The 226,066-nt window shown below is 69.1% G+C and carries 225 protein-coding genes and 1 riboswitch (2 of these 226 running past the window's edge); of the genes, 148 read left to right on the forward strand and 77 right to left on the reverse strand.

Annotated features, from left to right (window positions below):
* From JNUCC0626_RS42485 to JNUCC0626_RS42505, 5 genes are all read right to left on the reverse strand, one after another.
* Positions 1-1,496: the 5' portion of a DEAD/DEAH box helicase gene (locus JNUCC0626_RS42485; protein ID WP_394616280.1), read on the reverse strand. Its footprint begins 55 nt before the window's first position; 1,496 of the gene's 1,551 nt are visible here — the first part of the coding sequence; the start codon lies at positions 1,494-1,496; the stop codon falls past the left edge of the window.
* A 232-nt stretch (positions 1,497-1,728) separates the two neighbouring features.
* Positions 1,729-2,700 carry a serine protein kinase RIO gene (locus JNUCC0626_RS42490; protein ID WP_394622221.1) on the reverse strand — a complete coding sequence of 324 codons (972 nt, stop codon included), beginning with the start codon at positions 2,698-2,700 and terminating at the stop codon, positions 1,729-1,731.
* Between the two features lie 209 nt (positions 2,701-2,909).
* Positions 2,910-3,638: a peroxide stress protein YaaA gene (gene yaaA, locus JNUCC0626_RS42495; protein WP_394616281.1), complete on the reverse strand. Its 729-nt coding sequence runs from the start codon at positions 3,636-3,638 to the stop codon at positions 2,910-2,912.
* A gap of 94 nt (positions 3,639-3,732) precedes the next feature.
* Entirely contained in the window at positions 3,733-3,951 is a 219-nt protein-coding gene (locus tag JNUCC0626_RS42500; protein ID WP_394616282.1) for a hypothetical protein, read from the reverse strand.
* Between the two features lie 4 nt (positions 3,952-3,955).
* Positions 3,956-4,711 (reverse strand): SAM-dependent methyltransferase, encoded by a 756-nt coding sequence (locus JNUCC0626_RS42505; protein WP_394616283.1) that lies wholly within the window; start codon positions 4,709-4,711, stop codon positions 3,956-3,958.
* A gap of 86 nt (positions 4,712-4,797) precedes the next feature.
* On the opposite strand from JNUCC0626_RS42505, the gene JNUCC0626_RS42510 reads away from it, so the two are divergent.
* Positions 4,798-5,760, forward strand: coding sequence for a GNAT family N-acetyltransferase (locus JNUCC0626_RS42510; RefSeq protein ID WP_394616284.1), 963 nt, complete (start codon positions 4,798-4,800; stop codon positions 5,758-5,760).
* Between the two features lie 774 nt (positions 5,761-6,534).
* Here JNUCC0626_RS42510 and JNUCC0626_RS42515 read toward each other — a convergent pair.
* On the reverse strand, positions 6,535-6,891 hold the full coding sequence (locus JNUCC0626_RS42515) for a VOC family protein (RefSeq protein WP_394616285.1): 357 nt from the start codon (positions 6,889-6,891) through the stop codon (positions 6,535-6,537).
* Positions 6,892-7,026: 135 nt separating this feature from the next.
* On the opposite strand from JNUCC0626_RS42515, the gene JNUCC0626_RS42520 reads away from it, so the two are divergent.
* Positions 7,027-8,772, forward strand: coding sequence for a proline--tRNA ligase (locus JNUCC0626_RS42520; protein WP_394616286.1), 1,746 nt, complete (start codon positions 7,027-7,029; stop codon positions 8,770-8,772).
* Positions 8,773-8,842: 70 nt separating this feature from the next.
* On the opposite strand, the gene JNUCC0626_RS42525 is transcribed toward JNUCC0626_RS42520, so the two are convergent.
* Positions 8,843-11,395, reverse strand: coding sequence for a BTAD domain-containing putative transcriptional regulator (locus JNUCC0626_RS42525; RefSeq protein WP_394616287.1), 2,553 nt, complete (start codon positions 11,393-11,395; stop codon positions 8,843-8,845).
* Between the two features lie 44 nt (positions 11,396-11,439).
* Positions 11,440-11,694, reverse strand: a complete 255-nt coding sequence (locus JNUCC0626_RS42530) for a hypothetical protein (protein WP_394616288.1) — start codon at positions 11,692-11,694, stop codon at positions 11,440-11,442.
* Positions 11,695-12,399: 705 nt separating this feature from the next.
* On the opposite strand from JNUCC0626_RS42530, the gene JNUCC0626_RS42535 reads away from it, so the two are divergent.
* A complete protein-coding gene (locus JNUCC0626_RS42535) occupies positions 12,400-15,387 on the forward strand; it encodes an AfsR/SARP family transcriptional regulator (RefSeq protein ID WP_394616289.1) in 2,988 nt (995 codons plus the stop codon).
* 3 nt (positions 15,388-15,390) lie between these two features.
* Here JNUCC0626_RS42535 and JNUCC0626_RS42540 read toward each other — a convergent pair whose 3' ends face one another.
* Positions 15,391-16,386 (reverse strand): hypothetical protein, encoded by a 996-nt coding sequence (locus tag JNUCC0626_RS42540; RefSeq protein WP_394616290.1) that lies wholly within the window; start codon positions 16,384-16,386, stop codon positions 15,391-15,393.
* Positions 16,387-16,502: 116 nt separating this feature from the next.
* Between JNUCC0626_RS42540 and JNUCC0626_RS42545 the strand changes: the two genes are divergently transcribed.
* On the forward strand, positions 16,503-17,462 hold the full coding sequence (locus JNUCC0626_RS42545; protein ID WP_394616291.1) for an ABC transporter permease: 960 nt from the start codon (positions 16,503-16,505) through the stop codon (positions 17,460-17,462).
* Here the strand turns inward: JNUCC0626_RS42545 and JNUCC0626_RS42550 are convergent.
* Positions 17,358-17,765: a YjbQ family protein gene (locus tag JNUCC0626_RS42550; RefSeq protein ID WP_394616292.1), complete on the reverse strand. Its 408-nt coding sequence runs from the start codon at positions 17,763-17,765 to the stop codon at positions 17,358-17,360. The two genes, JNUCC0626_RS42545 and JNUCC0626_RS42550, sit on opposite strands and share 105 nt — an antisense overlap.
* 4 nt (positions 17,766-17,769) lie before the next feature.
* A complete protein-coding gene (locus tag JNUCC0626_RS42555) occupies positions 17,770-18,327 on the reverse strand; it encodes a sugar O-acetyltransferase (protein WP_394616293.1) in 558 nt (185 codons plus the stop codon).
* Positions 18,328-18,349: 22 nt separating this feature from the next.
* On the opposite strand from JNUCC0626_RS42555, the gene JNUCC0626_RS42560 reads away from it, so the two are divergent.
* From JNUCC0626_RS42560 to JNUCC0626_RS42575, 4 genes are read left to right on the forward strand one after another with little or no spacing between them, the layout of a single operon-like run.
* Positions 18,350-19,297 carry a glycosyltransferase gene (locus JNUCC0626_RS42560; RefSeq protein WP_394616294.1) on the forward strand — a complete coding sequence of 316 codons (948 nt, stop codon included), beginning with the start codon at positions 18,350-18,352 and terminating at the stop codon, positions 19,295-19,297.
* 11 nt (positions 19,298-19,308) lie between these two features.
* A complete protein-coding gene (locus JNUCC0626_RS42565) occupies positions 19,309-19,773 on the forward strand; it encodes a DUF4442 domain-containing protein (protein ID WP_394616295.1) in 465 nt (154 codons plus the stop codon).
* Positions 19,766-20,719, forward strand: a complete 954-nt coding sequence (locus JNUCC0626_RS42570; protein ID WP_394616296.1) for an aminotransferase class V-fold PLP-dependent enzyme — start codon at positions 19,766-19,768, stop codon at positions 20,717-20,719. The genes JNUCC0626_RS42565 and JNUCC0626_RS42570 overlap by 8 nt, the downstream gene beginning before the upstream one ends.
* 55 nt (positions 20,720-20,774) lie before the next feature.
* The gene (locus tag JNUCC0626_RS42575) at positions 20,775-21,512 is read left to right on the forward strand and encodes a hypothetical protein (protein ID WP_394616297.1); all 738 of its coding nucleotides are present in this window, start codon (positions 20,775-20,777) and stop codon (positions 21,510-21,512) included.
* Between the two features lie 38 nt (positions 21,513-21,550).
* On the opposite strand, the gene JNUCC0626_RS42580 is transcribed toward JNUCC0626_RS42575, so the two are convergent.
* Both JNUCC0626_RS42580 and JNUCC0626_RS42585 read right to left on the reverse strand, forming a co-directional pair.
* A complete protein-coding gene (locus JNUCC0626_RS42580) occupies positions 21,551-21,979 on the reverse strand; it encodes a ferritin-like domain-containing protein (protein WP_394616298.1) in 429 nt (142 codons plus the stop codon).
* On the reverse strand, positions 21,976-22,419 hold the full coding sequence (locus JNUCC0626_RS42585; RefSeq protein ID WP_382440946.1) for a hypothetical protein: 444 nt from the start codon (positions 22,417-22,419) through the stop codon (positions 21,976-21,978). The genes JNUCC0626_RS42580 and JNUCC0626_RS42585 overlap by 4 nt, the downstream gene beginning before the upstream one ends.
* Before the next feature lie 129 nt (positions 22,420-22,548).
* Here JNUCC0626_RS42585 and rimP point away from each other — a divergent pair, with 129 nt between their 5' ends.
* The 20 genes from rimP to JNUCC0626_RS42685 all read left to right on the forward strand — a co-directional run bounded on the left by rimP (position 22,549) and on the right by JNUCC0626_RS42685 (position 42,903).
* Entirely contained in the window at positions 22,549-23,073 is a 525-nt protein-coding gene (rimP, locus tag JNUCC0626_RS42590; protein ID WP_382440945.1) for a ribosome maturation factor RimP, read from the forward strand.
* The gene (gene nusA, locus JNUCC0626_RS42595; RefSeq protein WP_394616299.1) at positions 23,070-24,083 is read left to right on the forward strand and encodes a transcription termination factor NusA; all 1,014 of its coding nucleotides are present in this window, start codon (positions 23,070-23,072) and stop codon (positions 24,081-24,083) included. The genes rimP and nusA overlap by 4 nt, the downstream gene beginning before the upstream one ends.
* A 126-nt stretch (positions 24,084-24,209) precedes the next feature.
* The gene (locus JNUCC0626_RS42600; RefSeq protein ID WP_394622222.1) at positions 24,210-24,449 is read left to right on the forward strand and encodes a YlxR family protein; all 240 of its coding nucleotides are present in this window, start codon (positions 24,210-24,212) and stop codon (positions 24,447-24,449) included.
* An 87-nt stretch (positions 24,450-24,536) separates the two neighbouring features.
* Complete coding sequence (gene infB / locus JNUCC0626_RS42605; protein WP_394616300.1) at positions 24,537-27,728, forward strand: translation initiation factor IF-2; 3,192 nt, start codon at positions 24,537-24,539, stop codon at positions 27,726-27,728.
* A gap of 72 nt (positions 27,729-27,800) precedes the next feature.
* The gene (locus JNUCC0626_RS42610; RefSeq protein WP_394616301.1) at positions 27,801-28,097 is read left to right on the forward strand and encodes a DUF503 domain-containing protein; all 297 of its coding nucleotides are present in this window, start codon (positions 27,801-27,803) and stop codon (positions 28,095-28,097) included.
* A gap of 13 nt (positions 28,098-28,110) precedes the next feature.
* Positions 28,111-28,560: a 30S ribosome-binding factor RbfA gene (gene rbfA / locus JNUCC0626_RS42615; RefSeq protein WP_394616302.1), complete on the forward strand. Its 450-nt coding sequence runs from the start codon at positions 28,111-28,113 to the stop codon at positions 28,558-28,560.
* Between the two features lie 636 nt (positions 28,561-29,196).
* Entirely contained in the window at positions 29,197-30,183 is a 987-nt protein-coding gene (locus JNUCC0626_RS42620) for a DHH family phosphoesterase (RefSeq protein WP_394616303.1), read from the forward strand.
* The gene (locus tag JNUCC0626_RS42625) at positions 30,180-31,313 is read left to right on the forward strand and encodes an ROK family transcriptional regulator (protein WP_394616304.1); all 1,134 of its coding nucleotides are present in this window, start codon (positions 30,180-30,182) and stop codon (positions 31,311-31,313) included. Before JNUCC0626_RS42620 ends, JNUCC0626_RS42625 begins: the two co-directional genes overlap by 4 nt.
* 50 nt (positions 31,314-31,363) lie before the next feature.
* A complete protein-coding gene (locus tag JNUCC0626_RS42630; protein ID WP_394616305.1) occupies positions 31,364-32,665 on the forward strand; it encodes an MATE family efflux transporter in 1,302 nt (433 codons plus the stop codon).
* A 138-nt stretch (positions 32,666-32,803) separates the two neighbouring features.
* Positions 32,804-34,129: an MFS transporter gene (locus JNUCC0626_RS42635; protein WP_394616306.1), complete on the forward strand. Its 1,326-nt coding sequence runs from the start codon at positions 32,804-32,806 to the stop codon at positions 34,127-34,129.
* An 11-nt stretch (positions 34,130-34,140) separates the two neighbouring features.
* The gene (gene truB / locus JNUCC0626_RS42640; RefSeq protein WP_394616307.1) at positions 34,141-35,028 is read left to right on the forward strand and encodes a tRNA pseudouridine(55) synthase TruB; all 888 of its coding nucleotides are present in this window, start codon (positions 34,141-34,143) and stop codon (positions 35,026-35,028) included.
* 20 nt (positions 35,029-35,048) lie between these two features.
* A complete protein-coding gene (locus JNUCC0626_RS42645; protein WP_394616308.1) occupies positions 35,049-35,351 on the forward strand; it encodes a hypothetical protein in 303 nt (100 codons plus the stop codon).
* Positions 35,348-35,755, forward strand: a complete 408-nt coding sequence (locus tag JNUCC0626_RS42650; RefSeq protein WP_394616309.1) for a hypothetical protein — start codon at positions 35,348-35,350, stop codon at positions 35,753-35,755. Before JNUCC0626_RS42645 ends, JNUCC0626_RS42650 begins: the two co-directional genes overlap by 4 nt.
* Positions 35,756-35,797: 42 nt before the next feature.
* Positions 35,798-36,730, forward strand: a complete 933-nt coding sequence (locus JNUCC0626_RS42655; protein WP_394616310.1) for a bifunctional riboflavin kinase/FAD synthetase — start codon at positions 35,798-35,800, stop codon at positions 36,728-36,730.
* A gap of 84 nt (positions 36,731-36,814) precedes the next feature.
* A complete protein-coding gene (locus JNUCC0626_RS42660; RefSeq protein ID WP_394622223.1) occupies positions 36,815-37,297 on the forward strand; it encodes a helix-turn-helix domain-containing protein in 483 nt (160 codons plus the stop codon).
* Between the two features lie 294 nt (positions 37,298-37,591).
* A complete protein-coding gene (rpsO, locus tag JNUCC0626_RS42665; protein ID WP_045318466.1) occupies positions 37,592-37,861 on the forward strand; it encodes a 30S ribosomal protein S15 in 270 nt (89 codons plus the stop codon).
* Positions 37,862-38,094: 233 nt separating this feature from the next.
* Positions 38,095-40,335 (forward strand): polyribonucleotide nucleotidyltransferase, encoded by a 2,241-nt coding sequence (locus tag JNUCC0626_RS42670; RefSeq protein WP_394616311.1) that lies wholly within the window; start codon positions 38,095-38,097, stop codon positions 40,333-40,335.
* A gap of 17 nt (positions 40,336-40,352) precedes the next feature.
* On the forward strand, positions 40,353-41,735 hold the full coding sequence (locus JNUCC0626_RS42675) for a M16 family metallopeptidase (RefSeq protein ID WP_394622224.1): 1,383 nt from the start codon (positions 40,353-40,355) through the stop codon (positions 41,733-41,735).
* A complete protein-coding gene (gene dapB, locus JNUCC0626_RS42680; protein WP_394616312.1) occupies positions 41,732-42,469 on the forward strand; it encodes a 4-hydroxy-tetrahydrodipicolinate reductase in 738 nt (245 codons plus the stop codon). The genes JNUCC0626_RS42675 and dapB overlap by 4 nt, the downstream gene beginning before the upstream one ends.
* The gene (locus JNUCC0626_RS42685; protein WP_394616313.1) at positions 42,466-42,903 is read left to right on the forward strand and encodes a tetratricopeptide repeat protein; all 438 of its coding nucleotides are present in this window, start codon (positions 42,466-42,468) and stop codon (positions 42,901-42,903) included. The genes dapB and JNUCC0626_RS42685 overlap by 4 nt, the downstream gene beginning before the upstream one ends.
* Positions 42,904-42,981: 78 nt before the next feature.
* Here the strand turns inward: JNUCC0626_RS42685 and JNUCC0626_RS42690 are convergent, their stop codons facing one another.
* Positions 42,982-44,187 (reverse strand): winged helix-turn-helix domain-containing protein, encoded by a 1,206-nt coding sequence (locus JNUCC0626_RS42690; protein WP_394622225.1) that lies wholly within the window; start codon positions 44,185-44,187, stop codon positions 42,982-42,984.
* A 70-nt stretch (positions 44,188-44,257) separates the two neighbouring features.
* Here JNUCC0626_RS42690 and JNUCC0626_RS42695 point away from each other — a divergent pair, with 70 nt between their 5' ends.
* Both JNUCC0626_RS42695 and JNUCC0626_RS42700 read left to right on the forward strand, forming a co-directional pair.
* A complete protein-coding gene (locus JNUCC0626_RS42695) occupies positions 44,258-44,800 on the forward strand; it encodes a GNAT family N-acetyltransferase (protein ID WP_394616314.1) in 543 nt (180 codons plus the stop codon).
* Between the two features lie 21 nt (positions 44,801-44,821).
* Positions 44,822-45,328, forward strand: coding sequence for a hypothetical protein (locus JNUCC0626_RS42700; protein WP_394616315.1), 507 nt, complete (start codon positions 44,822-44,824; stop codon positions 45,326-45,328).
* A gap of 179 nt (positions 45,329-45,507) precedes the next feature.
* Here the strand turns inward: JNUCC0626_RS42700 and JNUCC0626_RS42705 are convergent, their stop codons facing one another.
* Together JNUCC0626_RS42705 and JNUCC0626_RS42710 are read right to left on the reverse strand one after the other, a co-directional pair.
* The gene (locus JNUCC0626_RS42705; RefSeq protein WP_394616316.1) at positions 45,508-46,383 is read right to left on the reverse strand and encodes an SRPBCC family protein; all 876 of its coding nucleotides are present in this window, start codon (positions 46,381-46,383) and stop codon (positions 45,508-45,510) included.
* Positions 46,380-46,922 carry a helix-turn-helix domain-containing protein gene (locus JNUCC0626_RS42710; protein WP_394616317.1) on the reverse strand — a complete coding sequence of 181 codons (543 nt, stop codon included), beginning with the start codon at positions 46,920-46,922 and terminating at the stop codon, positions 46,380-46,382. Before JNUCC0626_RS42710 ends, JNUCC0626_RS42705 begins: the two co-directional genes overlap by 4 nt.
* Before the next feature lie 128 nt (positions 46,923-47,050).
* Here JNUCC0626_RS42710 and JNUCC0626_RS42715 point away from each other — a divergent pair, with 128 nt between their 5' ends.
* The 3 genes from JNUCC0626_RS42715 to JNUCC0626_RS42725 are packed head-to-tail and all read left to right on the forward strand — an operon-like array spanning position 47,051 to position 49,161.
* Complete coding sequence (locus JNUCC0626_RS42715; RefSeq protein WP_394616318.1) at positions 47,051-48,034, forward strand: aldo/keto reductase; 984 nt, start codon at positions 47,051-47,053, stop codon at positions 48,032-48,034.
* Between the two features lie 5 nt (positions 48,035-48,039).
* Entirely contained in the window at positions 48,040-48,648 is a 609-nt protein-coding gene (locus JNUCC0626_RS42720; RefSeq protein WP_394616319.1) for a TetR family transcriptional regulator, read from the forward strand.
* An 18-nt stretch (positions 48,649-48,666) separates the two neighbouring features.
* A complete protein-coding gene (locus tag JNUCC0626_RS42725; protein ID WP_394616320.1) occupies positions 48,667-49,161 on the forward strand; it encodes a hypothetical protein in 495 nt (164 codons plus the stop codon).
* A gap of 28 nt (positions 49,162-49,189) precedes the next feature.
* Here JNUCC0626_RS42725 and JNUCC0626_RS42730 read toward each other — a convergent pair whose 3' ends face one another.
* Positions 49,190-50,095, reverse strand: coding sequence for a DUF4097 family beta strand repeat-containing protein (locus JNUCC0626_RS42730; protein WP_394616321.1), 906 nt, complete (start codon positions 50,093-50,095; stop codon positions 49,190-49,192).
* 5 nt (positions 50,096-50,100) lie between these two features.
* Positions 50,101-50,616: a toxin-antitoxin system HicB family antitoxin gene (locus JNUCC0626_RS42735; RefSeq protein ID WP_394616322.1), complete on the reverse strand. Its 516-nt coding sequence runs from the start codon at positions 50,614-50,616 to the stop codon at positions 50,101-50,103.
* 68 nt (positions 50,617-50,684) lie between these two features.
* On the opposite strand from JNUCC0626_RS42735, the gene thyX reads away from it, so the two are divergent.
* From thyX to JNUCC0626_RS42760, 5 genes are all read left to right on the forward strand, one after another.
* The gene (gene thyX, locus JNUCC0626_RS42740) at positions 50,685-51,389 is read left to right on the forward strand and encodes an FAD-dependent thymidylate synthase (RefSeq protein ID WP_355299898.1); all 705 of its coding nucleotides are present in this window, start codon (positions 50,685-50,687) and stop codon (positions 51,387-51,389) included.
* Between the two features lie 4 nt (positions 51,390-51,393).
* A complete protein-coding gene (locus JNUCC0626_RS42745) occupies positions 51,394-51,795 on the forward strand; it encodes an ACT domain-containing protein (RefSeq protein ID WP_394616323.1) in 402 nt (133 codons plus the stop codon).
* Between the two features lie 71 nt (positions 51,796-51,866).
* Positions 51,867-53,312: a serine/threonine-protein kinase gene (locus JNUCC0626_RS42750; protein WP_394616324.1), complete on the forward strand. Its 1,446-nt coding sequence runs from the start codon at positions 51,867-51,869 to the stop codon at positions 53,310-53,312.
* Between the two features lie 50 nt (positions 53,313-53,362).
* Positions 53,363-53,995, forward strand: coding sequence for a hypothetical protein (locus JNUCC0626_RS42755; RefSeq protein WP_394616325.1), 633 nt, complete (start codon positions 53,363-53,365; stop codon positions 53,993-53,995).
* 38 nt (positions 53,996-54,033) lie between these two features.
* A complete protein-coding gene (locus JNUCC0626_RS42760; protein WP_394616326.1) occupies positions 54,034-54,480 on the forward strand; it encodes a hypothetical protein in 447 nt (148 codons plus the stop codon).
* On the opposite strand, the gene JNUCC0626_RS42765 is transcribed toward JNUCC0626_RS42760, so the two are convergent.
* Positions 54,477-55,124, reverse strand: coding sequence for a Crp/Fnr family transcriptional regulator (locus JNUCC0626_RS42765; protein ID WP_394616327.1), 648 nt, complete (start codon positions 55,122-55,124; stop codon positions 54,477-54,479). The genes JNUCC0626_RS42760 and JNUCC0626_RS42765 overlap by 4 nt on opposite strands.
* Positions 55,125-55,212: 88 nt before the next feature.
* Between JNUCC0626_RS42765 and JNUCC0626_RS42770 the strand changes: the two genes are divergently transcribed.
* The 6 genes from JNUCC0626_RS42770 to JNUCC0626_RS42795 all read left to right on the forward strand — a co-directional run bounded on the left by JNUCC0626_RS42770 (position 55,213) and on the right by JNUCC0626_RS42795 (position 60,113).
* Positions 55,213-55,617 carry a hypothetical protein gene (locus tag JNUCC0626_RS42770; protein ID WP_394616328.1) on the forward strand — a complete coding sequence of 135 codons (405 nt, stop codon included), beginning with the start codon at positions 55,213-55,215 and terminating at the stop codon, positions 55,615-55,617.
* 28 nt (positions 55,618-55,645) lie between these two features.
* The gene (locus tag JNUCC0626_RS42775; protein ID WP_394616329.1) at positions 55,646-56,257 is read left to right on the forward strand and encodes a TIGR03085 family metal-binding protein; all 612 of its coding nucleotides are present in this window, start codon (positions 55,646-55,648) and stop codon (positions 56,255-56,257) included.
* A 19-nt stretch (positions 56,258-56,276) separates the two neighbouring features.
* Positions 56,277-57,173 (forward strand): 4-hydroxy-tetrahydrodipicolinate synthase, encoded by an 897-nt coding sequence (gene dapA / locus JNUCC0626_RS42780; protein WP_394616330.1) that lies wholly within the window; start codon positions 56,277-56,279, stop codon positions 57,171-57,173.
* Positions 57,170-58,849: a ribonuclease J gene (locus JNUCC0626_RS42785; protein WP_394616331.1), complete on the forward strand. Its 1,680-nt coding sequence runs from the start codon at positions 57,170-57,172 to the stop codon at positions 58,847-58,849. The genes dapA and JNUCC0626_RS42785 overlap by 4 nt, the downstream gene beginning before the upstream one ends.
* Positions 58,850-58,950: 101 nt before the next feature.
* Complete coding sequence (atpB, locus tag JNUCC0626_RS42790; protein ID WP_394616332.1) at positions 58,951-59,754, forward strand: F0F1 ATP synthase subunit A; 804 nt, start codon at positions 58,951-58,953, stop codon at positions 59,752-59,754.
* The gene (locus tag JNUCC0626_RS42795) at positions 59,754-60,113 is read left to right on the forward strand and encodes a hypothetical protein (RefSeq protein WP_394616333.1); all 360 of its coding nucleotides are present in this window, start codon (positions 59,754-59,756) and stop codon (positions 60,111-60,113) included. The genes atpB and JNUCC0626_RS42795 overlap by 1 nt, the downstream gene beginning before the upstream one ends.
* Here the strand turns inward: JNUCC0626_RS42795 and JNUCC0626_RS42800 are convergent.
* Entirely contained in the window at positions 60,110-60,724 is a 615-nt protein-coding gene (locus JNUCC0626_RS42800; RefSeq protein ID WP_394616334.1) for a class I SAM-dependent methyltransferase, read from the reverse strand. The genes JNUCC0626_RS42795 and JNUCC0626_RS42800 overlap by 4 nt on opposite strands.
* A 138-nt stretch (positions 60,725-60,862) precedes the next feature.
* Between JNUCC0626_RS42800 and JNUCC0626_RS42805 the strand changes: the two genes are divergently transcribed.
* Positions 60,863-63,634: an AfsR/SARP family transcriptional regulator gene (locus tag JNUCC0626_RS42805; protein WP_394616335.1), complete on the forward strand. Its 2,772-nt coding sequence runs from the start codon at positions 60,863-60,865 to the stop codon at positions 63,632-63,634.
* A 211-nt stretch (positions 63,635-63,845) separates the two neighbouring features.
* Positions 63,846-64,526: a hypothetical protein gene (locus JNUCC0626_RS42810; RefSeq protein ID WP_394616336.1), complete on the forward strand. Its 681-nt coding sequence runs from the start codon at positions 63,846-63,848 to the stop codon at positions 64,524-64,526.
* Here JNUCC0626_RS42810 and JNUCC0626_RS42815 read toward each other — a convergent pair.
* Positions 64,423-65,196, reverse strand: a complete 774-nt coding sequence (locus tag JNUCC0626_RS42815; RefSeq protein ID WP_394616337.1) for a lysophospholipid acyltransferase family protein — start codon at positions 65,194-65,196, stop codon at positions 64,423-64,425. The genes JNUCC0626_RS42810 and JNUCC0626_RS42815 overlap by 104 nt on opposite strands.
* 118 nt (positions 65,197-65,314) lie before the next feature.
* On the opposite strand from JNUCC0626_RS42815, the gene JNUCC0626_RS42820 reads away from it, so the two are divergent.
* Complete coding sequence (locus tag JNUCC0626_RS42820) at positions 65,315-67,696, forward strand: FtsK/SpoIIIE family DNA translocase (RefSeq protein ID WP_394616338.1); 2,382 nt, start codon at positions 65,315-65,317, stop codon at positions 67,694-67,696.
* On the opposite strand, the gene JNUCC0626_RS42825 is transcribed toward JNUCC0626_RS42820, so the two are convergent.
* The 8 genes from JNUCC0626_RS42825 to JNUCC0626_RS42860 form a co-directional block, all read right to left on the reverse strand.
* Positions 67,657-67,893 carry a phospholipase A2 gene (locus JNUCC0626_RS42825; protein WP_394616339.1) on the reverse strand — a complete coding sequence of 79 codons (237 nt, stop codon included), beginning with the start codon at positions 67,891-67,893 and terminating at the stop codon, positions 67,657-67,659. The two genes, JNUCC0626_RS42820 and JNUCC0626_RS42825, sit on opposite strands and share 40 nt — an antisense overlap.
* Before the next feature lie 61 nt (positions 67,894-67,954).
* Positions 67,955-68,422, reverse strand: a complete 468-nt coding sequence (locus JNUCC0626_RS42830; RefSeq protein ID WP_394616340.1) for a phospholipase — start codon at positions 68,420-68,422, stop codon at positions 67,955-67,957.
* Between the two features lie 84 nt (positions 68,423-68,506).
* A complete protein-coding gene (locus tag JNUCC0626_RS42835; protein ID WP_394616341.1) occupies positions 68,507-69,160 on the reverse strand; it encodes a nitroreductase family protein in 654 nt (217 codons plus the stop codon).
* Between the two features lie 4 nt (positions 69,161-69,164).
* Positions 69,165-70,319, reverse strand: coding sequence for a YcaO-like family protein (locus JNUCC0626_RS42840; protein WP_394616342.1), 1,155 nt, complete (start codon positions 70,317-70,319; stop codon positions 69,165-69,167).
* Positions 70,316-70,738, reverse strand: a complete 423-nt coding sequence (locus JNUCC0626_RS42845) for a hypothetical protein (RefSeq protein ID WP_394616343.1) — start codon at positions 70,736-70,738, stop codon at positions 70,316-70,318. The genes JNUCC0626_RS42840 and JNUCC0626_RS42845 overlap by 4 nt, the downstream gene beginning before the upstream one ends.
* Before the next feature lie 82 nt (positions 70,739-70,820).
* On the reverse strand, positions 70,821-71,615 hold the full coding sequence (locus tag JNUCC0626_RS42850; protein WP_394616344.1) for a hypothetical protein: 795 nt from the start codon (positions 71,613-71,615) through the stop codon (positions 70,821-70,823).
* Positions 71,599-72,450 (reverse strand): MerR family transcriptional regulator, encoded by an 852-nt coding sequence (locus JNUCC0626_RS42855; protein ID WP_394616345.1) that lies wholly within the window; start codon positions 72,448-72,450, stop codon positions 71,599-71,601. The genes JNUCC0626_RS42850 and JNUCC0626_RS42855 overlap by 17 nt, the downstream gene beginning before the upstream one ends.
* A 63-nt stretch (positions 72,451-72,513) precedes the next feature.
* Positions 72,514-73,014 (reverse strand): amino-acid N-acetyltransferase, encoded by a 501-nt coding sequence (locus JNUCC0626_RS42860; protein WP_382444625.1) that lies wholly within the window; start codon positions 73,012-73,014, stop codon positions 72,514-72,516.
* A 117-nt stretch (positions 73,015-73,131) separates the two neighbouring features.
* On the opposite strand from JNUCC0626_RS42860, the gene rimO reads away from it, so the two are divergent.
* The 8 genes from rimO (at position 73,132) to JNUCC0626_RS42900 (ending at position 80,987) form a co-directional block, all read left to right on the forward strand.
* Positions 73,132-74,535 carry a 30S ribosomal protein S12 methylthiotransferase RimO gene (rimO, locus tag JNUCC0626_RS42865; protein WP_394616346.1) on the forward strand — a complete coding sequence of 468 codons (1,404 nt, stop codon included), beginning with the start codon at positions 73,132-73,134 and terminating at the stop codon, positions 74,533-74,535.
* A complete protein-coding gene (gene pgsA / locus JNUCC0626_RS42870; RefSeq protein WP_394616347.1) occupies positions 74,532-75,110 on the forward strand; it encodes a CDP-diacylglycerol--glycerol-3-phosphate 3-phosphatidyltransferase in 579 nt (192 codons plus the stop codon). The genes rimO and pgsA overlap by 4 nt, the downstream gene beginning before the upstream one ends.
* On the forward strand, positions 75,107-75,580 hold the full coding sequence (locus JNUCC0626_RS42875) for a CinA family protein (protein WP_394616348.1): 474 nt from the start codon (positions 75,107-75,109) through the stop codon (positions 75,578-75,580). Before pgsA ends, JNUCC0626_RS42875 begins: the two co-directional genes overlap by 4 nt.
* A gap of 105 nt (positions 75,581-75,685) precedes the next feature.
* A complete protein-coding gene (locus JNUCC0626_RS42880; protein ID WP_382444630.1) occupies positions 75,686-76,108 on the forward strand; it encodes a helix-turn-helix domain-containing protein in 423 nt (140 codons plus the stop codon).
* Between the two features lie 361 nt (positions 76,109-76,469).
* Complete coding sequence (locus tag JNUCC0626_RS42885) at positions 76,470-77,321, forward strand: PspA/IM30 family protein (protein ID WP_285638857.1); 852 nt, start codon at positions 76,470-76,472, stop codon at positions 77,319-77,321.
* A 36-nt stretch (positions 77,322-77,357) separates the two neighbouring features.
* Positions 77,358-78,179, forward strand: a complete 822-nt coding sequence (gene pspM, locus JNUCC0626_RS42890; RefSeq protein WP_394616349.1) for a phage shock envelope stress response protein PspM — start codon at positions 77,358-77,360, stop codon at positions 78,177-78,179.
* Positions 78,180-78,415: 236 nt separating this feature from the next.
* A complete protein-coding gene (locus tag JNUCC0626_RS42895) occupies positions 78,416-79,600 on the forward strand; it encodes a uracil-xanthine permease family protein (protein ID WP_394616350.1) in 1,185 nt (394 codons plus the stop codon).
* A 208-nt stretch (positions 79,601-79,808) separates the two neighbouring features.
* Positions 79,809-80,987 (forward strand): glycosyltransferase, encoded by a 1,179-nt coding sequence (locus JNUCC0626_RS42900; protein ID WP_394622226.1) that lies wholly within the window; start codon positions 79,809-79,811, stop codon positions 80,985-80,987.
* On the opposite strand, the gene JNUCC0626_RS42905 is transcribed toward JNUCC0626_RS42900, so the two are convergent.
* The 6 genes from JNUCC0626_RS42905 to JNUCC0626_RS42930 form a co-directional block, all read right to left on the reverse strand.
* Complete coding sequence (locus JNUCC0626_RS42905) at positions 80,968-81,945, reverse strand: quinone-dependent dihydroorotate dehydrogenase (RefSeq protein ID WP_394616351.1); 978 nt, start codon at positions 81,943-81,945, stop codon at positions 80,968-80,970. The genes JNUCC0626_RS42900 and JNUCC0626_RS42905 overlap by 20 nt on opposite strands.
* An 82-nt stretch (positions 81,946-82,027) precedes the next feature.
* Complete coding sequence (locus JNUCC0626_RS42910) at positions 82,028-82,546, reverse strand: hypothetical protein (protein WP_394616352.1); 519 nt, start codon at positions 82,544-82,546, stop codon at positions 82,028-82,030.
* A complete protein-coding gene (locus JNUCC0626_RS42915; protein ID WP_394616353.1) occupies positions 82,546-83,097 on the reverse strand; it encodes an RNA polymerase sigma factor in 552 nt (183 codons plus the stop codon). Before JNUCC0626_RS42915 ends, JNUCC0626_RS42910 begins: the two co-directional genes overlap by 1 nt.
* 42 nt (positions 83,098-83,139) lie before the next feature.
* Positions 83,140-84,378 carry a cytochrome P450 family protein gene (locus JNUCC0626_RS42920; RefSeq protein ID WP_394616354.1) on the reverse strand — a complete coding sequence of 413 codons (1,239 nt, stop codon included), beginning with the start codon at positions 84,376-84,378 and terminating at the stop codon, positions 83,140-83,142.
* A gap of 32 nt (positions 84,379-84,410) precedes the next feature.
* Positions 84,411-85,172: an Fpg/Nei family DNA glycosylase gene (locus JNUCC0626_RS42925; protein WP_394616355.1), complete on the reverse strand. Its 762-nt coding sequence runs from the start codon at positions 85,170-85,172 to the stop codon at positions 84,411-84,413.
* Positions 85,165-86,010 carry a ParA family protein gene (locus tag JNUCC0626_RS42930; protein WP_285638866.1) on the reverse strand — a complete coding sequence of 282 codons (846 nt, stop codon included), beginning with the start codon at positions 86,008-86,010 and terminating at the stop codon, positions 85,165-85,167. The genes JNUCC0626_RS42925 and JNUCC0626_RS42930 overlap by 8 nt, the downstream gene beginning before the upstream one ends.
* Before the next feature lie 33 nt (positions 86,011-86,043).
* Between JNUCC0626_RS42930 and JNUCC0626_RS42935 the strand changes: the two genes are divergently transcribed.
* The 6 genes from JNUCC0626_RS42935 (at position 86,044) to JNUCC0626_RS42960 (ending at position 90,305) form a co-directional block, all read left to right on the forward strand.
* Positions 86,044-86,763 carry a class I SAM-dependent methyltransferase gene (locus tag JNUCC0626_RS42935; protein ID WP_394616356.1) on the forward strand — a complete coding sequence of 240 codons (720 nt, stop codon included), beginning with the start codon at positions 86,044-86,046 and terminating at the stop codon, positions 86,761-86,763.
* 100 nt (positions 86,764-86,863) lie between these two features.
* Positions 86,864-87,433 carry a sigma-70 family RNA polymerase sigma factor gene (locus tag JNUCC0626_RS42940; RefSeq protein ID WP_394616357.1) on the forward strand — a complete coding sequence of 190 codons (570 nt, stop codon included), beginning with the start codon at positions 86,864-86,866 and terminating at the stop codon, positions 87,431-87,433.
* Positions 87,430-88,146, forward strand: coding sequence for a class I SAM-dependent methyltransferase (locus JNUCC0626_RS42945; protein WP_394616358.1), 717 nt, complete (start codon positions 87,430-87,432; stop codon positions 88,144-88,146). Before JNUCC0626_RS42940 ends, JNUCC0626_RS42945 begins: the two co-directional genes overlap by 4 nt.
* Positions 88,147-88,231: 85 nt before the next feature.
* Positions 88,232-88,798 carry a sigma-70 family RNA polymerase sigma factor gene (locus JNUCC0626_RS42950; RefSeq protein WP_394616359.1) on the forward strand — a complete coding sequence of 189 codons (567 nt, stop codon included), beginning with the start codon at positions 88,232-88,234 and terminating at the stop codon, positions 88,796-88,798.
* A 104-nt stretch (positions 88,799-88,902) separates the two neighbouring features.
* A complete protein-coding gene (locus JNUCC0626_RS42955; RefSeq protein WP_394616360.1) occupies positions 88,903-89,580 on the forward strand; it encodes an RNA polymerase sigma factor in 678 nt (225 codons plus the stop codon).
* 98 nt (positions 89,581-89,678) lie between these two features.
* Complete coding sequence (locus JNUCC0626_RS42960; RefSeq protein ID WP_394622227.1) at positions 89,679-90,305, forward strand: sigma-70 family RNA polymerase sigma factor; 627 nt, start codon at positions 89,679-89,681, stop codon at positions 90,303-90,305.
* On the opposite strand, the gene JNUCC0626_RS42965 is transcribed toward JNUCC0626_RS42960, so the two are convergent.
* On the reverse strand, positions 90,286-91,596 hold the full coding sequence (locus JNUCC0626_RS42965) for a glutamine synthetase (protein WP_394616361.1): 1,311 nt from the start codon (positions 91,594-91,596) through the stop codon (positions 90,286-90,288). The two genes, JNUCC0626_RS42960 and JNUCC0626_RS42965, sit on opposite strands and share 20 nt — an antisense overlap.
* A gap of 12 nt (positions 91,597-91,608) precedes the next feature.
* Here JNUCC0626_RS42965 and JNUCC0626_RS42970 point away from each other — a divergent pair, with 12 nt between their 5' ends.
* The 3 genes from JNUCC0626_RS42970 to JNUCC0626_RS42980 all read left to right on the forward strand — a co-directional run bounded on the left by JNUCC0626_RS42970 (position 91,609) and on the right by JNUCC0626_RS42980 (position 94,759).
* A complete protein-coding gene (locus tag JNUCC0626_RS42970; RefSeq protein WP_394616362.1) occupies positions 91,609-92,706 on the forward strand; it encodes an amidohydrolase family protein in 1,098 nt (365 codons plus the stop codon).
* 35 nt (positions 92,707-92,741) lie between these two features.
* Positions 92,742-94,016 (forward strand): DNA polymerase IV, encoded by a 1,275-nt coding sequence (locus JNUCC0626_RS42975; protein ID WP_394616363.1) that lies wholly within the window; start codon positions 92,742-92,744, stop codon positions 94,014-94,016.
* Positions 94,017-94,102: 86 nt separating this feature from the next.
* Complete coding sequence (locus JNUCC0626_RS42980; RefSeq protein WP_394616364.1) at positions 94,103-94,759, forward strand: hypothetical protein; 657 nt, start codon at positions 94,103-94,105, stop codon at positions 94,757-94,759.
* Positions 94,760-95,001: 242 nt separating this feature from the next.
* On the opposite strand, the gene JNUCC0626_RS42985 is transcribed toward JNUCC0626_RS42980, so the two are convergent.
* Both JNUCC0626_RS42985 and JNUCC0626_RS42990 read right to left on the reverse strand, forming a co-directional pair.
* Positions 95,002-96,102 (reverse strand): DUF4034 domain-containing protein, encoded by a 1,101-nt coding sequence (locus tag JNUCC0626_RS42985; RefSeq protein WP_394616365.1) that lies wholly within the window; start codon positions 96,100-96,102, stop codon positions 95,002-95,004.
* Positions 96,103-96,143: 41 nt separating this feature from the next.
* On the reverse strand, positions 96,144-97,649 hold the full coding sequence (locus tag JNUCC0626_RS42990) for a M48 family metalloprotease (protein WP_394616366.1): 1,506 nt from the start codon (positions 97,647-97,649) through the stop codon (positions 96,144-96,146).
* A 266-nt stretch (positions 97,650-97,915) separates the two neighbouring features.
* Here JNUCC0626_RS42990 and JNUCC0626_RS42995 point away from each other — a divergent pair, with 266 nt between their 5' ends.
* Positions 97,916-101,068: a S8 family peptidase gene (locus tag JNUCC0626_RS42995; protein WP_394616367.1), complete on the forward strand. Its 3,153-nt coding sequence runs from the start codon at positions 97,916-97,918 to the stop codon at positions 101,066-101,068.
* 40 nt (positions 101,069-101,108) lie between these two features.
* Here the strand turns inward: JNUCC0626_RS42995 and JNUCC0626_RS43000 are convergent, their stop codons facing one another.
* A complete protein-coding gene (locus JNUCC0626_RS43000) occupies positions 101,109-102,647 on the reverse strand; it encodes an alkaline phosphatase D family protein (protein WP_394616368.1) in 1,539 nt (512 codons plus the stop codon).
* Positions 102,647-103,153 (reverse strand): hypothetical protein, encoded by a 507-nt coding sequence (locus JNUCC0626_RS43005; protein WP_394616369.1) that lies wholly within the window; start codon positions 103,151-103,153, stop codon positions 102,647-102,649. Before JNUCC0626_RS43005 ends, JNUCC0626_RS43000 begins: the two co-directional genes overlap by 1 nt.
* 283 nt (positions 103,154-103,436) lie before the next feature.
* On the opposite strand from JNUCC0626_RS43005, the gene JNUCC0626_RS43010 reads away from it, so the two are divergent.
* Entirely contained in the window at positions 103,437-103,835 is a 399-nt protein-coding gene (locus JNUCC0626_RS43010; protein ID WP_285638881.1) for a DUF3040 domain-containing protein, read from the forward strand.
* Positions 103,836-103,917: 82 nt separating this feature from the next.
* Here the strand turns inward: JNUCC0626_RS43010 and JNUCC0626_RS43015 are convergent, their stop codons facing one another.
* The 3 genes from JNUCC0626_RS43015 to JNUCC0626_RS43025 are packed head-to-tail and all read right to left on the reverse strand — an operon-like array spanning position 103,918 to position 108,789.
* Positions 103,918-106,467 (reverse strand): transglutaminaseTgpA domain-containing protein, encoded by a 2,550-nt coding sequence (locus JNUCC0626_RS43015; protein ID WP_394616370.1) that lies wholly within the window; start codon positions 106,465-106,467, stop codon positions 103,918-103,920.
* Between the two features lies 1 nt (position 106,468).
* Complete coding sequence (locus JNUCC0626_RS43020; protein WP_394616371.1) at positions 106,469-107,734, reverse strand: DUF58 domain-containing protein; 1,266 nt, start codon at positions 107,732-107,734, stop codon at positions 106,469-106,471.
* Positions 107,735-107,736: 2 nt separating this feature from the next.
* Positions 107,737-108,789, reverse strand: coding sequence for an AAA family ATPase (locus tag JNUCC0626_RS43025; RefSeq protein ID WP_394616372.1), 1,053 nt, complete (start codon positions 108,787-108,789; stop codon positions 107,737-107,739).
* A gap of 450 nt (positions 108,790-109,239) precedes the next feature.
* Here JNUCC0626_RS43025 and mraZ point away from each other — a divergent pair, with 450 nt between their 5' ends.
* The 5 genes from mraZ to JNUCC0626_RS43050 all read left to right on the forward strand — a co-directional run bounded on the left by mraZ (position 109,240) and on the right by JNUCC0626_RS43050 (position 114,575).
* On the forward strand, positions 109,240-109,671 hold the full coding sequence (gene mraZ / locus JNUCC0626_RS43030; protein ID WP_394616373.1) for a division/cell wall cluster transcriptional repressor MraZ: 432 nt from the start codon (positions 109,240-109,242) through the stop codon (positions 109,669-109,671).
* Positions 109,672-109,838: 167 nt separating this feature from the next.
* Entirely contained in the window at positions 109,839-110,792 is a 954-nt protein-coding gene (gene rsmH, locus JNUCC0626_RS43035) for a 16S rRNA (cytosine(1402)-N(4))-methyltransferase RsmH (RefSeq protein ID WP_394616374.1), read from the forward strand.
* Positions 110,789-111,379 (forward strand): hypothetical protein, encoded by a 591-nt coding sequence (locus JNUCC0626_RS43040; RefSeq protein ID WP_394616375.1) that lies wholly within the window; start codon positions 110,789-110,791, stop codon positions 111,377-111,379. Before rsmH ends, JNUCC0626_RS43040 begins: the two co-directional genes overlap by 4 nt.
* Position 111,380: 1 nt before the next feature.
* Positions 111,381-113,291: a peptidoglycan D,D-transpeptidase FtsI family protein gene (locus tag JNUCC0626_RS43045; protein WP_394616376.1), complete on the forward strand. Its 1,911-nt coding sequence runs from the start codon at positions 111,381-111,383 to the stop codon at positions 113,289-113,291.
* A gap of 120 nt (positions 113,292-113,411) precedes the next feature.
* Positions 113,412-114,575: a putative glycoside hydrolase gene (locus JNUCC0626_RS43050; RefSeq protein ID WP_394616377.1), complete on the forward strand. Its 1,164-nt coding sequence runs from the start codon at positions 113,412-113,414 to the stop codon at positions 114,573-114,575.
* Here JNUCC0626_RS43050 and JNUCC0626_RS43055 read toward each other — a convergent pair.
* Positions 114,572-115,294, reverse strand: a complete 723-nt coding sequence (locus JNUCC0626_RS43055; protein ID WP_394616378.1) for a universal stress protein — start codon at positions 115,292-115,294, stop codon at positions 114,572-114,574. The genes JNUCC0626_RS43050 and JNUCC0626_RS43055 overlap by 4 nt on opposite strands.
* A 288-nt stretch (positions 115,295-115,582) precedes the next feature.
* On the opposite strand from JNUCC0626_RS43055, the gene JNUCC0626_RS43060 reads away from it, so the two are divergent.
* The 8 genes from JNUCC0626_RS43060 (at position 115,583) to JNUCC0626_RS43095 (ending at position 125,811) form a co-directional block, all read left to right on the forward strand.
* Entirely contained in the window at positions 115,583-117,109 is a 1,527-nt protein-coding gene (locus tag JNUCC0626_RS43060) for a UDP-N-acetylmuramoyl-L-alanyl-D-glutamate--2,6-diaminopimelate ligase (protein ID WP_394616379.1), read from the forward strand.
* Positions 117,106-118,566, forward strand: coding sequence for a UDP-N-acetylmuramoyl-tripeptide--D-alanyl-D-alanine ligase (locus JNUCC0626_RS43065; protein WP_394616380.1), 1,461 nt, complete (start codon positions 117,106-117,108; stop codon positions 118,564-118,566). Before JNUCC0626_RS43060 ends, JNUCC0626_RS43065 begins: the two co-directional genes overlap by 4 nt.
* Positions 118,563-119,648, forward strand: coding sequence for a phospho-N-acetylmuramoyl-pentapeptide-transferase (gene mraY, locus JNUCC0626_RS43070; RefSeq protein WP_394616381.1), 1,086 nt, complete (start codon positions 118,563-118,565; stop codon positions 119,646-119,648). The genes JNUCC0626_RS43065 and mraY overlap by 4 nt, the downstream gene beginning before the upstream one ends.
* 4 nt (positions 119,649-119,652) lie before the next feature.
* The gene (gene murD, locus JNUCC0626_RS43075) at positions 119,653-121,026 is read left to right on the forward strand and encodes a UDP-N-acetylmuramoyl-L-alanine--D-glutamate ligase (protein ID WP_394616382.1); all 1,374 of its coding nucleotides are present in this window, start codon (positions 119,653-119,655) and stop codon (positions 121,024-121,026) included.
* Positions 121,027-121,093: 67 nt separating this feature from the next.
* Positions 121,094-122,557: a putative lipid II flippase FtsW gene (ftsW, locus tag JNUCC0626_RS43080; RefSeq protein ID WP_394616383.1), complete on the forward strand. Its 1,464-nt coding sequence runs from the start codon at positions 121,094-121,096 to the stop codon at positions 122,555-122,557.
* Positions 122,558-122,582: 25 nt separating this feature from the next.
* Positions 122,583-123,686, forward strand: a complete 1,104-nt coding sequence (gene murG, locus JNUCC0626_RS43085) for an undecaprenyldiphospho-muramoylpentapeptide beta-N-acetylglucosaminyltransferase (protein WP_394616384.1) — start codon at positions 122,583-122,585, stop codon at positions 123,684-123,686.
* Between the two features lie 41 nt (positions 123,687-123,727).
* A complete protein-coding gene (murC, locus tag JNUCC0626_RS43090) occupies positions 123,728-125,065 on the forward strand; it encodes a UDP-N-acetylmuramate--L-alanine ligase (RefSeq protein ID WP_394622228.1) in 1,338 nt (445 codons plus the stop codon).
* Positions 125,062-125,811: a cell division protein FtsQ/DivIB gene (locus JNUCC0626_RS43095; RefSeq protein WP_394616385.1), complete on the forward strand. Its 750-nt coding sequence runs from the start codon at positions 125,062-125,064 to the stop codon at positions 125,809-125,811. Before murC ends, JNUCC0626_RS43095 begins: the two co-directional genes overlap by 4 nt.
* A gap of 343 nt (positions 125,812-126,154) precedes the next feature.
* On the opposite strand, the gene JNUCC0626_RS43100 is transcribed toward JNUCC0626_RS43095, so the two are convergent.
* Positions 126,155-126,280: a hypothetical protein gene (locus JNUCC0626_RS43100; RefSeq protein ID WP_394616386.1), complete on the reverse strand. Its 126-nt coding sequence runs from the start codon at positions 126,278-126,280 to the stop codon at positions 126,155-126,157.
* Positions 126,281-126,374: 94 nt separating this feature from the next.
* Between JNUCC0626_RS43100 and crtI the strand changes: the two genes are divergently transcribed.
* Positions 126,375-127,796 (forward strand): phytoene desaturase family protein, encoded by a 1,422-nt coding sequence (gene crtI / locus JNUCC0626_RS43105; protein ID WP_394616387.1) that lies wholly within the window; start codon positions 126,375-126,377, stop codon positions 127,794-127,796.
* A gap of 87 nt (positions 127,797-127,883) precedes the next feature.
* Here the strand turns inward: crtI and JNUCC0626_RS43110 are convergent, their stop codons facing one another.
* Complete coding sequence (locus tag JNUCC0626_RS43110; RefSeq protein ID WP_394616388.1) at positions 127,884-128,774, reverse strand: RICIN domain-containing protein; 891 nt, start codon at positions 128,772-128,774, stop codon at positions 127,884-127,886.
* Between the two features lie 322 nt (positions 128,775-129,096).
* On the opposite strand from JNUCC0626_RS43110, the gene ftsZ reads away from it, so the two are divergent.
* The 8 genes from ftsZ to JNUCC0626_RS43150 all read left to right on the forward strand — a co-directional run bounded on the left by ftsZ (position 129,097) and on the right by JNUCC0626_RS43150 (position 135,349).
* Positions 129,097-130,404 (forward strand): cell division protein FtsZ, encoded by a 1,308-nt coding sequence (ftsZ, locus tag JNUCC0626_RS43115; RefSeq protein WP_394616389.1) that lies wholly within the window; start codon positions 129,097-129,099, stop codon positions 130,402-130,404.
* Between the two features lie 243 nt (positions 130,405-130,647).
* Positions 130,648-131,352, forward strand: coding sequence for a peptidoglycan editing factor PgeF (gene pgeF / locus JNUCC0626_RS43120; protein ID WP_394616390.1), 705 nt, complete (start codon positions 130,648-130,650; stop codon positions 131,350-131,352).
* On the forward strand, positions 131,349-132,047 hold the full coding sequence (locus tag JNUCC0626_RS43125) for a YggS family pyridoxal phosphate-dependent enzyme (RefSeq protein WP_394616391.1): 699 nt from the start codon (positions 131,349-131,351) through the stop codon (positions 132,045-132,047). Before pgeF ends, JNUCC0626_RS43125 begins: the two co-directional genes overlap by 4 nt.
* A gap of 67 nt (positions 132,048-132,114) precedes the next feature.
* Positions 132,115-132,768, forward strand: coding sequence for a cell division protein SepF (locus JNUCC0626_RS43130; RefSeq protein ID WP_394616392.1), 654 nt, complete (start codon positions 132,115-132,117; stop codon positions 132,766-132,768).
* An 18-nt stretch (positions 132,769-132,786) separates the two neighbouring features.
* Complete coding sequence (locus JNUCC0626_RS43135; RefSeq protein WP_382440120.1) at positions 132,787-133,062, forward strand: YggT family protein; 276 nt, start codon at positions 132,787-132,789, stop codon at positions 133,060-133,062.
* Between the two features lie 48 nt (positions 133,063-133,110).
* Complete coding sequence (gene wag31, locus JNUCC0626_RS43140) at positions 133,111-133,926, forward strand: DivIVA-like cell division protein Wag31 (protein ID WP_285638902.1); 816 nt, start codon at positions 133,111-133,113, stop codon at positions 133,924-133,926.
* Positions 133,927-133,941: 15 nt separating this feature from the next.
* On the forward strand, positions 133,942-134,430 hold the full coding sequence (locus tag JNUCC0626_RS43145; protein WP_394616393.1) for a hypothetical protein: 489 nt from the start codon (positions 133,942-133,944) through the stop codon (positions 134,428-134,430).
* 85 nt (positions 134,431-134,515) lie between these two features.
* On the forward strand, positions 134,516-135,349 hold the full coding sequence (locus tag JNUCC0626_RS43150; RefSeq protein ID WP_394616394.1) for a hypothetical protein: 834 nt from the start codon (positions 134,516-134,518) through the stop codon (positions 135,347-135,349).
* A gap of 27 nt (positions 135,350-135,376) precedes the next feature.
* Here JNUCC0626_RS43150 and JNUCC0626_RS43155 read toward each other — a convergent pair whose 3' ends face one another.
* The 3 genes from JNUCC0626_RS43155 to JNUCC0626_RS43165 all read right to left on the reverse strand — a co-directional run bounded on the left by JNUCC0626_RS43155 (position 135,377) and on the right by JNUCC0626_RS43165 (position 137,367).
* Positions 135,377-135,823, reverse strand: a complete 447-nt coding sequence (locus JNUCC0626_RS43155; RefSeq protein ID WP_394616395.1) for a hypothetical protein — start codon at positions 135,821-135,823, stop codon at positions 135,377-135,379.
* 69 nt (positions 135,824-135,892) lie between these two features.
* Positions 135,893-137,026: an AfsR/SARP family transcriptional regulator gene (locus JNUCC0626_RS43160; protein ID WP_394616396.1), complete on the reverse strand. Its 1,134-nt coding sequence runs from the start codon at positions 137,024-137,026 to the stop codon at positions 135,893-135,895.
* Positions 137,023-137,367: a DoxX family protein gene (locus JNUCC0626_RS43165; protein ID WP_394616397.1), complete on the reverse strand. Its 345-nt coding sequence runs from the start codon at positions 137,365-137,367 to the stop codon at positions 137,023-137,025. Before JNUCC0626_RS43165 ends, JNUCC0626_RS43160 begins: the two co-directional genes overlap by 4 nt.
* Before the next feature lie 242 nt (positions 137,368-137,609).
* On the opposite strand from JNUCC0626_RS43165, the gene ileS reads away from it, so the two are divergent.
* The 5 genes from ileS to JNUCC0626_RS43190 all read left to right on the forward strand — a co-directional run bounded on the left by ileS (position 137,610) and on the right by JNUCC0626_RS43190 (position 143,331).
* A complete protein-coding gene (gene ileS, locus JNUCC0626_RS43170; protein WP_394616398.1) occupies positions 137,610-140,714 on the forward strand; it encodes an isoleucine--tRNA ligase in 3,105 nt (1,034 codons plus the stop codon).
* Positions 140,715-140,788: 74 nt separating this feature from the next.
* A complete protein-coding gene (locus JNUCC0626_RS43175) occupies positions 140,789-141,754 on the forward strand; it encodes a hypothetical protein (protein ID WP_394616399.1) in 966 nt (321 codons plus the stop codon).
* A gap of 72 nt (positions 141,755-141,826) precedes the next feature.
* On the forward strand, positions 141,827-142,792 hold the full coding sequence (locus JNUCC0626_RS43180) for a hypothetical protein (protein WP_394616400.1): 966 nt from the start codon (positions 141,827-141,829) through the stop codon (positions 142,790-142,792).
* 81 nt (positions 142,793-142,873) lie between these two features.
* On the forward strand, positions 142,874-143,179 hold the full coding sequence (locus tag JNUCC0626_RS43185; protein WP_394616401.1) for a hypothetical protein: 306 nt from the start codon (positions 142,874-142,876) through the stop codon (positions 143,177-143,179).
* The gene (locus JNUCC0626_RS43190) at positions 143,167-143,331 is read left to right on the forward strand and encodes a hypothetical protein (RefSeq protein ID WP_394616402.1); all 165 of its coding nucleotides are present in this window, start codon (positions 143,167-143,169) and stop codon (positions 143,329-143,331) included. Before JNUCC0626_RS43185 ends, JNUCC0626_RS43190 begins: the two co-directional genes overlap by 13 nt.
* Here the strand turns inward: JNUCC0626_RS43190 and JNUCC0626_RS43195 are convergent.
* The gene (locus tag JNUCC0626_RS43195) at positions 143,313-143,768 is read right to left on the reverse strand and encodes an SRPBCC family protein (protein ID WP_394616403.1); all 456 of its coding nucleotides are present in this window, start codon (positions 143,766-143,768) and stop codon (positions 143,313-143,315) included. The two genes, JNUCC0626_RS43190 and JNUCC0626_RS43195, sit on opposite strands and share 19 nt — an antisense overlap.
* Positions 143,769-143,829: 61 nt before the next feature.
* On the opposite strand from JNUCC0626_RS43195, the gene JNUCC0626_RS43200 reads away from it, so the two are divergent.
* Entirely contained in the window at positions 143,830-144,363 is a 534-nt protein-coding gene (locus JNUCC0626_RS43200; protein WP_394616404.1) for a TetR/AcrR family transcriptional regulator, read from the forward strand.
* A gap of 17 nt (positions 144,364-144,380) precedes the next feature.
* Here the strand turns inward: JNUCC0626_RS43200 and JNUCC0626_RS43205 are convergent, their stop codons facing one another.
* Complete coding sequence (locus tag JNUCC0626_RS43205; RefSeq protein ID WP_394616405.1) at positions 144,381-145,313, reverse strand: M28 family metallopeptidase; 933 nt, start codon at positions 145,311-145,313, stop codon at positions 144,381-144,383.
* 140 nt (positions 145,314-145,453) lie between these two features.
* Between JNUCC0626_RS43205 and JNUCC0626_RS43210 the strand changes: the two genes are divergently transcribed.
* The 5 genes from JNUCC0626_RS43210 to JNUCC0626_RS43230 all read left to right on the forward strand — a co-directional run bounded on the left by JNUCC0626_RS43210 (position 145,454) and on the right by JNUCC0626_RS43230 (position 150,906).
* Complete coding sequence (locus JNUCC0626_RS43210) at positions 145,454-146,932, forward strand: potassium/proton antiporter (RefSeq protein WP_394616406.1); 1,479 nt, start codon at positions 145,454-145,456, stop codon at positions 146,930-146,932.
* A 73-nt stretch (positions 146,933-147,005) separates the two neighbouring features.
* Positions 147,006-147,120, forward strand: a riboswitch (SAM riboswitch).
* A gap of 35 nt (positions 147,121-147,155) precedes the next feature.
* On the forward strand, positions 147,156-148,487 hold the full coding sequence (locus JNUCC0626_RS43215; protein ID WP_394616407.1) for an aminotransferase class V-fold PLP-dependent enzyme: 1,332 nt from the start codon (positions 147,156-147,158) through the stop codon (positions 148,485-148,487).
* Between the two features lie 23 nt (positions 148,488-148,510).
* On the forward strand, positions 148,511-149,257 hold the full coding sequence (gene lspA / locus JNUCC0626_RS43220) for a signal peptidase II (RefSeq protein WP_394616408.1): 747 nt from the start codon (positions 148,511-148,513) through the stop codon (positions 149,255-149,257).
* Between the two features lie 97 nt (positions 149,258-149,354).
* Entirely contained in the window at positions 149,355-150,239 is an 885-nt protein-coding gene (locus tag JNUCC0626_RS43225; RefSeq protein ID WP_394622229.1) for an RluA family pseudouridine synthase, read from the forward strand.
* 73 nt (positions 150,240-150,312) lie between these two features.
* Positions 150,313-150,906, forward strand: a complete 594-nt coding sequence (locus JNUCC0626_RS43230; RefSeq protein ID WP_394616409.1) for an NAD(P)-dependent oxidoreductase — start codon at positions 150,313-150,315, stop codon at positions 150,904-150,906.
* Here JNUCC0626_RS43230 and JNUCC0626_RS43235 read toward each other — a convergent pair.
* The gene (locus tag JNUCC0626_RS43235; RefSeq protein WP_394616410.1) at positions 150,878-151,780 is read right to left on the reverse strand and encodes a LysR family transcriptional regulator; all 903 of its coding nucleotides are present in this window, start codon (positions 151,778-151,780) and stop codon (positions 150,878-150,880) included. The two genes, JNUCC0626_RS43230 and JNUCC0626_RS43235, sit on opposite strands and share 29 nt — an antisense overlap.
* A gap of 23 nt (positions 151,781-151,803) precedes the next feature.
* Here JNUCC0626_RS43235 and JNUCC0626_RS43240 point away from each other — a divergent pair, with 23 nt between their 5' ends.
* The gene (locus JNUCC0626_RS43240; RefSeq protein WP_394616411.1) at positions 151,804-152,628 is read left to right on the forward strand and encodes an inositol monophosphatase family protein; all 825 of its coding nucleotides are present in this window, start codon (positions 151,804-151,806) and stop codon (positions 152,626-152,628) included.
* A 126-nt stretch (positions 152,629-152,754) separates the two neighbouring features.
* Here the strand turns inward: JNUCC0626_RS43240 and JNUCC0626_RS43245 are convergent, their stop codons facing one another.
* Positions 152,755-153,594, reverse strand: coding sequence for an AsnC family protein (locus tag JNUCC0626_RS43245; RefSeq protein ID WP_394616412.1), 840 nt, complete (start codon positions 153,592-153,594; stop codon positions 152,755-152,757).
* Between the two features lie 256 nt (positions 153,595-153,850).
* Here JNUCC0626_RS43245 and dnaE point away from each other — a divergent pair, with 256 nt between their 5' ends.
* Positions 153,851-157,363, forward strand: a complete 3,513-nt coding sequence (gene dnaE, locus JNUCC0626_RS43250) for a DNA polymerase III subunit alpha (RefSeq protein WP_394622230.1) — start codon at positions 153,851-153,853, stop codon at positions 157,361-157,363.
* On the opposite strand, the gene JNUCC0626_RS43255 is transcribed toward dnaE, so the two are convergent.
* Positions 157,360-158,958 carry an MOSC domain-containing protein gene (locus tag JNUCC0626_RS43255; protein ID WP_394616413.1) on the reverse strand — a complete coding sequence of 533 codons (1,599 nt, stop codon included), beginning with the start codon at positions 158,956-158,958 and terminating at the stop codon, positions 157,360-157,362. The genes dnaE and JNUCC0626_RS43255 overlap by 4 nt on opposite strands.
* Entirely contained in the window at positions 158,958-159,446 is a 489-nt protein-coding gene (locus JNUCC0626_RS43260; RefSeq protein ID WP_394616414.1) for a CGNR zinc finger domain-containing protein, read from the reverse strand. Before JNUCC0626_RS43260 ends, JNUCC0626_RS43255 begins: the two co-directional genes overlap by 1 nt.
* A gap of 84 nt (positions 159,447-159,530) precedes the next feature.
* Between JNUCC0626_RS43260 and JNUCC0626_RS43265 the strand changes: the two genes are divergently transcribed.
* From JNUCC0626_RS43265 to JNUCC0626_RS43285, 5 genes are all read left to right on the forward strand, one after another.
* Positions 159,531-160,376, forward strand: a complete 846-nt coding sequence (locus JNUCC0626_RS43265) for a DUF427 domain-containing protein (protein WP_394616415.1) — start codon at positions 159,531-159,533, stop codon at positions 160,374-160,376.
* Positions 160,373-161,026: an SDR family oxidoreductase gene (locus JNUCC0626_RS43270; RefSeq protein ID WP_394616416.1), complete on the forward strand. Its 654-nt coding sequence runs from the start codon at positions 160,373-160,375 to the stop codon at positions 161,024-161,026. The genes JNUCC0626_RS43265 and JNUCC0626_RS43270 overlap by 4 nt, the downstream gene beginning before the upstream one ends.
* A 1-nt stretch (position 161,027) precedes the next feature.
* Positions 161,028-161,432: a VOC family protein gene (locus JNUCC0626_RS43275; protein WP_394616417.1), complete on the forward strand. Its 405-nt coding sequence runs from the start codon at positions 161,028-161,030 to the stop codon at positions 161,430-161,432.
* 36 nt (positions 161,433-161,468) lie between these two features.
* Entirely contained in the window at positions 161,469-162,674 is a 1,206-nt protein-coding gene (locus JNUCC0626_RS43280) for a cytochrome P450 family protein (RefSeq protein ID WP_394616418.1), read from the forward strand.
* A 64-nt stretch (positions 162,675-162,738) separates the two neighbouring features.
* Entirely contained in the window at positions 162,739-163,941 is a 1,203-nt protein-coding gene (locus JNUCC0626_RS43285; protein ID WP_394622231.1) for an adenosylmethionine--8-amino-7-oxononanoate transaminase, read from the forward strand.
* Here JNUCC0626_RS43285 and JNUCC0626_RS43290 read toward each other — a convergent pair.
* Positions 163,914-164,156: a glutaredoxin family protein gene (locus JNUCC0626_RS43290; protein WP_285638933.1), complete on the reverse strand. Its 243-nt coding sequence runs from the start codon at positions 164,154-164,156 to the stop codon at positions 163,914-163,916. The genes JNUCC0626_RS43285 and JNUCC0626_RS43290 overlap by 28 nt on opposite strands.
* Positions 164,157-164,192: 36 nt before the next feature.
* Here JNUCC0626_RS43290 and bioD point away from each other — a divergent pair, with 36 nt between their 5' ends.
* The 4 genes from bioD (at position 164,193) to JNUCC0626_RS43310 (ending at position 166,803) form a co-directional block, all read left to right on the forward strand.
* Entirely contained in the window at positions 164,193-164,912 is a 720-nt protein-coding gene (gene bioD, locus JNUCC0626_RS43295) for a dethiobiotin synthase (protein WP_394616419.1), read from the forward strand.
* 70 nt (positions 164,913-164,982) lie between these two features.
* Complete coding sequence (gene bioB, locus JNUCC0626_RS43300) at positions 164,983-165,999, forward strand: biotin synthase BioB (RefSeq protein WP_394616420.1); 1,017 nt, start codon at positions 164,983-164,985, stop codon at positions 165,997-165,999.
* Positions 165,999-166,196: a hypothetical protein gene (locus tag JNUCC0626_RS43305; protein WP_394616421.1), complete on the forward strand. Its 198-nt coding sequence runs from the start codon at positions 165,999-166,001 to the stop codon at positions 166,194-166,196. The genes bioB and JNUCC0626_RS43305 overlap by 1 nt, the downstream gene beginning before the upstream one ends.
* A 13-nt stretch (positions 166,197-166,209) precedes the next feature.
* Complete coding sequence (locus JNUCC0626_RS43310) at positions 166,210-166,803, forward strand: DUF2567 domain-containing protein (RefSeq protein ID WP_394616422.1); 594 nt, start codon at positions 166,210-166,212, stop codon at positions 166,801-166,803.
* Positions 166,804-166,830: 27 nt separating this feature from the next.
* On the opposite strand, the gene JNUCC0626_RS43315 is transcribed toward JNUCC0626_RS43310, so the two are convergent.
* Complete coding sequence (locus tag JNUCC0626_RS43315; protein WP_394616423.1) at positions 166,831-167,553, reverse strand: putative hydro-lyase; 723 nt, start codon at positions 167,551-167,553, stop codon at positions 166,831-166,833.
* Positions 167,550-168,794 (reverse strand): MFS transporter, encoded by a 1,245-nt coding sequence (locus JNUCC0626_RS43320; RefSeq protein ID WP_394616424.1) that lies wholly within the window; start codon positions 168,792-168,794, stop codon positions 167,550-167,552. Before JNUCC0626_RS43320 ends, JNUCC0626_RS43315 begins: the two co-directional genes overlap by 4 nt.
* Positions 168,795-169,080: 286 nt before the next feature.
* Here JNUCC0626_RS43320 and JNUCC0626_RS43325 point away from each other — a divergent pair, with 286 nt between their 5' ends.
* Positions 169,081-169,818, forward strand: a complete 738-nt coding sequence (locus tag JNUCC0626_RS43325; RefSeq protein ID WP_394616425.1) for an alpha/beta fold hydrolase — start codon at positions 169,081-169,083, stop codon at positions 169,816-169,818.
* Here the strand turns inward: JNUCC0626_RS43325 and JNUCC0626_RS43330 are convergent.
* Complete coding sequence (locus tag JNUCC0626_RS43330) at positions 169,815-170,495, reverse strand: LON peptidase substrate-binding domain-containing protein (protein WP_394616426.1); 681 nt, start codon at positions 170,493-170,495, stop codon at positions 169,815-169,817. The two genes, JNUCC0626_RS43325 and JNUCC0626_RS43330, sit on opposite strands and share 4 nt — an antisense overlap.
* A gap of 10 nt (positions 170,496-170,505) precedes the next feature.
* Entirely contained in the window at positions 170,506-171,201 is a 696-nt protein-coding gene (locus JNUCC0626_RS43335; RefSeq protein ID WP_394616427.1) for an NUDIX hydrolase, read from the reverse strand.
* A 73-nt stretch (positions 171,202-171,274) separates the two neighbouring features.
* Here JNUCC0626_RS43335 and nadA point away from each other — a divergent pair, with 73 nt between their 5' ends.
* Genes nadA through nadC form a run of 3 tightly spaced genes read left to right on the forward strand, consistent with a single transcriptional unit; the run spans position 171,275 to position 174,740 of the window.
* The gene (gene nadA / locus JNUCC0626_RS43340; protein ID WP_382439863.1) at positions 171,275-172,294 is read left to right on the forward strand and encodes a quinolinate synthase NadA; all 1,020 of its coding nucleotides are present in this window, start codon (positions 171,275-171,277) and stop codon (positions 172,292-172,294) included.
* Complete coding sequence (locus JNUCC0626_RS43345) at positions 172,294-173,907, forward strand: L-aspartate oxidase (protein WP_394616428.1); 1,614 nt, start codon at positions 172,294-172,296, stop codon at positions 173,905-173,907. Before nadA ends, JNUCC0626_RS43345 begins: the two co-directional genes overlap by 1 nt.
* Positions 173,904-174,740 carry a carboxylating nicotinate-nucleotide diphosphorylase gene (nadC, locus tag JNUCC0626_RS43350; RefSeq protein ID WP_394616429.1) on the forward strand — a complete coding sequence of 279 codons (837 nt, stop codon included), beginning with the start codon at positions 173,904-173,906 and terminating at the stop codon, positions 174,738-174,740. The genes JNUCC0626_RS43345 and nadC overlap by 4 nt, the downstream gene beginning before the upstream one ends.
* Here nadC and JNUCC0626_RS43355 read toward each other — a convergent pair.
* Together JNUCC0626_RS43355 and JNUCC0626_RS43360 are read right to left on the reverse strand one after the other, a co-directional pair.
* Positions 174,711-175,139, reverse strand: coding sequence for a hypothetical protein (locus JNUCC0626_RS43355; protein ID WP_394616430.1), 429 nt, complete (start codon positions 175,137-175,139; stop codon positions 174,711-174,713). The two genes, nadC and JNUCC0626_RS43355, sit on opposite strands and share 30 nt — an antisense overlap.
* A 23-nt stretch (positions 175,140-175,162) precedes the next feature.
* Positions 175,163-175,942, reverse strand: coding sequence for a carbon-nitrogen hydrolase family protein (locus JNUCC0626_RS43360; RefSeq protein WP_394616431.1), 780 nt, complete (start codon positions 175,940-175,942; stop codon positions 175,163-175,165).
* Positions 175,943-175,966: 24 nt separating this feature from the next.
* On the opposite strand from JNUCC0626_RS43360, the gene JNUCC0626_RS43365 reads away from it, so the two are divergent.
* Positions 175,967-177,466, forward strand: coding sequence for an ABC transporter substrate-binding protein (locus JNUCC0626_RS43365; RefSeq protein WP_394616432.1), 1,500 nt, complete (start codon positions 175,967-175,969; stop codon positions 177,464-177,466).
* Here the strand turns inward: JNUCC0626_RS43365 and JNUCC0626_RS43370 are convergent.
* Both JNUCC0626_RS43370 and JNUCC0626_RS43375 read right to left on the reverse strand, forming a co-directional pair.
* Positions 177,459-177,950: a hypothetical protein gene (locus JNUCC0626_RS43370; protein WP_394616433.1), complete on the reverse strand. Its 492-nt coding sequence runs from the start codon at positions 177,948-177,950 to the stop codon at positions 177,459-177,461. The genes JNUCC0626_RS43365 and JNUCC0626_RS43370 overlap by 8 nt on opposite strands.
* Before the next feature lie 10 nt (positions 177,951-177,960).
* Positions 177,961-178,449 (reverse strand): hypothetical protein, encoded by a 489-nt coding sequence (locus tag JNUCC0626_RS43375; protein WP_394616434.1) that lies wholly within the window; start codon positions 178,447-178,449, stop codon positions 177,961-177,963.
* A gap of 27 nt (positions 178,450-178,476) precedes the next feature.
* Between JNUCC0626_RS43375 and JNUCC0626_RS43380 the strand changes: the two genes are divergently transcribed.
* Positions 178,477-179,610 (forward strand): aminotransferase class V-fold PLP-dependent enzyme, encoded by a 1,134-nt coding sequence (locus JNUCC0626_RS43380; protein WP_394616435.1) that lies wholly within the window; start codon positions 178,477-178,479, stop codon positions 179,608-179,610.
* On the opposite strand, the gene JNUCC0626_RS43385 is transcribed toward JNUCC0626_RS43380, so the two are convergent.
* Complete coding sequence (locus JNUCC0626_RS43385) at positions 179,594-180,889, reverse strand: M14 family metallopeptidase (RefSeq protein WP_394616436.1); 1,296 nt, start codon at positions 180,887-180,889, stop codon at positions 179,594-179,596. The genes JNUCC0626_RS43380 and JNUCC0626_RS43385 overlap by 17 nt on opposite strands.
* Positions 180,890-181,021: 132 nt before the next feature.
* Between JNUCC0626_RS43385 and hisD the strand changes: the two genes are divergently transcribed.
* From hisD to JNUCC0626_RS43405, 4 genes are read left to right on the forward strand one after another with little or no spacing between them, the layout of a single operon-like run.
* Positions 181,022-182,338 (forward strand): histidinol dehydrogenase, encoded by a 1,317-nt coding sequence (hisD, locus tag JNUCC0626_RS43390; protein WP_394616437.1) that lies wholly within the window; start codon positions 181,022-181,024, stop codon positions 182,336-182,338.
* Positions 182,335-183,441, forward strand: a complete 1,107-nt coding sequence (locus JNUCC0626_RS43395; protein WP_394616438.1) for a histidinol-phosphate transaminase — start codon at positions 182,335-182,337, stop codon at positions 183,439-183,441. Before hisD ends, JNUCC0626_RS43395 begins: the two co-directional genes overlap by 4 nt.
* A complete protein-coding gene (gene hisB / locus JNUCC0626_RS43400; protein WP_285638957.1) occupies positions 183,438-184,037 on the forward strand; it encodes an imidazoleglycerol-phosphate dehydratase HisB in 600 nt (199 codons plus the stop codon). The genes JNUCC0626_RS43395 and hisB overlap by 4 nt, the downstream gene beginning before the upstream one ends.
* A complete protein-coding gene (locus JNUCC0626_RS43405) occupies positions 184,037-184,192 on the forward strand; it encodes a hypothetical protein (RefSeq protein ID WP_394616439.1) in 156 nt (51 codons plus the stop codon). The genes hisB and JNUCC0626_RS43405 overlap by 1 nt, the downstream gene beginning before the upstream one ends.
* Here the strand turns inward: JNUCC0626_RS43405 and JNUCC0626_RS43410 are convergent.
* Genes JNUCC0626_RS43410 through soxR form a run of 3 tightly spaced genes read right to left on the reverse strand, consistent with a single transcriptional unit; the run spans position 184,189 to position 185,806 of the window.
* Entirely contained in the window at positions 184,189-184,794 is a 606-nt protein-coding gene (locus JNUCC0626_RS43410) for a class I SAM-dependent methyltransferase (RefSeq protein ID WP_394616440.1), read from the reverse strand. The two genes, JNUCC0626_RS43405 and JNUCC0626_RS43410, sit on opposite strands and share 4 nt — an antisense overlap.
* Positions 184,791-185,315 carry an RNA 2'-phosphotransferase gene (locus JNUCC0626_RS43415; RefSeq protein ID WP_394616441.1) on the reverse strand — a complete coding sequence of 175 codons (525 nt, stop codon included), beginning with the start codon at positions 185,313-185,315 and terminating at the stop codon, positions 184,791-184,793. Before JNUCC0626_RS43415 ends, JNUCC0626_RS43410 begins: the two co-directional genes overlap by 4 nt.
* A 44-nt stretch (positions 185,316-185,359) precedes the next feature.
* Positions 185,360-185,806 (reverse strand): redox-sensitive transcriptional activator SoxR, encoded by a 447-nt coding sequence (gene soxR, locus JNUCC0626_RS43420; protein WP_394622232.1) that lies wholly within the window; start codon positions 185,804-185,806, stop codon positions 185,360-185,362.
* Positions 185,807-185,880: 74 nt separating this feature from the next.
* Between soxR and JNUCC0626_RS43425 the strand changes: the two genes are divergently transcribed.
* The 7 genes from JNUCC0626_RS43425 (at position 185,881) to priA (ending at position 191,872) form a co-directional block, all read left to right on the forward strand.
* Positions 185,881-186,543 carry a thiamine pyrophosphate-dependent enzyme gene (locus JNUCC0626_RS43425; protein WP_394616442.1) on the forward strand — a complete coding sequence of 221 codons (663 nt, stop codon included), beginning with the start codon at positions 185,881-185,883 and terminating at the stop codon, positions 186,541-186,543.
* Positions 186,543-187,436 carry a transketolase family protein gene (locus JNUCC0626_RS43430; protein ID WP_394616443.1) on the forward strand — a complete coding sequence of 298 codons (894 nt, stop codon included), beginning with the start codon at positions 186,543-186,545 and terminating at the stop codon, positions 187,434-187,436. Before JNUCC0626_RS43425 ends, JNUCC0626_RS43430 begins: the two co-directional genes overlap by 1 nt.
* A gap of 94 nt (positions 187,437-187,530) precedes the next feature.
* Positions 187,531-188,229 (forward strand): hypothetical protein, encoded by a 699-nt coding sequence (locus JNUCC0626_RS43435; protein ID WP_394616444.1) that lies wholly within the window; start codon positions 187,531-187,533, stop codon positions 188,227-188,229.
* 8 nt (positions 188,230-188,237) lie between these two features.
* Positions 188,238-189,050: a hypothetical protein gene (locus tag JNUCC0626_RS43440; protein ID WP_394616445.1), complete on the forward strand. Its 813-nt coding sequence runs from the start codon at positions 188,238-188,240 to the stop codon at positions 189,048-189,050.
* 10 nt (positions 189,051-189,060) lie between these two features.
* Positions 189,061-189,696 (forward strand): imidazole glycerol phosphate synthase subunit HisH, encoded by a 636-nt coding sequence (gene hisH, locus JNUCC0626_RS43445; RefSeq protein ID WP_394616446.1) that lies wholly within the window; start codon positions 189,061-189,063, stop codon positions 189,694-189,696.
* Positions 189,693-191,144 carry a hypothetical protein gene (locus JNUCC0626_RS43450; RefSeq protein WP_394616447.1) on the forward strand — a complete coding sequence of 484 codons (1,452 nt, stop codon included), beginning with the start codon at positions 189,693-189,695 and terminating at the stop codon, positions 191,142-191,144. Before hisH ends, JNUCC0626_RS43450 begins: the two co-directional genes overlap by 4 nt.
* Positions 191,141-191,872, forward strand: coding sequence for a bifunctional 1-(5-phosphoribosyl)-5-((5-phosphoribosylamino)methylideneamino)imidazole-4-carboxamide isomerase/phosphoribosylanthranilate isomerase PriA (gene priA, locus JNUCC0626_RS43455; RefSeq protein WP_382439883.1), 732 nt, complete (start codon positions 191,141-191,143; stop codon positions 191,870-191,872). The genes JNUCC0626_RS43450 and priA overlap by 4 nt, the downstream gene beginning before the upstream one ends.
* On the opposite strand, the gene JNUCC0626_RS43460 is transcribed toward priA, so the two are convergent.
* Complete coding sequence (locus tag JNUCC0626_RS43460; protein WP_394616448.1) at positions 191,838-192,539, reverse strand: Clp protease N-terminal domain-containing protein; 702 nt, start codon at positions 192,537-192,539, stop codon at positions 191,838-191,840. The two genes, priA and JNUCC0626_RS43460, sit on opposite strands and share 35 nt — an antisense overlap.
* Positions 192,540-192,795: 256 nt before the next feature.
* Entirely contained in the window at positions 192,796-193,185 is a 390-nt protein-coding gene (locus tag JNUCC0626_RS43465) for a PPOX class F420-dependent oxidoreductase (RefSeq protein ID WP_394616449.1), read from the reverse strand.
* A 59-nt stretch (positions 193,186-193,244) separates the two neighbouring features.
* Between JNUCC0626_RS43465 and hisF the strand changes: the two genes are divergently transcribed.
* From hisF to hisI, 3 genes are read left to right on the forward strand one after another with little or no spacing between them, the layout of a single operon-like run.
* Positions 193,245-194,003 carry an imidazole glycerol phosphate synthase subunit HisF gene (gene hisF, locus JNUCC0626_RS43470; RefSeq protein ID WP_394616450.1) on the forward strand — a complete coding sequence of 253 codons (759 nt, stop codon included), beginning with the start codon at positions 193,245-193,247 and terminating at the stop codon, positions 194,001-194,003.
* On the forward strand, positions 194,000-194,359 hold the full coding sequence (locus tag JNUCC0626_RS43475) for a hypothetical protein (protein ID WP_394616451.1): 360 nt from the start codon (positions 194,000-194,002) through the stop codon (positions 194,357-194,359). Before hisF ends, JNUCC0626_RS43475 begins: the two co-directional genes overlap by 4 nt.
* A complete protein-coding gene (hisI, locus tag JNUCC0626_RS43480; protein ID WP_394616452.1) occupies positions 194,356-194,706 on the forward strand; it encodes a phosphoribosyl-AMP cyclohydrolase in 351 nt (116 codons plus the stop codon). Before JNUCC0626_RS43475 ends, hisI begins: the two co-directional genes overlap by 4 nt.
* Before the next feature lie 4 nt (positions 194,707-194,710).
* Here the strand turns inward: hisI and JNUCC0626_RS43485 are convergent, their stop codons facing one another.
* Together JNUCC0626_RS43485 and JNUCC0626_RS43490 are read right to left on the reverse strand one after the other, a co-directional pair.
* Entirely contained in the window at positions 194,711-197,095 is a 2,385-nt protein-coding gene (locus JNUCC0626_RS43485) for a hypothetical protein (RefSeq protein WP_394616453.1), read from the reverse strand.
* Positions 197,096-197,223: 128 nt separating this feature from the next.
* On the reverse strand, positions 197,224-197,835 hold the full coding sequence (locus tag JNUCC0626_RS43490) for a TetR/AcrR family transcriptional regulator (protein WP_394616454.1): 612 nt from the start codon (positions 197,833-197,835) through the stop codon (positions 197,224-197,226).
* Positions 197,836-197,873: 38 nt separating this feature from the next.
* On the opposite strand from JNUCC0626_RS43490, the gene JNUCC0626_RS43495 reads away from it, so the two are divergent.
* From JNUCC0626_RS43495 to JNUCC0626_RS43520, 6 genes are all read left to right on the forward strand, one after another.
* On the forward strand, positions 197,874-199,412 hold the full coding sequence (locus tag JNUCC0626_RS43495) for an anthranilate synthase component I (protein WP_394616455.1): 1,539 nt from the start codon (positions 197,874-197,876) through the stop codon (positions 199,410-199,412).
* Complete coding sequence (locus JNUCC0626_RS43500; protein ID WP_394616456.1) at positions 199,402-199,803, forward strand: Trp biosynthesis-associated membrane protein; 402 nt, start codon at positions 199,402-199,404, stop codon at positions 199,801-199,803. The genes JNUCC0626_RS43495 and JNUCC0626_RS43500 overlap by 11 nt, the downstream gene beginning before the upstream one ends.
* A gap of 132 nt (positions 199,804-199,935) precedes the next feature.
* Positions 199,936-200,745 carry an indole-3-glycerol phosphate synthase TrpC gene (gene trpC, locus JNUCC0626_RS43505; protein WP_394616457.1) on the forward strand — a complete coding sequence of 270 codons (810 nt, stop codon included), beginning with the start codon at positions 199,936-199,938 and terminating at the stop codon, positions 200,743-200,745.
* A 34-nt stretch (positions 200,746-200,779) separates the two neighbouring features.
* Positions 200,780-202,000, forward strand: a complete 1,221-nt coding sequence (gene trpB, locus JNUCC0626_RS43510; RefSeq protein ID WP_394616458.1) for a tryptophan synthase subunit beta — start codon at positions 200,780-200,782, stop codon at positions 201,998-202,000.
* Positions 202,000-202,791 carry a tryptophan synthase subunit alpha gene (gene trpA / locus JNUCC0626_RS43515; RefSeq protein ID WP_394616459.1) on the forward strand — a complete coding sequence of 264 codons (792 nt, stop codon included), beginning with the start codon at positions 202,000-202,002 and terminating at the stop codon, positions 202,789-202,791. Before trpB ends, trpA begins: the two co-directional genes overlap by 1 nt.
* A 403-nt stretch (positions 202,792-203,194) precedes the next feature.
* A complete protein-coding gene (locus JNUCC0626_RS43520; protein WP_394616460.1) occupies positions 203,195-203,755 on the forward strand; it encodes a Uma2 family endonuclease in 561 nt (186 codons plus the stop codon).
* Here the strand turns inward: JNUCC0626_RS43520 and JNUCC0626_RS43525 are convergent.
* Positions 203,752-204,900 carry an FAD-dependent monooxygenase gene (locus JNUCC0626_RS43525; protein WP_394616461.1) on the reverse strand — a complete coding sequence of 383 codons (1,149 nt, stop codon included), beginning with the start codon at positions 204,898-204,900 and terminating at the stop codon, positions 203,752-203,754. The genes JNUCC0626_RS43520 and JNUCC0626_RS43525 overlap by 4 nt on opposite strands.
* 369 nt (positions 204,901-205,269) lie before the next feature.
* On the opposite strand from JNUCC0626_RS43525, the gene lgt reads away from it, so the two are divergent.
* The 3 genes from lgt to JNUCC0626_RS43540 are packed head-to-tail and all read left to right on the forward strand — an operon-like array spanning position 205,270 to position 208,353.
* Positions 205,270-206,265 carry a prolipoprotein diacylglyceryl transferase gene (gene lgt / locus JNUCC0626_RS43530; protein ID WP_394622233.1) on the forward strand — a complete coding sequence of 332 codons (996 nt, stop codon included), beginning with the start codon at positions 205,270-205,272 and terminating at the stop codon, positions 206,263-206,265.
* A gap of 3 nt (positions 206,266-206,268) precedes the next feature.
* Positions 206,269-206,931, forward strand: a complete 663-nt coding sequence (locus JNUCC0626_RS43535) for a response regulator transcription factor (protein WP_394616462.1) — start codon at positions 206,269-206,271, stop codon at positions 206,929-206,931.
* Between the two features lie 48 nt (positions 206,932-206,979).
* Positions 206,980-208,353, forward strand: a complete 1,374-nt coding sequence (locus tag JNUCC0626_RS43540) for a sensor histidine kinase (protein ID WP_394616463.1) — start codon at positions 206,980-206,982, stop codon at positions 208,351-208,353.
* Here the strand turns inward: JNUCC0626_RS43540 and JNUCC0626_RS43545 are convergent.
* Positions 208,322-209,221, reverse strand: coding sequence for a TAXI family TRAP transporter solute-binding subunit (locus JNUCC0626_RS43545; RefSeq protein WP_394616464.1), 900 nt, complete (start codon positions 209,219-209,221; stop codon positions 208,322-208,324). The genes JNUCC0626_RS43540 and JNUCC0626_RS43545 overlap by 32 nt on opposite strands.
* Before the next feature lie 110 nt (positions 209,222-209,331).
* On the opposite strand from JNUCC0626_RS43545, the gene dctA reads away from it, so the two are divergent.
* The 4 genes from dctA (at position 209,332) to JNUCC0626_RS43565 (ending at position 217,715) form a co-directional block, all read left to right on the forward strand.
* Complete coding sequence (gene dctA, locus JNUCC0626_RS43550; RefSeq protein WP_394616465.1) at positions 209,332-210,690, forward strand: C4-dicarboxylate transporter DctA; 1,359 nt, start codon at positions 209,332-209,334, stop codon at positions 210,688-210,690.
* A gap of 513 nt (positions 210,691-211,203) precedes the next feature.
* Complete coding sequence (gltB, locus tag JNUCC0626_RS43555) at positions 211,204-215,727, forward strand: glutamate synthase large subunit (RefSeq protein ID WP_394616466.1); 4,524 nt, start codon at positions 211,204-211,206, stop codon at positions 215,725-215,727.
* Positions 215,720-217,225, forward strand: coding sequence for a glutamate synthase subunit beta (locus tag JNUCC0626_RS43560; protein ID WP_394616467.1), 1,506 nt, complete (start codon positions 215,720-215,722; stop codon positions 217,223-217,225). The genes gltB and JNUCC0626_RS43560 overlap by 8 nt, the downstream gene beginning before the upstream one ends.
* Before the next feature lie 88 nt (positions 217,226-217,313).
* Positions 217,314-217,715 carry a hypothetical protein gene (locus JNUCC0626_RS43565; RefSeq protein ID WP_394616468.1) on the forward strand — a complete coding sequence of 134 codons (402 nt, stop codon included), beginning with the start codon at positions 217,314-217,316 and terminating at the stop codon, positions 217,713-217,715.
* On the opposite strand, the gene JNUCC0626_RS43570 is transcribed toward JNUCC0626_RS43565, so the two are convergent.
* Positions 217,705-219,774 (reverse strand): TIR domain-containing protein, encoded by a 2,070-nt coding sequence (locus JNUCC0626_RS43570; protein ID WP_394616469.1) that lies wholly within the window; start codon positions 219,772-219,774, stop codon positions 217,705-217,707. The genes JNUCC0626_RS43565 and JNUCC0626_RS43570 overlap by 11 nt on opposite strands.
* A gap of 250 nt (positions 219,775-220,024) precedes the next feature.
* Between JNUCC0626_RS43570 and JNUCC0626_RS43575 the strand changes: the two genes are divergently transcribed.
* The 3 genes from JNUCC0626_RS43575 (at position 220,025) to JNUCC0626_RS43585 (ending at position 222,318) form a co-directional block, all read left to right on the forward strand.
* Positions 220,025-220,342 (forward strand): hypothetical protein, encoded by a 318-nt coding sequence (locus JNUCC0626_RS43575; protein ID WP_394616470.1) that lies wholly within the window; start codon positions 220,025-220,027, stop codon positions 220,340-220,342.
* Positions 220,343-220,403: 61 nt separating this feature from the next.
* Positions 220,404-220,976 (forward strand): carbonic anhydrase, encoded by a 573-nt coding sequence (locus JNUCC0626_RS43580; protein WP_394616471.1) that lies wholly within the window; start codon positions 220,404-220,406, stop codon positions 220,974-220,976.
* Between the two features lie 13 nt (positions 220,977-220,989).
* Positions 220,990-222,318, forward strand: a complete 1,329-nt coding sequence (locus JNUCC0626_RS43585) for a SulP family inorganic anion transporter (RefSeq protein WP_394622234.1) — start codon at positions 220,990-220,992, stop codon at positions 222,316-222,318.
* Positions 222,319-222,376: 58 nt separating this feature from the next.
* On the opposite strand, the gene JNUCC0626_RS43590 is transcribed toward JNUCC0626_RS43585, so the two are convergent.
* A complete protein-coding gene (locus tag JNUCC0626_RS43590) occupies positions 222,377-223,630 on the reverse strand; it encodes a CHRD domain-containing protein (protein ID WP_394616472.1) in 1,254 nt (417 codons plus the stop codon).
* Positions 223,631-223,797: 167 nt separating this feature from the next.
* On the opposite strand from JNUCC0626_RS43590, the gene JNUCC0626_RS43595 reads away from it, so the two are divergent.
* Positions 223,798-224,247 carry a COG4315 family predicted lipoprotein gene (locus tag JNUCC0626_RS43595; protein ID WP_394616473.1) on the forward strand — a complete coding sequence of 150 codons (450 nt, stop codon included), beginning with the start codon at positions 223,798-223,800 and terminating at the stop codon, positions 224,245-224,247.
* 84 nt (positions 224,248-224,331) lie between these two features.
* The gene (locus JNUCC0626_RS43600; RefSeq protein ID WP_394616474.1) at positions 224,332-225,144 is read left to right on the forward strand and encodes a DNA/RNA non-specific endonuclease; all 813 of its coding nucleotides are present in this window, start codon (positions 224,332-224,334) and stop codon (positions 225,142-225,144) included.
* A gap of 1 nt (position 225,145) precedes the next feature.
* Here JNUCC0626_RS43600 and JNUCC0626_RS43605 read toward each other — a convergent pair whose 3' ends face one another.
* On the reverse strand, positions 225,146-226,066 hold the 3' end of the coding sequence (locus tag JNUCC0626_RS43605) for an NACHT domain-containing protein (RefSeq protein ID WP_394616475.1). 1,944 nt of this gene lie beyond the right edge of the window; the window shows 921 of its 2,865 coding nt (coding positions 1,945-2,865); its start codon lies off the right edge, out of view — the gene reads right to left on this strand; its stop codon occupies positions 225,146-225,148.

Below are 226,066 nucleotides of genomic sequence, written 5' to 3' on the forward strand. Positions count from 1 at the left end.
CCGAACGAACGACCACCCTCGGACCGCTCCGACCGGCGCGGTCCGCCGCGGAACTCGCCGCCGCCCTCGGACCGGCGACCCGAGCCACCGCGGTACTCGCCGCGGCTCGCGCCACCGGCGGCGGGAGCGCCGAAGCGACGGCCTCCGCCACCTCGGCGGGCCGGCTTCTCGCGCTCGACGATCGGCTCGCCCGACGGCATGCGCGCGCCGGTGATGCGGACCAGGTCGTCGTCGCCGGGGCGCACCTTCGTGCTCTCCGGGCGGATGCCGGCTCGGGCGGCCATGCCCTGGACGGCGCGGCGCTGGTCGTGCGTGACCAGCGTGACGACCGTGCCGGACTGGCCCGCACGTGCGGTGCGGCCTGCGCGGTGCAGGTAGTCCTTCGGGTCGGCCGGCGGGTCGACGTGTACGACGAGCGAGACGTCGTCGACGTGGATGCCGCGGGCGGCCACGTCGGTCGCGATCAGGACCGGCGTGGTGCCCTCGCGGAACTCGCCGAGCACGCGGGTGCGGGCGCTCTGCGCCTTGCCGCCGTGCAGGGCGCCCGCGTGGACGCCGACCGAGCGGAGCTTCTTGGCCAGGCGGTCGACGTGGTGCTTGGTGCGCACGAACATGATCGTGCGGCCCTCGCGCGCGGCCACCTCGGTCACCACGTTCTGCTTGTCCTCCTGGGACACGAGCAGCAGGTGGTGCTCCATGGTCGTGACGCTCGCGGTGGGCGGGGCCACCGAGTGCGTCACCGGGGAGTGCAGGTACTGGCGGACCAGCTTGTCGACGTCGCCGTCGAGCGTCGCGGAGAACAGCAGGCGCTGTCCGTCCTGCGGGGTCAGGTCCATGATCGCGCGGACCTGGGGCATGAAGCCCATGTCCGCCATCTGGTCGGCCTCGTCCAGCGCGGTGATCTCGACGGAGCCGAGGTCGCACGTGCCCTGGCGGACGTGGTCGGACAGCCGGCCCGGCGTGGCGATCAGCAGGTCGACGCCGCGGCGCAGGTGGTCGATCTGGCGCGGGAACGACGTGCCGCCCACGACGACGCGGCACCACAGGCCCAGCGCGCGGGCGTGCGGCATGAGCGCCGTCTCCACCTGCATCGCGAGCTCACGGGTGGGGACGAGGATGAGACCGCGCGGCTTGTGCGGCGCGGAACGGCCGCCGGCGAGACGGGTCAGCATCGCGAGACCGAACGCCAGCGTCTTGCCGGAGCCGGTCTGGCCGCGGCCGAGGATGTCCTTGCCCGACATCGAGTCGGGCAGGGTGGCCGCCTGGATGGGGAACGGCTCGGTGATCTCGTTGGCGGCCAGCGAACGGATCAAAGCGTCGGAGAGGCCGAGTTCGGCGAACGAGGGCAGCGGGCCTTCCGGCAGCGTGCTCTCGAAGTGCTCGGCGACGATCGGTTCCTCGACCCGCGACTGCGGACGCGAGGAGTTGCCCTGGCGACCCGAGCGACGCCGCGGTGACCTGCGGCTCTGTCCGCGCTCGGAACGACCTTCGGACATGGATGGCAAAACAAACCTCCGAGACATGGCACGTCTCAAGGCTGCCCCGCGGGAGTCGCGGTGCCAGTTCACAAGGACGAGCCCGGCGTGATGGTTCACGCCTGAATGAGTAGGTGGACGCACCGGTCAACGGCGGTCAAGCCTTCATCGGTGCTTTTACAGTCTAGCTGATCATTGACAACGCGTTGCGCGCCCGGCCGTGTCGTTGGACACTGCCGGGCGCGCGCGTCACTCACGACATGCCCGCCACGTCCAGCAACGTCGTGACCAGCGCGGACGGGTCTCCGATCTCCGGCGGAAGGCCCTTCGAGGCGAACCAGCCGCAGATGTTGCGGACGTCGCGGTCGAGGAACTCCACGCCGCGCGGGTTCGCGACGAGGTCGACCACCTGCGGCAGGTCGATCATGACCAGCCTGCCGTCGTGCACCATCAGGTTGTACGCCGAGAGGTCGCCGTGCGTGATCCCGGCTTCCGACAACGTCATCAGCGCCGCGACGAGCTGACGCCACAGGTCGAGCAGCTCGTCCTCGTCGGGACGGGTCTGCGCGAGCCGCGGTGCCGCGTTGCCCTCGTGGTCCCCGATGAACTCCAGCAGCAGCTCGGTACCGCTGCGCTGCACCGGGTACGGCACGGGCGCGCCGATCTGCCACAGCTTCGTGAGCGCGGCGAACTCCGCGACCGTCCACTGCTCCGCGATCAGGTTGCGCCCGAACGCGGTGCGGTTCGCGATCGCCCGCGTCTCACGGGACTTCTTCATGCGACGACCCTCGAGGTACCCCGCGTCGCGGTGGAACATCCGGTGGTCGTTGCTGCGGTAGCGCTTGGCGGCGAGCAGGCACGCCCTCTCACCGATCGCGCGCTCCAGCAGGAAGACGTCGGCCTCCTTGCCGGTCTTCACGATGCCGAGCTCGCGGTCGACCGCGGCCAGTTCCGTGATGAGCCAGCTCGGGTGCGGTTTGGGGCCCTGGTCGGCGTCGCCCCACGTGGACCAGCGGTCGCCGTCCTCGGGGGTGTCCGCCGAACTGAGCTGGTCCTCGCGCACTCGTGCGACGCGGATCTTCTCTTCTTCGGTCATGCGGCCGCGACGAGTCGGTTCCCCGTCGTCGGCGGCCCGGTTGCTCCTGCTGCGCTTTCCCTTGCGACGCATGGTGTCGGCGTCGTCGTAGGACGTTTCGAAACGTTCGTAAAGATCGTGCTCGCGCACGGTGGGGTCTCCCAAAGATGAAGGGTGACCGCCCTACTGGCGCTCTGCGATCAAACGATGCTGATCAGGCGCGAAGGGCGGCTGGACGGGTCGCGAGTGCGGTGCCACGTCCAAAGACAGGCTCTGACATCACGCACCTCCTCGATCCAGCTCCGATGTCACGCTTCGGGGAGAAGCTTGCCGTGCGGGCCCGAGAGCCCGCAACCGAATTAATCCGTGATCAGGTCCGCGGTCTTGGCGCCCGTCGGCACGATCTTGAGCCCGGCCTTCTGTGCGAGCTTGACCAGGCCTTTCAGGTCCTTCGGCTCGCTCGCGGACCGCACGATGGCGCGGGCGAGCAGGCCCTTGTGCGCCTTGTTGAAGTGGCTGACGACCTTGCCCTCGCTCGTGACCACGCGGACGACGACGGCGTGCGGGATCTTGGCGAGGCTCGAGTACGCGCCGGAGCGCAGGTCGACGACGAACTCGTCGGCGGTCTTCAGCACGGGCTCCAGCGAGGGCTTCCACAGCGTGCGGAGGCTGCCGTGGTCGGGCAGCGTCGTGCCGCCGGACAGCCGGTACGCGGGCACCGGGTCGCCGCCCTTGAGGGCTCCGAACAGCGCCGACGCAACCGCCAGCCGTTCGCAGGCGCGTTCCTTCTCGATCTTCTTCAGGGACGGGAAGTCGAGGTTGTCGTAGAGCACGCCGGTGTAGCGCAGCAGCGCGGGCGTGGTCTCCGACGTGCGCAGCTGGGCGTTGCGGTGCACCTCGTCCAGCTGACGTTCGGAGATGTCGAGCGCCTTGAGGCTCGCCGGGATGTTCTGCGCGAGGTCGGCCAGCGCGGACACGAGCTTGTCGCGCACGGGGTTGAGCTCGGGGAACGACAGCGCGTCGAGGTCGAGCGGCGCGCCCTCGCCGCCGATCGCCTTGGTCTCCGACGGGGGAAGCAGCACCAGCACGGGAGAAGCGTAGGGCAGCGGCTTCTCGCGCTGAAAACCGCTGGACCTGCGTGGTCCTCTGGAAGACGTGGACGCACTCGGCCGCCTGCACCGCTCACTCGGCGCCCGGATGCGCCCGGAGGACGTCGCCGTCCTCGTCCAGGAAGCACTGCCCGCGTTGACCGACGCGGAGGAGCGTCTGCTCGGCGAGGCGGCCCGGCACCGTGGTCGACGAGGTCGCCGCCTCGCTGCTGCGCCGCTGCCGCCGGGTCGAGCCCGGTCGCGTTCCCCCTGGTTTCGAGGTGCGCGCGCTTTCCGGTGCGGGCCACCTCACCCGGTCAGGGCGCCTGCAGGGTCAGGTAGGCGAGGCCCATCGTGCCGCGCCACCCGCGCATCCGGTAGTTGCGCTGGTTGTCGGCCGTCGCCCTGATCTGCGCGGCGTGCTCGGAGTCGGGGTTGTCGCGCAGCCAGCGTTCCCAGGCCAGGGCATGGCCGTTCTCGAAGACGTCCCACTCGTCCTGGTTCGCCTGCTCCACCGCCACCAACCGGTAGCCGTGGGCGTGCGCCAGGTCGACGAGGTCCGCCAGCGAGCGGTACTGCGCCTTGGGCACCGGCATCGCCGCGAGCTGCGCCTCGGTGGGTTCCTGCTCCCAGAAACCCTCACCCAGCAACAACCGCCCGCGCGGCGCCAGCAACTTCCTGGCCTCCGTCAACGCGTTCGCCGTGTGGTGCAACGGATCCCCGCCCCACACCTGGCTGGCACCGTTGACGATCACCACGTCGGCGGGCCGCTCCGGCCGCCACCCGGTCACGTCGGCCTCCAGGAGATTCACCCTGTCGGCGAGACCTCGGGCGCCGGCGTTGGCCCTGGCGTGCGCGATGCCCTTCGCGTCGCGATCCACCCCCGTGCCCGTGGCCGTCGGCACCGCTTCCAGGATGCGCAGCAGGAACTCCGCCCAGCCGCAGCCGACGTCGACCACGTGAGCGTGGTCCAGTGGCGCCAACGACCGGATCAGGCGGGCCGCCCGTTCCTCGGACAACGGACCGTGGAACGTCAGGTCCTCGTGCAGCGGAGCGATCTCTGGAGATGTCATCCCTTGGAGGATGGCCTTTTCCGCGTTCGGCGGGCAACGCGTTATTCAGTTGTCGGGGCTACCTCCCTTCCGTAGCTTCGGGTTTTGTGGAACTCGTGTGGCGCCCGCTCACGTCGGCTGACATCGCTGAGGTGTCGGCGCTCTACAACGCGGCCGAGGCCGTCGACGACACCGGCGAACTGCTGTCCGAAGAGGACTTCACGGAGTCGTTCGGCAGGGTCGATCTGCTCGTCGGCTCGCTGGGCGCGGTTGCCGACTCCCGGCTGGTCGCCTACGGCCTGCTGGCCCCGCGCGACCAACCCGTTGGCGCACACCGACTCCGCCTCGACGGTCTCGTGCACCCGGCGTTCCGCCGCCGCGGCATCGGCCAGTCGCTGGTGCAGAAGCTCACCGCGCTCGCCCGCGAACTCCACACTCGGCGACACCCCGACCTGCCGCTCGTCGTGACCGCCATGGTCGAGAGCCGGGCCGCGGGTCACGTCGCCCTGGTCGAAGGGCTCGGCTTCACCGCCGACCGCCACTTCCACGAACTGGAGGTGGCACTGGGCGAGTCACTCGCCCAGGTCCCGACCCCGGCGGGCTACGAGGTGGTGCCGTTCTCGGCGGCCCGCACCGAAGAGGTCAGGCAGGTCTGCAACGCGGCGTTCGCGCGGCACTGGGGTTCGACCGATCGCAGCCCGCAGGAGTGGGCGGCGTCGTTCACCGACAGCGCGCGGTTCGTGCCGGCTTCCTCCTTTCTCGCGCTGTACGAGGGCGCGGTGGTGGGGTTCGTGCTTGCGCGGCACTACCCGGTCGTCGAGGAGATGACCGGGGTGCGTGAGTTGTGGATCGGGGACGTCGGCACCTTGGAGAAGCACCGCGGGCGTGGGGTGGCCTCGGGGTTGCTCAGCTGGACGTTGGTTCAGGGGGCGGCTGCGGGGTTCCAGCGGGCGGGGCTTTCGGTGGACTCGGCCAACTCGGATGGTGCGCTCGGGGTTTATGAGCGGGCCGGGTTCGGGGTGGTGCGGACTTGGGTCGACTACGGGTTGCCGGTGGACTGCCAGGGGTGAGTGGCTAGCGGGCCGCACGGTTCGGGCTGGGTGGCTGGCTGGGCTGGGTAGCTGGTGCAGGGCTGGGCGTTCGGGGCTGAGCGGTCGGCGGTTTGCTAGAGCTGTGTGGCTGACTGGCGGTGATGCTGGGTAGCCGGCGAGCGCTGGGAACCTGGTGCGGGGTCGAGAGACTGCGGCTGATCGGTCGGCGGTTGTTGGGGCTGCGTGGCTGGCTGGCGGTGGTGCTGGGTAGCCGACGGGCGCTGGGGAAGCTGGTGCAGGGTCGAGAGGTTTGGGGCTGATCGGTCGGCGGTCGCTGGAGCTGCGTAGTTGGCTGGCGGTGCTGGGTAGCTGGCGAGCGCTGGGGAGGCTGGTGCCATCGGCAAGGCTGGACAGCTGGGTGGCAAGGCTGGTGCGGCTGGCAAGGGTGGTGCCAGTGGCGAGCTGGTGCCGGTGGCAAGGCTGGGTAGCTGGTGCCGGTGGTTGGTGCGGGCAGGCCTGGAACTGGGTGTTCGGGATCGGCTGGCTGACGGGGCGTCGGCAGGGTGAGGCCAGGTTGTCGGCCCGAGCGGACGCCCTGACTTGCCGCACGGCGGTCCTCAGGCAGGCGGTGCCGCACGGTCGCACGCCCCAGCTGCCAGAAGCCGCACGGCCGCAAGCCCCAGCTGCGAAAGCCACACCGCCGCCAGCTGCCGGAGACCTCGCTTGCCGCGAGCATCCTGGCTGGAAGCTTCGCCGGCCGGAGGCCTCTCCTGGCGAGGCTTCGCCCGGTGACGCTTCCGGCAGGCGGCTGGGTCAGAGCTCTTCGCCTGGCTGGCCCACGCAGAACTGGTTGCCGTCCGGATCCGCCAGCACCGACCACACCAGGCCCGGCACGGTCTGCACCGCCACCTCCTCGGCCCCCAGCGCCACGAGCCGGGCCACCTCGGCCTTGCGGTCCGGCACGTGCGAGTCGAAGTGGACTCTGTTCTTGCCCGGGGTGGCGTCCGGCACCTGTTGGATGCCGAGGGCGGGGCCGGAGCCGGTGGGGGCGAGGACGAGGAACTCGCCCCAGTCGTTCTGGATCGTGGTGCCCAGGGCGGCGGTCCAGAACTCGGCCAGCTTGCGGGCGTCGCCCGTGTCGATCGTGATCATGTCGATGGAAAGAGGCATGGGAGGGACGCTACTCAGGGGGTCTGACAATTATCGGAAGCGCAGGTCAGGGGCTGTGCAGAGCACCGCGCGCGATCCCAAAAGAAGTCCAACCAGTACGCTGTTTCAACTGCCCGTGAACGAGGAGTACCCACCGTGATCACCAGGATGTCGTCGCTGTTCCTGCGCACCCTTCGCGAGGATCCGGCGGACGCCGAAGTGCCCAGCCACAAGCTGCTGGTGCGCGCCGGCTACGTCCGCCGCGTCGCGCCGGGCGGGTACTCCTGGCTGCCGCTGGGGCTCAAGGTCCTGCGCAACATCGAGGCCGTCGTCCGCGAGGAGATGGACGCCTTCGGCGCGCAGGAGATCCAGTTCCCCGCGCTGCTGCCGAAGGAGCCCTACGAGGCGACGAACCGGTGGGAGGAGTACGGGCCCAACCTGTTCCGGCTCAAGGACCGCAAGGGTGCCGACTACCTGCTCGGGCCCACGCACGAGGAGATGTTCACCCTCACCGTGAAGGGGGAGTACAGCTCCTACAAGGACTACCCCGTCACGCTCTACCAGATCCAGACCAAGTACCGCGACGAGGCGCGTCCCCGTGCGGGCATCCTGCGCGGGCGCGAGTTCCTCATGAAGGACTCGTACTCGTTCGACCTCACCGACGAGGGTCTCAGCCAGTCGTACCAGAACCACCGCGACGCCTACATCCGCATCTTCGACCGGCTGGGCCTGGAGTACGTGATCGTCTCCGCCACGTCCGGTGCGATGGGCGGGTCGGCGTCGGAGGAGTTCCTCGCGGTCGCGGAGACCGGTGAGGACACGTTCGTGCGCAGCACCGAGTCCGGGTACGCGGCGAACGTCGAGGCGGTCAAGACGCCGGTGCCCGCCGCGCAGTCGATCGAGGACAAGCCCGCCGCGCAGGTGCACCACACGCCGGCCACGCCCACCATCGAGACGTTGGTCGACTTCCTCAACGCCAACACCGACCGCAAGTTCAGCGCGGCCGACACGTTGAAGAACGTCCTGGTCAAGACCAAGAAGCCCGGTGAGAAGGACTGGACGCTGCTCGCCGTCGCCGTCCCCGGTGACCGCGAGGTCGACTTCAAGCGCCTCGAGGCCGCGCTGGAGCCCGCCGAGGTCGCGATGGTCGACGAGGCCGACTTCGCCAAGAACTCGTTCCTGGTCAAGGGGTACATCGGTCCGGGCGCGATCCAGGCCAACGGCATCCGCTTCCTCGCCGACCCCCGCGTCGTCACGGGAACGGCGTGGGTCACCGGCGCCGACAAGGCCGACCACCACGTCGTCGACCTGGTCGCGGGCCGCGACTTCACCCCCGACGGCGTCATCGACGTCGCCGAGGTGCGGGAGGGCGACGCGTCCCCGGACGGTCAGGGTGTGCTGGTCGCCGCGCGCGGCATCGAGATCGGCCACATCTTCCAGCTCGGCCGCAAGTACGCGGACGCGTTCACGCTCGACGCCCTCGGCCCGGACTCCAAGCCCGTCCGCATCACCATGGGCTCGTACGGCGTCGGCGTCTCGCGGCTCGTCGCGGTCATCGCCGAGCAGTCGCACGACGACCGCGGCCTGATCTGGCCCCGCAACGTCGCCCCTGCCGACGTGCACGTCGTGGTGGCCGGCAAGGACGAGACGCTGATGCAGGCCGGTGAGGACTTCGCGAAGCAGCTCAGCGACAAGGGCCTCAAGGTCATGCTGGACGACCGCAAGGCGAGCCCCGGCGTGAAGTTCGCGGACGCCGAACTCGTCGGCATCCCGACGATCCTGGTCGTCGGCCGCGGCCTGAAGGACGGCGTGGTCGAGGTCAAGGACCGCAAGTCCGGCGAACGCGCCGACGTGCCGGTCGCCGAGGTCGTCGACCACCTGGTGCAGGTCGTCCGCGGCTGAGCAGAACAACCGAACGCCGGGCAGCGCGCAGGGGGTGGGCGCGCGGCCCGGCGTTCAGCTTTGCACCGGGCTAGCCCGCCCGGCGGTCGGTGAGGTCCAGGGCGGGTTCCTCGAACCACGCCTGGGCCTGTTCGTGCTTCGCCGCCCGCAACGCGCGGGGCAGCTGCTCGGCCACCACGTCGCGCACCAGCAGGTGCCGGAAGCCGTACTCGATCTCGCCCGTCTCGCTGTTGCGGCCCTGTCGGCGCAGGAAGTCGCGCTGTTCCAGCAGTTCCAGCGCCTTCGCGACCTCCAGCGCGTCCCGTCCGCCAGTCGCTGCCACGGCTCCAGGCGACACCAGGTCGCCCGCGACGGCCGCGTCCTGGAGCACTGCCTTCACGTCGAACGGCAGCGAGTCGAGCTGGGCCGTGAGCACGCCACGCACCGATGGCGGCAGAGGCAACGACGTGCCGTTCTGCACGCACACCATCCGTGGGTCGGCCATCATCCGTGCGTACTCGGTGGCGAACAACGGGTTGCCGCCGACGCACGACATCAACGCCTGCCACAACTCGGCCGACAGCTCGCCGGCGGGCAGCAAGGAGTTCAGCAGATTGCGCGTCCCGTTGTGCGACAACGGGTCCAGGCTGATCGTGGTCGCGTTGCGCTTGCCGCCGAACCACGACGGCCTGCGCTGCAGCAGCTCCGGCCGTGCGGTCGCGATCACCAGCAACGGCACCGAACTGGCGTGCTCGCTCAACTCCTCCATGAAGTCGAGCACCACGTCGTTCGCCCAGTGCACGTCCTCCAGCAGCACGACCAGCGGTGACGCCTCCGCGACCTCCTCCAGGAACCGCCGCCACGACGGGAAGTCGGGCTGCACACCGGCACCGGGCGAGGCCAGGCAGGCCAGGCTGCCGTGCAACCGGTCCGCGAGCTCGCCGACGCCGACCAGCGAGGCGAGCGCGGCGCGCAGGGTCTCGAACGACGAGAACCCGCTCACCACGTCCGCCAACGGCCCGTAGCCGTGGTCGTCGCCGAAAGCCGTTGCGGTACCGCGCAGAGCCGAAGAAGTAGAGGCCAGCTCGTTGACGAGACGCGTCTTGCCGACACCGGCCTCGCCGAGCACGGTCACGAAGTGCGGACGGCGCCGAGTGCGGACTTCCTCAAGAAGTCCTTGCAACACAAGAAGTTCACGCTCGCGTTCCACGAACGGCACGGCGGCCTGCGTCCGACGGTCAACCCCGCTGGGCGACACGCACGACACCGCCTGCCAGCCACCGGACGGCGCGCCATCGGCTTCCCACGTCACGGAAACCGCGGCCTCACGCGTCGAGGTGCACGCACGCACCGCACCAAGCGGTGCCAACGCCATCAGCTGACGGCACTGGTCCAACAACACGCCCGTAGCAGTAGGCGTACCAACAGCAGGCAAACGCACAAGAGAGTCACCGGTGGCCACACCGATCTGCACGTCCGCCACAGAAGCCAGACGATCGCGAACGGCGAGAGCAGCACGCACGGCTCGGTCGGCGTCGTCCTCGGCGGTCTTCGGCACACCGAACATCGCGAGGAACACCGACCCGACGTTGCCACCGACGACGCCACCCAGCCGGGAAACCTCAGCGGCGACCGCGGCAGCGACTTCCTGGTGCACCGCGTCGACGTCCTCGGGGTCGCCGTCACCCGCTGCGAGACCGAGCTGCGCCGACACCATCACGACGCTGACGAGCTTGCGCTCCACCGTCGTCACGTCCCGGGCGTCCACCGTCGCAACGGGTTCCGCGACCACAGGAGACGTCACCACGACAGGAGCGGGAGCGGGAACAGGAGGAGTCTGGTTGACGGCGAGGAGGTGCCTGCGCTGCACCGACGGCGGAAGGTCCAGCACGGGGGCGTGGTCGAGGATCGCGCGCTCCAGCTCCTGGAGTTCGCGGCCCGGCTCGAGGCCGAGCCCTTCCACCAACGCCGCCCTGGTGCGGCGGTAGGCGCTCAGCGCGTCCACCTGCCGGCCACACCGGTACAGCGCGAGCATCAACTGGCCGTTGAGCCGTTCGCGATACGGCTCGACCTCGATCAACGACTCCAGCTCGCCGATGATCTCGTAGTGCCTGCCGCAGGCGAGCTCCGCCTCGAAGCAGTTCTCCTGAGCCGACAGCCGCCAGTCCTTGATGGCGGTCAGCTCCGGCCAGTTGATCCCGGTCTCCACGAGATCCGCGAGCACCGGACCGCGCCACAGGCTGAGCGCTTTGCGGAGCACCCTGGCGGCGGCGGGCCAGTTGCCCGCGGACAGTTCACCTCGTCCCTGTTCGGTCAGCTGCTGGAAGCGCGACAGGTCGAGGGAGTTCTGGTCCACGCGCAGCAGGTATCCCGGCGCGTGGGTCAGCAGCAATGCGGACCCCTCGGCGGCGCTGCCGTGGGGAGTGAGAACGCCTCGCAGCCCTGAGACGGCGTTCTGGAGCATCTTGCGCGCGGTGGGCGGGACTTCGCCCTGCCACAGCGCTTGGAGCAGCTTGCTGGTCGCCACCACCCGGTTGGCGTGCAGCAGGAGGAAACCCAGAGCCGCGCGCTGCTTGACCCCGCCCAGCGGGACGGGCAGGTCGTCGTCGAGGACTTCCAGTGAGCCCAGCAGGTGAAATCGCATGGTTCCGGTCTCCAGTGGTGGGTGTCCGTGCGGAGGGGGAGAGGTCAGCTCCAGGGGGTGTCGTCGCCCTGCGCGCTGCCACCGCGGCCGGACAGCTTGATGGAGTTGTGGCTCCACGGTGTGTCGGTTGCGCCCCAAGGGGTGTCATTGGCGGTGCGCTGCTGCCAGGGGGTGTCGTTTCCTCCCCTGTGCTGCCACGGCGTGTCGGTGGCCTGCGCGGTGCCGGAGAGGAGCGTGAGCGCCAGCGCCGCAGGGACGGCGGAGAGAACCAGAGCGACGGCGGTCGTCTTGCGGATCATGTCGGCCTCCTCGTACTTGGTAGGACTTAAGGACTGCGAGATGTGTGCCGATGCCTTAGGAAGCGGCGGCTGAGAACGAAGTTAGGAGCGCGGCCCATCGCGGCTCTATCGCGCACCCGCCGCGTATCAATCGGTCGTGATGGCGGTGCGGCGGATGCCAAATGAGACGGTTCGGCGGCTGGTTCGCCAGTCGCCGCGCAGCAGTTACTACGCAGGGTGGTTGTTAATCACAAGAATTAGGTGCGGTGTACCGCAATAGTTAGATTCGTTTAGCGAACCGAACGAACGTCCTGCGCCGCACGGAGTAGTCCTTTGAGCTGGCAGGCCGTTTGGCGGCACGGTGTGCGGTCTTTGTGAAGTGAGGCTCCGTGCCAGGGAATTCTCAGGTTCACGTAACGGCTGATCTGCCGCGACACGCCGGATCTGATCATCTCCATATGAGATGCCTGTTGAGATCGGTATCATTGTGATGGATTGTGTCGTGATGCACAAGAAGGATCTTGACAGGTTTCCTCGCTGAGGCTAGTTTCGGAGCGTTCAAGTGGCAGATGTGAGGTTGCTTCATATTTTAGTCCACTCCTGGGTTGATGTCTCCGAAGTGCTTTTTTCGCGACTTAGGTGAAATGATTCAACAAAGGTGAGAACTACCGGGAGCACGAGGTGCGGGGGCATTGAGAAAAATAGAGGCGCGAGGGGGCGTCCGTCATGAGTTCAGCCCCTGATGAGGAACTGATCTTCAAGCTGCTCGGGCCGATCGAGGTAATCGGCGCCGAGGAGCAGGTGCAGGTGCCGCCGGGACGTCAGCTGACGATCCTGGGCGCGTTGCTGCTCGAAGCGAACCGCGTCGTCAGCATGGACCAGTTGATCGACCTCGTCTGGGAGCACACCCCGCCGTCGACCGCGCGAGCGCAGATCCAGATCTGCGTGTCCGCGCTCCGGCGGGAGTTCTCGAGGGTCGACGTCGACGCTCAGATCGAGACCCGGCAGCCCGGCTACCTGCTGAGAGTCGCCGCGGACAAGATCGACACCTTCCTCTTCGAACGTCGCGTGGCCGACTCCGACCTCGCCGTCCGGCAAGGCCGCATGGAGGAGGCGTCCGCGGTGCTGCGCGCCGCGCTCGCGTTGTGGCGCGGTCCTGCGCTGGGAGGCGCCGGGGCGACGTTGCAGAACAAAGCGCTGCGCCTCGACGAGAAACGCCTGTCGGTGTTGGAGAACTGCATCGACATCGAGTTGTTGCTCGGTCGGCATCACGCTCTTGTCGGTGAATTGCAGAGCATGGTCACCGAACACCCACTGCGTGAACGGCCACGTGGCCAGCTCATGCTCGCGCTCTACCGCTCCGGCCGGCAGTCGGAAGCGCTCGACGTTTACCGCGCCGGCCGCGACCTGTTCGTCGAGCACCTCGGTCTCGAACCGAGCGACCAACTGCGCAAACTCGAGACCGCGATCTTGACCGACGACGAGGTGCTGCGCCTCGACCAGGAGAAATCCGCCCCGGTCACCGTGCAGAACGTCGTGTCACCGCACCAGTTGCCGGCCACCATCTCGGACTTCATCGGCCGGCAGGACGTGGTGGCGCGCGCTGAGAGCGTTCTCGCGGGCGAGCACCTGACGATGCCCGTGGTCAACATCTCGGGCAAGGCGGGCATCGGTAAGAGCGCTCTCGCGGTGCACGTCGCCCATCGCGTCGCGGCCGAGACCTACCCGGACGGCCAGCTGTACTGCGACCTTCGCGGCACGCAGGCCCAACCGGCCACGCCCGCCGAGGTGCTCGGCCGGTTCCTGTCGGCGTTGGGCGCCGTGGGCTCGACGTTGCCCGACGGTGTCGACGAACGCGCCGACATGTACCGCAGCATGCTCGCCAGCCGGCGCGTGCTGGTCGTCCTCGACGACGCGGGCAGCGAGTCCCAGGTGCACCAATTGCTTCCGGGTTCGCCCACGTGCGGTGTCGTCGTTACGAGCCGTACGCGGTTGACGGGCCTTGCCGGGTCTCATTTGGTGGACGTCGCCTTCATGGACTCCGATGACGCTCTGGAGTTGTTGGGGCGCATCATCGGCACGGAGCGCTTGCAGAGCGAACCGGTCGCCGCGGCCGCGTTGGTGGACGTCGTGGGAGGGCTCCCACTGGCGTTGCGGATCATCGGCGCGCGCCTCGCCGCCCGCCCGCACTGGACGCTCGCCTCGATGGTCGGCCGCCTCGCCGACGAGCGGTACCGCCTCGACGAACTCGTGCACGGCGACATGGTCGTGCGGGCGAGCCTCTCGCTGACCTACGACGGCCTGGAGCAGGACACCCGCCGGGTCATGCGGCTGATGTCGTTGCTGGAGGCGGAAAGCCTGCCGGTCTGGACGGCCTCCGCGCTGACAGACGACGAGCGCCACCGCGGCTTCGACCTGCTGGAGCGCCTCGTCGACGCGCAGTTGCTGGACGTCGTCGGCAGCGACGTCACCGGCCTGCCACGCTACCGCTTCCACGACCTGATCCGCCTGTTCGCCAAGGAACAGCTCGCGGTGCACGAGGCGCCGGCCGTGCAGCTCGCGTCCGTCGAACGCGTCGCCGGCGGCTGGCTCGCCATGGCCGAGCAGGCGCACCAGCAGCTCTACGGCGGTGACTTCACCGTCCTGCACGGCTCCGGTCAGCGCTGGCAACCGAGCGCGCCGTACCTCGACCAGGTGTTGCAGGACCCGTTGGGCTGGCTGGAGAGCGAACGCCAGAACATCTGCGCCGCCGTGGTGCAGGCCGCCGACGCGGGCCTGGACGAGTTGAGCTGGGACCTCGCGATCACGCTCGTGACGTTGTTCGAGACCCGCAGCTACCTCGACGACTGGCAGCACACGCACGAACGCGCGCTCGACGCCGTGCGCAGGGCGGGCAACAAGCGCGGCACCGCGGCTCTGCTCTGCTCCCTCGGTTCGCTGCACCACAGCCAGCGCCGCATGGACGCCGCACGCGCCGCGCTGGAACCGTCGCTCGAACTCTTCACCGAACTGGACGACGCCCACGGCCTCGCGCTCGTCCGCCGCAACCTCGGGCTCCTGGAGTACAACGAGGGCAGGCCGGAGGTCGCGCTGCGGATCTTCGAGCAGTCGCTCACCGGCTTCAAGGGCGTCGGTGACGTCGTCGGCCAGGCCTACGTCGTGTCCCAGCTCGCGCAGCTGTCCCTGGACCGGGGCGAGCACGAGCTGGCGGTCGGCCAGCTGCGCGGCGCACTGGCGATGTGCCGGGAGATCTCCAGCCCGCGCGTCGAGGCGCAGGTGTTGTACCGGCTCGGCAGCGCGATGCTCGTGCAGGGCCGCTACGAGCAGGCGCAGCAGCTCATCACGTCCGTGCTCGCGATGGTGCAACGCTCCGGCGACACCGTGGGGGAGAGCTACGCACTGCACTCGCTGGGCCTGATCCACGGCCGCATGCGCATGTTCGCCGAGGCCGGACGGCTGCTGCGGCGCGCGATCCGGCTGTGCGAGGAGAACCTCGACCGGGTCGGGGCCGCGCGCATCCGCCTCGACCTCGCGCAGCTCGTGTCGGAGCGCGGGGAGATGTTCCACGCCATCGCCATCGTCGAGCAGGCGATGATGACGTTCCAGGAACTGCGGCTCCAGCTCTGGGAACGCAAGGCGCTCGCGGTGCTGGAGAAGATCACCGTCGTGAACTCGATGCACGCCGCCGTCCCGTCGAACGGCGGCGCGCGGTAGGCGTCAGGAGGTCGGCGTCAGCGAGTCGACCATCTTCTGCAGTTCCGACTCCTTGGGCAACGGCGGGGTGGCGCCGCCACCGCCGCCCTCCAGGTCGCCGTTCACGACCAGCACGTGCAGCTTGTTGCTGCCGTTGAGGACCACGACCTTCACCATGCCCTTGCTCGCCAGGCACTTGTTGCCGGTCTGCGTGATGGTGGCGTCGACCTGCACGCCCTCGACGACGACCTTCTTGCCGTCCTTCTGGGTGTGCTGGATCTTCACCGGCTTGGGCTCGGTGGTCGTCACCTTCGGGTCGACGCCCGACGAGTAGAACTGCGCCGCGACGGCCTTGGTGAAGTCCGTGGCGGTCTTGTTGACATCGCCCTTGGGGAGCAGCGTGCCGCCGTTGGTGCCCTTGGTGAACTGCTTGCCCTCGCAGGTGTAGTCGCCGTAGGTGGTGATGCCCGACAGCGAGATGCCCTCGAAGCCGTCCACCGGGATCTTGGCGTCCGCGATGACGTCCCAGTTCTTCGGGACCACGTAGTTGTAGCCGAGCGCCGTCTCGACGCACTGCTGGCCCTCGTTCTTCGGGCACGGGCTGTCGGCCGGCTGCGAGGTGGCGCTGGTCGGGGAGGACGTCTGCGGCTGCGCCGTGGTGCCGCCGTCGCCCCGGGACAGCACGAACCAGGTGACACCGCCGCCGAGCAGCACGACGAGGAAGACCGCGCCGACCACGAGCCACAGCGTCTTCTTGCCCTTGTTCGGGGGCTTGTCGTCGAAGCCGCCGTACACGCCCAGGCCGCCGTACCCGCCGTAGCCCTGCTGGGGGAAGCCGCCCTGCTGCGGGAAACCACCGGTCTGCGGGTAGCCGCCGGTCTGGTACCCACCGCTCGAGTAGTCGCCCTGCTGCTGGCCGCCGGTCTGGTAGCCACCGCTCTGGTGGTCACCCTGTTGCTGCTGGCCCCAGCCCTGCTGGTCGTTCCAGCCGCCCTGTCCGCCGCCACCTGGGTAAGTCACGGGCAAACGGTACCTGGTGGGTCTGACAGAGGCTTAATTCATCAAGCGTTGACTTTCGGCGCGGCGCGGGCGTACCGTCCTCGCTAAATTCAACGCTTGATGAACTAGGGAGGCAGATGATGCGCACCGCGCTGGTCACCGCCGTCGCAGGCGCGGTGGTGGCTTTTCTCCTGGGACTGCTGACGTTCGGCGTGCAGGCGACCGTGCACCCGCACGACGTTCCGCTCGCCGTGGTGGCGCCTGCGCCGATCGCGGACCGCGTCGCGCAGGCCGACTCGGCCGAGGTCCAGCTCAGGGTCGTGGGCTCCGCCGAGGCCGCCGCTCTGCTGCGGGACAAGGAGGTCTACGGCGTGCTGGAGATCGCGCCGGGCCAGGCGACGATCCGGCTCAACCCCGCCGTGAACCCGTCCGGCACGCAGGTGGCGCAGCAGGTGCTGACCGGTGTGGCCCAGGGCGCCGGGGTGCCGGTGAAGGTCGAGGCGCCGGCCGTGTCCGCCGCCGAACGCACCGCGCCGCTCGCCGCGTCCGCGCTGCTGTGGGTCGGCGGGATGGTCGCCGGACTGCTCTTCGTGGTGCTCAAGGGCAGGCGCCTGCGGTGGTTGTCCGCGCTCACCGCGGCCGTGCTGGTCACGGGCTCGACCGTCGGGCTCCTGGCGTGGTGGGGCGTCACGTTCGACGCGACCGCCCTCGCGTTCCTGCTCGCCGTCGCGGTGTCGTTCGCGCTGCTGCAAGCAGGCCTGTTCCGGCACCTCGGCATCCGCGCGATGGGGATCCTCGGCCTGCTCTACCTGATGGCGCCGGCCGTCGCGGGCCAGGTGCCCGAGCTGCTCAACCCGGCGTACCGGGCGGTCCTGTGGTCGTGGACGCCGTTCCGGTTCTCGACCGAAGGCCTGCGCACCCTCATGTACGACGGGTCCATCGGCACCGAGTGGTGGGTGTTCGGCGGTATCGCGCTCGTCGGGGTCGTGCTGCTAGCCGCGAAGAAAGCTCAGACGGACCGTGCGGACGGGGTTGTCGACGTTGGTGTCGACCAGGCAGATGGACTGCCACGTGCCGAGCGTCAGCACACCGCCTAGCACCGGGATCGTCGCGTAAGGCGGCACGAGCGCGGGCATCACGTGGTCACGACCGTGGCCGGGGGTGCCGTGCCTGTGCCGCCACTTCACGTCGCGCGGGAGGATCCGTTCCAACGCGGTCAGCAGGTCGTCGTCGCTGCCCGCGCCCGTCTCGATGATGGCGACACCCGCCGTCGCGTGTGGCACCCACACGTGCAGCAGGCCGTCGCCGTCTTCTTCTTCGAGGAACCGCTCGCAGTCCCGCGTCAGGTCGTGCACGACCTCGTCGGAGCCGGTGCGGATCTGGATCTCCTCGCTGCGCATGACCTCAGATCTTACGAACGACCCGTGCGGGGTTGCCGACCGCGAGGACGTGATCAGGCAGATCGCGCGTCACGACACTGCCCGCGCCCACGACCGTGTTGTGCCCGATCGTCACACCGGGACACACGATGACGCCGCCGCCGAACCACACCTTGTCGCCGATGACGATCGGTGCGGTCGTCTCCCACCCCTCGATCCGTGCGTCATGGTCCTCGATGGGGTGCAACGCGGTCAGCAACTGCACATTGGGGCCCATCATCACGTGATCGCCGATGGTCACCGGACCGCAGTCGAGGATGACGCCGCCGTAGTTCATGAAGCTGTTCGCACCGACGCGCGTGTTGTAGCCGTACTCGATCTGCAGGCGCTGCATGAACGTCGTGTTCTCGCCGATCTCCGCCACGAACCCCTTGAGGATCGCGTACATCCCGTCGAGGTCCTCGGGGTCGTGCGCGTTGAACCTGGCCATCTCGCGCCAGCCGCGGCGGCGGTCCGCGTCGAGCTCGGGGTCAGCCGGGAGGTAGCGCTCGCCGTTGATCATCTTCTCGCGGTTGGTTCCCATAGCGCTTCAGTATCGTCGCGGCATGCGCGTGCTCTTCGCCAGCATGGCCACGGTCGGCCACACGTTCCCGATGATCCCGTTAGCGCTCGCACTGCGTGATGCAGGCCATGAGGTGCATTTCGCCGTGGGTGATGACATGCACAACGAGCTGGACCGGTTGGGGTTGAAGCCTTTCCGGCCCGGCATGGTGTTCGGAGAGATCTACGCCGAGGACGTCGCGCCGGAGCTCGAACGCGTGCTGCCGGATCTGGTGATCAGCGGCTGGGCGGTGCCGGAGGTCTACCGGGAGGCGCGGCGGCGGGCGTTTCCCGTGCTGTGGCACGGGTTCGGGCGGATGTTCGCGGACGGCATCGGGCTCGCGCGGCCGGAGTCGGGGCGGCATCTCGACATCTGCCCGCCGTCGTTGCAGGACAAGGGCTTCGTGCAGGACCGGCTGCTGATGCGGCCCGTCGCGCACGAGATGCCCGGTGAGATGCCGCGGCGCACGCACGAGAAGCTGATCTACCTCACGCTCGGGAGCGTGTTCGGCACGCGGGACGCGTTGTTGCCGGCCATCGCGGGACTCGCCCGGTTGGACGCGCAGGTGGTGGTGGCGGCGCCCAAGGCGACGCTCACGCACGTGCCGTCCAACGTGACGGTGCACCAGTGGTTGCCGCAGATCGAGGTGATCCGGCAGGCGGACCTGGTGGTGCATCACGGCGGGAGCGGCACGATGCTCGCGGCATTGGCCGAGGGGGTCCCTCAGGTCGTGTTGCCGCAGGGCGCGGATCAGACCGGCAACGCTCATGCGCTCGTGGCGTCGGGTGCGGCGGTGTGGCCTGACGCGGTGAGTGCGGACGCGATCGCGGAGAGCGCACGACTGGTGCTCAGCGCCGGCCAGTATCGGGAAGCTGCTGGTCAGGTGGCCGAGGAGATACGTCACATGCCGTCGCCGGAGGAAGTTGCGGACAGGCTGGCGGAGGTTGTGTAACACTGTTTTTTATGAAGGCAAGCCGCCTGCGCTTCGGGATGAACCTGTGGCCGCCGTTCCTGTTCGCCGGTATCCGCGTCGAGGAGATCTCGGCGGACTACCGGTATGCGCGCGTGCGGATGCGTCTGCGTCCGTGGAACCGCAACTTCTTCGGCACCCACTTCGGCGGTTCGCTGTTCGCGATGACCGACCCGTTCTGGGTGTTGCTGCTGTTCAACCAGCTCGGCGGCGAGCACGTCGTGTGGGACCAGGCCGGTGAGATCGAGTTCGTCGCGCCCGGCCGCGGCACGGTGTACGCCGAGTTCCGGCTGACCGACGAGCACGTCGCCCGGGTGCTGGAGCAGACCAGCGGTGGCGAGAAGGCGTTGATCTGGTTCGAGACCGACGTCGTCGGGCAGGATGGGGCCGTGATCGCACGGGTGAAGAAGCAGGTCTACGCGCGGCGCAAGCGCGACAAGCAGCTCGCGCATGCGTGAGGCCTTCGGAGCGGTTTTCGACGTTCAGGACGGCTACCTGAACACGGCGTCCATCGGGGTGCCGCCCCGGCACGTCGCGGACGCGGTCGCGGCGTCGTTCGAACGCTGGCGGCGCGGCGAGGACACCTCGTCCACGTTCAACGAGGCCGTCGAGACCTCGCGCGCGGCGTTCGGGCAGCTGATCGGGGTGCCCTCGACGTCGGTCGCCTGCGGTGCAACGGTTTCGCACTTCGTGTCGTTGGTCGCCGCCTCGTTGCCGGCCGGGTCCAAGGTGTTCGTCGACCCGGTCGAGTTCACCAGCGTCGGTCTGCCGTTCGTCGCCGCCGGGCACGTGATCGCGTCCACTGTGGACGAGGCCGATCTCGTTGCCACCAGCGTGGTGCAGAGCGCGGACGGCCGGATCGCCGACCTCGAGGCGCTGCGGGCGTCCGGGAAACCCGTGCTGCTGGACGTGTCGCAGGCCGCCGGGTGGATGCCGCTGTCGTTGGCGTGGGCCGATTTCGTCGTCGGCGTCGCGTACAAGTGGCTGATGGCACCGCGCGGCGCGGCCTGGATGGCCGTGCGGCCCGACCGCGCCGAGTCGCTGAAGCCGTTGGCCGCCAACTGGTACAGCACCGGCGAGAACTACGGCACCGAGCTGGTGCTCCGTTCGGACGCACGGCGGTTCGACCTCTCGCCCGCCTGGATCTCCCACGTCGGCGCCGCGGTCGCGCTCCCATGGCTGGCCTCTGTGGACCTCGACGCCGTCCGCGCGCACTGCGTCGGCCTGACGGATCGTCTTCTCACCGGCCTGGGGTTGCCGCCCACCGGCTCGGCGATCGTCTCAGTGGCCGGACCACCCGTCCAAGGAGTGGTTTCGTCGGTTCGCGCAGGTCGCGCGCGGTATGCATGTCACCTGTACAACACGATCGAGGACGTTGATCGGGTGCTCGAAGCGCTTGCGTGACCGCCGTCCGTTACCGTGGGTCCTTGTGTCGGAACCACGCCAGTCACCTGAAGAGGTGACACAGAACCTGCCTCGCTTCCCACCGAGGCCCACCGACACCGCGCCGTTGTACCCGGCCGACGAGCTCGTGAAGCTTCAGTCGATCATGGACAACCGCCAGCCGGGGCAGCAGCACATGCCTCCCCAGCCGCCCCCGCCCCAGCGCAGGTCGACGTGGGTGGGCAAGGCACTGGCGCTCGTCGGCGTCGCGGTGGCGTCCGGATTCGTGTGGTGGGTGTTGCAGCCGTCGGACCCCATCGACCAACCGGCCGCGCCACCGCAGAAGACCGCGGGGGAGTTCGAGTTCACCACCGTGCCGGAACTCCCGGAACCGGTGAAGGACAGCGACTGCGCGGCCCACGCGACGGGCCAGACGCAGGCGTTCTTCAAGACCACGCCGTGCCTCCAGCTGACGCGGGCGTTCTACACGGTCGTGCTGCCCGACGGCCGCACCGTGTACTCGTCGGTGTCCGTGGTCAAGATGAAGAGCACCGAAGAGGCCAAGGCGTTGCGCGAGCTGACCCAGAAGGACGGCACCGGCAACGTCAAGGACCTGGTGCTGGACAAGGCCATCACGGTGCCGTCGCTGACCACGCTGGGCAACGGCGGGTACGCGTCGGAGCAGCGCGAGCAGACGGTCGTGATCGTCGAGTCGGACTCGCCCGCCAAGGGCACCGACGCGATCATGCACAACAGGGAGATGAAGAAGGTCTCCAACGACGCGATCAGGCTCGCGTCGTCGTTCGCCGGCTAGGAGAGTTCGGGGCCTGCACCAGGTGCAGGCCCCACCTCTCAGCCTGACGCGACGCCGGGAAGCGTGATCGACGCCGGGGTCGTCCCAGCCGCCCTGCGCCACCGAGTGGCCCGCACGGCCGCCGTCGTCAGCGCCTCGAGGGCCGACGTCCGCAGCCCGGGATCGTCGGTCCGCTCCAGCACCCCGCGCCACGCCGCGCACGTGTCCTGCTCGACCGCGACCAGCGCCGCGAGCGCCGACGGGGCGTCCGACACCGGCGAGGGCGGCAGGTACGCGGCCGCCGGCGGGTTCGGGACGGCGCCGTGGTCGCGCAGCCAGCGCTCGGTGGTGTCGCGACGGGCCCGGTGCAGGTTCGCGCCCTCGGAGACGGCCGCCGCCTGGTCGCCCAGGAACGCCGACACCAGGCCGTAGGTCCACAACGCCGCCTGCTCGGTGCCGAGCGCGGTCTGGACTGACTCGACGCTCATCCGAGCACCTCCCGCAACGAGGCGCAGCCCGCCGCCACCGAACCGACCATGCCCGCCCGGTACGTCGGCAGCGACGCCACGGCCGCCGACGCCTCGCGCACGGCCTCGTCCAGCGCCGTCCGCAGGGCCGCCAGCGGGTCCGGGGGCGTGGGAGGCGTCGTGGGGGCGGGCGGGGCGGTGGAGGACAGCGGCGGGCGTTCGCGGTCCACCTCGGCCTGCAACAGCGAGGCGTGCGTCTCACGGGCCTTCGCGATCTCGGCCGCCGCGGGCACCGTCGTCAACGTCTGCGCCAGCTTCGCGTCCGCACGGGCCTGCGCCGCGAGGGCCGAGAGCGGGTCCGGCGGAGGCGGTGGCGGAGGTTCTGTGGTGCACGCAACGGCGAGCGGTGCGGCGGCCACCGCGAGCAGCACACGGCGGCGGCTGACCGATTCGGAGATCACGCGAACCCATATTGCCAGCAGCCGTGCGGGTCGGTGGGAGCCGGGCGAACGAGATAGTCTGGTCGTCCACGGCCGCCGGAAACAGCGTCGGCCGGGGTTTTCATGCGTTCGAACTGAAGGAGACACCACGTGTCCAGCCCGCCGCGCGGAGAGCTTTCCGCGCAGCTAGCACCCGTTGTGCGGGAAGCGCTCGAAGCCGCGGGCTTCGACCTCGACGCGCTCGACGTGAATCAGGCTGGGCGCCGCCGTCTGGTCAAGGTCGTCGTGGACGGTGAGGACGGCATCGGGCTCGACGAGGTCGCCGAGGCGAGCCGCGTGGTCTCCGCCGCGCTCGACGAGCACGACCACATCATCAACGGGCCGTACACCCTCGAGGTCACCTCGCCGGGTGTCGACCGCCCGCTCACCCGCCCGCGCCACTGGAAGCGCGCTCACCTGCGTCTCGTGAAGGTCAAGCAACCCGAGAAGGCCGAGTGGTTCGGCCGGGTCGGCGAGTGCGACGAGACCGGGGTCGAGTTGCTGCACAAGGACGAGCTGCGACGCGTGGAGTACCGACACATCGAACGCGCGGTCATGGAGATCGAGTTCAAGCAGCCGCCGGTCGAGGAACTGGCTCGGCTCACTCGGAAAGCACCGAAGGAGGAGCCGAGGTGAACGTCGACATCGCCGCCCTGAGGGCGATCGAACGTGAAAAGGACATCCCCTTCGAGACGGTCCTGGAGGCGATCGAGTCAGCCCTGCTGACCGCCTACAAGCACACCGAAGGGCACGCCACGCACTCACGCGTGGAGATCGACCGCAAGACCGGCGTCGTGCGCGTGCTCGCGCAGGACCTGGGTCCGGACGGTGCGATCCAGGAGGAGTGGGACGACACTCCGGAAGGCTTCGGCCGCATCGCGGCCACGACGGCGCGTCAGGTCATCCTGCAGCGCCTGCGGGACGCCGAGCACGAGCGCACCTTCGGCGAGTTCGCCACCAAGGAGGGCGAGATCATCGCGGGAGTCGTCCAGCGCGACGCCCGCGCGAACGCCCGCGGCATGGTCGTCGTGCAGGTCGGTGACACCGAGGGCGTGCTGCCGCCGGCCGAGCAGGTGCCGGGCGAGCAGTACAACCACGGCGAGCGCATCAAGTGCTACGTCGTGAGCGTCTCCCGTGGCGCGCGCGGCCCGCAGATCGCCCTGTCCCGGACGCACCCGAACCTCGTGCGGCGGCTGTTCGCCCTCGAGGTCCCGGAGATCGCGGACGGCACCGTGGAGATCCCCGCGGTGGCACGTGAGGCAGGTCACCGTTCGAAGATCGCGGTGAAATCAACGGTTGCCGGAGTGAACGCCAAGGGTGCCTGCATCGGCCCCATGGGAGCCCGTGTGCGCAACGTCATGCACGAGCTCGGCGGCGAGAAGATCGACATCATCGACTTCTCGGACGACCCGGCCACTTTCGTCGGGAATGCTTTGTCACCAGCGAAGGTTGTGTCGGTGCGGGTGCTCGACGAGCGTGCCAAGACCGCTCGCGTCGTGGTGCCCGACTTCCAGCTCTCGCTGGCGATCGGCAAGGAGGGCCAGAACGCCCGCCTGGCCGCTCGTCTGACGGGCTGGCGCATCGACATCCGCAGCGATGCGGAGGCTCCGGCGGCCGGTGCGGTCACATCCGGTTCGGCTGAATGAGCTCCAGGGGATAGAATTATCAACGGTTCAGCGTCAGGCGAGGTTTTCCAGCACATCGGCCCTGTTCGTACGTGCATCGGATGCCGCGCGCGGACGCTGCCGTCTGAGCTGCTGCGTGTGGTCGCGGTGGACGGTTCGGTGGTTCCGGACCTCCGTCGGCGGCTTCCTGGTCGGGGTGCTTGGTTGCATTTCGATCTCGAATGTCTCCGCAACGCCGAGCGGCGACGGGCGTTCTCACGGGCCCTCCGGGTCCAGGGAGCACTCGACGTCGCTTCGCTGCGTGAGCACGTGGAGCAGCAAGGGAAATTGGCCGTGGGACAGCCCCAGGGCCAGCAAGCATCAAGGAAGCAGGTCGACCCGTCATGAGTCAGCCGTGAAGCTGAAGACATGAACGCGCGACGTTAAGACGAGGTCGATGGGACTTGCCCGCCGGCCTCACGACCAAGGAGAGCAGTGGCAGGCAAGGCCCGCGTGCATGAGCTCGCGAAAGAGCTCGGTGTATCGAGCAAGGAAATTCTGAACAAGCTCGCCGAACAGGGCGAGTACGTCAAGACCGCGTCGTCCACCGTCGAGGCCCCCGTGGCCCGGCGACTTCGGGACGCCTACGAAGCCAAGTCCTCGAAGCCGGCTCCCAAGCCGTCCGCTCCGAAGCCGAAGGCACCCGCGCCCGCTCCCTCCGCCCCGGCGGCGGAGCAGAAGCCGGCATCCTCCGACAACAAGCCCGCCGGTCCCAGGGCCATGCCCGGCCCGCGTCCGGCTGCCCCGCGTCCGCCCGCACCGAAGCCCGCCCCGGCAGCACCTGCCGCGCAGGCCCCGGTCGCTCCGGCCGCGCCCGCACCGCAGCAGCAGGCCCCGGCCGCTCCCGTGGCTCCGGCCGCGCAGGCTCCGGCGGCCCCGAAGGCTGCTCCCGCTCCCGGCGTCAAGCCCGGTGGCGGACCGCGTCCGGGCCCGCGCCCGGCTCCGCAGCAGCCGCAGTCCCAGCCCCAGCAGCCGCAGGCACCCGCCGCGGCCGCCGGTGGTCAGCAGTCCCAGTCCGTGGTCCCGCCGCGCACCCAGGGCGCCAAGCCCGCGGGTCCGCGTTCGCCGCGTCCTGGCAACAACCCCTTCGGCGTCGGTGGCGGCAACGCTCCCGCGCCGCGCCCCGGCCCTCGTCCCGGCCCGCGCCCCGAGCAGGGCGGCGACCGCCCCGCAGGTGGTGGCCCGAAGCCCGGTGACCCGCGTCCGGCGAACCCGCGTCCCAGCGGTGCGCCCGGCCAGGGTGGTCCTCGTCCGGCAGCCGCACAGGGTGGCGGTCGTCCCGGCCCCGGCCAGGGCGGTCCCCGTCCGGCACCGGGTCAGGGCGGTCCCCGTCCCAACCCGGGCAACATGCCCCCGCGGCCGAACCCCGGCATGATGCCGGGCAACCGTCCGGCCGGTAACCGTCCTGGTCCTGGTGGCGGCGGTGGCCGTCCCGGTGGCGGTGGCGGTGGCGGCGGTCGTCCCGGTGGGGGCGGCGGCGGTGGCGGCGGCTTCCGCGGAGGCGGCGGCGGTGGCGGCGGTGGCGGCTTCCGTCCCGGTGGCGGCGGTGGCGGCGGCGGTGGCTTCCGTCCCGGTGGCGGCGGTGGCGGCGGCGGCGGTTTCCGTCCCGGTGGTGGCGGCGGCGCAGGTGGCGGTGCCCCTGCCGGTGGTGGCGGCGGTTTCCGCGGTCGTCCCGGTGGTGGCGGCGGCGCTGGTCGCGGCGGTACCGCTGGTGCCTTCGGTCGTCCGGGTGGTCCGGCGCGTCGTGGACGCAAGTCCAAGCGGCAGAAGCGCCAGGAGTACATGGACAACATGCAGGCGCCTTCGGTCGGTGGCGTCCGCCTGCCCAAGGGCAGTGGCGAGACGATCCGCCTCCCGCGCGGTGCCTCGCTGACCGACTTCGCCGACAAGATCAACGCCAACCCGGCGTCGCTCGTGCAGGTGCTCTTCCACCTGGGCGAGATGGTCACGGCGACCCAGTCGGTGTCCGACGAGATCCTGGAGCTGCTCGGCTCCGAGATGAACTACGTCGTGCAGGTCGTGTCCCCCGAGGAGGAGGACCGCGAGCTGCTCGAGACGTTCGACATCACCTACGGCGAGGACGCCGGTGACGAGGACGACCTGCAGGTTCGCCCGCCGGTCGTGACCGTCATGGGTCACGTCGACCACGGTAAGACCCGACTCCTCGACACCATCCGCAAGGCGAAGGTGCACGAGGGCGAGGCCGGCGGCATCACGCAGCACATCGGTGCGTACCAGGTGCGGACGGAGCTCGAGGGCAACGAGCGTCTCATCACGTTCATCGACACCCCGGGTCACGAGGCGTTCACCGCCATGCGTGCTCGTGGTGCGAACTCGACCGACATCGCGGTCATCGTCGTCGCCGCTGACGACGGCGTGATGCCGCAGACGGTCGAGGCGATCAACCACGCGCAGGCCGCTCAGGCGCCGATCGTGGTCGCGGTCAACAAGATCGACAAGGAGGGTGCGAACCCCTCCAAGATCCGCCAGCAGCTGACGGAGTACGGCCTCGTCGCCGAGGAGTACGGCGGCGAGACCATGTTCGTCGACATCTCGGCGAAGCAGGGCATCAACATCGACGGTCTCCTCGAGGCCATCCTGTTGACCGCCGACGCGTCGCTGGACCTCCGGGCCAACCCGGCCATGGAGGCCCAGGGTGTCGCGATCGAGGCGCACCTCGACCGCGGTCGCGGTCCGGTCGCCACGGTCCTCGTCCAGCGCGGCACGCTCCGCGTGGGTGACTCGATCGTCGCGGGTGACGCGTACGGTCGCGTCCGCCGCATGGTCGACGAGCACGGCGACGACGTGCACGACGCGACCCCGTCGCGTCCGGTGCAGGTCATCGGTCTGACCTCGGTGCCGCGCGCCGGTGACTCGTTCCTCGTCGTCGACGAGGACCGCGTCGCCCGCCAGATCGCCGAGCGTCGTCAGGCCCGCACCCGCAACGCCGCCAACGCGGCGAAGCGCAAGCGCGTCAGCCTGGAGGACCTGGACGCAGCGCTGAAGGAGACTTCAGCCCTCACCTTGATCATCAAGGGTGACAACTCGGGTACCGTCGAGGCCCTCGAGGACGCGCTCATGAAGATCGAGGTCGGCGACGACGTCGAGCTGCGCGTGATCCACCGCGGCGTCGGTGGCATCACCGAAGGCGACATCAACCTCGCCGTGGCCGGTTCCGCCATCGTCCTGGGCTTCAACGTCCGGGCCGAGGGCAAGGCGACCGAACTCGCGAACCGCGAAGGCGTGGACGTCCGGTACTACACGGTCATCTACCAGGCGATCGACGAGATCGAGGCGGCCCTCAAGGGTCTCCTCAAGCCGGAGTACGAAGAGGTCCAGCTCGGCCGCGCCGAGATCCGCGACGTCTTCAAGTCCTCCAAGGTCGGCACGATCGCGGGTTGCATGGTCCTGTCGGGCGAGATCCGCCGCAACGCGCGTGCTCGCCTGCTCCGTGACGGCAAGGTGATCGCGGAGAACCTCCCGATCAGCTCGCTCAAGCGGTTCAAGGACGACGCCACCGAGGTCCGCGAAGGTTTCGAGTGTGGTCTCACGCTCGGCAACTACAGCGACCTGAAGCTGGAAGACATCATCGAGACCTTCGAGATGCGCGAGAAGCCGCGCGCCTAGTAGGACGATGAGGGGGTGCGGAGCCGCTTTAACCAGTGGCTTCGCACCCCTTTCTTCTGGAGGATCTTGCCCATGTACGTGGGGGCTCTGGAACTGGACGTGCTTTTGGGTGACGTCCACTCGTTGAAGGAGAAGCGCTCGGTGATTCGGCCCGTGGTGGCCGAACTGCGCAAGCGTTTCGAAGTTGCCGCTGCCGAGGCCGGTCATCAGGACCTGCACCGGCGAGCGTTGATCGGTGTCGCCGTGGTTGCCGGCGACGCTTCGCATGTCAGGGACGTTCTCGCCGGCTGTGAGAGGCTGGTCGCCGGACGGCCCGAACTGGAACTGCTCTCCGCCCGGACGCGACTCGTCGGGCCGGAGGACGACTAGGAAGGGGAGGCTCGTGGCCGACACGGCACGTGCCCGCAAGCTCGCCAAGCGGATCTCTCAGATCGTCGCTTCGGCTCTCGAGCACGAGGTCAAGGACCCGCGTCTGGCGCGCGTCACGATCACCGACACGAAGGTGACCGGGGACCTGCACGACGCGACTGTGTACTACACCGTTCTGGGTGAGCGGTTGGACGTGGAGCCTGACTACGCCGGGGCTGCTGCGGCGTTGGAGAAGGCCAAGGGGGTGTTGCGGTCCCTGGTCGGAGCTCAGACCGGGGTTCGGTTCACGCCCACGCTTACTTTTATGACGGACACCGTTCCGGATGCGGCTCGGAAGATGGATGAGTTGCTGGCCAAGGCTCAGGCTTCGGATGCTGAGGTGGCTCGGTTGGCGGTGGGGGCTTCTCCTGCTGGGGAGGCTGATCCTTACAAGGCGCCTCGTGAGGATGACGACGAGGACTGAGGGTTTGGTTTTGGGCAAGTGGGCGGGCACGGGTTTCGTGTCCGCCCTTTTGTGTTCGCGGGTCGGCTTTTGCTGGGTGTCGTTGCGTTCCAGCGGGGTTGGTTGCGTTCGGTTGGTTGCGTTCGGTTGGTTGGGCTGCGGTTGCGAGGGTGGTCCATCAGGTCGTGACGAAGAGCGGGGTTGCGATTGGGGCTTGACCTTGAGCCTCTGGCGGGATGCGTTCGCGGCCTCAAAGGCCGGGGTGAAAGCGCCCCGGCCGGACCGGACAGGTTGGCATCCCGCCCCTCAAGGTAAAGCCCCAATCGCCATGAGCGGGGTTTACCGCTACCCAACCTGGTAGCAGCCCGTTCGGGCTCGCCTTCGGCTTCGCCACGCCAGGTTCCGTAGGTGGTGGGCTTACGTCTTCGGCTGTCCGGTTGGGTGCGCGCGCCGGGCCAAGACGGTGGTCGCCTTGCGTTCGCGACTGCGGTTGCTTGCGTGCACTGCCTCTGAGCTGGGGTGATGTGGCTCGTGGTGTCCGGCTTGTGGCGGTTTGCGACTGTCCCGGTGGCACGGTGCCGCAGGAATCGGATGGAAACTGTCTTGTCTGAGGGTGCCGTACCGCACTTCGGCACGGTTAGCGGCTAACGTCTCCCTGTGGCAGACGACCTGAGCACCACCATTGCCGAGGCCGCGCGGTTGCTGGCCGACGCCCGTGATGTGACCTTGCTTAGTCACATCAACCCTGATGCTGACACGCTCGGGAGTGCCTTGGCGGTGGGGCTTGCGCTGCAGCGGCGTGGGGTGGTGGTTCGGGTTGCCTTTGGTGAGCCCGAGGGTGTGCCGGAGAGTCTGAAGGCGTTGGACACCAACGGGCTGTTGGTGCATCGCGATGAGGTGCCTGCTGAGCCCGAGATGCTCGTGGTGATGGACACCGGGAGTTTGCAGCGGCTTGGGCCGTTGCAGGATCGGGTTGCCAACTGTCGTGGGCCCGTGATCGTTGTGGACCATCACGTGTCCAACACTCGGTACGGGACGTTGCACTGCATTGACGAGCATGCGGAGGCCACGGCGCTGCTGGCGCTCAAGTTGTTGGACGAGATGGGGGTTGAGGTCGACGAGTCGATCGCGCGGTGCATTTACGCGGGGCTCGTGACTGACACCGGGGGGTTTCGGAAGGCTGGGCCCGAGGCGCACAAGATTGCGGCGCGGTTGTTGGAGACCGGGGTGGACGCGTATGCCGTTACGCGGCCGTTGATGGACGCGCATCCGTTTGCGTACCTCGGGATGTTGTCTCGGGTGTTGGCCAAGGCTGAGCTTGATCAGGCGGCTGCGCACGGGCTGGGGTTGGCGCATGCGGTGGTGAGCCTTGAGGACGCTCGTGGGGTGCGCAGTGAAGAGGTGGAGAGCGTGATCGACGTTGTGCGCTCTGCTGCTGAGGCTGAGGTCGCCGCGGTGTTGAAGGAGCTTCGGCCTGGGTTCTGGTCCGTTTCGTTGCGGGCGGTGAGTCGGGTTGATGTTCGTGAGGTGGCGCAGGAACTTGGGGGTGGTGGGCATCGGCTGGCGGCCGGGTTCACCTTCGACGGGGCTGCGGAGCAGGTCGTTGCCGCGCTGAAGGGCGCGTTGGAGCGGGTGGGGTCATGACACGGACAGGAAGCCCGCGGCTGCTGCGGGAGATCAACGACCGGGCCGCTATCGAGACGTTGTTGCGCAGCGGTGCGATGACTCGGGCTGAGCTGGAGGAGGTCATCGGGCTGTCGAAGCCCGCTACCGCCCAGTTGCTCGCGCGGCTCGAAGAGGACGGCATGGTCGTCCGCACCGGGTTGCGTGGTGGTGGGCGTGGGCCGCGGGCGCAGATGTGGGCCGTCAACGGCGGTGTGGGGCACGTTGCCGCGGTGGCGTTGACGCCTGAGTTGATCGACGTGGCGATTGCCGACATCACCGGGTCGTTGCTGGCCGAGCACAGTTCGCCGATGCCCAAGGAGAACACGCTCCAGGTCTTTCGGGAGACGGTGCAGAAGGCGGCGGCGCTCGCCGGGTTGACGCTCGACGCGCTGTCGCACGTCGTGGTCGGCACGCCCGGTGCGGTGGATCCGTCCACCGGGCACCTCGGGTTCGCGCCGCACCTGCCGGGGCTCGTGGACGTCGACCTGCCGTCGACGTTGCGGGAGCTGCTCGGCGCGTCGGTGTCGATCGAGAACGACATCAACCTCGCCGCGCTGGAGGAGATGAGCTCCGGCCGGGCGATCGGGGTGCGCAACTTCGTGCTGTTCTGGCCCGCGGACGAGATCGGGTCGGCGGTCGTGGTCAACGGGACGTTGCTGCGCGGCGTCACCGGCGGCGCGGGTGAGATCGACTCCATGCAGGTGCCCGGTGGGCGGTACGGCGACCAGGTCGACAGCGACGCGATCGTCGAGTTGGCGGCCGAGTACGGCATCAAGGAGCCGTCCGGGCTGGAGGCCGTCGCGCACGCGTTGAACGCGGGTACCGAGGGTCGGCAGTTCCTGACGGTGCTGGCGCATCGGATAGCGCTGGGGCTCGCGAACGTCGTGTGCGTGCTCGACCCCGAGCTCGTGTTGCTGTCCGGGCAGGTCGCGCACGCGGGCGGCGAGACGTTGTGCGATCTGGTGGCCGCCGAGCTGTTGAAGCTCGTCGTGCCGCGGACGCCGGTGTCGCTCGCCCAGATCACCGCGAACCCGGTGCGGTCCGGCGCGTTGCACTCGGCGCTGGCCGTGGCGCGCGAGCAGGTGTTCGGGTTGCCCCAACGGTCCTGAGTGGCCGTCGTCACCCGACGGAAGAGCTTCGCAAAGCTTAGGTTCGACGGGTGGAGGATCGGGTTCCCGCTCGGCGGGTGATCGGGCTCGCGGTACCCGCGCTGGGGGTGCTGGCGGCCGAGCCGTTGTACGTGCTCGTGGACACGGCGGTCGTGGGACACCTGGGGGCGTTGCCGCTCGCCGGGCTCGCGCTCGGCGGTGTGCTGCTCACGCAGGTGTCCACGCAGCTGACGTTCCTGTCATACGGCACGACGGCGCGCACGGCCCGGTTGCACGGTGCCGGGCGGCGTCAGGAGGCCGTCGAGGAGGGCGTGCAGGCGACGTGGCTCGCGTTGGCCGCCGGTGTGCTCGTGGTGCTGCTCGGGCAGGTGTTCGCGCGGCCGTTGGCGGAACTGCTCGCCGGTGAAGGTGCCGTGGCGGACGCGGCGGTGGAGTGGGTGCGCATCGCGTTGTTCGGTGCGCCGTTCATCCTCGTCACGATGGCCGGCAACGGCTGGATGCGCGGTGTTCAGGACACCAAACGGCCTTTGAAGTACATCTTGATAGGCAACGGCATCAGCGCTGTGTTGTGTCCTGCGCTCGTGTACGGCGCCGGGTGGGGGCTTGAGGGCTCGGCGATCGCGAACGTCGTGGCGCAGCTGCTTTCCGCCGGGTTGTTCTTCAAGGCGTTGTTCGCGGAGCACGTGTCGTTGAAGCCGCAGTGGACGGCCATGCGCGCGCAGCTCGGCATGGGACGTGACTTGGTGTTGCGCAGCCTTGCGTTCCAGGCGTGCTTCATCAGCGCGGCGTCCGTGGCGGCACGGTCGTCCGTCGCGGCGTTGGGTGCGCATCAGGTCGTGTTGCAGCTGTGGACATTCCTCGCACTTGTGCTCGACTCGTTGGCCATCGCGGCGCAGTCGTTGGTGGGCGCGGCTTTGGGGGCGTCGAAGCGGCGGCAGGCCGAGAAGCTCGCCTGGCAGATCACGCGGTACGGGTTGGTGTTCGGCATCGGGCTCGGGATCGTGTTCGCGGCGTTGGTCACCGTGCTGCCGCGGGCGTTCACGACGGACGCCGGGGTGCTCGGCGAGATCCCCAACGCGTGGTGGTTCTTCGTTGCGCTGCAACCGATCGCGGGCGTGGTGTTCGCGTTGGACGGGGTGTTGCTCGGCGCTGGCGACGTGAAGTTCATGCGCACCGCGACGCTCGGCTCGGCGGTGATCGGGTTCCTGCCGCTGGTGTGGGCCTCGTACGCGTTCGGGTGGGGGCTCGCCGGGATCTGGACGGGACTCTCCGCGTTCATGGTGCTGCGGCTCGTAGCCGTCGTGTGGCGCACACGGTCAGGGGAGTGGGCCGTGGAGGGCGCGGTCCGTTAGGGCGCGTGTGAGCAGGCACACCGGCGGTGAGCCCCGAACGGGCGCTGTGTCCGACTTCACGGCATGAAATCGTTACCAAGAAGGTTGCTTAGGCGATGTAACTAATATCTGCCCGCTCTGACCTGGGAGAGTGTCGCCGTGCCGCCGGTCGATCGCGCCACCCGAACCTCGTGGCTGATCTGGACCACCGCCGTCTTCGTCTACTTCGCCGCCCTGTTCCACCGGACCACGCTCGGCGTGGCCGGACTGGAGGCGAGCGAACGATTCGGGCTCGGACCCGCTCAGCTCGGTGTGTTCACCGTGCTGCAGATCGGTGTCTACGCCCTCATGCAGATCCCCACCGGCCTGCTCGTCGACCGCTACGGGCCGCGCCGCATCCTCACCGTCGCCGCGTTGCTGATGGGCACGGGCCAGTTGCTGTTCGCCATCGCCGACTCCTACGCGCTGGGACTCACCGCACGCGCGGTGCTCGGCATGGGTGACGCGATGACGTTCATCAGCGTGATCCGCCTCGTCGCGACGCACTTCCCGCCGCGCCAGTACTCGCTCGTCGTCGCCGTGACGGCCACGATCGGCGGTTTCGGCAACCTCGCCGCCACCGTGCCGTTGACGCTCCTGCTCGGCTCGGTCGGGTGGACCTGGGCGTTCCTCGTCGCGGGTGGCCTGACCGCCGCGTACTCGATCGTGGCGTTCCTGCGGGTGCGCGACGTGCCGACGGGTTTTGTGGCGCCACGGCCGGAACCCGTGCCGTTGCGCAAGATCTGGCCGAAGGTGCGGCAGGCGTGGAGCGTGCCCGGCACCCGGCTCGGCTTCTGGGCGCACTTCAGCACGATGTCGACGCCCGCCGTGATCGGTCTGCTGTGGGGCTACCCGTACCTGGTGCAGGCGCAGGGCATGTCCCCGAACGCCGCGTCGTCCACGCTGGGCCTGCTCGTCATCGGCGGCATCGTGACGGGCCCGATCGTCGGCGGCCTGTTCTCCCGCAACCCCGAGTGGCGCATGCCGATCGCGGTCGGGTTCCTCGGGTTCGCGTTCACCGGCTGGGCCGTGCTGCTGCTGTGGCCGGGCGGGCACGTTCCCGCGCCCGTCATCGCCGTGGTGTTCCTGGTGCTGACCGTGGGCGGGCCGATCTCGGGCGTGGCGTTCGCGCTGGCCCGCGACTACAACCCGTCGCACCGGCAGTCCACCGCGAGCGGCCTGGTCAACGTCGGCGGCTTCCTCGCGGTGACGGTCTCGGCGCTCGGCATCGGGATCGTGCTGGACCTGCTGGAGGGCGTGCTGGCCCCGGCCGCGGCGTTCCGCGTCGCGCTGAGCTTCCTCGTGCTGGTGCTCGTGTTCGGGGGCTGGCGGATGCTCGTGTGGTGGCGCCGGGCCAGGGCCGCGGTGTTCGAGGCGGAGGCGCGCGGCGAGATGGTGCCGGTGCAGATCCGGCGTCGTCGTTGGGACGCTCTGCGCGTCGCTTAAGCTTCTCCGCCGTGAAACCCTCTGTTGCGCCGGGCCTGGTCGTCGTCGACAAGCCGGACGGCATGACCTCGCACGACGTGGTGGCGCGGGTGCGCAGGATCCTCGGCACCCGCAAGGTCGGGCACGCCGGCACCCTCGACCCGATGGCGACCGGCGTGCTCGTGCTCGGCATCGAACGCGCCACCAAGCTCCTCGGCCACCTCGCTCTCGACAGCAAGGCCTACCTCGCGACGATCGTGCTCGGCGCGTCCACCACCACGGACGACGCCGAGGGCGAGGTGCTGTCCACTGAGGACGCTTCGGGCGTCACCGACGAGGCGATCGCCGCCGAGATCGCGAAGCTGACCGGTCCGATCCAGCAGGTGCCGTCGTCCGTGTCGGCGGTGAAGATCGACGGCAAGCGCGCCTACGCCCGCGTGCGTGCGGGTGAAGAGGTCGAGATCCCCGCGCGCCCCGTGACCGTGCATCGGTTCGACGTGCTGTTCTCACGCCGTGAGGACAAGCAGGTGCTTCTGGACGTGATGGTCGAGTGCTCGTCGGGCACCTACGTGCGTGCGTTGGCCCGTGACCTCGGCGCGGCTCTGGGCGTCGGCGGGCACCTGGGGGCGTTGCGGCGCACCAGGGTCGGGCCGTTCGACCTGCGGGTGGCCAAGACGTTGCCGCAGCTGGAGGAGACGCCCGGCCTGTCGCTGGACCTGGACGCCGCCGTGGCCACCGCCTTCCCGCGCCGCGAGATCGACCCGGCGGAGGCGTCGGCGCTGTCGCACGGGCAGCGGCTGCGGGCCGGGGGGATCGACGGCACGTACGGCGTGTTCGGGCCGGACGGGCACGTGATCGCGCTCGCCAAGGACGAGGGCACCGCCTGCAAACCCGTGGTGGTGCTGAGCCCGGCTGGCTAGCCTCCTGGTGGGGGGTTCTCATGCGGCGGCGATGGCTTTCGTTCTACGAGTCCGACGGCAGGATGTGGGTGCGGCATCTGCGGCAGCGGCTCGCGCTGGAGCCGGGGATGACCGCGCGGATCGACGACCTTGGCCGGCTCCGGCGGAGGCTGACGATCAGCGCGGGCGGTGAGGTGCTGTGGTCGTGCAGGTACTGGCGCGAGCCCGGCTGGGAGCGCCTGTCGCAGTACCCCCTCCTCGCGGACACGTTCGTGGAGGAAGAGGACTTCGACTTCGGTCTGCGCGTGTCGAACTATCTCGCCCAGGCAGGTGGGAAGTCGTGACCGTGTACGTCGAAGCTCCGCACGTCGTGGCGTTGATCGAGGAGCACGGCCTGACCGTGGCCCCGGTCGCGTGGTCGGAGGCGTTCGCGCTGCGCCTGAGCCGGCTGGCTCCGATGGGGAACGGTGTGGACTGGACCGGCGTCGATCACCGCGTGGTCGCCTACGAGGCCTTCGCCGAGGCGGTGTGGCCGGACGTTGAACGACTGTTCGTCTGCTACGCCGCCGATCAGCCCGGCCTCGTCGCGGACGCGGCGTTCGTCGCCGAACACCTGGACGAGCTGTACTGGAAGGCGGCGGGCCACCGCTACCTGTGCGCGCTCAGGGGCGACGAGCCCGACTTCCGCAAGGTCATCACGTGGAACGGTGCCGACCGGCTGGTGTTCGCGCAGTGGCCGAACCGGTGAGGCGCCGTGGCGGCCCGAGCGGGCCGTCGTAGGCTGATCACCGTGCAACGCTGGCGCGGACTAGATCACCTTCCCGGCGGCTGGGGCCGCTGCGTCGTGACCATCGGTGTGTTCGACGGTGTCCACAAAGGCCATCAGGCCCTGATCGGGCGTGCCGTCGGGCTCGCCGGTGAGCGTGGGCTGCCGAGCGTGCTGATGACCTTCGACCCGCACCCGTCCGAGGTGGTGCGGCCGGGCAGCCACCCCGCGCAGCTCAGCACGTTGCGGCGGCGGGCCGAGCTGGTCGAGGAGCTCGGGGTCGACCACTTCGTGGTGGTGCCGTTCAGCCTCGAGACCAGCCGGATGCCGGCCGACCAGTTCGTGCACGAGGTGCTGGTCGAGAAGTTGCACGCGGCGGCTGTTGTAGTGGGTGAGAACTTCACCTTCGGGCACAAGGCGTTGGGTAACGTCGCGCTGCTGCGCCAGCTCGGGCAGCGGTTCGGATTCGTGACCGAGGGGGCTGATCTGGTGTCCGCAGAAGAGGTGACGTACTCGTCGACCTACATCCGCGCGTGCATCGACGCGGGTGACGTGAAGGCGGCGGCCGAGGCGCTGGGGCGTCCGCACCGGCTGGAGGGGATCGTCGTCAAGGGCGACGGGCGGGGCAAGGACCTCGGGTTCCCGACGGCCAACCTGTCCACGCCGAAGTTCGCGGCCGTGCCGGCGGACGGCATCTACGCGTGCTGGTTCACCGACGCCAAGGGCAAGACGCTCAAGGCCGCCGTGTCGGTGGGGACCAACCCGACGTTCTCCGGCAAGGAGCGCCGTGTCGAGGCGTTCGTGCTGGACGTGGACGAGGACTACTACGGGCAACGGGTGTCCGTGGACTTCATCGAACGGTTGCGCGAGATGGAGAAGTACGACTCCGTCGAGGCGCTTCTCGAACAAATGCATCGAGATGTAGACCGAACGAGGGAACTGCTCGCCGAGTCGTGACCGTCAGATTGGGCGAAGCGGACGTCCTGACGTCCGCGGCCTGGCAGGATGCGGGTCGGAGTGCTGGCTACTGGAGAGGCCAAGGTGGAGGACCACAAGATCGTTCAACGCAACCTCGCCCTGCAACGGGAGTGGTACGGGGAACCTCTCGGTGACCGGGTGCGCCGGTTGGTGGTGGCCTTCAACGTGTCCCAGGCGCAGCTCGCGGACGTGCTGGGGATCAGCGCTCCCATGCTCAGCCAGGTGATGAGCGGCCGGCGTGCCAAGATCGGCAACCCCGCGGTGCTGGCCCGGCTGATCATGCTGGAGCGCAAGATCCTCACGCCGGACGTCGCCACGGGTGCGCCCGAGGCGTTGCAACGCGCGCTCGACGAGGTGCGCGAGTCCAAGCCGACGGTGTCGCGCGACTCGTTGCCGGTCAACGGCGACGAGAGCGTCGCGTACCCGGTGCTGCGCCGCGTGGCCGACCGGGTGGAGCTCCAGCAGGCCGCCGACCTGCTCACTGAGGACTTCCCGGCGATCGCGGAGCTCTTCCGGCGCGCGATCAGGGCCGCGGGACAGCGCTGACCCGGATCCACCGGGAATTCACGGCGAATTAAATGAGTTGGCAGCGGTAGGGCTTCCCGGCCACAATTCAGTTCGTGCACCTAATGGTGCCGGTGCTCGTGAGCAGCGCCGACGGCGTTCACCCACCCGTGGATCGGGTGGGGTTGCGCACGTCAGCGCGCCGCTGAGCGTCGTGCCTGATAGCCTTCGCAGTTGGGTCTGGCTGCGGTCCGTGGCGGCCAGTACCGGCTACCCCGGCCAGCAATTCGGCGGGCGTGGGGCCGCACGGACCTGAACAAGTAGGAGAAGTACCTAGTGGCACTGTCCACGGATCAGAAGAAGTCCATCCTCGGCGAGTACGGTCTGCACGACTCGGACACCGGCTCCACCGAGGCCCAGGTTGCCCTGCTGAGCAAGCGCATCGCCGACCTCACGGAGCACCTGAAGCAGCACAAGCACGACCACCACTCCCGTCGGGGCCTTCTGCTGATGGTCGGCCGTCGCCGCCGTCTGCTGAACTACCTGACCAAGGTGGACATCAACCGCTACCGCGCGCTGATCCAGCGCCTCGGTCTGCGCAGGTGATTTTTGCCGAGGGGGAGTGACCGGCCGGTCACTCCCCCTCGGTGCACAACCGGGTGTATACAGATCCCTGGTTGCAAAGAGGAACGAAACACAGGACCCGCATCGCGCGAAGCAGTTTTCCGCCGGTCCTCGGTAGTGGTTCCCTGGTGGAAGACGCCCCAGGGGACTTCGATCGAAGACCGGCCTCGTCAAGACGCGTGTGCGGTGTCCAAAAGACGAGGAGTAACAAGTAAATGACGGACATCGAGGTCCACGAGGCGACTGCCGTTATCGACAACGGCAAGTTCGGCTCGCGCTCCATCCGCTTCGAGACCGGGCGCCTCGCGCGTCAGGCCGCCGGCAGCGTGGTGGCGTACCTGGACGACGAAACGATGCTGCTGAGCGCCACGACGGCGTCGAAGCACCCCAAGGAGCACTTCGACTTCTTCCCCCTCACGGTGGACGTCGAGGAGCGCATGTACGCCGCGGGCCGCATCCCCGGCTCCTTCTTCCGGCGTGAGGGTCGTCCGAGCACGGACGCCATCCTCACCTGCCGCCTGATCGACCGTCCGCTGCGCCCGTCCTTCGTGGACGGTCTGCGCAACGAGATCCAGGTCGTCATCACCGTGATGAGCCTGAACCCGAAGGACCTGTACGACGTCGTGGCGATCAACGCCGCGTCCGCGTCGACGCAGCTCGCGGGTCTGCCGTTCTCCGGCCCGATCGGTGGCGTCCGCGTCGCTCTGATCGAGGGCCAGTGGGTCGCGTTCCCGACCCACGAGCAGCTGGAGAAGGCCGTGTTCGACATGGTCGTCGCCGGCCGCGTGGTCGACTCGGGCGACGTCGCGATCATGATGGTCGAGGCCGAGGCCACCGACAACGTGATCGACATGATCGCCGAGGGCGCCACCGCCCCGACCGAGGAGGTCGTGGCTGCGGGCCTCGAGGCCTCCAAGCCGTTCATCAAGGTCCTCTGCGAGGCCCAGGCGCAGCTCGCCCAGGTCGCCGCGAAGGCCACCGGCGAGTACCCGACGTACCCGGCCTACCAGGCCGACGCGTTCGAGGCAGTCGAGGCGTCCGCGTCCGGTGAGCTCGCTCAGGCGCTGACCATCGCGGGCAAGGCCGAGCGCGAGTCCAAGCTGGACGAGGTCAAGGCCGCCACGCTGGAGAAGCTGGCCGAGCAGTTCGAGGGTCGCGAGAAGGAGGTCGGCGCCGCGTTCCGCTCGCTGACCAAGAAGCTCGTGCGCCAGCGGATCCTGCGCGACAAGGTCCGCATCGACGGCCGTGGCCTCACGGACATCCGCGACCTCGGTGCCGAGGTGGCCGTGATCCCGAGGACGCACGGCTCGGCGCTGTTCGAGCGCGGCGAGACCCAGATCCTGGGTGTCACCACGCTGAACATGCTGCGCATGGAGCAGCAGATCGACTCGCTGTCTCCCGAGACGCACAAGCGCTACCTGCACCACTACAACTTCCCGCCCTACTCGACCGGTGAGACCGGCCGCGTGGGTTCGCCGAAGCGCCGCGAGATCGGCCACGGCGCACTGGCTGAGCGCGCTCTCATGCCGGTGCTCCCGAAGCGGGACGAGTTCCCCTACGCGATCCGCCAGGTGTCCGAGGCGCTGAGCTCCAACGGCTCGACGTCGATGGGCTCGGTCTGCGCGTCCACCCTGTCGCTGCTCAACGCGGGTGTCCCGCTGAAGGCGCCGGTCTCCGGCATCGCGATGGGTCTCGTCTCCGACGAGGTCGACGGTGAGACCCGCTACGTGGCGCTGACCGACATCCTCGGTGCCGAGGACGCGTTCGGCGACATGGACTTCAAGGTCGCCGGTACCAAGGACTTCGTGACGGCTCTCCAGCTCGACACGAAGCTCGACGGCATCCCGTCCGAGGTGCTGGCGCAGGCGCTGGGCCAGGCCCGCGACGCGCGCTACACGATCCTCGAGGTCATGGCCGAGGCCATCTCCGACCCGGACGAGATGAGCGCCTTCGCTCCGCGCGTGACGTCGGTCAAGATCCCGACCGACAAGATCGGCGAGGTCATCGGCCCGAAGGGCAAGATGATCAACTCGATCACCGAGCAGACCGGTGCCGACATCTCCATCGAGGACGACGGCACGATCTACGTCGGTGCGGCGGACGGCCCCTCGGCCGAGGCCGCGATCGGCATGATCAACGCGATCGCGAACCCGCAGCTGCCGAAGGTCGGCGAGCGCTTCCTGGGCACCGTGGTGAAGACGGCCGCGTTCGGCGCGTTCGTCTCGCTGCTGCCCGGCAAGGACGGCCTCGTCCACATCTCGAAGCTGGGCAACGGCAAGCGCATCGCGAAGGTGGAGGACGTCGTCAAGGTCGGCGACAAGCTCCGCGTCGAGATCGCCGACATCGACCAGCGCGGCAAGATCAGCCTCGTCGTGGTGTCCGAAGAGGACGCCGCGAAGCCGGCTGACGCTCCCGCTGCCGAGGAAGCGGCTCCTGAGGCGGCTCCCGCGCAGTGAGTGCGACTGACAACAACGTGACGGCCGCGGGTGCATCCACCCGCGGCCGTCCGCGTACTCCCACGCTCGGACACCTCCAGAAGCCGGGCAGCACGCGCGTGCTGGAGGCGTCCGCCGGGTCCGAGGTGCGGCGCAGCATGCTGCCGTCGGGCCTGCGCGTCATCACCGAGCGCATCCCCAGCGTGCGGTCCGCGTCGGTCGGGCTGTGGGTGCAGGTCGGGTCCCGGGACGAACGGCCCGAGGTCGCGGGTGCCGCGCACTACCTGGAACACCTGCTGTTCAAGGGAACCGCGCGTCGTTCCGCCGCCGCCATCGCGGAGGAGATCGACGCGGTCGGCGGCGAGCTGAACGCGTTCACCGCGAAGGAACACACCTGCTACTACGCGCACGTCCTCGACGAGGACCTGCCGTTGGCCGTGGACCTCGTGGCGGACGTGGTGTTCGAGGCGATCTGCGGCCCGCGCGACTTCGAGACCGAACGCGGTGTCGTGCTCGAAGAGATCGCGATGCGCGACGACGACCCCGAGGACCTGCTGCACGACGCGTTCATCGAGGCGTTGTTCGGTGGGCACGCGCTCGGGCGTCCCGTGCTCGGCACCGAGAAGTCCATCCAGGACATGGAACGCGACGCGCTCTACTCGTTCTACAAGAAGCGCTACACGTTGCCGCGCATGGTGTTCGCCGTCGCCGGCAACATCGAACACGCCCACGTGATGCGCCTGATCCGCAAGGCTCTCGGCGACCGGCTGTCGCGGGAGGGCAGCGCGGTGGTGCCCCGTGCGGGCCGTGCGCGCATCGCCGACGCCCAGAAGCTGGTGTTGCACACCGACGACACCGAGCAGGCGCACATGATGCTCGGCATGCGCGGCCTCGATCGTCACGACGAGCGCCGCTTCGCTCTGAACGTGCTGAACGCGGCCATCGGCGGCGGCATGAGCTCACGCCTGTTCCAGGAAGTGCGCGAACGCCGGGGCTTGGCCTACCAGGTTTACTCGTCCGTGGGGCTGTACGCCGACACGGGCACGTTCGCCGTCTACGCGGGCTGCCAGCCGGACCGGCTGGGCGAGACCGCGGGCGTCATCCGCGAGGTTCTCGTGGACGTGGCGCGCGGCGGTCTCTCCGACGCGGAGGTGGCGCGCGGCAAGGGACAGCTGCGGGGTGCGTTGGTGCTGGGGCTGGAGGACACCAGTTCCCGGATGTCGCGCATCGGCAAGTCCGAACTGAACTACGGCGACCACCTGAGCGTCGAGGACACTTTGGCCCGCATTGATGCCGTTTCCGCTGATGAAGTGGCACTCCTCGCACGTGATCTGCTGCGCCGCCCCGTCGCCGCGGCGGTCGTGGGACCTTACGATCACGCCGATGATCTGCCTGACCAGGTACACGAGGTGATTGCATGATTCGCGTCGGAGTTCTCGGCGCGCGGGGCCGCATGGGTTCCGAGGTGGTCAGCGCCATCGAGGCAGCCAAGGGCATGGAGGTGGCGGCGGCCATCGACGCCGACGACCCGTTGTCCACCCTGGTGGACGCGGGCGTCCAGGTGATCGTCGACTTCACCCGCCCCGAGGCCGTGATGGGGAACCTCGAGTTCTGCATCGCCGCCGGAATCCATTGCGTGGTAGGCACTTCCGGCTTCGACGAGGACAAGCTCGCCGCAGTCGAGACGTGGCTCGCCGCGCAGCCGTCCGTCGGCGTGCTGGTGGCGCCGAACTTCGGCATCGGCGCGGTCCTGCTGATGCGCTTCTCGGAGATCGCGGCCCGCTACTACGAGTCGGCCGAGATCATCGAACTCCACCACCCGCGCAAGGCCGACGCCCCGTCCGGCACCGCGGCCCACACGGCCCGGCTGATCGGTGCCGCGCGAGCCGGCATGGACCCGATGCCCGACGCCACCACGGTCGAGGAACCGGGCGCGCGCGGTGCCGTGGTCGACGGCGTCCGCATCCACTCGATGCGGATCTCCGGCATGATCGCGCACCAGGAGGTCGTGTTCGGCGGGGAGAGCGAAACCCTCACGCTGCGCCAGGACTCGTTGCACCGCAGCTCTTTCATGCCCGGTGTGGTGCTGTCCGTGCGGGAGATCGTCTCGCGCCCCGGCCTGGCCGTCGGCCTCGACAAGTACCTCGACCTGTGAAGGTCCGGATCACGGTCGCGGTCCTGATCGCGGCCCTCGCCGTCTACTTCGTGCTGCTCGCCAGCCGCGCGGTGGCGTTGTTGCAGACCGGCGAGATCGTCGGCGTGCTGCTCGGGATCGGGGTCCTGATCCTGCCGCTGCTGGGCGTGTGGCTCGTGTACTCCAACCTGCGTTTCGGTTGGCAGACCGAGAAGATGGCGCGCGAGTTGGACGCGGCCGGGCTGCTGCCCGACGTCTCGCACCTGCCGCGCCGTCCGTCCGGGCGGGTCGATCGGGACGCTGCCGACTCGTGGTTCGAGGAGCGGCGGGCCGAGGTCGAGGCTTCGCCTTCGGACTGGAGGGTGTGGTTCCGGCTGGCCTACGCGTACGACATCGCGGGGGACCGCGGGCGGGCGCGGGAGACCATGCGGAAGGCGATCGAACTGCATTCCTGATCTTGTCGGGGGTGCCGAGTACGTTGAAACGCAGGGGTTCCCGGTTCGGGGGGACCCCTGCGTCAGCACGCGCAAGGGTCAACCGGTGAGGACTGCCGTGATCAGGTCTGCGGCCAGATCTCCCTTCTGCACCACCAGAACCTCCTCCAGCCCCAGCCACTCCGCCATGTGCTGCAACTCAGCGGCCAGTTCGGCAGCGACCCGAGCCCGGTCCACCCCGGGCTCCGCCCACGCCGACTGCACCCGCAACACCCCGGCCGCCCGGTCCGCCTTGATGTCCACGCGCCCCACCAGCTCACCGTCCAACAGGAACGGGAACACGTAGTACCCGTGCACCCGCTTGGGTTCGGGCACGTAGATCTCGATGCGGTAGCGGAAGCCGAAGATCCGTTCGGTGCGGGCCCGCTCCCAGATCAGCGGATCGAACGGGCACAACAACGCCCGCCCCACGACCCGCCGCGGTGCCTTGGCCTCGACGTGCCGGTAGCCCACGCCCTTCCAGCCCTCCACGGCGACGGGTTCCAGCACGCCGTCCGACACCAGCGAGGCGACGGCGGCCTGGGAGCGGCGCGGGTCGAGGCGGTAGTAGTCGCGCAGGTCCGGTTCGGTGGCCACGCCCAGGGCGACGGCGGAGCGGAGGACCAGTTCGCGGGCGCCGGTGTCCGGGGTCCACTGCTGGGCCAGGACGTCGGCTGGGATCACGCGTTCGGTGAGGTCGTAGAGGCGTTCGAACGAGCGGCGGGTGCCCGTGGTCAGGACGCCCACTCCGAACAGGACCTCGCAGACCCGCTTCACCTCGGACCAGTCCCACCACGGGCCCTTGGCGCGACCCGAGTCGCCCAGGAGGGCCTTTTCCAGGGCGCCGGCGCCGATGGGGCCCAGTTCCTTCACGGCGGCGAGGACTTCGTCGACGAGTTGGGGGGAGCGGTCGACGAGGGTTTGGTAGTTCTGCCACCAGCCTCGCTTCTTGGCTCCCGAGTGGAACAGCGGCCAGTCGGCCACCGGGACCAGGGAGGCTTCGTGCGCCCAGGTTTCCACGAGCATGCGGGGTTTGCGGGCCGTGTGGGTCCAGGCCGCCTCGTCGAGCAGGGTGGGGGCGTAGGAGCCCAGGCGGGAGAACAACGGCATGTAGTGCGCGCGCACCGCCACGTTCACCGAGTCGATCTGGAGCAACTGCACGCGCGACAGCACTCGTTGCAGGTGTCTGCGGGTCGCCGCGGAGGGCCTCAGGTCGGTGAAGCCCTGGGCGCCCAGCGCGATTCGACGGGCCACGTCCGCACTCATCGTCTGCACTCGGACGATGCTGCCACGCACCCCTGACAATTCCGCGACGAGGCGTCGATAAGCTGCGTTTATGGCCGACGCCGGCGTCCAGATCGCCACCGCTGCTGACCTTCAGGAGATCGTCCGCATCCATCGGGAGACTTGGCGGCTCGCGTACGCCGAGTTGCTGCCGAAGGAAGTGCTGGACACGCTCGACGCCGACGAGGCCTGGTCCCTCGCCGTCCACAGCGGAGCCGTGCTCAAGGCGACCGAGGGGGAGTGGACTGTCGGGTTCGTCGTGGCCAGCAAGGCGCCCGAGGAGGAGGTCGCCAACGCCGACGGCAGCTTGCCCGCAGACGCGGAGACTACGGCGCTCGTCAGCGTGCTCGTCGAACCGCGGTGGGGACGCAGGGGACACGGCACGAGGCTCGTGGCCGAGGCCGGGAAACGGCTCGAGGCCACGGGTGCCTCCAGGGGCATCGCGTGGATCCCGGAAGCCGACAAGGCGTCGAAGAACTTCTACGAACGACTGGGCTGGACGGGGGACGGCACGGTGCGCACGTTGGACGCAGACGGGCGTCCGTTGCGCGAAATCCGGGTGTCCGGCGAACTCGCCGTCCGACTCGACCTCTGAGATGTGTGTAGCCTCGGCCGGGTGCTCGCCTTGGTTGGCCTCACCTTCGGGGTCGCGCTCGGCTCAGCGATAGTCCCCCTGATCAGCATCGAGATGTTCGTGCTGGGACTCTGCGCGCGCTGGCCGGACACATCGTTCTGGATCGTCGGCCTCTCGGTCGCGGTCGGCCAGGTGCTGGGCAAGCTGCTGTACTTCTACGCCGCGCGCGGTGACATCCACCTGCCGAAGTTCATGCACCGCAAGAAGAGCGACAAGCCGTCCAGGCTCAGCAAGTGGTTCGGGCCGGGCACGCGCATGCACCGGTGGGGCGACTGGGTGCACGTGAAGTGCAAGGCGCACCCGAACTGGATGGCCGGCACCCACGGGGTGAGCGCGCTGGTCGGGGTGCCGCCGTTCATGGCGACGAGCGTGCTCGCCGGGCTGGCCGGCATGTCCACGCTGATGTTCGTGGCCACCGGCATGGTCGGGCGCTTCGCGAGGTTCAGCTTCCTCGCGGCCTCACCCGCCATCGTGATGGCCTGGCTCTAGGGCACTAGTAGTTGAAGAGGACCGCCGCGGTCACGGAGAACGCGATCAGCACAGCGGCGATGGTGACTCGGGCCGACTCAAGCACGATCCCGAAGATATCGGTCACGAACCGACGAAAACCAGGCGCAAGCGGGTGAGAACCGAATGATCTGGCTCTCACCCACCTGTTTCACGCCCGATCATTCAAGGACGAGAACTCCGTCGGGCAGTCCGGGCGCCTCGTAGGAGTGCCACATCGGACGCCACTCCGGCAGCTCCAGCATCCGGCGCATGTCCGCGAACCCGGACAGCCAGCCCATCCACGAGCCGTACGGCGGGTCGGTCACGTCGAAGCCGCTCTGCACGAACGTCAGCCGCGTCTTCCCCTCCGAGCCCTTCAGCTGCCAGTCGGCGACCATGCCGTCCGGGAACTGCACCGCGAACCGGTCCTCGTCCAGCGCGATGACGAGAGCGGGGTTCGGCTCGTCCTCGAAGCTGCCCATCGCCCACCGGCCGCCGACGTGCGGTTCGATCGAGCAGCGCGCCCCGAAGTACCGCGCGAACACCTCCTCGTCTGTCAGCGCGTGGATGATCGCCGCAGGGGTGGCCGCGATGTCGACCTCGATCCGCTGCTCCTTCGCCACGAAGTCGCACAGCGCGAACGTCGTGCGGCCCTCGACGTGCTCCACCAGGTTCGCGAGCGACAGCGACCAGAACGTGTGGACGACGCCCGCGCCGCCCTCGTCCTCGACGGCCGCGCCCCACTCCGGGTACGGCGACTGGGACGCGTAGATCAGCGTCTCGCCGTCGCGTTCCTCCACACCGAGCTCGACGGTGTACTCGACGTCGCGCAACAGCCACGAGAAGCGCACCGAAGAAGAAGTCACGTCCAGCAGCTTGTGCCGGCCGCGCTCGACCCCGGGCGTGTAGCGGCCCCAGAACTCGTACACCCCGTTGTCGAGGTCGGTGTCGGCGTGCTCAGCGAGCCACACGCGCAGGTCGTCCGCCGAGGTCAGCGCTTCGTAGGCCCGTGCGGGCGAGGCGGAGGTGCGGACGCGGACAGTTCCGGTGCTCATCGATCGTCTCCCTTGGGGTAGCAGGCGAGCGCGATGCGGAAGGCATCTCCTTCGGCGCCGCCGTATCGGGTGAAGAGGTCCTGCAACGTCGTCTGCAGCTCGGCGAGGAACCGCGCGCGGTCCTCGGGCGGCACCCGGATCTCGCCGGACACGCCCACGGACGGCAGTTCGGTCGACCTGTCGAGGGCTGCCACGTCGGCCTGGATCTGCTCGGCGAGGTCCACGAGATGCCCCAATGCCAGTTCGTCGCGCGACCCGATCCGGCCGACCAGGCGCGGCGACAGCCAGTACGACCTGGCCACGGCCTGGTAGAGGCCCTCCTGGACACCGCGCACGCGGCGCTCGGAGACCTGGGTGGCCAGACCGGCCTTGACCAGCTGTTTCACGTGGTAGTGCACGCGTTGCGGCGTCTGGTCGAGCACCTGGGCGACCTCGGTGCACGAGCGCGGCGCGGCGAGCTGCCGCAGCACCTCCACGCGCTGCGGCTTGAGCAGGGTCTCGGCCTGCTCCATCCGGTCCAGATAGATCACGTCTCTCATCGCAAAAATCACTTTGAACGTTCAAAACTATTTTGTCAATCGGACCGACAAAAATGGGCTGACAGATATTGAAATCTGTCAGCCCAACGGGCATGGTGGAAGGACCGAAGACAACGGAGGGGTTCGAAATGCAGAAGCGTCAGCTCGGAGCCACCGGCCCGGTCGTGTCCGCCATCGGCCTCGGCTGCATGGGCATGTCCAACGCCTACGGCCCGGCCGACCGGGACGAGAGCATCGCGACCGTTCGCGCCGCCCTCGACGCGGGCGTCACGCTGCTCGACACGGGTGACTTCTACGGCCAGGGCCACAACGAGATGCTCGTCGCCGAGGCCATCAAGGGCCGTCGCGAGGAGGCGCTGCTCAGCGTCAAGTTCGGTGGCATGCGCGACTACGACGGCGCGTTCCTCGGCTTCGACACGCGACCCATCGCCGTGGCCAACTCGCTCGCGTACTCGTTGCAGCGGCTCGGCACGGATCACGTCGACATCTACCGGCCCGCGCGGCTCGACCCGAACGTGCCGATCGAGGACACCATCGGTGCCATCGCCGAGCAGATCGACAAGGGCCGCGTCCGCCACATCGGCCTGAGCGAGGTCGGCCCGGAGACGATCCGGCGCGCCCACGCGGTGCACCCGATCGCCGACCTGCAGATCGAGTACGGCCTGCTCGAACGCAACGTCGAGCGGGAGATCCTGCAGGTCACGAGGGAACTCGGCATCAGCATCACCGCGTACGGCGTGCTGTCGCGCGGCCTGATCTCGTCCACGCCGCTCGCGCTCGACGGCGGCGACTACCGCAGCCACACGCCCCGGTTCCAGGGCGACAACCTCAGCAGCAACGAGGTGCTCGTCGCGAAGCTCCGCGAGATCGCCGGGGACAAGGGCGTCACGGTCGCCCAGCTCGCGATCGCCTGGGTCGCGGCACGCGGTGAGGACGTGGTGCCTCTCGTCGGCACGACCAAGCGTGCGAGGCTGGAGGAGGCGATCGGTGCCGTCGGCGTGACGTTCACCGATCGGGAACTCCAGGAGATCGAGGCCGTTGTGCCCGTCGGGGCCGCCGCGGGAACGCGGTACCCGGCCCAGCAGATGGCGATGCTGGACAGCGAGAGGTGAGTGACGTGGCGGAGGCGTTGACCGGCGAGGCGATCCTCGTGGCGACCGAAGAGGTGCTGCGCAGGTACGGCCCGGCCAAGGCGACCGTCGTCGACGTCGCCAAGGCCCTCGGGGTCAGCCACGGCAGCGTCTACCGCCACTTCCCGACGAAAGCCGCGTTGCGCGAGGCCGTGACGCGGCGCTGGCTCGACGCCATCCACGTGGAGATGGAATCCGTCGTCGACCCGGCGGCGAGCGCGGGCGACAACCTGCGGGCCTGGCTCCAGCGCCTGTTCGACCGCAAGCGGCTCTCGCACTCGGACGAGCCTGAGCTGTTCGCGACGTTCAAGGTGCTCGTGAGCGAGAGCAGCATCATCCCGGACTACCACCTCGGGCACCTGGTCGGGCAGATCGCGCGCATCATCCAGACCGGAGTGGATACCCGGGAGTTCGTGACGGACGACGTCGAGCGGACGGCGCAGGCGGTGTGGGACGCGACGCAGGTGTTCCACCACCCGGCCCACGCCCAAGAGTGGGGGAATCCTCACATTCAGGACGCGTTCGACGCCGTGGTCTCACTGGTCGTCGATGGACTGCGGTACAACCGAATCCCTAGTGCCACAGGCGATGCTTGAGGGTCACGGAGGTGAACGGTGCCGCCTGACGAGTGGATCGATCTGCTGGGAGCGCCCGAGAGGCGTCCGGACCCGGTTGACTGGGACGCGGTCAAAGCACGGGTCGGCACCGCGCTGCCCAGCGACTTCGTGCATCTCGCCGAGGCCTATCCGCCGCTGATCGTCGGCGGTTACGTCCGCATCCTGCACCCAACGGCACGTGCCGGTTTCATGAACTGGATGGCAACGGCGCCCAAGATGCTGCGGGCGCTGCGGCGGGCGCCCGGCCTGCGGGTGCACCCCGATCGTCCCGGCCTGCTGCCGTGGGGCATGACGGTCAACGGCGAGCACTGCCTCTGGTACACGCAGGGCGAGCCCGACGAGTGGACCGTGCTGGTCACGGACATGCGCGAGAAGTGGTCCTACAACGGCAACTTCTCCAGCTTCGTCAGGAAGTTCCTGACGGCGGAGATCCGCTGCCCGCTGTTCCCGGATGACGTCCCCGGCGGCTCCAAACCGTTCCAGGAGCCCTAGCCGGAGACGTCCCTACCCGACCCCCCGGTCAGCTTGCGGCGGCGGTCACCAGCGCGTTGCCGCTGCCAGTGCGGCCCGTGACGGACAAGGCGGCGTCGCCCAACGGCTCGGACGACACGTCGAAGTCGCTGCGGGCGGTGCCGGACGTGGACACCAGGTCGATGCGCGCGAGCGTGCCCTGCCTGATGCCGACCTGGATGTGGCCAGAACCCGTGCCGAGTTGCAACTCCCCTGAGGCGGCGTCGGCCACGGTCAGGTCACCGCTGCCGGTGCGCACCTGGACGTTGCCCTGCACGGCGCCCAGCCACACGTCACCGGTGCCGGTGATCAGCGTGGACGTGCCGCCGATGGACGACACCTCGACGTCACCGCTGCCCGTCTTGGCCTTGAGCGACGACAGCATCGTGCCCAGGCGCACGGTCCCGGCCCCGGAGTTCACCTTGGCCTCGCCGGTCGCGCGGTCCGCGGACACGCTGCCCGTGCCGGTGTTGAGGTCCAGCCGGCCTGCTCCGCCCGTGACGATGACGTCGGCAGCGCCGGTCCGTGAGGCCACGTGCGACCCCACAGGCGCCGTCACCACCACCGAGAGCGGCACGGCGCGCAACGGCAGCGCCTTGGACGACTCGATGCGCAAACGGTTGCCCAGCAGTTCGACCCGTGCGTCGCGCACGGCCTCGTCGGGTCCGGACGGGGGAGCGGCCTTCTCGGTGCCGAACTGGCCGCTGACCCAGCTCAGCACGCTCGACAGGCCCTCGGTCCACGAGTTGCCCGCGTTCGGGTCGTGCCGCACCTCGACGTGCACGCCCGGCGCGTCGACCAGCTGCACCTGCACCCGGCCGCTGAGCAGCGAGATGTCGATCTCGGCGACGCCCGCGAACTCGAAGCTCTGCTGGCGCACCACGCCGGCCGGTTCCGCGTCTGTCGGTTCGGTCATCCCGCTCACCCCTGCACCCATCCGCGGACCCGCGAGCCCGACCCCGTGTTCCCGCTCCACCCCTGGTGCCTCTGGTGCTTGTGCTTGCCGTGCACCGCGCCACCCACGGCCTGCTGGATGAACGAGTTCAGCGACACGCCCTGAGCGGCCGCGGCGGCCTCGGCCTTCGACTTGAGCTCGTTGATCATGCGCAGCGTGATGCGGCTGATGTCACCAGTGGCGTCACCGGCGCCAAACAGTGGCACCTCCTGACGCGCGCTGGGTTCCGGTTCCGGCTCGGCGGCTCCGGTGACGACCACCTGGACGTCCCGGCCTGCCAGTCGAACGTCCACGACCTGGCCGTCCAGGGAGGCGGTGACCTCCGCGGCCAGGTCGGACAGTGCGTTCATGATTGCCAGTCGCGCGGCTGGCTCGAGCGCTGCGGACAACGCGGCGGCCGTTCGACGGGTGTTCTCGTCCCCCGCTGATGCGGCCGTCGCCAGGTCCTCGCGCAGTGACGCGATGTACGGCGACAGATCCATGACACCACTATGACGTCACTTCCGACATCGCGCAAGGAACTCGTGGTGTCAGGGCTAATGTCGGCACCATGCCGAGAGTGCGCTTGGTGGCGAAAACCGAGTTCATCCCACCGGACGACGTGCCGTGGACGACCGACGCGGACGGGGGTGCGGCGCTCGTCGAGTTCGCCGGCCGGGCCTGCTACCAGTCGTGGGACCGCTCGAACCCGATGACGAACACCAACGCGACGTTCCTGCACCACCTGCTCGACGTCGGCCACCTCGCCGCGTTCGAGCACGGCAGCGCGTCGCTCTACCTGACCGAGCTGCCGCGCTCGCTCACCCACGAGCTGATCCGGCACCGGCACTTCTCGTACTCGCAGCTCTCCCAGCGCACCGACCCGACCGACGTCGTCGAGCCGGACCTGATCGCGCGGGACCCCGAACTGCACGCGCGGTTCGTCGCCGCCACCGAGGCGAGCCTGAAGGCGTACGAGGACCTCGTGCAGAGCCTGGAGAAGTCCGTCAACGGACGGCGCGCGCGGCAGATCGCCCGGTCCGTGCTGCCCAACGCCACGGGCACCGAGATCGTCGTGACGGGCAACTACCGCTCGTGGCGGCACTTCATCGCGATGCGCGCGACCGAGCACATCAACGTCGAACTGCGCGAACTCGCCGTCGCCTGCCTGCGCGAACTGACCAAGGCCGCGCCCAACGCGTTCGCCGACTTCGTGATCTCGACACTCCCGGACGGCACAGAAGTTGCCTCCAGCCCGCTGGTGGTTGAAGGCTGAGCGCATGAAGCGGCTCATCGTGGACGTCCTGCCCGGCGAATACGCGGTCTCACGCCTGGCGGCGGACGCTCCGGTCCCCAGCGGGCTGCTCGACCTCACCGGCGTGCTGGTGTCGGTGATCAGGACCCCGGCCGAGCTGTCGGTCGTCGCGCCGACGTCGTTCGCCCTGGACGCGGACGTGGTGGAGAAGGGCTGGCGGCTGCTGACCGTGCGCGGGCCGCTGGAGTTCACCCTGACCGGCATCATGGCCGCGCTGACCGGCGAACTGGCCGCCGCGGGTGTCTCGCTGTTCGCGCTGTCCACTTACGACACGGACCACCTGCTGGTGAAGCAGACCGACCTCGGCCGCGCCGTCGTGGCGTTGCGTGCCGCAGGTCACGAACTGGTTGTAGCGCCGGAAGCTTAGGAACCGATCCTCCAGTTGGCGGGTCTCAAGTACCGTCAACGCCCCCGGTTCCGAAGTCGTAGGAGCGCACGTTGCACGGACAGGCAGTCGAACCGCGCGTCATCGCCGGCAGGTACGCCCTGGTGGCGGAGCTCGGCCGCGGCGGCATGGGCATCGTCTGGCGCGCCCAGGACCGGCACATCGGGCGCTTCGTCGCGGTCAAGGAACTACACCTGCCCGACGGCATCGCGCACGAGGAACGCCGTGTGCTCGAAGAGCGCGCTCTGCGTGAGGCGCGCACGGCGGGCAAGCTCAACGACCCCGCCGTCGTCACCGTCTACGACGCGATCAACGAGAACGGCACGACCTACATCATCATGGAGCTGGTCGACGCGGCGACGCTGTCGACGTTGATCAGCACCCACGGCCCGATGCCGCAGAACCAGGTCATCTCGATGGCGCTGCAGGCGTTGTCCGCGCTCGAAACGGCGCACCAGGCCGGGATCGTGCACCGCGACGTGAAGCCCGGCAACCTGATGGTCCGCCCGGACGGCAAGCTCAAGCTCACCGACTTCGGCATCGCCCAGGCCGTCGACGACCCGCGCCTCACCACGAGCGGCAGCCTCATCGGTTCGCCCGCCTACATGGCGCCGGAACGCATCCACGGCCACGAGGCCGGCCCTCCGTCCGACCTGTGGGCCCTGGGCGCGACCCTCTGCTACGCCGTCGAGGGCTGGAGCCCGTTCGAACGCTCCTCCACGGCCTCGACGCTGCACGCGATCATGAGCGAGACACCGCGCCTCACCCGCGCGACGGGCGTGCTCGGCGCCGTGATCACCGGCCTGCTGATCGCCGACCCGAACGCCCGCCTGTCCGGCCCGCAGGCCCGCGCGATGCTCTCCAGCATCGGCAACCAGCCGACGCCGCCCACCGGCATCTCGCCCGTGCAGACGCAGCAGTACCAGCAGCAGGCCCCGGCCGTGGACCCGGCGAAGAAGAAGCGCAACCGCATCATCGCGTTGGTCGGCGCGGTGGTCATCGCCGCGGCGGCGTTCACCGGCGGCATCTTCGCGCACAAGGCGTTCACCACGCCCGGCGGCAGCAGCGGCAGCACCGCGCTGACCTACGGCGAGGGCGCCGAGGTACCGGTCTTCCAGCTCTACGAGAACACCTGCGGGCTCGGCGAGGTCGCCCCGACGAAGCTGCTCAACTCCGACACCCGCGAGGAGTGCGACAAGCCGCACGACTTCGAGGTGTTCGACGCGATCGACACGCTGCCCGTCGCGTCCAACCTGCCCGACGCCGCCTACCCCGGCATCGACTCCCTGAAGAGCCTCGGCGTGTCCCGGTGCGAGATGACCCTGAACTCGCAGTGGGTCAAGGACGGCGCGAAGCTCAAGCTGACGACCCTGGTCCCGAGCGAGAGCGCGTGGACCAAGGACAAGAGCGGCAACGCCGAGCGCAAGATCTGGTGCCTCGCGGGCGCCAAGGACGGCAGCAAGCTCGACGGCTCGATCAGCGCCAAGAAGGACAACTAGAGCAACCGAGCGGATCGCCCCGGCGTGTGTGTGGCGGGGAGGTGGTTCGGGTGCTGAACGTCATCAGCGCGTGGAGATCACCGAAGATCAGCCATTGCGGGTTGCTGGCGGTGGACGTCGCGTCGTCGGGGCAGTGGGACTCGGAGCAGTTCGTGAGGCTGCGCGCCACGCTGTTCAGGGCGTTGCGGATCTCGTTCGACGACAGCGGTATTCCATGGCGCGCGTGCCGCACCAACGACCGTGGCGACGGCATGGTGGTGGTTGTCCCGCAACGGTTCCCGGCCCACCGGCTGGCGTATCCGTTGCTGGACCGGCTTTCCGCACAGCTTAGGCACCACAACCGGGATTCCCGGTCACCGTTGCGGGTCCGGGCGGCGCTGCACGTGGGCACCGTCCACATCGACCGGTACGGGGCCACCGGGTACTCGAAGGTGTTGCTGTCCCGGCTGTTGGAATCGGCGCCGGTGCGGGGTGCCCTCGCCAACGCACCCGAGGCGTGCCCGGTCGCGGCCATCGTGTCCAACGCGTTCTACGACGACGTGGTGCGCAACGGACATCCCGGCATCGAACGGGAGCGTTATGCCGCCGTGGACGTCGACGTGAAGGAGTCGCGGGTGTGCGGTTGGCTGCACATTCCCGGGAATGTGTCATCTGACGCAGAACGCAGGCTGCGTTCGGTGTGACTCTCTGTGGCGTCTTGAACACGCGGAGAGGGGATTTCATGCGCAAGGTGTTCACGGTGCTCGGCGCGCTGGCCATGATGCTGGCCTTCGTCGTGGCGCCCGCACAGGCGACCGAGTTCGGCGCGCAGGCCGGTTCGTGCTCGGGGTCGGTGACCTACCAGCGCAGCGTCGGCGGCGTCGGGCAGCTCAAGATCTTCTACAGCAACGGCTCGAACAGCGCGTGCTTCTACCACATCGGTGCGGCCGCGGGTAAGGCCGCGGAGACGTACGTCGAGATCTACAAGTGCGTCGAGACGAGCGGTGAAGGCAACCCCAACTGCACCTACACCTCGTTCGACAGCGACGGTCCTGGTAACTGGAAGGAGTACGCCGGCCCCGTGGGCGTCAGCGGCACGGCCAACGTCTGCGTGGCGGCGTTCGGTTACATCGTCTGGGGTGGCGCCGTCCACGCCGTCGACAGCGGCCGCCAGGGCTGCCCCAACTAGGAAGCCCGCAGCGCGGCGAGGTCCCGCACCACGATCCGGCGCCTGCCGGTGGTGATGAGTCCGTTGTCGCGCAACGACCGCAGCGCCCTGGCCACCGCCTCGCGCGAGGTGGCGGCCAGGCCCGCGAGGTCCTGCTGGCTGATCCGCAACGCGATCAGCGTGCCGTCGGAGTGCGGGATGCCGTAACTCGCGGCGAGTTCGGCGATCAGCATCGTCACCCGCTGGGCGGACGTGCTGTCCCCGAACTCGCTGCGGCGGCTGTTCGCGTACCGCAGCCGGGCGGTGATGATCCGGACCAGGGCGGACGACACGGCCGGTTCGGTGTTCACCACCGCGAGGAACGCCTCCGCGGACAGCCACAGCGCCGTCACGCGCTCGATCGCGATCACCGTCGCCGACCTGCGGGAGCCGTCCATCACGGCCATCTCGCCCAGCACGTCACCGGGGCCGCGCACGGCCAGCACGGCGTCGTAGCCGTTGGGGGTCACCGCGACGATCTTCACGTGCCCGCTCGTCAGCACCAGCGCCCAGCCGCCGGGATCACCCTCGCGCATCACCACGGCGCCCGCCGGGTAGTGCGTCACCCGTCCCGCGGCCTCGAACCGGGAACGCTGGGCGGCGGTCACCATCTCCCACAGCTTCACTGATCGCGATCGTAGCCGCGGCTAACGGAGAGATAACGCTTGAGCGGTCCGTGCCACACATCGGGGTGCCGGGCGCTTCTCTTCTGATGTGAAGAGAAGGATCGCCTCCCTCCTGCTGGTCCTCGGCACGACGGCCGCCCTCACGGCGTGCACCAGCAACGAGGACAAGTTCGTCTCCGAGCTCAAGGCCGCCGGTTTCAGCAACCCCGGTGAGCCCAGCACGGAGACCGAGTCGAAGTCCAAGAAGATCGGCAAGCGCACGATCAAGTCCAAGGACAAGACCATCGAGGTGATGGTCAACGTCAAGGGGTGCGAGCTGGAGTTCGCGAAGACCTCGGGGCAGTCCGGCTACTGGCTCGACGAGCTGCACGTCAACGGGCAGGAGCCCGACTGGCCCGGCTATCCCGAGAACCTCAAGCGCGACCAGGTCGAGAAGCTGCTCGCGGACAACTCGTCCAAGCCCGCCGGCTTCAAGGACTGCTACAAGCCGTAGCGAGACCGGGCTGTGGTGGAATGGGGGAGTGAGTCTCGCCCGCGATGAGCGCAAGGCCCTGGTCGACCTGATGACGGAACTCGGTCCGGAGGCGCCGACGTTGTGCGGCACCTGGTCGACCAAGGACCTGGCCGCGCACCTCGCGATCCGCGAGCGCCGCCTCGACACCGCCCCCGGCATCCTGCTGCCGGTCTTCACGAAGTGGACCGAGAAGGTCCAGGCGGACTACGCGCACAAGGCGTGGAGCGAACTCCTCGACCTGGTGCGCACGCCGCCGTTCTGGGTCAAGCCGGTCGACGACCTGCTGAACAGCAGCGAGTACTTCGTGCACCACGAGGACGTGCGCCGCGCACAGCCCGACTGGGAGCCACGGCCGTACGACGAGCGCCGCGAGAAGGTGCTGTGGAAGGTGCTGCCGTTCACCGCGCGCATGACGTACAGGTCGTCGCCTGTGGGCGTGACGCTCGTACGGCCCGATGGCGAGCATGTCGTCGTCAAGCAGGGCGCGAACGGTGTGGTGATCACCGGTGAGGTTTCCGAGCTCGTGATGCTGGCGTTCGGACGCGACGAGGCCCGCGTGGAATACAGCGGTGACGCCGATGCGGTGCAACGGGTGCGGTCGTTGAACCGAAGCGTGTGAACTCGGGTAGTTTCTGCGCATGTCCGCAAGCCCCTACGCAGCGCCGAACCGCCCGTTCGGCCGCGTTCTCACCGCCATGGTCACGCCGTTCGACTCGCGCGGCGAGGTAGACCTCCCCAAGGCGCAGGAACTGGCGAAACACCTGGTGGACCTGGGCAACGACGGTCTCGTCGTGAACGGCACCACCGGCGAGAGTCCCACGACCACCGACCGGGAGAAGACGGCGCTGATCACGGCCGTCGTCGAGGCCGTGGGCGACCGGGCGACCGTGGTGGCCGGTGCGGGCACCTATGACACCGCGCACAGCATCCACCTCGTGCAGCAGGCCGAACGGGCCGGCGCGCACGGTGCGCTGGTCGTGACGCCGTACTACTCGCGGCCGCCGCAGGAAGGCCTGCTGGCGCACTTCACCGCCGTCGCCGACGCCTCCGGGCTGCCGGTGATGCTCTACGACATCCCGCCGCGCGCGATCGTGCCGATCGAGGTCGACACGATCCTGCGGCTGGCCGAGCACCCGCGCATCGTCGCCGTGAAGGACGCCAAGGGCGACCTGCACGCGGGCAGCCGGGTGATCGCCTCGACCGATCTCGCCTACTACTCGGGCGACGACCCGCTGAACCTGCCGTGGCTGTCCGTCGGCGCCGTCGGGTTCGTGAGCGTGATCGGTCATCTCGCGGCCGACCGCCTGCGGGACCTCCTCGAAGCTTTTGAAGCCGGGAACGTGGCCCGGGCGAAGGAAATCCACGAGTCGCTGCTGCCGTTGCTGCGACCCTTCCGCCGGGTTCCCGGCGTGACGTACACGAAGGCTGCGCTGCGCCTGCGCGGACTCGACGTGGGTGATCCCCGTCTGCCGCTGGTGCCGGCCGCCGCCGAAGACATCGAGGCCATCGCGGCCGAACTGGGAGTCAACGCGTGACCCAATCGACCGAACTGCCACCCGCACTGCCGGAAGGCGGCCTCCGCGTCGTCGCTCTCGGCGGAATCGGCGAGGTCGGCCGCAACATGACCGTCTTCGAGCACGCCGGCAGGCTGCTCGTGGTCGACTGCGGAGTTCTGTTCCCCGAAGACGATCAGCCCGGCGTGGACCTGATCCTGCCCGACTTCCGCGCCATCGAGGACCGGCTCGACGACATCGAGGCCATCGTCCTGACGCACGGCCACGAGGACCACATCGGCGCGGTCCCGTTCCTGCTCAAGCTGCGCCCCGACCTGCCGGTCGTGGGGTCCCGCTTCACGCTGGCGCTGCTCGCCGCCAAGTGCCGCGAGCACCGGCAGAACCCGCGCCTGGTCGAGGTCCGCGAGGGCCAGAAGTCCGAGTTCGGACCGTTCGAGCTCGAGTACTTCGCGGTCAACCACTCGATCCCGGACGCGCTGGCCGTCGCCATCCGCACGTCGGCAGGTCTCGTCCTGCACACCGGCGACATCAAGCTCGACCAGTTGCCGCTCGACGGCCGCCTCACCGACCTCGCGGGTTTCTCCCGCCTGGGCGACGAGGGCGTCGACCTCTTCCTGGTCGACTCGACCAACGCCGAGGTGCCCGGCTTCGTCGTGCCGGAACGCGAGATCGGCCCGGTGCTCGAGAACGTGATCCGCAAGGCCGACCAGCGCGTGATCGTCGCGTGCTTCGCCTCGCACGTGCACCGCGTCCAGCAGGTCCTCGACGTCGCCGTGCAGTACAAGCGCAAGATCGCGTTCGTCGGCCGCTCGATGGTCCGCAACATGGGCATCGCCGCCGACCTGGGCTTCCTGAACGTGCCGGACGGCCTGTTCGTCGACCTCGACGTGGCGATGCGGATGGAGGAGAACGAGGTCATCTTCGTCTCCACCGGATCGCAGGGCGAACCGCTCTCCGCGCTGTCCCGCATGGCCCGCGGCGAACACCGCCAGATCTCGATCCGCGAGGGCGACACGGTGATCCTCGCGTCGTCGCTCATCCCCGGCAACGAGAACGCGGTCTTCAACGTCGTCAACGGCCTCGCCAAGCTGGGCGCCACCGTCGTGCACCAGGGCAACGCCAAGGTGCACGTCTCCGGCCACTCCCCGGCGGGCGAACTCCTGTTCCTCTACAACGCCGTGCGGCCGTCCAACGTCATGCCGGTGCACGGCGAATGGCGCCACCTGCGCGCCAACGCCGCCCTGGCCGTGGCCACCGGCGTCGCCGAGGATCACGTCGTGATCGCCGAGGACGGCGTCGTCGTCGACCTGATCGACGGCAAGGCAGCGGTCTCCGGCCGCGTCGTCGTCGGCCACGTCTACGTCGACGGCCTGTCCGTCGGCGACGTCGGCGAGTCGACGCTGTCCGACCGCCTGGTGCTGGGCGAGGGCGGCTTCATCTCGATCTCCGTCGCCATCGACACGGCGACCGGCCGTGCCGTCGTGGCGCCGACGATCTCGGGCCGCGGGTTCTCCGACGACCCCAAGGCGCTGGAGGCCGTCGTGCCCCTGGTGGAGATGGAACTCGCGCGCACCGAGGCCGAGGGCATCACCGACACGCACCGGGTCGCGCAGGCGGTGCGCCGCGTCGTGGGTCGCTGGGTGGCGGAGACCTACCGGCGCCGGCCGATGATCGTTCCCACGGTCATCCCGGTGTAACCCGTTGGGGTGGAATACCTTTCTCGCGTGACCCTGCTGTGATCTGCGTCCCCCTCGTCCGATAAGGTCTGATCCCAGACCATGGACGAGGGGGTCGCCCTATGGCCGGTAATGACGTCTTCAACCCACCGGGCAAAGAAGACATTCTTCTCCCACCGATCTTCAGCTGGCACGAGCCGTTCGGCCTGCCGTTCACCCTCGAGGTGACGAAGCCGCAAGTTCTGCTGGTGCTCTCGGTGGTGATCATCCTGACGTTCTTCCTGGTCACGACCAGGAACCTGAAGATCATTCCGTCCCGCTGGCAGTTCGCCGCGGAATCGGTCTACGACTTCGGCCGCAACACGATCGCCCGCGAGCAGATCGGTGCCAAGGAATTCGCGCCGTACGTTCCGCTGATCGTCAGCATCTTCAGCTTCGTGCTGGTGAACAACCTCTACGGGCTGATTCCGCTCGTGCAGTTCCCGACGTTCACGCACAGCGGTTTCCCGTTCGCGATCGCGTTGATCATCATCTTTCCGCTCTACCACTACGTGGGCATCCGCAAGTTCGGGCTGCGCGGCTACCTGCGCAACCAGTTCGTCATCCCGGGCGTGCCGAAGCCGGTGCTGTGGGGTCTGCTGATCCCGACCGAGGTCATCCTCAAGTTCTTCTTCGACCCGGTGAACCTCGCGATCCGGGTGTTCGCGGCCATGTTCGCGGGGCACCTGCTGATCCTGGTGTTCACGCTCGGCAGTGAGTTCCTGCTGCTCAACGCGCCGATCTACCTCAAGCCGGTGTCGGTGATCGGCTTCGCGCTGGCGATCGCGCTGTTCTTCCTGGAGGCGCTGGTGCAGGTGTTGCAGGCGTACATCTTCGCGTTGCTGTCGGCGCACTTCATCGGCCGCGCGCTGGCGGAGCAGCACTGATGGCCCTCTACGTCTCGGTGCGCGGCTGGCTCGAGCTCCTGCCGAACCAGCGCGACGCGGTGCAGGAGGTCCTGGACAAGCACGAGCACGACCTCTACTCGGCGGGCTGGCACGTGCCGGGGAGATGGTTCAACTCGACGCTTTACGTGACGTACGGCGGCAACGTGCGCGCGGACTGGGTCGACTGGGTGCGCGCACACGTCGCCGAGATCGCGAAGTTCGTGGACGAGCACGGTGACCACCCGGTCGGGTTCTTCGTGCTGACCGGGGAGATGGACTACGGGCGGGCGTGGCTCGTGCGTGACGGCGAGGTGCACGATGGCGCGGCTCCCGAAGGGTTGCGCGAGATCGATCGTTAGGGCCGCTGGCACACCAGGTGCAGCGACTCCTCAGGCGTGGCGCCGGGGTACGACGGGGTGAACACCGGCCGGCTCCGGCGCACGACCCGCAGGCCGACCTCGGCCAGGTGCGCCTCGTAGTTCTCCTCGGAGAACGACGACACCTCGATCTCCTGCCCCATCCAGGGCAGCGTCACCTTCTCGACGTCGATCGCGACGGTCGCGAGGAAGAAGTGGCCGCCGGGCCGCAGCCAGGTCGAGATCTGGCCGAGCGTCTGGATGATCTCGGCCTGGGACATCTGCAGCAGCGAGAACACCGCGCAGATCACGTCCCACGAGCCAGGGGGTGACTCGAAGTCGCGGATGTCGATCTTGTGGAACGTCGCGCCGGGCACCTGCTCCGTCGCGAGGTCGACCATCACCGGGGACACGTCGAGGCCGGTGACCTTCATGCCCGCCTTGGCGAGGGTGCGGGCCACGGGAACGCCCGTGCCGCAACCGATGTCGAGCACGCGCGAGCCCGACGGCTGCGTCGCGGCGAACCAGGCGAGGGTGCCGTGCAGGGCGGGCTGGTGCGACCAAGCGCGTTGGTACTCCAGTCCGAGCGTGTCGAAGACCTCGGCCGCGTTCATTTCCCCGCCCCTCATTTCGACCCAATCCACCTGAGTGAAGTGTGGAGAAGCTCTCTGAACGCCTTCTGGATGGCTTCTGGACGAAAACTGACGGTAGGTTGCTAGGTGAACGCGGACAGCGACGAAGTGAGACGTAGAGTGCGGAACGAGTTGCGCGTCAGCTTGCTGGGCGCGCTCGCGGCCGCGGTGGACGGTCAGGAGCTGACGCTCGGCCCGCCGCGGCAGAGAGCCGTGCTCGCGGTGCTCGCCTTGCGTGCGAACCACGTCGTGTCGCGCAGCGAACTCATCGACGCCGTCTGGGGAGACGACCCGCCGGCCAGCGCCGACAACGGCATCCACACCTACGTCGCCGGGCTGCGCAGGCTCTTCGAACCGGACAGGGCGTCGCGCGCGCCGAGTTCCGTGCTGCTCTCCACGGACGCTGGATACTTGCTGAGACTCCCTTCCCGTTGTTCGGACTCCGCTGTGTTCCGCGCGCACCTGGACGAGGCCGGGCGGCTGCGTGACCAGCCCGAACAGGCGCTCACCGCGTTCGACGCGGCTCTCGGGCTGTGGCGCGGGATCGCTCTGGACGGCGTGCCCGGACCGTTCGCCGCGGTCGAGCGCGCGCGCCTGGCCGAACTGCGGCTCACGGCCGTGGAGCAGCGTGCGGCGTTGATGCTCACGGTGGGGCGTGAGACCGAAGTGGCCGCAGAGCTCGCCACGCTCGTGAGTGCGCATCCGTTGCGTGAACGGCTGCACGGCGTGCTGATGTCCGCGCTGTACCGCGGCGGCAGGCAGGCCGAGGCGCTCGCCGTCTACACGGACCTGCGGCGGTTGCTGATCGACGAACTCGGCATCGAGCCCGGCCCGGAACTCCGCCAGCTGCACGAACAACTCCTCGTCGGCAGACCCGACCCGCAACCCGAACCGGCCGCGCCCGCACTGGTGCCCGTCCAGCTGCCGCACGAGATCCGCGACTTCACCGGCCGCGAGAAGGAACTCGCGAAGCTCGCCGAGGTCGTTCCGCACGACCACGCGCCGGTGCTCGTCGCGATCACCGGCACCGGTGGCGTCGGCAAGACGGCGTTGGCCGTGAGGTTCGCGCATCAGGTGGCGGCGCGGTTCCCGGACGGGCAGTTGCACGTCGACCTGCGCGGGTTCGACTCGTCGGCCCCGCCCGTGCAGCCCGCCGCCGCCCTCCACCAACTGCTGCAAAGCCTCGGCGTGCCGTCCGAACGCATCCCGGACGACCTGCCCGCGAAGTCCGCGCTCTACCGCAGTGTCCTCGCGGGCAAACGGGTTCTGGTGCTGCTCGACAACGCGCGGCTGGCCGAGCAGGTCCGCCCGCTGCTGCCGGGCCGGTCGACGTCGATGGTGCTGGTGACGTCGCGCAACCACCTCGGCGGCCTGGTCGCCCGCGACGGTGCGCACTCCCTGACGTTGTCGACGCTCACCCGCGACGAGGGCCTCGCGTTGCTGACGTCCGCCGTCGGCGCCGACCGGGTGGCCGCCGAACCCGAGGCCGCCGCGAAGCTCGTCGAACTGTGCGGGCACCTGCCGCTGGCCGTCCGGATCGCGGCCGAACGCGTGGTCACCCGGCCACATCTGACCCTCGCCGACCTCGCTTCGGATCTCGCCGACGAGCGCGACAGGTTGAACGTGCTGGCCACGGGCGACGACGAGGACACGGCCGTGCGCGCCGCCTTCTCGTGGTCGTACCTGGCGTTGAAGCCTGACGCCGCAAGGACTTTCCGGTTGATCGGCCTGCACCCCGGCGCCGAGATCAGCCTGAACGCGGTCGCCGCGCTGGCAGGCGTGCCCGTGTCGCGCGCACGGACGTTGCTGGACGTGCTGGCGGGCGGGCACATGCTGGAGGAGGTCGCGCGCGGCCGCTACCGGCTGCACGACCTGCTTCGCCTGTACGCCACGGAACTCAGCGCCACCGAGGAGTCGGCGGGCGGCCGTGACGAGGCCGTGCGACGCCTGCTGGTCTGGTACTTCGACACGGCGAACGCCGCCGGTGCGCTGATCGCGCCGCCGGACCACCCGTCGTTCCTGCTGCCGCCACTGTCCACTCAGGACTTTGCCTCGCACGACGAGGCGTTCACCTGGTGCCGCACGGAATCCTCGAACCTCCTGGCCGTGACGCGGCTGGCCGAGGAGCACGACTCGCCGACGGCGTGGCAGATCCCGTTGGCGCTGTGGAACTACTTCATCGTGTCGAGCGCGCTCGACGAGTGGATGCGCACCTATCGCGTCGCCGAACGCAGTGCGGCCCGTGACGGCAACCAGGCCGTGCGCGCGTGGGCGGTGCACGGCCAGGGGCTCGCGGCGTTCCGCGGCGAACGGTTCGCGGACGCGCTGGAACTCTTCGACCGCGCCCTGTCGATCCGGCGCGAGATCGGCGACGAGGGCGGAGCCGCGTGGAGCCTGACGGGCCTGGGCATGGCGTACGGCGGCCTGCGCCAGTTCGACCTGGCCGTCGACCGGTTCGGCGAGGCGCTGAGGGGCCACGCCGAGGTGGGGTCGTGGTTCGGTGAGGCGGGCACCCGCCTGTTCCACAGCGACATCCTGCGCTCGGCGGGGCAGTTCGAGGCGTCGCTGGCGTCGGCGCGGACGGCGTTCGACCTGATGGACGCGCACGACGCCGTGCACGGCAAGGCGATGGCGCTGGTCAGCATCGGCTGGGCACTGCTCGGGCTGGGGCAGCCGGTGGACGCGCGCGAGTCGTTCCGGCACGCCATCGCGTTCCTGCGGGTGCTCGGCGACCGCAAGAGCCTCGCGGAGGGGTTGCACGGCCTGGGGGAGACGAGCGCGGGCCAGCCGGAGGTCGCGCGGACACACCTGCTGGAAGCGTTGGCGATCTACGAGGACTACGACCACCCGCGCACGCCCGAAGTGCGCGCCAGGCTGCACGACCTCGCCTAGGCCCTGTCCTGTAAGTCCGTCGGGCGGCAGTGGCGGCCGAGGGACCCGGAGGCGGCACCGCCACGACGCCCGAATACCTCCGGTATGAGGGCATCGCGGCGGCACCGCCTCCGGCTCGCTCACCCGCGCCTGCCACCGGACAGACTTACAGGACAGCGCCTAGGGGCGATCCCTGATGTGCCTGCCTCGATAGGTAGGCAAGCTACACGTCATGCAGAAGCGCGCCCGGACCCTGTTGGTGTGGTTGCACGTCGTGACGTCGGTCGGCTGGCTCAGCCAGGCCGTCGCGTTGCTCGCCCTGCTGCTCTACGGCATGAAGACGGGCGACGTGAACGCGTTCAGGATGGCGCGCTTCCTCGACCACGGCGTGCTCGCGATCATGGCGAACGTGAGCGCGTTCAGCGGGTTCATGCTCAGCGCGACGACGCCGTGGGGGTACTTCCGGCACTGGTGGGTGCTCGCGAAGTTCGTGATCACGGTCAGCCAGCTCTACGTCGGGATCTTCATCCTCAGCGGCAACCTCGCTCAGGCCATCGACGGGCACACGACGGTGTGGATGCCCGTCGGCACGGCGTTGATGATCAGCGCGATCTCGTTCCAGGCCTGGCTGAGCGTCGCGAAGCCGTGGGGGCGCACGCCGTGGGCGGACCCGAAGGTCAAGCTGCCCACGGCGAGCGCGACGACGTTCCTCGCGTGCCTGGTCATCGCGGGCATCGACTTCGGCCTCGGGCTCCGGATGGGCAACCCGATGCCGTTGACGATGCTGGTGACCGTGCTCGCCTACTCGATCAGGCGGGCCGCCAGGGCGAGGAGCCGGTCGTCGGACGGGTCGGGTCGTGGAACTTCGGCACGTCCGGCTCGTCCAGGCGCAACGGCACCAGGCCCTCGGTGATCGACTGCATGATCCGCTCGTGCGCGCGCCGGGCGTCGCCCATCGTCTCGGCGTTGAGGTCGGACAGCTCGACGGGCTTGCCGAAGTGGACCTTGAACGTCGGCCGCTTGCGCACCGCGCGCAGCCACGACGTGAGGTACGGCAGGACGTCCTTCCAGCCGCCGACGCTGAGGTTGCCCCAGTACACGGCCTCGTGCGCGCCCCACTGACTGATCGGGACCACCGGGATCGAGCCCCCGAGCGCCATCCGGGCGACGCCGGTCTTGCCGCGCTCCGGCCACATGCCGGGGTCGAGGGTGATCTTGCCCTCGGGGTAGACGGCGATCGGGTCACCGCCCGCCTGGAGCGCTTCCACGGCCCGGTGCATGGCCTCGCCGACGTTCGCCGACGCCCGGTCGACGCGCAGGTGACCGCACGCTTTGAGCGCCGGGCCCATGATCGGCGCGTCGAGCAGGCCGCCCGCGAGCATGAAGCGCGGGTTGACGCCGATCTTGCGGCACGCCGCGATGAGCACCATCGGGTCGAGGTTGCCGATGTGGTTGGAGGCCAGCAACAACGGCTTGCCGAGCAGCTCCGGTGGGATGTCTCCCGAGACCTCGAGCTTGCCGGTCAGCGCGATCAGGCCACGGTCGACCACCATGAGCACGCGCCAGAAGAGCGGTGTGGACACGCGGGGCAGCGTACGGCGTGTCGTGAGGACACCGTGTCGGATCCGGTGAACCATGGGGTTTCGCACGCGTCCCGGTTGCAAATGGGGCTGGTGAGACGCGAGGGACTACCTTGTAGACATGGCCGGGCGAACAGGGACTTCGAGAAAGACCACGTCACGCGGCAAAGCACCAGCCAAGCCGCGGGCGCGTTCCACCGCGTCCAGGAAACCCGCCGCCCGCAAGAGCGGCGGCGCCATCAGCGCCGTGTGGGGCGCTTTGGGCCGCGGTGTCGGCAGCCTCGTTCGCACCGTCAGCCGCACCAAGGACCTCGACCCCGAACATCGTCGTGACGGCCTCGGCCTGTTGCTGATCGCGCTCGCCGTGATCACCGGCGCGGGCGTGTGGTGGCAGGCGGGCGGACCGGTCGGCCAGTGGGTCGACGTGGCCGTGCGCAGTTCCGTCGGATTCCCGGCGGTGATCGTGCCGGTGGTGCTGCTCGGCATCGGCGTGACGTTGATGCGCACCGACCCGACGCCGGACGCGCGGCCTCGGTTGATCATCGGCTCGTCGCTGATGATGATCGGCGTGCTCGGCATGTTCCACCTCATCGGTGGCCTGCCGATGGACCCGATCGAACGCCGCAGCGCCGGCGGTGCGCTCGGGTACCTGGCCGGTGGGTTCCTCGCGCAGGGGCTGACGCCGTGGGTCGCCGGGCCGTTGCTGTTCCTGATCTTCGCCTACGGCCTGCTGGTCGTGACGCACACGCCGATTCGTCAGGCGCCCGAACGCATCCGCTCGTTGCTGCACCCCGGCACCACCAAGGAACCCGCTGCGGACGAGGAGCAGCAGGAGGAGGAGCCGAAGCCGGTTCGCCTGCGCCGCCCGTCGCGTCGCCGCCAGGCCGTGGAACCGGTCGAGGAGATGCCGGAACTGCCCCTGGAGGAGCCGGAGCCGGAACCCGCGCCGAAGCCCGTTGCCAAGAAGGAGAAGGCCTCCGCTGCTGCCGCTCCGGACATGGCCGTGCGCGCGGTGGAGGGTGACTACAAGCTGCCGCCGCCCGGAATCCTGAAGGACGGCGACGCGCCGAAGTCCCGCAGCAAGGCCAACGACCAGATGATCGAGGCCATCAGCGGGGTGCTGGACCAGTTCTCGATCGACGCCCAGGTCACCGGCTTCACCCGTGGCCCGACGGTCACGCGCTACGAGGTCGAACTCGGCCCCGGTGTGAAGGTCGAGAAGATCACCGCGCTGACCAAGAACATCGCGTACGCCGTGGCCACCGACAACGTCCGGCTGCTGGCGCCGATCCCCGGCAAGTCCGCCGTGGGCATCGAGGTGCCGAACAGCGACCGCGAGATGGTGCGACTCGGGGACGTGCTGCGCGCGTCGTCCACGTTGAAGGACACGCACCCGATGGTGATCGGCCTCGGCAAGGACATCGAGGGCCACATGGTCACCGCGAACCTGACGAAGATGCCGCACCTGCTGGTGGCGGGCTCCACGGGTTCCGGTAAGTCGTCGTTCGTCAACTCGATGCTGGTGTCGCTGCTGGCCCGCGCCACGCCCGATGAGGTTCGCATGATCCTCATCGACCCCAAGATGGTGGAACTGACGCCGTACGAGGGGATCCCGCACCTGATCACGCCGATCATCACGCAGCCGAAGAAGGCTGCCGCGGCGCTGGCGTGGCTCGTCGAGGAGATGGAGCAGCGCTACCAGGACATGCAGGTCAATCGGGTGCGGCACGTCGACGACTTCAACCGCAAGGTGAAGTCCGGCGAGATCACCGCGCCGCCCGGTTCCGAGCGCGTCTACCGGCCGTACCCGTACATCATGGCGATCGTCGACGAGCTCGCCGACCTGATGATGACCGCGCCGCGCGACGTCGAGGACGCGATCGTCCGGATCACGCAGAAGGCCCGTGCGGCCGGCATCCACCTCGTGCTCGCGACGCAGCGGCCGTCCGTCGACGTCGTCACCGGCCTGATCAAGACGAACGTGCCGTCGCGCCTCGCGTTCGCCACGTCGTCGCTGACCGACTCGCGGGTCATCCTGGACCAGCCCGGCGCCGAGAAGCTGATCGGCATGGGTGACGCGCTCTACCTGCCGATGGGCGCGGGCAAGCCCGTCCGCATCCAGGGCGCGTTCGTCGGCGACGAGGAGATCTCGTCGATCGTCGAGTTCACCAAGAACCAGGCCCAGCCCGAGTACACCGACGGCGTCACCGCGCAGAAGGCCGGGGAGAAGAAGGAGATCGACGCCGACATCGGCGACGACCTCGAGCTGCTGGTGCAGGCGACCGAGCTGATCGTGACGTCCCAGTTCGGGTCCACGTCGATGTTGCAGCGCAAGCTCCGGGTCGGGTTCGCCAAGGCCGGGCGGTTGATGGACCTGCTGGAGACGCGCGGCGTGGTCGGGCCGTCCGAGGGCTCCAAGGCCCGCGAGGTGCTGATCAAGCCGGACGAGCTGGAGAGCGTGATCTACCTGATGCGCGGGGGCGGACCCGTCGACGACGAGTGAGGCCCGCCCCGGTCGATGCGCAGCGGGTTGGACTCGTTCCACCGGTTCTGGCGCTTGTAGTTGCGGTAGCCGAAGTCGTGGCGGTCGCACGCGGGCTTGAACTGGGTCTTCGACGTCGCGAGCTCCTCGGGGTGCGGAGAAGGACGCGTCCCTTTGTATTCGCTGTCGACCGGACAGAAACCGTTGCCGTCGACCAAGTTCTGGTGAACAGCTGGTGGTCGGCGGCGGGCCGGGTGGTGCGGCCCGCCGCCTGCGCGCCTACTTCAGGCCCGCCTTCTGGATGCTCGTGGCGGTGGAGCTGGCGCTGCCGCCGAACTGGCGCACAGCGGCGTAGTACAGGTCCGCCGTGCGCTTGCAGGCCCAGTTCGAGCCGCACTGGTGGTACATGTCGGACTTGAAGTTGTTGTCGATGCGGAGGCGGTTCGCCTCGTTCCACCGGCCCTGGCGCTTGTAGTTGCGGTAGCCGAAGTCGTGGCGGTGGCACGTCGGCAGGAACTTGAAGCCGAAGGGGTTGTCCGGCGAGTACGAGCAGCCGTCGGAAGACCAGTCGAGCTGGCCCGCGTACGGCTGCTGTGCGCGCAATGTTGTGAACTGGCTGATGCTCTTGGAGTACAGGTAGTCGTCGGTGACCGCGACGATGTCCACGGCTTGTGCCGGGGTGCCCGTGAAGATCAGGGCGATCGAGGCGGCGGCACCCACGAATGCCGAGCGCAGGGTCTTCGACATGGCGAGCTCCTCGGAAGTGTGAGCAGGGTCTCGCCAGTTGTAGCTGCTGATCGACTGTCCTCGGTAGACACGATCTGATGAACGTCAGGGTCTCGGATGGCCGCAGGCGATCGCGGTGGCCACCCGGAGTTCACGCGGAAGCCCCAGCGCTTGCAGCATCTCGTGGTCCGCTACTCCGCCGAGCAGACAGCCGCCCAGTTTCTGTTCGGCCAAACGGAGGCAGATCGTCTGCGCTGCGGCTCCTGCTTCGATCAAGCCGAAGCGGCCCGCGCGTTCGCCGTACTTCTCGAACGAGTCCTTGTCCGTTAACACCAGGACGATCGTGAGCGGCGGGGTGCCCGGGGTGCCGAGTATTTCGGGCAGGTTTTCGGGGGCGGGACCGACGTCCTGGAGCGCGTGGCGGCGGATGTCGTAGCGGACCGCGCGGCCGTTGACGAAGGCGTAGCAGCGCAACGGGTCGAGTCCGCCCGCCGACGGGTAGCTGTGGTCGGTCAGTGCGCCGAGGACCGTGCCGAGTTGCTGGTCGGTCAGAGGCTTTCGGGCGAAGTCGCGGGTGCTTTTGCGCGCCTGGAACAGCTTCTGCAGCCGGTCCTTCGGGCGGGGGAGCGGTGTCGGAGTCGTGGGGAGCTCCAACGGGTCGATCAGCGGTTGTGGTGGGCGGAAGTCGCGGAGCTTGTCGCCCAGCCTGCGCTGGTGCAGGGGAGAGAAGCGGCTCGCGGCCCAGAAGTCGTCGAACACGGGCTCACCCCAGGGGATGCGGTGCGGGATTGGGGAACGTGCCTGGCGAGGCGTGCGGGTAGCGCCAGTCCAGTTCGCCGGTGCGTCCGGCGACGTGCGGCCAGCGGTGGTCGGAGTGCAGCGGGGCGAGGTCCGGGGAGAGCACCCGGACGCAGTGCAGGCCGACGGCCGCGAGTTCCGGTGTGGTCAGTTCGCGGTAGGCGAGGCGGATGTCCTTCTCGGCCAGGGCGTGCACGAGTTCGGTCAGTTCGGCCGCTGTGCCTCGGGAGCGGGCGTCTTGTGGCGGTTCCGTCTCGATGCCTTGGAACCACGGGAGGGCGTCCCATCGGTCGGGGTTCGTGGCGTAGTAGGCGGCGTGCTGGTCGAAGTCGGTGACCTCGGTGATGGGTTCGGTGCCGTTCTGGGCGAGCCAGACCTCGATGAACACCGTGCCCTGGACCCACTCCTCGTAGGCCTTCCGCACGGCCTCCTCGCTGGTCGCGCGGCAGGCCAGGCCCAGGGTCGGGCGTGGCTTTCCGGCGATCGGGAGCGAGCCCGCGACGGCCACCACCGGGTGCGGGCTGTAGGCCGGGGTCAGGTCGAACGCCTGGACGCCGTGCGGCAGACCGGCCTCGAAGCGGTTCGGGGCGAGGGAGTGCAGCCAGGTCGTGGTGAACGCGTCGCGCTCGACCAGTTCCTGGACGGCTCTGAGCAGGGCGCTGGTCGTGGACGGTCCCGCGGCCAGGCCCGAGGACGTCGCCGGGAGGCCGTACGACGGATCCAGCGCCACCAGTCCCGCCGGGAGGCGGATCGGTGTGTTGCCGGGGAGCGTCCACGCGGTGGTGTACCTCGTGTCGACGTATCCCTTGCGGTAGCGGTAGTTCGGGGACACGCGCTGTTCGACCGTGTGCAGGCTGAAGTGCTCCAGTGGCCAGCACTCACCGGTGGTCGCCGTCTCCAGGTGCGCGCGGGCGGCCGCGTGGCGTTCCAGGGCTTCGGCGATGGCGGCCGTCTTGGTGGTGCCGCCGGAGGTTCCGCCCGTGGCAAAGGGTTCCGGCACTGCGGCCCAGCCCTCGACGTCCACATCGGACAGACTGTGCGGGACGGGCTGCAGTTGCGACACCACGCCCTGGCGCCAGCCGACGGCCCGTTCCGCGAGGGCCTCCGCGACCGTCCTCATCGCTTGCCCTGGTAGTACCGGAAGATGCCGTACCCGCACGCCAGGGCGCCGAGCACGTAGAGCACGCCGACCACCACCGCGACGACCTCGTGGGTGGCGGCGATCGGGCCCAGCACGAAGAGCACGGCGAACGGTTCCAGGCACCACAACGCGATCCAGCCGAGCAGCCTGCCGAAGCTCCGCCACGGCTTGGGCGACTTCGCGACGAAGCCCGCCGCGATCGACCAGGAGAGGGCGGCGACCGCGGCTGCCGCCCACCATCCCCAGTGGAGTTCGAAGACCGCGCCCAACGTGACGAACGGCAGCACGACGACGAGCAACGGGAAGACAGCGGCAGGCAGGACCAGGGCGCTGCGCGGTTGAGGCAGTTCCTTGGTGTCCTGGTACAGCGCTTCCGGGATGTGCACGGCGGCCCCCACCGAGGAAACCGCGCAGCAGCAACAACAACAGCAACAGGTGGGCGTCGCGGCGTTGGCGGCGGCCGCACCGGGTGAGAACTGGTCAGGTAACCGGACTGCCGTCGCGTTCAAGGTTCCCCCAAGGAAGTGACACGCGCCCGACCTCGACGGTCGGACACACCTCGCACCCGGCCGCGGGCAGCACGCTCTCGCGGGTCGTCGTGAACTCGTCGAGGTTCACCGTGACGACCGTGTCGAGCAGCGCCAGAGAGCCGTTGCGAATGTTCTGGATCGCCTGCAAGGCAAGGGAAAGCGGGAAGTCGTGTGTCGTCGCTGCCGGATGCGGGGGAGGCGGCGGATCCCCCCACCGCCGCCCCGCCCGCACCGCGAGGCACGCCAGGCACGCACCGGCCCCGGGCACCACGAAGGGCCCGACGGCGGCGGTGTGGTGGTACGCGAGGTCCAGCAACAGGTGCGGAACCTTCGTCTCGCGCGCCACCTCGACCAGGTCGACCAGCGTGCCGGTCGTCCGCACCACGAGCAGGAAGTCCGGATTCTCGTTGTGCGGCAACAGCTCTACCAGCCCGGCGGGTGCCTCTCCGACGACGCGCGTGCCGACCCCCATCGGCTCTTTCGCGTCGTCTTGAGGCAACCCGGCCGGGCGGAGAGCGCCCAGGGTCCTCAGCTGGGCCAGGTACTGGCGAACCGGTTCCCCCAACCGGCTCTCGTCGACAGTTCGAGCCACTCCCCTCAAAACTGGCTCGAACAGTCCCGCCAGCGCCACGGCCACCGCCCTGGGCAGGTCTGGAATCAGGTACGCGAGATCAGCCCCCGCGTACACCACTAGTCCTTCGTCTCTGACTTGCGCGTGCCAGGCGGGATCAGCGACCAGGCTCATCCTCGTCCCCCCTTTGCAGGAAGCGCTCGATCTCCTGCTCGCTCGGCAGATCACCGGCCGGATCCATGAGGTTCTCGGCGATCGGAGGCAACGGCTGCTCGGCCCAAGCGGGCTGGTAGTCGTCACTGGGCAACAGCCCGTGGCGTGACGCGAACTCCTCCGCCGCGTCCCGAATGGACTCGCGCAGGGTCCCCACCACCGCGGTCTCCGCCGTGTAGGTCAACTCGACCAGCAACGCCCGCACGTTCTCGAGCTGGTTCTCATCACCTGCTTTGCGCGCCAGCTCCGGCCAGAACTGCCGCTCGAACAACCGCACGAAGTCCGCAGCCACCGCATCGGTGGCCGTGCGCAGGCGCGTGAAGCTGTCCATGACGTCATCGCTGGGCACCCTGAGGCCGGCCAGCCGACCGCCCGCTTCGAGTGCCCAGCGACGCGTGTGCGGCCAGCCGTACTTCCACCGCACCAAGCCCAACCGCATAGCCCGGAGGAGGAGTCGCGGTTGGACGTCTCCGGTCGGAATCAGGTGTTTGATGTCGCGCACCTTGATCCGAACCCAGTCGTCGGGTCCTTCGGCCTCGCTGAAGCCGAGCACCGCGGCGACCGACTCGCCCTTTTCCCTCGCCTGGATCAGTTCCGCGATCGCCGGCAACGAGAACCCCCGCTGCTGCAACCGCTGCACCAACGTCAACCGCTCGACGTGCGAGGCGTCGTAGTACGCCACGCGTCCCTGCCGTCTCGGCGCGTGCAGCACACCCTTCGTCTGGTACATGCGAATGGTGCTGCTGGGCAGGCCGATCCGGGCAGCGAGCTCGTCGACGGTCAGCGATTCGGACACGCCTGAGATCTTGGCGCTGTTTCGTTCGTCGAGTCAAGACTCTTCGAGTAATTACTCGAAGAGTTACAACTCCAGGAGCATCCGGCTGTTGCCGAGCGTGTTCGGCTTCACGTAGCTCAGGTCGAGGAACTCGGCCACGCCCTCGTCGACCGACCGCATGATCTCCTCGTAGACCTCGGGACTCACCGGCGTGCCCTCGATCTCGACGAACCCGTGCTTGTTGAAGAACTTGGTCTCGAACGTGAGGCAGAAGATCCGCCCGAGCTGCAACTCCTTGGCCGTGGCGATGAGCTGGGCCACGATCCGGTGCCCCACGCCCTTGCCCAAGGCCAGCTGGGACACGGCTACGGAGCGGATCTCGGCCAGGTCCTCCCACATGACGTGCAGGGCACCGCAGCCGAGCAGTTCGCCGTCCTCCTCGGCCACCCAGAACTCCTGGACCGCCTCGTACAGCGTGACCAGGGGTTTGGCCAGCAGGACCTTGCCCGCGTACCCGTCGATCAGCGCCTTCATGGCGCGCACGTCGCTGGTGCGGGCGCGCCGCACGACTACCCCACTGGTCACAACCGTCAAGTATGGGCCGCGCTCACCCAGGCGCTTTCCTCGACCGGCAGGTGGGAAGCCGCACCGCCCGCCAGCGCGATTCAAGCGCTGGGACCTGGGCCGGTTACTCTGAGCGTCGTGTCTTCTCCCACCACTCCGCGACGCGTGTCGCTGCTGACCCTGGGCTGCGCCCGCAACGAGGTCGACTCCGAAGAGCTCGCCGGACGCCTCGGCGAGGGCGGCTGGGAGCTGGTGGACGAGGGCGCTGACGTCGTCGTCGTCAACACGTGCGGCTTCGTCGAGCAGGCCAAGAAGGACTCGGTCGACACGCTGCTGGCCGCCTCCGACACCGGCGCCAAGGTCGTCGCGGTCGGGTGCATGGCCGAGCGGTACGGCAAGGAGCTCGCGGACAGCCTCCCGGAGGCGGCCGCGGTCCTCGGCTTCGACCAGTACAACGACCTGGCCGAGCGGCTGCAGGACGTGCTGCACGGCAAGCCCGTCGAGTCGCACGTGCCGGTGGACCGCCGCACGCTGCTGCCGATCACGCCGGTGAAGCGCCAGGAAGCGAAAGACGGCGTCCAGGTGCCCGGCCACGGCTGGGGTCCCACCAAGGTCCAGCGCAAGCGCCTCGACGACGCCCCCGTGGCGCCGCTCAAGATCGCGAGTGGGTGCGACCGCCGGTGCAGCTTCTGCGCCATCCCGAGCTTCCGCGGCGCGTTCGTGTCGCGGCACCCCGACGAGATCGTCTCCGAGGCCATGTGGCTCGCCGAGAACGGCGTCAAGGAGCTCTTCCTCGTCAGCGAGAACTCCACGAGCTACGGCAAGGACCTGCCGCGCGACCAGGGCGCCCTCGAGCAGCTCCTCCCGCGACTGGCGTCCATTCCGAACATCGAGCGGGTCAGGGTCAGCTACCTCCAGCCCGCGGAGACCAAGCCGAGTCTGGTGGCGGCCATCGCCAAGACCGACAAGGTCGCGAACTACTTCGACATGTCGTTCCAGCACTCCAGCGAGAACGTGCTGCGCCGCATGCGCCGGTTCGGTGACACGGACAGCTTCCTCAAGCTCGTGTGGCAGATCCGCGAGCACGCGCCCGAGGCCGGCATCCGCAGCAACTTCATCGTCGGCTTCCCCGGCGAGACGGAGCAGGACCTGCAGGAGCTCGAGCGGTTCCTCACCGAGGCGCGGCTCGACGCGGTCGGCATCTTCGGCTACTCCGACGAGGACGGCACCGAGGCCGAGGAACTCGACGGCAAGCTCGACGCGGACGTCATCGCGGAACGGGTGCAGCGGATCGGCAACCTCGTCGAGGAGCTGACGAGTCAGCGCGCCGAGGACCGGGTCGGCACCGAGGTCGTCGTGCTGATCGAGACCGAAGAGGACGACGAGAGCGACTGCGTCGGCCGGGCCGAGCACCAGGCGCCCGAGGTCGACGGCGAGTGCATCGTGCTGGACGCGGAGAACCTCAAGCGCGGCGACTTCGTGCGCTGCCGGGTCGTCGACTCCGAGGGAGTGGACCTGGTCGTCGAGGTAATCGGGACATGACGGAGGCCCGGAAGGTCCCGCTGCTCAACGTCGCGAACATCCTCACGATGGCGCGGCTGGTACTCGTTCCGGTCTTCCTGTTCTCCCTGTTCGAAGCGGGCGGCTTCGACACCACGTGGCGCCTGATCGCGTTCGCGGTGTTCGCGGTCGCGAGCTTCACCGACCACATCGACGGCACGCTCGCGCGCAAGCACGGGCTCATCACGGACTTCGGCAAGATCGCCGACCCGATCGCGGACAAGGCGCTCACCGGCTCGGCGCTGGTGGGGCTGAGCATCCTCGACGTGCTGCCGTGGTGGATCACGATCGTCATCGCCGTGCGCGAGATCGGCATCACGCTGCTGCGGTTCTGGGTGATCCGCTACGGCGTGATCCCGGCGAGCCGCGGCGGCAAGGCCAAGACGTTGGCGCAGGTCATCGCCATCGGGCTGTTCGTGCTCCCGCAGAACGACGTGCTCCAGCTGATCGCGTGGGTGATCATGGCCGTCGCGCTCGTGCTGACCATCGTCACGGGAATCGACTACGTCATCCGCGCGTTCAAGATGAAGGCGAGGGCGGGGAGGGCGGTGGCATGAACGTCGTCGAACTGCTCAAAGCGAAGAACCAGACCGTCGCCACGGCCGAGTCGCTGACCGCGGGTCTGCTGTGCGCGACGATCGTCGACACACCGGGGGCGAGTGCCGTGGTCCGCGGTGGGTTGATCGTCTACGCCACCGAGCTCAAGCACGAGCTCGCGGGCGTGGATCAGCAGCTGCTCGACGAGCACGGGGCCGTCCATCCCGACGTCGCGATCCAACTGGCCGAGGGCGCCAAGAAAAGGTGCGAATCGGACTGGGGAATCGGGCTGACCGGGGTCGCCGGACCCGATCCGCAGGACGGTGTGCCCCCGGGAACGGTCCACATCGGCTTGAGCGGCCCTGGAGTGTCCACAGTGCGGACAATCACTCTCAGTGGTGATCGTTCAGCTGTCCGTCGGGGCTCCGTGGAAAAAGCCCTGGTCCTGCTCTCGGATTACCTGCTGATGACCGACGCCGGGAACAAATGATGACTCCGCGTTCGTTCGCCCTTGGCGGACGTGTTCGGAAGTCAGTGCCCGTTGTCGGTGTCGATCGGTAACGTAGGGACACGGCCGGCCGGAAGGAGGCGCGCGATGACCGTGCTGCTACGCGAGGCGATCGGTGATCGACTTCGCCATGCCCGCACCAACCAACGCCGCACGCTGCGCGAGGTCTCTCGGACCGCCCGCGTGAGCCTGGGGTACCTGTCCGAGGTGGAGCGCGGCCGCAAAGAGGCGTCCAGCGAGCTCCTCTCGGCCATCTGTGACGCGTTAGAGCTTCCGTTGTCCGAACTGCTGCACCACGTCGCCTCCGACATCGGCGCCGTCCAGCAGACGCCGGACACGGTGCCCGACACCGTCCCGGACGGACGTTCGGACGGGCGCAAGCTGGAGGGTGGCCGCGTGCTGCCGTCCACGCTCTCGGACGACCTCTCGGACCTGCGCCTGCAGCCCATGCTCAGTCACAGGCTCACGAGCAAGATCGGCGAGAAGCCCAAGGCCGTAGCTGCGGCCTAACACCCATGACATCCACGAGACCCCGTACGCCCTGTGGCGTGCGGGGTCGCCTGCATTCGGGTGATTCCACCCGGTCTGTGGCCCCCGCCACGTGACGGTCTGCAACAAGTCCGGCCGTTCGTACGTTCAACACACAACAGACGCGGCGCGCTGAACAGCAGGCAACGGCTTGGCATCAGCACGCTGGGTCACCGCGTCTCCGGACGCGGGTGCGGGCAGGATTGGCACGTCGCAAGGCGTGTACTCCTAAGTCCCGGGGTGGGTCAGGGTGTTCCCGGATATCTCCCCGTGTCGGTGGATACGCCGACGCACAATTGAGACGATGGATCCAACACCGGCACCGAGAAGGCAGGCGTAGGAGATGGCCAGTCCGTTCGTGAAGTTCTGGAAGTACCTGATGGCGTCGTTCTCGTCGAAGATCGACGAGCACGCTGACCCGAAGGTGCAGATCCAGCAGGCCATCGAGGAGGCGCAGCGTCAGCACCAGGCGCTCTCCCAGCAGGCGGCAGCAGTCATCGGCAACCAGCGTCAGCTGGAGATGAAGCTGAACCGCCAGCTCGGCGACGTCGAGAAGCTGCAGGCCTCCGCCCGTCAGGCACTCGTGCTCGCCGACGAGGCGCGCGCGAAGGGCGACGAGCAGAAGGCCGCCCAGTTCGAGAACGCCGCGCAGGGCTTCGCCACCCAGCTCGTCACGGCTGAGCAGGGCATCGAGGACCTCAAGACGTTGCACGACCAGTCGCTGCAGGCCGCCGCACAGGCCAAGCAGGCGGTCGAGCGCAACTCGATGATGTTGCAGCAGAAGCTGGCCGAGCGCACCAAGCTCCTCAGCCAGCTCGAGCAGGCCAAGATGCAGGAGCAGGTCTCCGCGTCGCTGAACCAGATGAGCGAACTCGCCGCGCCGGGCAACGTCCCGTCGCTGGAAGAGGTTCGCGACAAGATCGAGAAGCGCTACTCGACCGCTCTCGGGTCCGCCGAGCTCGCCCAGAACTCGGTCCAGGGCCGGATGCTCGAGGTGCAGGCCTCGACCACCCAGCTCGCCGGCTCGTCGCGTCTCGAGCAGATCCGCGCGTCCATGCACGGCGGCCAGAGCAGCACCCCGCAGCAGGTCACGGCGGGCAACAGCGCCGCCGCGCAGATCCAGGCCGAGATCGCGCAGCGCGTCCAGTCGGAGCAGAAGACCCAGCAGCAGCAGGTCCCGCCCGCCCAGAACTGATCTGGGCGACGGGGCAGGAGGAGTCAGCAGGTGATCATGGAGCCCTGGAGAAACCGTCCCAACAACGAGATCGTCCGCAAGGTCGTCAACGAGTTGGGTGCGTCGCTCCAGGGCCACCCGCTGGCCGAGCAGGCGCGGTACCGCCTGCAGAAGTGGAACGACCCGGTCGCGAAGCTCGAACGCAGACGCAAGCGCACCAACGCCGTGCTGACGTTCTGGCTGATCGTGATCACGATGCTCGGCACCCTCGCGGTGCTGGGCTTCACCGGCGTGCTCGGCACGTGGGCCGCCGTCACCGGCTCGATCGGCGCCGCCGTGCCCGCCGTGCTGGCCGTGCGCAGCGGGTTCAAGCTGAAGGAGATCGGCACGGAACGGCAGCGCCTCGCGTTGTCGCCGCCGCCCGCTCCCCGGCCGCCGCTGCCCGCGCACATCTCGTCCGCGCGGGTGCCCATGGAGAAGCTGCACGGCGCCGAGGACGCGATGACGCAGCTGCTCGTGCAGCTCGACTCGCCCGCGCTCACGTCGATGCCCACCGAGTCCGTCCAGCACGCCCGTCAGACCGCCCAGGAGGCGTCCACGGCGATCCGGGCGGTGTCGGCGCAGCTGCAGGCCGTCGAACGCGCCCGGGACACCGCTCCGCCGCTGGAACGCGCCTCGTTGGTCGAGGGCGTGCGGGTGCTGCGGGAGCAACTCGCAGACGGCGTGGACCGCTACTGTGCGTTGGTGGCCGAGGCCGGCAGGGCGCTGGCGGCGAGCACGCAGTTCCAGAACCCCGCCGAGGTGCTGGACGATGCGACCGATCACATGGCCGGTTTGGCGTCTGCGATGCGGGACGTCTCAGGCTATTCAGCGTACTGAATGTAACGCTCCGTAGTTGCATGCGGCTATTCGGCGAGTCTCTCTGGAGATCTTTGCTGCAATCGTGTGATTATCGGACCGTTATCTAGCCGTAGCCGCTACATGGCGTGGCAGGATTCCGGGGCCGGTCTGCGGGAAGTCCGGCTGAATTGCCGGGAGGCAGTGCGTTGGCGTTGTGGACCGTGCACGGGGACGGTCGGATCACCGACAGTGAAACCGTCGCGCCCCAGGAGAGGGTGAGCTGGCCGCTCACCATCGGGTTCGGAGTGCAGCACCTCGTCGCCATGTTCGGCGCCACGGTGATCGTGCCCACCGCCACCGGTCTCCCCGTCGCCACCACCCTGCTGTTCTCCGGTCTCGGCACGCTGCTGTTCCTGGTGATCACCAAGAACCGGGTGCCGAGCTACCTCGGCTCGTCGTTCGCGTTCGTCGCGCCCCTGATCGCCGCACGCGAGCAGGGCATCGCCGCCCAGCTCGGCGGGGTCGTCGCCGCCGGTCTGCTGGTCATCGTCGTCGGCATCGCGGTCAAGGCGCTCGGCGTGCGGCTGCTGGAGTCGGTCATGCCGCCGGTCGTCACCGGCGCGGTCGTGATCCTCATCGGCCTGAACCTCTCGCGGCAGGCCACCTCGAACTTCGGCGAGCAGCCGTTGCTGGCCGGGCTGACCACCGTGGTGATCCTGCTGGCCGGAGTGCTGGGCCGGGGCATGGTGTTCCGGTTCTCGATTCTGATCGGCTTCGTGGCGGTCTGGATGGGCGGCCTCGCGTTCGGCGCCGTGCCGTCCGCCCGGATCGCCGAGCTGCGCGACGCGGCCTGGGTGGGCCTGCCGACGCTCTACCAGCCCGAGCTGCGGCCGTCGGTCGTGCTGCTGATGCTGCCCGTGGTGATCGTGCTGGTGGCCGAGGTCGTCGGGCACGTGAAGGCCGTCGCGGCGCTGACCGGCCGCAACCTCGACGGCAGCGCGGGCGACGCGATCATCGCCAACGGCCTGTCGACGGCGTTGTCCGGGCTCGGCGGCGGCGCGGGCACCACGACGTACTCCGAGAACATCGGCGTGATGGCCGTGACCCGCGTCTACACGACGGCGGCGTTCGCGTTCGCCGGCGTGTTCTCGGTGGTGCTGGCGTTCTCCCCGAAGGCCATCGCGCTGTTCGGCACCATCCCGCCGGGCGTGCTCGGCGGCTGCACACTCGTGCTCTACGGCCTGATCGTGCTGGTCGGCGTGCGGATCTGGATGGACCGCGGGGTCGACCTGGCGAGCCCGGTGAACGCCATGGTCGGCGGCGCCGCGCTGGTGGCCGGCGTCGGTGACCTCACGATCGAGATCGGCGACCTGGAGCTCGGCGGCATGGTGTGGGGCTCGCTGCTGGTCGTGATCCTGCATCCGGTGATGCGCTGGTTGAAGGCTGCACGCCGTAGTTAGCGACCACACGTTGGTGTGGTTTCCATGACTCCACTTCGGACCGATCCAGATCTCGGTCCACTGGAGGGAGTTCGGTCATGGTCGCCGCGTACTACGTGGTGCTCTTCTTCGCCTGCGCCATCATCGCGGGCAGTCTGGTTGCGACACGCATCCGATTGCTGCGTCACCGCCGATGACTTCCCTCGCGTGGTTGATGGTGCCGCTGGCGATGGTCGGCGTTGTGCGCGTGTGTGTCGTCTTGGTGGCGGCTGATCTCTACGACCTGTCTCTGTTCCGCTCAAGACCATTGCCTTACACGCCAACGGTGTGGGTCGTGATTCCGGCTTACAACGAGGAGTTGTGCGTCGCACGGGCGGTGCAGTCCGTTTTGGACAGTTCCTACGCCGACGTCTCCGTGATCGTGGTGGATGACGGTTCGACGGACGGCACGGTGGCCGCGCTACACCACTTCGGCGAGCGCGTTCACGTTGTGTCGCAGGAGAACACGGGCAAGGCAGCCGCGATCAACGCCGGCATGCACCTCGTCGGCGACGGCCTGGTGATGGTGCTCGACGCCGACTCGACGTTGTCCCGCACCGCCGTGGCGAAGATGGTCGCGCACTTCGCCGACCCGATGGTGCTCGCGGCGGCGGCGAACGTGAAGATCGCCGACCAGCGCGGCGCGTTGGGCTGGGTGCAACGCCTGGAGTACGCGGTGGTGCACCGGCTCAAGCAGGGTTACACGGTCTTCAACTGCGAGTACGTCATCGGCGGTGTCGGGTCGATGTTCCGCACGTCGGTCGTGCGCGCGTGCGGCTACTTCGACACCGACACGATGACCGAGGACATCGACTTCTCGATGAAGATCCTGTCGATGCGCGGCAACTTCGACTGGCGCATCATCTTCGCGGCCGACGCCATCGCGTACACGCAGGCGGTGCCGTCGTTGAAGGGCCTTCTGCGGCAACGGTTCCGCTGGAAGTTCGGGCGCTTGCAGGCGTTCTACAAGCACCGCTCGCTCTTCTTCGGGCGCAGGTGCTCGCGTTTGCTCAGTTGGGTGCACCTGCCGTACACGGCGGCGGGGGAGGTGCTCGTGCTGTTCGAGCCCGTGTTCATCTACGTCGTCATCAGTGCGACGTTCCAGACGGGCTGGTTCACCGGCATCGTGCTGCTGTGCTCGGTGTACACGGGCGTGGCGCTGTTCACCATCATCGGGGACCTCACGGAACCATGGCGCGCCAAGGCTCCGTTGCTCGCCTTGGCGCCGTTCGCCTACCCGCTGCTGATGGTGATCGTGTTCGTGGACTTCGTGGCGGTGCTGCGCTCGTTGTTCACGGTCCTGCGCGGCTATCGTCCGGTCGGCCGCTGGGAACACGTCGAGCGCACGCTCACCTCAGTGCCCGGTTGATCCGCGACACCAGGCCGGGGCCCTCGTAGATGAACCCGGTGTAGATCTGCACCAGGCTCGCCCCGGCGTCGATCATGCGCTTGGCGTCGTCGGCGGTGCGGATGCCGCCGACGCCGATGACCGGCAGGTCGCTGTTCTTGGTGATGAACCGGACCACGTCGTTCGAGCGCTGGGTGAGCGGGCGGCCGCTGAGACCGCCGGTTTCCGCCTTGTGCGCGCTGACGAGCCCCTCACGGCTGAGGGTGGTGTTCGTGGCGATGAGGCCCTTGATGCCGTGGTCGACGCACACCTGGATGACCTCGGCGATGGCGTCGTCGGTCAGATCGGGCGCGATCTTGACCAGCATCGGCTTCCGGGTGGCCGCGGTGAGGGTCTGAACGAGCTCGGTCAGCGCGCCCTTGTCCTGGAGGCTGCGCAGGCCGGGCGTGTTCGGCGAACTCACGTTGATCGCGTAGTAGTCACCGTGGTCCTTCAACGCGTTGAGCGAGTCGAGGTAGTCCTGCACGGCGTCCTCGACCGGCGTGATCTTGGACTTGCCGAGGCTGATGCCGAGCGGCGCCAGGAGTTGCGTGCGGTCGAGCTTCGCGGCAAGCGCTTGCGCACCCGCGTTGTTGAAGCCCATCCGGTTGATGATCGCCTCGTCCTCGCGCAGGCGGAACAGCCGCGGTTTCGGGTTGCCCGGCTGCGCGTGCCACGTGACGGTGCCGACCTCGACGAACCCGAACCCCAGCGCGGCCCACGCCGGCAGCGCGCGCCCGTCCTTGTCGAGGCCCGCGGCGAGCCCGACCGGGTTCGGGAAGCGGACGCCGAAGACGGTGCGGGGGTTGTTCTGGTTGCGGGCGAACCGCGCCAACGGGCTCAGCCGCTCCATGGCGGCGAGCGTGGTCTCGTGGACCCGCTCCGCGTCGCCGCCGTGCATTCCGAACAACGCCCTGCGAACCACCTGCTTGTACACCACGCGCCCACCCTATAACGCCAGCTCAGGGTGGGCGCGGGTGCCTGGCTCCCCGACGTTCGCCAGGCAGTCCGGCGTGCGGTGCCTAGTTCCCGACCTCTCGCAGGCAGTCAGGCGCGGGCTCCCTGATCGGCCCGGTGTAGCCCAGCCCGTGGCCCCGGTTCGGCAGGTTCGAGATGCCCAGCAGCACCTTGTAGCCGTCCGGCAGGTCGCCCGGCCGGAACGTCAGAGACCCGTCCTCGCCGTGGTCCGGCAGCCGGTAGTCGCGCGCGTCCATCTTGCTCTCGTCCAGGTCGGCGCAGTCCCGCGACATCGGCACGGCCTTCGCGTTGATCCCGTACTCGCGCAGCTTCGCGTTGGCCCCGTCCACGCCTTTGATGTCCTTGATGGTCACCGTGACCGTGCCGTCGGCGTTCTTCGTCACGGCGTACGCGGGCGCGTCGTTGTTGACGATCGCCACGGTCGCCACACCGGCCAGCACGAGCGCTCCAGCGGCCACGAGCAACGGCCGTGTGGACCGCACGGGCCGTGCGGATGCCTCCTCGACCGTCTCGCCGTGCTCGCGCATCAGGTCGTTGAGCAGCTTGTCCTTGAACGTCGTCATCACTGTCCCCCGTCCGCCAGAGCGCGCACCTTGCCGCGCGCCCTGAAGAGCCTGAGCCGCAGCGCGCCGGACGACATGCCCAGCACCTCGGCGGCGTCCTTCGGTGTCATTCCGACCAGGTCCACGAGCTCGATCACCTCGCGGTCGGTGGCGCTCAGCGAGGCCATGGCCGCGATCAGCTCGCGTCCGGCCCGTTCCGCGTCGATGCGCGCGACCAACTCCGCGATCTCGTCGCCGTCGAGCGCCCGCCGTCCCCGGATGCGCGCGACCACGTCCCGCCCGCGCGTGACGGTCTCGCAGTGCTGGGCGAACACCCGCCGTGCGATGCCGAGGACCCAGCCTCGCGCCGTGCCCCGCGCACGGTCGAACGTCGCGAACGACGTGATGGCGGCGACGAACGTGTCCGAGGTCAGATCGGCGGCCGTTTGCGGGTCCGAGGTCCGTCGGGCGAAGTACGCCATGACGACGTCGAACTCGGCCTCGTAGAGCTCCTCGAACGCGCGCGCTGCACGCGTGGGAGACGCTGGTGGTGGATGTCGTGGTGCTGTCATCGGCTGACTCACGCTAATGGTTGCCGACTTCGAGCACCCGCGTTACACCGTCGGCTTGGCCACCTTGATCGTCGCCTGCTCGTCCAGCGGCATCTTCGGCTTGGCCAGGAACGTCACCGGCAACGCCCGCAGCCCGCGGCTTCCGAGCGACACCCGCCACCCGAGCGGCTGCGCGGTGTCGAGCGCCAGGCGCGCGCACCGCGACAGCAGGGTCTTGAACGCCACCTCGCCCACCAGCCGGGCCAGCGGCGCGCCCAGGCAGAAGTGGATGCCGTGCCCGAACGCGAGGTGCTGCCGGTCCGCCCGCTCGATGTTGAGCTGGTCGGCGCGCGGGTAGCGGTTCGGGTCGTGCTCGGCCGACGCCAGCGACAGCAGCACGACGTCACCCGCCGGGATCTGCACGCCGCCGATCGTCAACGGCTGGGTGGCGAACCGCAGCAGGTGCGAGGTGGGGCCGTCGAACCGCAGGAACTCCTCGATGGCGCCGGGCAGCAGCGACGAGGAGCGCTGGAGCAGTTCGAGCTGGTCGGGGTGGCGCAGCAACGCCAGGGCGCCGTTGCCGACCAGGTCGACGGCGGTCGTGTACCCGGCCACGAGCAGCAGGAACGCGAGCGACGCCAGTTCGTCGTCGCTCAGCGCGGTCTCGCCGGTCGCGCGGGCCAGGCCGCCGATCAGGTCGTCGTCTCCGGACGTGCGCTTGTGCGTGACGAGATCGCGCAAATAGCCCGATGTCTCCTCACGGGCCGATGACGCGTCACCGTCCGCGAGACCCGTCACGACGTCGGCCCAGTAGCGGAAGTTCTCCTGGTCGACGGCCGGGACGCCGAGCAGTTCCATGATCACGGCGATCGGCAGCGGGGCCGCGAAGTCCGCGATCAGGTCGCACCGGCCGTCCGCGAACCCGTCCGCGAGCTGCGCCGCGACGTGCTCGATCCGCGGCCGCAGGGCGGCGATGCGCCGGGGCGTGAGCTGGCTCGACACCGCGCGCCGCAGCCGCGTGTGGTTCGGCTCGTCGCTGTTCATCATGTGGTCCGACAGGTCGCCGAACCACCACGACGCGAAGTGCGGATGGCCGCGCAGGGGTTCGGCGAGCGCCGAGCCGTGGGAGGACAGCAGCGGGTTGTCCAACGCGGCGCGCACGTCGGGGTATCGGGTCACGAGCCACATCGGCACGCCGAAGGTCTCGACCCGGTGCACGGGGCCCGCGTCGCGCAGGCTCTTGAGCACGGCATAAGGGTCGTCGGTGAAGCCGGGGCGCAACGCATCCAGATTTACCGCCATATTGGGGCACACGGGCGGGAGCGCGTCTCGGTTCAACCGGATTGGCATTTTGGGCAGAAGTACACGAATCTGCCCTCGATCTCGTCCGATCGGACTCTTGTGCCGCAACGCAAACAGGGTTTGCCCGTGCGTTCGAAAACGTAGTGCTGCACCCGGCGGTCGCCCGTGGTGATCTGTTCCGGTCGCCACTGGTTGGCCTGCAAGAGCTTGCGCGACAACGCAACCGCACGTGAGGCGTCCACAGATGACACCGGAGTCGTGGGAAGAACTCCCAACAGGAAACAAACTTCCGCGCGGTAGAGATTGCCGACACCGGCCATGATCCGTTGATCCAACAATGCGAGCCCGAGCGGCCGGGACGGATCAGCGGTCAACCGCTGAACGGCCTCAGTCGCGTCGAACCCATCAGATAGAAGATCAGGTCCGAGATGTGAGATGAGCCGATCTTCCTCGGCGGTCGGCACGAACTCCATGTCGTGCAACGCGAATCCGATGGCCTGGCGGTCGTCCACCTCGAGCACCGCGCGGGCCTGGTGCGCGGGCCGGCGCCAGCGCTCGCCGGGCCGGTAGAGGTGCCACGAGCCGTCCATGCGGAAGTGGCTGCGCAGGCTGTGGCCGTCGGAGAACCGGGTGAACATGTGCTTGCCGTACGTGCGCACGCTGAGCACGTCCAGCCCGGTCAGCTCCAGCGTGGAAAGCCGGGGGTGCCGCAGCTCGCCGCGGCGCAGCGTCTTCCCGGCCAGCGCCTCGTGCATGCGATGGCCGGCCAGGAAGACGGTGTCACCCTCAGGCATCCACCGCTTCTTGGATCTCGTCGTCGTCGAAGTCGTGGTGCACGGCCCGGCGGCGGCTCCGAGAGATGCGCTGGATGCGGGCGAGCAGCAAGTTGAACGCGAGGGCGACCTCACGGGCGCCCGGCGTGCCCCACTCGTGGATGGGCATGCACGCGCCCTGTGCCTGCTGTACGGCCAGACGGTCCGGCAACGCCACCGGCATCACCAACGGGCCGAAGATGTCCCTCAGCTCGTCGATGCGGAACTGGTGTTCGTGCGATCGCGGCCGTACGCGGTTCACGACGACACCCAACGGCTGGAGGTCGGCGTTGTTCTGCTCGCGCTCGTTCTGCACGGCCTCGAACGCCCGCTGCACGCCCGCGACCGCGAACATCGTCGGCTCGGTGACCAGCAACGCCCGGTCGGCGGCGACCAGCGCGCTGCGGGTCAGCTGGCCGAGCGACGGCGGGCAGTCGAGCAGCACCAGGTGGTACGGGAACTCGTCGTACATGTCCCGCAACGTGCGCAGCGCGTCTTTCAGCCGGTGCAACCGCGACTCGTTCGGATCGGGGTGGTTGAGCAGCTCGGCGTCCTCGGACCCGGACAGCACGTCGATGCCGTCACCCCAGCGGCTGGGGCGGATCGCCTGTTCCAGGTTCTCCTCGGACGGGTCCTGCAGAACGTCGTAGATGCTGGCCTTGGACTCCTCGGGCTCCAGCGTCGACGTGGCGTTGCACTGCGGATCGAGATCGATCACCAGCGTGCGGACACCACGGCGGAGGGCGGCAGAGGCCAGGCCGAGCACCACCGTCGTCTTGCCGACGCCTCCCTTGAGGCTGAGCACGGACACCGTATGCACACACCTACTCTAGGGTCTCCTAGTCTGTTGGCCATGCGACCGGACGCCGTACAGAGGCTGCTCGACGCGGAATTGGCCGCCGCCCGCGAGCGCAGGGGTGGAGAACCGCCGCGTGTGCTCGACGTTGGTGGTGGCAGCGGCGTGTGGGCCGTGCCTCTCGCTGCGGCCGGATGCGCCGTCACGGTCGTGGAGCCCTCCCCGAACGCGTTGGCGACGCTGAACACGCGCGCGCGTGAGGCCGGCGTGACGATCAGCGCCGTGCAGGGCGACACCGACGCGCTGGGCGTTCCCGACGGCGAAGCCGACCTGGTGCTGGCGCACGGGGTGCTGGAGGTCGTCGACGACGCACCGGCCGCCCTCGTGTCGCTGGCCGCGGCCGTGGCCCCCGGCGGAGCGGTGTCGGTGCTGGTCGCGAACCGTTTCGCGGCGATCCTGCACCGGGCGATCGCGGGCCGGATCGTCGACGCGCGGCGGCTGCTGGACGACGACGCCGGGCAGCTCGCGGGCACGCGCGACCCGTTGCAGCGCCGGTTCGACGTGGCCGGTCTGGAGAAGCTGGTCCTCGACGCGGGCCTGTCTGTGGAGATCTTGCAAGGTCACGGGGTAGTTTCTGACCTGGTTCCCGGGGTGGTGCTGGACATGAATCCGGGGGCCGCCGACGCGCTCGCGGAACTGGAACTGGCTGCCGCAACCAGGTCCCCGCTGCGGGACGTCGCCGCCAGGCTGCACGTGCTGGCCCGCCGGACCCTCTGAAACGCTTTGCATTCGGGACTTTTATGACCCTGATGAGTGGTCCCAAACGACGCGGCGGCGAACGATAATGGCCTCCGCTGCCGAAGTAGGGACCGACGAGATGGAAAGTTCCGACCTGCTGGCCTCACTGGTCAACGAGGCCGTCGCGGGTGACCGGCCTGCGGTCGAACGACTGCTGGCCTCCGTGCGACCGCTCGTGGCGCGGTACTGCCGTGCGCGCGTAGGGCGCAATGAACGTGCGTACGCGTCGGCTGACGACGTGGCGCAGGAGGTGTGCCTGGCCGTGCTGACGGCCCTGCCCACCTACCGTGAACAGGGAAGACCGTTCCTGGCGTTCGTCTACGGCATCGCCGCGCACAAGGTCGCCGACGCGCACCGGGTGTCCGCGCGCAACCGTTCCGAGCCCGTCGCCGAGGTGCCGGACGGCCCGTCGCTCACGATCGACCCCGAGGAGAACGCGCTCCTCGGGTCGTTGTCGGTGCGTCTGGGCCAGCTGCTGCGCCTGCTGCCGGACAAACAGCGCGAGATCCTGCTGCTGCGCGTCGTGGTCGGGCTGACGGCGGAGGAGACCGCTGAGGCCATCGGCTCGACGCCCGGTGCCGTGCGGGTGGCTCAGCACCGCGCGCTGACCAAGCTGCGGACGTCCGTGGGGGTCGAGGAGCTGATTTGACCGGCGCCTTCTACGACGACCTGTCAGGGACCTACCACCTGATGTTCCCGGACTGGGACGCGTCGATGGCCCGGCAGGCGGCGCAGCTCGCGGAGTTCATCCCGGCGGGCGCGCGCGTTCTGGACTGTGCGTGCGGCATCGGCACTCAGGCGATCGGTCTGGCGTTGCGCGGCTATGAGGTCGTGGGTGCCGATCTGAGCCCTATGGCGGCCTCTCGGGCCGTTGTGGAGGCGTCTGCGCGTGGCGTCACGGTGCCCGCGTTTGCCGCAGACATGCGTGCGTTGCCGTTCGCGGATGGCTCCTTCGACGTGGTGCTGGCGGCCGACAACGCGTTGCCCCATCTGCTGACAGCCGGTGATGTGCTTTTGGCTCTGCGTGAAATGCGCCGGGTGCTGAGGCTCGGTGGTCGGATCATCCTCTCTACGCGCGACTACGACGCGATCCGCGCGGACCGTCCGTTGGCGACTCCTCCGTCTGTCGGGCCGGGGCGAGTCGTGTGGTTCCAGCTGTGGAATTGGGACGGCGATCAGTACGAGTTGGAGATGTTCCGGCTCGACGAGGCGGACTCGTGGCGGGTCGTGGTGGGCAAGGCACGGTATTGGGCGATTACTCGTCATGAAATCACCGCATTGGCGGAACGAGCGGGTTTCGGTTACGTGGAGTGGTCGCTTCACGCCTATTACCAACCGCTTCTCGTTGCTCTGAACGGGTGACGTTTGAAAGTTCTCCCTACTTTCCGCATAAGGAGTGACGCGTCGCACGTCTCCTCCACGGGACGTCGACGAGGGGAACCTTCGGATGGAGAGTTCAGCGTTATCCGCAGAACTGGTCAGCGCGGCCGTGCGGGGCGAGCGCAGGGCCACTGACCAGCTACTTCGCTACCTGCGCCCGCTGGTGGTGAAGTACTGTCGCGCGCGTGTGGGTCGCTCCGCGACAACTGCGGACGACGTCGCGCAGGAAGTCTGCCTGGCCGTGCTGACGGCTCTCCCGAACTACCGGGAGCAGGGGCGGCCGTTCCTCGCGTTCGTCTACGGCATCGCCGCGCACAAGGTCGCCGACGCGCATCGCGCGCTCGCTCGTAACCGAGCGGAGCCGGTGCCCGAGGTGCCCGACCAGGCCGTGCGGGGCGTCGGACCGGAGGAGTTCGTCCTCCAGGACGAGCTGAACGGCACGCTCGGACAGCTGTTGCACCTGCTGCCGGACAAGCAGCGCGAGATCCTCGTGCTGCGCGTCGTGGTGGGTCTGTCCGCGGAGGAGACCGCGGACGCCGTGGGGTCGACGCCGGGTGCGGTGCGCGTCGCGCAGCACCGTGCGCTCGGTCGCCTTCGCAAGGAAATCGCGTCGTTAGCTGTCCCGATCGGGTGACATTCGTTTGCATTTGTGACGAGTCGTAGCGGTTGCGTGGGGAGAACGCACCCAAACGACATACCTAGAGGGCAGGAAGACGCCGACATAGGGACGCAGGGGGCATGGGAAGTTCGGACTCAGCGCTTGCCGCCGACCGGCTGCGCATCGACGGGGTGCTGGTTCAGCACTTCCGCGAGTCGGGGCTGACCGGTGTCCGCTGGGACCAGTTCCACCGTCAGCTTCTCGGGCACGGACTCACGATCGTTACGAAACTCGTGCGGTCCGGTGCCATCTTCTCCCGCTCCGGGCGGAACGGCCGGTACCTGCAGAAGCAGGACATCGCGCCGCAGGAGGCCGAGGAACTGGCGAGCGACGCCGTGTACGAGGGGTTCGTGTACTTCCGCGACCGGGGGCTGCTCGGTCGTGAATGGTCCGTTGAGCACGGCCAGCCGTTGAACGAGTACTTCGTCAACGCGTGCGTGCTCGCGTTTCCCAACGTCTACCGGCGTTGGCAGACGCGTGCGCACGGCTGGCAGGACGTACGGCTCGTGGACACCCTTGCTTCCCTCGAACACGTGCAGGCCGAAGGAACCCCTGAGGACGCCGTCATCGAACAGCAGATCGCGAACGCCGCGTTCGCCGCGCTGAGCGAAGACAGCAGGCGGTTGCTCTTCCTTTCTGACCAGGGCTACTCGCATGCGGAGATCGGTGAGTTGATGCGAATCACCCCGCGCGCGGTCGAAGGACGGATCCGGCGCGCGCGTCTTGCCGTGCGCCGGCGTCCAGAAGAGGAACGGTGATCTGCGTGGAGTTCACACCCGGCCTGCACCGCAAGGTGCCCGCGGAAGCCGTGCAGGGCTCATCCGTCGGTGGGCCGGTCTCCGCATCCAAGGGCACGATCGACGCGCTGGTCGAGCGGACCACAGTCGCGCCCGAGGAGCCGGTCGACCCGCCGGCGCCTGCCTACTACTCGGGTCGCCAGCAGTCGGCTGACGAGCACGTCGCGCGCGCTGTCGCCGGTGACCGCGCTGCCGTCGAACGGCTGTTGGGCACCATCAGGCCGTTGGTCGTGCGGTACTGCCGTGCGCGCGTTGGATCGTTCGCGTCGGCTGATGATGTTGCGCAGGACGTGTGTCTGGCGGTGCTGACCTCGTTGTCGTCGTACCGCGATCAGGGGCGTCCGTTTCTGGCGTTCGTGTACGGGATCGCGGCGCACAAGGTGGCGGACTCGTTCCGCAGCTTCTCGCGCAACCGGGCTGAGGCGGTGCCGGAGCTGCCGGAGTCGATGGACACGGCGGCCGGGCCCGAGCAGCGGGCGATGCAGGGGGAACTGTCGGACCAGATGGCTACGCTCTTGAAGGTGCTGCCGGAGAAGCAGCGCGAGATCGTGGTTCTGCGGGTGATGGTGGGGTTGTCGGCGGAGGAGACGGCCGAGGCGGTCGGCTCCACGCCCGGTGCCGTGCGGGTGGCTCAGCACCGGGCGCTCACAAGGCTACGCAAAGAACTCAATGCCGCCAGCGAGTGATGTTGGCGATGCCCTGAGGACTCGCGTCCTTGTACCGCTCGATCTCGCCGCGCCGGACGTCCGCGATGGTGCCCGCCAGCTCCTGGCCGAACGCCTCGGTGAGCACGGTGTCCTTCTCGAACTCGTCGACGGCCTCCTTCAGCGACGTGGGCAGGCGCCCGACGGTGCCGAGCAGGGCCGGGTCGACGTTGAGGCCCTCGGGTAGTTCGGCCTGCGTGGCGATGCCGTCGAGGCCTGCCGCGATGACGCCCGCGACGACCAGGTACGGGTTCGCGGTGAGGTCGAAGCACTTGATCTCGAGGTTGTCCCTGATGAGGCGCAACGCCGTCTCGCGGTTCTCCTCGCCCCACGCCACGAACGGCGCGGCCCAGGTGTTCGGCACGAGCCTGAGGTAGCTCGCGAGAGAGGGGCAGCCGATCGCGCACAACGCGCGGAGGTGGATGAGCACACCGGCGCTGAACCGCTGTGCCTCGTCCTGGAAGCCGTCGAAGAGGTTCTGGCCGTCGCGCCAGAGGCTGAAGTGCAGGTGGCCGCCGTTGCCGACGCCGCCGTTGATGACCTTGGGCGAGAACGACGGGCGCATCCCGTGCCGGATCGTGACGGCGCGGATCGTCTCCTTGACCAGGACGGCGGTGTCCGCGGCTCCCACCGGGTCCTCGGGGGCCGTGGAGATCTCGAACTGGCCGGGGGCGTATTCGGGGTGGAACTGGATGACCTCGACGTTCTGCTGGTCGAGGGCGTTGAGGAGGTCGACGCCGTAGTCGGACAGCTCGACCTGGCGGGCGTGGCCGTACGCGCCGCCGCTGGTCGCCGGAACCCAGTCGTCGGTGCCCTGCTTGCCCACGCACCACTCGATCTCGAAGCCTGCCTGGGCGGTCAGGCCCTGCTCGGCGAGCCTCTGCACGGCCTTGCGCGCCTGCAGCCGCTGGTCCATCGGGTACGGGACGCCGTTCTGGAAGTGGCGGTCGGCGGGCGCCCAGGCCCAGCCCGGCTGGCCCGCGAGGGGCGTGAGCCGGTCGAGGTCGGGGTGCAGCCGGAGGTCGCCGACCGGGCCGCCCGCGAACCGGCCCTGGATGATCCAGTCGTCGAAGAGGAACACGTCGAACACCGGTGAGGCGCCCACGCCGTGTGCGGCCGCGTGGGCCAGCCTGCGCAGGGGCACCGACTTGGTGCGGGTGATGCCGCTGTTGTCGACCCAGGTGAGCGCCACGACGCTCACGTCCCGCGCGTTGAGCCCGTCGAAGAGCTCGGTCGCCCGCTCGAACCGCTGGTCCCGTTCCGCAGAGTCCACGATCCTAAGGTTATGGGCATTTTGCCGTTCGTCGCCGAACTCGGGCTGATCGACCACCACTGTCATGGTGTGTTGTGCGCGGACAGCACACGGCCGGAGTTCGAGTCGTTGTTGTTGGAGGCCGATGCGGTCTCTCCGCTGGGCGGGTCGTTCTTCGACTCCGCGCTGGGGTTCGCGGTGCGCCGGTGGTGCGCGCCGTTGCTGGACCTGCCCCGGCACGCCTCGGCCGAGGAGTACCTCGAACGGCGGAACTCGCTGCACATCGCCGAGGTGTCGCGGACGTTCCTGATGGCGTCGGGGATTCACACGTTCCTGGTGGACGGCGGGTTCCGGCCCGACCTGCTGCTGTCCGGGACGGAGCTGGCCGGGCTGGGCGGGGGAGTGGCGCACTCGATCGTGCGGCTGGAGGCGTTGGCGGAGTCCTTGCGGCCTGAGGTGTCCGGGGCTGAGTTTCTCGCTGCGGTTCGGTCGGAGCTGGCTTCCGGGGCGTTCGTGGGGGCCAAGTCCGTTGCGGCTTACCGGATCGGGCTCGGGTTGCCCGGGGTTCGGCCTTCCGATGCCGACGTTGTTCTGGCTTGCGCGTCGTGGACGTCGGGGCGGTTGGCGGACCCGGTGGTGATCGCCTGGCTGGCGTGGGAGGCGTTGGACGCCGGGCTGCCGTTGCAGTTCCACGTCGGGTACGGCGACTCGGACCTCGATCTGCACTTGTGCGATCCGTCGTTGCTGACGCCGTTCCTGCGTGCGACCGCGTCTCTCGGTGTGCCCGTGTTGTTGTTGCACAACTACCCGTTCCATCGGCAGGCCGGGTATCTCGCGCAGGTGTTCCCGCACGTGTTCTGCGACCTCGGGCTGGCCACGCACGGCCTCGGGCATCAGGCGTCGCGGGTGTTCGCCGAGGCGTTGGAGATCGTGCCGTACGGCAAGTTCCTCTTCTCCTCCGACGCGTTCGCACTGCCCGAGTTGTACTACCTCGGCGCGTTGCTGTTCCGGCGCGCGTTGTCGGACTTCTTGGCCGATGGGCTGCGTATGGACGCGTTTGTCGAGGAAGACGCTCACCGGATCGCGCGTCTCATCGCGTCGGAGAACGCAGCGCGCGTGTACAAACTGTAGGATCCGTTTCGAACTGGCGTTCGAGGAGGGTGTTCATGGGTCGCAGTGCGAACCTGCCACGCGGCCTGGTCGATCGATACCGTGCGCGCGACGGTGTGTGGCCCGACGACACGGGCTGCCGGATGCTGCACGTCGACATGGACGCCTTCTACGCGTCGGTCGAAATCCGCGAACGCCCCGAACTCGCGAACATGCCGGTGGTGGTCGGCGGCCTCAGCGGCCGCGGCGTGGTGTCCGCCGCGAACTACCTGGCCCGCACGTTCGGCATCCGTTCCGCGATGCCCATGGCCCACGCCCGCCGCCTCGCGCCCCACGCCGTCTACCTGCCGCCGCAGTTCGACCTCTACCAGGAGGTCTCGCGGGGTGTCATGGCGATCTTCCGCGACATCACCCCGCTGGTGGAGCCGCTGTCGCTGGACGAGGCCTTCCTGGACGTCGGCGGGGCCCTTCGTCGGCTGGGCCTGACGCCCGGAGGCGTGGGCGAGCTGATCCGATCGCGCGTGTCCGCCGACCACAGCGTGACGTGCTCCGTCGGCGTGGCGTCGACGAAGTTCCTGGCGAAGCTGGCCTCCGGCATGTGCAAGCCCGACGGCATGATGGTCGTGCCTTCCAATGCCGCGTTGGAGTTCCTGCACCCGCTGCCGGTCTCTGCTTTGTGGGGTGTGGGCGCGAAAACCGCCGCACGCCTGGAAGAACTGGGCCTGCACACGGTGGCGGACGTGGCCGCCATGCCGCTGCCGCGCCTGCGCCGCAAGGTGGGCGTGGCCCTGGCCGACCACCTCTACGCCCTCGCCTCCGGCGTGGACGAACGCTCCGTGGTCCCCGTCTCGCGCGAGAAGTCGATCGGCGCCGAGGAAACCTTCGAGATCGACGTCACCGACCGCTCTCTGCTGCGCCGAGAACTCCTCCGCCTCTCCGAACGCTCAGCGGGTTCCTTGCGCGCCAAGGGTTTGCACGGCCGAACGGTCTCCATCAAGGTCCGCTTCGCCGACTTCACCACCATCACCCGCTCCCGCACCCTCCCGGTGGCCACCGACGTGACCCAGGAGGTCTACCGAGTGGCCGCCGAACTCCTGGACACCCAAACCCCACCGGGAGCCATCCGCCTGATCGGCGTCCGAATAGAGGGTCTTGACAACGCCGACTCCGCCCAACAACTGATCTTCGACGCCCCAGAACGAGGCTGGCGAGAAGCCGAACAAGCCGCCGACCAGGCCCGTTCCCGCTTCGGATCGCTAGCCGTCCGCCCGGCCTCCCTGCTCCGCGAGAGTCCAGAAAGGACAGCGGAGTTCGAACCGAAGCCGGAATGATCGCAACCTGTCCACAACCCCTCAGTTATCCACAACCTCAGCCCGAGGCACCCCTCTCACCCCGCCCCTGCCCCCAAGCTGAACCCATGCGCCACCCCATCGACCTGGAAAACCTGGGCACCCTCTTCCTGCACCGAGTGGCCCCGGTAGCCGCCCTGCTCCACATAGGACTCTCCCCGTCCCTGATAGACCAGCGCTCCCGCCCAGGCGGCCCGTGGCAACGCCTGTTCCCGAGCATGATCCTGCTCTCCAGAGCAGGCCCGTCGAGAGAACAGCTGGTCCAAGCAGCCCTCCTCTACACCGGCGAGGGAGCGATGCTGACCGCCTACGACGCCCTCTACCTGCACGGCATGAGATCGGCCCTGCCCACGGCAGAAGCCATCCACGTCCTGGCCCCACGCCACTCGAAGGCCTGCGGCTACGCCACCCTGCGCCTGGAACGAACGGACCGCCTACCGAAACCGGCCCTCAGAAGGGGCTTCCACGTGGCCCCGCTGGAACGGGCGGCGGTAGACGCAATCCGCAGAACCCGCTCGATCCCCACCACAAAAGCAATCCTCGACGAGGTAACCCACTACGTGGGCATCCAGGCCCTGAGGGCAGAGCTGGCCATGGCCCCGCGCAAGGGCACCACCCTGGCCCGCAAGCTGCTGGGCGACTCGCCGGCCCGCCAACTGGAACTGGCCGTCCTGGACCGCCGCCCACGCCTCCCGCAATCCCGAACCCCACAACCAATCGGCTAGCCGACCAGGCCACCCAGACCTGCCGCCGACCGTCCCGCACGCCCGCCGATCCCCAGCGCCCCAAGCATTCCGGGGCGCGCCGGCCCAACCCCGACGCTACGACCCCAGCGGCCAACGCCCAGCCCCAAGGCGAGGCTCAAGCCCTCGAACCCGAGGCCTCCGCCCCAAGCCGGACTCCAACACCGAGCCCGGGCCCCAACAACCGAACCCAAGCCCCCAAGGCCCAAGCCCGAGGAGCCGAACTACCGAGCAGGCGCCTTGACCCCGCGCCCCTTGGCCATCTCGGTGATGGCCTTCCCCCGAACGCTCAAGAACGACAACCGAGGATCCTCGAAGTAGTTCCAAGGCCCGGCATCCACCACACCACCCAAAGCCCGGAACTGCCCCACAGCTTCCTCGAACCGCTTCGCCTTCATCAGCCCGAAGATCGCATACCCCCGGTCGTGCCGAAGCGCGTAAGTGTCAGCCCCCTCATCCGCCAACCGATCCAGCAGCGCGTCCAAAGACCGCACCACCGAAGGGTCTTCCCACATGCTCGTCTCAGAGTTGTCAGCCTCGTAGGCCGCCTGCAACGGCAGCCCGAGGAACTTCGGCGACTTGGCCGCCGCCTCCAAAGCGAACTCCAGCGCCAAGGCGTCCGACCCGAACCACTTGCGGCACCAGTACTGCAGAGCCTGCCCGTGGGCCGAGTAGTGCAGCGGGTCGCGCGCCACGAGTTCGGCCCAGATCGCGCGGAACTCGTCGTTCTCCACCTGCAGGCCGCGGCCGAGCGTCAGCAGCGTGTTCCACGGCGTGGGGTCGTCGGGCAGGACCGACGCGGCGATGGAGGCTGCCTCGCGCGCCTCGAACAGGACGCGGTGGAAGCCGTCGAACTGTTCGCGGGTGGTCTCGGAGGCGCGGGCGCTGCCGCGGATCTCCCACGCCAGGGCGACGAGGGCGCGGGAGTGCACGACGATCCAGTGCGGGTCGCCGGGGCGGGCCTCGATCCAGGCGTGCATCCAGGCGTCGTCCTTGGCGGCGAGGTCGGCCAGGGCCCAGACGACCCGGTCGCGGCGGTCCCAGTCGCCCTCGGTGGAGGCGACGAGGTCGGCGGCGTTCTCCCAGTTGCCGGCTCGGACGTCGTCCTTCACGGCGGCCAGGGCGAGGTCGGCGAGCGGGGAGGTGGTGCTCACCTCGTCGTCGGGGACCAAGCCGTAGCGCTCGGGGTGGGTCTTCGGCAGGACGAACGAGGCCACGACGTCGTCGGGGAGTTCGTCGAGTTCGACGCCGCGGCGCTTCGCCTCGCGCATGAGGCGGAAGACGCGGACGAGTTCCTTGGGCTTGAAGAGAAGCGAGAGCACCACGGGATTTCTCCTGAAACAGAACGAAAGCGGAGCGAACGGGCTCAGCGCGCGGGGCGGTAGTCCGGCGCCACGCCGGCGGTGGCGAGGGCGGCGCGCAGGCCCTCGGTGTTGCCGTGGTCGGCGACCGCGGCGTCCAGGTGTTCGGCCATGTCGAAGTCGTGAGAGGAGGTGACGAACGTGGTTCGTCCCAGCCAGTCGAGTTCCCAGCGGGCGAGGCCCGCGTCGGAGAAGGCCAGTGCCACCAACGCCGACAGCTCAGGCAGCACCTCGCCGCGTGCCATCTCGCGGCGGGCTCGGGCGCCTGCCTCGCGGTCGCCCGGCACGTGGGTGCCGAGCTCGGCCAGGTGACCCGCGTCCAGGGCGTCGAGGACGGTGGTGAGTGACGGCTCCTTGCCGGTCAGCTCGGCCGTCTTCTCCAGCAGGCGCTGGGTGCCGCGGACGACTCGGGCGCGGGCGCCGATGTGGCCGAGCGTCGCCCAGTCGACGCGTTCCTTCGACGCGGCGTCGGCCACGAGCGTGTCCAGCACTGCGGCGTCGAGCAACGGCATCGGGTCGCGCAGCAGGTCGAGCGCCGGGCGGTCGCCCCAGCCCGACTCCGGTTCGAGGGCCATCGCCTCGATGGCGCTGATGCGGTCCTTCAACGGCGGGTGCGAGTCGTACGGGCCGCGGTCGGGGTCGTGCGGGTCCTGGCGGATCTCCTCGAGCCCCTCGTGGAGTTCGGGGGCGGTGCGCAGGCGGGCGAAGCCGTCGAAGAACGTCGTGGGCAGGTAGCCGAGTTCCCACGCGACGGTCAGGTGGCGTTCGGTGAAGAGGTCCCACGCGGCGTCGATCACCGGCAGTTCGCGCAGTGCGGACGCGGCGGCGGACGAGCCCGCGAGGGTGGCGGAGAAGCGGTCGGCGGCGAACTCCTGGCGCCGGCTGATGGCCTGTGAGACGCGGAGGTACAGCTTGGCGTAACCGCGGAACAGCTTCGCGATCATGCGCTGGAACCACTTCTCGGTGTTCATGTGGGAACCGGCGCGCAGCATCGCGTCACGGCCGGAGACCACCACACCGGCGAGGCGCGTGTCCTTGTTGGCGTAGTGCCCGAGCTCGTGGGCGAGCACGGCGATGAGTTGCTTCTCGGTCAAGGAGGTGAGCAGCGGGGCACCGATGAACATGCGGCGCTTCAGCACGCGCAGGCCCAGGAAGCGGGTGTCCTCGGAGACACCGGCGTTCACCGCGGCGAGAATCCTGATCTCGTCCGGCGGGCGGGTGCCGACGTCGGCGGACAGGCGGCGCACCAGGTCCCAGAGACCGGGCTGCTCCTCGGGCGTGACGAGGAGGCCGGGCACCTCGGCGCGCACGCGGCGGTCGAGCGAGACCAGGCCCTTGCCGATGGCGAACACCACGGGCACGACGAACAGCGCCAGCTTCAGCCCGACGAACGGCCGTTCGATCAGGGCGAAGGTCTCCAGCGCGAGCAGGCCTCCGATCAATCCGAAGGCGAGGACGTAGAAACCGACGAGCAGCGCCACCGAGACGGCAGCACGAAATGAAACACGCATGAGTAGAGCGACCTTCCCCCAAGCCCCCAGTGCCGCCCCCAGATGACGGCAGCACGAAGTGTGCACGAAAGCACGGTCACGACTCAATCCCGAAAAGGCGGCTGAGTCCAAACGGACAAGGAGGTGTCAACCAGCCGATCGGCCAGACCTCGTACCGCTGCGGGATGACATCCCCGCGTGCGGCTCCGGCCTTCAGGCGGAGGTGGGTGACGCTCAGTATCCCTACGGTCACTGGTGCAACACCTCATCGAGCACTGGAGGTACCAGTGAGAGCAGGACAGCGAGGTGCCCGCAGGGGGATCACCGCGCTCGCGTTGTCGGCGGGGCTCGTCACCGCGGGAACGATGGCGGGGACGACAGCCGTCGCGCACGCGCAGGAGTCGCCGGGGCAAGGGGATCGCAGCGTCACACTGATCACCGGTGACCGCGTGGAACTGGCGGGCGACCGAGTCGTGCGGGTCGTGCCGGGGCCGGGGCGGGGCAGGATTCCGCTGCGCACCTTCACGCGTGACGGGCACCAGCACGTGGTGCCTGCCGACGCGATCGCGTTGGTGGACAACGGAAAGCTCGACGCGCGGTTGTTCGACGTGACGTTGCTGGCCGGCTTCGGCTACGACGACGCGCGGCGCGGCGACGTTCCTCTGATCGTGCGGCCGGCGGCGGGCGCGCGATCGGGTGTCACGGCGTTGGCGGCTCAGGAAAGGGTTGCCGATCTGGTGACGGGTGTGGCCGAGAAGTCGGGCAGCGCCTGGGAGTCGCTGCGCGGCGGCGGTGTGGAGAAGGTGTGGCTCGACGGCATCCGCCAGGTGTCGCTCGACCGCAGCACCAAGCAGATCGGTGCGCCGGCGGCGTGGCAGGCAGGGGTCACGGGCAAGGGCGTGAAGGTCGCGGTGCTCGACACGGGTGTCGACGAGAAGCACCCGGACCTGCAGGGCAAGCAGGTGGCCGAGAAGAACTTCACCGACTCTCCGGACAACACCGACGAGGTCGGACACGGCACGCACGTCGCGTCGACCATCGCCAGCAAGGGCGAGCAGTACCGCGGTGTCGCACCGGACGCGGAGATCCTCGACGGCAAGGTCTGCCAGCCCGGTGGTTGCCCGGACTCGGCGATCCTCGCGGGCATGCAGTGGGCGGCCGACCAGGGCGCGCAGGTCGTGAACATGAGCCTGGGCGGCGGTGACACCCCGGAGATCGACCCGATCGAGGAGGCGCTCAACCGGATCTCCCGGGAGAGCGGCGTGTTGTTCGTCGTCGCAGCGGGCAACTCCGGGCGTCCGGAGACGATCGGCTCGCCCGGCAGTGCCGAGTCCGCGCTGACCGTGGGCGCGGTGGACCGCAACGACGCCATCGCGTCGTTCTCGAGCCGTGGCCCGGCGGCGGACGGTGCGGTCAAGCCGGACGTGACGGCGCCGGGTGTCGGCATCGTGGCGGCCGAGGCCGGGACGCAGGGGCACGTCGCGATGGACGGCACGTCGATGGCGACGCCGCACGTCGCGGGTGTCGTCGCGCTGCTCAAGCAGCAGCACCCCGACTGGTCCGGGGCGCGGCTGAAGGCGACGATCATGGCCTCCGCCAAGGCGAACCCGTCGCTGACGGCGTTCGACCAGGGCGCCGGTCGGGTCGACGTGCCGAAGATGCTGGCGCAGCAGGTGGTCGCCGACCCGGCGAACATCAACTTCGGCGTGCAGCAGTGGCCGCACGAGGACGACGAGAAGGTCGTCCGCGAGGTCACCTACCGCAACCCAGGCACCGAGGCCGCCACGTTCGACCTGAGCGCGGACGTCAAGGGGCCGGACGGCAAGCCCGCGCCCGCGGGTCTGTTCACGGTGTTCCCGGCCAAGATCACGGTTCCCGCCGGTGGCGAGGCCAAGGCCACGATCACCGCGGACACCAGGGTGAACGCCGCCGACGGTGCCTACAGCGGTGCGGTCGTCGCATCGAACGGCCTGCGCACGCTGGTGAGCGTCAACCGGGAGGTCGAGAGCTACGACACCGCGGTCGCGGTGCTCGGTGCCGACGGCAACCCGGCCGAGAACCAGAGCACCCTGTTCGTCAACAGCCAGACCGGCAAGGGCTATCCGGGGACGGGCAAGAACGTCCGGCTGCCCAAGGGCGAGTACCTGGTGGACACCTCGGTGATCACTGCGGACTTCAAGGTCGCGTTCGTGGTGCAGCCGAAGTTCACCGTGAGCGGCAAGGGGGCGATCACGATCGACACGCGCCTGGCCAAGCCGGTCGCGCTCAAGACCCCGGACCCCGCCTCCCAGGGCATGATCGGCACCATCGGCTACAGCACCCAGGTCGCGGGCAGGCCGTACGGCCACGGCTGGGCCTTCTTCGACGGCCTCGCGGGCCAGGCGAACACGGCCCAGATCGGACCGTCGCCGCAGGGCTTCTCGGCCACGATCGCCGAACAGGCCAAGGGCACCCCGCGCGACGACAAGACGCCGGTCAGCTACCGCATGATGTACACCGAGAAGAGCCTGCCGACCGGCTACGAACGCACCGCGAAGGCGAGTGACCTCGCCGAGGTGAAGACGGGGTTCCGCCCGGCTGGTGAGGGCCGTCAGCACGGTGTCGCCGTCATGCCGCACCCCGTCGACGGCAGCGGTGGCTTCGCCTGGTTCACCCCGGTCCCCGAGGGCGGCCACTCCGTCGACCTCGTCACGACCGTGACCGGAAAGTGGAGCTGGATCTACGACCGGGTCGGCCCGGACAACAACGCCGAGTACTCGGCCGAGACGCCGAGCCGTTCCTTCAAGGGAGGCAAGAAGTACGAGCAGACCTTCGGTGCCGCGATCCTCGGCCCGTCGGTCCCGGAGGCGCCGCGGTTCGGACTCGCCCGGCTGGAGGACCAGATCGCGGTGGTCGTCCCGCTCTTCACCGACAGCAACGGCGGCGCGGGCAGGGTCAACGGCGGCACAGCGAAGACCACGTTGTCCCGCAACGGTGTCAAGGTCGGTGAGGCGAACGCGCCCACCGCCGTCTTCGACGTGCCGGGTGCGGAAGGCACCTACCGCGCGGAGATGGAACACAGCCGAGACGCCGAGCTGTCGACGAAGGTGAGCGGTGCCTGGACCTTCAAGTCCAAGCACACCAACGACATCACACACCTGCCGCTCACCGTCGTGCGCTACCTGCCGAAGCTCGACGACAAGGACACCGCACGCGGCCGCGTGCAGATCGTCCCGCTGAAGGTCGAGCAGGCGCAGAACACGCCGAAGGTCAAGCGCCTCACCGTCGAGATCTCCTACGACGACGGCGCCACCTGGAAGCAGGCGCCGGTCGCCGGCGACAAGCTGGTCCTGCACCACCCGAGGAACGCCGAGTTCGCCTCGCTGCGCGCCAAGACCACGGACGCGGCCGGCAACACGGGTGAGTCGACGATCATCCGGGCCTACAAGATCGCAAGCTGAGCCGGGCCGTGCGGGCGGGACTTGCCCGCCCGCACGGTGCTCAGGCCCTCCGGTACTGCGCGGGAGACCCGATCGTCGCCGGGTCCTCGTAGCTCCCGGCCTTCCCCCGGTCGACGTGGAACGACGTCAGCGTCGTCACCGGCGACGCGGCATCGCGCCGATCCCCGATCACCCTCATGTGCGTGGTGAACCGCCGGGGCGTCACCTCGTACACGTCGTAGCCGTACCTGTTGCCCTCGAAGTACTTCAGGTGCGGGTTCGCCGCCCCCATCACGGGCCCGTTCACCGCGTTCCACTCCGGCGAGTAGGCGCCCGAGGTCACCGAGTGCGCCGTGAACTCGGTGCCGATCACCGGCGACGAGAGATCGTCGAAGTCCGGGCGGATGTCGTCCACGAACGCCGAGTGCCAGTCGCCGGTCAGCACCACGAGGTCCTTCATGCCGGACGACGCCACGTGGCCGAGCACCTCGCGGCGTTCGGCGCGGAAGCCGTCCCACTGGTCGGTGAAGTAGTAGCCGCCGCCGGTGCGGGCGAGTTGCGACAGCATGATCGAGTTGATCCACACCTGCCACGCCTCGCGCGAGTCCGAGACGCCGTCGAGCAACCACTTCTTCTGTGCGGCGCCCAGGATCGTGCCGTCGGCCAGGTTCTGCGCGGACCGGTACTGGCGCAGGTCCAGTACGGTCAGATCGACCAGGGAACCCCACTCGCGACGCCGGTAGATCTGTGGTTCGAGGGCGCTGCCGGAGCGGACCGGGAGGTGTTCGTACCAGGCCTGGTAGGCGGCGGCGCGGCGCTTCACGAACGGTGCGGCGCCTTCGGTGCCGCTGTAGTCGTTGACCACCTCATGATCGTCCCAGGTGAGGAACCAGGGGTGTGCGGCGTGGGCGTCGCGCAACGACGCGTCGCCCTTGTAGAGCGCGTGGCGGCGGCGGTAGTCCGCAAGGGACAGCACGGCCGGGCCCTCGTGGTCGCGCACGTGCTGGCCGCCCACCTGGCCGTGTTCGTAGATGTAGTCGCCGAGGTGCACGACGAAGTCCACGTTCTCGGCGGCGATGCCGCGGTGTGCCGCGTAGAAGCCGTCGTGGAACGCCTGGCAGTTCGCCGTCGCGAAGCGGACGCGGGACACCGCGCCGACCGGGGCCGTGCGGGTGCGGCCGACGCGGGAACGCTTGCCCAGCGCGGAGAACTGGTAGTAGTAGGTGCGGCCGGGACGCAGGCCCGAGACCGGCACGTGCACGCTGTGCCCCAACAGGTTCGAGGCGGCGACCGTGCCGCAGGCGACGCGGGAGCGCATCGTGCGGTCCAGCGCCACGGACCACTCGACCTCGACGATCTCGGGCAGCGGCTGCTCGAACGCCAGGGGTTCGGGAGCGAGGCGCGTCCACAGGATCACGCTGTCCGGCAACGGGTCCCCGGAGCCGACGCCGAGCGTGAACGGCGCGGGGTCCCACGTCGCGCCCAGGTCGAGCGCGGCCGCGTGGGCCTCGGCAGGGGAGAGGCCCGCGGCCAACGGCCAGACGGTGCCGAGAGCGCCGGCGGCGGCCGCGGCGCGCAGGAGATCACGTCGGTTCAGCATCAGCGGGCCTCCACGGTGAACGAGATGTTGTCCGCGTAGCCGTCGTTCGACGTGCCGCCACCGGATCGGGTCATCTGCAGGGTGACGACCGCCGTCTTGCTGCCGGGCGGCACCGTGCCGCGGAACGTCCGCTCCAGCAGGCCCGTGCGGCCGGAACGCTCCTCGGCCGTGACCGGGCCGAGCACCACCAGACCGCGCGGTGTGCCGCCCGCGTCGAGGAACTCGACGGACAGCCGCGCGCCGTCCTGCTGCGTGGCGTAGCCGCCGAGCCACCCGGACACGGCGAACTGAGACGCCCGCCGTGGCAATGTCACGCTCTGTCGCAGCGTGCTCAGTGGTGTGTCGCCGCCGCCGAAGAACGACGACCCTCGCTGCGCCGGACCGGGATCACCGGGCCCCGGATACCCCTGGCCCGTGTCGTACCGCAGCACGATCGGGGCGCCCGCGACGACGAGCCAGCCGGTCAGGCCCTGCTCGGCGGCGCCGTTGACGATGAGTTCGGTCATGCGTCTGATCCGAGCAAGCGGGCCCGTCCAGAGCGGATCAGGAAGCCGAATCAGGCGTGAACGGAAGGCCACAAGGGGGTTGAGCGAGCCTCACGAAGGCCTCACCACTGCCCCAGGAGGATGATGGTGACAGAACAGACCGTATGAGAAGGCCGACTGGGTAGTCGCCGGGGCGCGCGGATCGTATCCTGGAAGGTGACGTCCCCAGGGGTGGGTCGTCCGCCGGGTTCGGCGGAAACCGAAAACACCCGGCGCCCGCGACCGCTGTGCCGGAGGAGGAACGATGCCACTCTCCGAGCACGAGCAGCGACTGCTCGACCAGATCGAGCGCGCGCTCTACGCCGAGGACCCGAAGTTCGCATCTACCGTACGGGGCGCCAAGTTGAGGCGGCCGTCCAAGCGACGCCGCGTGCAGGGCATCGTGTTGTTCGTGGTCGGCGTGGCCGCGCTCATCACCGGCGTGATGCTCCCGCAGCTCTCGATCGCCAGCATCCCCGTGGTGAGCGTCTTCGGCTTCCTGCTCATGTTCTTCGGTGCACTCATCACCCTGACGACGTTGCGTCGCGGTGACCAGGTCGCCGAGGGCGCGCAGGAGGACGGCGGCAAGCCCGCGCGCAGCCGCAGCTCGTTCTCCGAACGGATGGAAGAGCGCTTCCGCCGTCGCTTCGACGAAGAGCAGTAGACCCAGGCAGCGACCCGAAGATCCAACGCAACGGGCCCGCCCCCACGATGGGGAGCGGGCCCGTTGCGTTGCTACGAGGAACTCAGACCCCGGCCGGCTCGCGGTCCGGCACGTCGGCCACCGGCGCGGGCGCCGGCTTCAGCACCGACTTCGGGAACAGCTTCGCCCTGAACGACAGCGGGGCGTTCTGCCGCAACGACTGCCGCACCGCCTCCAGCGCGCCGGGCAACGACGGGTCGGCCGCCGGGTTCGGGCTGTACCAGGACCGCTCGATCGCCCCGATCACCGTGCGCAGGCCGTCCTTGCCCGCGTCGTCGAGGTTGTGCTCGCGGGCGAGGCGGCGTGCCGCGATCCGGATCGTCTCGGCGGCCGGCACGGCCGCGCCGCGGTCGATCGACTCGGCGATGAGTTCGCTCCAGGCCGCCGACGCCGCGTTCGGGCCGAGCCCGGTGACCTCGCGCAACCGTCCCCGCCGCCGCAGCTCCCGGACGGCCGCAGGGGTCGCCACGATGAAGAGCACCAGCACGACCGCCATGAGCACGTACGAGAACCAGGCCACGGCGAGCAGCACCGCGATCGTCCACAGCACGGCCGAGATCAGACCGCCGTAGCGGCGCAGCAGCGGCATCAGCCACGACTTCTTCCGGACCCTCGTCGTGGTCCCGTCCTGGCCCGGGTCGTTCCAGTTCGGCTGGTTCCCCGGCGGTGCGTCGGGCGGGACGACCGCGCTGGCGACCCTGCGCCGGAACAACTGGAAGACCAGCGCGAGCACGACGACGCCGCCGAAGGCCCACGGGACCCAGTCCTTCGACGTGTCCTCCACGGTCGCGTCACCGATGGCGGCGGCGTCCTCCTGACCGTCGGCCGACGTCGAGGGCTGCGCCGAACCGGTCGCGGACGGCGCCGAGGTCTCGGTCTGCGTCTCACCGGTCGGCAGCTCGTCCTGACCCTGCGCCTCCTCACGCAGGTACGGCGGCACGATGCCGCGCCCGTCGTCGACCGGGGTCGGGTCGAACGTCATCCAGCCGTAGTTCGGGAAGAAGATCTCGACCCACGCGTGCGCGTCTTCCGTGCTGATCGTGCGGTAGGACTGGTCCGGTGACAGCACACCGGCGGTGAAGCCGATCGCCACCCGCGACGGCAGCCCCACCACGCGTGCCATGACGGCCATCGCGGAGGCGTACTGCTCGCAGAAGCCGACCTTGCTCCTGGTCACGAAGTCGGTCAGCGCGTCCCTGTTGACGTCGCCCTGGGTCTTGAGCTCGTACTTGAACTCCGGGCCGTGGAAGAAGTCGGTCAGCTTCGCGGCCTTGTCGAAGTCGTTGGTCGCGCCCTCGACGATCTTCTTCGCGAGGTCCTGGACCTCCTGCTCGACGCCGCCGAACGCGTAGTACTCGCGGTCGACCGCGTTGGCCTGGGTCGGGGCGAGGCGCAGGGAGTTCTTCGACGGCGTCGTCAGCACCGTGTTGATCTCGTACGGCTCCGGTTCGAGCTCCTGCTGGGAGAAGATCACTCCCTTCTTCGCGTCGAACTGGTATTGGTCGTTCGGCGTCCGGATGGACCGGACCTTGCCGTAGATCGGCAGCCAGTAGCTCCGCCAGCTGCGCGGCTCGATGCTGATCGTGACCGAGTTGCCCTCGCCCCGGTCGCCTGCCTGCGCCGCGAGTTCGTCGCGCACGGCCGGACCACCGGGAGGCGAGCCGCGGTCCCAGCCCTTGTTCGGCACGTACTGCGCCAGGGTGGACGCCCGCATGTACACGGGCTCTTCCTTCGGCATGCCGCGGACGATGAACACCTCGGCGGACTGGCCGCGGTTCAGCATGCCGCGCAACGACGTCATCTCGCTGAGGCCGATGCCGCCCCGGCCGCCGCCCAGCGAACTGCTGCCGGGCAGCCGTCCGACCGTGCCGACGAACGTGAACGCCGCGCCGACCACCAGCGCGATCACCATCGCGATGGCCGCCACCGACGTCGCCGAGGAACCGGACCCGCTGGCCGAGCCGGACCCGAGCCGGCCGCGCCACGCCACGTGCCGGTGCTGGCCGTCGACCGCGAGCAGCATCGCGAACGCCGCCGCGCCCAGCACGAACGTCCAGAACGGCAGCATCTCGTCGGCGAGCGACGCGGGCACCGCGAACACGCACAGCAGCACCAGCCCGGACGCCGCCGGAGCCGCCGCGGCGACCGCGAGCGTGTCGACCAGGATCGCGACCAGGCCGATCGCGAGCACCACGAGCGCCTGGATCGCCGGCGACGCGTGCACCGGCGGAACCCCGGTCTGCACCTGCGCCACCGACTCCGCGAGCACGTCGCCGAGCTCGCCCAGGGCGTCGGGGCCGGGGATGAACAGGAAGATGCCCGACCGCGTGTGCAACGCGGTGAGCAGGCACAACAGCACGAAGACCTGGGCGACCGCCACCAGCGGCGGGGTCAGCCGGGTCGCGCGCAGGAACGCACCGGTCACGGTGATCGCGACGATCATCACGCCGATCCGGACGAGCCACAGGTCGCCCTCGATCACCCCGGACAGCGCGGTCGACGCGCACAGCACGGCCAGCGCGGCGATCCACGGCGTCGCCGAGGTGAACCACTCCGGTTCGGTGCTTCTGGCAGGAGCGGAACGGCTCCCCATCTCAGCCCACCTCCGAGCGGAACGACGGACCCCGGGTCCCTGCCGAGGCGCACAACTCCTGCCACACCTGCTGCATGGAGGCGGACGGTTTCGCGACCGCCACGCCCCAGCCCGCGCCCGCGAGCAGCCGCCGGGCGTCCTCGGGATCGGGGGCGGCCTGGTCGGTGCCACCGGCCCAGGCGTTCACGTCGAGCAGGACCGCGAGACTGCGGGTGCCGCGAGGCCGGTACCGGATGAGTTCCTCCGCCGACGCCGGCGACAGCCCTCCCAGCACCGCGATGACCTCCTGGCCCGCGCCGGGGTCGGTGCCGCCGCTCAGCTCACGGCGGTGCGAACCCTGCAACGCCGCGAGCGAGTCCAGCACCACGTGGTCGCTGTGCCCGCCGTCGGACGAGCCGCCCGCGAGCACCCGGCCGTCCTCGGAGACCAGGCGCACCTGGTGCCCGAAGTGGTGCAGGTGCAGGCAGATCGACGCGGAGAACGAGATGGCCCACTCGAGCGACGCCGTCGGACCGCTGCCCCGGTGCGCGTGCACCCGGTGGTCGATCAGCACGGTCGTGCCGCCGCGCCACGGGCGTTCCTCGACGCGCACCATCAGCTCGTCGCGCCGGGCCGTGGACCGCCAGTGCACCTTCCGCAGGTCGTCGCCCTGCCGGTACGGCCGCACGACCGCGTCGTCCTCGCCCTGACCGGCGCGCAGCCGCACCGAGCCGTCGTCGCCCGCGCCCATGCCGGACCCGCCGGGAAGCCCCGACAGCCGCACGACCCTGGGCACCACGACCAGGCGTGACCGGCCGGCGAGTTCGCGGTCGAACTCGGCCAGGCCGAACGGGTCGGTGATCCGCGCCATCAACGGTCCGACCTGCTGGATCCCGCGCATCACCGGCTTGAGCGGGTAGCGCAGGGACGTGGGCGTGTTGCGGGGCAGCCGTTCGACGAGGAACCGCGGCCGCGCGCCCAGGGCGTACGGGACGGTGTCCTCCAGCATCAGTCCGCCCGTGGGCAGCCGGCCGGTGCTGCGCAGGTCGAGCTTCACCTCGGACGCGGCGCCGACCGGCACCCGGCTCGGGGCGAGGTAGCGGGCGGCGTGCAACCCCACCCGAGCCCTCGTCGCGAGCCACGCGGCCAGCAACGGCAGCGCGATCACGAAGGCCGCGACCCGCAGCAGGTCGCGCTCGTTCAGCACGGCGGCGCACACTCCGGCGGCGAACCCCGCGGCCAGCAAGCATCTTCCGCGCGTGGTCAGACCGGAGAGTGCGGTGCGCATCGTTAGCGTGGCGTCCCTGCGTTGTTGTTGTTCATGCTGCGGACGAACGCCGCACTCGGGTCCAGCGCCGCGGTGGGCACCGGCACGCGCTGCAGGAGCGCCCTGATCAGTTCGGCGGGGGACCGGCGCGCGGCCTGGGCCTCCGCGGTCAGCACCAGCCGGTGGGCCAGCACCGGGATGGCCACCGCGTGGACGTCGTCCGGCACCACGAAGTCGCGCCCGGCCAGCGCGGCCTGCGCGCGGGCGGCCCGGACGAGGTGCAGCGTCGACCGCGGCGAGGCGCCGAGGCGCAGTTCCGGCAGGCGGCGCGTCGCCGAGACCAGTTCGACGGCGTAGCGGCGGACCTCCGGCGAGAGGTGCACCCGGCGCACGGCGTCGATCAGCCGCAGGATCTGCGCGGCGTCCGAGACCGGCCGCAGGTCGTCGAGCGGGTTGTGGCCCGCGTGCTCGTCGACCATCGCGAGTTCGGCCTGCGGGTCCGGGTACCCGACCGACACGCGCGCGGTGAACCTGTCGCGCTGCGCCTCGGGGAGGGCGTAGGTGCCCTCCATCTCGATCGGGTTCTGCGTCGCGATCACCATGAACGGCGACCCCAGCGGGTAGGTGTTGCCGTCGACCGTGACCTGGTGTTCCTCCATGCACTCCAGCAACGCGGACTGCGTCTTGGGGGAGGCGCGGTTGATCTCGTCGCCGACGACGATGTTCGCGAAGATCGGGCCCGGCCGGAACTCGAAGTCGTTCTCCTGCCGGTTGTAGATCGACGAGCCGGTGATGTCGCTCGGCAGCAGGTCGGGCGTGAACTGCACGCGGCTCACCGTGCAGTCGATCGAACGGGCCAGCGCTTTGGCCAGCGAGGTCTTGCCGACACCCGGCACGTCCTCGACCAGCAGGTGCCCCTCGGCGAGCAGCGTCACCAGGGCGAGGCGGACCACGTCGGGTTTGCCGACGAGCACCCGCTCCACGTTGGCGGCGATCCGCTGGACGGCGCCGTGCAACTCACCCAGAACCTGATCGACCGGCGCGTGACTGTTCGCGCTTGGGCTTCCCGGCGTCACTAAACCTCCAGCAGCCGTGTCCGGAACACGGACGTGTGAGCGTTTCACGCAGTGTGTCAAACCACGGCTAAGCGCCGTTACCCGAAGTGTGAACTGACTGGGGGTCACCCTGCCACGTGCCCTGCACCGCCGGGCTCGACCGGGTTCGCGCCACCACTGTCCACCTTCCCCCACCGCCCCGCCGTCACACGCCGTTTTCCTGGAATTTTCTAGGCCGTTCGAGTGCTTAATCGCGGCTGAACCCTCACCCGCCACGGTGGTGCCACACGAGTTCCCCCACCGTCCCCCCACGCCGCCCCACGGCGTCTACCTGCACAAACGAGTTTCGACATGCTGCGTAAACACCTGTTTCAACGTTGACTGTGGTGAAAAGTGGGGTACTGTGGCGGCCGGTGGGGCAGACGGGGGCTCCACTGCCGGTCTCGTCGCCCGGCAAGGGAGGTGGCTGCCGTGTTCCTGGGCACTCACTACCCGCGCCTCGACGACAAAGGTCGGCTGACACTGCCTGCGAAGTTCCGGGACGAACTGGCGGGAGGTCTCATGGTCACCAAGGGCCAGGACCACTGCCTGTACGTGTTTCCCCGGGCTGAGTTCGAGCAGATGGCGAGGAAGGTCGCCGAGGCGCCGTTCACCAACGACGCCGTACGCGCCTACCAGCGGTATCTGTTCGCGGGCACGGACGAGCAGCGTCCGGACGGTCAGGGCCGCGTCCTGATCGCACCGGAACTGCGCCGGTATGCCGGGCTGACCAAGGAGTGCGTGGTCGTCGGCGCGTTCACCAGGTTGGAGATCTGGGACGCGCAGGCCTGGCAGACCTATCTCGACGAGCACGAGGACGGCTACGCCACCGCTCGCGAGGAGGTCATTCCGGGCGTCTTCTGATGGCGGTCAGCCGAGCAACAGGCCGGATGTTCCACACGCGATTCGGGTGCCGTGAGGCCTCGGTCCGCTCGACTATCGGCCCTGGCGCACCTTCCCCGGCGCCAGGTTCGACGGGCGGGCGGGGACCTGACGTCACCCGAAACGCGCATCAGGGGAGTAGAGGGACGATGGATCAGCCGCGGCACGTACCGGTGCTGCTGGACCGCGTCCTGGAACTCTTCGCTCCGGCGCTGCACGGCAAGCCTGCCATCGTTGTCGACACGACTCTCGGCATGGGCGGGCACTCCGACGCGCTGTTGAGCGCCCACCCGGAACTCACGCTCATCGGGCTCGACCGCGACCCGCAGGCCATCGAGATGGCAGGCAAGAGGCTCGCGCGCCACGGTGACCGCGTCCACCTCGTCAACGTCACCTACGACAACATCGACGAAGCCGTGGAAGACCTCGGGTACTCGAAGGTCGACGGCGTGCTGATGGACCTCGGCGTGTCCTCGTTGCAGCTCGACGAGGAGGAACGCGGGTTCGCGTACTCCAAGGACGCCCCGCTCGACATGCGGATGTCCAAGGGCACCGGCATGACGGCGGCGGACGTGCTCAACACGTACTCGCACGGCGACCTCGCGCGGATCCTCTCGACCTACGGCGAGGAGCGGTTCGCGGGCAAGATCGCCTCGGCGGTGCTGCGCGAACGCGACAAGGAGCCGTTCACCAACTCCGGACGGCTGGTCGAGCTGCTCTACGCCGTCGTGCCCGCGGCCTCGCGGCGCACCGGCGGGCACCCGGCCAAGCGCACGTTCCAGGCGTTGCGGATCGAGGTCAACGGCGAGCTGGAGTCGTTGCGGCTGGCCCTGCCCGCGGCACTGGGCGTGCTCGGCGTCGGCGGCCGGATCGTCGTGGAGTCCTACCAGTCCCTCGAGGACCGGATGGTCAAGCAGGCGTTCGCGGAACTGGCGAAGTCGAAGACGCCGCCGGGGCTGCCGGTCGAGCTGCCGGGCCACGGGCCCGAGATCAAGCTGCTGACCAAGGGCGCCGAGCTGGCGAACGAGCAGGAGATCGAGGACAACCCGCGTGCGGCGCCGGTGCGCCTGCGGGCGGCGGAGCGGATCGGAGATCCGAGATGACGGCACCCGCACGCGTCGGTGGGTCGTCGCCCCGCGACCCGTCCAAGGACAAGAGCGAGCAGAAGGACAAGGCCCGCCGCCGTTCGGCCGGTGCCGAACGCGCCTACGCCCGCCGGGCCCAGCGCGCCCAGAACCTGCGGGGTGGCTCGGCCGCGCCGCAGCAGAAGATCGCGTCCAAGGCGCCGTTCGTCGTGCTCGTGATGCTCGTGCTCGGCGCGGGCGTCGCCGGGATCCTGTACTTCTCGACCCAGGCCGCCGCCGACACCTACCGCCTGCAGGAGGCGCGCGCCGAGGCCGAGCGGCTGACGTTGCAGATGGAACAGCTGCGCCGCGAGGTGGCGTTGCTGGAGTCGCCGACCGACCTCGCGCGCCGCGCGGGGGAGATGGGTCTCGTCGAGCCGACGAACCCGGCCAGGCTGCGGCAGAACCCGGACGGCTCGATCGAGGAGTTCGGCAAGCCGAGCCCGGCGACCAAGTCGACGCCGCCGCCCCCGCCGTCGTCGGAGAACCCGCCGCCGCCCGCGGGCCAGCAGCCCCCGGCCGGCCAGACGCCGCCCGCCGGTCAGACGCCCCCGGCGGGTGGCTGAGATGCCGGGTCCGCAGACCAGGGGACCGCGCCGCCCGTTGTCGGTGCGCGGTTCGCGCCCGGCCACGCGGCTGGGCGGCAACAGCAGGGTGCGCATCGCCGTCGGTCGCATCCTGCTGATCGGCGCGTTGCTGATCGCGGGCGTCAAGCTCGTCCAGGTGCAGGGCATCCAGGCGGCGGAGCTGTCGCAGCAGGCGCAGAAGCAGCGCACCACGCCGATCCCCATCCCCTCCGAACGCGGCTCGATCCTCGACCGCAACGGCAACCAGCTCGCGTTCTCGATCGAGGTGCGCGCGCTCTACGTCCTCCCGCAGCGCGCCCGCAAGACGTGGGACGAGGCGCACGCGAAGGACGCGAAGAAGTACCCAGGCACGTACGAGGACCACGCGCGCGAGATCGCGAAGTTCATGTCGGCGACGCTCGGTCCCGAGGTCAACGGCGAGAAGACCGACGAGGAGTCGCTCTACGAGCAGCTCGTGCAGGACATCACCTACGAGGTGCTGGCCAGGGAGGCCGAGCCGGCCAAGGCCGCGAAGATCGTCGAGAAGTTCCCGTCGGACATCGGCTCGGAGTACCGCTCCAAGCGCATCTACCCCAACGGCGACCTGGCCGCGAACATCATCGGCGCGGCGAACTGGCGCGAGGACGAGAAGCCGCCGACCGTCCAGGGCATCCTCGGGCTGGAGAACGCGCAGGACAACGTGCTCGCCGGCCGCACGGGCCGCCGCGTGGTCGACACGATGTCGGGTGACGACACGCTCGTCATCCCGAACACCGAACGCGAGCTGGTGAAGCCGCAGCCGGGCAAGAGCCTCGAGCTGACGATCGACATCGACACCCAGTACGCCGTCCAGAAGATGGTCTCCGACTACACCAAGAAGTCGGGCGCGAAGAACGGCTCCGCCGTCGTGCTGGACAGCCGCACCGGCGAGATCGTCGCGATGGCCAACGACAAGACGTACGACCCGACGGACTTCGGCAAGGCCTCCGAGGACCAGAAGCGCAACACCGCCGTCGCCTACAGCTTCGAGCCGGGCTCGGTGAACAAGATCGTCACGGCCGCGGCCGCCGTCGAGTACGGCCTGCACAAGCCGGACGACGTGCTGCAGGTGCCGGGGTCGATCAAGGTCGCCGACCGGACCATCCGCGACGCCTGGAACCACCCCACCGTGCCCATGTCGTTCACCGGCGTGTTCGCGAAGTCCTCGAACGTCGGCACGCTGCTCGCCGCCCAGGAGGTCGGCCAGGAGCGCTACGCCGAGATGCTGCAGAAGTTCGGTCTCGGCCGCCGCACCCAGTCCGGCGTCCCGGCCGAGGAGGCGGGCCAGGTCCCGCCGCTCAACCAGTGGTCCGGCTCGACCTTCGGCAACCTGCCGATCGGCCAGGGCCTCTCGATGACGTTGCTCCAGATGACCGGCATGTACCAGGCCATCGCGAACGACGGCGTGCGCATCCCGCCGCGGCTGATCCGCGCCGAGATCGGCGAGGAGGGCTCGCGGTCGGAGAAGCAGCGGCCCGACGGCGTGCGCGTCGTGTCGGCGGAGACCGCGAAGACCGTCCGCGACATGTTCCGCTCGGTCACGCAGTCGGACCCGCGCGACGCGAACCAGAACGGCACCGGCAAGCAGGCCGCGCTGCCCGGCTACCAGGTCGCGGGCAAGACCGGCACGGCGCAGCAGATCGACCAGAACTGCAAGTGCTACTCGCAGTCGCAGTACTGGATCACGTTCGCCGGGATCCTGCCGGCGGACAACCCGCGCTACGTCGTGGGGATCATGCTGGACGCGCCCACCGGCACCCAGTTCAGCTCGTCGGCGGCGCCCCTGTTCCACGACATCGCGACGTTCCTGACGCAGCGGTTCCAGGTGCCGATGTCGGTCGAGCAGACGCCGTTCGTGCAGTTGCAGATGTAGTCCCAAAGTTATCGGTCAATATTTCGCCGTAATGAGACCCGTTCCGTCACGTCTAATACTCCGAAACCGGAGTGGCAAGGCGAGATGGGGTTCGGCGTGCGTTCCTTCAGCATTGCGATCTTGGCGGGCGTCCTGGCGGTGACGATCATTCCCGCAGCTCAGGCAGACGAGGATCCGTCCGTGGTCGATTCTTTCTGGCTCCACATGAACAGCACGCAGATCAGCGAGAAAATGATCTCCGTCGAGGCTCAGCGACGTTCTCACGTTGTTCTGAACGCCTGGGAAAAGGATCTTGCGGCGAAGCTCAAAGCGGCTAATCCGAAGATCCAGACCTTCGTCTACAAAGATCTTTCTTCCACGCGTGGCTACGCCTGCGAGAACGGCGTCGACGACGTCGATCTCCCCACCGGTGTCGGGTACTGCGCGGCCGACCCGTCGTGGTTCCTGACCGACGCCTCAGGTGATCGGTTCGAGTACGACGGCTACGAGGACCACTGGCAGATGGACGTCGGCAACGCCGAGTACCAGAACGCCTGGGCCGACAACGTCGTGAAGTCGTCGTCCGGCGCGTTCGACGGCGTCTTCATGGACAACGCCCTGTTCGCCTGCGACACCTACCACGACGGCGTGTGCCCGGCGAAGTACCCGACCGACGAGTCGATGCGCGACGCCTACCGCTCGATGCTCGCCAACACCCGGCAGAAGTTCGTGGACGCGGGCCTCAAGACCGTCGCGAACATGTCGAACGCCCGCCTGCACGACGGCGCGTGGGACAGCTACGTCGAACACCTCGACGGCGGCTTCGACGAGTGGTGGCTGACCTTCGGCGACTCCGACCTGCTCTCCGAGTACTCACAGGGCTGGAGCCGGCAGATCGAGCAGATCACCGCCAACGAGGCCAAGGGCAAGATCACCTGGGTCCAGCCGCACCACAGCGGCGCCGAGCAGCCGTTCCGCTACGCCTTCGCGAGCTACCTGCTGGCCGCGGGCGAGAACGCGGCGATCTCCGAGATCGAGGAGACCGACCGCTACGACACCCCGTCGCAGTGGCGCGCCGAGTACGACTGGGACCTCGGCGACCCGCTCGGCGCGCACTTCGAGATCGCGAAGAACGTGCACCAGCGCGACTTCGAGTGCGGCACGGTGATCGTCAACGCCAACCGCACCGGCAACGCGCCGCTCACCGTCCGCCTCGCCTCGACGCAGCTCAACGAGCACAACGCGCCGGTGAACTTCGTGGTGCTGCCCGGCACGACCGGAACGGTCCTGCGCAAGGCCTGCTAGTCGTTCGCGGGCTCCGCGCGGGCCACCAGCACGGGGCACGACGCGTGGTGCAACGCGGCCCGCGTGACCAGCCCGACCCCGTCGTGCTGTCCGCCGCGTCCCACCACGACGAGGTCGGAGTCCAACGACGCCAGCGACTCGTGCGGGTGCCGCGCCTCCACCCGCACCTCGGGCGTCAGCTCGGGAGCCGTCGTCCGCAGGAACAACACGGCCCGGCGCACTGCGGCCTCGTCCCGCGCCATCGCCGACTCGTGCTGCGTCGGCAGGTGGATGTGCAGCAACCGCAGCCGCGCTCGGCGGGTGCGGCAGAGCTCGACCGCGCGCCGCAGCACGACCGGGTCCTCGCACCCGCCGACGGCAGCGGTGACCCAGCCGTGTTCGCCGCGGATCGCCTGAGGCCGTCCGCGCACCACCACGACCCCGCACCGCGCGCGGCGCAACACCGGCAGGACGAGGGATCCCAGACCCAGGCCGCGGTGCTGTTCTCCCTTGCACCCCAAGACCAAGGTCGCGCTCGAATCCGACGCCCCCACCAGTGCGGCCACCGGGTCGTCACCACTGGGGCGGAAGTGCGCGGTGAGCATCGGCAGTCGTTCCAGGACCTTCTGGACCGTCGTGTCACCGGGGTCCGCGAGGTACACCTGGAGATCCGTCCTGAGCGACCACGCGTGCCGCGCGGCCCACTCGAACGCCTGGTACGCGAATTCGGAAGTGTCCACTCCCACCGTGACGGACCTGCTGAAATCCGGTGCCCAGAAGGAGAATCTCCTGGGTTCCACCGCCGTGCGTGTTCTCATCGCCGCCTCCTGCCGCGCTCTACCTCACCGCAGCCGGACCAGTGCCCACAGGGCCGGAAGTCACAAGGCGGGCAGGAACTTGTTCGGCCGGACGGGCTCGCTCACGCAGACCAGCGCGCACGGCCACCCGAACGGCGCAGAGTCGCAGATCATCACCCGTTCGCCAACGCGCCGCTCACCCACTCCGCGCAGGCCGGTAGCCTCTCGCCCGTGCCTGCCAAGCTCGAGGGCAAGGTCGCGACCGCCCCGCCCCGCCCCACTGCCATCCGCCCTGCTTCCGTGGCTGCTCTCGCCGCGGTCGCCGACGTGCACCTGACCAGGCCAGCGCATGCCGACGTCCAGGTGACAGGGGTAACTCTGCGTGCTCAGCACGTGGTCGCCGGAGACCTCTACGCCGCGCTGCCCGGCGCGCACGTCCACGGTGCCGACTTCGCCGACCAGGCGATCGCGAACGGCGCCGTCGCCGTGCTGACGGACGAGGCCGGGGCCGCGCGCGACTCCCTCAAAGACGTGCCCGTGCTGATCCACCCGCGCCCTCGTGAGGTCGTGGGCCTGCTCGCCGCGCACGTCTACGGACGGCCGTCGCAGAAGGTCAAGCTGTGGGGGGTCACCGGCACGTCCGGCAAGACCACCACCACGTACATGATCGAGTCGGTGTTGCGCGCCGCCGGGAAGCACACGGGCCTGATCGGCACCGTCGGCACCCGGATCGGCAGCGAGCAGCTCGGCAGCTCGCACACCACGCCCGAGGCGCCGGACCTGCAGGCGTTGTTCGCGGTGATGGCCGAGCGCGGGGTCACCGACGTGGCGATGGAGGTGTCGAGCCACGCGCTGCACATGGGCCGCGTCGCCGCCACCGAGTTCGAGATCGGCGCGTTCACGAACCTCAGCCAGGACCACCTCGACTTCCACGCCGACATGGAGGAGTACTTCCAGGTCAAGGCGCAGCTGTTCGACGGCCGCGCGCGCAAGGAGGTCGTCTGCGTCGACGGCGAGTGGGGCCCGCGGCTGGTGAAGCCCGGCACGGTCACCGTCGCCTCGACCACCGACGCCGACTGGACCGCGAGCGACGTCGAGGTCAGCGCGACCGGCGAGCAGACGTTCACCGCGCACGGCCCGGACGGCGACCTCCGCATCCACCTGCCGCTCGCGGGCAGCTTCAACATCACGAACGCCCTGCTGGCGATCGCCTGCCTGCACCTCGAGGGCATCAGCGGCGAGGCCATCGCGGAAGGGCTCGCGAACGTCCAGGTGCCCGGCCGCATGCAGCGCGTCGACGAGGGCCAGGACTTCACCGCCGTCGTCGACTACTCGCACAAGCCCGCCGCCGTGGCGCTCGCGCTGGACGCGGTCAGGGCCAAGACCGACGGCCGCGTGATCATCGTGCTGGGCTGCGGTGGCGACCGCGACCGGGCGAAGCGCCCGCTGATGGGTGAGGCCGCCGCGCAACGGGCCGAGGTGTTGATCATCACCGATGACAACCCGAGGAGCGAAGACGCGTCCTCTATTCGGGCCGCCATGCTCGAAGGGGCGCTCGCCACCGAGAACCGGGGCGAGGTGCTGGAGATCGGCGACCGGAGGCTCGCGATCGAGAAGGCCGTCGAGCTCGCACATCCGGGTGACGTCGTCGTCGTGGCGGGCAAGGGACACGAGACGGGACAAGAGATCGCCGGCGTGATCCATCCGTTCTCGGACGTCGAGACGCTGACCGCCGCGATCAGAGAGGCGCACCGTTGATCGCACTCACGCTCGCCGAGATCGCAGAGATCGTCGGCGGACGGTTGCACGCGACCGATGGCAGTCCGGTGGTCACCGGCACCATCGAGTTCGACACGCGCAAGGTCACCGAGGGGGGCCTCTTCCTGGCGTTGCCCGGTGAACGCGTGGACGGCCACGACTTCGCCGCCCAGGCCGTCGCCTCGGGTGCCGCCGGGGTGCTGGCCGGCCGCGAGGTCGACGCGCCGTCGGTGATCGCGCCGCCGGTGGAGACCAAGCACGCCAACGCCTACGTGCTCGCCGGTGATCGCAACGGCGAGGGCGCGGCGGTGCTCGAAGCGCTGGCCAAGCTCGCCCGGTACGTCACGGACCGCCTGAAGGACCTCACGATCGTCGGCATCACCGGCTCGGCGGGCAAGACGTCCACCAAGGACCTCATCGCCCAGGTGCTGAGCCCGGTCGGCGAGACCATCGCGCCGCCCGGTTCGTTCAACAACGAGCTCGGCCACCCGTGGACGGCGCTGAGGGCCACCGAAGACACGAAGTTCCTGGTGCTGGAGCTGTCCGCGCGCGGCATCGGCCACATCGCGAACCTGTGCGAGGTCGCGCCGCCGAAGTTCGGCGCCGTGCTCAACGTCGGCACCGCGCACCTCAGCGAGTTCGGCTCGCGCGAGGGCATCGCGCAGGGCAAGGGCGAGCTGGTCGAGTCGCTGTCGGAGGACGGCGTCGCGATCCTGAACGCCGACGACCCGCTGGTCGCGGGCATGGCGAGCCGCACGAAGGCCAAGGTCGTCCTCGTCGGCGAGAGCCAGAACGCGGATGTGCGCGCCATCGACATCGACCTGGATGAGCAGGCCCGCGCGAGCTTCACGCTGAAGACCGCGCAGGGCGAGGCACGCGTCCAGCTCACGCTCAACGGCGAGCACCAGGTCGGCAACGCCCTGGTCGCCGCCGCGATCGCGCTCGAACTGGGCGCCACGCCGGAAGAGGTGGCGCAGCGGCTCGGTGCGGCGGAGCGGGTTTCCGCGCACCGCATGGTGATCACCGAACGCGCGGACGGCGTGACGGTGATCGACGACGCCTACAACGCGAACCCCGACTCGGTGCGCGCGGCGTTGAAGTCGCTCGCCTCGATCGCGCGCGCCACGACGCCCGCCCGCCGCAGCTGGGCCGTCCTCGGCCCGATGGCGGAACTGGGCGACGACGCGGTGCGCGAGCACGACGAGATCGGCCGTCTGGTGGTGCGCCTGGACATCAGCAAGCTGGTCGTGGTCGGTGACCCGGCCCGCGCGATGCACCAGGGTGCCCACCTGGAAGGATCTTGGGGAGACGAATCCGTCCTGGTGCCGGACGCGGACGCGGCCATCGCGTTGCTCTCGGGGGAAGTCCGGCCCGGTGACGTAGTGCTGGTCAAGGCATCCAACGCCTACCGCCTGTGGCGCATCGCCGAGGCCCTGCTGGAGGCAGGAACCAAGTGAAGAGCATTCTGATCGCGGCCGCGATCGCACTCGCGGTGTCCATCCTGCTGACGCCTTACCTGATCAAGGTCTTCTCGCGGCAGGGCTTCGGCCAGGAGATCCGCGAGGACGGTCCGCAGCACCACAAGACCAAGCGCGGCACGCCGACGATGGGTGGCCTCGCCATCCTGGTCGCGATGTGGGCCGGCTACCTCGGCACGCACCTCGTGAACTCGATGTCGGCCTCGGCGTCGGGGCAGACCCCGACGGCGTCCGGCCTGCTCGTGCTGATGCTGACGACGTCGCTGGGCCTGGTCGGCTTCCTCGACGACTTCATCAAGATCCGCAAGGCCCGCAACCTGGGCCTGAACAAGACGGCGAAGCTGGTCGGCCAGTTCATCGCGACCATCACGTTCGCGATCCTGGTGCTCCAGTTCCCGAACAAGGAAGGCCTGACGCCCGCGTCGGTCAACCTGTCGTTCGTGCGCGACATCCCGGTGGTCTCGTTCGGCGTCATCGGGTTCATCGTCTTCTGCTACGGCATGGTCGCCGCGTGGTCGAACGCGGTGAACCTGACCGACGGTCTGGACGGCCTCGCCGGCGGTTCGTCGGCGATGGTGTTCGGCACCTACGTCGTCATCTCGTTCTGGCAGTTCCGCTACAACTGCTCCAGCTACGCCGTGGCCGGGTGTTACGACGTCCGCGACCCGCTCGACCTCGCGGTGATCGCCGCGGCGGCGATGGCGGGCTGCATCGGCTTCCTCTGGTGGAACGCCGCTCCGGCCAAGATCTTCATGGGTGACACCGGGTCGCTCGCGCTCGGCGGCCTCGTCGCCGGTCTCGCGATCGCCACCCGCACCGAGCTGCTGATGATCGTCATCGGTGGTCTGTTCGTGGTCGAGGCCCTGTCGGTGGCGTTGCAGGTCGCGGTCTTCCGCAGCTCGCGACGGCGTCTGTTCCGCATGGCCCCGTTCCACCACCACTTCGAGCTAGCGGGCTGGGCGGAAACCACGGTCATCATCCGGTTCTGGTTGATGGCCGGCATCTGCTGCATGTTCGGGCTCGGCGTGTTCTACAGCGAGTGGCTGACGGGCGGTTTCTAGAGTTATGACCAAGCTGGCCGGAACGAAGGTGCTGGTAGCCGGTGCTGGGGTGACCGGCCGGTCCGCCGCGGAGGCGTTGCTCGCGGCGGGCGCCGAGGTCGTGGTGACGGACTCGTCACCGGAACGCCTCGCCGCGTTGGAGACGCTGCTCGAAGGCGTGGAACTGGTGCCCGGCCTGGCGGAACCCCCGGCCGGCACCTCCCTCGTCGTCACGAGCCCGGGCTGGCAGCCGTCCAGCCCGCTGCTCGCGGCCGCCTCCTCGGCGGGCATCGAGGTCATCGGCGACGTCGAACTGGCCTGGCGGATGGGCACCGAACTGGCCGACCCGCCGGTGTGGCTCGCGGTGACGGGCACCAACGGCAAGACGACCACCGTCGGCATGCTGGAGTCGATCCTGCACGCCGCCGGTGCGGACGCCGTGGCCTGCGGAAACGTGGGCCTGCCGGTCGTCGACGCACTGCTGGCGGGCCGGCGCGTGCTCGCCGTCGAACTCTCCAGCTTCCAGCTGCACTGGGCGCCGTCGGTGCGCCCGCAGGCGGGGGCGTTGCTCAATCTCGCCGAGGACCACCTGGACTGGCACGGCGGCATGGACGCCTACGCGCAGGCCAAGGCCGGAGTCCTCACCGGTGACGTGGCGATCGGCTGGCTCGAGGACGACCGCGTGGTCGACCTGCTGGAGGCCGCGCCCGCCCGTGACCGCGTCGGTTTCACCCTGGACGAGCCCGAACGGGGCCAGCTCGGCGTGCGCGACGGCTGGCTGGTCGACCGGGCGTTCGCCGACGACGAGCCGCTGATCGAGGTCGCGAAGATCCGTCCGGCGGGCCCTCCCGGCATCGCGGACGCCCTGGCCGCCACGGCACTGGCGCGCGCGTACGGCGTTCCGTCCGAGGCGGTGCGGGAAGGCCTCGAAGCCTTCGAACCGGCCGCGCACCGGGCGGTGCTCGTGACCGTCGACGCCGCGGACGTGAAGTACGTCAACGACTCGAAGGCGACGAACCCGCACGCCGCGGTGGCGTCGCTGCGGGCGTTCGAGAGCGTGGTCTGGATCGCCGGCGGACTGCTGAAGGGCGCGTCGGTCGAGGACATGGTGCGGTCCGAGGCCCACCGGCTGCGGGCCGCCGTGCTGATCGGCGCCGACCGCGAGGTGATCGCCGAGGCTCTCGCGAAGCACGCGCCGGACGTGCCGGTGCGGTCACTTGATCTCGCGGACGACGAAGATCCGATGCTGACGACAGTGCGGGTCGCGCAGGAGTTCGCGCAGTCCGGCGACACGGTCCTGCTGGCTCCGGCGGCGGCGTCGATGGACATGTTCAGCGACTACGCGCATCGCGGTCAGGCGTTCACGGACGCCGTAAAGCGCCTTACGGGTGGCCGGTAGGGTCGAAAGGGGGCGACACGCCCCAGGAATCCCCGTTCGAGCGCTTGACACAGGAGACGATGATCTGGTGACCGTCGTCGCCGACAAGCCGAAGAGCAAGCGGAAGGTTCGTCCCGCGGGCCGCGTCGCCTCGTTGCGCGGCGGCCTGACGTCGTGGCTGAGCCGTCCGCTCGCCGACTTCCACCTCCTGCTGGCGATCTTCGGCATGCTCACCGTGCTCGGCCTGGTGATGGTGCTGTCGGCGTCGGCGCCGGGACAGGTCGCCTCCGGCGTGTCCGCGTACAGCGTGTTCCAGAAGCAGCTGATCTACGTCTGCATCGGTGCCGTGCTGTTCTGGGTGATGCTGCGGTTCCCGTTGCGCAGGCTCCGGCACTTCTCGACGGCCGCGATGGGCATCGGCGTGCTGTTGCTGGCCCTGGTGCTGACGCCGCTCGGTGACGTGCGCGGTGGCGCGCGGTCGTGGTTCACGCTCGGGCCCGTCTCCTTCCAGCCGATCGAGGCCGTGAAGCTCGCGCTGGCGTTGTGGGGCGCGCACGTCCTGGTGACCAAGCGGGCGTTGCTGTCGCAGTACCGCCACCTGCTGGTGCCGGTCGTGCCGGTCGCGATGCTGGTGTTCGCGCTGGTCATGCTCCAGCCCGACCTCGGCGGCACGATCACGCTCGGCGTGGTGCTGATCAGCCTGCTGTGGTTCGTGGGCGCGCCGATGAGGTTGTTCGGCGTGATCGCCGGTGGCGCGCTGGCGGGTGCAGTCGTGCTCGCGATCGGTGCCGCGTACCGGCTGCAGCGCGTGACGACGTTCCTCAACCCGGACGCCGACCCGCAGGGCGCCGGCCTCCAGGCCCGCCAGGCGATGTACGCGCTCGCCGAGGGCGGGCTGTTCGGCAAGGGGCTCGCGCAGGGCAGTTCGCAGTGGCGGTACCTGCCCAACGTCGAGTCGGACTTCATCTTCGCCGTCATCGGCGAGGAGCTCGGGTTCGTCGGGTGCGCGCTGGTGCTGGCGCTGTTCGGCGGCCTCGCGTGGGTCGGGCTGCGGGTGGCGTCGCGCAACACCGACCCGTGGATCCGGATCGTGTCCGCGACGCTGACGGTGTGGCTGGTCGCGCAGGCCGCGATCAACATCGGCTACGTCGTGCGGCTGCTGCCCGTCACGGGTCTCACGCTGCCGTTGATCTCCTCCGGCGGTACCTCGGTCGTCACGACCATGGTCGTGTTCGGCATTCTCGCGAACTGCGCGCGGCACGAACCGGAAGCCGTCGCGGCGTTGCGCTCGCTCGGTCCCGGCCGGGTCGGTGGCCTGCTCAAGCTGCCCGCGCCCGAGGCGTACCGGCAGCCCGCGAAGCGCAAGCCGTCCCGTCCGTCCACCCCTCCGCGCGCACCGGGCAGACGCACCGCGCAACTCCCGGTGGTCGACGAACGTCGTATGGCTGGACGCTCCGCTCCGCCTTCGGAGTACCGTCGCCGCGAATCGCGGCGGACACAGGGCCGTTCAGAGCAAGGCCGGTCGACCCGCGGTCGCGGGCGACACAACTGATCGATCAACTCATTCGGGAGAAGTCTTGACCGGGCACCCTGCCCCCAGTGGTCCGTGCGTCGTGGTCGCAGGTGGTGGCACCGCGGGTCACATCGAGCCGGCACTGGCGCTGGCCGACGCGGTCATGCGGCTGCGACCGGACGCACGCGTCGTCGCGCTCGGCACCGCGCGCGGCCTGGAGAACCAGATCGTGCCCGCGCGCGGCTACCCGCTGGAGCTGATCCCGCCGGTGCCGATGCCGCGCAAGCCCACCCTCGACCTGCTGAAGCTGCCGCTGAACGTGCGCGGCGCCGTGAAGCAGACGCGTGAGGTGCTGGAGCGCGTCGGCGCGGACGTCGTCGTCGGGTTCGGCGGCTACGTGGCGCTGCCCGCGTACCTGGCCGCACGCGGTCGCGTGCCGATCGTCGTGCACGAGGCGAACGCCAAGGCCGGTCTCGCGAACAAGGTCGGCGCGAAGTTCGCCGAGCACGTCGCCGCGGCCGTGCCGGACTCCGGCCTGACCGACGCGCAGATCATCGGCATCCCGCTGCGCCAGTCGATCACCACGCTGAACCGCGCCGCGCTGCGTGCCGAGGCCCGCCGGTTCTTCGGCCTCGACCCGCACGCGCCGGTGCTGCTGGTGTTCGGCGGCTCGCAGGGCGCGCGCTCGATCAACGAGGCCGTCGCGCCCGTCGCCGCCGAGTTCGCCCGCGCGGGCGTCGGCGTGCTGCACGCGTACGGGCCGAAGAACACCGTTGCGGTGCAACAGGTTCCGGGCCGTCCGCCGTACGTGACGGTGCCGTACCTGGAGCGCATGGACCTCGCGTACGCCGCCGCGGACGCCGTGCTGTGCCGGTCGGGTGCGATGACCGTCGCCGAGGTGTCGGCCGTCGGCCTGCCCGCGATCTTCGTGCCGCTGCCCATCGGCAACGGCGAGCAGGCGCTGAACGCCGGCCCCGTCGTCTCGGCCGGTGGTGGCCTGCTGGTGCCGGACGAGGAGCTGACGCCGCAGAAGGTCGCGTCGCTGGTCGTGCCGCTGATGGCGGACGGCAACCGGTTGGCGCAGATGTCCCGCGCGACGCTCGGCACCGGCCGGCGCGAGGCGGACGAGATCCTGGCCCGCACCGTTCTGGATGTGATCAAGAAGTGAGCCTCGAACGCGTTCACCTCGTCGGCATCGGTGGTGCCGGCATGAGCGGCATCGCCCGCATCCTGCTGGCGCGCGGCGTGCAGGTGTCCGGTTCGGACGCCAAGGACTCGCGGACCGTGCTGGCGCTGCGGGCCCAGGGCGCGCGGATCGCCGTCGGCCATGATGCCGCCAACTTGGACCAGCTGGTCGGCGGTGCGACCGAGGTCGTGGTGTCGACCGCGATCAAGGACACGAACCCGGAGTACGCGGCGGCCCGCGAGCGCGGCATCACCGTGCTGCGCCGGGCCGAGGCGTTGGCCGCGCTGATGGAAGACCATCGCGTCGTGTGCGTTGCCGGAACGCACGGCAAGACGTCGACCACCTCGATGTTGACGGTCGCGTTGCAGCACTGCCGTGTGGACCCGTCGTTCGCCATCGGTGGTGACCTGAACGAGTCCGGCGCCAACGCCCATCAGGGCACCGGCGGCGTGTTCGTGGCGGAGGCGGACGAGTCCGACGGCTCGTTCCTGTTCTTCTCGCCGTCGGTCGCCGTCGTGACGAACGTGGAGGCCGACCACCTCGACCACCACGGCACCGTCGAGGCCTACACGGCCGTTTTCGACTCGTTCCTGGAGCGCATCACGCCCGGTGGCGTGCTGGTGTCCTGTGTGGACGATCCAGGGGCTGCCCGCCTGATCACCGAGGCCCGTGCGCGCGGCATCCGCGTGCGCGAGTACGGCCGTGGCGGCGCTGACGCACGCCTCGTCGACTACAAGCCGTTCGAGTCTGGCGGCCTCGCGTCGGTCAAGATCGACGGCGTGCCGGTCGAGATCCGCGTCGCCGTTCCCGGCGAGCACATGGCGTTGAACGCGATCGCCGCCTTGCTGGCAGGGCTGGAGATCGGTGCCGACCAGGCAGGTCTGCTGGAGGGCCTCGCGGCCTTCGGCGGCGTGCGGCGCCGGTTCGAGTTCAAGGGCCGTGGCCGCGGCGTCTCGGTCTACGACGACTACGCGCACCACCCGACGGAGGTCGACGCCCAGCTGCGCGCCGCCCGCCCGGTCGCCGGTGCCGGTCGCCTGGTCGTGGTCTTCCAGCCGCACCTGTACTCGCGCACCCGCACGTTCTCCGTCGAGTTCGCCGCCGCGCTGTCGCTGGCGGACGAGGTCGTCGTGCTGGACGTCTACGGCGCCCGCGAGGAACCGGAACCGGGCGTGACCGGCGCGTTGATCGCCGACCAGGTCACGGCCTCGGTGCACTACGAGCCGTCGTTCGCCCGCGTGCCCGCCCTGGTGGCGTCGCTCGTCCGCGACGGCGACCTCGTGGTGACCATGGGCGCGGGCGACGTGACGATGCTCGGCCCCGAGATCGTCAGCGCGCTCGCGAGCGAAGAGCAGGCATGAGCGCCCCGGTTCGCGGCAGGTCCACGCGAGTTCGCACCGCGAACCGGAGACCGAAGAGCGCGGAGTACCGGGCGCGGCGCAGGATCATCCTGCGCCGCCGCCTGGTCGCGCTCCTGACAGTGCTGTCCGTGGTGGCCCTGGTCTACTGCGTGCTCTTCACGCCACTGCTCGGCGTGAGCCAGGTCGACGTCCGCGGCAACGCGGCCCTGACCGAGGACGAGGTCAGGGCTGTCGCCGACATCGAGCCGGGCTCACCCCTGGCCCGCCTGGACCTCCAGGAGATCCACGACCGCGTGGCGGGCATCCCGCGCGTGGCCGCCGTCGAGGTGGAACGCCAACTCCCCGGCACCGTCCGCCTGCTGATCACCGAACGCACCCCGATCGGCTCGGTGAAGCTGCCCGACGGCTTCCACCTGATCGACTCGACCGGCAAGGACTACGCGGTCCTCCCGGCAGCGGCCCCCGGCGTACCCGAACTGGTGCTGGCCCTGCCGTCGTCGTCGGACCCGGCCACCCGCGCGGTCGTCGGCGTCGTGAACGAACTCCCCGAGAAGCTGCGACCCGAGGTGGTGTCGGTGGCGGCGACGACCGGTGCCGATGTGACGCTGACGTTGAGCGGCAATCGCACGGCGAAGTGGGGCAGCTCCGAGAACACGGCCCGTAAGGCGGCCGTGCTGCTCGTGCTGCTGACACGGGAGGGCACGACGTACGACGTGTCGTCGCCGGACCTGGCCACGGTGTCCTAGGCCTGTCCTGCAGGTTCGTCAGGTGAGGGACGCGGGCGCTCGGCCGCTGCTCTCGCCCGGCGAGACTTGCAGGACAGGGCCTAGCCGAGCGTGAGGTGGAAGCCTTCGCTCTTGGCTTCCTGCTGTGACTTCCAGATGACGCCGCGGTTCCTGACGTCGAGAACGCCGCAGGCGAGTCGGTGTCGGCCGCGCGCAGCAGGTCGGGACCGGCGGTCCTTGGGTTCGTGGGTCGGCTATCGGCGCGGTGCCGGCGGGCGCGACGGCGTCGGGAAGCGGCGCGGGCGGCGGTGCGCCGGCCGGGGGATCGGTTGGGAGCACACGGGAATCTCCTCGGGGTCGCCGGCTAGCCGTTCGGCTTCAAGCGCGCCATCGCCACTCGTACGACGAGGCTGCCGAGCCTGCTCGTGACGAGTTCCAACACGATCGCTTCGACGACGAGCGAACGCACGGACGCGGGTGCGGGTGCCAAGACGTGCCTCCTGGTGATGAACGACTACCGTGCTCATCGGAGAGCCACTCGCTGTATTAGCCATATTGATCGTTGTCACCCGAAGGAAGTACTCATGCCGGGCCACGTCGTGGTGGTGGGCGCCGGTCTGGCCGGGTTGTCCGCCGCGTTGCACCTGCAGGGCAGCGGTCGCCGGGTGACCGTGGTGGAGAAGGCAGCCGTGCCTGGGGGGCGGGCCGGGACCGTCGAGGTCGGCGGGTTCGTCGCCGACAACGGGCCCACCGTGCTGACCATGCCGGAGTACCTGGACGAGGCGTTCGGCGTTGTGGGGGAACGGCTTTCGGACTGGCTGACGCTCGATCCCGTGACTCCCGCCTATCGCGCGCGGTTCGCGGACGGGTCGCGGATCTCCGTGCACACCGACGCCGCCGCGATGGAGGACGAGGTCCGCACCGTCTGCGGCGCAAGGGAAGCGGCCGGGTACCTCGCGTTGCGCAAGTGGCTCGGGGAGCTGTACTCGGTGCAGCGCGAGCACTTCATCGGCGCGAACTTCGACTCGCCGTTCGACCTGGTGCGGCCTGAGCTCGTGCGGCTCGCGGCGCTGGGCGGGTTCGGGCGCCTCGAGTCGCAGTTGCGGCGGTTCCTGCGGGACGAGCGGTTGATCCGGCTCTTTTCGTTCCAGGCTTTGTACGCGGGTGTGCCGCCGCAGCAGGCCCTCGCGGCGTATGCGGTCATCGCGTACATGGACACCATCGCCGGTGTGTACTACCCGCGCGGTGGGATGCATGCGGTTCCTGAAGCGATGGCTGCTGCTGCGGTGAAGCACGGCGCGGAGTTCCGTTACGACGCAACGGTCACACGGCTGGAGTGGCGTGGTGCGCGCGTGGTGGCTGTGCACGTCGGTGAGGAACGCATCGCGTGTGACGCCGTCGTCCTGGCGTGTGAGCTGCCGGATGCCTATCGGTTGCTGGGGAAGTCGCCTTCGCGGGTGGTGCCGCGCCGGTGGTCGCCGTCCGCCGTCGTGCTGCACGCCGCGACGGACCGAACCTGGGACCTCGGGCACCACAACATCCTGTTCGGGCAGGCGTGGCGCGGGACGTTCGACGAGATCGTCCACAAGGGACGGTTGATGTCCGACCCGTCGCTGCTCGTGACGCACGCCCAGGACGGACTGCACTACGTCCTGGCGCCGACGCCGAACCTGCGGGTCGGGCAGGTCGACTGGCGGCGCGTGGGGCCCCGTTATCGCGACGAGCTCGTGCGGACCTTGGAGGCGCGCGGGCTCGACGGGTTCGGCGCGGCGGTGCGCGACGAGGTGCTCGTGACGCCGGCCGACTGGGGCAACGCGGCGGGCACGCCGTTCGGGCTCGCGCACACCTTCGCGCAGACCGGGCCGTTCCGGCCGCGCAACGTCGTGCGGGGTGCCGAGAACGTGGCGCTCGCCGGCGCGGGCACCACGCCCGGCGTCGGGGTGCCGCCGGTGCTGATCTCCGGACGGCTCGCGGCCCAGCGGATCAGCGCGCTGCGGCTTCGCTGAGGCTCGGTGGTCAGGGCGTGCCGGACGGTGCCGAGAGGACCGTCCGGCAACCCTTGTCATCCGGATGTGGTCAGGACCTGGTGGCGACTAGGCCGGCACCAACTCCCACTGCTGCCAGGTGTGACTGAAGCGCGTGTCGGTCACGAACACCCAGCCGTCGCCCGGCGTCAGGAACTCGGTGTTGAGCGCGCTCCGCACCCGCGCCGAGCCGAGCCTGGTCGGCTCGATCGACCACTGCTGCCCCACGTCACCGGACGCGCAGTCGCCGATCACCAGGGGCTCGACAGCGCTGGCGCCGCCGAGCGAGAGGCACCTGCCGTTTGCGACGCTCCGGAACGCCGTCTTGCCGTCGACCTCGATCCGCTGGAACTTCTGCTCCACCACGTCCGCGCACGGCACGGGTAGAAGCCTGGTGCCCGACAGGCTGAGGCAGCCGTACGTCGAGGCCTCGGCCGAGCGGATGCGCACGACCTGACCCGTGGTGTCGGGTAACGCCTCCGTCGTGCCGACGGTGCGCAGCTCCCACTGCTGCGCGGCCGGCTCGCCGAAACCGGTGATCAGCACGTCCCGTTCGCCGTTCGACCACGTCAGGGCCGTCAGGTACTCCGGGCTGTCGCCGAACTTGACCCGCACCGAGCCGGAGACGGCCGGTTCCGTCGTGATGAAGCCGTGCGGCTGCTCGTCGTCGCACCGGTAGAAGCCGTACATCTCGCTCAGGCACTCCCGGTGGAGAGCGACGTTGCGGAGCAGGTGCCGGCCCCCGTCCACCGGCACGACCTCCCACTGCTGCGCCTCGCTGCCGTCGCACGGCAGGATCGTCGTGTTGTGCGGGGTCTTGTCCGCCTGCACGCACTCGCCGTACAGGACGCTCTTGATCTCGATGATCTTGTTGCCGTCTTCCGCCGCGCCCGCAGGCGCGACCATCACTGCCCCCAGAGCGATCGCGCCCAGCGCGATGCTCAGCAATTTCATCCCCATACCTCGACGCTAGCGGCCACCCCTGACAGAAAATCGCGGTTAGGGCGGGCGAGACGATCTCTGATTCGAGGTCCGACTAGGCTTGGGGGGCGTCGTCCTCAGGCCGTGCGCACTACTTGACGGCACGACCGGGGAGTAGTAGCGCACAGTGTTGGGACCCTACGGCGTGGCTGCTGGACCGACGCACCGCCGGTGCTTACCGTCCAGCAGGAACATATGGGGTTGACATAACTCTGAGCCTCGACGAGAGGTTGAGAGTTTCAATCCGGGTGCATCCCCACCCAGCACCACAGCGCGGACCACGATCAGGAAGGCGGATCCGATGACGCCCCCGCACAACTACCTCGCGGTGATCAAGGTCGTCGGCATCGGTGGTGGCGGCGTCAACGCCGTCAACCGCATGATCGAGGTCGGGCTGAAGGGCGTCGAGTTCATCGCGGTGAACACCGACGCCCAGGCCTTGCTGATGTCTGATGCCGACGTCAAGCTCGACATCGGCCGCGAGCTGACCCGCGGCCTCGGTGCCGGCGCCAACCCCGAGGTCGGGCACAAGGCCGCCGAAGACCACCGCGAGGAGATCGAGGAGGTCCTCAAGGGGGCCGACATGGTCTTCGTGACGGCCGGTGAAGGCGGCGGCACGGGCACCGGCGGCGCACCCGTCGTGGCCTCGATCGCCCGCAAGCTCGGCGCACTGACCATCGGTGTGGTGACGCGCCCGTTCTCGTTCGAGGGCAAGCGCCGCGCCAAGCAGGCCGAAGACGGCATCCAGGCGCTGCGCAACGAGTGCGACACGCTCATCGTCATCCCGAACGACCGCCTGCTGCAGCTCGGCGACATCGGCGTGAGCCTGATGGACGCCTTCCGCTCCGCGGACGAGGTGCTCCTCTCCGGTGTCCAGGGCATCACCGACCTGATCACGACCCCCGGTCTGATCAACCTGGACTTCGCCGACGTCAAGTCGGTCATGTCCGGCGCGGGCTCGGCGTTGATGGGCATCGGCTCGGCCCGAGGCGAAGGCCGAGCAGTACAAGCAGCCCAGAAGGCCATCAACTCGCCCCTGCTCGAAGCGTCGATGGAAGGCGCCCACGGCGTCCTGCTCTCCATCGCCGGCGGCTCCGACCTCGGCCTGTTCGAGATCAACGAGTCCGCCTCGCTCGTCCAGGAAGCCGCACACCCGGACGCGAACATCATCTTCGGTACGGTCATCGACGACTCCCTCGGCGACGAGGTGCGTGTGACCGTGATCGCCGCAGGGTTCGACGGTGGCGGGCCGACGCACAAGAAGCTGGAGCCGACGGCGCTGTCCTCGCCGCCTCGGACGGCTACCGGGCCCATTGCTTCGGCTACTGCGGCTCCGGTCGCGCACGTTCAGCAGCCGGTTGCTCCGCCGCCTCCGGTGGTGCAGGCTCCGCCGGTTGCTCCGGTTCAGCCCGTGCAGCCTCAGCCCGTGCAGTCGACTCCCGTTCCGCCTACTTCCGTGCCGCCTCAGCCTTCGCCGGCTCAGGGGAACGGGTACGTGCCGTCTGTGCCTCGGTCGTTGTCGCCCAACGGGTCGTTGCCTTCTCGGCCGGTGCCGGTTACGGATGATCCTGATGATGAGGTGGACGTTCCGCCGTTCATGCGGCGGTGACGTTCTGATCTTGTTGGACCCCCTGAGTCGCGTTTGGGCTCAGGGGGTCTTTCTTGTTGGTCGCGTGGCTTCGTCACGAGTCGAGCCAAGAGCGGTGCAGCAAGAGCTGTGGCACGACTCGTGACGAAGCCACCCCACCCGGAGCGCATGGGAAAGACGGCTCGCCTTCGGCATCGCGCGGCTTGGGTGGGCTCGCCGTGACTCCCGCCCGAGGCGGTGGGGCGTGCGAACTAGGGTGTAGGTGTGCGCATTCGTCGTGTTGTGACCACCCGCGCCGGTGGCGTGTCCAAGGCGCCCTTCGACTCGTTCAACCTCGGCGATCACGTCGGGGACGACGAGGCGGCCGTTGAGGCCAACCGGGGCAGACTCGCTGGAGGGATCGGGTTGACGCCCGACCGGTTGGTCTGGATGGAGCAGGTGCACGGGCGGACCGTGGCCACCGTGGACGGGCCGCAGGGTGAGCCGCTTGAGGCCACTGATGCTGTTGTGACGAAACAGGCCGGGCTCGGGCTTGTCGTGTTGACGGCTGACTGCGTGCCGGTGCTGCTCGGCGATGAAGTGGCCGGGGTGGTCGGGGCCGTTCACGCTGGGCGGGTCGGGGCTCGGGTCGGTGTGGTCGTTGAGGCGCTCAAGGCGATGATGGCGCTCGGGGCCGATCTTGAGCGGATCGAGGTGCTGCTCGGGCCCGCGGTGTGCGGCGAGTGTTATGAGGTGCCCGTGGAGATGCAACGGGACGTGGAGAAGCACCTGCCTGGGAGCGCTTCCAAGAGTCGGAAGGGCACGCCTGCGCTGGATTTGCGGGCCGGGCTGTGGAATCAGCTCGCCAGCGCCGGGGTGGCGAAGATCGGGGTCGACCCTCGGTGCACGTTCGAGGAGAAGGACCTGTTCAGCCATCGACGGCAGGCGCCCACCGGGCGGCTCGCGTCGGTGATCTGGGTGGACGCGTGAACCGGCGGGACGAGCTGAAGGCCAACCTCGAAGAGGTCGAGGAGCGCATCGCGAAGGCGTGCGCCCAAGCGAACCGGCCGCGCGAAGAGGTGATGTTGCTCGCGGTGACGAAAACCTGGCCCGCGAGCGACGTGGAGATCCTTTACGAGCTCGGGCTGAGGAACTTCGCGGAGAACCGCGACCAGGAGGCGGGCGCCAAGGTCGGCCAGTTGAGACACCTCGCGGAAGCGCGGTGGCACATGGTCGGGCGGTTGCAGCGGAACAAGGCCAAGTCCGTGGTCGAGTGGGCCGACCAGGTCGACTCGGTCGACAGCGTCCGGCTGGCCGAGGCGCTGGCCAAGGCGGCCCACGCGAAAAACAAGAAGTTGGACGTGTTGTTGCAGGTCAGCATCGACGGGGACGTGAGTCGCGGTGGGGTGGCGATCGCGGACGTCGGCGAACTGGCTGGCGTGATCACTCGTTCGGGTGATCTTATTCTCCGAGGTGCGATGACTGTCGCTCCTCTGACGATGAAGTCATCGCAGGCGTTTCAGGCGTTGGCTTCGGTGGTATCAGGCCTACGTGATGATCATCCCACTGCCACCCATGTGTCAGCGGGAATGAGTGGTGACCTGGAAGATGCCATCTCGCACGGATCGACCTGTGTGCGTGTCGGAACGGCGTTGCTCGGCAGCCGGCGACTAACCTCGCCGTAGGTTGTCGGGAACCTCGGGACCGTCCGCACCGTCCCTAAGAGTGGGGAACCGCCGAGGAGGGGCTGGAATGAGCGCTTTGCACAAGCTGAAGGCCTACTTCGGGATGGTCCCCGCCGAGTACGCAGACGACCCCGGCTACGACGACGACCGGGGCCGCTACGGCGACTACCGGTCCGAGTACGCGGCCGAGGCCGACGACTACGACCCGTACCCGCGACGCAATCGCGTGTTCACGCCGGGCCGGCCGGAGCTCCAGGGCTCCGGGTACCGGGCCGACATCGACGAGTCGGACGACTACGAGCCGGAGACGCGGCGCGGGGGCAGCCCCTCGAGCACGCGTCGCTGGAGTGCCGATGCACCTGTGCACGGCGCACTCGCGGTCGAGCCGCAGCGCGAGCCCGTGAGCAGGTTGCGTCCGGTTGCCGAACCGGTGGGCAACCCGTTGGCGCGCATCACGACGCTACATCCCCGTACTTACAGCGAGGCGCGCACGATCGGGGAGCACTACCGCGACGGCACCCCGGTGATCTTGAACCTGACCGACATGGACGACGCGGACGCGAAGCGTCTCGTCGACTTCTCGGCCGGTCTCGCGTTCGCTCTGCGCGGGTCCATGGACAAGATCACCAGCAGGGTGTTCCTTCTCTCACCGCCGAACGTTGACGTCACGGCGGAGGACCGCAGGAAGCTGGCCGAGGGCGGGTTCGGGAACCACGGTTAGAGTTGACCCGTGGCCCCCATCCTGCTCGTCATCTTCTACGTCCTGTTCGCGTTCTCCCTGTTCCTGACCGCGCGTGTCGTGGTCGAGATGGTGAGGACGTTCGCGAGGGATTGGCGCCCGGCGGGCGGCGTAGCCGTGACGCTTGAGACCGTCTACACGGTCACCGACCCACCGGTTCGTGCGCTCCGTCGGGTGATCCCGACTGTGCGGATCGGAGGCGTCGGGCTGGACCTATCGATTATTGTGCTGTGGCTAGTCGTTATCATTCTGATGCGATTCGCAGATCCCAGGTGACGGGGAACCGTGGGATGACCGCAGCCCAGGAGTGCGAGAGGTGATCCGATGCCGTTGACCCCCGCTGATGTGCACAATGTTGCATTCAGCAAGCCGCCGATTGGCAAGCGGGGCTACAACGAGGACGAGGTGGACGCGTTCCTCGACCTGGTTGAGGGCGAGTTGGCCCGCTTGATCGAGGAGAACAACGACCTCCGTCAGCAGGTCGAGCAGCTCGACCAGCAGCTCGAGACGTCGCGTGCCGACCTCGACGACGCGAGGGCGAAGGCTTCCGCAGCCCCCATGACGACCCGCATGCCGGTCGAGGAGCCGCGCCGCCTGGCGCCGGTCCCGCCGCCTTCGGTCATGGAGCAGACGTCCCCCGGTGGTGGCGGAGACCACCACGTGCAGGCCGCGAAGGTCCTGGGTCTCGCCCAGGAGATGGCGGACCGGCTGACCGGCGAGGCGAAGGCCGAGGCGGACGGCATGCTGTCCGAGGCCCGCACGAAGTCCGAGCAGCTGTTGTCCGAGGCTCGCGCCAAGGCCGACACGATGGTCAACGAGGCGCGCACGCGTGCCGAGACCATGCTCAACGACGCGCGGACGCGTTCCGAGACGCTGGAGCGGCAGGCCCGTGAGAAGGCCACCGCGCTGGACCGTGACGCGCAGCGCAAGCACGCTGAGGTGATGGGCAACATCACCCAGGAGAAGAACACGCTCGAGAAGCAGATCGACAAGCTGCAGACGTTCGAGCGCGAGTACCGCACGCGACTGAAGACGATGCTCGAGTCGTCCCTGCGCGACCTCCAGGACCGCGGCCCGGCCGCGCCCTCCGAGGGCCGTTCCCAGGGCTACTCCTTCGGTGCACGCGCCGAAGCGGGCTGAACTACTGTTCGCTAGGTGCTCTTCGTAGTTCTACTTCTGGTGCTGGCTGCCCTCGGGCTGCTCGTACCTGCGCTGGCCACGTCCAACACGATCTGGGCGTGGTCGTCCGTGGGCGCGAGCGTGCTCGCCGCCCTGGTCCTCGCATGGGACTGGTGGCGGAGGCGACCGGGGGACCCCGCAGCCGACGCGCAGAGTGTAGATCAACAGGCTGTAGCTGATGATCAACGGGTAGTCGTAGCGGCAGAAGCCGACACGCCGCCCGCTGACGAGGAACCACCGGAAGAGGACACCGACGCGGCGGACCTGCTCGTCGTGGCCGATCTGGTGGACGAGGTCCGGGTGCTGGACGAGCGGCCCCGGTACCACCTGAGCTCGTGTTCCTGGCTCGCCGGGAGGCCCACGCTGGGCCTCCCGGTGCAGGAAGCACGGCAGTTGCAGTTCACGCCTTGCGCCCTGTGCACCCCTGACGCGGTGCTGGTGCGCAGGAGCCGCGCCACCTCCTGATCGGGTGCTCGCCCGAAATACAGGGGCGAAGTGGCGTTCGGCGCGCTATGAATCCCCCATGCCACTGAGATCAGTGCTGGGGGCCGTGGTTGTCGCAGTGTTCGTGCTGGCAGGCGCGCCATCGGCCGTAGCGCAACCCAAGACCGAACTGCACCCGTGCGTGCCCGCGGACCTCCGCGAGAGTGCGATCACCTTCAAGGCCGACGACGACGTCGAACTGCCCGGACTGGTGTTCGGCAGCGGGTCGACCGGGGTGCTGCTCGCGCACACCCAGACCGAGTTCCTCTGCGACTGGCTGCCGCTGGCGCGTGCGCTCGCGGACGACGGCTACCAGGTGCTGCTGTACGAGATGCGCAGCCTGACGCTGCGCGAGAACCGGCACTCCTACGACCGCGACGTGCTGGGTGCCGCGCGGGAACTGGAGAACCGCGGTGCCTCGGCGATCGTCGCGGGCGGCGCGGGGACCGGTGCCACCGCCATCGCCTCGGCGGGGCAGCAGATCGGTGCCCTGAAGGGCATGTTCCTGCTCACGCCGTTCGAGGCCTTCCGGACGTCCAGCGCCGACCTCGACGCCCTGACGGGCATCAAGGCCGTGCAGGTGCCGGCGTTGGTCGTCGCGGCCGAGGACCACGTCGTCGGGGACCTGCGGCTCGCCGATCACGCCCGGGAGATCGCCGGCGCCGCCTCGAACGCGAAGCTGGAGATCGTGCCGGGCACGGCGGGGTTCGGGAAGCTCACCGAGGACGCGGCGCTGCGGGACGAGATCCGGGCGTTCGTCCGCGAGACGGCACCGCCGGGGTCTGCCGCCTGGTCGTTCACGCGGTGGCTGCTCGGCGGAGGGACGTTGCTGGTGGTGCTGGCGGTCGTGGTGGTCGTGCTCCGCCGGCGGAACACGACCACCGATCAGACCGTCAGCTGATCTTCGTCCGGAACGTGCCGTCAGGTCTCATCGCGCGAAGTCGACCCGAACGCGGAACGCGTTGAACGGCTGGTCGCCGCAGGTGTGCGTGATCGACGCGGCGAACACGTCGGCCCACCCGTCGGCGTTGTACTCGACGCGGTCGACGGTGAAGTCGGCTGTCTGGTCGACGCAGACGTGGCCGTCGCCTATGACCATGACCTTCTCGTCGTGGTACGTGCCGGCCGTGATCAGCTGCCCGTCGTGCCGGGACAGTTCGACCAGGATGTAGTCGTTCGCGCTGTCGACGTCGGCGTGAACCCTGATCGTGTTGTCGGATCGGCGCAGTCCTACGCGGATCTCCTCGGTCGACGCCGACCAGTGCGCGGACCGGCCGTGCACCGGCCACGCGTTGGCTTCGGCCTCGAAGGAGAACTCCTGAACCGGAGCGACGACGGTGGTGCTCAGCAAAGTGGCGAGTGCCAGTGCTTTCACGTGATCCCCCAATCACCTCGCCGGGAAGTCTGGCGGAGGGCGAAGCCGGCGCGCCATGAGTGCTTCTACTCAGAGCACGATCGGGCGCGCGCCGTGTGCTGTCACCAGGCCGGGGAGGCGTTCACGGCTCGTGACGACGACTCGGCACCGTGGCGTGCCCGGCAGCAGAGGCACGACCTGGGCGGTGTTGGCGCAGTTGTCGAGGACGATCAGCATTTGGCGGTCGGCCAGCAACGTGCGGTAGAGCGCTGTCTGCGCGTGTGGTTCCGGTGGGATGTCGTTGGCGCCCAAGGCCGTGATGAACTCCCGCACGACGTCGGCCGGGTCGGAGTCGCCGAGGTCCACGAACAGTTGGCCGTCGGGGTAGTCGGCGGCGTGCAGGTGTGCCCAGTGCAGCGCCAGCCGCGTCTTGCCCATCCCGGACGGGCCGGTGATCGTCACGATCGGGCCGTCCGCGTCGAGGGCCGCCAGCGCGGCCGTCATGCCGGTGAAGTCCTGCGGGGCGGCGGGGAGTTGGCGTGGATTCCACTGAGGACGCAACGAAGCGTGCAGGTCGCGCAACGCGGGGCCGGGGTCGAGGCCCAGTTCGTCGGCCAGGCGGTCGCGCAGGCGTGAGTAGTAGGCGAGTGCATCGGTGCGTTGGCCGGCACCGATCAGGGCGCGCATCAGTTGCGCTGCGAGCCGTTCGTCCAGCGGACGAAGAGACGCGCGTGCGGTGAGTTCGGCGACGAGCGCGGCGTTCGAACCGGACGCCAGGCGTGCGTCGGTGTGGTCCAGTTCGGCTGCCGTCAGCTCGCCGGCGAACGCCTCACGCAACGAGTCGAACCACGTGCCGTGCAGCCCGAAGAACGGTTGGCCGCGCACGAGCGACAAGGCCTCATCGGGCCGTCCGAGCGCTACGAGAGAGCGGAACCGGTGCAGGTCGATGGACGCCGGATCGGCTTCCAGCACGTAACCACCGGAGCGGCGCACGATCGGCACATCGAGCACGGCCCGCAACCGCGACACGTAGCTGTAGAGCGCGGCCTTCGCCTGTCGTGGCGGCGTGTCGCCCCACACCCGTGCCAGCAGCTTGTCGACGCCGACGACCTGGTTGACGTCCACCAGCAGCACGGCCAGCACGCTCAACTGGCGTGCGTGTCCCACGTCGACCACGCCCGCGTCGGAACGGACCTCCGGTGCGCCCAGGAGGAAGAACTTCACCGGTCCAGGAACAGCAGCGTGATCAGCAACGCCAGCAGCGCGAGGTCCACGACGACGCCGGTGGGCTTCGAGTCGTACCGCAGCCGCGTCACGGTGGCGCCGACCATCAGCAGCCCGAGCCCGACCGTGGCCGCGTGCGCGACCCACTCCCAGCTGACCAGGCCGACCACCAGTCCGGCCGCGCCCGCCCACTCCAGCGCGCCGATGGTGCGCCACAGTGCCGGATTCATCCGGAAGTGGTCGCGGGCCTCGAGTGACGCCTTCGCGCCGAACAGCTTGCCCGCGCCTGTCGCCACGAACAGCACGGCCAGCAAGATCGACAACGCGATGGTCAACGTCATCGGGCGAGCATACGGTTTGCGCCTCCGGTTACTCTGTAACTCACAGGCACCGATCCGGCCATCACCGGGGAGCCTCCGGAAGAACGGGCGCGAGCCTCAGTAGAACCGGACGGGACCGGCCCGTCACAGCCGAAGAACGAGAGGCTCGCCCTCAAAGCGAGCAAGCGGGGTGGTACCGCGGCCGCCGAGCCACATCGGCGTGTCGTCCTCGCGTGTCCAGCGTGACGCGAGGAGCAGTGGAGATGGCCTACCCCAGGGCCGGACAGAACGAGGTCCCGGCGCAGCCGTCCTTTCCGAACCTTGAGCAGGACGTGCTCGGGTACTGGAAGGACGACGAGACCTTCCAGGCGAGCATCGACCGCAACCCGGCCGGTGAGCACGGCGAGAACGAGTTCGTCTTCTACGACGGCCCGCCGTTCGCGAACGGCCTGCCGCACTACGGGCACCTGCTGACCGGCTACGTCAAGGACGTGGTGCCGCGCTACCAGACGATGCGCGGCAAGCACGTCGAGCGCCGGTTCGGCTGGGACACGCACGGCATGCCCGCCGAGTACGAGGCGGAGAAGCAGCTCGGCATCACGCAGAAGCACGAGATCGACGAGCTCGGCATCGAGAAGTTCAACGAGGCGTGCCGCACGTCCGTGTTGCAGTACACGGACCAGTGGCGCGACTACGTGACGCGTCAGGCTCGTTGGGTCGACTTCGACAACGACTACAAGACGCTCGACCTCGACTACATGGAAAGCGTCATGTGGGCGTTCAAGGCCTTGTGGGACAAGGGCTTGATCTACGAGGGCTTCCGGGTGCTCTGGTACTGCTGGCGCTGCCAGACGCCGCTGTCCAACACCGAGACCAAGATGGACGACGCCTACCGCGACCGGCAGGACCCGGCCGTCACGGTGGCGCTGCGCCTCGAGTCCGGCGAGAAGGCGCTGGTCTGGACGACCACGCCGTGGACGCTGCCGAGCAACCTGGCCGCGGCCGTGCACCCGGACGTCGACTACGTGACCGTGGTGGACTCCGAGGGCGAGAAGTACCTCCTCGCCGAGGCGCGCGTGCCGGCGTACGCGCGTGAACTGGGCGAGGAGCCCGAGGTCGTCGCCCGCTACAAGGGGTCGGACCTGGTCGGCAAGAAGTACCTGCCGCCGTTCGACTTCTTCGTGGGCCGCGAGAACGCGCACCAGATCCTCACGGCCGACTACGTCACCACCGACGACGGCACGGGCATCGTCCACATCGCACCGGCGTTCGGTGAGGACGACAAGGTCGTGACGGACGCGGCGGGCATCGAGGTCGTCGTGCCGGTCGGGCCGGACGGCAAGTTCACCGCGGAGGTCGCGCCGTACCAGGGCGTGCACGTCTTCGAGGCGAACAAGCTGATCATCCGCGACCTCAAGGACGCGGGCCTGCTGCTGCGCCACGAGACCTACGACCACCCGTACCCGCACTGCTGGCGCTGCCAGAACCCGCTGATCCAGCGCGCGCTGTCGGCGTGGTTCGTCGCGGTCACGCAGTTCAAGGACCGGATGGTCGAGCTCAACCAGCAGATCAACTGGGTGCCCGGCCACATCAAGGACGGCCAGTTCGGCAAGTGGCTCGAGAACGCGCGCGACTGGAACATCTCGCGCAACCGGTACTGGGGCTCGCCGCTGCCCGTGTGGACCTCGGACAACCCCGAGTTCCCGCGCACGGACGTGTACGGGTCGCTGGACGAGCTGGAGCGCGACTTCGGCGTGCGCCCGGACAACCTGCACCGGCCGTTCATCGACGACCTGACGCGGCCGAACCCGGACGACCCGTCCGGCCAGTCGACCATGCGCCGGATCCCGGACGTGCTCGACTGCTGGTTCGAGTCGGGCTCGATGTCGTTCGCGCAGGTGCACTACCCGTTCGAGAACGCCCAGTGGTTCGAGGAGCACTACCCCGGAAACTTCATCGTCGAGTACAACGGGCAGACGCGTGGCTGGTTCTACACGCTGCACGTGCTCGCGACGGCGTTGTTCGACCGGCCCGCGTTCCGCGACTGCGTGGCGCACGGGATCGTGCTCGGTGACGACGGCCAGAAGATGTCCAAGTCGCTGAAGAACTACCCGGACGTCAACGAGGTCTTCGACCGCGACGGCTCGGACGCCATGCGCTGGTTCCTCATGGCGTCGCCGATCCTGCGCGGTGGCGACCTCGTGGTGACCGAGCGCGGCATCCGCGACGCGGTGCGCCAGGCGGTGCTGCCGCTGTGGAACTCCTGGTACTTCCTGGCGTTGTACTCCAACGCCGCCGGGAAGGAGGGCACGTGGCGCGTCGACTCGAAGAACGTGCTCGACCGGTACGCGCTCGCGAAGACGCACGACCTGGTCCGCGACGTTCAGGCGGCGATGGACGTCTACGACATCTCCGGTTCGTGCCAGCTGGTGCGCGAGTACCTGGAGGTGCTGACGAACTGGTACGTGCGCCGGTCGCGGCAGCGGTTCTGGGACGGTGACCAGGACGCGATCGACACCCTGCACACCGTGCTGGAGGTCGTCACGCGCGTGGCGGCGCCGTTGCTGCCTTACACGACCGAGGTCGTGTGGCGCGGGCTGACCGGTGGTCGTTCGGTGCACCTGACGGACTTCCCGTCGGTGTCCGACGTGCCCGCCGACGACGCTCTCGTGGCGGCGATGGACGAGGTCCGCGACGTGTGCTCGACGGCGTTGTCGTTGCGCAAGGGCAACAAGCTGCGCGTGCGGCTTCCGTTGGCACGCCTCACGGTCGCGTCGCCGGTGGCCGGGTCGCTGGAGGACTTCGCCGAGATCGTGCGCGACGAGGTCAACGTCAAGGAGGTGTCGCTGTCCACCGATGTCGACACCTACGGGCAGTTCCAGCTGGTCGTGAACGCGCGGGCGGCCGGGCCGCGGCTCGGGCCGAACGTGCAGAAGGTCATCAAGGCCGTCAAGGCCGGCGACTGGTCCGAAGTGGACGGTCGAGTGGTGGCCGCCGGCATCGAGCTGTTCGAGGGTGAGTACGAACAGCGTCTGGTGGCAACGGATCCCGCCGCCACGGCCGCGCTGCCGGGTGGTGCCGGTGTCGTCGTGCTCGACACGGCGGTGACGGCGGAGCTCGAGGCCGAGGGGCTCGCGCGCGACCTGATCCGCGTGGTGCAGCAGGCCCGCAAGGACGCCCAGCTCGACGTGTCCGACCGGATCACGCTGACGCTGGAGCTGCCGGACGCGGTGCGCGCCGCGGTGGAGCCGCACCTGGCGTTCGTGCAGTCGGAGACGCTGACGTCGTCGGTGGTGTTCGGAGAGGGCACTGCCGAGGGCTCGGTCGGCGACGGCGTGAAGGTGAGGGTCGGCGTCAGCAAGGCGTGACCGAAATGTGAGACCTGGTCCTTAACGTCGCCGTTGCCTGAGAGGGGGCAACGGTGAAGGTCAGAGGACTTGTGTTGAGCACGGCGTTCCTGGCGGCGTGTGTGGTGGGTTCGCCCGCCGCGCACGCCGCCGCTGCGTGTGAGTGGGTCACTTCGGATCTACCGCTACCGGCCGGGAGCAACTTCTACGGGGTGTACGCCGCGTCGGACAACGGTGAATGGGTGCTCGGCGACGGGTGGAACACGTCGTTGGGGAGCGGGACATTCTTCTGGCACAACGGCGCGCAGGCCAACGGGTTCATCCGGGACGCGGGACCGAGCAGCGACGTCAACAACTCCGGCGTCATGATGATCAACGGCGACGACGCCGCCTACCGGGTCGCGAACGGCGTGCGGGAGCGGCTGGAACCGCATCCCGGCAGCTCTTACCGGTCGTGGGGCCAGCGCATCAACAACGAGGGTGACGTCGCGGGCCTGTCCGGTTACATGAGCCTTCACGGGCCGCTCCTGGTGTGGCCGGCCGGGTCGTCGACGCCGCGCGAGCTGCCCAACACCCGCAACGGGTTGGTGCGTTTCGTGAAGGGCATCGACGACGACGGGAACGTGGTCGCGATGGAGAACGGGCCGCTGAGCCAGCGGTTCAGCCACGTCTGGGACCGCGACGGGAACCAGACGAGGCTGGAGACGCTGCCGGGGGACTACTCGGCGGAGGTGGAGTCCATCCGCAACGGCCGGATCTTCGGCAGGTCGGTGCCCCAGGACTGGCAGCAGCCCAGCACCGTGGTCGAGTGGGGCCTGGACGGCAAGATCGTCCGCACGCTCCCCGGGCTGTACAACGTCGAGGACTCGAACGCGTCCGGGCACGTGCTCGCCCAGGTTCCCTCCTCCGGCAGCCAGGCCGAGTACGCGGTGTGGCGGGGGCCGGGCGAGCTCGACACCCCGCCCGGCCTGACGGGACAGCGGCTGGCGGACAACGGTGACGTCACCGGCACCCTGTACGACGAGAACAGCAGCACGCCGCGTTACGCACGCTGCGGCTGACTGTTCGAGTTCAAAAATTGTCGGACCCCCTCGCTACGGTCGAACCAGGCCAAACGAGCAAGGGGGATTGCGATGGTCGTTTCTGGGGGATGGCGCGTCTTCGCGGGCGCTCTGGTCCTGGCGGCAGGGCTGGTGGCACCCGCCACCGGCGTTGCCGCCGCCGACCCGGTCGCGTGCACCACGTGGACCGAGTCCACGCTGCCGGTACCCGACGGGGTGGGGTCGAGCGGGGTCGTGGCTGCGGCGGGGTCTTACGTCGTCGGCACCGGCTCGTACCGCTGGGTGGCGGGTTCGGCCGTGCTGATCTGGAAGGACCGGCAGCTCGTCGATCACCTGTCGTTCTTCCGCCACACCGCCTACGCCACCGACGTGAACTCGTCGGGCGTGGTGGCCCTGTCGGGCTCCACCACCTTTCCGGCCGCTTCCCGTTGGCAGGCGGGCGTTTACACGACGTTGAACGGCTGGCAGGGCGAGTACGACGTGCGGACGATCGACGTGAACGAGCGCGGCGACGTCCTGGGCGTGTCCAACGGCAAGCCCGTGGTGTGGCCCGCGGGGTCCGGTCAGGCGCGGCTGGTGCCGGGCACCGACGCGTCGTGGTCGGCGACCGCGCTGGCGGACGACGGCGCGGTGCTGGCCGGTTCTGCCTCGGGGGTGTACTGGCTGAGCGAATCCGGTGCCGTGCAACTGGAGGGCGGAACGGACGTCTCCGTGACGGCCGCGCGTGGCCAGTACGCGGTGGGACGTCTGGGGCAGGAGGTCGTGCGCTGGGACCGTCAGGGCCAGGTGGTGCGCGGCTTCGAACAGGCCGTGGAGGTCTTAGGCGTGAACGCGCACGGTCAGCTGTTGGGCGAGGTCGACAACGGCACGACCGAGGGCTCACCCGCGTTCTGGGCCGGCGTGGGGTATCCGGAGCGGGTGAACACCGACGCCCGGGTCGCGGTCATCGCCGATGACGGAGCCTTGTACGGCGCCAAGCTGCTCGACCCGTGGAACGCCTACCCGGTCGCTCTCGACTGCGCGAACGGTGCGCGATGAGGACAACTGCGTGACGGTCGCCGTCTTCGGACGGCGGCTCCTCTCGCGTGACTGGACTGTGAGGCGAGATCCCTGGCGTCGTTGTCGACGACGGCAGCGCAGGCGGAAGCCGCGTGTGCGTGGGTGACGGAGGAACTGCCGTTGCCGAGCCGGGACGAGTTCTACTTCTTCGACGTGAAGGGCGGATCGGACAACGGCGAGTGGGTGCTCGGCGACGGGTACGACCTCGCGACCGGTGCCGGCAGCGTGATCTTGGCCTGGCGCAACGGTGTTCTCCAGCCGGAGCGCTACGGCGGCTACTCGATCAGCGACGTCAACAACTCCGGCGTCCTGCCGGCGGTGAGCGGGGCGACGCGTACCGGGTCACGAACGGCGTGCGCGTGCTGACCGAGCTCGACTTCGCGCGCGACGCGAACGCGTCCGGCCAGGTGCTGCCCGAGTTCTCGTTCGGAGCGGTGCTGGCAGACAACGGCGACGTCTACGGCACGCGGGACGCTCCGGGCAACAACATCACGCCGCTTCACGCACGTTGTGGCTGACGTTTCGGGGTGAACAGGCGCCGCACCTGGCGCACGTACCACGACCAGCGGGCCGGGGACTTCGGTTCCCGCCCCGTCGCGCGAACGCAGGCGTCGAACAGGTCCTCGATGCACGCGTCGTGCAGCCACCTGATCGCCACGGCCCAGCGCACGCGATCCACGAGGCCGAAGTGGCCGATCAGCTCGTGCCGCAGGACGTTCCCCGACGCCGACAGCGTGTGCGTGCCCGAGAGCCTGGTGAACTCGAAGGTGATCGACTCGCCGGGCGTGAACGATGTGCAGCGGTACCGGATCGGCCCGTGCCCGCCGTCGGCGCCGACGCCCAAAGGCCTGTCGAACTCCTGCTTTCCCCAGGCGGGCGGCCAGAGTTCCTGGACGCGGTCTACGAACGGACCCGCGGGCACGCCGAGGTCGCGGGTGTGGACGTTCCTGATCATGAGAGCCCCTTCCATACGCTGCCGTATGTTCCTGGAACGTACGGTAGCGTATGGAAGCGTGGTGCGGCGGAATCGTGACGACTGGACTGAGATAGCGCTGAGAGCGTTGGCCGAGGGCGGTGTCAGCGCGGTCGCGATCGAACCGCTGGCGGCGCGTACCGGTGCCACGAAAGGCAGTGTGTACCACCACTTCCCGAACCGCGACGCGTTGCTCCAGGCGACGGTCGAGCGGTGGGAGCGGGAGCACACCGAGAAGGTCATCGAACTCGTGGAGTCCGAACGGACGCCGGAGGACAAGCTCCGCACGCTCTTCGCCACGGTGCTCGACCGCGGCCGCAAGGGGTCGGTCGAGATGGCGTTGCAGGCGGCCGCCCAGCACGAGGTGATCGCGCCGGTTCTCCAGCGCGTCACGGAGAAGCGGGTGACCTACCTGGCCGAGTTGTTCCGGGAGCTCGGATTCGGCAAGGCCCAGGCGAGGAAGCGCGCGTTGATCGCGTTCAGCCTCTACCTGGGCCAGGCGCAGCTCTGGACGAGCATGCCCGGCCTCGCCGAATCCGTGCTCGACGAGGCCGTGCGCGTGCTCACCGCGAAGTGATCAAGCTGCGGAAGTGATCAGGCCGCCGTCGCCCAGAGGGCCGACGCGATCACGTCCGCGTTGCGGTCGAGCGCCGTCGCGTTGACGTTCGACGTGGTGTCGCAGGAGCGGTGGTAGCAGCGGTCGAACGCCTGGCCCGCCGTGCCGCCCCACTTCGAGGCCTGCGCCGAGGTCTTGATGCCCTCGGCACCGGTGAACGTGCCGCCGGTCGGGATGCCCGCGCGGGCGAACGCCGCGTGGTCGGAACGGCCGCCGACGTTCGTCAGCTCGGTCTGCACCCCCAGGGCGGTGAAGCCCGCCTGCAGCCGCTGCGTCAGCGCCGCCGAACCGGTGGGCTGGCCGGAGGAGCTGTAGACGAAGTAACCGGGGTTGGGCGAGCCGGTCATGTCGAAGTTCAGGTACGCCTTGATCCTCGACTTCTCGGTCGACGACAGGGAGTTCACGTAGTACGTCGAGCCGACGAGGCCGAGTTCCTCCGCGCCCCACCAGCCGAACCGCAGGTGCTTGGTCGGCTGGAAACCGGTGGCCTTCACCTGAAGCGCGATCTCCAGGATCGACGCCGAGCCGGTGCCGTTGTCGTTGATGCCGGGGCCCGCCGAGACGCTGTCGAGGTGGCCGCCGACCATCACGACGTTGTTCGGGTCACCGCCGGGGTAGTCGGCGATCAGGTTGTAGCCCGTCGAGCCGTTTGAGGTGAACGACTGGACGCGCGTGGTGTAACCGGCCGCGTCGAGCTTGCTCTTCACCCAGTTGATCGAGGCCAGGTACCCCGGTCGTCCGTGGGCGCGGTTGCCGCCGTTGGAGTTGGCAATGGACTGGAACTGGTTCAGGTGAGCTTGTACGTTCGCGACGTTGATGTTCGGCGCCGCCAGTGCCGCAGGTGCCGCTGCTTGCGCTGAGGTAACTCCGGTCACCATCAAGGCGGCCGCCAGCGCGATCAGGATCCTCATGGTTCAACTCCGTGCAGGGTTAGGGATTGAGCCACTGATCAACATGCTCCGCCGTGCATGGGCCCGGTAGGGGCGATCGGCGGGAGTTGTTAACTCGTCTGATTCGTCGGAATCGAGGGTGATCAACCAGAATGGTCCAGGTGGGTGACGTAACGGCGGTCCTGGGCATCGGTGCGGCCGTACTGCTGATCTCCGTGATCGCGGTGCGCGTGTCGACGCGGCTCGGGCTGCCCTCACTCCTGCTCTACCTCGGCATCGGCGTGCTGCTCGGCGAGTCGGTCTTCGGCATCAAGTTCGACGACGCCGACCTCACCCAGTCCCTCGGCATCGCGGCCCTCGTGCTGATCCTGACCGAGGGCGGCATCACGACCCGGTGGAACGCCGTCAAGTCGTCGCTGTGGCTGGGCGTCGCACTGTCCACAGTGGCCGTTGTGGTCAGCGTCGCCGTGACGGGCACGGCGTTGCACTACCTGCTGGGCCTCGACTGGCGGATGGCGTTGCTGTGGGGCGCGGTGCTGTCGTCCACCGACGCGGCCGCCGTGTTCAGCGTCCTGCGCTCGTTGGGGGTCGGGGCGCGGCTGACCGGTGCGCTCGAACTCGAGTCCGGTCTCAACGACGCGCCCGTCTACATCGCCGTGGTGCTGCTGGCGTCGTCGGACCAGATCTCCTGGACCGCGCCGTTGCTGGTGATCTACGAACTGGGCGCGGGCGCGCTCATCGGCGTGGCGCTGGGGTTCCTCGGCGGTGCGGGGCTGAGACGCGCGGCGCTGCCGTCGACCGGTCTGTACCCGCTCGCCACGGTGGCGGTGTGCGTGATGGCCTACACGGCCGGCGATCTCGTGCACGCGTCCGGCTTCCTCGCCACCTACGTCGCCGCGCTGGTCCTCGGCAACGCCCGCCTGCCGCACCGCGCCGACACCCTCTCGTTCGCCGAAGGCCTCGGCTGGCTCGCCCAGATCGGTCTCTTCGTGCTCCTCGGCCTCTACGCCTCGCCGTCGCGGCTGCTCGACGTGCTGTTCCCCGCGCTGATCGCGGGTGTGGTGCTGACGTTCGTGGCCCGGCCGCTGTCGATCGCGCTCGCCTCCTTGCCGTTCAAGGTGCCGTGGCGGGAACAGGCGTTCCTCTCCTGGTCGGGGCTGCGCGGCGCGGTGCCGATCGTGTTCGCGCTGATCCCGTTGATCCAAGGGGTCGAGGGCGCGCGGCAACTCGTCGACGTGGTGTTCCTGCTGGTCATCGTGCTGACGATCGTGCAGGGCACGACGCTGCCGTTCCTCGCGCGACGCCTCGGGCTGGTCAAGGCGGGGGAGGCGCTGGAGGTGCAGGTCGACTCGTCGCCGCTCGACGAACTCGGCGCCGAACTGCTCCAGGTGCACATCCAGCGCGGCTCGAAGCTGCACGGCGTCTACATGTCCGAGCTGCGGCTGCCGAGCGGCGCCACGGTCAGCCTCGTGGTGCGCTCGGGGAAGAGTTTCACGCCACAACCGACGACCCGGCTGCAGACCGAGGACCAGTTGCTGATCGTCACCACCGAGGAGACCCGCGACGCCGCTGAGCGGCGCATACGTGCCGTCGACCGGGCAGGTCGCTACGCCAGGTGGAAGGGCGAGACCGGCGATTAGTCGGTCTCCGAGGCTTCTCACGATGTGATCGGGGTGTCGACGCGGCGGTCACCCTCCGCTAACGTCGTTGGCAGGTCATGAGAGCCAGCGTCAAGCCCAAGCTTGCTGGCCGGCAACCCTCCAACCGCGGTGGGGTGCCCTTGGTGAGGACCTGGTCCGGCGCGTAGGGCGCCGGTCAAGCGCGGGCCTCCAGCTGAAGGCCCCTGGCCTCGGAGGCAGCTCGATGACGCTCGCGATCACCCCCAGCACCACCACGGCGGTTCCGGCTGTTGTCGGCGCTGACCTGCGCGTTCCGCTGGTCACCGGAGAGCGCGTCACCTACGCCAACCTCGACCACGCGGCGTCCGCGCCCTGTCTTCAGGAAGTGCGCGACGCCGTCGACGAGCTGCTGCCCTGGTACGCCAGCGTGCACCGCGGTGCCGGGTTCGCCTCGCAGGTCTCGACCCGCGTCTACGAGCAGGCCCGCGACCGCATCCGCCGCTTCGTCGGCGCGCGTTCGTCCGACACCGTCGTCTTCACCCGCAACACCACGGACTCGCTGAACCTGTTGGCGCGCAGCGTTCCCAAGAACACCGCCGTCGTCCTGTTCGACAGCGAGCACCACGCGGCGCTGCTGCCGTGGAGGGGTCCGAACGTTCAGCGGATCCCCGCCCCGTCTTCGTCCGGTGCCGCAGTTGTCGCACTGGACCGGGCGTTGGCCGCCGCCCCGGTCGGCCCACGACTCGTGATCGTCACCGGGGCGTCCAACGTCACGGGAGAGCTGTGGCCGGTCGCCGAGTTCGCGAAGGTCGCCCGCCGCCACGGCGCGCGCATCGCGCTCGACGCCGCCCAGCTCGCCCCGCACCGCCCGATCGACGCGGTCGAGCTGGGCGTCGACTACATCGCGTTCTCCGGGCACAAGATCTACGCGCCGTTCGGCGCCGGTGTGCTGGTCGGCCGCGCGGACTGGCTCCAGCAGGCCCAGCCGTACCTGGTCGGCGGCGGTGCTACGACGAAGGTCACCGACCACGGTGACCGCCTCGGCGTGGCCTGGTCCGCGGTGCCCGAGCGGCACGAGGCCGGCAGCCCGAACGTCGTCGGCGTGCACGCCCTGGCCGCCGCCTGCGAGATCCTGTCGCGGCACTGGGAGCAGACGATCGCGCACGAGCAGGAGCTGCTGGTTCGCCTGCGCGAGGGCCTGCGCACGATCCCCGGCTTCCGCGAGCTGAAGATCCTCACCGACGTCGACAAGGTCGGTGTCGTGAGCTTCACGGTCTCCGGCTTCGACGCCGGTTTCCTCGCCGCCGCGCTGTCCGCCGAGTACGGCATCGGCGTGCGCGACGGCGCGTTCTGCGCGCACGTCATCGTGGGCCGCCTGGTCAAGCAGGTCGGATCGCACGAGCAGCGCGCCGTGCGGGCGTCGATCGGCCTCGGCACCACGGCCGAGCACGTCGATCGTCTCGTGGCGGCGCTGCGCACTCTCGTCACCGAAGGTCCGAAGTGGACCTACACCCAGCAGGACGGCCGCTGGGTGCCCGAGGACGACGGCCGAACCCTGCCGCCGTTCCTCGCGTAGTCCCTGTAGTGGACAATGACCTGGTGAGTGACGAGTCCAAGGCCGCGGAGAAGCCCTCCGGGAAGGCCGCTGACAAACCTGCCGAAGAGCAGGTCAGCGAGCCTGAGACGGTCGCGACTCCGGTGGTCGGGGCACCTGACGCCGAGAAGGAGCCCGCGCAGTCCCCGACGAAGGACGACGAGGACGAGGGTTTCTCGTTCACGGGCTCGCTGCCGGAGCTGAAGACGAAGGTCCTCGCGCTCCTGGCGGCCGTCGTGCTGGCCCTGGACGTGCTCACGAAGGTCGTGTCCGTGGCGTTCCTGGAGGACGCGGACCCGATCCAGCTGTTCGGCGGCGTGCTGTACCTGACGTTCGTGCGCAACCCCGGTGCCGCGTTCGGCATGGGCGAGGGCATGACGTGGGTGCTGGCGCTGATCGCGATGGGTGTCGCCGGGTTCATCTACTGGATCTCGCGCAACCTCCGCTCCCAGGGCTGGGCCGTCGGCCTCGGCCTGGTGCTCGGCGGTGCCGTCGGCAACCTCGCCGACCGCCTCTTCCGCGAGCCCGGCCCGATGCGCGGCCACGTTGTGGACTTCCTCTCGCTGTTCGATCCGTACGGCCGTGTGTGGCCCGTGTTCAACGTCGCCGACATGGCGATCGTGGGTGGCGGTGCGACGATCATCGTGCTCGCGCTGCTGCGGCACGACTACGACGGCACCGTGCACAAGGACGACCCCGAGCCGGTCGCCGTCGTCGAGCAGCCGCAGGACGACCTCCAGGAAACGAAGTAACGACCCGGCGCCGTGAGGCGTCCCTGAGCAAGTGAAAGTCGAGGCCCCCCGCGTGAGCGGATACCGAACGCTGCCGATTCCCGACGGTCTGGACGGCATGCGCGTCGACGCCGGCCTCGCGAAGCTGCTCGGCCTGTCCCGCACCGCCGTCGCGGCCATCGCCGACGCCGACGACGTGCGGGTCGACGGCCGGGTCGTGGGCAAGTCCGACCGGCTCACCGCCGGGGCGATGCTGGAGATCACGCTGCCCGCGCCGCCGCAGCCGATCACCGTCCAGGCGATCCCGGTCGAGGGCATGGTGATCATCCACGAGGACGAGGACATCATCGTCATCGACAAGCCCGTCGGTGTCGCCGTGCACCCGTCGCCCGGCTGGACCGGCCCGACCGTCGTGGGCGGGCTCGCCGCCTCCGGCCACCGCGTCGCCACGTCCGGTGCCGCCGAACGCCAGGGCGTCGTGCACCGGCTCGACGTCGGCACGACCGGTGTGATGGTGGTCGCGAAGTCCGAATCCGCTTACTCGGCTTTGAAGCACGCCTTCAAAGAGCGGACCGTCGAGAAGGTCTACCACGCGATCGTGCAGGGCCACCCGGACCCGATCAAGGGCACCATCGACGCGCCGATCGACCGTCACCCTAAGCACGACTACAAGTTCGCGGTGATGAACTCCGGCAAGCCGTCCGTCACGCACTACGAGGTGATGGAGGCGTTCCGCGCCGCCTCTCTCGTCGAGGTGCACCTGGAAACCGGCCGCACGCACCAGATCCGCGTGCACTTCTCCGCGCTGCACCACCCGTGCGTGGGCGACCTGACGTACGGCGCCGACCCGACGTTGGCCAAGCGTCTGGGCGTGACGCGGCAGTGGCTGCACGCGCACCAGCTCGGGTTCCACCACCCCGGCACCGGCGAGTGGGTCATGTACACGTCCGCCTACCCGGAAGACCTCGCCACGGCGCTGGAGAAGCTGCGCGAAGAAGGCTGATTGCGTCTGGGTAAATCACCGGTTGACGACATTGCACTTGATGTTAATCGGTGTGCTCAATAGCGTTTTGGGCATGCACCTGACCATTCTCGCGGCCTCGGGCCGCACCGGTTCCGCCCTCACCCGCCAGGCCCTCGACCGCGGCCACACCGTCACCGCGATCGCCCGCGACGTCGCCCGCATCGCCCTCGACCACCCGAACCTCCGGAAGGTCGCGGGCGACGCGAGCGGACCGCTGACCCTCGACCCCGGCACGGTCGTCCTGTCCGGCCTCGGCACCGACCGCCCCGGCGTGCTGGCCGAGGGCGCTCGGGCCGTCATCGCCGCAGGTCCGCGCCGGATCATCTGGCTAGGTGCGTACGGCACGGGCGCCTCGGCGCAGGCGGCGGGGGAGGGTGCGGCCGTGCTCTGGAAGTTCTTCGGCGACCGCATCCCGGACAAGGTCGCGGCCGACGACGCCGTCCTCGCCGCCGGTGGCACCGTCTTCCACGCGGGCGTCCTCACCGACGAACCCTTCCAGCCCGGCCGCACGGTCGGCCTCGACGAGGCACCGCCGTTCGATCTCGGCGCGAAGATCAGCCGCGAAACCGTGGCCGCCGCGATGCTCGACGAGGCCGAACACCCGCGCTTCCCGGGCGCTATCGCGTTGCCGCTAGCACCTCGGTGACGGTCGCCCGCACCTGCTCGCGCAACCACGCGTGGGCGAGGTCGGAGTCGTAGCGCTGATGCCAGTTGCAGTTGATCGGTGCCTCCGGTGACTCGACCGGCAACGGCCGCGTGACCAGCCCGAACGCCTCGACCAGCGGTCGGCACGAGTGCGCCGTCGTGGTGACCAGCGCGTCACCGGCCGCCGCGATCTGCAACGCCGAGTGCACCGTCGCCACGGTAGCGATCACCTTGCGCCGCAACCCTTCCCGTTCCAGCACCGCGTCGATCGGCGCAGTGAACCGCCCCCGCCGTGACACCAACACGTGCGGATAGGCCGCATACGCGCGCAGATCCAGTTCGTCGCACGGATGCCCACGCCGCATCACGACGGCAAGCGGATCGGTCCCGAGCGTCTCCGACCGGAACTCCGGCAGGTCCGGCGCCCCACCGCCGAGTTCGAGATCCACCCGCCCGTGCCGCAGGTCGTCGGTGTCGCCGGAGTGCTCGGCCAGCACCCGCAACCGCACGCCGGGCGCCCGTTTCGCGATCCGCCCGACCAGCACGGGCACCACCGACGACGCGAGAGCGTCGTGACACCGCACCGTGAACGTCCGCTCCAACCCGTCCAACTCCAGCTCACGGCTGGGCGCCAGCACCGCGTTGGCCTCCCGCACCAGCCGCCGCACCTCCTCGGCGATCCCGAGGGCGTACGGCGTGGGGGTCATCGTGTGGCCGGTCCGCACGAGGATGTCGTCGCCGGTGACCTTCCGGATCCGCCCGAGCGTGCGGCTGACCGCGGGCGACGACAGGTGCAGCCGTTCCGCCGCCCCCATCACGCTGCCCTCCTCGAGGAGGGCGTCCAGCACGACCAGCAGGTTCAGATCCGCTTGCATAGCTGACCATCTTGGAGGACCCGATGTCCGCAACCACCACCGCGCCCGCCACGCACCTCGCCGCCACCACCGCTGCGGTCCGGCGCGCGGGAACGCGGATGCTGAAGCGCTACTCGACGGAGTCCCGCACCTCGTCACTGGCCGAGATCATCGCCGCCGTCGAAGCCAACGACGCGGCCGTCGCCGACCTGCTCAAGCCCGAACTGGCGGCGATCAACCCCGAAGCCCGCTGGCTCGACGACGAACACGGCTCCGGCCCCCTCCCCGACGGCGAGTGGTGGCTGATCGACCCGGTCGGCGGCAACATGAACGCCGTCCACGGCATGACCGACTGGAACATCGGCGTCAGCCTGGTCCGCGACGGCCGCCCGGTGCTCGCCGTCCTCTACTTCCCGCTGTTCGACGAGATGTTCACCGCCGCGGAAGGCGGTGGGGCGTTCCTCAACGGCGTTCGCATCAAGGTCTCCGACAAGACCGAGCTGAACGGTGCCCTGGTCGGCACCGGCCAGGCCCAGCCCGGCCAAGGCCCGGAGATGGCCGACCGAGTGGGTGCCTCCTACGCGCAGATGGCCAAGCACGCCCTGTACGTGCGCATCTCCGTCCCGGTCACCCACCAGCTCGCACAGGTGGCGGCGGGACGCATGGACGCGCACTGGCAGTACGACAACGTGCGCGCGCACGCCTCAGGTGTGTTGTTGGTGCAGGAAGCAGGCGGCACGGTCACGGACCTCGAAGGCAAGCCGTGGGACCTGACCACCCGCGAGTACCTGGCGGCCGCACCCGGCGTGCACGCCCAGGCGCTGGAACTGCTCCAGGCCCTGTCCTGCAAGTCCGTCGGGCGGCAGTAGCGGCCGAGGGACCCGGAGGCGGCACCGCCACGACGCCCGAATACCTCCGGTATGAGGGCATCGCGGCGGCACCGCCTCCGGCTCGCTCACCCGCGCCTGCCACCTGACAGACTTGCAGGACAGGGCCTAGTCCTCGACCGTCCACACGAGGGTGTTGAGGTCGACCTCGGGCCGCACGCTCCACCGAACCTGGATGATCTCGGTCGCGTCCGGCAGCACGAACACGCTGTGCCCGCCCGCGGTCTCGCCGGGCTGCACGCCGAGCTTGTGCGCCGGCCGCGACGACAGCGACACGGGCGCCTTCGTCACGGTCTCGCCGGTCTTCGTCACCAGCACCAGGTACATGTCCGGCAGCGAGGTGTAGGCGACCTGCGAGGTGTTCGTCACCTCGGTGTGCACGACCACAGCGCGTTCGCCCTCGGCGAGCTTGTAGCCGGCGGCGGTGAAGAGGAAGTCGGCCGGGTCCACGACCTCGACCAGCTGGATCGACAGGCGGGCGCCCTCGAGGCTGTCCGCCTCCAGCGCCGAGCCGATCTTGCCGGTCCGCGACACGACGGGCTTGGGCTGCGGCTGGTCCGCGCGCACCCAGCCCGCGGACTGGGGCGGACCCCACGTCTGCTGCGGCTGCGGCTGGGCGGGGAACGGCTGGCTGATCGGCCCCTGCGGACCGTACTGCTGCTGCTGTACCGGGTGCGGCCCGCTCTGGTGCACGGCGTACGGGCCGGACGGCGGCGGACCCATGTAATTGCCGTACGCGGCGGCGTTCGCCAACGCCCTGCGCAGGCCGTTCGGGTCGCACTCCACGCCCACCAGCAACGGCAGTCCGCTGCCCGAAAGGGTGATCAGGCGCATGGCGGCTTCGCGCGGGTCCATGCCCAGGCGCTGGGCGATCTCGTGCACGGCGGCGCGGCCCGACTCGGCGAGAACAGCGAGCAGGCGAGCGTCTACGGGATCGGGGGCCACCACGAAAAGAACGCTACCCGCCGCTCTGGATCACCGTGCCACCGCGTACCCGATCGAGATCAAGGCGACAAGTCCGGCAGTGCCACCTGGCGGTTTGTCCTCTGGGGCGTGCCGGTCGTGATGAGCGGTCCTCTCAGGCTGTAGGGTTGGCTGGCGCTAGGACGTGATAGTCCCTTGGTCGCGCGAAAACGCTTGCTACACAAGGGGGTTGCCCGTGGCGGACTCGTTTGTGCACCTGCACGTGCACACCGAGTACTCGATGCTCGACGGCGCGGCCAAGGTCGCCCCGCTGTTCGAGGAGGCGGGCCGGCTCGGCATGACGGCGGTCGGCATGAGCGACCACGGCAACATGTACGGCTCCGACGAGTTCTACCAAACGGCGATGAAGACCGGCATCAAGCCGATCATCGGCATCGAGGCCTACCTCGCGCCGCACAACCGCCTGCACAAGAAGCCGGTCGCCTGGGGCGACCCGGGCCAGCGCAGCGACGACATCTCCGGTGCGGGTGCCTACACCCACATGACGATGTGGGCGCGCAACGCGGACGGCCTGCGGAACCTCTTCCGGCTGCACACCGAGGCCAGCAAGACCGGCTACTACTACAAGCCCCGCATGGACCGCGAGCTCGTCGCGGAGCACGCGAGCGGCATCATCGCGACGACCGGCTGCCCGTCCGGCGAGGTCCAGACCCGGCTGCGGCTCGGGCAGGTCGACGAGGCGTTCAAGGCCGCGGCCGACTACCAGGAGATCTTCGGCAAGGAGAACTTCTTCCTCGAGCTGATGGACCACGGCCTCGAGATCGAGACCAGGGTCCGCGAGGGCCTGCTGGAGATCAGCAAGAAGCTCGGCATCCCGCCGCTCGCGACCAACGACAGCCACTACGTCACCAAGGACCAGGCGGACACGCACTCGGCGTTGCTCTGCGTGCAGTCCGGCAAGATGCTCACGGACCCGAACAGGTTCAAGTTCGACGGCGACGGTTACTACCTGAAGTCTGCCGAGGACATGCGGCAGATCTGGAAGGACCTGCCGGAGGCGTGCGACAACACGCTGCTCGTCGCGGAGATGGTCGAGTCCTACGACGACATCTGGAGCATCAAGGACCGGATCCCGAACTTCGAGGTCCCCGAGGGCGAGGACCAGGCGTCCTGGTTCCGCAAGGAGATCCGGCGCGGCCTGGAGTGGCGGTTCCGCGACTCGTCCGTGCCCGAGGAGTACATCAAGCGCTGCGACTACGAGGCCCAGGTCATCATCGACAAGGGCTTCCCGGCGTACTTCCTCATCGTCGCCGACCTGATCAACTACGCGCGCAGCGTCGGCATCCGCGTCGGCCCCGGCCGTGGTTCCGCCGCAGGTGCCGCCGTGTCGTGGGCGATGGGCATCACGAACATCGACCCGATCCCGCACGGCCTGCTGTTCGAGCGGTTCCTGAACCCCGAGCGCACCGCCATGCCCGACATCGACATCGACTTCGACGACCGTCGTCGAGGCGAGATGATCCGGTACGCGAGCGAGAAGTACGGCGCCGACAAGGTCGCCCAGGTGATCACGTTCGGCACCATCAAGACCAAGGCCGCGCTGAAGGACTCCGCGCGCGTGCACCACGGTCAGCCGGGCTTCGCGATCGCCGACAAGATCTCCAAGGCGCTGCCGCCGCCGATCATGGCGAAGGACATCCCGCTCAACGGCATCGTCAACAAGAGCCACCCGCGCTACGGCGAGGCGGCCGAGGTCCGGTCGCTGCTCGAGACCGACGTGCAGGTGAAGGAGATCTTCGACACCGCGCTCGGGCTCGAGGGCCTGATCCGCAACGCCGGTGTGCACGCGTGTGCGGTCATCATGTCGAAGGACCCGCTCACCGACTCCATCCCGCTCTGGTACCGCGACGACGGCTCGTTCATCACCGGCTGGGACTACCCGTCGTGCGAGAACATCGGCCTGCTGAAGATGGACTTCCTCGGGCTGCGCAACCTCACGGTCATGGGCGACGCCGTCGACAACATCGAGGCGAACCGCGGCAAGGACGCGGTGCCGGACTTCGACAAGCTCCCGATGGACGACCCGGAGACGTACGCGCTGCTCGGCCGCGGTGACACGCTCGGCGTGTTCCAGCTGGACGGTGGCCCGATGCGCGACCTGCTGCGCCGCATGCAGCCGACGACGTTCGAGGACATCGTCGCGGTCGGCGCGCTGTACCGCCCCGGCCCGATGGGTGTGAACGCGCACAACGACTACGCGGACCGCAAGAACGGCCGTCAGGAAGTCAAGCCGATCCACCCGCAGCTCGCCGAGCCGCTCAAGGAGATCCTCGGCGAGACGCACGGTCTGATCGTCTACCAAGAGCAGATCATGTTCATCGCCCAGGAGGTCGCCGGCTACTCCATGGGGCGCGCGGACGTGCTCCGCAAGGCCATGGGCAAGAAGAAGGCCGAGGTCCTCGCGAAGGAGTTCGAGGGCTTCCAGGCGGGTATGCGGGCCGACCCGCGCGGCTTCTCCGACGAGGCGATCCAGGCGCTGTGGGACACGATCCTCCCGTTCGCCGGCTACGCGTTCAACAAGTCGCACGCCGCCGCGTACGGCCTGATCTCGTACTGGACCGCGTACCTCAAGGCGAACTTCCGCGCCGAGTACATGGCCGCGCTGCTCACCTCCGTCGGTGACAACAAGGACAAGTCCGCGGTCTACCTCGCGGAGTGCCGCCGCCTCGGCATCAAGGTACTGCCGCCGGACGTCAACGAGTCGGCGCTGCGCTTCGGTGCGGTCGGCACGGACATCCGCTTCGGCATGGGCGCGATCCGCAACGTCGGCGCGAACGTCGTCGAGTCGATCATCAAGTCCCGCCGGGAGAAGGGCGCCTACACGTCCTTCACGGACTTCATGGACAAGTCCGAACTGGTCGCCTGCAACAAGCGCGTGATCGAGTCGCTGATCAAGGCGGGCGCGTTCGACTCGTTCGGCAACCCGAGGCTGTCGTTGATCCAGGTGCACGAGGACGCGGTCGACGCGGTCGTGCCGATCAAGCGCAAGGAAGCCGAAGGCCAGTTCGACCTCTTCGGCGGCGACAGCGCGGACGACCAGGACGACAGCACGTCCCCGTTGGCGCACCTCAAGTTCGGCACCGAGGAGTACCCGCGCAAGCAGATGCTCAGCCTCGAGAAGGAGATGCTGGGCCTCTACGTCTCCTCGCACCCCCTCGACGGTGCCGAGCGGATCCTGCGCAAGTTCGCGCCGCGCCCGATCGCCGTCGTGCTCGACGACCCGCCCAAGGAAGGCGAACTGATCGTCTCGGGCATGATCTCGTCGATCGAGCGCCGGGTGAACAAGAACGGCCTGCCGTGGGCGATCACGGTCATCGAGGACCTGGACGCGTCCATCGAGGTGCTGTTCTTCCCGAAGTCGTACGAGGTGCTGCGCGACGACCTCGAACTCGACTCCGCCGTCTGCGTCAAGGGCCGGGTGAACTGGCGCGAGGACAAGATGGCGATCTTCGGTGACGGGGTCGTGCCGCTCGACATCAGCGACGCGGAGGCGAACCCCGGCGCCGACCCGCCCCTCGTCCTCGGCCTGCACACCAAGACGTTGACGCCCGAGCTGATCGAAGAGCTCAAGATGGTGTTCAAGTCGCACGAGGGGCAGGTCGCCGTGCACCTGGAGGTGCAGAAGCGCGACAAGTCGAAGCAGATGCTGGTGGTGGACAACTTCCGGGTCAGCACGACGCCGTCGCTCTTCGGTGACCTCAAGACGATCCGAGGCATCACGATCCACCGCTAGAGATCGAGGACCAGGTCGGTCTCCGGGCGCGCGCAGCAGATCAGCGCGTGGCCGGAGGCCGGTGCTTCCAACGGTTCCGGGTCGTTCGTGACCGTGCCGGACAGCACCGGGGTCACGCACGTGTGGCAGACGCCGGTGCGGCACGACCAGCGGGTCGGGACGTCGCACGCCTCGGCGAGGTCGAGGATCGACTCGTCGTCGCGGGCCGCCGCCGTGAGGCCGCTGCGGGCGAACGTGATCTTCGGACCGGTGCCTGCGCGTGAAGGTTGGTGCGGCGTAACGGTCTTGACGTCAGTCAGGCCGGGATTGACGGCGGTGCGCGCGCCGAACAGTTCAGAGTGGATGCGTGCCGGGGCGAAGCCGAGACCGACGAGGGCCTCGCGCATGTCGTCCATGAAAGCGTTGGGGCCGCACAGGTACGCGCTCGCCGTGGTGGGCAGGCCGACCAGATCGCGTTGCGTCAGCCGACCTTCTTCCGAGAACCGGACGACCGTCCGCGTCGGCCCGAGTTCCCGCACCTCGGCGGCGAAGGCGTGGTCCGCTGCCCGAGTCATGTGCACCCACCACACCTCGCGGTCCGTCCCCTTGAGCGCGTGCAGCATCGCCAGCACCGGCGTGACCCCGACCCCCGCCGACAGCAGCACGACCGGTTCGTCGCCGGGCTCCAGCACGAACTCCCCGCGCGGCGCCGCCACGTCCAGCACGTCACCGGGTTTCACGTTGTCGTGCAACCAACTGCTGACCACGCCGTCGCGTTTGACGCTGATCCGGTACGAGTCCGACGAGAGCGAATAGCTCCGCACCCCACCAGGTACCCGCACCGTCAGGTACTGGCCGGGCAACGCGCGCGGCAGGTCGTCACCGGCGAGGTGGAACGACGTGATGGACGGGCTCTCCGGCACGACAGCCTCGACCCGCAACGACCGAAACCCGGCCCAGCCAACGGGTTCCGGTTCCGGCGGCGTCAGCAGGTCGCGGAACGAGCCCTGCCAGCCGGGGCTCAAAGCAGGGATGTCGACGGCCTTGAGCAGGGTCTCGCGGTCCTTGCCCGGCAGGTACAGCAACGCGTCGATCGCCGCGACGCTCAGCGCGTGCCGCCCGACGCGGGTGCGCACGATCTCGTCGCCCGCCTGCACCTCGCCCTCGGTGATCACCCGCAGGTAGAAGCCGGGACGACCGTGCGCGACCATCAACGACGGCATGCGCGGCTCGTCCAGCCGCATGCCGACGCGGTAGCAGGTGACGCGCGGCTGGGTGACCTCGAACTCGGCGCCGCCGATGCGGAACCGGTCGCCCACGTGCACCTCGGTGTCGGCCAGGCCGTCGACGGTGAAGTTCTCGCCGAACTGGCCGTACTCGAACGTCCGGCCCAGCTCGGACTTCCAGTGCTCGTAGGACTCCCGCTGGTAGACGAGCACCGCGCGGTTCTCGCCGCCGTGCCCGCCGAGGTCGCCCTGGCCGTCGCCGTCGACGTTGAGCCTGCGGACCATCCGCGGCCCGTCGACCGGCTGCTTGAAGATTCCGGTGTGGACGGTCTTGTCGTGCCAGGAGACGTCCTCGGGCAGGCCGACGTTCAACGACAGCAGACGGGCCATCAGCGTTCTCCTCGCGTGCGCTGGTAGTGGCGGCGGGCCTTCATCCTGTTGCCGCACACCGCCATCGAGCACCAGCGGGCGGAGTTCGGCTTGCTGTGGTCGATCAGGAAGAGGCGGCAGTCGGGGTTCGCGCACGGCCGCAGCCGTCCGGGACTGGACACCCGCAACGCGTCCCAGGCGAGCACGGCTCGAGCGGCCGTCGTTCGTCCCTCGGGCAGGTCGAGCTGCCACACGAGACCGGACGGGTCGACGCCCGCCCGTTGCCGCACGCCCTCGACGAACGGCGCCAGCGCGGCCGTTCCCTCGGTGCCGCGGACCACCGCCTGCAACGCGTCCCGTGCGGACACGAGAGCGCGCAGCTCGTCCTTCGACGACGGCTGGTCGTGCGCCGTCAGCCAGCCGGGGCCGTCCTCCGCGAGCAGGTCGTGCTGCCCGTCGTCCAGCACGGGTGTGGTGTTCAGCAGGTCGAGCAGCAGGACCTCGTCCATCCCTAACCTCCAAAGTGACCCTTGACAGGTTATAGGACGACCTGTCTAACTATCAACCGTCATTTAAAAGGTTAGGAGATGGTCATGGGTCTGTCGTGGCAGCAAGGGCCGTTGGGGGCGAAGGCCGTGGGGCGGTTCCTCACGCCGGAACCGTTGCCGGAGCGGCTGTTGTGGGCCGAACCGCTGCGTCGCCGGATGCGCGTCAAGCACGCGGGGGAGTGGGTCGCCGACAGCGAGGACGTCGTGCTGCTGCACGAACCCGGCCGTTACCCGGTCGCGTACTTCCCGCGCGATGACGTGACGGGCCTCGAAGAAGAGACACGCACGACGAACCACCGCGACTTCGGCGCCACCAAGTGGTTCGCGGTGGGGACGGCGAAGCACGCGGCGTGGCAGCACGTCGACCTGCCCGAGCACGCCGAGGTCCTGCGGGACCGCGTTGCTTTCGCCTGGCGCGCAATGGAAGCGTTCTACGAGGAGGACGAACGGATCGTCGGGCACGCGGCCGACCCGTACCACCGCATCGACATCCGCCAGACCTCGCGGCACCTCGTCGTGCGTGACGGCGACCGGGTCGTCGCGGACACGAAGAGGCCGCTGGCGTTGTACGAATCGGGCTTCGCCACGCGCTGGTACGTGCCGCGCGACGACATCGACGCGGACGCGTTGCAGCACGTCGAAGGCGAAACCTTCTGCCCCTACAAGGGTTTGGCGAGCTACTACGACATCGGTGACCGCAAGCGCGCCGCCTGGTCGTACCCGGACGCGTGGGCCGAGGTGGCCCCGATCTCGAACTGGGTCTCGTTCGAACCCGACGTCGTCGACGTGTGGCTCGACGACCGCAAGCTGACCCTGGAACCAGGGCAAACCGTTGTGCCGCACGGCATCGACCGCGGCCTCACCCCGGAAGAGATCGAGGGACTGCGATGAAGGTACTGGTCATCGGACGCGACAGCGGCATCGCCGGCGCGGTGGCCGCGAAGGTGCGGGAGGCCGGCGGCACCGTCGTGCAGGCCGGGCGCAACCAGGACGAGCACGTCGACCTGACCGACGAGAGCAGCGTCGCGGCCCTCGCCGAGCGGATCGGCGCCGTCGACCACGTCGTGTCGACCGCCTCGGCGAGGGCCCGCGGCACCGTCGCCGACCTCGACCGCGACGCCGTGCGGACGTCGTTCGACGTCAAGGTCATCGGCCCGATCCTGCTGGCCAGGCACTTCGCCCCGCGCATGCCCGCCACCGGGTCGTTCGTCCTCTTCTCCGGCGCCTCCGCCCGCAAGGTCATGCCGGGCATGCTCGCCGTCGGCGCCACCAACGCCGCCGTGGACGCCATCACCCGAAGTCTCGCGGTCGAACTCGCGCCCATCCGCGTCAACGCGATCTCGCCCGGCACGATCGACACCGGCGCGTACGACGGTCTCGGTGCGCAAAAGGCGGTGTTGTTCGCGGCCCGCGAAGCCACCAGCCCGGCCGGTCGCGTCGGGCAGGCCGACGAGATCGCCGACGCCGTGTTCTTCGCGCTCACCAACAAGTTCATGACCGGTGTCTCGCTCGGTGTCGACGGTGGAGAGGTGCTGGTCTGAGATGGACTACCGGATCGAGGTCGTGACCATCCCCGTCGCCGACGTGGACAAAGCGATCACCTTCTACACGAAAATGGCCGGATTCGAGTTGGACGTCGACTATCGGCCGAATGACCAATTCCGCGTCGTGCAACTCACCCCGCCCGGTTCGGGGTGTTCCATCCAGTTCGGCACGGGTCTCGGGAACTACCTCGTGGTGAGTGACATCGAGGCCGCGCACCGAGAGATGGCAGGTCGCGGCGTGACCGTGGGACCGTTGCGGCACAAGGCGGGCATGCCCGACTGGCAGGGCGGGTACGTGCCCGGCGTCGACCCCGCACGACGCAACTACGCGAGCTTCTTCGACTTCACCGACCTCGACGGCAACCTGTGGACGGTCCAGGAACGAGGCGCGCTCGCGAAATAGTGGCGAGGGTCGAGTAAACGGGGTTAACTGGGTGAGGTGACGACACTCACCCGGTTGCCCGCCGACTACGTCCAGAACCCGCACGAGGTGCACGACCTGTTGCGCGCCGAGGGACCGGTGCGGGAAGTCATCCTGCCGCACGGTCTCAAGGCCTGGCTCGTCACCCGCTACGACGAGGCGAAGACCGCCCTCACCGATCCCAGGATCAGCAAGGACATCCAGACCGGTGGCCACCTGATGGCCAAGCACGCCACCCAGGCGCACGTGCGCCGCGAGGTCGAGCCCACGCTCGCCGTCCACATGCTCAACCTGGACCCGCCCCACCACACCCGCCTGCGCAAGCTCGTGACCAAGGCCTTCACCGCCCGCCGCGTCGAGCTGATGCGCCCGCGCGTGGAGGAGATCTCGGCCGAACTGATCGCGAAGCTGAACGACGGCGACGAGGTCGACCTGCTGGAGGTGTTCGCGTTCCCGCTGCCCATCACGGTGATCTGTGAGCTGCTCGGGATCCCGATCGACAACCGCGACGACTTCCGCGAGTGGTCCAACCAGCTGCTTTCGTTCGGCACGCCCGAGCAGGTCCAGGCCGCGGCGGCCGCGATGGCGGGCTTCCTGTTCCAGCACGTCACGGCGATCGCCGAGGCCGAGCCGAACGACACGTTCTTCTCCGCCCTCGTGCACGCGGACGACTCCGGTGACCAGTTGAACACCGAAGAGCTGATCTCGATGGCGTTCCTGCTGCTCGTGGCGGGCCACGAGACGACGGTGAACCTCATCGGCAACGCCGTGTTCGCGTTGCTGAAGGACCCGGAACAGCTGCAGATCCTCAAGGACCGCCCGGAGCTGATCCCGGCGAGCACCGAGGAGTTCCTGCGGCTGGAAGGGCCGATCAACGTCGCGACCTTCCGCTACACCAAGGAATCCGTCGAACTCGGCGGCGTCACCGTGCCCGCCGACGAGATCCTCATGGTGTCGCTGATCGCCGCGAACCGCGACCCGCAGCGCTACGAGAACGCCGACCAGCTCGACGTGACGCGGTCCGCGCAGGGCCACGTGGCGTTCGGGCACGGCATCCACTTCTGCCTCGGCGCGCCGCTGGCCCGGCTGGAGTTCGACGTGGCGTTGACGCAGTTGCTGGCGCGGTTCCCGAACCTGACGCTCGCGGCCGAGCCGGAGACGCTGGGGTGGCGGGACAGCACGCTGATCCGCGGCCTGCACACCCTGCCGGTGCGCCTCGCCTAATGTCGGGCGCGTGGACGACCTGCTGAAGCTCGACCAGGCGCACGTCTGGCACCCGTACGGCCCGATGCCGGGCACCCAGGAACCGCTGCTCGTCGCGGAGGCCTCGGGTGTCCGGCTGACCCTCGCGGACGGCCGCGAACTGGTCGACGGCATGTCGTCGTGGTGGGCGGCCATCCACGGCTACCGCCACCCGGTGCTGGACGCGGCCGTCACGGCGCAGCTCGGCCGGATGAGCCACGTGATGTTCGGCGGCCTCACGCACGAGCCCGCCATCAGGTTGTGCGAGAAGCTCGTGGAGATCACCCCCTCGGAGCTCCAGCACGTGTTCCTGTGCGACTCGGGCTCGGTGTCGGTCGAGGTCGCCGTGAAGATGTGCCTCCAGTACTGGCGTTCGCAGAACCGGCCGGAGAAGCGCCGGCTGCTGACGTGGCGCGGCGGCTACCACGGCGACACGTTCACCCCGATGTCCGTGTGCGATCCCGATGGCGGGATGCATTCGCTGTGGAGTGGAATCCTGCCGCAGCAGGTGTTCGCCGACGAACCGCCGGCCGAGATGGACACCGCGTACGTCCAGCACCTCGCCGATCTCATCGAAGAACACGCTCATGAACTGGCCGCGATCATCGTGGAGCCGGTCGTGCAGGGTGCCGGGGGCATGAGGTTCCACGACCCGCGCTACCTGCACGTGCTGCGTGAGCTCGCGTACACACACGACGTGCTGTTGGTGTTCGACGAGATCGCCACGGGCTTCGGGCGCACCGGGGAGCTGTTCGCCGCCGACCACGCGAACGTCAGCCCGGACGTCATGTGCCTCGGCAAGTCGCTGACCGGCGGTTATATGACCATGGCCGCTACGTTGTGCACGTCCCGGGTGGCGGACGGGATCAGCAAGGGCGAGGTGCCGGTGCTCGCGCACGGGCCGACGTTCATGGGCAACCCGCTGGCGTCCGCGGTGTCGCTGGCGTCGATCGACCTGCTGCTGTCGCAGGACTGGAAGCGCGAGGTCTCGCGCATCGAGGCCGGTCTCCAGCGCGGACTAGCGCCCGCACGCGTGTTGCCGTCCGTGAAAGACGTGCGCGTGCTGGGCGCTATCGGTGTCGTGCAGCTGCATGAGCCCGTGGACATGGCACGGGCGACGAAGGCCGCTGTGGACGCTGGAGTGTGGCTGCGGCCGTTCCGCGACCTGATCTACACGATGCCGCCGTTCATCAGCACGGACGACGACATCGCGGCGATCTGTCAGGGCGTGATCGCGGCGGCGAGCTGAGTGTCGGTCGGCTCGACCATGAACTCGCCGTTCGGCAGCACCACGACGGGGATCTGCTTGCGGCCGGAGATCTCGATCGCCTTGTCGCGCGCGGCGTCGTCGTGCTCGACGTCGACGTAGGTGAACGGCACGTTGTTGCGGGTCAGCCACGACTTGGCCCGGCGGCAGTCGCCACACCATTCGGCGCCGTACATCACGATCGGTTCGTCGGTCATGCCCTCACGGTAGGTGACGTTCTAGGGTGGGGCCCTGTGAGCGTGCTGGTGATCACCGGAACCGGGACCGAGGTCGGCAAGACCGCCGTGACCGCGGGCATCGCGGCTTTGGCCAGGGCAGAAGGCAGACGGGTCGCGGTGCTGAAGCCCGCGCAGACCGGCCTGCTGCCCGGCGAGCCGGGCGACGTGGCGGAGGTGGCGCGGCTCGCGGGCGACGTGACGACCCGTGAGCTGGCGAGATACCCCGACCCGTTGGCTCCGGCCACCGCGGCCAGACGCGCGGGCATGGCGACCGTGCACCCGAAGGACGTCGCCGCGGCCGTGACGGAGCTCGACGAGACCCACGACCTGGTGCTCGTCGAGGGCGCGGGCGGGCTGCTCGTGCGGTTCGACGAGGGCGGCTCGACCCTGGCCGACATCGCGTGGGCGGTGAACGCGCCGGTCCTGATCGTGGCGCAGGCGGGGCTCGGCACGTTGAACACGACCGCTCTGACGGCCGAGGCGTTGCAACGGCGTGGGCTCGAGGCGATCGGCGTGGTGGTCGGCAGCTGGCCGCTGCACCCGGACCTCGCGTCGCTCACCAACCTGGCCGATCTGCCCGAGGCGGCGGGCGCGCCGTTGCTCGGCGCGCTGCCCCAGGGTGTGACGAAGCTCGGTTCTGTGGATTTCCTAGGCGTCGCCAAGAGATCGTTTTCACCGTGGTTCGGCGGGGCGTTCGACCCGGACACGTTCGCGGCTCAGTTCGCGGTCCAGTGACCTACGTCGCTCCACGATGAAGGATTCAGTGCGGCATAGTGCACGCCAGGCCACAGGAGGAGGAGAGACCGTGACCGCAGCTCCGGAACAGATCGACGTGCTCGACGAGGCTCGTGAGCAGGTGCTCGAACGAGGTGTCGGACTGTCGGAGGAGCAGGTCCTCAAGGTCCTCGAACTACCTGAGGACCGGATCCCCGAGCTCCTGGCCCTCGCGCACGAGGTCCGCGAACGCTGGTGCGGCCCCGAGGTCGAGGTCGAGGGCATCGTGTCGCTCAAGACCGGCGGATGCCCCGAGGACTGCCACTTCTGCTCGCAGTCGGGCCAGTTCCCGTCGCCCGTGCGGTCGGCGTGGCTCGACATCCCGGGCCTGGTCCGCGCGGCCCGGCAGACCCGCGACACCGGTGCGACCGAGTTCTGCATCGTCGCGGCCGTGCGCGGCCCGGACAAGCGGCTGCTCTCGCAGGTGCGCGACGGCATCAAGGCCATCCGCGCGGACGGCAACGACATCCAGATCGCCTGCTCGCTGGGCATGCTCACGCAGGAGCAGGTCGACGAGCTCGTGGCGATGGGCGTGCACCGCTACAACCACAACCTCGAGACGGCCCGCTCGCACTTCCCGGAGGTCGTGACCACGCACTCCTGGGAGGAGCGCTGGGACACGCTGCGGATGATCCGCGACGCCGGCATGGAGGTCTGCTGCGGCGGCATCATCGGCATGGGGGAGACGCTGGCGCAGCGCGCGGAGTTCGCGGTGCAGCTCGCGGAGCTGGAGCCGGACGAGGTGCCGCTCAACTTCCTCATCCCGAACCCCGGCACGCCGTACGAGAACTACCCGGTCGTCGAGGGCGCCGAGGCGTTGCGCACGGTCGGCGCGTTCCGGCTCGCCCTGCCGCGCACGATCCTGCGGTTCGCGGGCGGTCGTGAGCTGACGTTCGGCGACCTGGGCGCGAAGCAGGGCATGCTCGGCGGCATCAACGCGATCATCGTCGGCAACTACCTGACGAACCTCGGTCGTCCGGCGCAGCAGGACCTCGACATGCTCACGGAGCTGTCCATGCCCATCAAGGCGCTGAGCCAGACTCTGTGATGATTGCTCTCGTGTACTGCTCTTTCTGCGGCAAAGAGGAAGCTGACGGCGACCACGCGTTCTGCCGTCAGCGGCTGTCCCTGATCGACCCGCCGCGGTACTGCGCGGAGTGCGCGCGCCGCATGGTCGTTCAGGTGACGCCCGATGGGTGGACGGCGCGGTGCAGCCGTCATGGAGAGACCGTTTCGTCGCGGTAGTAACCTCTCGCGAATGGACGAGAAAGCAGCGCCGGTGCGCATCGAACCCGTGCCGGAGCCGCCGTACGTCTACCACTACTACCTCCGGCCACGGCCGAAGGTGGTGGTGAAGCGGGACCTGCTGCCGGGCGTGGTCGTGGCGCTCACGACGTTCGCGTTCGGGCTGCCCGCCGCGTACCTGTGGTCGTGGCTGGCGCCGGCGCAGCTCAAGATCGTCTCGGCGCAGGACGGCAAGTTCTACCCGATCGGGCTGGAGAGCTACCACCGGCTCGACGCGCTGATGGTGTTCGTGATGATCGGCCTCGGCGCCGGTGTGATCACCGGGATCGCCACGTGGCTGCTGCGGCAGCGACGCGGTCCGGTCGCGATGCTCGGGATGACCGTCGGCGCGTTCGGTGCCGGGTGGTTCATGCAGTTCCTGGGCACGTCGCTCGCCGCCGGCGCGTACCCGCTGCCCGCGTCGATCAAGGCCAACGACACGTTGCTCATCGCGCCGACTTTGGAGACGTGGTGGGGGATCCTGGCGTGGCCTCTGGGCGCCGCGCTGGCGTACGGGTGTTGTGCGGCCTGGAACGGCCTGGACGACTTGGGACGACGCCTCGGGTGAGCTCCGAGACGTCGTCCGCTTGACTGCCTATCCCACTCGGTAGGCGAAGTCCGGCATGTCGGTGACGAACATCTGACCGGGCGCGTGCGTGATCGCGAACGGCGGCTTGGACTTCATCAGCACCGCCTGCGGAGTGACCCCGCAGGCCCAGAACACCGGCACGTCACCGGGTTCCGGCTCGACCGCATCCCCGAAGTCCGGCGTGTGGACGTCGTCGATGCCGAGCATCCTGGGGTCTCCAGCGCCGACCGGAGCCCCGTGCACCGACGGCATGAGCGCGGTGACCTTGTGCGCGATGTCGACGAGCGACTCCGGAATCCAGCGCATCGACACGACCATCGGGCCGTGCAGCCGTCCCGCGGGCCGGCACTGGATGTCCGTGACGAACATCGAGACGTTGCGCTTCTGCTCGACGTGCCGCAACGGGACACCGGCGTTCGTCAGCGCCGTCTCGAACGTGAAGCTGCACCCGATCAGGAACGTCACCAGGTCGTCGCGCCAGAACGGCGTGGCGTCCTCTGGTTCCGCCACCAGCTCACCGTTCTCCCAGATCCGGTAGCGCGGCGCGTGCGTGCGGACGTCGGCGTCCTGCTTGAGCGCGCTGACCGTCTCGCCGGCGTCCAGCACGTCGAGCACCGGGCACGGCTTGGGGTTGCGGTGGGTGAAGAGGAGGAAGTCGTAGGCCCAGTCCCGCGGAATCGCGATCAGGTTGGCCTGCGCCTGCCCCGGCGCCTGTCCCGCGGTCGTCATTCGAGCTCCTTGTTGACGGTCTCCGGCAACCAGATGAGGGCGACGACACCGATGCCGTACGCGGCCGCCCCGAACAGCATCGCGCCACCGATGCCCATCTTGTCGGCCATGAATCCGACGAGCCCGGGGAACACCGCGCCGAACGCGCGCCCGAGGTTGTACGTGAAGCCCTGCCCCGTTCCCCGCAGGTGGGTCGGGTAGAGCTCGCTCAGGTAACTCCCGAACCCGCTGAAGATCGCGGACATGCAGAACCCGAGCGGGAACCCGAGGAACATGACCAACGTGTTGGCGCCGTTGGGAATCTGCGTGTACGCGACGATCAGCAACGCGCTGGCGATCGCGAAGAGCGTGAAGGTCTTCTTGCGCCCCAGGTAATCCGTGAGGTAGCCGCCGCACACGTACCCGATCCACGCGCCCGTGATCAGGAACGCCAGGTACGCGCCCGTGCCGATGATCGTGAGGCCGCGCCCGGTCTGCAGGAACGCCGGCAACCACAGGGCGAGCGTGTAGTAGCCGCCCTGCACACCGGTGGCGAGCAGCGAGGCGAACAGCGTGGTCTTGAGGATCGGCCCCTGGAAGATCTTCGCGAACGTGCCGCGCTGCTTGGGCTGAGCCTGGGTCTCCGGAGCGTCCTCGACGTTGCGGCGCACGTAGAAGATGAGGATCGCGGGCAGCGCACCGGTCCAGAACATGATCCGCCAGCTGATCGCCGGATCGGCCACCGACGCGACGATCGTGTTGATGACGACCGCGAGCCCCCAGCCGACCGCCCAGGCGCTCTGGATGAACGCCACCGTGCGCCCGCGGTACTTCGGCTTGCAGTACTCGGCCACGAGGATCGCCCCGGCCGCCCACTCGCCACCGAACCCGAGCCCCTGCAACGCCCGGAACACCAGCAACGTCTCGTAGTTGGTCGCGAACCCGCACAACACCGTGAAGAACGCGTACGCCGCCACCGTGATGACCAGCGTCTTGGAACGGCCGAACCGGTCGGCCATGATGCCCGCCACCGCGCCACCGATGGCGCTCATGAGCAGCGTGCTCGTGCCCAGCAGACCGGCCTCGGCCTTGGTGAGACCGAAGTAGCCGGTGATGGCGACCAGGCTCAACGGCAGGACCCAGTAGTCGTACGAGTCCAGCCCGTAGCCGCCGAACGCGCCGATGAACGCGCGCTTGCCCTTCTGGCCGAGACTGCGGAACCAGGCGAAACGGCCTGTTTCCTCGGTCGTGGACGTGCTCATGGGACACCTCGCAGCGTGGTGGAGGAGTGGTCGAGTGTGATGTGGACCTCAGGGTAAGGATTGTTCAACAATCCCACAAGGCCACAATCCAACGATCCAACGATCGGCGCCCTACTGCTCGGCTTCTTGGCGTCCACGGGTGCGGCTCAACGGGCTGGGGCGCGGCTCAACAAACCGCGCGAATCAGGCGTTCAGTGGGCAACGACCAGCGAGGAGGACCGCCATCGTCACCTCAGCCGACGGCACCACGATCAACCACACCACCACGGGCGCCGGCGAGCCGCTCGTGATCATCCCGGGCCCGATGGAGCGTGCGAGCGAGTTCGAGAAGCTCGCCAACGCCCTGGGGGAGCACCACACCGTCCACGTCCTCGACCGCAGAGGCCGGGGCGACAGCGGTCCGGTCAGACCGGGTCACGGCCTGAGAACCGAGGTCGAGGACGTCAAGGCCGTGTTGGCCGCGACCGGCGCCAGACGCCTGCTGGGCGTGAGCACCGGAGCGTTGATCGCCCTCGAAACCGCCCTGCGCACACCGGATGTCACCAGGGTGATCGCCTACGAACCCCCGATCGGCGCCCATCAGCGCAAGGCCAAGGTCATCGCCCGCTTCGAAAGGGAAATCACCGAAGGCAGGACGGAAGACGCTGCGGTCACCCTCATCAAGGGCCTGGAGATAGGCCCGCGGGTGATTCGCCGGATCCCGCGCGTCCTCTTCACCGCGATGCTGCGCAGGAGCGACGACGAGGAGAAGCAGGAAATGGCCGAGATCCTGCCGAGCCTGAGCCAGGACCTTCGGCTGGCCCGCGAGGCGAGTGAGAACCCAGGGCGTTTCAGGGCGCTCAGGCAGGAGGTGGTGCTCGTGGGCGGCGCGAAGTCCCCGGACTACCTGACCGAAGGCCTGTACCTGCTGGCAGACCTGCTGCCGCACGCCGAGAAAGTGCTCGTGGAGGAAGCCCATCACCTCTCGCCGAGCGCCTACCCGCACCACGTGTTGCCGGCGTTCGAGAGCTTTCTGCACGACTAGTTCGGACTCGGCACGTGCCCGAACTCCGTCAACGGCACCGGAACCGCCTTCAAAGCGCTGAGAATCCCGGTCTCCCGATGCAACATCTTGCGCACCAGCCGCAACCGCCGAGCAGGCGACCGTTCCTCCAGCAGCCGTTGCCGATCCTCGACCGGCAACAAACAATCCGCCGCCAGCAAATACGACAGCGCCCCCAAAGACACGTCGTCCGAAGGCGCCGACCAGTCCTCCTGATGCCAGGCCGCCCCGCAGTACCGCTCATGCGCCGCCCGAGCCCCGCGCTCCAACAGCGGCACGACCTCCAAGGCCGCCTCGGGCACGGCCGCGTCGTCGAGGTAGTCCACGTGCGCCAGCAGGTACGGCGCGGTGGTCGTGTCCACGTCGAGCAGCCGGAACCGGCGCACCCCGCGCGTCACGATGTCGAAGCGACCCTCGGGCAACGGCCGGGCGTCGAGCAGGTCGGCCGAGCAGCCGATGTCCTTCAGGGAGCGGACGTTGTCGGCGCCCACCTCCCAGCCCTCCTTGATGCACACGACACCGAACGTGCGCCCGAACAGCGTGCCCGTCATCAGGTCCACGACGAGCTGCCGGTAGCGGGGTTCGAAGATGTGCAACGGCAAGGACGCGCCGGGCAGCAGCACGGTGCCCAGGGGGAACAACGGAAGCGTCTCTGCCACGCGTGCAACGTTACGTGCTGGCACCTCCGCCTGCTGGACGGCCGGATCCCGGCGGCCTCAGCACGGCGAACGGATCGGTGACTTTGATTCCCTTGGCGCTGAACCGGAACAGCGCGGCCGGGCGGCCTCCTGACGGGCCGGGGGGAGCGGTGCCACCCGTCGGTTCCAGCAACAACCGCCGGGACAGCACCCGTTGCAGGTTCGTCGCGGACACCCGGTAGCCCAGCGCGGCCGAGTAGTGGTCGCGCAGCAGCGAGATCGTGAACTCCGGCGGCGCCAACGCGAAACCGATGTTCGTGTACGACAGCTTCGAGCCGAGCCTGTGCCGCGCTCGATGCACGATCAACGCGTGGTCGAACGCCATCGCGGGCAACTTCTCGACGCAGTGCCAGGAAGTGTCCGAAGGGACCTCGGGATCGACGTCCGAGGGCACCAGCCCGAGGAACGCGGTCGCCACGACGCGCGGTCCGGGGACGCGGTCCGGGGCGCTGAAGACGGCCAGCTGCTCGACGTGTGACAACTGTCGCACGTCGACTTTTTCCGCCAGCTGACGACGGATGGAGGACTCGACGTCCTCGTCCACCCGCAGCTCCCCGCCCGGCAACGACCAGCGGTGAGCGTGTGGTTCCCGAGCGCGCTCCCACAGCATGACCTGGAGTGACGCACCTCTCACCCGCAACACAGCGGCCAGAACTTCGTGCCCCACACCTGCCACCTGGCTGATACTATCGGCCACGTTTTCGACCAATAGGCGAAAACCCCGGATCGAGGAGGCAGTGATGGTCGCTACCGCAACCGTGGAGCGAACCGCGTCAGGCGTGTACGGCGGAGTCGAGCCGAACGCGGCGTGGCGGGACGAGGTGTTGCGCCTCGCGAAGGAACGCGACGCCGTCATCCTGGCGCACAACTACCAGCTGCCCGAGATCCAGGACATCGCGCACCACACCGGCGACTCCCTGGCGCTCAGCCGCATCGCCGCGCAGTCCGACGCGCAGACCATCATCTTCTGCGGCGTGCACTTCATGGCGGAGACCGCGAAGATCCTCGCCCCGCAGAAGACCGTGCTGATCCCGGACGAGCGCGCGGGCTGCTCGCTCGCCGACTCGATCACCGGTGAGCAGCTGCGCGAGTGGAAGGCGCAGCACCCCGGCGCCGTCGTCGTGTCGTACGTGAACACCACGGCCGAGGTGAAGGCCGAGACCGACATCTGCTGCACGTCCTCGAACGCCGTCGACGTCGTCGCGTCGATCCCGGCCGACCGCGAGGTGCTGTTCTGCCCGGACCAGTTCCTGGGCGCGCACGTCAAGCGCGAGACCGGCCGCGAGAACCTGCACATCTGGGCGGGCGAGTGCCACGTCCACGCCGGCATCAACGGCCCTGAGCTGGCCGAACGCGCCGCCGCGAACCCCGAGGCCGACCTGTTCATCCACCCGGAGTGCGGGTGCGCGACGTCGGCGCTCTACCTGAGCGGCGAGGGCATCGTCCCGGCGGAGAAGGTCAAGATCCTCTCGACCGGCGACATGATCAGCGCCGCCCGCAGCACCAAGGCCACCAAGGTGCTCGTCGCGACCGAGGTCGGCATGCTGCACCAGCTGCGCAAGGCCGCCCCGGAGATCGACTTTCGCGCCGTGAACGACCGCGCGTCGTGCACCTACATGAAGATGATCACGCCGGCCGCGCTGCTGCGGTGCGTGCGGGACGGCCTGGACGAGGTGCACGTGGACCTGGAGACCGCCAAACGCGCCCAGGGCGCCGTGCAGCGCATGATCGAGATCGGCCAGCCCGGCGGCGGTGAGTGATGGCCGCGCGCTGGGAGGCGCGAGCCGACCTGATCGTGGTCGGCACCGGCGTGGCGGGTCTCACCGCCGCGCTGCGGGCTCGTGAGCTGGGACTTCGGGTCCTGGTCGTCACGAAGGCCGCGGGCGACGACGGCAACACGCGCTGGGCTCAGGGCGGCGTCGCGGTCGTCATGGAGGACCAGCACGACCCCGGTGACTCGGTCGCGAAGCACATCGAGGACACGCTGACGGCGGGCGCGGGCCTCTGCGACGACGCGGCCGTGGCGGCCATCATCACCGACGGCCCCGCGGCTGTGGCTCGGTTGCGCGAACGCGGTGCCGTGTTCGACGCCAAGCCCGATGGCCTGCTCGAACGCACCCGCGAGGGCGGCCACAGCGCTTTCCGCGTCGTGCACGCGGGCGGCGACGCCACCGGCGCCGAGGTCGAGCGCGCGTTGCTCAAGGCCACTGTGGACGGACGGGTTCCCCTGCTGGAGAACCACATCGCGGTCGACGCGGTCAAGACGCCGCTCGGTGCCGTGGCCGGACTCCTGGTGCTGGACGGCAACGGCGTGCCCGGTGTGCTCACCGCACCGGCCGTGCTGCTCGCGACCGGCGGCCTCGGTCAGATGTACCAGGCGACCTCGAACCCTTCCGTGGCAACGGGAGACGGCCTCGCGCTGGCTCTGCGGGCCGGCGCGCTGGCCGCGGACGTCGAGTTCATCCAGTTCCACCCGACCGTCCTCTACACGGGCCGGGGCGCGCGGGGCAGGTGCCCGCTCGTCACCGAGGCCGTGCGCGGCGAGGGTGCCGTGCTGGTCGACGCGACCGGCGCCCGCGTGATGAAGGGCGTGCACCCGCTCGAGGACCTGGCCCCGCGCGACGTCGTGGCGGCCGCGATCACCCGGCACATGGCGTCTGAACCCGGCGGCGTCGACGACCACGTCTTCCTGGACGCGACGGCGTTGCACGACATGGCGACCCGCTTCCCGACCGTCTACTCGGCGTGCGTCTCGGTCGGCGTGGACCCGGCGAAGGACCCGATCCCGGTGGCCCCGGCAGCACACTTCGCCTGTGGTGGCGTGGTGTCCACCGTCGACGGCCGCACCGGCGTCACGGGCCTGTACGCGGTGGGCGAGGTCGCCCGCACCGGCCTGCACGGCGCGAACCGCCTGGCCTCCAACAGCCTGCTGGAAGGCCTGGTCTGCGGCACCCGTGCCGCGGAAACCGTCGCCGCGGACCTCGCGATCGGCCTGATCGCACCCACCCGCACCGTGGACCCGGCCCTCCCGACGGCCCCGGTCGCGGACCGCGACATGCTCCAACGCGTGATGTCCCGCTACGCCGCCATCGGCCGCGACGCCGAGGGCCTGGCCGTGGTCGGCTCGGTGCTCGACGTGTCCACTGTGGACAAGCAGCTGGAGTCCCGCGAACTGGTCGAGGACGCCGCCCTCACGACGGCCGCCCGCGCCCTGATCGCCGCCGCGCAACAACGCACCGAGTCGCGCGGCTGCCACGTCCGCACCGACTACACCGAGCGTTCGCAGTCGTGGCAACGCAGTCAGCTGGTCCGACTCACCCCGACCGGCCAGCCGGTGCTGGCCGATCCCGTTCTCGCAGAGGGTGTCGCATGACCATCGACTGGGACGACGCGAACCGGGTCATCCAGCTCGCGCTGGAGGAGGACCTCCGCTACGGCCTGGACGCCACGACACTCGCGACGGTGCCCGAGAAGTCCGTCGCCACCGCCGAGATCACCCCGCGCTCGGCGGGCGTGCTCTGCGGCGTTTCCGTCGCACGCACGGCATTCCAGCGCTACCTGCCCGAAATCGAGATCCTATCCGAGGCGACCGACGGCGACAAGGCCGTGCCGGGCGAACCCGCCCTCGTCCTGACGGGCCCGACCCGAGGCCTGCTCACCGTCGAACGCACCGCCCTGAACCTGATCTGCCACCTGTCCGGCATCGCCACGCAGACGGCCCGCTGGGTCAGCGCGATCGAGGGCACCGGCGCAGCCGTCCGCGACTCCCGCAAAACGTTGCCAGGCCTGCGTTTGCTCCAGAAGTACGCGGTGCGGGCAGGCGGCGGCGTGAACCACCGCATGGGCCTCGGCGACGCGATCCTCATCAAGGACAACCACGTCGCCGCGGCGGGTTCGGTGGGCGCCGCCATCCGCGCCGCCCGAGCCCACGCCCCGGAACTGCTGATGGAGGTCGAGGTAGACAGCCTGGAGCAGCTCGACGAGGCGTTGGCCGAGGGCGCGGAACTGGTGCTGCTGGACAACTTCACGCCCGAGCAGTGCGCCCAGGCCGTAGCCCGACGCCCTGCCGGCGTGCAGCTGGAGGCGTCCGGCGGACTCACGCTGGACGTGGCCCGCGCGTACGCCGAAACGGGTGTGGACTACCTCGCGGTGGGCGGCCTGACGCACTCCAGCCCGTCACTCGACCTCGGCATGGACCTGCGCTAGCGGCGGCTGGTACCGCTCCACACCCACGCCACGGGCGCCGGGGAAGTTCTGCACCCGGCGCCAGTCGGCGGTCTGCGACCCGACCCCGCCAGTGCCGCCCAACGCGTCGACGTGGTCCTCCGCGCTGACCCACTCCGCGTAGTTGATCACCTGGCGACCATCCGCACGGATGTGGAACGCAGCGGAAATCCCACCGGGGTGCGGATTCGGCTCACTGGCGAGCGCCACGAACACGGAGTCGACCCACGCCCGTGCGGTGGCCTCGTCGTCGGTCTCGATCGTCACGAGCACAACGCAGCCGACGGTCTTGCCGGACCCCGGCCCGCTCATGCGGTACAGCTGGTAGCCGTCGACATCGGTGCGGCCGCGGACGAACGAGGGCAACTCGGGAAGTGTCATGACCCCAACCCAAGTGCCTCGACCTAACTGGAGGTCAAGCGCCGGTTGGCCAGCACCGGCAACACCTCACGAGCCTGCGCCACCACGTCGAGGTCCAGATCCACCACGGTGTCGGACACCTGCTCCGACAACTGCACCACGACGTTCCCGAACGGATCAGCCACCGTCGAGTACCCGATCCCGGTAGGAGCCGAAGACCCGAGATCCCCGGGATAAGCCTGCCCACAGGCGACGACGAACGAAGTGCAGTCCAATGCCCTAGCCCGAACCAGCAGCTCCCACTGCTCCTTCTTCCCAGGCCCGGCACCCCAGGAAGCCCCGACCAGCACGGCGGCGGCACCACGATCCGCCAACGCCCGGAAGAGCTCGGGAAAGCGGATGTCGTAACAGGTGGCCACGCCCAGCGTGACCCCGTCCACCTCGAAGACCACCGGCGACGATCCAGGCGCGACCGTCCGCGACTCCTGGAACCCGAACGCGTCGAACAGGTGGATCTTGTCGTACCCGACGTGCAGATCGGGCCCGGTCACCAGCATCGTGTTCGTCACCCGGTCACCGGAAGGCGTGAACATCCCGGCCACGACCACGACGTCGTGCGCCGCGGCGATCTCGTGCACAGCCGACGCCCAAGGCCCGTCCAACGGTTCGGCGACAGGCCCCAAAGGCACCCCGAACCGGCACATCGTCGCCTCGGGCAGCACCACGACCCGCGCGCCCTCGGCCCGGCGCACCGCGTCCCTCACCAGCTCCAGGTTGGAGCGGGGATCGGTGGTCGAGCTGATCTGACTCACGGCGATGCGCATGGGGATCACTGTAGGGTCCGACTCGTGCGTTCCCCACTGCTCCTAGTCGTGTTGCTGGCCGTCGCGGGCTGCACCGAGACCGCCACGCCCCGCCCGGACGGTGGGTCGAACGGCACCTCGATCGTGCTGGCCGACCGCGACGAGCCCACCACGCTGAACCCGCTGCTCGGGTACGGCGCGCAGGGCGTGTCCAAGATCTACGACGGCCTCGTCGAGCACCGCCAGGACGGCTCGCTGACCCCGAAGCTCGCGGCCGATCTGCCCGAACCGGCGGCGGACGGGCTGAGCTGGACGGTCAAGCTGCGCGGCGACGTCAAGTTCACCGACGGCAGCACGTTCGGGGCCGAGGACGTCGTGGCCACGTACACCGCGGCGTTGCAGACGACGGTCAAGGAGCGCTTCAGCACCCTCAAGAGCGTCGAGCAGGTCGACCCGTCCACGGTGCGCTTCACCCTGACGCAGGTGCACGCCGCGTTCCCGCACCTGCTCGTGCTCGGCGTCCTGCCCAGTGAGCAGGCGAACCCGAACGGCCAGCCCGTCGGCACCGGGCCGTACAAGGTCACCGAGTGGAAGAAGGGCGACCGGCTGCTGCTGGAGGCCAACGACGGGTACTTCGGCGGTGCGCCGAAGATCAAGAAGGTGTCGGTCGTGTTCGTCACCGACGACAACCAGCGCGCGCGCCGCATGCAGGACGGCGAGTTCGACGGCACGGTGCTGCCGCCCAAGATCGTCACCCAGTTCGCCGGCAAGTCCGGTCTCCAGGTCCAGTACCACCGCAGCGCCGACTACCGCGCCGTGCGGTTGCCCGCGGCCAACCCCGTGACCGGCAACGCCGCCATCCGCCTGGCGCTGAACTTCGCCGCGAACCGCCAGGGCATGATCGACAGCCTGCTGGAGGGCAAGGGCACCATCGCGTACACGCCCGTGCCGGACGCGCTGGCCGAGGAGTTCGACACGACCGCGAAGTTCCGGTTCGACAAGACCGAGGCGGCCCGCCTGCTCGACGTCGGCGGCTGGGTGCCCGGCGCGGACGGCATCCGGGTGCGCGAGGGCGTCGCGGCCCGGTTCACGCTGATGTACCCGCTGGGTGACGACCTGCGCGCCGACCTCGCGACGGCGTTCGCGGCCGACGCCAAGGCCGTGGGCGTGGACGTGCAACTCGCCGGACTGTCGTGGGAGGCGATCCGGCCGCGGATGGCGCAGGACGCGCTGCTGTACGGCGAGGGGTCGCCGTTCGACCCCGACCTGATGCTCTACGACCTGCGCGGCCAGGGCAGTCCCGCCGCCGACGCCGCGCTGGAGAACGGCCGCAGGCTGAACGACCCGGCGCAGCGGGCCGTGGCGTACAAGCTCTTCCAGCAGGCGTTCGTCGCGGCCCCGTCGATGGCGGTGCTGGTGTTCCCGGAGCACGCGTACGTCCTGCGCGACTCGTGGAACGGCTACCAGCCCGTGGTCGACCCGAACTCCTACGGCGCGCTGGCCTGGGGTCCGTGGTGGAACCTGGAGAAGTGGGAGCCTAAGTAGTCCTGGCGTTGATCTCGCGGACGGCGCGGTCCGGGTCGTCCGCCCAGAACTCGACGCGCTCGACCTGCTTCGCGCCCGTCTTGCCGAGGTCCACGAGCTGCGGCTCGCGGAACGGCACCGACACGTTCGTCCTGGTCAGGGACTGGATGACGAGGGCGTCGCCGATCACCTCGACGCTGCGCTGACCCTTGTGGGTGCGCTCGGCGACCTGGGCCGCGCCGAGGTCCGCCGTCGGGATGCGCCAGTCGAAGAACCCCAGCTGACGCAGCCGCAGCTCGTCGTCCGAGACGGTGTGCGGCTGCTTCGTCAGCACGTAGAGAGCGCCCACACACACGACGGCGTTCAGCGCGCCCAGCACGCACAGCGTGATGAGCAGCCACGGGATGTCGAGTCCGAACGCGACGAGCGCGATCCCGACCGCCGTGATGATCAGGAACCGCACGTACCGCGGCTTCATGCGCTTGCCGTAGGGGATCTCCACCATGGCTGTGAGCCTATTTTCGCAGCGCGCGAACCATGCCGTCGGGGTCGTCGGTCCAGAACTCGATCTTGGTCACGTCGTGCGCGCCCCGGCGGCCGAGGTCGATCTCCTGCGCTGTGCTGAGGCGCACCGAGACGTTGGTGGAGTTGGAGACCTCCAGCACGAGCGTGCCGTCCACAACGGACCGGGTCTTGCTCAGCATCCGGCTCGTCGTGCCCTGCGAGACGCTTTCGACGGCGGTCAGCGGGATGCGGTACTCGAACTCCCGCGCGTACCGCAGCCACAGGTGTTCGTCGTCGACCTCGTGCTTGAACTTGTAGAGCATCCAGAGTTGGTAGCCGAGCAGCAACGCGCTCAGCACCCCGAACGCGAGGAGCACCGCGCGCAGCCAGAACCACGGCACGATGAGTTCTACGAGAAGGATTTCCAGTGGTGTCACCACGAGGAAAACCCACAGGAAAGGTCTGACCTGAGCGCTGTACCCGAACGTGCGATCCCCCATGCACTCGATGGTGGCACAGTGGGGTGAGTGAGCGATCTGATCTTCTTGGACAGCGCCGGTTCCTCGATCCCTCCCGCGCCGGTCGTGGACGAGGTGATCGGCCATCTGCGGCGGGAAACCGAGATCGGCGGCTATCGTGCCGCGGCGGAACGGCGGGACGACCTGGAAGCGGGATACGGCGTTCTCGCCGACCTCTTCGGGTGTCAGCCTTCCGAGGTCGCCTTCACGGACAGTGCGACTCGATCATGGTTGGCGGCCTTCGACGCGGTGCCCCTGTCGGCCGGAGACCGAATTCTCGTCACCGAGGTTGAATACGCTGGCAATGCGATCCCGGTACTGCGTCGAGCGGCGGAGGCCGGGGCGGTCGTCGAGGTCATCCCGTCCGACGTGCACGGGCAGGTCGATCTCGGCGCCCTGAACCTTGACAACCGAGTCAAGCTGATCTCGCTCGTGCACGTGCCGACGAACGGCGGCCTGATCAACCCGGTCAACGACATCACAGCGGCGGCTCGTGAGGTCGGTGCGCTGGTGTTGCTCGACGCCTGCCAGTCGACCGGTCAACTGGACCTGCGCGGGCTCGACTACGACATGCTGGCCTGCACCGGCCGCAAGTGGCTGAGAGGCCCGCGCGGTACCGGCGCCCTCGTCGTGCGCGACGAGGTGCGGGAGCGGCTCCACCCACGCCTGGTGGACCTGCACAGCGGCTCGTGGACGGGTCCTCAGGAGTACTCGCTGCGCTCGGATGCCCGCGTTTTCGAACTGTGGGAGTGCAGCATCGCCGACCGGCTCGGCATGATCGCGGCCGCGCGTCACGCCCTGGAGATGGGGCTCGACGTGATCGAGGCCGAGGTCGCCGACCGCGCCAAGCGCTTGCGCGAGGGGCTCGCCGCCATCCCCGGCATCACCGTGCGCGATCTCGGTGAGCGGCAGTCGGGCATCGTCACCTTCACGTCGGAGCGTGTGCCGGCGATGGAGTTGAAGGACCGGCTGTGGCAGGCCGCCGTCGCCGTGACGGTGTCGCAGGCCGGGTCGACGTTGCTCGACATGACCCGGCGGGGCCTGGGCGAAGTAGTGCGGGCATCCCCGCACTACTTCGTCACTCACGCCGAGATCGACCAGGCGCTGGAGATCATCGAGCAGATCGTCAGCAGGACACGTTGATGACCCGCTTCACGCAGTCCGAGTAGCCGACGAACATGTCGACGGCGCGGTCGTTGCGGCTCGTCTGGGCCGCGATGACCGTGTCCCGCGGGTAGAAGCCGTTGAGGCCGCCGCTGCTCGGGTACATCTCGAAGGTGTAGGACCAGATCTTGTGCTGGCCCCACATCCAGTCGTCGATGCTGCCGTCGGTGATGTACAGGTCGCTCGCCTGCTCCGGCGTGTAGCCGTTGGTGGCGGCCATCTGCTGGCCGAGCGTGCGGAACGCGCGTTCCTCGGTCGCGTCGAGACCCGGCGCGGTGTTCGCGGTGGTGTAGCCGAAGGGCCACAGCACGAGTTCCGAGAACGAGTGGAAGTCGATGTTCGTCTTGATCTGCTGAACACCGCCGACCACGCGCGAGTCCACGAAGTTCTTGATGGCCGTGGTCTCCGGAGCGGAGAACGCCGACGGGCCCCGGTAGGTGTCCGAGGTCGTGCTGCCGCTGGAACCGCCGCAGCAGCCCCACTTGTAGCCCCAGTTGCGGTTGAGGTCGGTGCCGTTGCCCTGGCGGTTCTTGCGCCAGCCGCGGAACGAACCCGTGGCGATGTCGTACTCGACGCCGTCCGGGTTGACCATCGGGACGAACCACACCTCGCGGCTGTCCACCAGGTTCTTGATGGCCGGCGTGGCGTAGTTGTCGGTGTAGCGCTTGATGATCTGCAGGCACTGCTCGACGGTGATGTGCTCACGCGCGTGCTGGTTGCAGGTGAAGATCACCTCGGGCTCCGCCTCGTCGGTCGCGACGTTGTCGCTGACCTTGAGGGCCCAGATGTCCCGGTTCTGCGCGCTCTTGCCGATGCTGCGGAGGCTCGCGAGCGTGGGGTGGTCGCGCACGGTCTGCTGGAGTTCGGCGGTCGTCTCCGCGAAGTTGTGGTAGCCCGCGTAGCCGGACGGGAAGTCCTGCGTGCCGATCTGGCCCGGCTGCGGGTCGGCGAAGTCGACCTTGCCGAGTGCCTTGAGCTCCTTCTCGAAGTCGCCGACGTACTTGATCGGCAGTCCGGTGGCCTGCAGGGCCCGGTACTGCGCCTTGTCCGCGACGACCGAGACGGTCGTGAGCTTCACCGCACCGAGCACGTCGACGCCGCTCTGGGCGATCTTGGTGCGTTCGGCCGACGTGTTCGCGGTGATTTCCAGCAGGTAGCGGCCCGAGTCGGCCGTGCTGGGCGTCGCCATGCCCGCGACCAGCACGGGCAGGCACAGCGCGAGCATCGCGGCGATCTTGCCGCGGCGCTTGGTGAACATGGGTCCTCCATCATCAGCAGGGGTTTGCGACGGAGATGTGCTCGACCGAGCGTGGCCGGGGCGTCACAGGCTGAGTAGCGCCGATAGCGGGCTGACCGTTGACAGATTTCTGCAGGAACTAGGCTGTAAGTCATGCTCAACCGCATCGACCTGCGAGGTCGCACCACGACTCCCGCTCAGTTGCGCGCTGTTGTCCCGCGCGCCGAGGTGGACGTGGACGCGGTTCTGCATCATGTGCGGCCTTTGGTGGACGCGATCGCCGAACGCGGAGTCGAAGCGGCGCTGGAGTACACCGAGAAGTTCGACGGTGTTCGTCCTGCTTCTGTCCGTGTGCCCGCTTCGGAGATTTCGTCCGCTTTGTCCTCGTTGGACCCGGCCGTCCGCGAGGCGCTGGAAGAGGTCATCGTGCGCACCCGCAAGGTGCACGCCGACCAGAAGCGCGTCGACACGACCACTCAGGTGGTGCCCGGCGGCACGGTCACGGAGCGGTGGGTGCCGGTCGCCCGCGTCGGCCTCTACGCGCCCGGTGGTCTGGCCGTGTACCCGTCGACGGTCATCATGAACGTGGTGCCCGCGCAGATCGCCGGCGTCGAGTCGCTGGTCGTCGCGTCGCCGCCGCAGGCCGAGTTCGGCGGCCTGCCGCACCCGACGATCCTCGCCGCCGCCGCGCTGCTCGGCGTCGACGAGGTGTGGGCCGTGGGCGGCGCCCAGGCCGTGGCGTTGCTGGCGCACGGAGGCGTGGACACCGACGGTGCCGAACTGGCCCCGGTCGACGTCGTCACCGGTCCCGGCAACATCTACGTGACGGCGGCCAAGCGGTTGCTGCGCGGGCTGATCGGCATCGACTCCGAGGCAGGGCCGACGGAGATCGCGATCCTGGCCGACTCGTCGGCCGACCCGGTGCACGTGGCCGCCGACCTGATCAGCCAGGCCGAGCACGACCCGCTGGCGGCGTCGGTGCTGGTGACGGACTCCGTCGAACTGGCGGACGCGGTGGACGCCGAGCTGGAGCGCCAGGTCGGCGCGACCAAGCACACCGAGCGCATCCGCACGGCGTTGGGCGGCAGGCAGTCCGGCACCGTGCTGGTGTCCACTGTGGACGAAGGCGTCCGCGTGGTCGACGCGTACGCGGCCGAGCACCTGGAGATCCAGACGCGCGACGCGCGTGAGGTGGCGGCGCGGATCCGGTCCGCCGGCGCGATCTTCGTCGGCGCGCACTCGCCGGTGTCGCTCGGCGACTACTGCGCCGGCTCGAACCACGTGCTGCCGACCGCCGGGTGCGCGCGGCACTCGTCGGGGCTGTCGGTGCAGACGTTCCTGCGCGGCATCCACGTGATCGACTACTCCGAGGAAGCGCTGCGGGAGGTCGCGGACAAGGTCGTCGCGCTGGCCAACGCGGAAGACCTGCCCGCGCACGGGCAGGCAGTGACAGCGAGGTTCTCTCGATGAAGCCAGTGATCGGCGCACGGGTGGAGCTGTCGGACCTGCCCCTGCGCGAGGACCTGCGCGGCCGCACGCCCTACGGTGCGCCGCAGCTCGACGTCCCGTACCGCTTGAACACCAACGAGAACCCGTACGAGCCGACGGACGCGCTCGCCGCCGACGTCGTCGCGGCGGTGGCCGAGATCGCGGGCGAGCTGCACCGGTACCCGGACCGCGACGCGGTGGCGTTGCGCGACGACCTGGCCGCGTACCTGAGCGAGGCCACGTCGGTGCCGCTCACGTCCGAGAACGTGTGGGCTGCCAACGGGTCCAACGAGATCCTCCAGCAGATCCTGCAGGCGTTCGGCGGTCCCGGCCGGGTGGCGCTGGGCTTCGAGCCGTCGTACTCGATGCACCCGATCATCGCGGCGGGCACGCGCACCGAGTGGTCGCCGACCCCGCGCCGTGCCGACTTCTCGCTGGACGTGGAGAAGGCCGCGGCGCTGATCGCGGAGACGAAGCCGGACGTCGTCTTCGTGACGTCGCCGAACAACCCGACGGGCCAGTCGATCCCGCTGGAGGACCTGCGCCTGCTGATCGCCTCCACGACCGGCATGATCGTGGTGGACGAGGCGTACGCGGAGTTCTCCCCGCAGGAGAGCGCGATCAAGCTGCTGGACGAGTTCGGCTCGCGGCTGATCGTCTCGCGCACCATGTCGAAGGCCTTCGCGTTCGCCGGCGGCCGTCTCGGCTACCTGGCGGCGGCCCCGGCCGTGGTGGACGCGCTGCAGCTGGTGCGCCTGCCGTACCACCTCTCGGCCCTGACCCAGGCGGCCGCGCGCGCCTCGCTGCGCCACGCCTCGGAGACCCTGGGCTCGGTGGCGAAGCTCGCCGCCGAACGCGACAGGGTGTCCGCGGCGCTGACGGACCTGGGCTTCCAGGTGGTGCCGTCGGACGCGAACTTCGTGCTGTTCGGCTGGTTCGAGAACGCACGTGAGGTCTGGAAGTCCTATTTGGACCACGGCGTGCTCATCCGGGACGTCGGAATCACGGGTCACCTGCGGGTGACCGTCGGAACGCCCGAGGAGAACGACGCGTTCCTCGCGGCCAGCAAGGAGGTCAGCCGGTGAGCCGTGTAGGCAAGGTGGAGCGCACCACCAGGGAGTCGTCGGTCTACGTCGAGATCGACCTCGACGGCACCGGCCAGGTCGAGATCAGCACGGGAGTGCCGTTCTACGACCACATGCTGACGGCGTTCGGCGTGCACGGCAGCTTCGACCTGATCGTCCGGGCCACCGGCGACACGCACATCGACGCCCACCACTCGGTCGAGGACATCGCCATCGTCCTGGGCCAGGCCCTGCGCGAGGCGCTGGGCGACAAGAAGGGCATCCGCCGCTTCGGCGACTGCTGGATCCCGATGGACGAGACCCTCGCGCACGCGGCGGTGGACGTCTCGGGCCGCCCGTACACCGTGCACAAGGGCGAGCCGGAGCAGTTCAACAGCTTCGTCATCGGCGGCAACTACCCGTTCGTGCTCAACCGGCACGTCTTCGAGTCGCTCGCCTTCCACGCCCAGATCGCCCTGCACGTGCGGGTCGAGTACGGCCGCGACCCGCACCACATCGCGGAAGCCGAGTACAAGGCCATCGCCCGCGCCCTGCGCACGGCGACCGAGCCCGACCCGCGCGTCGGCGGCATCCCGTCGACCAAGGGCGTGCTCTGATGCCGAAGGAAGTCGTCGTCATCGGCCTGCTGGCCCTCGCGGGCTTCCTGGCCGGTGGCGTCTACACCACCTGGAAGACCGCCAAGTTCCTGGCGATCATCCTGCTGGTGCTGACGGTCGTGGCCGTCGGCGGCGCCGTCCTCTGGCTGCTCTAGGACTTGCGGGCGAGGACCCAGTGGAACGCCACCGGGCCCGGCTCGTGCATGGTCACCAGGTCGTCGACGACGATCTCCAGGTGCGCGGCGAGCAGCGCCCGGTTCTGCTCGGGCGTGTTGCTGCCGAAGAACATGTCCACGCCGAGCCAGGTCTCGGTGACGTCCGGCGTGCCGGTGCCGAGCGAGGCGAGGAACAGGCCGCCGGGCTTCAGCCAGCCCGCGATCTTCGCGAGCAGCGCGGGCTGTTCGGCGCGCGGCACGTGCAGGATCGAGTAGAACGCGGCGATGCCGTCGAACGAGCCCTCCGCGAAGTCGAGCGCGGTCATGTCGGCCTTCTCGAACCGCGCGCCCGGCACGTTCGCGCGGGCTAGATCGATCTGCCGCTGGGACAGGTCGACGCCGAGCAGGTCGTGCCGTTCGGCGAGCTTGCGGCCGCACGGCACGCCCGCGCCGCAGCCGAGTTCGAGGACCTTCGCGCCGTCGGGCAGGCGTTCGTCGAACTCGGCGAGGTAGCGCAGTCGCGGGTCGTCGGCGATCTGGGCGGACCAGTGGACGTACCGCTCCGCGATGACGTCGTAGCCGGCTTCGACGATGTGCTTCACGAGGTCCGAAGGTAGCGGGCGGGGACGTGCTGCGTGAGCCACACGCCGTTGGTGCTGAGCCGGAACTCGAGGCCGTCCGCGTGCATGGCGGCGGCGTCGACGACCAGGATCAACGGTCGCCCGCGTCGTGCGCCGACGCGGCGGGCGGTCTCGCGGTCGGGCGAGAGGTGCACGTCGTGACGTGACATCGGGCGCAGTCCGTCGCGCATGATGTCGTCGAGGTACTGCGCCACCGTGCCGTGGAACAGCTGCTCGGGCGGGACCGCCGTGGGCAGGCCGAGGTCGACCTCGACGCTGTGGCCCTGGTTGGCCCGGATGCGGTCGCCCACGACCGTGAAGCGGTTCTTGTCGTTGCGGGCGACGACCTCGAGCATGTCGGCCTCGGAGACGCCGAGCGCGTTCAGGAGATCGGCCACGGGCACCCAGCCGGCCGGATCGAGGGTGAGGCCGACGCGCTCGGGCTTGTGCCGGAGCGCCTTGGACATCCGCTTGGAGAGGCGGATCATTCTTTCGTCTTCCATTTGGCCACCAGCAAACCACAGCGAGTCCAGCGGTTTTGCGGTTTCTAGTCCGTGCCGCCCTCGAGCACCGGCTTGAGCTTGGGCGCGCCCGGCCCGTGCGACGCCTGCTCGTCGTCGATGTTCTGCAGCGCGCAGCTGCGCAGCGACAGGCAGCCGCACCCGATGCACCCGGTGAGGCGGTCGCGCAGCCGGTACAGCGCGTCGATCCGCGCGTCGAGTTCCGACTTCCACGAGCGCGAGAGGCGTTCCCAGTCGGACTTCGTCGGCGTGCGGTTGTCCGGGAGCTGGGCGAGAGCGTCGCGGACGTCCTCCAGGGTGAGGCCCACGCGCTGGGCGGTGCGGATGAACGCGAGCCGGCGCAGCACCGAGCGCAGGTAGCGGCGTTGGTTGCCCGCCGTGCGCACCGAGGCGATCAGGCCCCTGTCCTCGTAGAAGCGCAGCGCCGTGTGGGGCACGCCGCTGCGTTCGGCGACCTGGCCGATGGTCAGCATTTCCGGCAGCTTGCTCACCAGATCATGGTAACGGTCTTGACCTCCAGCATGGTCGAGGTTGAAGAGTTGGTGCCATGCAACGGATACCAGAGCTCTTCGCGAGGATGACCGGGGACGAGAAGCACGAGTGGGCTGCGGCCTCCACCATCGACGTGCTCTGGGTCCTCTACGACAAGGTCCTCAACGTCACACCCGCGACCGTCGACGACCCCGACCGCGACCGGTTCCTGCTCTCCAAGGGCCACGGCCCGATGGCGTACTACGCCGTCCTCGCCGAGAAGGGGTTCATCAAGGAGTCCATTTTGGACAACTGGACGTCGTGGGACAGCCCGCTCGGCCAGCACCCCGACCGGGTGCTCGTGCGCGGCGCGGAGATCAGCAGCGGCTCGCTCGGCCACGGCCTGCCGATCGCCGTCGGCACGGCCATCGGCCAGCGGATCGCGGGCAGCCGGGGCCGCACGTTCGTGCTGGTCGGCGACGGTGAGCTGGACGAGGGCAGCAACCACGAGGCCATCGCGGTGGCGGCACGGCGGGGCGTCTCGAACCTCACCACGATCGTGATCGACAACCAGTCCGCGATGTACGGCTGGCCCGGCGGCATCGCGCGCAGGTTCGCCGTCGAGGGCTGGCAGACGGCGGAGATCGACGGCCGCGACCACGAGGCGATCTTCGCCGCTCTGACCGCGCCGCACGACCGTCCGCACGCCGTAGTCGCCAAGGTGGAGAAGAGCTACTGATGACCAACATGCGCCAGGCCTTCGTGAAGACGGTCAACGACGAGATCGCCGCCGACCCGCGCATCGCCGTGGTGACCGCGGTGATCTCCAGCAACGAGTTCCCGCAGGAGAACGAACGCGTCGTGGACGTCGGCATCCGCGAGCAGACCATGGTCGGCGTGGCGAGCGGCCTCGCCCTGGCCGGTCTGCGCCCGGTCGTGCACAGCTACGCGCCGTTCCTGGTCGAACGGCCCTACGAACAGATCAAGCTCGACATCGGACACCAGGACGTCGGCGCGGTGTTCGTCAGCATCGGAGCGTCCTATGACGACCCGGCGTGGGGCCGCACCCACCAGTCACCCGCCGACGTGGCGTTGTTCGACACGCTGCCCGGCTGGACCGTGCACGTGCCCGGCCACCCGGACGAGGTCGTCCCGCTGCTGCGCCAGGCCCTCAAGGACGAGAACCGCGTCTACATGAGGCTTTCGCTGCGCGAGAACACGCGACCGCATCCCGTGGGCGAGGGATTCACAACCCTGAAACACGGCAAGCGCGGCGTCATCCTCGCCGTGGGCCCGATGCTCGACCGCGTCCTCGCGGCCGTCGAGTGCGAGAAAGCCGATGTCACCGTCCTCTACGCGGCGACGATCCGTCCGTTCGACTCCGACGGCCTGCGCAAGGCGGTGCAGGACACCGACCACGCCGACGTGATGGTGGCCGAGCCGTACCTCGAAGGAACTTCTTCTCATCTGATTTCGGAAACACTGCAACAAATTCCGCACCGTGTGCGTTCTATAGGCGTCAAACGACACGCAGAGCTCCGCAACTACGGCACGGCCGAAGACCATGACTCCGCTCATGATCTCGACGTGGTGGGGCTGGGGAGCGCTGTGCGGAGTTTCTTCAGGGGGTGAAGGAACATGTTCGCCATGGGGGATGACTGGACCGGCGCGCCTTCTCGCGCGGTTCGGCCGTGAGATCGGGGCACGATCAGGAAAGATCCTGATCGTGCCCAACCCACGTGTGGTCGTGTGGACCACTACCGATCCTGACCGCACGAGTGCGGAACTGAGCAAGCGCGCGGTCAGGCCTCGATTGCTGGTTCCCGTTCCGCACGGCACGTTCGTGCTCGGCCCTGAGCCGTACACGGCGGAGACGCTGATCGACGACCTGCGCATCGTCAAAGGCAGGCGGATCGGTCTCATGTGGACGGAGTCGACGGCGTGGCTCGTCTACTTCGACGGCGTGGCTCGTCTACTTCGACGGCGAGATCCGGGGGTGGAGGTTCGGCCCGGACGACTCGTTCGAGCCGGCGCCACCGCGGCGACTGCCGGGTACTTCCTGGACGCCCAGGCGCTGGTGCGGATCGACGGCGGGGAAGTCGACGATGCCCTTCCACACCACGAGAAGAAGTGGTGGGAGAGCTTCGTCGGCGAGCGCAACGGCATGCCCGACGCGCCGTGGGTCGACCCGCGACTGCCGTTCCTCGGCATGGCCGCGGGATCCGGTGTGCTCGTCTTCCTGCTGATGGCGCTCGAAATCCCGGTACTGATCACGGTTCCGGTGTGCGTGCTGCTGGCGTTCGTGCTGGTGTGGAACGGCGCCGCCAGTGCGGTGGTGTGGAGCCGTGTTCGTCGCACGGATGCGTTCCCGGTACGCGATGTTCTGGGCATGTCCGCATGGGCGCGCGAAGCCGACCAGGAATGATGTTGGTCGTGAGAATGCTGATCTGGACCCCGTTGAACGCCGCCGAGCTGCAGAAGGCCATGCACAGCGGCAACGTGGGCCCCGCGGCACTCGTCCCGGTGCAGTCCGGCACGGTGCTCCTGCCGCCGCCGGCCACGAAGCTCAACGAGGCCGCGTACATGACGAACCGGGTGCGCAAGATCGGGGGCGGCGCCGCGCTGGCCGTGTGGAACGACGACGCCGCGTTGCTCTACATGTTCACGACGTCGCTAGGCCGCGCCTCGATGTGGAGATCGCGCGAGGCCGTGCTGCGGCTGTCGGGGGAGGCCAAGCAGTCCGGGCCGATCGGCAGGGCGTTCGACCGCATGACCGCGGGCATGGTCGACCTGCGCGAGAAGGAGAAGTGGCAGCTCGACGCCATCGACAAGCTCACCGCGCTGTACCCGTCCGCGAGCCGCAAGGGCACGCTCGAACGCATCCGCGACTTCCGCAACGGCCGCGCGGCGATCCCCGACTTCTTCCGCGCCGCCGGGTTGTCGGAGGTCGCGCAGGTGGCCGAACTCACCGAGCAGGGCCGGGCGGACGCCGTGCTGACCACGCTGGAGCCGCCGCGCGCGCAGCTGTGGCCGTTGGCGCTGATCTTCCCGCTGATGGTGGTCACGGCGCTGGTGACGGTCCTGCTGAACATTCCGGCGGTCGTCTACTACCTGATCGGCGCGTTGCTGCTGGCGTTGCTCGTCGGGTTGCTGGTGATGCTCCGGCGGCGGCTCGTGCGGACGAAACCGATCAACACGGTGTTGCCGGTCATCCCGGTGACCCAGGGTGCGGTTCCGACCGACTAACCTGGACGGCGTGGCACGTGTCGTCGTACTTGACTATGGCTCCGGCAACCTGCGCTCGGCCGAGCGCGCGCTCCAGCGGGTCGGCGCCGATGTCGAGGTGACGTCCGACCCCCGCGCCGCCCGTGAGGCGGACGGTCTCGTCGTCCCCGGCGTCGGTGCTTACGCGGCGTGCATGGAGGGCCTCAACTCGGTGCGCGGCGCCAGGATCATCGGCGCGCGCCTCGCCGGTGGCCGTCCGGTGCTCGGCATCTGCGTGGGCATGCAGATCCTGTTCGACCGCGGCATCGAGCACGGCGTGCTGACCGAGGGCTGCGGTGAGTGGCCGGGCACGGTCGAGCGGCTCGAAGCGCCGATCGTGCCGCACATGGGCTGGAACACCGTGCGCACGCCCGAGGGGTCGCAGCTGTTCGCCGGGCTGGACAAGGACACGCGGTTCTACTTCGTGCACTCCTACGGCGTGCGCCGCTGGGAGCTCGAGCCGGCCGACCACCTCAAGGCGCCGCTCGTGACGTGGGCCGACCACGCGGGCGACGAGTTCGTCGCGGCCGTCGAGAACGGTCCGCTGTGGGCGACCCAGTTCCACCCGGAGAAGTCCGGCGATGCCGGGGCGCACCTGCTGCAGAACTGGTTGACTACCTTGTCGTGATCACACGACTGCTGACGGTAGCCGCTGTGTCGGCTGCCTTCGTCGCCGTGCCTGGGGGCGCGCACGCCGCACCGGCACCGTTCCACGACTCCTTCGACGAGGCCGTGCACGCGGATCCGACCTACGGCCTCAACGACAACCTCGAGCAGCGCCAGGGCACCGGCGCCGTCACGTACAGCCGGGTGTCCGGCAAGCCTGATGACCCGACGGTGCCGCCGGCTTCGTCCGCGCAGGTCGACAACCCCCGGTACCGCGGGGCGCTGTCGCTGCACCACGGCACGACGGCGGTGCGGCTCGACGCGCCGTCCACCGGGTCGTCGATCTCGGCCCGGCTCACCCCGGTCGCGGGTGACCGCACGTCCGCCGACTGGTCCTCGATCGCGCTGGCGCGGTCGGCCAACAGCCGGGGTCATGTGTCCAATCAGGACATCGACCTCGGCTTCGTGTTGCGCGCCAACGGGGGCGTGGAGGTGTTCCAGGCCGGTCAGTCCGCAGTGGTGTTGCCGTCGTTCGCCGCGGCCAAGCGTGACGGCGCGTTCGACGTGACGCTCAAGCTCTCCGGCACCTCGCTCGACCTCTCGGTCAACGGCAAGCGCAAGACGGTGACGCTCGGCACGGAGGTGCCCACCTCGCGACTGTGGGTCTACCTCGGACGGCAGGCGAGCACCGACCAGACCGTCAGCCTCGTGGACGACCTGCGCATCGCCCAGCTCAACTCCGACGACCTGCGCAAACTTCCGGGTTCGCAGCTGCGCTACTACGGCTACTACGGCGCGCGGCTGAGCGCTGCCGGCGGCAACCACCTGCCGGAGGTGCGCGGCCGCAGCAACCTGAACCTGGTGCGGATCAACGACACCCGCGGCGCCGAGGTGCTGAAGGACTGCGCGCCCGCCGGGTGCCTCGTCGACGTGGCCGACGCGAACTGGTCGGTGCTCGCCGCCAAGGTGCGTCCGCGCCTCGACCGCGTCGCCGGGTTCGTGCTGTCCGGGCCTTCCTCGGCCGAGCAGGTCAAGAACACGTTCCCCGGCAAGAAAGTCGTGCTGATCGTGGAGGGCACCCGCGTCGACGACTCGTTCAGCGTGCCCGGCGCCGTCGACTGGGTCGGCTTCACCGAGCACTGCGCCGGCTACGAGGAGTTGGACGCGCGCATGGCGAAGCTCGCGGAGCGCGCGCCGGGCAAGGAGTTGTTCCTGCTGCCCGAGGCCGCGCCGCAGCCGGGGTGCGCGGACAGGTCCGATGCGGACCTCGAAAGCACCCAGTACCTCTACATGGCACTGGTGCAGCAGTACCCCGCGTTCGTCGGGATCCTGGTCTTCGGGCCGTGGACGGGCGTCGGACCTGCCGCAACCGGACCGGGCACGCCGCTGCCGTCCGCGTTCCCGCGGGCGACGGAGGCCCAGGAGCGCGTGGCCGCCCTCGTCCTCGGTGACGCTAGGCTGACCGCGTGACGTTCACACTCCTCCCCGCTGTTGACGTGGCCGACGGTCGTGCCGTCCGGCTCGTGCAGGGCGAAGCCGGTACCGAGACGAACTACGGCGAGCCGCTCGACGCGGCCCTGCAGTGGCAGCGCGACGGGGCGGAGTGGATCCATCTCGTCGACCTCGACGCGGCGTTCGGTCGCGGCTCCAACCGCGAGCTGATCGCCCGCGTCGTCGGCGAGCTCGACGTGAAGGTGGAGCTGTCCGGCGGCATCCGCGACGACGCCTCCCTGGAGGCGGCCCTCGCCACCGGCTGCGCGCGGGTGAACCTCGGCACCGCCGCGCTCGAGGACCCGGAGTGGTGCGCGAAGGCGCTGGCCGCGTACGGCGAGCAGATCGCCGTGGGCCTCGACGTCCGCATCACCGAGCAGGGGCACCGCGTGAAGGGCCGCGGCTGGACGTCGGACGGCGGTGACCTCTGGGAGGTCCTCGACCGGCTCGACCGCGACGGCTGCACCCGCTACGTCGTCACGGACGTGTCGAAGGACGGCACGCTCACCGGCCCGAACCTCGACCTGCTGCGCGAGGTCTGCGCCCGCACCGACGCCCCGGTCATCGCGTCCGGCGGCGTGTCCACTGTGGACGACCTGGTGGCCCTGTCCGCGCTGTCCCGGGACGGCGTCGAGGGTTCCATCATCGGCAAGGCCCTGTACGCCGGCGCGTTCACGCTCCCGGAAGCACTCGCTGCGGTCCGTTGACGACCGACTCGATGTGAGCGGCCGCGGCCGCGTGCGTCACACCCGTGTTGTGAAGCACGTCGGCCGCGGTCCCGTCGGCCTCCAGCAGCACCCCGAGCAGGATGTGCTCGGTGCCGATGAACATGTGCCCCATCCGCAACGCCTCGCGCACGGCCAGTTCGAGCGCCTTCTTGCAGTGCGTCGTGTACGGCTGCTTCTCCGGCCGTTGCTTGGCCTCGGTGTCGAGCCGGTTGAGGGTCGCGATGCGCGTGCTGCCGTCGCCTGACTCCAGCTTCGCGATCGTCTTGGCCGCGAGCCCCGCCGACTCGTCGAGCAATCCGAGCAGCAGGTGCTCCGTCCCGATCCGCTCGCTGAACCGCGCGTGGTGCCGCGCCAGCGCGATGACCCGCCGCGACCGCTGCGTGTAGCGCTCCATCGTCGGCTTGCCGAGCTCCGGCGACTCCTTCGGCACGAACCGCTTCTGCGCCGCCTGCTTCGTGACGCCGAGGCTCTCCCCGATCTCGGCCCAGCTCGCCCCACCGCGCCGCGCCTCGTCCACGAAGTGGCCGATCAGGTGGTCGCCGAGCTCGTTCAGCTGACCGCTCATCTCGACGGCCTTCGCCAGGCGCACGAGAGCGTCGTCGGCCTCCTGGGCGACGGTGACGATGAGGTCGGTCAACTGGATCATCCGTCAACTCTAGGTTGACATTGATTCGCCGGTCAACCTCGGGTTGACGCATCGCGATCAACGTTGACTCAACATGGACAACCGCCGATCAACGTTGACGTGCCTGGTCAACGTTGATGATGACAACGTTGTCTTCGGTGCGCAAACCTTTGGCACGTCCAGGTTGACGACCCGCGTCAACGTTGATTTGACGGAGTCAACGTTGAGTCGACGTTGACCAGTCGACTCAACGTTGATCCGATGTTGACGACTCAACTCAAGCTTGATCGGCGCCCGCCGTGATGCGGATGCCGACCGATCCGGTCCGCCCGCGCCGTACCTTGCTGCCGAAGACCGTGACCCACCCGAACAGGCCGTACTTCTTCGAGATGCGCGCCCGCACGTCGTCGCTGGCGGCGTCGTCGAGCAGCACGGCGTGGGCCGGCACGGACGGGCCCTGGGGGTTGCCGCGGACGTCACACGGGCCGACCTCGACGGTCCCGCTGCGCCGGATGCGCTTGACCTTGCCGGTGTCCCGCGCGCTCCAGGCGTAGATCACGTCGTCGTTCTCGCCGCTCACGACCCAGACCGGCGTCGGTACGGCGGTCCCGTCCTTGCGGAACGTCGTCAGCAGCAGGTACTTGCCCTCGCCCAAGTCGCTGATCATGGCGCCGCAGCGTAGTCCTCCACGCGGGTTTCCCGGGGCTCCCCGGTAGGCTTTCGCGCATGTCAGTCGCGGTCCGTGTCATCCCCTGTCTCGACGTCGACCGCGGCCGGGTGGTGAAGGGCGTCAACTTCACCAACCTCGTCGACGCGGGCGACCCGGTCGAGCTCGCCAGGGCGTACGACGCCGAGGGCGCCGACGAGCTGACGTTCCTCGACGTGACGGCCAGCAGCGGCGACCGCGAGACGACGTTCGACGTGGTCCGCCGCACCGCCGAGCAGGTGTTCATCCCCCTCACGGTCGGCGGCGGCGTGCGCAGCCCCGAGGACGTCAACAAGCTGCTCCGCGCGGGTGCGGACAAGGTCAGCCTCAACACCGCCGCCATCGCCCGCCCCGAACTCCTCAAGGAGTGCTCGGAGCGGTACGGCGCGCAGTGCATCGTGCTGTCCGTCGACGCGCGGCGCGTGCCCGGCGGCACCGGCTTCGAGGTCACCACCCACGGCGGCCGCAACGGCACCGGCATCGACGCCATCGCGTGGGCCGCGAAGGGCCAGGAACTGGGCGTCGGCGAGATCCTGCTGAACTCCATGGACGCCGACGGCACCAAGGCGGGCTTCGACCTCGAACTCCTCGAACTCGTCCGCCGCGAGGTGGACGTCCCGCTGATCGCGAGCGGTGGCGCGGGCGCGGTCGACCACTTCGCCCCGGCCGTCGCCGCGGGCGCCGACGCCGTGCTCGCCGCGAGCGTCTTCCACTTCGGCCAGCTCCGCATCAGCGAGGTCAAGGACGGCCTGCGCCAGGCGGGCGTCGTGGTGCGATGAAACCCGTCGAGGTGCGGGTCGCCTCGGCGGTCGCGCTCGGCGGCGCGCTGGTGTTCTTCGTCGTGGGCCTGATCATGTGGCGCACAACCGGGGACGCCGACGTGCTGAAGCTGCCGTCGTTCCTCGCGATCGTCGAGCTCCCGATCGCCGCGGCCCTGCTGCTGCGGCTGAGGTTCATGCACTACCCGGCGATGATCGTCTTCATCCTGGTGGCGCTGCTGCACCTCGTCATCGTGCTGGCCGACGGACCGGTGTGGGCCCGCGTCGCGTCCGGCGTGCTGTCCGCCGTGCACATCTACGGAGTGGTCCTGCTCAACACCGGACCAGCTCGTGAACACCTGGGAGGTCCCCGTTGAGCAGCCCGCTCGACCCCGCCGTCTCGCAACGCCTCAAGCGCACCGCGGACGGCCTCGTGTGCGCCGTGGCCCAGCAGCGCGGCACCGGTGAGGTGCTCATGGTGGCGTGGATGGACGACGAGGCGCTGCACCGCACCCTCACGACCCGTCGCGCGACCTACTACTCGCGCAGCCGCCAGCAGCTGTGGGTGAAGGGCGAGACGTCCGGCCACACCCAGTACGTGCACGAGGTGCGCCTGGACTGCGATGGCGACACGCTGCTGCTGACCGTCGACCAGCAGGGCGCGGCCTGCCACACCGGCGACCGCACGTGCTTCGACGCGACGGTCCTGCTCGCCGACGCCTGAGGGCCTACTTGCGGGCGCCCATCTCGGCGCGGAAGTCCCCGATGGTGTTCCGGGCGAGGGGGATGTCGACAGCCATGTGTTGCCGAGCGCGGGCAAGAACGACGACGCCGGCCGCCTCCCCGCGGTGCTCAGCGGATGCTGGCGGGCCGGGGTGGCGCAGATCTGACGGACTGAGCTCGTCGTGGAACACTTCGACGAGGGTCTGGCAGAAGATCAGGTAGCAGGCTGCTTCCGCACGAAGGTGCTCCAGTTCGGTGCGCGGTGGGCGGTCAGGTTCGGGCCAGATGTGCAGCGCGAGTTTCTCCAGCTCGACCAACTCGGTGCTGGCGACGGTTTGCAGATCGTGGATCAGTTCGTGCGGTTGACCAGGCTCGTCTTCGTCGGTCCGGGCAGCTCGTTTCGCGCTGTGTCCAAACGCGCGGACCTTGACGGTTAAGTCGCTGCGCACCAAAGCTTGGGTTACGTCGCCAAGCCGTGTGCATTGGTCATCGAGATCGTGCAAGGCGATTGCCACGCGCCCCAGGTCCCTTGGCAACCCTCCGGACAGGCAATGGCACAACCAGACGAACGGCTCGGGAATCCCCAACGCGCGTTGAGCGAGCCAGGTTTCCGACTCTTCGAGGGTGAACGGTTGAACATTGATCATGGTCGTGAACGCACTGTCGAAGGCGTCACGCGCAGGCATGCCGCGACGTTCGAACGCCGTGAGCGCGTCGTCTGACACGGAGACCAGGAAGAGGCAGCGGTTGACACCGAAGATCCCCTTGATCTCGTTGAGGAACCGGTGTGCGTCGTCAGGGTCAGAGATCTTGTCCAGCTCGTCGATGCCGATCACGATTCCGCTGAGGCCGGTGGGCTTGGCGCCGAGCACGTCGACAACGAGTTCGAGGAACTCGCGGAGCCGCGCCACGACCTCGGGATGAGTCCATGGTTGTTCGGTTCTCGCCAGCGACCTGCTGAGTCCGAAGTCCGTTCCCCTCGGGCCGCTCACCTTGCCCGACCATCCTTCGGTGTGCGTTTGCAGAAAGCGAATCCTGCGCAGGTGCTGCTCCGCGACCTTGCGCAACGCGACGTGGCTTGGAACGGGACGGATATAGGCGTTGCGAGTGCGGAACCAGCGCCAGAGCAAGCTCATGGTGCCCTTGGTCCCGCGCCAGATGAATCTGCGCACCACGGTCAGCAAAGCCGCCACGATCAAAGCTGCGCACAGTGCCAAGCCGGCGTGTCGCCGCTCCAGTTGGTGCAGCACAGCAATGGGGTCGGCCTGTGCGCTCAACGCGATTCGCGCGACTGCGTCTCGTGCTGCCTCAACGTCGGAGAACGCGCTCCAATGCCAAGGCAGTGCCAGTGTGTAGACGCCTGCCGCAAGTCCGAGAAGGACCATGACTTGTATGCCCCCGCGAGCCATGTCCGCCAACGACGCCCGGAGGCGTTGCGTGCGATGTAAGCGTCGCCACTCGCGTTGAGTTTCGGTCCCGCCGGACTCGTGCGCGTTCGCCAAGAAGTTCAACACTTCCCGGCAAACACGGCTGTGAATGTGCAGAGCGAAGTCCCTGGCGTCATAGCGCACGGGAGCACTGGTCATGATTCCGAGCATCGAGTGCTGTGGTCCATCGCTGAACTCGCCGCGGACGGCTCGTTCGACGATGGTGGTCTTGCCCGCGCCGCGCGTTCCCGCGAGCCCGATTGCCGAAGGCATCAAGCGGGCTACCTCGTGTGCGCACCTGTCTACCGCCGCTGTGCGCACAAGCGGAAGCAGATCGGGAGGCATCGTCAGACCACTCGCATCGCGCAGCCGTATGGCCAGCTCGAACGACGGCGTCGCCTGACGGTGCAGCCATTCCCTCAGTTCAGGGACGAGAACGTCGTCCCTGAGCTCGCGATGTTGTTTCGCCAGTCCGGTAGGTATCCAGAAGACCAGTCGAGCCTGTGTTCCGGCCCACCTGATCCATTGCCCTACCGTGGGCGGAAGTCCGTACCAAGCCAGGAACCAGACGGATGCGCAGATGGCGAACCAGCCGATCGTCTGGACGACTCCGGGGAGCCAGTAGCCGAGCAGTTCGACTACAAGTAGCCAACTGAGGAGGATCGCCGCCGCCGCTTGCAGAGCGTGTCGCTGTGGCAGCGTGAAGTTCCACTTCGATGGCCACAGCGGTGGCATTCCAGCCCTGTGCACGGCGGCGGCCCGCGTGCGGTTGGTCATCGGCTCGCAGGCTCGTCGGGCGCTGGCTCGTACCGCTGGGTCCAGCGCAACTCTGATCTTGACCATTTCCGGGTTCAGAGCGAGGCGCTTGATCTCGAATTCGAAGTCAGAACGTCTTACCAGCCGCGCGAGTGTGAACTCCATCGCGAGCCTGAGCCATTCGGAGTCCTCTTCGCTCTCCGCCACCGTGCCTCCCATGGCTGTTTGTCATCAAACGGCCATGGTTGCTGGTGCAGGTCGGGGAGTGAGGTGGATTCTGTCGGCTCCACCCATCCGGAGCAGGTCGTGACGCGGTCCGGGCAGCTGCGTAGGACCTAGTCGAGGTCCCCGGTGAGGTAGCGCTGCATGTTCGGGCCGATGGCCTTGACCACGGTCTCCATGTCGGTCGAGGCCAGCGGCTCGAACCCGACGACGTACCGGACGATGCCGAGCCCCACCATCTGCGTCGCGCAGAGCGTGGCACGCAGTTCGCGTTGTTCGGCGCCGATCTCCGCGAGCACCTTGTTGAAGATCGCGTTGATGAGGAACCCCTTCAACGCGCCCGCCACCTCCGGCTGGCTCGTGACGCTGCGGATCAGGGCGGCGAACGTGCCGCCGCCGGTCGCGTCCCACACCGTCACGAAGGTGCGGATGATGCGTTCGCCCGCCTCCTCGACGGGGCCGTCCAGCAGGCGCTTGAGGATCTCGGCGGGGTCGAAGGGGAGCTGCAGGACGGACTGCGCGAACAGGCCTTCCTTGCCGCCGAACCAGTGGTTGACCATCGCGGCGTCCACGCCCGCCTTGGCGGCGATCGCGCGTACCGTGGCACCGTCGTAGCCCTTCTCCACGAAGACCTCGCGGGCCGCCGCGACGAGCGCCGCCCTGGTGTCCTCGCCCGCGGCTCGGCGACCGCGGCGTTTCTGGTTCACTTGCTCCACACGGGCCATAGTTCAACAGATGTTGAATTTATGCAACAATTGGTGCCATGGTGAGCGTCATCGGGGCTGTGGCCGCCGCTGGTCTGGGGACCGTGAGTCCTACGCGTGAGGAGTTCCGCGAACTCGCGGTGAACCGCCGGGTCATCCCGGTGGTGCGCAAGCTGCTCGCGGACGCGGAGACCCCGGTCGGCCTGTACCGCAAGCTCGGGGCCAATCAGCCGGGCACGTTCCTCTTCGAGTCCGCGGAGAACGGGCGCTCGTGGTCGCGGTGGTCCTTCATCGGCGTGCGGTCGAGCGCTGCGCTCACGGCGAACGGCGGCGAGGCGTACTGGACGGGCACGCGCCCTGTCGGCCTGCCCGACGGCGGTGACCCGCTGCAGGTGCTGCGCGAGACCGTCGAGGTGCTGCGCACCGACCCGTTGCCCGGCATGCCCCCGCTGACCGGCGGCATGGTCGGCTACATCGGCTACGACGCGGTGCGGCGGCTGGAGCGGCTGCCCGTCATCGCCGAGGACGACCTGAAGATCCCCGAACTGGTCATGCTGCTCGCGACCGACCTCGCCGCGCTCGACCACCACGAGGGCACCGTCACGCTCATCGCGAACGCGATCAACTGGGACGACTCGCCCGAGCGCGTCGACGCCGCCTACGACGACGCGGTGCGCCGCCTCGACGAGATGACCACGGCGCTGCACACGCCCGCGCCGCCGACGGCCGCCGTGTTCTCCCGGCCCAAGCCCGAGTTCCGGCGCCGGCGCTCGCAGGCCGAGCACTTCGCGGCCGTCGAGAAGGCCAAGGAGGCCATCCGGGCGGGCGAGGCGTTCCAGGTCGTCGTGTCGCAGCGGTTCGAGATCGACACGGACGCCGACGCGCTCGACATCTACCGCGTGCTGCGCGCGACGAACCCCAGCCCTTACATGTACCTGCTGCGTCTCGACGGGTTCGACATCGTCGGGTCCAGCCCCGAGTCGCTCGTGACGGTGCGCGACGGCAAGGCGACCACGCACCCCATCGCGGGCACCCGCTGGCGCAGCGAGGACCCCGAAGAGGACGCCCTGCTGGAGAAGGACCTCCTCGCGGACCACAAGGAACGCGCCGAGCACCTCATGCTCGTCGACCTCGGCCGCAACGACCTGGGGCGCGTCTGCAAGCCGGGTTCGGTGCACGTCGTCGACTTCTTCAAGGTCGAGCGGTACAGCCACGTCATGCACATCGTGTCGACCGTGACCGGTGAGCTGGCCGAGGGCAAGACGGCCTACGACGCCGTCGCCGCCTGCTTCCCGGCCGGCACGCTGTCCGGTGCGCCCAAGCCACGCGCGATGGAGCTCATCGAGGAGCTGGAGCCCACTCGCCGTGGCCTCTACGGCGGCGTCGTCGGCTACTTCGACTTCGCCGGGGACGCCGACACCGCCATCGCCATCCGCACCGCCCTGGTGCGCCAGGGGGTGGCGTACGTGCAGGCCGGCGGCGGCATCGTGGCCGACTCGGACCCGTTGTCCGAGGACAACGAGTGCCTGAACAAGGCGGGCGCGGTCCTGGCCGCGATCGCCACCGCCCAGACGATGGCGCCGGCAGTTGAGCGCTAGCCGTCCACTGTGGATCGCCGCGCTCCTGCTCGTGGGCGCGGCGGGTGCCTTCTGGGGTGCGGACTCCGTGCCCGTCGCGCTGCTGTGCCTCGCGTCCGTCGCGGCGGTCCTCGCGTTCAGCGGGGTGGCGCGCCGGGTCCTCGGCGCGCTGCTGATCGTCGTCGGCGTCGTGGCGGCGTTCTCCGGCCACTGGCTCGCGATCGCCGGAGGCGTCCTCGTGGTGGCCTCGGGCGCTCTCCAGGTGGCGCTGGGAGGCCGGATGCCGAAGATCGGGATGGGCGGCCAGAAGGCCCGCGCGCACGACCCCGAGACCGACCTGTGGCGCGCTCTGGAGCGCGGCGACGACCCGACAGACGATTCGAAGGCGGGCGAACGTTCCTCGAACGAGTGAAGATCATTCACCTGCGTTCGCGCATGTGACACGTGCACAACCTTGGTTAGCTGCAGGGACAGGTGAACCCCGGTGGCCGGGTCGTTACTCCGCCGGGGTTAGCATCCCCGTAGCGGGAAGGGGAGCAAGACTGTGACGGTTCTCGAATCGATCCTCGAAGGTGTGCGTGAGGATCTCGCCGCTCGCGAGGCCCAGTTGCCCTTCGACGTCCTCAAGGAGCGCGCGGCCAAGACCGCCCCTCCGCTCGACGTGCTGTCGGTGCTGCGCGGGCCGAACGTGGGTGTCATCGCCGAGGTCAAGCGCCGCAGCCCTTCCAAGGGCGCGCTGGCGGAGATCCCGGAGCCTGCCGAACTCGCGTCCGCGTACGAGGCGGGCGGCGCGTCGGTGATCAGCGTGCTGACCGAGCAGCGCCGCTTCGGCGGGTCGCTGGCGGACTTCGACGCGGTGCGCCGGGCGGTGAAGATCCCGCTGCTGCGCAAGGACTTCATCGTGTCGCCCTACCAGGTGCACGAGGCGCGCATGCACGGCGCCGACCTGGTGCTGCTGATCGTCGCCGCGCTGGAGCAGAACGCGCTCGTGTCGCTGCTCGACCGCGTCGAGTCGCTCGGCATGACGGCGCTCGTCGAGGTGCACACGGCCGAGGAGGCCGACCGGGCGCTGGAGGCGGGTTCGGCGGTCATCGGCGTGAACGCGCGCAACCTTCACACGTTGGAGGTCGACAAAGACGTTTTCGGCAGGATCGCTCCGGGGCTACCCTTCGAGACGATCAAGATCGCCGAGTCGGGCGTGACCGGGCCCGGCGACCTGATGTCGTACGCCGGCGCGGGTGCTGACGCGGTGCTCGTCGGCGAAAGCCTGGTGACCAGCGGAGACCCCAAGGCCGCCGTGAACAAGCTCGTGACCGCGGGCTCACACCCCGCGTGCCCCCGGCCGAGCCGGTAGGCACGTTCGAACACAGCTTCAGAGGAGCTACCCGATGGGCCAGTTCACGCCCACACCGCACGATCCCGACGCACGTGGCCACTTCGGCCCGTGGGGCGGCCGGTTCGTCCCGGAGGCCCTGATCGCCGCGGTGGACGAGCTGGCCGCGGAGTACGACAAGGCGCGGCTCGACCCGGAGTTCGTGAACGAGTTCCAGCGTCTGCTCAAGGACTTCGCGGGCCGTCCGTCCCTGCTGACCGAGGCCCCGAAGTTCGCGGAGCACGCCGGCACGCAGGTGTGGCTGAAGCGCGAGGACCTCAACCACACGGGCTCCCACAAGATCAACAACGTCCTCGGGCAGGCGTTGCTGACCAAGCGCATGGGCAAGAAGCGCGTCATCGCCGAGACCGGCGCCGGCCAGCACGGCGTGGCCACCGCGACGGCGTGCGCGCTCCTAGGCCTCGACTGCGTCGTCTACATGGGCGAGGTCGACACCGAGCGCCAGGCCCTGAACGTGGCGCGCATGCGCCTGCTCGGAGCCGAGGTCATCCCGGTGAAGTCCGGGTCGCGCACCCTCAAGGACGCGATCAACGAGGCGTTGCGCGACTGGGTCACCAACGTCGACGAGACGCACTACCTGCTCGGCACCGCCGCGGGCCCGCACCCGTTCCCGCTGCTCGTCCGCGACTTCCACCGCGTGATCGGCATCGAGGCGCGTGAGCAGATCCTCGAGAAGGCGGGCAGGCTGCCCGACGCCGTCGTCGCCTGCGTCGGCGGCGGCTCGAACGCCATCGGCATCTTCCACGGCTTCATCGACGACGCGGACGTCCGCCTGGTCGGCGTCGAGCCCGGCGGCTCCGGTCTCGACAGCGGCAGCCACGGCGCCACCCTGACGGCCGGCACCCCCGGCTCGCTGCACGGCGCGATGTCGTACGTCATGCAGGACGAGGACGGCCAGATCACCGAGGCGCACTCGATCTCCGCCGGTCTCGACTACCCTGGCGTGGGCCCCGAGCACTCGCACCTGAAGGACATCGGCCGCGCCGAGTACTTCCCGGTCACCGACGCGGAGGCCATGGAGGCGTTCGCCCTGCTCTCGCGCACCGAGGGCATCATCCCGGCGATCGAGTCGGCCCACGCGCTCGCGGGCGCGCTGAAGATGGGGCCGTCGCTCGGGCCGGACGGGCTGATCCTCGTGAACCTCTCCGGTCGTGGTGACAAGGACATGGACACGGCCGTGAAGTACTTCGGCCTCGCTGACGGGGGACAGGCCTGATGTCGTCGTTGTCTGACGTTTTCGCTGCCGCCAAGGCCGAGTCGCGCGCCGCGCTGATCGGCTACCTGCCCGCGGGCTTCCCGACGGTGGCCGGTTCCAAGGACTACCTCCGTTCGATGGTCGAGTCCGGGTGTGATCTGGTCGAGGTCGGCCTGCCGTTCTCCGACCCGGTGATGGACGGCCCGACGATCCAGGCCGCCGCCGAGCAGGCGCTGTCCGCGGGCTTCCGCGTGCGCGACCTGTTCGACGTGGTGTCCGCCGTCTCCGAGGCCGGCGGTCGTGCGGTCGTGATGACGTACTGGAACCCGGTGCTGCGCTACGGCGTGGACGCGTTCGCGCGTGACCTCGCCGCCGCCGGTGGCCTCGGCATCATCACGCCCGACCTCGTCCCCGACGAGGCCGAGGACTGGATGGCCGCGTCCGCCGCGCACGGGCTCGACCGGACGTTCCTGGTGGCGCCGTCGTCGACCGAGGAGCGCATCGCGATGACCGCGCGTGCCTCGTCCGGCTTCCTCTACGCCACCGCGGTCATGGGCGTCACGGGCGCCCGTGACGTCGTGTCGTCCGCCGCGCCCGAACTCGTCGCACGGGTGCGGGAGCACACCACGCTGCCCATCGGCGTCGGGCTGGGTGTGCGCTCCGGTGCGCAGGCCGCCGAGATCGCCGGGTTCGCTGACGGCGTCATCGTGGGGTCCGCGTTCGTGTCGGCCGTGGCCGAGGGAGACACCGCGGTGCGTGCGTTGGCCGCGGATCTCGCCCAGGGCGTGCGGTCGGCTGCTGCGACTGTCTGACCCTCCTCTCGTTTTCTGCGGAACCGCTCGGCCCTCGCGGCCGGGCGGTTTTGCTTTGTGGTGCTCGGGTCAAGCCGCCTCTGCAGCGACGGCCTCACCGTGATGGTTGTCGGGTGGCGCGGAATTGCTTTCGAAGGTCGAACGTCGTGCCCGTCATCGAGTGGTTGTCGGGATGGCGGGTATTCGGTTGTGGGGGAGCCCCTGCCTCCTTTCGGAGTCTTTGGAGTTCCTCCAAGAGAATGACATAGATTCGAACACCTGATCGAGTGAATCCTGATCGGACGGGGCCAAAACCCCACTTCACTGTCGGTCCGAGCTGCGATCGTGGCCCTATGCACAACCCAGCTATCCGTCCGGCGTGCCACACTGGTACTCGCCGGGCGGTTTTCGGAGGTGATGCCCTGTGGCAGCTCCAGCAGAGACGGCGCCAGACCAGTACCTGTTGCCGAGGCACGTGGGCCCTTGGTCGCTCGACGACGTCCTGTCGTTGCCCGAGGACAACAGCCAGCGCATCGAACTCGTCGACGGGATGCTTCTCGTGAGCCCGCTGGGGTCGTACCGCCATCAGCAGATGGTGGGGCGCGCGTACGGGGCGTTGCTCGGCGCTTGTCCGGCGGACCTGGAAGCGACGATCGAGCTGAACGTCCTGCTGTCCAGCGGCCGATTGGTGATCCCGGACTTCACCGTCGTCAAGCCGCGGGAAGCGGGAGTCATGTTCCCGGTGTCGGACGTCGTCCTGGTCGGTGAGGTGTTCTCGCCGAGCACGAGGCTGAACGACGAGGGCCTGAAGCGCAGCCTGTACGCCGACGCGCGCGTCCCCTACTACCTGATGGTCGACCCGAGCGGCCCGGTCGTCGAGGCCACACTGCTCGAACTTCAGGGCGACCAGTACGTCGAGATCGCGACGAGCGATGCCGGAGTGCTGGAGACCGAGCGTCCGTTCCCGGTGACCATCAAGTTCTAGCCGTAGAGCCACTCCAGTCGTTCGTGCAGGTCGGCGACGGTCCACGAGGCGAACATCGCGTCACGGGCCAGCGCCGCCTCCCCGGTGAGGTGGTAGACCTCCCGGCCCATGAACCGTGATGCGTGGTGGACGCGCGCGGCCCGCTCCGACCGGAGCGCTACGTATCGCGCAAAAGAGCCCCGCACGTCACGAGGGTCGAACACGGAGGAGAGGCACACCGCGTCCTCCAACGCCTGGCAGGCACCCTGCGCGGCGTACTGCAACACGGGATGCGCGGCGTCCCCGAGCAGCACCACGCGCGAGTCCTGCCAGTCCGCGATCGGCGTGCGGTCGCACAACACCCAGGCCCGCCACTCGTCGGCGAGCGCCATGACCCGAGCAGCGTCATCGCATAACGGCGCGAAGTGCCGCATCACGTCAGCGTGCTCGACGGGCTTGCCGTTCATGGGGTCGGTGGCGCCGTTGTCCGCCGTGGCAACGAGATTCACGTACCGCCCGCCGGCTATCACGTACCAGACCACGTGATAGCGCGGTCCCGCCCAGAGCGTGACCACGTTCTCCTTCAACGAATGCGGCACGTTCCGCGCCGGAATGACCGCACGAAAGGTGGTGTGCCCGGAAACCTGAGGATCGCCGTCCCCGACGAGCTGCCGCCGCACGGCGGACCGCAATCCGTCGGCCCCGACCAACGCGGTGCCGTGCACCAGATCGCCGGACCGCAACACGGCTGTGACGCCGTCCGCGTTCTGCGCGTAGGCCTCGACCGCACTGTCGACCCGGAGGTCGATCCGCGCGTCGTTCCGGCAGGCGTCGAGCAATGGCGCGAGCACATCGTTGCGATGCACCACGGCATAGGTGCCGAACCGCGCCCGGAAGCCGTCGTCGATCGGCAACCCGGCGATCAGCCTGCCGGACACGCCGCACCTGAGCCGCCACTCGTCGACGTGCACGGCCCGCGATCGCACCACGGGCCCGACCCCGAGGGTGTCGAGCATCCGGAAGCCGTTGGGCCCGACCTGGATGCCCGCGCCGATCTCCTCGAACGCGGAGGCGGCCTCCAGCACGGTCACCCGCTGCCCGGCCTGGGCGAGCCCGAGGGCCGTAGCCAGTCCGCCGATACCGCCGCCGACCACCAGGACTGTCATGTCCGACCTTTCGCCCGCCCGCCGAGACCGCGTCCGAGTATCTCGGGTCAGCGATCACGAACCGCACGGCCGCGCGCTCGGCTTGAGAGGGGAGACGGTGGTGGCCGGTGCGATGGGTGCCGGGCCTGGCAGCGGGTGCGGCGGCTGGCTGGCAGGCAGGTTCGGGCGGACGGACGGGCACCGTTCTGTCGTCCGGTGAGCGGATCGCCGGAGCGTGTCTCAAGGCTGCTGCGGACCGGCTCAGCTGGGGTTACGGGTACGGAGGGTGATCTTCGGATGGTCGGGGCGTGATCAAAGGGGTTCTGGCTCGGTAACGATCGCGCGTCCGAACGAGGTGCTCACAGCGCGGGCGGTACGGTGGTCGCCGTGTTGGACGCCCTTCTGGCCACGATCCCGAGTCCCGACCGCGGTGTTTGGTACCTCGGTCCGCTCCCTCTCCGGGCCTACGCGCTGTGCATCATCGCCGGCATCATCGTCGCCATCTGGTGGGGCGAGCGTCGCTGGGTCGAACGCGGCGGCATCAAGGGCGAGGTCACTGACATCGCCGTTTGGGCCGTGCCGTTCGGGCTGGTCGGCGGTCGGCTCTACCACGTCATCACGGACAACCAGAAGTACTTCGGGCCCGGCAAGAACCCGTTGGCCGCACTGGAGATCTGGAACGGTGGCCTGGGGATCTGGGGTGCGATCGCCCTGGGCGCCGTGGGTGCCTGGATCGGGTGCCGGCGCAAGGGGATCCCGTTGCCGGCGATGGCGGACGCGCTGGCGCCCGGCATCGTGGTGGCGCAGGCGATCGGGCGCCTCGGCAACTACTTCAACCAGGAGCTCTACGGTGGCGACACGACGTTGCCGTGGGGGCTGGAGATCTACCGGCGGGTGACGCCGGAGGGTCGTGAGGACGCGCTGGCGGGTGTGGCCATCGACCACACGCCGATCCAGATCGTGCACCCGACGTTCCTCTACGAGCTCATCTGGAACCTCGGTGTGGCGCTGCTGATCGTGTGGGCCGACCGGAAGTTCCGGCTCGGGCACGGGCGGGTGTTCGCGCTCTACGTGGCCGGGTACACGGCCGGGCGGTTCTGGATCGAGCTCATGCGCACGGACGAGGCGACGCTCATCCTGGGTACTCGGGTGAACGTGTTCGTGTCGGCGCTCGTGTTCTTCGGGGCGGTGGCGTACTTCATCATCGCCAGGTCGCGCGGTGAACGTGAGGACGTCGCGGCGATGCGCGGGACGGCGGAAGCCGAGACCACCGAAGAAGCCAAGACCGAAGAACCCGCAGAACCAGTGGAAACCGAGAGCGTCACCGCGCCCAGCGAGGGCGACGCCGAGAAGAAGAACTCCCCGGAGTCCGTCAAACCGGAGTGATTTGTGCGCGTGCTCGTCGTCGAGGATGACGACCGGGTGGCCAGGGGCCTGCTGACCGCATTGCGGCACGCGGGTTACGAGGTGCATCGGGTGGCCACGGCCGCCGACGCGCTGCGTGCCGCGCCCGCCGACGTGGTGTTGCTGGACCTGGGTCTGCCTGATGGCGACGGCCTGGACGTGCTGCGCGAGTTGCGGCACCGTCCGGGCACCGCCGTCATCACGGTCACGGCGCGCGGCGAGGAACGCGAACGCGTGCTCGGCCTCCGAGCCGGCGCGGACGACTACGTGGTGAAGCCGTTCGGCACGTCGGAACTCCTCGCCAGGATCGAAGCGGTCCTGAGGAGAACCCGCACGCACCGCGCGGGCCCGGAGAGCGAAGCGCCGGTCGAGGTCGGGGCGTTGCAGATCATCACGTCCACGCGTACGGCCACGTTGGACGGCGAACAGCTCTCCCTCACCAGGAAAGAGTTCGACCTGCTGGCGCTCCTGGCGAGCCGCAAGGGCGAGGTGGTGAGCCGTGACTTCATCGTCGACCAGGTGTGGCAGGCGCACTGGGAGGCGCCGTCGCGGACGCTCGACACGCACATCGCGGCCCTGCGCGGGAAGCTCGGGAACAGCGTGAAGATCGAGACGGTCCGGGGTGTGGGGTACCGCCTCGCCACGTGACGAGTGTCCGAGAGACATCCACAGGCAGTTGCGGAACAATCACGGCTGATGCTCCGCCGTCTGCTCGTCATCACCGTTCCGCTGCTCGTCGCCCTGGTCGCGGCGCTCGGCATCCCTTTGGCGTCCGCGGTCGTGCAGCGCGAGACCCAGACGACGTACCTCGACCGCCTCGGTGACGCGAGCCGGTTCGCGAGCCTCGGCGAGAGCGCGTTGCAGTCGGACCGGCTGGAGGCGCTCAGCCAGGAGATCCAGCGCTACGACAATCTCTACAACATCCCCGTCGCGCTCGTCAGCGCGGACAAGCGGATCCTGCTCGCGTCCCGGCAGGGCTTCGACCCGAGCAACGACCCGGACGTCGTCAAGTCCCTCAACACCGCGCTGAACGGCGGCGTGCGGCCGGAACCCGAGTACACGGGCTGGCCGTGGCGCACGGGCCCGATGGTCGTGGTCGAGCCGGTCGGACGGGACAGCGAGGTCGTCGCCGCCGTCGTCACCATCTCCCAGACCCGCGGCCTGCGAGCGGAAGTGCTCAGGCAGTGGGGACTCATGGCGCTGGCCGGCCTCGCGCCGATGCTGGCCGTGGTCGCGGCCGCGTGGCCCATGTCGCGCTGGGTGCTCCGGCCGGTCGGCAGGCTCGACGAGGCCACGGCGGCGGTTGCCCAGGGCAACCTCGACGTGCGCGCGGACGAGGTCGGCGGCCCGCAGGAGCTCAGAAGGCTCGCCCGCAGCTTCAACACCATGGTGGACGTCGTCGGCAAGGCTCTGAACAGGCAGAAGGCCTTCGTCGCCGACGCCTCGCACCAGCTGCGCAACCCGCTCGCCAGTCTGCGGCTCGCCGTCGACAACCTGGAACCGCACGTCGCGACCGACGAAGCGAGAGAAGCCCACCAGATCGCGGTCGAGGAGGCCGAGGAGATGGGTCGCGTGCTGGACACGCTGCTCGCCGCGACCAGGCTCGACAGTGCCCGCCAGACCGAGCCCGTCGAGATCGACCAGCTCCTCACGACGCACCGCCCGGCGTGGCAGGCGCTCGCGAGCAAGACCGGCGTCACCCTCACCATCGACGTCCCGCAGGGCCTCACCATGCAGGAACCGCCCGGCGGCCTCGGCAGCGTCCTCGACGAACTGGTCAGCAACGCCATCAGGCTCGCGAACGCGACCGAGGTCAGGCTGACCGGCAAGCAGGGCGAGCTGCACGTCGTCGACAACGGCGACGGCCTCACCCACGAGGAACGCGAACTCGCGCTGCAGCGGTTCTGGCGTGCCACCAAGCACCAGAACATCGCGGGCACCGGCATGGGCCTCGCGATCTGCGCCGAACTCATCGAGTCGGCCGGCGGCACCCTCACCCTGCACGACGCCGACCCGGGCCTGGACGTGAAGGTCGCCCTCAGCGCTTCACGGAACGGAACCAGCGCATAGCGCCGTCGTGCAGCGGCACGAGCCCGGTCGCGATGCCGGTGCGGACGTTGATCCGCGACGCCTCGGGGTGCCCCTCGACGATCCGCGCGGTCTCGGTGAACACCGTCCGCGTCACGACCTCGACGACGTCCGCGCTCAACGACTCGCGCGCCAGCAGCAGGTTCGGCACCGCGAACGTCTGGTTCGCCGGCACGTCCTCATAGGTGGTGCTGGGGATCGTCGCCGGGATGTACGGCCCCTTGTACTTCTCGGCGAGCCGGACCGCTTCCTCCGGGATGTTGATCAGCCGCACGTTGCCCCGGAGATCGGTTATCGCGGGCGTCGGGATACCGGTCAGCGCCAGCATCGCGTCCAACGCCCCGGAAGCGACCCGCCGCGACGCCTCCGCGTGCGCCATCCGTTCGTCCATTGCGGACAGCCCGAAGAACTCCAGCATCCGCTCGGCGGTGAACTCCGTGCCGGACCCGGTGGGCCCCAAGGAGATCCGTTTGCCCGCAAGGTCGCTGAAAGTGTGTATCGAAGAGGCAGCCGGCACGGCGATCTGCATGAAGCTGTCGTACAGCCGGCCGACCGCGCGAACGCTCTGCGGGTCGTCGATGGGGTCCAAAGAGGACAACGCCAGTTGCGCTTCACCTGATCGCAACAACTGAAGGTTCTCAACCGATGCAGCCGTGGGGATCGCGGTGACCTTGGTGCCGGGCAACTGCTCGGCCAACGCCGCGGCCAGCGCCCCTCCCACCTCGCGAAACACCGCGCCCTCCGGCCCGGTGGCGAGCACCAGTTCAGCGGGCGCCTCGACCCTGCGCGGGGTGCATCCCGCGAGAGCCAGTCCGGCCCCTAGCAGAAGCGTGCGACGGCTGAACGACACCAACGAAGCCTAGCTGTTACGTCAGGGCTGTCTGAAGTTTCCTCACGTCGGCTTGTCGGTCCTGGTGGCGCGGCTCACTCTCTTCGCAACACGTAGTTCAAGGAGGAACAGTGGCCACCACGACCACAGGGCGCAAACCGATCTACAAGCACCTCTACTTCTGGGTGCTCGTCTCCATCGTGCTGGGCGCACTCGTCGGCTTCCTGTTCCCCAAACAGGCGTCCGAGATGAAGTGGCTCGCCGACCTGTTCGTGAACCTCGTGAAGGTCGTCATCGCGCCGACCATCTTCGCGACGATCATCGTCGGCATCGCGGGTCTCGGAAACCTCGCCAAGGCGGGTGGCCTCGCACTCCGCACGATCCTCTACTTCACCGCGATGACCACGGTGGCGCTCGCCATCGGCCTCATCGTCGTGAACATCGTGCAGCCGGGTCACCACGGCGGTGACATCACGCTGAACGCGAGCCAGGCCGACGCGACGCTGAAGTCCGCCTCGACCGCGGAGACCGGTGTCACCGGCTTCATCCTGAGCCTGGTGCCGAAGTCGTTCGTCAGCGCCTTCACCGACGGTCAGCTGATCCAGGTGCTCGTGGTCGCCATCCTCGTGGCCGTCGCGGTCGCCGGCATGGGTGAGCGCGGCGCCAAGGTCGTCTCCGCCATGGAGACGCTGTCGAAGGTCATGTTCGGCATCATCAAGATCGTCATGTACGTCGCCCCGATCGGCGCCTTCGGCGGTATCGCCTACACCGTCGGCAAGTTCGGCGGCAGCGTCCTCGGCAAGCTGCTGTGGCTGATGGGTTCCTTCTACGCCACCTGCCTCCTGTTCGTGATCGTGGTCCTCGGCCTCGTCGCGAAGTTCGCGGGCTTCAGCCTCTTCAAGTTCCTGCGCTACATCAAGGACGAGATCCTGATCGTCCTCGGCACGTCGTCCTCCGAGTCGGTGCTGCCGCGCATGATGGTCAAGCTGGAGGCGGCGGGCGCCCAGAAGTCGGTCGTCGGCCTCACCATCCCGACCGGCTACTCGTTCAACCTCGACGGCACCTGCATCTACCTGACCATGGGCGCGATCTTCATCGCCCAGGCCACGGGTCACGACGTGTCGATCGGTGTCCAGATCGGTCTGCTGCTCTTCATGCTGATCGCGTCGAAGGGCGCGGCGGGCGTCACCGGTGCCGGCCTCGTCACCCTCGCCGCCTCGCTGCAGGCCTTCGAGGCCCACTCGGCCATCCCCGCGGTCGGCATCGCGCTGATCGTCGGCATCGACCGCTTCATGTCGGAGGCCCGCGCCATCACCAACGTGATCGGCAACGGTGTCGGCTCGCTCGTGGTCGCCGCCTGGCAGAAGGGCCTCGACAAGGAGCGCCTGACGCACGTCCTCAACAACCCGGACAGCGTCGACGTCGACGACCTGCTCGCGAAGCAGACCGGCGAGAACGACGACAAGAAGGAGCCGGTCGCGGCTCACTAGGACGTCCGTGGCTGGAGGCGCCTCTTCCCGCCTCCAGCCACGTGACCAGCGACCTCCATGTATGCCGAGGTCCCGCTCTCCCCGCATGCGGCGCGGGGTGAACGGGACCTCGGTCTTTTGTTTGGTGGGCAACGTTCACGAGTGAACGCGCGTGAGCGTCCGCTAACTGGGACGGCAAGCGGCTGATCAGCCAAAACGCTTGGCTACCCAGCCCATCCAGTGATAAACCGGGAGTGTCGCGCAACTCTCACTCGACTGGCCGGAGTTGAACGGTCGGTTACGCTTACTCGGCTGTAACGAACCGCGACGTTGGCCGCAATGTCGTTCCCCAGCCGGGAATCGTTACACATCCATGACCTAGATCACCCATTGGCGGGTGTCCCTGGGTTTCGCGGCTGTTAAAGTCGCGTCAACACGCGGGCCATCGTCGTCCCGTGCTCCCACCTGTTGGTTCGAGGTCTGAGCACGAGGACTTTAGTTCTTTACGCGAGGACGACGAAGGAGGTCTGCGCAGTGATCTTCTCCGCCATCCCCGGCCCCCAGGGTCTGTACGACCCGTCTGAGGAGCGCGACGCCTGCGGTGTCGCCATGGTGGCCGACATCCAGGGCAGGCGTTCGCACGGCATCGTGGTCGATGCCCTGACGGCGCTGGCGAACCTGGAGCACCGAGGAGCCGCGGGCGCCGAGCCCACGTCCGGCGACGGTGCTGGCATTCTTCTTCAGCTGCCGGACGAGTTCCTGCGTGCTGTCGTCGATTTCGACCTGCCCGAGCGCGGGCAGTACGCGGCGGGAATCGCTTTCCTGCCGTTTGAGACCGAAGAACGCGCCGCCGCGATGCAGGAGATCGAACGCATCGCCGAGCAGGAGAGCCTCGAGGTCCTCGGCTGGCGCGACGTTCCGACGGATCCGGAGAAGGCCGACGTCGGCCCGACCGCGATGTCGGTGGCGCCGCACTTCGCGCAGCTCTTCGTGAAGGGCACCCGCGACGAGGCCGGGATCGCGTTGGACCGCCTCGCCTTCGCCCTGCGCAAGCGGGTCGAGCACGAGGGCAGCGTCTACTTCCCTTCCCTTTCGGCACGAACGATCGTCTACAAGGGAATGTTGACGACCGCGCAGCTGCCGGCGTTCTTCCCGGACCTGCACGACGAACGCCTCTACACGGCGATCGCGTTGGTGCACAGCCGTTTCTCCACGAACACGTTCCCCTCGTGGCCGCTCGCGCACCCGTTCCGGTTCGTCGCGCACAACGGTGAGATCAACACCGTCCGCGGCAACCGCAACCGCATGCGCGCCCGCGAGGCGTTGCTGGACAGCGAACTCATCCCGGGCGACCTCGCGCGGCTGTTCCCGATCTGCAACCCGGACGGCTCGGACTCCGCGTCGTTCGACGAGGTGCTGGAGCTGCTGCACCTCGGTGGCCGCAGCCTGCCGCACGCGGTGCTGATGATGATCCCCGAGGCGTGGGAGAACCACGCCACGATGGACCCGAAGCGCCGTGCGTTCTACCAGTTCCACGCGTCGCTGATGGAGCCGTGGGACGGCCCGGCCTGCGTCACGTTCACCGACGGCGAGCTCGTCGGCGCGGTCCTCGACCGCAACGGCCTGCGTCCCGCCCGCTGGTGGCAGACCGCCGACGGCCGCGTCGTTCTCGCATCCGAGACGGGTGTGCTCGACGTCCCGTCCGACCAGGTCGTCGCGAAGGGACGGCTCCAGCCCGGCCGCATGTTCCTCGTGGACACCACGCAGGGCCGGATCATCGACGACGAGGAGTTCAAGTCGAACCTCGCGTCGGAGCAGCCCTACGACGAGTGGCTGCACGCCGGCCTGCTCGACCTCGCGGACCTGCAGGACCGCGAGCACGTCGTGCAGAGCCACGAGTCCGTCGTGCGCCGCCAGCTCACCTTCGGCTACACCGAGGAGGAGCTGCGGATCCTGCTCACGCCCATGTCGATCATGGGCATGGAGCCGTTGGCGTCGATGGGCACCGACACCCCGGTCGCGGCGCTCAGCCAGCGCTCCCGGTTGCTCTACGACTACTTCGTGCAGAACTTCGCGCAGGTCACGAACCCGCCGCTGGACGCGATCCGCGAGGAGATCGTCACGTCGGTCAAGCGCGTGATGGGCCCCGAGCAGAACCTGCTCGACCCCGGCCCCGTCTCGTGCCGCCACGTCACGCTCGACTACCCGGTCATCGACAACGACGAGCTCGCGAAGCTCATCCACATCAACGACGACGGCGACCTGCCGGGCTTCGCCTGCACCGTCCTGTCCGGACTGTATGAAGTGGACGGTGGCGGCGAGGCGCTGACCGCCGCGATCGAGCGCGTGCGTCGCGAGGCGTCGGAGGCCATCGCGAACGGTGCTCGGACGCTGGTGCTCAGCGACCGCGACTCGGACCACCGGATGGCGCCGATCCCGTCGCTGCTGCTGGTCTCCTCGGTGCACCACCACCTGGTGCGCACCAAGGAACGCCTGCGCGTCGCGCTCGTCGTCGAGTCCGGTGACTGCCGCGAGGTGCATCACGTCGCCGCGCTGCTGAGCTACGGCGCCGCCGCGGTCAACCCGTACCTAGCGTTCGAGACGATCGAGGACCTGATCAGCCAGGGCGCCATCACCGGCGTCCCGGCGCACAAGGCGATCCGCAACTACGTCAAGGCGCTCGTCAAGGGCGTTCTGAAGATCATGTCGAAGATGGGCATCTCGACGGTCGGCGCCTACACCGCGGCGCAGATCTTCGAGGCCGTCGGCCTGTCGAACGACCTGCTCGACGAGTACTTCACCGGCACGCAGTCGAAGCTCGGTGGCGCCGGCCTCGACGTGCTCGCCGAGGAGGTGGCGCTGCGCCACCGCCGTGCGCACCCGGACAACCCGACGGCGCGTGAGCACCGCAGGCTCGAGGTCGGTGGCGAGTACTCGTACCGTCGCGAGGGCGAGCTGCACCTGTTCACGCCTGAGACGGTGTTCCTGCTCCAGCACGCCACGAAGACGCGCAAGGAGGACGTCTTCCGCCAGTACACGGCGGAGGTCGAGCGCATCTCGCGGCAGGGCGGCACGTTGCGCGGGCTCTTCAAGTTCCGCAACGAGGGCCGCACGCCGATCCCGATCGACGAGGTCGAGCCGGTGAGCGCGATCGTCAAGCGCTTCAACACCGGCGCCATGTCGTACGGCTCGATCTCGGCCGAGGCGCACGAGACCCTCGCCATCGCGATGAACCGTCTCGGCGGCCGGTCGAACTCCGGTGAGGGCGGCGAGGACCGCGAGCGCCTGTACGACCCGGAACGGCGTTCGGCGGTCAAGCAGGTCGCGAGTGGACGGTTCGGCGTCACGAGCGAGTACCTCGTGAACTCCACGGACATCCAGATCAAGATGGCGCAGGGTGCCAAGCCCGGCGAGGGTGGTCAGCTGCCCGGCTTCAAGGTCTACCCGTGGGTCGCGCGCACCCGGCACTCCACGCCGGGTGTCGGTCTGATCTCGCCGCCGCCGCACCACGACATCTACTCGATCGAGGATCTGGCGCAACTCATCCACGATCTCAAAAACGCGAACGAGCAGGCCCGGGTTCATGTGAAGTTGGTCAGCTCCATCGGTGTCGGCACGGTCGCCGCGGGTGTGGCCAAGGCTCACGCGGACGTCGTGCTGATCTCCGGCTACGACGGCGGCACCGGTGCCTCGCCGATGAACTCGCTCAAGCACGCGGGCACGCCGTGGGAGATCGGCCTCGCCGAGACCCAGCAGACGTTGCTGCTCAACGGGTTGCGCGACCGCATCACCGTCCAGGTCGACGGCGCGATGCGCACCGGCCGCGACGTCGTGGTCGCCGCGCTGCTCGGTGCCGAGGAGTTCGGCTTCGCCACCGCGCCGCTGATCGTCGCGGGCTGCGTGATGATGCGCGTCTGCCACCTGGACACGTGCCCGGTCGGCGTCGCCACGCAGAACCCCGATCTCCGCGCCCGCTACACCGGTCAGGCCGACCACGTCGTGAACTTCTTCGAGTTCATCGCGCAGGAGGCCCGGGAGATCCTGGCCGAGCTCGGTTTCCGCACGATCGACGAGGCCGTCGGTCACGCGGAGCTGCTCGACAAGGACGAGGCGATCGAGCACTGGAAGACCGCGGGCCTGAACCTGGACCCCGTCTTCGAGGTGCCGGAAACCCCGTACCCGACCGCGAAGCGCCGCATCCGCGAGCAGGACCACGGGCTCGACAAGGCCCTGGACCGCACGCTCATCCAGCTCGCCGAGGCGGCGCTGGAGGACGCGCACAAGGTCACCCTGGAACTGCCGGTCCGCAACGTCAACCGCACCGTCGGCACGCTGCTCGGCGCCGAGGTCACCCGCCGCTTCGGCGGCGAGGGCCTCGAGGACGACACGATCCACGTGAAGCTGACCGGCTCGGCCGGGCAGTCGCTCGGCGCGTTCCTGCCGCGCGGTGTCACGCTGGAGATGGTCGGCGACGCGAACGACTACGTCGGCAAGGGCCTGTCCGGCGGGCGGATCATCGTCCGGCCGCACGACGACGCGCCGTTCCGCGCCGAGCAGCAGGTGATCGCGGGCAACGTGATCGGCTACGGCGCCACGGCCGGTGAGGTCTTCCTGCGCGGACGGGTCGGCGAACGCTTCTGCGTCCGCAACTCCGGCGCGCTGCTCGTGGCGGAGGGCGTGGGCGACCACGCGTTCGAGTACATGACCGGTGGCCGGGCCGTGGTGCTCGGGCCGACCGGGCGCAACGTCGCGGCCGGCATGTCCGGCGGCATCGCGTACGTGCTGGACCTGGATCCCCTGTCGGTGAACCAGGAGATGGTGAATCTGCAGCGCCTCAGCGCCGAGGACCTGCGTTGGCTCAAGGACGCGGTCACCAAGCACCACGTGGCAACGGGTTCCGCCGTCGCCGCGTCGCTGCTCGGCGACTGGACCCGTCGGGCCGGTGCGTTCACGAAGGTCATGCCCGGCGACTACCAGCGCGTTCTCGAGGCCATGCGCCTCGCTCGCGCCGAGGGCCGGGATGTTGACGCGGCTGTCATGGAGGCGTCTCGTGGCTGATCCACAGGGATTCATGAAGTTCTCCCGCTCCGACGCGCCGAAGCGTCCGAAGCCGGAGAGGTTGCAGGACTGGAACGAGGTCTACCTCCACGAGGAACCGGCCGAGCGCAACGCCGCCGTGCGCACGCAGGCGACGCGGTGCATGGACTGCGGCATTCCCTTCTGCCACAGCGGAACGGCGGGCTGTCCACTCGGGAACCTGATCCCCGAGTGGAACGACCTGGTGCGCCGCGGCGACTGGGAACTGGCCTCGGACCGCCTGCACGCCACCAACAACTTCCCGGAGTTCACCGGCAGGTTGTGCCCGGCGCCGTGCGAGGCGGCCTGCGTGCTGGCGATCTCGAACGACGCGGGCGGCGCCGTGGCGATCAAGCGCGTCGAAGAGACGATCGCGGACATGTCGTGGGAGAACGGCTACGTGCGGCCGTCCCACGCGACCGTGTCGTCGGGCAAGCGCGTCGCGATCGTCGGCTCCGGCCCCGCCGGACTCGCCGCCGCGCAGCAGCTGACCCGCGCCGGCCACGAAGTCGTTGTCTACGAACGCGATGACCGTCTTGGTGGGCTGCTGCGGTACGGCATCCCCGAGTTCAAGATGGAGAAGAAGGTCCTCGACCGCAGGCTTTCGCAGCTGCGCAAGGAGGGCACGAAGTTCGTCACCGGCTGCGAGGTCGGCGTCGACGTCACGGTCGAGCAGCTGCGGGCCGAGTTCGACTCGGTCGTGCTCGCCGTGGGCGCGCTGCGGGGCCGTGACGACAAGACGACGCCCGGCCGTGAACTCCAGGGCGTGCACCTCGCGATGGACCACCTGGTCCCCGCGAACCGCGCCGTCGAGGGCGACGGGCCGTCGTCGTTCTCGGCCGAGGGCAAGCACGTCATCGTCATCGGTGGTGGCGACACGGGTGCCGACTGCTACGGCACCGCGACCCGCGAGGGCGCGCTGTCCGTGACGCAGCTCGACCAGTACCCGATGCCGCCGTCGGTCCGCGACGACGACCGCTCGCCGTGGCCGGTGTGGCCGCACATCCTGCGCACGTACCCCGCGCACGAGGAGGCCGGCGAACGCCGCTTCACCGTGGCGGTCAAGCGCTTCGTGGGCGACGACGAGGGCCACGTGCGGTTCATCGAACTGCAGCAGGTGCGGGTCGAGAAGGACTCGTCCGGCCGTCGTTCGGTCGTGCCGCTGTCCGACGAGGTCGAGGTACTGCCCGCGGACATGGTGCTGCTGGCCATCGGTTTCGAGGGCGTCGAGCACATGCGGCTGCTGGACGACCTCGGCATCTCGCTGACGCAGCGCGGCACGATCTCGTGCGGCTCCGACTGGCAGACGAGCGCGCCCGGCGTGTTCGTCTGCGGGGACGCCCACCGCGGCGCTTCCCTGGTGGTGTGGGCGATCGCCGAGGGGCGGTCCGTGGCCAACGCCGTGGACAAGTTCCTCACGGGTTCCTCGAACCTGCCTTCGCCGGTCATCCCGAACCAGCTTCCGCTCGCTGTGGTCTGACAACGGCGTCCGACAGCGGAGAGCAGCATGACGCCCCGCGCGACAATGGAGTCGCGCGGGGCGTTCGCCTTTGTCTAGCCTCTGCCGAGTGGCGTGGTCGATCCGGGGAGAGTTCGAGAACCGCGGCTGGGACGACGTCGCGGCGTGGTTCGACGAGCTGGCGCGGAACTCGGACTTCACGCGGTTCCAGCACATGCGCGACATCGTGGAGAGCGTGCGCACCAGTCACGCGGCCGACCGGCTGGGCGTGACCACGTCGATGTTCGACCTCTGCGTCGTGTCGCTGGAGGCGGGGACCTGGTACTACGAGACGATCCGGGTCGCCTCGCCTTCGTCGTTGCTGCCGGTGCGGGACGGGTGCTGCGTGCTGACTTTCGACGGCCGCAAGCGCCGCAGGCAGGCCAGCCACGACTGGCAGGAACATCCGGTGGAGCAGGCCGTGCCCGCGTTCTGGGCGATGGTCGAGGACAGGTTCGGCATCACCCGCTGAACGCGCAGGTGTCCCGATAGGACAGTTCCGGCAGGTGTCGCTGCCATTCGAGCGCGGTGAGCCCGCCCTTCGCGAGTGCGCACGAGGCGTGCAGCAGGTCGCCGGACGTGATCCCCTCCGCGGCGAGGATCATGTTCAGGTCAGCGCGCGTGTCGTCGTTGGGCGCCAACGAATGCGCGGTCAGGCTGAGGCGCAACGCGAGCTGTGGCCACGACTCGCGGAGAAACCGCGCCTCGGCGGTGAGGGAGCGGGCGACGGCCCTGTCGCGTCCGTCGCTGGCCACGCTCCACTGGGCCGCCGCGAGTCCTGCCGCGCCGATCGCCGTCGCGAGGAAGACCGCGAGCCAGCTGATCGTCTGCCTGCGGTCGCGGCGGCGTTGCCGGCGCAGCACCTCGATCCGGCGGCGGCTCACGTCGAGGAACCGGCGGGCGCCGGGGGAGAGGTCGTCGTCGGCCACCAGCGGTGCGACGGCGGCGAACGTGTCCTCGTTGAGCAGCAGGTGATCCGCGCGGTCACCTTCGAGCCACTGCGAGGCGTCCAGTTCGACTGACTGGGCGGCGCGCAGACCGATCTGCCGTTCGTCGATCGCGGTGCGCAGCGGGCGCCACTCGGTGAACAACGCCTCGTGCGCCACGCCGATCCACCGGCCCCGCTGGTCGCCGCTCGCGGTGAGCAGGCGGTGCCGGACGAACACCTCCAGCGCGTCCTGGGCCCAGGAGTCCAGCTGGGCGAGGCTGACGCGTTTGCGGGTCGGCCTGCCGGTGTGGTCGAGGGTGGCGAGGGACGCCAGCCGGGAGAGGAGTTCCTCCTTGTTCGCACGGGTTTCCGCGACGGCGAAGTCGAGCACCTCGTCGGCGTGCCGGGCGAGCGCTCCGTGCACGCCCCCGAGGTGTTCGTACCGTTCGCTCGACAACGTGCCACCGCGAGGCACGCCCATCGCCAGGTGCTGCAACGTGAACGCCAGCAACGGCAGCGCCTCGCCGCTCGCCGTGTCCTCGACCAGCATCGCCACGAGTTCCGGGTGCACCTTGAGCCCGGCCACGCGGGCGGGCCCGGTGATCACGACGTGCAGCACCTCGCGGGCGAGCGGCGCCAGCACGTAGCTGCCGAGGGGCACCCCGCCCAGTTCCGGCAACGTCCGCAGCTCGTCCAGGAACTCCGACCGCAGCGTGGCGATCACCCGCACGTTGTCCGCGATCGCCTCCCGGAGCAGGGACGCGACCTGCTGGCGGTCCTTCTCGGCGGCACGGGTGAAGAGCTCCTCCGCCTGGTCGATGGTGATCAGCAACCGGCGGTCGTCGTCCACCAGCTCGTGGGCCACGCCGCGCAGCCCGTCGAGCACGAGCCGGTCCTTGGTCTCCTGCGCACTCCAGCGCAGGCCGACCCGGCTCGCTGTCTTGCGCACCGAGCGGGCCAGCGCGTCGAGCGGGTCGTTGCCCGGCAGCCACGGCGGCATCACGAGCCAGCGCGGGTCGTCCGCGAGCTGGGCCAGCAGCCCGGCCCGCACGAGCGACGACTTGCCGCAGCCGGACGGCCCGACGACGGCGAGCAGGCCCGGCGCGCGGCGGACCTTGCGGGCCAGCGCGCGGGTCTCGGTGTCGCGGCCGAAGAAGACGGCGCTCAAGGCCGTGCTGAACGCGTCCAGGCCGGGGAACGGCTCCTGGTCCCTGGCGAGCTTGCGGCCGCCCGCGTCGAACTGCCGCAGCGCCTTGCCGAGGTGGCCGCGCGCGGTGGTGTGCGGGATGTGGTTGAGGTGGTTGATCAACGGGTGGATGACGCCGCCGAGCTGCACCGGCAGCAGCAGGCAGCCCAGCGCGTCCGCGATGGCGACCTCGGCGGTGCACCAGCTCGACCTGACCGACGCCTCGCTGACGACGCAGACCACGGCGTCCGCCCGGCGCAGTTCGTGGTGCAGGCGTTCGCGCCAGGCCTCGCCGACCTGGATTCCGTCGTCGGGGTGAACTTCGAGAAACGTCTCGTGGTCGGGGTCGAGCCAGTCGCGGATCTGTGTCGCGATCGCCACATTCTGTGTTGCGTGGCTGATGAAAACCCTCGCCACGACCGCCTCCTTTGGCATTCGGTCACCGATTGTGCAGAGTCGGCAGGGATCGGCGGCCGGTTGTCCACTAATTGGCACATCTACAACGTGGTGATGCCACTCTGCGTGTACGTACCTTTCCGTGAAAACAGAAACACTTTCGGGTGAAACTTCCGTGTGATCCGGGCGAAGTCGGTCTCGTATATCGCGCGGGTTGTCCACTTCGGGCGAAACTGATAGTCGTAGATCAACTCAGTCGGGGGGTGTCGGCATGCGCAGCGTTCTTCTCGCTGTCATCGTCGCGCTCTGCGCCGTGCTCACCCCGGCCGTGTCGACCGCGTCGATCGGTGCCCCGCCACCGAAGTCGAAGACGTCCGCTCCCAAGGAGGAAGCGCCCCGCGAGGAGCGCGAGACGAGCCGCCTGCGTCTGCTGGTGACTTCCGTCGACCGTTCGTCCAAAGTGGCTGCCCCGACGTTCATCACCGTGTTCACGCCGCGCGCTGTTCCCGGTGTTCTCATACTCGAGTCCAACGCCGAACCAATAGTGGTGTGGCGCACACCTCCTGCGTTGCAGGTGTTCCGCAACTGATAGGCCCGCTCTCCCCGGGCCCAACCGAACACCTAATTACCTATCGCAGTGAGGGATTCCCATGGACTTCCATCGCTTTGTTCAGCATGCCCGCGCACACGCCGCTTCGCGTTCGAGTGCGCTCGGCCGCAAGCTCGCCGCAGGTCAGCAACCCACGACGATGTTCATCACGTGCGCGGATTCGCGGATCGTGACGGCCGCCATCACCGGTGCCGAACCCGGTTCGTTGTTCGAGATGCGCACCGCGGGCAACGTCATCCCGCCCTATTCGCTCACCTCGCCTTCCAGCGAGATGGCCACGATCGAGTTCGCCGTGCTCCAGCTCGGCGTGAGCGAGATCGTCGTCTGCGGCCACTCGCACTGCGGTGCGGTGGGCGCGTTGAACGGCGGCGGCATCGACCACCTGCCCGCGATGCGCGGCTGGCTGCGGCCGGGCCAGCCCCGGCAGGCGTCCGGTCCCGCGATGCGCCCCGAGGGCCAGGACCACGTCCGCGCCCAGTTGGAGGTCCTGCTGGCGTACCCGTTCGTGGCGGAGAAGGTCGCCGCCGGGTCGTTGCGCGTCCACGGCTGGTTCTACGACATCGAGACCGGCGAGGTCTCCGCGTGTGCCGAGCACGCCTTCCTTCCGCTGTAGGGGTCTCGACGTGATGAAGAAGTACTGGACCGACCTCGGCGCGTCGGTCGTCGTGTTCCTCGTGGCGTTGCCGCTGTGCGTCGGTGTGGCGGTGGCGTCCGGGGTGCCGGCCGAACTCGGCATCGTGACCGGAGTGGTCGGCGGCCTCGTCGTCGGCCTGCTGCCGGGCAGTTCGATGCAGGTGAGCGGACCGGCCGCCGGTTTGACGGTGCTGGTGGCGGATGCCGTCAGCCGGCACGGGATCGCGGCGCTGGGCGTGATCGTCCTCGGCGCGGGGCTGTTGCAGGTCGCGCTGGGCTTATTGAGGTGCGGGCGGTGGTTCCGCGCGATCTCGCCGTCCGTCGTGCAGGGCATGCTGGCGGGCATCGGCCTCGTGCTGATCGTCGGTCAGCTCAAGCACCTGGTGGTCTCGCCCGTCGCGTTGGCGCTGGGCCTGCTCACCGTGCTGATCATGCTGCTGTGGCAGCGCACCCCGATGAAGGTGGTGCCGGGCATCCTCGTGGGCGTGGTGGTCTGCACCGCGATCGCGGCGGTGTTCGCGTCACCGGTGGACCGCATCAACGTGGGAACGCTCTCCACGGACGTGCACCTGCCGGACTTCTCGTTGCTCAGCACGGGAGTCATCGGCACGGCGGTGGTGTTCGCCCTCGTCGCCTCGGCCGAGTCGATGTTCAGCGCGGCCGCGGTCGACCGCATGCACACCGGGCCGCGCACGCAGTACAACAAGGAACTGGTCGCGCAGGGCCTCGGCAACACGATCTGCGGTCTGCTGGGCGCGTTGCCCATGACGGCCGTGATCGTGCGCAGCGCGGCCAACGTCAACGCCGGTGCCCGGACGAAGGCGTCACGGGTGCTGCACGGCGTGTGGCTGCTGCTGTTCGTGGTGCTGCTGCCGGGGTTGCTGACGCTGATCCCGGTGGCCGTGCTGGCGGCGGTGCTGGTGCACGCGGGCTGGAAACTGCTCGGCCTGCGTGAAGTGCTCTCGTTGTGGCGCACGGACAAGGCCGAGGGTTTCGTCTTCGTCCTGACCGCGGGTCTCATCGTGGGCACCGACCTGCTGACCGGCACCGTGGCCGGCTTGCTGGCAGCGGTGATCAAGACCGCCTGGGACGTGTCCCGGCTTCAGGTCACCGTGACGCCGGAGGGGGTGGCGTTGCGCGGCAACGCGACGTTCCTGCGGCTGCCCGTGCTGCTGGACGAGCTCGACCGGGTGGATCGGGAGCACGTCCGGATGGACCTGAGCGGGGTCAGGCACCTCGACCAGGCCTGCGGGCAGGCGATCGACCAGTGGGTGGACCAGTCGCGGCGGGCCGGCAAGACCGTCGACCTGGTCGGCAGATAGCAGAAAGCGCCGCGACCGTGGGGGTCGCGGTCGCGGCGCCTTCTCATTCAGTTGGTCATTAGTTCGTGAACTGGCCGCGGACGGCGCCACCGGGGAACGGTCCCGTGTGGATGTTCGAGTAGAAGTCCTTGGGGGACTTGCGCAGCGCGTCCAGCGTGGCCTTGTCGGCCTTGGTGGAACCCGAGACCGCGAAGATGCCGTTCGGGACGGCCGTGCCGAAGAACGTGATCTTGACGTCACCGTTCACGCCCTTGGCGCCCTGGTGGACGTGGCCGAGGGTCGGCGCGTCGATGTTCACCCACGCCAGCGAGAAGTCGACACCGGTCGTGGTGGGCTGCACGAACGTGATGGCCTGGCCGTCCGGGTCGCCGACCTTCGGGCCGTTCGCCACGGGAACCTCGTTGCGGCCGTTGGAGAACGCGCGCAGCTTGCCGCCCTTGATGATGTCGAGCGGGTTGATCTGCCTGTTCAGCGGCTTGAGCTGGCCGCGGACCGCGCCACCGGGCTTCTCGGTGCTGTGCAGGTTCACGTAGAACCCGGCCGGGTTCCTGCGGATGTCGTCGGCGAGCTTCGCGTCGACCACGGTCTGCCCGGCGGCCGCGTTCAGCGTCTCCGGCATCGGCGTGGTGAACAGGTTGACCTTGACCGCGCCGTTCTGACCGGCCGCGCCCTGGTGGATGTGGCCCAGGGTGAGCTGGGAGGTCTTCTGCCACTGCACGGCGAATGTCACGCGGTCGCCGCGGACCTCGACCAGGGCCTTCGCCGAGGCGTCGTTGTCACCGACGGCGGGACCACCGGCCGTCGGGACCTCCTGGCGGCCGTCGAGGTCGGCGGAGAAGAACAGGGGCTTGCCGGTCGCGGGCTTGACCGGGGGCTGGTTCTGCACCGGGGTCTCGCCGGTCGCGGGCGGGGGAGTGCCGTGCGCGCCGTGGTCCTGACCGCCGTGTTCCTGGCCCGCGCCACCCGACTTCGTGGCGGTCGGCTGCTGGGCCGAACCACCCGCGTCGATGGTGAGGGTGTTGCCGTCGGCCGTGAAGTTCTCGAACGCCGAGCCGCCGTTCTTCACGACCACGCGGACCTCGACCTTGCCGGCGCCGGGCTTCACGGTGAACGTGCGCGACTCGCCCTTCTTCGTGCTGTCGAGGCAACGACCTTCCAGCTGGTCGGCGGCGCAGAACGACGCCTCGTAGCCGACCGTGTTGGTGATCTTGACCGTGACCTCGCCCTGGGCGGCGGACGCCGGGGTGGCGACACCGAGGCCGAGTCCGGCCGAAAGAAGGCATGCGGCAGCGACAGTTTTGGTGACAGACATGGGATTGGGCTCCAAGGCTCCACGAGTGGGAGTCGGGGGGTCTGGCGGACCCGACATGACCAACACGGACCACGATCGGATTCGGTTCAAGAATATTTCAGCTGAACCCAACGGCGTCTCACTACGTGTCATCGTCGGAACAGGACACACCCCGCTAGGAGACGAAGATGCGTGCACGTATGGGAATTCTGCTGCTGCCCGCCCTGCTCGCCGGGCTCGCCGCGTGTGGAACCGAAGCGCCGCAACAGGGTGCGCAGCAGGAGGTTCCCGTGAAGGCCGAGGTGAAGATCGCGCAGTCCGAGCTCGGCCCGATCCTCGTCGACCAGACGGGACGGACGCTCTACGCGTTCACCAAGGACAAGGACAAGTCCAGCGCGTGCGACGCCGACTGCATCGCGGTGTGGCCGGCCCTCACCGCGGAGTCCACTGTGGACGCCAAGGACGGTGCCGACACGAAGCTCGTCACCAGGATCGACGAGAGCGAGCAGGCCGTCTACGGCGAGTGGCCGCTGTACTACTACGTGGGTGACCAGGTCGCCGGCGACGTGAACGGCCAGGGTGTCGACGACGAGTGGTTCGCCGTCGCCGCGGACGGGAAACTCGTCAAGAAGAGCTGATGAACACTGGGCCGTTCGGGTGTATGCGGCTAACGGCTCCGTGGGAGATGTCGACCCTGCAGATGAACCAGTAGGGGGCGACACATGACCAGCGCAGGGTTTGACCCGAAGTTCCTCGGCACCGAGGCCGGGATTCCCGTCCTGACCGAGTCGGGAGCGGCCGACGCGGTCGAGCTCGAAGGCTCGACCACGATCGACTACACGCACTTCTCGCTCGCGATGAGCCAGTCCCGCAAGTTCGCGAGCTGGGTCGCGTGGAACATCGACGGCGGCGAGATGAAGGCGTTGAGCCGCAGCAACATCCCGTTCGTCAAGGACCCGCGGGTACCGGCGAAGTTCCAGACCGGCGACGAGCTGTACCGCGACAACAGGCTCGACCGCGGCCACCTCGCCCGCCGCGCCGACCTGTGCTGGGGCCCCAAGGCCGAGGCGCAGAAGGCGAACCGGGACTCGTTCTTCTTCACGAACATCACGCCGCAGATGGACGACTTCAACCAGAGCGCCCGCGAGGGACTCTGGGGCAGGCTCGAGGACGCGGTGCTCGCCGACGTCGACGTCGACAACCTCAAGGTCAGCGTCTACGGCGGGCCTGTCTTCAACGCCGACGACAGGCTGTTCCGCGGCGTTGCGATCCCGCGCGAGTTCTACAAGGCGATCACGTTCGTGGTGGACGGCGAGCTGCGGTGCAGCGCGTTCCTGCTGACCCAGAACATCGTCCTGGCCGAGGCCCTGGACCTGGACGAGTTCCGGGTGTTCCAGGTGTCGCTGACCGAGTTGGAGAAGCGGGTCAGCTTCACCTTCCCGGCCGAGCTGCACGCGGCGGACACGGTGTCGGTGCAGCTGCTCGACGAGTCGGAGAGGCAGCCGCTCGGCAGCCTCGCCGACATCCAGTGGTGAGTCAGGTGGTGACGGTCAGGCCGGGCAGCGCCTGACGCAGTTCTTCCAGCTGTGCCAAGGATTCGGGCTGGTGCACGACCAGGTGCTCCAGTCCCGGCAGCACGCGCAGGTCGTCGGCAGCGGGCAGTCCGAACACCTCCAGCGTGCGGATGGTCGGCCACCGCTCCAGCCCCGCCAGCGGGTAGGGCGGGCGGTGGTCGATCGCCAGTTCGCGCAGCCTCGGCAGTGCGGGCAACGCGCTGAGGCCCTCGTCGGTAGCCGAGTCGCGGATCTGCAACCGCCGCAGCGCGCCGCCCTCCAGTGACGCGAGGTCGACGCGGCTGAAGTGCAGGTGCAGCTCGTCGAGGTCCTTCACCGGTGCCAGGTCGATCCGGCCGAGCGGACGGCAGCGGCTCAGGTGCAGTTCCTTCAACGAACGCGAGCCGGCCAACGGCGTCAGGTCGCACATCACCTCGTTCTGCCACAGCTCCAGCCGGTGCAGTGACGGCATGGCGCCCAACGGGTCCAGCGGGTTGATGTTGCCGATGCACCGCACGTACCGCAGCTTCTCCAGGTGCATGATGAACTGGATCCGGTGCCAGCCGCGGACGTCCACCCTGCGGTCGCCGAAGTCCACTTTGGATAGCACGGACCGCGCGTACTGCTCCGCGTCCGGGGTGTTGCGCCACGCCCGCAGCAGTTCGTCGATGACCATGGCGTGGTCGACCGCGACGAACTCCGCGATCCGTTCCCACGCGCCCTCGCCGCCGATGTTCGCGAGCGTCCGCACGACGTAGGCGGCCTCGTCGGTGGCCTCCGGTCCGGGCAGCAGGTCGACCACGAACGAGCCGGCCTCGGACAGCGCGTCGGCGTGCGCGAAGCTCTTCGGCGGGATCAGCGCGGCCGCTGCGGCCGTGACCTGGGCGCGAGCGGACTCGGGTTC

This window comes from Lentzea sp. JNUCC 0626 (genome assembly GCF_043632865.1).
GTDB lineage: Bacteria > Actinomycetota > Actinomycetes > Mycobacteriales > Pseudonocardiaceae > Lentzea.

Excerpts from the sequence above, each read along its gene's own strand:
- JNUCC0626_RS42795 (WP_394616333.1), top strand. The coding sequence starts at position 59,754 with ATGGCCCTCTACGTCTCGGTGCGCGGCTGGCTCGAGCTCCTGCCGAAC.
- JNUCC0626_RS42915 (WP_394616353.1), bottom strand. The coding sequence starts at position 83,097 with ATGACAGCACCACGACATCCACCACCAGCGTCTCCCACGCGTGCAGCG.
- JNUCC0626_RS43465 (WP_394616449.1), bottom strand. The coding sequence starts at position 193,185 with ATGATCAGCGACTTGGGCGAGGGCAAGTACCTGCTGCTGACGACGTTC.
- JNUCC0626_RS43305 (WP_394616421.1), top strand. The coding sequence starts at position 165,999 with ATGATTGCTCTCGTGTACTGCTCTTTCTGCGGCAAAGAGGAAGCTGAC.
- hisF (WP_394616450.1), top strand. The coding sequence starts at position 193,245 with ATGTCAGTCGCGGTCCGTGTCATCCCCTGTCTCGACGTCGACCGCGGC.
- JNUCC0626_RS43195 (WP_394616403.1), bottom strand. The coding sequence starts at position 143,768 with ATGATCAGGAACGTCCACACCCGCGACCTCGGCGTGCCCGCGGGTCCG.
- JNUCC0626_RS42760 (WP_394616326.1), top strand. The coding sequence starts at position 54,034 with ATGCGCAAGGTGTTCACGGTGCTCGGCGCGCTGGCCATGATGCTGGCC.
- JNUCC0626_RS43360 (WP_394616431.1), bottom strand. The coding sequence starts at position 175,942 with ATGCGCATCGCCGTGAGTCAGATCAGCTCGACCACCGATCCCCGCTCC.
- JNUCC0626_RS43265 (WP_394616415.1), top strand. The coding sequence starts at position 159,531 with ATGGGTCTGTCGTGGCAGCAAGGGCCGTTGGGGGCGAAGGCCGTGGGG.
- JNUCC0626_RS43575 (WP_394616470.1), top strand. The coding sequence starts at position 220,025 with ATGCGCAGCGTTCTTCTCGCTGTCATCGTCGCGCTCTGCGCCGTGCTC.
- JNUCC0626_RS42710 (WP_394616317.1), bottom strand. The coding sequence starts at position 46,922 with ATGAGAGACGTGATCTATCTGGACCGGATGGAGCAGGCCGAGACCCTG.
- JNUCC0626_RS43045 (WP_394616376.1), top strand. The coding sequence starts at position 111,381 with ATGCCGGGTCCGCAGACCAGGGGACCGCGCCGCCCGTTGTCGGTGCGC.
- JNUCC0626_RS42525 (WP_394616287.1), bottom strand. The coding sequence starts at position 11,395 with ATGCGATTTCACCTGCTGGGCTCACTGGAAGTCCTCGACGACGACCTG.
- thyX (WP_355299898.1), top strand. The coding sequence starts at position 50,685 with ATGCCGAGAGTGCGCTTGGTGGCGAAAACCGAGTTCATCCCACCGGAC.
- JNUCC0626_RS43375 (WP_394616434.1), bottom strand. The coding sequence starts at position 178,449 with ATGGGGGATCGCACGTTCGGGTACAGCGCTCAGGTCAGACCTTTCCTG.
- JNUCC0626_RS43405 (WP_394616439.1), top strand. The coding sequence starts at position 184,037 with ATGCCGAAGGAAGTCGTCGTCATCGGCCTGCTGGCCCTCGCGGGCTTC.
- JNUCC0626_RS42820 (WP_394616338.1), top strand. The coding sequence starts at position 65,315 with ATGGCCGGGCGAACAGGGACTTCGAGAAAGACCACGTCACGCGGCAAA.
- JNUCC0626_RS42990 (WP_394616366.1), bottom strand. The coding sequence starts at position 97,649 with ATGCGTGTTTCATTTCGTGCTGCCGTCTCGGTGGCGCTGCTCGTCGGT.
- JNUCC0626_RS43010 (WP_285638881.1), top strand. The coding sequence starts at position 103,437 with ATGCCACTCTCCGAGCACGAGCAGCGACTGCTCGACCAGATCGAGCGC.
- JNUCC0626_RS42555 (WP_394616293.1), bottom strand. The coding sequence starts at position 18,327 with ATGGGAACCAACCGCGAGAAGATGATCAACGGCGAGCGCTACCTCCCG.
- JNUCC0626_RS43230 (WP_394616409.1), top strand. The coding sequence starts at position 150,313 with ATGCACCTGACCATTCTCGCGGCCTCGGGCCGCACCGGTTCCGCCCTC.
- JNUCC0626_RS42980 (WP_394616364.1), top strand. The coding sequence starts at position 94,103 with ATGCGCCACCCCATCGACCTGGAAAACCTGGGCACCCTCTTCCTGCAC.
- JNUCC0626_RS42560 (WP_394616294.1), top strand. The coding sequence starts at position 18,350 with ATGCGCGTGCTCTTCGCCAGCATGGCCACGGTCGGCCACACGTTCCCG.
- JNUCC0626_RS43600 (WP_394616474.1), top strand. The coding sequence starts at position 224,332 with ATGACCAGCGCAGGGTTTGACCCGAAGTTCCTCGGCACCGAGGCCGGG.
- JNUCC0626_RS43095 (WP_394616385.1), top strand. The coding sequence starts at position 125,062 with ATGAGCGCCCCGGTTCGCGGCAGGTCCACGCGAGTTCGCACCGCGAAC.
- JNUCC0626_RS42730 (WP_394616321.1), bottom strand. The coding sequence starts at position 50,095 with ATGACCGAACCGACAGACGCGGAACCGGCCGGCGTGGTGCGCCAGCAG.
- pspM (WP_394616349.1), top strand. The coding sequence starts at position 77,358 with ATGGAGCCCTGGAGAAACCGTCCCAACAACGAGATCGTCCGCAAGGTC.
- JNUCC0626_RS42735 (WP_394616322.1), bottom strand. The coding sequence starts at position 50,616 with ATGGATCTGTCGCCGTACATCGCGTCACTGCGCGAGGACCTGGCGACG.
- JNUCC0626_RS43425 (WP_394616442.1), top strand. The coding sequence starts at position 185,881 with ATGCAACGGATACCAGAGCTCTTCGCGAGGATGACCGGGGACGAGAAG.
- JNUCC0626_RS43270 (WP_394616416.1), top strand. The coding sequence starts at position 160,373 with ATGAAGGTACTGGTCATCGGACGCGACAGCGGCATCGCCGGCGCGGTG.
- JNUCC0626_RS43205 (WP_394616405.1), bottom strand. The coding sequence starts at position 145,313 with ATGAGGATCCTGATCGCGCTGGCGGCCGCCTTGATGGTGACCGGAGTT.
- JNUCC0626_RS43585 (WP_394622234.1), top strand. The coding sequence starts at position 220,990 with ATGAAGAAGTACTGGACCGACCTCGGCGCGTCGGTCGTCGTGTTCCTC.
- JNUCC0626_RS42565 (WP_394616295.1), top strand. The coding sequence starts at position 19,309 with ATGAAGGCAAGCCGCCTGCGCTTCGGGATGAACCTGTGGCCGCCGTTC.
- JNUCC0626_RS43430 (WP_394616443.1), top strand. The coding sequence starts at position 186,543 with ATGACCAACATGCGCCAGGCCTTCGTGAAGACGGTCAACGACGAGATC.
- JNUCC0626_RS43020 (WP_394616371.1), bottom strand. The coding sequence starts at position 107,734 with ATGCGCACCGCACTCTCCGGTCTGACCACGCGCGGAAGATGCTTGCTG.
- JNUCC0626_RS42580 (WP_394616298.1), bottom strand. The coding sequence starts at position 21,979 with ATGAGCGTCGAGTCAGTCCAGACCGCGCTCGGCACCGAGCAGGCGGCG.
- JNUCC0626_RS42705 (WP_394616316.1), bottom strand. The coding sequence starts at position 46,383 with ATGAGCACCGGAACTGTCCGCGTCCGCACCTCCGCCTCGCCCGCACGG.
- JNUCC0626_RS43460 (WP_394616448.1), bottom strand. The coding sequence starts at position 192,539 with ATGATCCAGTTGACCGACCTCATCGTCACCGTCGCCCAGGAGGCCGAC.
- JNUCC0626_RS42670 (WP_394616311.1), top strand. The coding sequence starts at position 38,095 with ATGACGGACATCGAGGTCCACGAGGCGACTGCCGTTATCGACAACGGC.
- JNUCC0626_RS43490 (WP_394616454.1), bottom strand. The coding sequence starts at position 197,835 with ATGGCCCGTGTGGAGCAAGTGAACCAGAAACGCCGCGGTCGCCGAGCC.
- trpB (WP_394616458.1), top strand. The coding sequence starts at position 200,780 with ATGGGCCAGTTCACGCCCACACCGCACGATCCCGACGCACGTGGCCAC.
- wag31 (WP_285638902.1), top strand. The coding sequence starts at position 133,111 with ATGCCGTTGACCCCCGCTGATGTGCACAATGTTGCATTCAGCAAGCCG.
- JNUCC0626_RS42800 (WP_394616334.1), bottom strand. The coding sequence starts at position 60,724 with ATGAACGCGGCCGAGGTCTTCGACACGCTCGGACTGGAGTACCAACGC.
- JNUCC0626_RS43290 (WP_285638933.1), bottom strand. The coding sequence starts at position 164,156 with ATGACCGACGAACCGATCGTGATGTACGGCGCCGAATGGTGTGGCGAC.
- JNUCC0626_RS43255 (WP_394616413.1), bottom strand. The coding sequence starts at position 158,958 with ATGGCCCGTCTGCTGTCGTTGAACGTCGGCCTGCCCGAGGACGTCTCC.
- JNUCC0626_RS43275 (WP_394616417.1), top strand. The coding sequence starts at position 161,028 with ATGGACTACCGGATCGAGGTCGTGACCATCCCCGTCGCCGACGTGGAC.
- crtI (WP_394616387.1), top strand. The coding sequence starts at position 126,375 with ATGCCGGGCCACGTCGTGGTGGTGGGCGCCGGTCTGGCCGGGTTGTCC.
- JNUCC0626_RS43260 (WP_394616414.1), bottom strand. The coding sequence starts at position 159,446 with ATGGACGAGGTCCTGCTGCTCGACCTGCTGAACACCACACCCGTGCTG.
- JNUCC0626_RS42570 (WP_394616296.1), top strand. The coding sequence starts at position 19,766 with ATGCGTGAGGCCTTCGGAGCGGTTTTCGACGTTCAGGACGGCTACCTG.
- JNUCC0626_RS42690 (WP_394622225.1), bottom strand. The coding sequence starts at position 44,187 with ATGAGTGCGGACGTGGCCCGTCGAATCGCGCTGGGCGCCCAGGGCTTC.
- JNUCC0626_RS42900 (WP_394622226.1), top strand. The coding sequence starts at position 79,809 with ATGGTCGGCGTTGTGCGCGTGTGTGTCGTCTTGGTGGCGGCTGATCTC.
- JNUCC0626_RS42920 (WP_394616354.1), bottom strand. The coding sequence starts at position 84,378 with ATGGCGGTAAATCTGGATGCGTTGCGCCCCGGCTTCACCGACGACCCT.
- JNUCC0626_RS42940 (WP_394616357.1), top strand. The coding sequence starts at position 86,864 with ATGGAAAGTTCCGACCTGCTGGCCTCACTGGTCAACGAGGCCGTCGCG.
- dapA (WP_394616330.1), top strand. The coding sequence starts at position 56,277 with ATGTCCGCAAGCCCCTACGCAGCGCCGAACCGCCCGTTCGGCCGCGTT.
- JNUCC0626_RS42970 (WP_394616362.1), top strand. The coding sequence starts at position 91,609 with ATGGGCATTTTGCCGTTCGTCGCCGAACTCGGGCTGATCGACCACCAC.
- dapB (WP_394616312.1), top strand. The coding sequence starts at position 41,732 with ATGATTCGCGTCGGAGTTCTCGGCGCGCGGGGCCGCATGGGTTCCGAG.
- JNUCC0626_RS42625 (WP_394616304.1), top strand. The coding sequence starts at position 30,180 with ATGACACGGACAGGAAGCCCGCGGCTGCTGCGGGAGATCAACGACCGG.
- murD (WP_394616382.1), top strand. The coding sequence starts at position 119,653 with ATGACCAAGCTGGCCGGAACGAAGGTGCTGGTAGCCGGTGCTGGGGTG.
- JNUCC0626_RS43310 (WP_394616422.1), top strand. The coding sequence starts at position 166,210 with ATGGACGAGAAAGCAGCGCCGGTGCGCATCGAACCCGTGCCGGAGCCG.
- JNUCC0626_RS42975 (WP_394616363.1), top strand. The coding sequence starts at position 92,742 with ATGGGTCGCAGTGCGAACCTGCCACGCGGCCTGGTCGATCGATACCGT.
- JNUCC0626_RS43235 (WP_394616410.1), bottom strand. The coding sequence starts at position 151,780 with ATGCAAGCGGATCTGAACCTGCTGGTCGTGCTGGACGCCCTCCTCGAG.
- JNUCC0626_RS43495 (WP_394616455.1), top strand. The coding sequence starts at position 197,874 with ATGGTGAGCGTCATCGGGGCTGTGGCCGCCGCTGGTCTGGGGACCGTG.
- dnaE (WP_394622230.1), top strand. The coding sequence starts at position 153,851 with ATGCTCGACGGCGCGGCCAAGGTCGCCCCGCTGTTCGAGGAGGCGGGC.
- JNUCC0626_RS42515 (WP_394616285.1), bottom strand. The coding sequence starts at position 6,891 with ATGCCTCTTTCCATCGACATGATCACGATCGACACGGGCGACGCCCGC.
- JNUCC0626_RS42545 (WP_394616291.1), top strand. The coding sequence starts at position 16,503 with ATGATGCGCACCGCGCTGGTCACCGCCGTCGCAGGCGCGGTGGTGGCT.
- JNUCC0626_RS42505 (WP_394616283.1), bottom strand. The coding sequence starts at position 4,711 with ATGACATCTCCAGAGATCGCTCCGCTGCACGAGGACCTGACGTTCCAC.
- JNUCC0626_RS43415 (WP_394616441.1), bottom strand. The coding sequence starts at position 185,315 with ATGGAAGACGAAAGAATGATCCGCCTCTCCAAGCGGATGTCCAAGGCG.
- JNUCC0626_RS43015 (WP_394616370.1), bottom strand. The coding sequence starts at position 106,467 with ATGGGGAGCCGTTCCGCTCCTGCCAGAAGCACCGAACCGGAGTGGTTC.
- JNUCC0626_RS43475 (WP_394616451.1), top strand. The coding sequence starts at position 194,000 with ATGAAACCCGTCGAGGTGCGGGTCGCCTCGGCGGTCGCGCTCGGCGGC.
- JNUCC0626_RS43385 (WP_394616436.1), bottom strand. The coding sequence starts at position 180,889 with ATGTTCACCAAGCGCCGCGGCAAGATCGCCGCGATGCTCGCGCTGTGC.
- JNUCC0626_RS42715 (WP_394616318.1), top strand. The coding sequence starts at position 47,051 with ATGCAGAAGCGTCAGCTCGGAGCCACCGGCCCGGTCGTGTCCGCCATC.
- hisD (WP_394616437.1), top strand. The coding sequence starts at position 181,022 with ATGCTCAACCGCATCGACCTGCGAGGTCGCACCACGACTCCCGCTCAG.
- JNUCC0626_RS43590 (WP_394616472.1), bottom strand. The coding sequence starts at position 223,630 with ATGTCTGTCACCAAAACTGTCGCTGCCGCATGCCTTCTTTCGGCCGGA.
- nadA (WP_382439863.1), top strand. The coding sequence starts at position 171,275 with ATGGTCGCTACCGCAACCGTGGAGCGAACCGCGTCAGGCGTGTACGGC.
- JNUCC0626_RS42925 (WP_394616355.1), bottom strand. The coding sequence starts at position 85,172 with ATGCCTGAGGGTGACACCGTCTTCCTGGCCGGCCATCGCATGCACGAG.
- JNUCC0626_RS43345 (WP_394616428.1), top strand. The coding sequence starts at position 172,294 with ATGGCCGCGCGCTGGGAGGCGCGAGCCGACCTGATCGTGGTCGGCACC.
- JNUCC0626_RS43110 (WP_394616388.1), bottom strand. The coding sequence starts at position 128,774 with ATGGGGATGAAATTGCTGAGCATCGCGCTGGGCGCGATCGCTCTGGGG.
- murC (WP_394622228.1), top strand. The coding sequence starts at position 123,728 with ATGAGCGGCATCGCCCGCATCCTGCTGGCGCGCGGCGTGCAGGTGTCC.
- JNUCC0626_RS43315 (WP_394616423.1), bottom strand. The coding sequence starts at position 167,553 with ATGACGACCGCGGGACAGGCGCCGGGGCAGGCGCAGGCCAACCTGATC.
- trpA (WP_394616459.1), top strand. The coding sequence starts at position 202,000 with ATGTCGTCGTTGTCTGACGTTTTCGCTGCCGCCAAGGCCGAGTCGCGC.
- JNUCC0626_RS42530 (WP_394616288.1), bottom strand. The coding sequence starts at position 11,694 with ATGATCCGCAAGACGACCGCCGTCGCTCTGGTTCTCTCCGCCGTCCCT.
- JNUCC0626_RS42550 (WP_394616292.1), bottom strand. The coding sequence starts at position 17,765 with ATGCGCAGCGAGGAGATCCAGATCCGCACCGGCTCCGACGAGGTCGTG.
- JNUCC0626_RS43540 (WP_394616463.1), top strand. The coding sequence starts at position 206,980 with ATGCTCCGCCGTCTGCTCGTCATCACCGTTCCGCTGCTCGTCGCCCTG.
- soxR (WP_394622232.1), bottom strand. The coding sequence starts at position 185,806 with ATGCTGACCATCGGCCAGGTCGCCGAACGCAGCGGCGTGCCCCACACG.
- JNUCC0626_RS42880 (WP_382444630.1), top strand. The coding sequence starts at position 75,686 with ATGACCGTGCTGCTACGCGAGGCGATCGGTGATCGACTTCGCCATGCC.
- pgsA (WP_394616347.1), top strand. The coding sequence starts at position 74,532 with ATGACGGAGGCCCGGAAGGTCCCGCTGCTCAACGTCGCGAACATCCTC.
- JNUCC0626_RS43240 (WP_394616411.1), top strand. The coding sequence starts at position 151,804 with ATGTCCGCAACCACCACCGCGCCCGCCACGCACCTCGCCGCCACCACC.
- JNUCC0626_RS43395 (WP_394616438.1), top strand. The coding sequence starts at position 182,335 with ATGAAGCCAGTGATCGGCGCACGGGTGGAGCTGTCGGACCTGCCCCTG.
- JNUCC0626_RS42535 (WP_394616289.1), top strand. The coding sequence starts at position 12,400 with ATGAGTTCAGCCCCTGATGAGGAACTGATCTTCAAGCTGCTCGGGCCG.
- JNUCC0626_RS42850 (WP_394616344.1), bottom strand. The coding sequence starts at position 71,615 with ATGAGCCTGGTCGCTGATCCCGCCTGGCACGCGCAAGTCAGAGACGAA.
- JNUCC0626_RS43040 (WP_394616375.1), top strand. The coding sequence starts at position 110,789 with ATGACGGCACCCGCACGCGTCGGTGGGTCGTCGCCCCGCGACCCGTCC.
- JNUCC0626_RS43320 (WP_394616424.1), bottom strand. The coding sequence starts at position 168,794 with ATGAGCACGTCCACGACCGAGGAAACAGGCCGTTTCGCCTGGTTCCGC.
- JNUCC0626_RS43215 (WP_394616407.1), top strand. The coding sequence starts at position 147,156 with ATGACGCTCGCGATCACCCCCAGCACCACCACGGCGGTTCCGGCTGTT.
- JNUCC0626_RS43370 (WP_394616433.1), bottom strand. The coding sequence starts at position 177,950 with ATGGTGGAGATCCCCTACGGCAAGCGCATGAAGCCGCGGTACGTGCGG.
- ileS (WP_394616398.1), top strand. The coding sequence starts at position 137,610 with ATGGCCTACCCCAGGGCCGGACAGAACGAGGTCCCGGCGCAGCCGTCC.
- JNUCC0626_RS43165 (WP_394616397.1), bottom strand. The coding sequence starts at position 137,367 with ATGACGTTGACCATCGCGTTGTCGATCTTGCTGGCCGTGCTGTTCGTG.
- JNUCC0626_RS42810 (WP_394616336.1), top strand. The coding sequence starts at position 63,846 with ATGCAGAAGCGCGCCCGGACCCTGTTGGTGTGGTTGCACGTCGTGACG.
- JNUCC0626_RS43285 (WP_394622231.1), top strand. The coding sequence starts at position 162,739 with ATGCCGGGCACCCAGGAACCGCTGCTCGTCGCGGAGGCCTCGGGTGTC.
- JNUCC0626_RS43130 (WP_394616392.1), top strand. The coding sequence starts at position 132,115 with ATGAGCGCTTTGCACAAGCTGAAGGCCTACTTCGGGATGGTCCCCGCC.
- JNUCC0626_RS42610 (WP_394616301.1), top strand. The coding sequence starts at position 27,801 with ATGTACGTGGGGGCTCTGGAACTGGACGTGCTTTTGGGTGACGTCCAC.
- JNUCC0626_RS43000 (WP_394616368.1), bottom strand. The coding sequence starts at position 102,647 with ATGCTGAACCGACGTGATCTCCTGCGCGCCGCGGCCGCCGCCGGCGCT.
- JNUCC0626_RS42875 (WP_394616348.1), top strand. The coding sequence starts at position 75,107 with ATGAACGTCGTCGAACTGCTCAAAGCGAAGAACCAGACCGTCGCCACG.
- JNUCC0626_RS43355 (WP_394616430.1), bottom strand. The coding sequence starts at position 175,139 with ATGACACTTCCCGAGTTGCCCTCGTTCGTCCGCGGCCGCACCGATGTC.
- JNUCC0626_RS43595 (WP_394616473.1), top strand. The coding sequence starts at position 223,798 with ATGCGTGCACGTATGGGAATTCTGCTGCTGCCCGCCCTGCTCGCCGGG.
- JNUCC0626_RS43580 (WP_394616471.1), top strand. The coding sequence starts at position 220,404 with ATGGACTTCCATCGCTTTGTTCAGCATGCCCGCGCACACGCCGCTTCG.
- JNUCC0626_RS42935 (WP_394616356.1), top strand. The coding sequence starts at position 86,044 with ATGCGACCGGACGCCGTACAGAGGCTGCTCGACGCGGAATTGGCCGCC.
- nadC (WP_394616429.1), top strand. The coding sequence starts at position 173,904 with ATGACCATCGACTGGGACGACGCGAACCGGGTCATCCAGCTCGCGCTG.
- JNUCC0626_RS42840 (WP_394616342.1), bottom strand. The coding sequence starts at position 70,319 with ATGAGGACGGTCGCGGAGGCCCTCGCGGAACGGGCCGTCGGCTGGCGC.
- JNUCC0626_RS42745 (WP_394616323.1), top strand. The coding sequence starts at position 51,394 with ATGAAGCGGCTCATCGTGGACGTCCTGCCCGGCGAATACGCGGTCTCA.
- JNUCC0626_RS42645 (WP_394616308.1), top strand. The coding sequence starts at position 35,049 with ATGCGGCGGCGATGGCTTTCGTTCTACGAGTCCGACGGCAGGATGTGG.
- JNUCC0626_RS42950 (WP_394616359.1), top strand. The coding sequence starts at position 88,232 with ATGGAGAGTTCAGCGTTATCCGCAGAACTGGTCAGCGCGGCCGTGCGG.
- JNUCC0626_RS43225 (WP_394622229.1), top strand. The coding sequence starts at position 149,355 with ATGCGCGTCGACGCCGGCCTCGCGAAGCTGCTCGGCCTGTCCCGCACC.
- JNUCC0626_RS43180 (WP_394616400.1), top strand. The coding sequence starts at position 141,827 with ATGGTCGTTTCTGGGGGATGGCGCGTCTTCGCGGGCGCTCTGGTCCTG.
- JNUCC0626_RS42910 (WP_394616352.1), bottom strand. The coding sequence starts at position 82,546 with ATGACGACGTTCAAGGACAAGCTGCTCAACGACCTGATGCGCGAGCAC.
- atpB (WP_394616332.1), top strand. The coding sequence starts at position 58,951 with ATGGCCGGTAATGACGTCTTCAACCCACCGGGCAAAGAAGACATTCTT.
- rsmH (WP_394616374.1), top strand. The coding sequence starts at position 109,839 with ATGGATCAGCCGCGGCACGTACCGGTGCTGCTGGACCGCGTCCTGGAA.
- JNUCC0626_RS42885 (WP_285638857.1), top strand. The coding sequence starts at position 76,470 with ATGGCCAGTCCGTTCGTGAAGTTCTGGAAGTACCTGATGGCGTCGTTC.
- ftsZ (WP_394616389.1), top strand. The coding sequence starts at position 129,097 with ATGACGCCCCCGCACAACTACCTCGCGGTGATCAAGGTCGTCGGCATC.
- JNUCC0626_RS43005 (WP_394616369.1), bottom strand. The coding sequence starts at position 103,153 with ATGACCGAACTCATCGTCAACGGCGCCGCCGAGCAGGGCCTGACCGGC.
- JNUCC0626_RS42955 (WP_394616360.1), top strand. The coding sequence starts at position 88,903 with ATGGGAAGTTCGGACTCAGCGCTTGCCGCCGACCGGCTGCGCATCGAC.
- JNUCC0626_RS42830 (WP_394616340.1), bottom strand. The coding sequence starts at position 68,422 with ATGTCGAAGACCCTGCGCTCGGCATTCGTGGGTGCCGCCGCCTCGATC.
- JNUCC0626_RS43525 (WP_394616461.1), bottom strand. The coding sequence starts at position 204,900 with ATGACAGTCCTGGTGGTCGGCGGCGGTATCGGCGGACTGGCTACGGCC.
- JNUCC0626_RS42695 (WP_394616314.1), top strand. The coding sequence starts at position 44,258 with ATGGCCGACGCCGGCGTCCAGATCGCCACCGCTGCTGACCTTCAGGAG.